This window comes from Parageobacillus sp. KH3-4, from assembly GCF_022846435.1.
Classification (GTDB): Bacteria; Bacillota; Bacilli; order Bacillales; family Anoxybacillaceae; genus Parageobacillus; species Parageobacillus thermoglucosidasius_A.
In genome coordinates this window covers 3585463-3816148 of sequence record NZ_AP025627.1, presented here as the reverse complement: position 1 = coordinate 3816148, position 230686 = coordinate 3585463, and the positions used below count along the sequence as shown (strand labels likewise).

Annotated in this window: 212 protein-coding genes and 3 pseudogenes (2 of these 215 running past the window's edge); 168 read left to right on the top strand and 47 right to left on the bottom strand. The window is 45.0% G+C overall.

Annotation, left to right across the window (positions count from 1 at the left end; genetic code table 11):
• From rnpA to MWM02_RS19250, 10 genes are all read left to right on the top strand, one after another.
• Nucleotides 1-148 carry the 3' end of a ribonuclease P protein component gene (gene rnpA / locus MWM02_RS19295; RefSeq protein WP_064552937.1) on the top strand. It extends 203 nt beyond the left edge of the window, so the window shows 148 of its 351 coding nt (coding positions 204-351); its start codon lies off the left edge, out of view; it ends in the stop codon at nt 146-148.
• A 79-nt stretch (nt 149-227) separates the two neighbouring features.
• Nucleotides 228-995 carry a YidC family membrane integrase SpoIIIJ gene (gene spoIIIJ, locus MWM02_RS19290; RefSeq protein ID WP_244402709.1) on the top strand — a complete coding sequence of 256 codons (768 nt, stop codon included), beginning with the start codon at nt 228-230 and terminating at the stop codon, nt 993-995.
• Nucleotides 992-1615 (top strand): RNA-binding cell elongation regulator Jag/EloR, encoded by a 624-nt coding sequence (gene jag / locus MWM02_RS19285; RefSeq protein ID WP_064552910.1) that lies wholly within the window; start codon nt 992-994, stop codon nt 1613-1615. The genes spoIIIJ and jag overlap by 4 nt, the downstream gene beginning before the upstream one ends.
• Nucleotides 1616-1874: 259 nt before the next feature.
• Nucleotides 1875-3260: a tRNA uridine-5-carboxymethylaminomethyl(34) synthesis GTPase MnmE gene (gene mnmE / locus MWM02_RS19280; RefSeq protein ID WP_064552909.1), complete on the top strand. Its 1386-nt coding sequence runs from the start codon at nt 1875-1877 to the stop codon at nt 3258-3260.
• Between the two features lie 17 nt (nt 3261-3277).
• Nucleotides 3278-5167 (top strand): tRNA uridine-5-carboxymethylaminomethyl(34) synthesis enzyme MnmG, encoded by a 1890-nt coding sequence (mnmG, locus tag MWM02_RS19275; protein ID WP_064552908.1) that lies wholly within the window; start codon nt 3278-3280, stop codon nt 5165-5167.
• 22 nt (nt 5168-5189) lie between these two features.
• Entirely contained in the window at nt 5190-5906 is a 717-nt protein-coding gene (rsmG, locus tag MWM02_RS19270; protein WP_064552935.1) for a 16S rRNA (guanine(527)-N(7))-methyltransferase RsmG, read from the top strand.
• Between the two features lie 45 nt (nt 5907-5951).
• Nucleotides 5952-6794: a nucleoid occlusion protein gene (gene noc / locus MWM02_RS19265; RefSeq protein ID WP_064552907.1), complete on the top strand. Its 843-nt coding sequence runs from the start codon at nt 5952-5954 to the stop codon at nt 6792-6794.
• A 266-nt stretch (nt 6795-7060) separates the two neighbouring features.
• On the top strand, nt 7061-7822 hold the full coding sequence (locus tag MWM02_RS19260; RefSeq protein ID WP_064552906.1) for a ParA family protein: 762 nt from the start codon (nt 7061-7063) through the stop codon (nt 7820-7822).
• Nucleotides 7815-8672 carry a ParB/RepB/Spo0J family partition protein gene (locus MWM02_RS19255; protein WP_064552905.1) on the top strand — a complete coding sequence of 286 codons (858 nt, stop codon included), beginning with the start codon at nt 7815-7817 and terminating at the stop codon, nt 8670-8672. Before MWM02_RS19260 ends, MWM02_RS19255 begins: the two co-directional genes overlap by 8 nt.
• Before the next feature lie 51 nt (nt 8673-8723).
• Entirely contained in the window at nt 8724-9452 is a 729-nt protein-coding gene (locus tag MWM02_RS19250; protein ID WP_064552904.1) for a DUF554 domain-containing protein, read from the top strand.
• Between the two features lie 20 nt (nt 9453-9472).
• Here the strand turns inward: MWM02_RS19250 and yyaC are convergent, their stop codons facing one another.
• On the bottom strand, nt 9473-10096 hold the full coding sequence (gene yyaC, locus MWM02_RS19245; protein ID WP_064552903.1) for a spore protease YyaC: 624 nt from the start codon (nt 10094-10096) through the stop codon (nt 9473-9475).
• 164 nt (nt 10097-10260) lie between these two features.
• Here yyaC and MWM02_RS19240 point away from each other — a divergent pair, with 164 nt between their 5' ends.
• The 20 genes from MWM02_RS19240 to rlmH all read left to right on the top strand — a co-directional run bounded on the left by MWM02_RS19240 (nt 10261) and on the right by rlmH (nt 30165).
• Nucleotides 10261-11154, top strand: a complete 894-nt coding sequence (locus tag MWM02_RS19240) for a mechanosensitive ion channel family protein (RefSeq protein ID WP_244402708.1) — start codon at nt 10261-10263, stop codon at nt 11152-11154.
• A gap of 21 nt (nt 11155-11175) precedes the next feature.
• Nucleotides 11176-11370: a DUF951 domain-containing protein gene (locus MWM02_RS19235; protein WP_013401910.1), complete on the top strand. Its 195-nt coding sequence runs from the start codon at nt 11176-11178 to the stop codon at nt 11368-11370.
• 43 nt (nt 11371-11413) lie between these two features.
• A complete protein-coding gene (locus MWM02_RS19230; protein ID WP_244402707.1) occupies nt 11414-13426 on the top strand; it encodes a molybdopterin-dependent oxidoreductase in 2013 nt (670 codons plus the stop codon).
• Nucleotides 13427-13616: 190 nt separating this feature from the next.
• Nucleotides 13617-14717: a redox-regulated ATPase YchF gene (gene ychF, locus MWM02_RS19225; protein ID WP_064552900.1), complete on the top strand. Its 1101-nt coding sequence runs from the start codon at nt 13617-13619 to the stop codon at nt 14715-14717.
• Nucleotides 14718-14823: 106 nt separating this feature from the next.
• A complete protein-coding gene (gene rpsF, locus MWM02_RS19220) occupies nt 14824-15111 on the top strand; it encodes a 30S ribosomal protein S6 (RefSeq protein WP_064552899.1) in 288 nt (95 codons plus the stop codon).
• Between the two features lie 28 nt (nt 15112-15139).
• A complete protein-coding gene (gene ssb / locus MWM02_RS19215) occupies nt 15140-15634 on the top strand; it encodes a single-stranded DNA-binding protein (protein ID WP_064552898.1) in 495 nt (164 codons plus the stop codon).
• Nucleotides 15635-15691: 57 nt separating this feature from the next.
• The gene (gene rpsR, locus MWM02_RS19210) at nt 15692-15928 is read left to right on the top strand and encodes a 30S ribosomal protein S18 (RefSeq protein ID WP_013401907.1); all 237 of its coding nucleotides are present in this window, start codon (nt 15692-15694) and stop codon (nt 15926-15928) included.
• Nucleotides 15929-16024: 96 nt separating this feature from the next.
• Complete coding sequence (locus MWM02_RS19205) at nt 16025-16951, top strand: YybS family protein (RefSeq protein ID WP_244402706.1); 927 nt, start codon at nt 16025-16027, stop codon at nt 16949-16951.
• 83 nt (nt 16952-17034) lie between these two features.
• Nucleotides 17035-19011, top strand: coding sequence for a DHH family phosphoesterase (locus MWM02_RS19200; RefSeq protein WP_244402705.1), 1977 nt, complete (start codon nt 17035-17037; stop codon nt 19009-19011).
• Nucleotides 19008-19454, top strand: a complete 447-nt coding sequence (gene rplI, locus MWM02_RS19195; protein WP_064552895.1) for a 50S ribosomal protein L9 — start codon at nt 19008-19010, stop codon at nt 19452-19454. The genes MWM02_RS19200 and rplI overlap by 4 nt, the downstream gene beginning before the upstream one ends.
• Before the next feature lie 147 nt (nt 19455-19601).
• A complete protein-coding gene (dnaB, locus tag MWM02_RS19190) occupies nt 19602-20966 on the top strand; it encodes a replicative DNA helicase (protein WP_064552894.1) in 1365 nt (454 codons plus the stop codon).
• 156 nt (nt 20967-21122) lie between these two features.
• Nucleotides 21123-22409 carry an adenylosuccinate synthase gene (locus MWM02_RS19185; RefSeq protein ID WP_064552893.1) on the top strand — a complete coding sequence of 429 codons (1287 nt, stop codon included), beginning with the start codon at nt 21123-21125 and terminating at the stop codon, nt 22407-22409.
• A 170-nt stretch (nt 22410-22579) separates the two neighbouring features.
• Complete coding sequence (gene yycF, locus MWM02_RS19180) at nt 22580-23287, top strand: response regulator YycF (protein WP_064552933.1); 708 nt, start codon at nt 22580-22582, stop codon at nt 23285-23287.
• Between the two features lie 9 nt (nt 23288-23296).
• Nucleotides 23297-25126 carry a cell wall metabolism sensor histidine kinase WalK gene (gene walK, locus MWM02_RS19175; protein WP_064552892.1) on the top strand — a complete coding sequence of 610 codons (1830 nt, stop codon included), beginning with the start codon at nt 23297-23299 and terminating at the stop codon, nt 25124-25126.
• Nucleotides 25119-26456, top strand: coding sequence for a YycH family regulatory protein (locus MWM02_RS19170; RefSeq protein ID WP_244403654.1), 1338 nt, complete (start codon nt 25119-25121; stop codon nt 26454-26456). Before walK ends, MWM02_RS19170 begins: the two co-directional genes overlap by 8 nt.
• Nucleotides 26443-27225, top strand: a complete 783-nt coding sequence (locus MWM02_RS19165; RefSeq protein WP_064552890.1) for a two-component system regulatory protein YycI — start codon at nt 26443-26445, stop codon at nt 27223-27225. The genes MWM02_RS19170 and MWM02_RS19165 overlap by 14 nt, the downstream gene beginning before the upstream one ends.
• A gap of 5 nt (nt 27226-27230) precedes the next feature.
• Complete coding sequence (locus MWM02_RS19160) at nt 27231-28025, top strand: MBL fold metallo-hydrolase (protein ID WP_064552889.1); 795 nt, start codon at nt 27231-27233, stop codon at nt 28023-28025.
• Nucleotides 28026-28172: 147 nt separating this feature from the next.
• Nucleotides 28173-29381, top strand: a complete 1209-nt coding sequence (locus MWM02_RS19155; RefSeq protein WP_244402704.1) for a S1C family serine protease — start codon at nt 28173-28175, stop codon at nt 29379-29381.
• Nucleotides 29382-29446: 65 nt separating this feature from the next.
• Nucleotides 29447-29602: a CxxH/CxxC protein gene (locus MWM02_RS19150; protein WP_064552887.1), complete on the top strand. Its 156-nt coding sequence runs from the start codon at nt 29447-29449 to the stop codon at nt 29600-29602.
• Between the two features lie 83 nt (nt 29603-29685).
• A complete protein-coding gene (gene rlmH, locus MWM02_RS19145; RefSeq protein ID WP_244402703.1) occupies nt 29686-30165 on the top strand; it encodes a 23S rRNA (pseudouridine(1915)-N(3))-methyltransferase RlmH in 480 nt (159 codons plus the stop codon).
• 365 nt (nt 30166-30530) lie between these two features.
• Here the strand turns inward: rlmH and MWM02_RS19140 are convergent, their stop codons facing one another.
• Nucleotides 30531-32024 carry a peptide MFS transporter gene (locus MWM02_RS19140; RefSeq protein WP_244402702.1) on the bottom strand — a complete coding sequence of 498 codons (1494 nt, stop codon included), beginning with the start codon at nt 32022-32024 and terminating at the stop codon, nt 30531-30533.
• A 362-nt stretch (nt 32025-32386) separates the two neighbouring features.
• On the opposite strand from MWM02_RS19140, the gene MWM02_RS19135 reads away from it, so the two are divergent.
• From MWM02_RS19135 to MWM02_RS19125, 3 genes are all read left to right on the top strand, one after another.
• Nucleotides 32387-33493, top strand: a complete 1107-nt coding sequence (locus MWM02_RS19135; RefSeq protein WP_064552884.1) for a sugar diacid recognition domain-containing protein — start codon at nt 32387-32389, stop codon at nt 33491-33493.
• Nucleotides 33494-33607: 114 nt separating this feature from the next.
• Nucleotides 33608-34870, top strand: coding sequence for a GntP family permease (locus MWM02_RS19130; protein WP_064552883.1), 1263 nt, complete (start codon nt 33608-33610; stop codon nt 34868-34870).
• Nucleotides 34871-34896: 26 nt separating this feature from the next.
• The gene (locus MWM02_RS19125) at nt 34897-36039 is read left to right on the top strand and encodes a glycerate kinase (protein WP_244402701.1); all 1143 of its coding nucleotides are present in this window, start codon (nt 34897-34899) and stop codon (nt 36037-36039) included.
• Between the two features lie 260 nt (nt 36040-36299).
• Here the strand turns inward: MWM02_RS19125 and MWM02_RS19120 are convergent, their stop codons facing one another.
• Entirely contained in the window at nt 36300-36491 is a 192-nt protein-coding gene (locus tag MWM02_RS19120; RefSeq protein WP_244402700.1) for a hypothetical protein, read from the bottom strand.
• A 289-nt stretch (nt 36492-36780) separates the two neighbouring features.
• Complete coding sequence (locus MWM02_RS19115) at nt 36781-36873, bottom strand: YjcZ family sporulation protein (RefSeq protein ID WP_081260486.1); 93 nt, start codon at nt 36871-36873, stop codon at nt 36781-36783.
• 254 nt (nt 36874-37127) lie between these two features.
• On the opposite strand from MWM02_RS19115, the pseudogene MWM02_RS19110 reads away from it, so the two are divergent.
• Nucleotides 37128-38565 (top strand): annotated as a pseudogene (locus MWM02_RS19110) (alanine/glycine:cation symporter family protein).
• 56 nt (nt 38566-38621) lie between these two features.
• On the opposite strand, the gene manA reads toward MWM02_RS19110, so the two are convergent.
• The 5 genes from manA to MWM02_RS19085 all read right to left on the bottom strand — a co-directional run bounded on the left by manA (nt 38622) and on the right by MWM02_RS19085 (nt 45244).
• Nucleotides 38622-39578 carry a mannose-6-phosphate isomerase, class I gene (gene manA, locus MWM02_RS19105; protein ID WP_064552880.1) on the bottom strand — a complete coding sequence of 319 codons (957 nt, stop codon included), beginning with the start codon at nt 39576-39578 and terminating at the stop codon, nt 38622-38624.
• 66 nt (nt 39579-39644) lie between these two features.
• Nucleotides 39645-40097, bottom strand: coding sequence for a PTS sugar transporter subunit IIA (locus tag MWM02_RS19100; protein ID WP_064552879.1), 453 nt, complete (start codon nt 40095-40097; stop codon nt 39645-39647).
• The gene (locus MWM02_RS19095; RefSeq protein ID WP_244402699.1) at nt 40060-42069 is read right to left on the bottom strand and encodes a BglG family transcription antiterminator; all 2010 of its coding nucleotides are present in this window, start codon (nt 42067-42069) and stop codon (nt 40060-40062) included. The genes MWM02_RS19100 and MWM02_RS19095 overlap by 38 nt, the downstream gene beginning before the upstream one ends.
• Before the next feature lie 104 nt (nt 42070-42173).
• Complete coding sequence (locus tag MWM02_RS19090) at nt 42174-43577, bottom strand: PTS fructose transporter subunit IIC (protein WP_064552877.1); 1404 nt, start codon at nt 43575-43577, stop codon at nt 42174-42176.
• A gap of 143 nt (nt 43578-43720) precedes the next feature.
• Nucleotides 43721-45244, bottom strand: a complete 1524-nt coding sequence (locus MWM02_RS19085; RefSeq protein WP_064552876.1) for an FAD-dependent oxidoreductase — start codon at nt 45242-45244, stop codon at nt 43721-43723.
• A 242-nt stretch (nt 45245-45486) separates the two neighbouring features.
• On the opposite strand from MWM02_RS19085, the gene MWM02_RS19080 reads away from it, so the two are divergent.
• The 8 genes from MWM02_RS19080 to adhE all read left to right on the top strand — a co-directional run bounded on the left by MWM02_RS19080 (nt 45487) and on the right by adhE (nt 54262).
• Nucleotides 45487-46065 (top strand): HD-GYP domain-containing protein, encoded by a 579-nt coding sequence (locus MWM02_RS19080; protein WP_232509635.1) that lies wholly within the window; start codon nt 45487-45489, stop codon nt 46063-46065.
• 195 nt (nt 46066-46260) lie between these two features.
• Nucleotides 46261-47643, top strand: a complete 1383-nt coding sequence (locus tag MWM02_RS19075; protein WP_064552874.1) for an ATP-binding protein — start codon at nt 46261-46263, stop codon at nt 47641-47643.
• Nucleotides 47644-47805: 162 nt separating this feature from the next.
• Nucleotides 47806-48156, top strand: a complete 351-nt coding sequence (locus tag MWM02_RS19070; RefSeq protein ID WP_244402698.1) for a lmo0954 family membrane protein — start codon at nt 47806-47808, stop codon at nt 48154-48156.
• Between the two features lie 15 nt (nt 48157-48171).
• Nucleotides 48172-48816 carry a PspA/IM30 family protein gene (locus MWM02_RS19065; protein ID WP_244402697.1) on the top strand — a complete coding sequence of 215 codons (645 nt, stop codon included), beginning with the start codon at nt 48172-48174 and terminating at the stop codon, nt 48814-48816.
• A gap of 102 nt (nt 48817-48918) precedes the next feature.
• On the top strand, nt 48919-49647 hold the full coding sequence (gene liaF, locus MWM02_RS19060; RefSeq protein WP_244402696.1) for a cell wall-active antibiotics response protein LiaF: 729 nt from the start codon (nt 48919-48921) through the stop codon (nt 49645-49647).
• Entirely contained in the window at nt 49644-50681 is a 1038-nt protein-coding gene (locus MWM02_RS19055; RefSeq protein ID WP_244402695.1) for a sensor histidine kinase, read from the top strand. The genes liaF and MWM02_RS19055 overlap by 4 nt, the downstream gene beginning before the upstream one ends.
• Nucleotides 50678-51310 carry a response regulator transcription factor gene (locus MWM02_RS19050; RefSeq protein WP_064552869.1) on the top strand — a complete coding sequence of 211 codons (633 nt, stop codon included), beginning with the start codon at nt 50678-50680 and terminating at the stop codon, nt 51308-51310. Before MWM02_RS19055 ends, MWM02_RS19050 begins: the two co-directional genes overlap by 4 nt.
• Before the next feature lie 348 nt (nt 51311-51658).
• On the top strand, nt 51659-54262 hold the full coding sequence (gene adhE / locus MWM02_RS19045; RefSeq protein ID WP_244402694.1) for a bifunctional acetaldehyde-CoA/alcohol dehydrogenase: 2604 nt from the start codon (nt 51659-51661) through the stop codon (nt 54260-54262).
• Nucleotides 54263-54375: 113 nt separating this feature from the next.
• Here adhE and pflA read toward each other — a convergent pair whose 3' ends face one another.
• The 3 genes from pflA to MWM02_RS19030 form a co-directional block, all read right to left on the bottom strand.
• Nucleotides 54376-55125, bottom strand: a complete 750-nt coding sequence (gene pflA, locus MWM02_RS19040; RefSeq protein ID WP_064552931.1) for a pyruvate formate-lyase-activating protein — start codon at nt 55123-55125, stop codon at nt 54376-54378.
• 58 nt (nt 55126-55183) lie between these two features.
• Nucleotides 55184-57433, bottom strand: a complete 2250-nt coding sequence (pflB, locus tag MWM02_RS19035) for a formate C-acetyltransferase (protein ID WP_064552867.1) — start codon at nt 57431-57433, stop codon at nt 55184-55186.
• A 233-nt stretch (nt 57434-57666) separates the two neighbouring features.
• Nucleotides 57667-59058 (bottom strand): amino acid permease, encoded by a 1392-nt coding sequence (locus MWM02_RS19030; protein ID WP_064552866.1) that lies wholly within the window; start codon nt 59056-59058, stop codon nt 57667-57669.
• Between the two features lie 197 nt (nt 59059-59255).
• On the opposite strand from MWM02_RS19030, the gene MWM02_RS19025 reads away from it, so the two are divergent.
• The 6 genes from MWM02_RS19025 to putP all read left to right on the top strand — a co-directional run bounded on the left by MWM02_RS19025 (nt 59256) and on the right by putP (nt 65863).
• Nucleotides 59256-59969, top strand: a complete 714-nt coding sequence (locus MWM02_RS19025; protein ID WP_064552865.1) for a TrmH family RNA methyltransferase — start codon at nt 59256-59258, stop codon at nt 59967-59969.
• A 226-nt stretch (nt 59970-60195) separates the two neighbouring features.
• Nucleotides 60196-61104, top strand: coding sequence for a cytochrome aa3 quinol oxidase subunit II (gene qoxA, locus MWM02_RS19020; protein ID WP_244402693.1), 909 nt, complete (start codon nt 60196-60198; stop codon nt 61102-61104).
• Nucleotides 61105-61127: 23 nt separating this feature from the next.
• Nucleotides 61128-63074: a cytochrome aa3 quinol oxidase subunit I gene (gene qoxB / locus MWM02_RS19015; protein WP_064552863.1), complete on the top strand. Its 1947-nt coding sequence runs from the start codon at nt 61128-61130 to the stop codon at nt 63072-63074.
• A gap of 3 nt (nt 63075-63077) precedes the next feature.
• Nucleotides 63078-63692, top strand: coding sequence for a cytochrome aa3 quinol oxidase subunit III (qoxC, locus tag MWM02_RS19010; RefSeq protein WP_244402692.1), 615 nt, complete (start codon nt 63078-63080; stop codon nt 63690-63692).
• Nucleotide 63693: 1 nt separating this feature from the next.
• The gene (gene qoxD, locus MWM02_RS19005; protein ID WP_244402691.1) at nt 63694-63993 is read left to right on the top strand and encodes a cytochrome aa3 quinol oxidase subunit IV; all 300 of its coding nucleotides are present in this window, start codon (nt 63694-63696) and stop codon (nt 63991-63993) included.
• Nucleotides 63994-64408: 415 nt separating this feature from the next.
• The gene (gene putP / locus MWM02_RS19000; protein ID WP_244402690.1) at nt 64409-65863 is read left to right on the top strand and encodes a sodium/proline symporter PutP; all 1455 of its coding nucleotides are present in this window, start codon (nt 64409-64411) and stop codon (nt 65861-65863) included.
• Nucleotides 65864-65920: 57 nt separating this feature from the next.
• On the opposite strand, the gene MWM02_RS18995 is transcribed toward putP, so the two are convergent.
• The 4 genes from MWM02_RS18995 to MWM02_RS18980 all read right to left on the bottom strand — a co-directional run bounded on the left by MWM02_RS18995 (nt 65921) and on the right by MWM02_RS18980 (nt 70726).
• A complete protein-coding gene (locus MWM02_RS18995) occupies nt 65921-66796 on the bottom strand; it encodes a carbon-nitrogen hydrolase family protein (RefSeq protein ID WP_244402689.1) in 876 nt (291 codons plus the stop codon).
• Nucleotides 66797-67262: 466 nt separating this feature from the next.
• A complete protein-coding gene (pdxK, locus tag MWM02_RS18990; RefSeq protein ID WP_064552857.1) occupies nt 67263-68078 on the bottom strand; it encodes a pyridoxine/pyridoxal/pyridoxamine kinase in 816 nt (271 codons plus the stop codon).
• Between the two features lie 163 nt (nt 68079-68241).
• On the bottom strand, nt 68242-69375 hold the full coding sequence (ald, locus tag MWM02_RS18985) for an alanine dehydrogenase (RefSeq protein WP_064552856.1): 1134 nt from the start codon (nt 69373-69375) through the stop codon (nt 68242-68244).
• 112 nt (nt 69376-69487) lie between these two features.
• On the bottom strand, nt 69488-70726 hold the full coding sequence (locus tag MWM02_RS18980; RefSeq protein ID WP_244402688.1) for a PucR family transcriptional regulator: 1239 nt from the start codon (nt 70724-70726) through the stop codon (nt 69488-69490).
• 241 nt (nt 70727-70967) lie between these two features.
• Between MWM02_RS18980 and MWM02_RS18975 the strand changes: the two genes are divergently transcribed.
• The 13 genes from MWM02_RS18975 to MWM02_RS18915 all read left to right on the top strand — a co-directional run bounded on the left by MWM02_RS18975 (nt 70968) and on the right by MWM02_RS18915 (nt 82406).
• Complete coding sequence (locus MWM02_RS18975) at nt 70968-72035, top strand: tartrate dehydrogenase (protein ID WP_244403653.1); 1068 nt, start codon at nt 70968-70970, stop codon at nt 72033-72035.
• Nucleotides 72036-72233: 198 nt separating this feature from the next.
• Nucleotides 72234-72737: a PTS sugar transporter subunit IIA gene (locus tag MWM02_RS18970; RefSeq protein ID WP_244402687.1), complete on the top strand. Its 504-nt coding sequence runs from the start codon at nt 72234-72236 to the stop codon at nt 72735-72737.
• 73 nt (nt 72738-72810) lie between these two features.
• Nucleotides 72811-73059 carry a hypothetical protein gene (locus tag MWM02_RS18965; RefSeq protein ID WP_244402686.1) on the top strand — a complete coding sequence of 83 codons (249 nt, stop codon included), beginning with the start codon at nt 72811-72813 and terminating at the stop codon, nt 73057-73059.
• Nucleotides 73060-73092: 33 nt separating this feature from the next.
• The gene (locus MWM02_RS18960) at nt 73093-74712 is read left to right on the top strand and encodes a M20/M25/M40 family metallo-hydrolase (RefSeq protein ID WP_244402685.1); all 1620 of its coding nucleotides are present in this window, start codon (nt 73093-73095) and stop codon (nt 74710-74712) included.
• 177 nt (nt 74713-74889) lie between these two features.
• On the top strand, nt 74890-75315 hold the full coding sequence (locus tag MWM02_RS18955) for a MarR family winged helix-turn-helix transcriptional regulator (RefSeq protein WP_064552848.1): 426 nt from the start codon (nt 74890-74892) through the stop codon (nt 75313-75315).
• The gene (locus MWM02_RS18950) at nt 75303-75638 is read left to right on the top strand and encodes a DUF3147 family protein (protein ID WP_064552847.1); all 336 of its coding nucleotides are present in this window, start codon (nt 75303-75305) and stop codon (nt 75636-75638) included. Before MWM02_RS18955 ends, MWM02_RS18950 begins: the two co-directional genes overlap by 13 nt.
• A gap of 107 nt (nt 75639-75745) precedes the next feature.
• A complete protein-coding gene (locus MWM02_RS18945; protein WP_244402684.1) occupies nt 75746-76942 on the top strand; it encodes an MFS transporter in 1197 nt (398 codons plus the stop codon).
• 79 nt (nt 76943-77021) lie between these two features.
• A complete protein-coding gene (locus MWM02_RS18940; RefSeq protein ID WP_064552845.1) occupies nt 77022-77858 on the top strand; it encodes a glycosyltransferase family 2 protein in 837 nt (278 codons plus the stop codon).
• A 305-nt stretch (nt 77859-78163) separates the two neighbouring features.
• Nucleotides 78164-79546, top strand: a complete 1383-nt coding sequence (locus tag MWM02_RS18935) for a glycine--tRNA ligase (RefSeq protein ID WP_244402683.1) — start codon at nt 78164-78166, stop codon at nt 79544-79546.
• A gap of 492 nt (nt 79547-80038) precedes the next feature.
• Nucleotides 80039-80422, top strand: a complete 384-nt coding sequence (locus tag MWM02_RS18930) for a YkvA family protein (RefSeq protein WP_064552843.1) — start codon at nt 80039-80041, stop codon at nt 80420-80422.
• A 49-nt stretch (nt 80423-80471) separates the two neighbouring features.
• Nucleotides 80472-81146: a uracil-DNA glycosylase gene (locus tag MWM02_RS18925; protein ID WP_064552842.1), complete on the top strand. Its 675-nt coding sequence runs from the start codon at nt 80472-80474 to the stop codon at nt 81144-81146.
• A gap of 155 nt (nt 81147-81301) precedes the next feature.
• Nucleotides 81302-81565 (top strand): YwdI family protein, encoded by a 264-nt coding sequence (locus tag MWM02_RS18920; protein WP_244403652.1) that lies wholly within the window; start codon nt 81302-81304, stop codon nt 81563-81565.
• Between the two features lie 469 nt (nt 81566-82034).
• Nucleotides 82035-82406, top strand: coding sequence for a DUF423 domain-containing protein (locus MWM02_RS18915; RefSeq protein WP_244402682.1), 372 nt, complete (start codon nt 82035-82037; stop codon nt 82404-82406).
• A gap of 62 nt (nt 82407-82468) precedes the next feature.
• Here the strand turns inward: MWM02_RS18915 and gerQ are convergent, their stop codons facing one another.
• From gerQ to hemQ, 3 genes are all read right to left on the bottom strand, one after another.
• Entirely contained in the window at nt 82469-82987 is a 519-nt protein-coding gene (gerQ, locus tag MWM02_RS18910) for a spore coat protein GerQ (protein ID WP_064552839.1), read from the bottom strand.
• 26 nt (nt 82988-83013) lie between these two features.
• Complete coding sequence (locus MWM02_RS18905) at nt 83014-83442, bottom strand: cell wall hydrolase (protein ID WP_064552838.1); 429 nt, start codon at nt 83440-83442, stop codon at nt 83014-83016.
• A gap of 220 nt (nt 83443-83662) precedes the next feature.
• Nucleotides 83663-84409, bottom strand: a complete 747-nt coding sequence (gene hemQ, locus MWM02_RS18900) for a hydrogen peroxide-dependent heme synthase (RefSeq protein WP_244402681.1) — start codon at nt 84407-84409, stop codon at nt 83663-83665.
• Nucleotides 84410-84613: 204 nt separating this feature from the next.
• Between hemQ and pta the strand changes: the two genes are divergently transcribed.
• Both pta and lipL read left to right on the top strand, forming a co-directional pair.
• Entirely contained in the window at nt 84614-85588 is a 975-nt protein-coding gene (pta, locus tag MWM02_RS18895) for a phosphate acetyltransferase (protein WP_064552836.1), read from the top strand.
• 82 nt (nt 85589-85670) lie between these two features.
• Entirely contained in the window at nt 85671-86507 is an 837-nt protein-coding gene (gene lipL / locus MWM02_RS18890; protein ID WP_244402680.1) for an octanoyl-[GcvH]:protein N-octanoyltransferase, read from the top strand.
• 33 nt (nt 86508-86540) lie between these two features.
• Here lipL and MWM02_RS18885 read toward each other — a convergent pair whose 3' ends face one another.
• Nucleotides 86541-87200, bottom strand: coding sequence for an RsfA family transcriptional regulator (locus MWM02_RS18885; protein ID WP_064552928.1), 660 nt, complete (start codon nt 87198-87200; stop codon nt 86541-86543).
• A 381-nt stretch (nt 87201-87581) separates the two neighbouring features.
• Here MWM02_RS18885 and MWM02_RS18880 point away from each other — a divergent pair, with 381 nt between their 5' ends.
• The 3 genes from MWM02_RS18880 to MWM02_RS18870 all read left to right on the top strand — a co-directional run bounded on the left by MWM02_RS18880 (nt 87582) and on the right by MWM02_RS18870 (nt 89796).
• Nucleotides 87582-87809: a YuzB family protein gene (locus MWM02_RS18880; protein WP_003253753.1), complete on the top strand. Its 228-nt coding sequence runs from the start codon at nt 87582-87584 to the stop codon at nt 87807-87809.
• Between the two features lie 153 nt (nt 87810-87962).
• Nucleotides 87963-89264 carry an HD domain-containing protein gene (locus tag MWM02_RS18875; RefSeq protein ID WP_064552834.1) on the top strand — a complete coding sequence of 434 codons (1302 nt, stop codon included), beginning with the start codon at nt 87963-87965 and terminating at the stop codon, nt 89262-89264.
• A 13-nt stretch (nt 89265-89277) separates the two neighbouring features.
• The gene (locus MWM02_RS18870) at nt 89278-89796 is read left to right on the top strand and encodes a YwgA family protein (protein WP_064552833.1); all 519 of its coding nucleotides are present in this window, start codon (nt 89278-89280) and stop codon (nt 89794-89796) included.
• Nucleotides 89797-89821: 25 nt separating this feature from the next.
• Here the strand turns inward: MWM02_RS18870 and MWM02_RS18865 are convergent, their stop codons facing one another.
• The gene (locus tag MWM02_RS18865; RefSeq protein WP_064552832.1) at nt 89822-91123 is read right to left on the bottom strand and encodes an NCS2 family permease; all 1302 of its coding nucleotides are present in this window, start codon (nt 91121-91123) and stop codon (nt 89822-89824) included.
• 113 nt (nt 91124-91236) lie between these two features.
• Nucleotides 91237-91422 carry a 2-hydroxymuconate tautomerase gene (locus MWM02_RS18860; RefSeq protein ID WP_064552831.1) on the bottom strand — a complete coding sequence of 62 codons (186 nt, stop codon included), beginning with the start codon at nt 91420-91422 and terminating at the stop codon, nt 91237-91239.
• Between the two features lie 132 nt (nt 91423-91554).
• Here MWM02_RS18860 and MWM02_RS18855 point away from each other — a divergent pair, with 132 nt between their 5' ends.
• Complete coding sequence (locus tag MWM02_RS18855) at nt 91555-92223, top strand: site-2 protease family protein (RefSeq protein ID WP_064552830.1); 669 nt, start codon at nt 91555-91557, stop codon at nt 92221-92223.
• A 21-nt stretch (nt 92224-92244) separates the two neighbouring features.
• Nucleotides 92245-92757, top strand: a complete 513-nt coding sequence (locus MWM02_RS18850; protein WP_244402679.1) for a YwhD family protein — start codon at nt 92245-92247, stop codon at nt 92755-92757.
• Between the two features lie 173 nt (nt 92758-92930).
• On the opposite strand, the gene MWM02_RS18845 is transcribed toward MWM02_RS18850, so the two are convergent.
• On the bottom strand, nt 92931-94982 hold the full coding sequence (locus MWM02_RS18845; RefSeq protein WP_244402678.1) for a transglycosylase domain-containing protein: 2052 nt from the start codon (nt 94980-94982) through the stop codon (nt 92931-92933).
• Between the two features lie 194 nt (nt 94983-95176).
• On the opposite strand from MWM02_RS18845, the gene speE reads away from it, so the two are divergent.
• From speE to MWM02_RS18820, 5 genes are all read left to right on the top strand, one after another.
• Nucleotides 95177-96004, top strand: a complete 828-nt coding sequence (speE, locus tag MWM02_RS18840) for a polyamine aminopropyltransferase (protein WP_064552827.1) — start codon at nt 95177-95179, stop codon at nt 96002-96004.
• 13 nt (nt 96005-96017) lie between these two features.
• Complete coding sequence (gene speB / locus MWM02_RS18835) at nt 96018-96902, top strand: agmatinase (RefSeq protein ID WP_064552826.1); 885 nt, start codon at nt 96018-96020, stop codon at nt 96900-96902.
• Nucleotides 96903-97376: 474 nt separating this feature from the next.
• Entirely contained in the window at nt 97377-97808 is a 432-nt protein-coding gene (locus MWM02_RS18830) for a YwiB family protein (RefSeq protein ID WP_064552825.1), read from the top strand.
• 3 nt (nt 97809-97811) lie between these two features.
• Nucleotides 97812-99482: an arginine--tRNA ligase gene (argS, locus tag MWM02_RS18825; protein WP_244402677.1), complete on the top strand. Its 1671-nt coding sequence runs from the start codon at nt 97812-97814 to the stop codon at nt 99480-99482.
• 214 nt (nt 99483-99696) lie between these two features.
• The gene (locus MWM02_RS18820; protein WP_035502577.1) at nt 99697-99864 is read left to right on the top strand and encodes a XapX domain-containing protein; all 168 of its coding nucleotides are present in this window, start codon (nt 99697-99699) and stop codon (nt 99862-99864) included.
• 47 nt (nt 99865-99911) lie between these two features.
• Here MWM02_RS18820 and cls read toward each other — a convergent pair whose 3' ends face one another.
• Complete coding sequence (cls, locus tag MWM02_RS18815; RefSeq protein WP_244402676.1) at nt 99912-101099, bottom strand: cardiolipin synthase; 1188 nt, start codon at nt 101097-101099, stop codon at nt 99912-99914.
• A 204-nt stretch (nt 101100-101303) separates the two neighbouring features.
• On the opposite strand from cls, the gene MWM02_RS18810 reads away from it, so the two are divergent.
• The 9 genes from MWM02_RS18810 (at nt 101304) to MWM02_RS18770 (ending at nt 114496) form a co-directional block, all read left to right on the top strand.
• Nucleotides 101304-103403: a (Fe-S)-binding protein gene (locus tag MWM02_RS18810; RefSeq protein WP_064552822.1), complete on the top strand. Its 2100-nt coding sequence runs from the start codon at nt 101304-101306 to the stop codon at nt 103401-103403.
• A gap of 164 nt (nt 103404-103567) precedes the next feature.
• Entirely contained in the window at nt 103568-104752 is a 1185-nt protein-coding gene (locus tag MWM02_RS18805) for an acetyl-CoA C-acetyltransferase (protein WP_244402675.1), read from the top strand.
• 103 nt (nt 104753-104855) lie between these two features.
• Nucleotides 104856-105707, top strand: coding sequence for a 3-hydroxybutyryl-CoA dehydrogenase (locus MWM02_RS18800; RefSeq protein ID WP_064552927.1), 852 nt, complete (start codon nt 104856-104858; stop codon nt 105705-105707).
• A gap of 20 nt (nt 105708-105727) precedes the next feature.
• Nucleotides 105728-106867 carry an acyl-CoA dehydrogenase gene (locus MWM02_RS18795; protein WP_064552820.1) on the top strand — a complete coding sequence of 380 codons (1140 nt, stop codon included), beginning with the start codon at nt 105728-105730 and terminating at the stop codon, nt 106865-106867.
• A gap of 15 nt (nt 106868-106882) precedes the next feature.
• Nucleotides 106883-108022, top strand: a complete 1140-nt coding sequence (locus MWM02_RS18790) for an acyl-CoA dehydrogenase (protein ID WP_244402674.1) — start codon at nt 106883-106885, stop codon at nt 108020-108022.
• Nucleotides 108023-108050: 28 nt separating this feature from the next.
• Nucleotides 108051-108683, top strand: a complete 633-nt coding sequence (locus tag MWM02_RS18785) for a TetR/AcrR family transcriptional regulator (protein WP_064552818.1) — start codon at nt 108051-108053, stop codon at nt 108681-108683.
• Between the two features lie 16 nt (nt 108684-108699).
• Entirely contained in the window at nt 108700-111957 is a 3258-nt protein-coding gene (gene icmF / locus MWM02_RS18780) for a fused isobutyryl-CoA mutase/GTPase IcmF (protein ID WP_244402673.1), read from the top strand.
• Between the two features lie 233 nt (nt 111958-112190).
• Nucleotides 112191-112739, top strand: a complete 549-nt coding sequence (rpoE, locus tag MWM02_RS18775; RefSeq protein ID WP_198401613.1) for a DNA-directed RNA polymerase subunit delta — start codon at nt 112191-112193, stop codon at nt 112737-112739.
• Between the two features lie 158 nt (nt 112740-112897).
• The gene (locus MWM02_RS18770; protein WP_064552816.1) at nt 112898-114496 is read left to right on the top strand and encodes a CTP synthase; all 1599 of its coding nucleotides are present in this window, start codon (nt 112898-112900) and stop codon (nt 114494-114496) included.
• Nucleotides 114497-114549: 53 nt separating this feature from the next.
• Here the strand turns inward: MWM02_RS18770 and MWM02_RS18765 are convergent, their stop codons facing one another.
• Nucleotides 114550-115080 carry a DUF2529 domain-containing protein gene (locus tag MWM02_RS18765; RefSeq protein ID WP_064552815.1) on the bottom strand — a complete coding sequence of 177 codons (531 nt, stop codon included), beginning with the start codon at nt 115078-115080 and terminating at the stop codon, nt 114550-114552.
• A gap of 148 nt (nt 115081-115228) precedes the next feature.
• Between MWM02_RS18765 and MWM02_RS18760 the strand changes: the two genes are divergently transcribed.
• The 12 genes from MWM02_RS18760 (at nt 115229) to MWM02_RS18705 (ending at nt 128853) form a co-directional block, all read left to right on the top strand.
• On the top strand, nt 115229-115591 hold the full coding sequence (locus MWM02_RS18760; protein ID WP_064552814.1) for a response regulator: 363 nt from the start codon (nt 115229-115231) through the stop codon (nt 115589-115591).
• Nucleotides 115592-115756: 165 nt separating this feature from the next.
• A complete protein-coding gene (locus MWM02_RS18755) occupies nt 115757-116620 on the top strand; it encodes a class II fructose-bisphosphate aldolase (protein ID WP_064552813.1) in 864 nt (287 codons plus the stop codon).
• A gap of 105 nt (nt 116621-116725) precedes the next feature.
• Nucleotides 116726-117367, top strand: coding sequence for a fructose-6-phosphate aldolase (fsa, locus tag MWM02_RS18750; RefSeq protein ID WP_064552812.1), 642 nt, complete (start codon nt 116726-116728; stop codon nt 117365-117367).
• Between the two features lie 42 nt (nt 117368-117409).
• Nucleotides 117410-118696, top strand: a complete 1287-nt coding sequence (locus MWM02_RS18745) for a UDP-N-acetylglucosamine 1-carboxyvinyltransferase (RefSeq protein WP_064552811.1) — start codon at nt 117410-117412, stop codon at nt 118694-118696.
• A gap of 28 nt (nt 118697-118724) precedes the next feature.
• Entirely contained in the window at nt 118725-119687 is a 963-nt protein-coding gene (glpX, locus tag MWM02_RS18740; RefSeq protein ID WP_064552810.1) for a class II fructose-bisphosphatase, read from the top strand.
• A gap of 256 nt (nt 119688-119943) precedes the next feature.
• Complete coding sequence (gene rho, locus MWM02_RS18735) at nt 119944-121218, top strand: transcription termination factor Rho (RefSeq protein ID WP_064552925.1); 1275 nt, start codon at nt 119944-119946, stop codon at nt 121216-121218.
• A gap of 194 nt (nt 121219-121412) precedes the next feature.
• On the top strand, nt 121413-121613 hold the full coding sequence (gene rpmE, locus MWM02_RS18730; protein ID WP_064552809.1) for a 50S ribosomal protein L31: 201 nt from the start codon (nt 121413-121415) through the stop codon (nt 121611-121613).
• A 221-nt stretch (nt 121614-121834) separates the two neighbouring features.
• Nucleotides 121835-122452, top strand: a complete 618-nt coding sequence (locus tag MWM02_RS18725) for a thymidine kinase (protein WP_064552808.1) — start codon at nt 121835-121837, stop codon at nt 122450-122452.
• A gap of 885 nt (nt 122453-123337) precedes the next feature.
• Entirely contained in the window at nt 123338-124390 is a 1053-nt protein-coding gene (locus tag MWM02_RS18720) for a 2,3-butanediol dehydrogenase (RefSeq protein WP_064552807.1), read from the top strand.
• 190 nt (nt 124391-124580) lie between these two features.
• Nucleotides 124581-125729 (top strand): iron-containing alcohol dehydrogenase, encoded by a 1149-nt coding sequence (locus MWM02_RS18715; RefSeq protein WP_244402672.1) that lies wholly within the window; start codon nt 124581-124583, stop codon nt 125727-125729.
• Nucleotides 125730-125731: 2 nt separating this feature from the next.
• Nucleotides 125732-127381, top strand: a complete 1650-nt coding sequence (locus MWM02_RS18710; protein WP_244402671.1) for a sensor histidine kinase — start codon at nt 125732-125734, stop codon at nt 127379-127381.
• Nucleotides 127382-127398: 17 nt separating this feature from the next.
• Nucleotides 127399-128853, top strand: coding sequence for a sigma-54-dependent transcriptional regulator (locus MWM02_RS18705; RefSeq protein WP_244402670.1), 1455 nt, complete (start codon nt 127399-127401; stop codon nt 128851-128853).
• Nucleotides 128854-128885: 32 nt separating this feature from the next.
• On the opposite strand, the gene adhP is transcribed toward MWM02_RS18705, so the two are convergent.
• Nucleotides 128886-129908, bottom strand: a complete 1023-nt coding sequence (gene adhP, locus MWM02_RS18700) for an alcohol dehydrogenase AdhP (protein ID WP_244402669.1) — start codon at nt 129906-129908, stop codon at nt 128886-128888.
• Between the two features lie 275 nt (nt 129909-130183).
• Between adhP and prfA the strand changes: the two genes are divergently transcribed.
• Both prfA and prmC read left to right on the top strand, forming a co-directional pair.
• Entirely contained in the window at nt 130184-131260 is a 1077-nt protein-coding gene (gene prfA / locus MWM02_RS18695; RefSeq protein ID WP_064552802.1) for a peptide chain release factor 1, read from the top strand.
• Nucleotides 131250-132116 (top strand): peptide chain release factor N(5)-glutamine methyltransferase, encoded by an 867-nt coding sequence (gene prmC / locus MWM02_RS18690; RefSeq protein WP_064552801.1) that lies wholly within the window; start codon nt 131250-131252, stop codon nt 132114-132116. Before prfA ends, prmC begins: the two co-directional genes overlap by 11 nt.
• Before the next feature lie 20 nt (nt 132117-132136).
• Here prmC and MWM02_RS19735 read toward each other — a convergent pair whose 3' ends face one another.
• Complete coding sequence (locus MWM02_RS19735; protein ID WP_481861781.1) at nt 132137-132184, bottom strand: KxYKxGKxW signal peptide domain-containing protein; 48 nt, start codon at nt 132182-132184, stop codon at nt 132137-132139.
• Between the two features lie 28 nt (nt 132185-132212).
• Here MWM02_RS19735 and spoIIR point away from each other — a divergent pair, with 28 nt between their 5' ends.
• From spoIIR to MWM02_RS18505, 37 genes are all read left to right on the top strand, one after another.
• Nucleotides 132213-132947, top strand: coding sequence for a stage II sporulation protein R (gene spoIIR, locus MWM02_RS18685; RefSeq protein WP_064552800.1), 735 nt, complete (start codon nt 132213-132215; stop codon nt 132945-132947).
• Nucleotides 132948-133148: 201 nt separating this feature from the next.
• Nucleotides 133149-134195 (top strand): L-threonylcarbamoyladenylate synthase, encoded by a 1047-nt coding sequence (locus MWM02_RS18680; RefSeq protein ID WP_244402668.1) that lies wholly within the window; start codon nt 133149-133151, stop codon nt 134193-134195.
• Nucleotides 134196-134259: 64 nt separating this feature from the next.
• On the top strand, nt 134260-134814 hold the full coding sequence (locus MWM02_RS18675; RefSeq protein ID WP_064552798.1) for a manganese efflux pump MntP: 555 nt from the start codon (nt 134260-134262) through the stop codon (nt 134812-134814).
• 221 nt (nt 134815-135035) lie between these two features.
• The gene (locus MWM02_RS18670; protein ID WP_064552797.1) at nt 135036-135512 is read left to right on the top strand and encodes a low molecular weight protein arginine phosphatase; all 477 of its coding nucleotides are present in this window, start codon (nt 135036-135038) and stop codon (nt 135510-135512) included.
• Nucleotides 135481-136776, top strand: coding sequence for a methyl-accepting chemotaxis protein (locus MWM02_RS18665; RefSeq protein WP_064552796.1), 1296 nt, complete (start codon nt 135481-135483; stop codon nt 136774-136776). Before MWM02_RS18670 ends, MWM02_RS18665 begins: the two co-directional genes overlap by 32 nt.
• 93 nt (nt 136777-136869) lie before the next feature.
• Nucleotides 136870-137313 carry a ribose 5-phosphate isomerase B gene (gene rpiB / locus MWM02_RS18660; protein ID WP_244402667.1) on the top strand — a complete coding sequence of 148 codons (444 nt, stop codon included), beginning with the start codon at nt 136870-136872 and terminating at the stop codon, nt 137311-137313.
• Between the two features lie 17 nt (nt 137314-137330).
• Nucleotides 137331-137909 (top strand): TIGR01440 family protein, encoded by a 579-nt coding sequence (locus tag MWM02_RS18655; protein WP_064552794.1) that lies wholly within the window; start codon nt 137331-137333, stop codon nt 137907-137909.
• Between the two features lie 92 nt (nt 137910-138001).
• Nucleotides 138002-139237, top strand: coding sequence for a serine hydroxymethyltransferase (gene glyA, locus MWM02_RS18650; protein WP_244402666.1), 1236 nt, complete (start codon nt 138002-138004; stop codon nt 139235-139237).
• Between the two features lie 122 nt (nt 139238-139359).
• Nucleotides 139360-139989, top strand: a complete 630-nt coding sequence (gene upp / locus MWM02_RS18645) for a uracil phosphoribosyltransferase (protein WP_003253670.1) — start codon at nt 139360-139362, stop codon at nt 139987-139989.
• Between the two features lie 266 nt (nt 139990-140255).
• Nucleotides 140256-140477 (top strand): AtpZ/AtpI family protein, encoded by a 222-nt coding sequence (locus tag MWM02_RS18640; RefSeq protein ID WP_064552792.1) that lies wholly within the window; start codon nt 140256-140258, stop codon nt 140475-140477.
• A 4-nt stretch (nt 140478-140481) separates the two neighbouring features.
• Complete coding sequence (locus MWM02_RS18635) at nt 140482-140865, top strand: ATP synthase subunit I (protein ID WP_244402665.1); 384 nt, start codon at nt 140482-140484, stop codon at nt 140863-140865.
• A 16-nt stretch (nt 140866-140881) separates the two neighbouring features.
• A complete protein-coding gene (gene atpB, locus MWM02_RS18630; protein ID WP_064552790.1) occupies nt 140882-141595 on the top strand; it encodes a F0F1 ATP synthase subunit A in 714 nt (237 codons plus the stop codon).
• A gap of 51 nt (nt 141596-141646) precedes the next feature.
• The gene (atpE, locus tag MWM02_RS18625; RefSeq protein WP_064552789.1) at nt 141647-141859 is read left to right on the top strand and encodes a F0F1 ATP synthase subunit C; all 213 of its coding nucleotides are present in this window, start codon (nt 141647-141649) and stop codon (nt 141857-141859) included.
• Between the two features lie 330 nt (nt 141860-142189).
• Nucleotides 142190-142723: a F0F1 ATP synthase subunit B gene (gene atpF / locus MWM02_RS18620; RefSeq protein ID WP_064552788.1), complete on the top strand. Its 534-nt coding sequence runs from the start codon at nt 142190-142192 to the stop codon at nt 142721-142723.
• The gene (locus tag MWM02_RS18615) at nt 142720-143256 is read left to right on the top strand and encodes a F0F1 ATP synthase subunit delta (RefSeq protein ID WP_064552787.1); all 537 of its coding nucleotides are present in this window, start codon (nt 142720-142722) and stop codon (nt 143254-143256) included. The genes atpF and MWM02_RS18615 overlap by 4 nt, the downstream gene beginning before the upstream one ends.
• Before the next feature lie 24 nt (nt 143257-143280).
• Nucleotides 143281-144789: a F0F1 ATP synthase subunit alpha gene (atpA, locus tag MWM02_RS18610; RefSeq protein WP_064552786.1), complete on the top strand. Its 1509-nt coding sequence runs from the start codon at nt 143281-143283 to the stop codon at nt 144787-144789.
• 79 nt (nt 144790-144868) lie between these two features.
• Nucleotides 144869-145726, top strand: a complete 858-nt coding sequence (locus MWM02_RS18605; protein ID WP_064552785.1) for a F0F1 ATP synthase subunit gamma — start codon at nt 144869-144871, stop codon at nt 145724-145726.
• Nucleotides 145727-145787: 61 nt separating this feature from the next.
• Complete coding sequence (gene atpD, locus MWM02_RS18600) at nt 145788-147209, top strand: F0F1 ATP synthase subunit beta (RefSeq protein ID WP_064552784.1); 1422 nt, start codon at nt 145788-145790, stop codon at nt 147207-147209.
• Nucleotides 147210-147234: 25 nt separating this feature from the next.
• Nucleotides 147235-147636, top strand: a complete 402-nt coding sequence (locus MWM02_RS18595) for a F0F1 ATP synthase subunit epsilon (RefSeq protein WP_064552783.1) — start codon at nt 147235-147237, stop codon at nt 147634-147636.
• Between the two features lie 186 nt (nt 147637-147822).
• Entirely contained in the window at nt 147823-148191 is a 369-nt protein-coding gene (locus MWM02_RS18590; protein WP_244402664.1) for an NADH-quinone oxidoreductase subunit A, read from the top strand.
• Complete coding sequence (locus tag MWM02_RS18585; protein WP_064552781.1) at nt 148182-148694, top strand: NuoB/complex I 20 kDa subunit family protein; 513 nt, start codon at nt 148182-148184, stop codon at nt 148692-148694. Before MWM02_RS18590 ends, MWM02_RS18585 begins: the two co-directional genes overlap by 10 nt.
• A 3-nt stretch (nt 148695-148697) precedes the next feature.
• Nucleotides 148698-149849, top strand: coding sequence for an NADH-quinone oxidoreductase subunit C (locus MWM02_RS18580; RefSeq protein ID WP_244402663.1), 1152 nt, complete (start codon nt 148698-148700; stop codon nt 149847-149849).
• A 3-nt stretch (nt 149850-149852) separates the two neighbouring features.
• Nucleotides 149853-150953: an NADH-quinone oxidoreductase subunit D gene (locus tag MWM02_RS18575; RefSeq protein ID WP_064552779.1), complete on the top strand. Its 1101-nt coding sequence runs from the start codon at nt 149853-149855 to the stop codon at nt 150951-150953.
• On the top strand, nt 150950-151951 hold the full coding sequence (nuoH, locus tag MWM02_RS18570; RefSeq protein WP_064552778.1) for an NADH-quinone oxidoreductase subunit NuoH: 1002 nt from the start codon (nt 150950-150952) through the stop codon (nt 151949-151951). The genes MWM02_RS18575 and nuoH overlap by 4 nt, the downstream gene beginning before the upstream one ends.
• A gap of 18 nt (nt 151952-151969) precedes the next feature.
• Complete coding sequence (nuoI, locus tag MWM02_RS18565; protein WP_244402662.1) at nt 151970-152389, top strand: NADH-quinone oxidoreductase subunit NuoI; 420 nt, start codon at nt 151970-151972, stop codon at nt 152387-152389.
• On the top strand, nt 152386-152907 hold the full coding sequence (locus MWM02_RS18560; protein ID WP_244402661.1) for an NADH-quinone oxidoreductase subunit J: 522 nt from the start codon (nt 152386-152388) through the stop codon (nt 152905-152907). Before nuoI ends, MWM02_RS18560 begins: the two co-directional genes overlap by 4 nt.
• Entirely contained in the window at nt 152904-153218 is a 315-nt protein-coding gene (nuoK, locus tag MWM02_RS18555; RefSeq protein WP_064552775.1) for an NADH-quinone oxidoreductase subunit NuoK, read from the top strand. Before MWM02_RS18560 ends, nuoK begins: the two co-directional genes overlap by 4 nt.
• Nucleotides 153219-153289: 71 nt before the next feature.
• Nucleotides 153290-155143 (top strand): NADH-quinone oxidoreductase subunit L, encoded by a 1854-nt coding sequence (gene nuoL, locus MWM02_RS18550; RefSeq protein WP_244402660.1) that lies wholly within the window; start codon nt 153290-153292, stop codon nt 155141-155143.
• Nucleotides 155143-156669, top strand: coding sequence for an NADH-quinone oxidoreductase subunit M (locus tag MWM02_RS18545; protein ID WP_244402659.1), 1527 nt, complete (start codon nt 155143-155145; stop codon nt 156667-156669). Before nuoL ends, MWM02_RS18545 begins: the two co-directional genes overlap by 1 nt.
• Before the next feature lie 5 nt (nt 156670-156674).
• Nucleotides 156675-158183, top strand: a complete 1509-nt coding sequence (nuoN, locus tag MWM02_RS18540; protein ID WP_244402658.1) for an NADH-quinone oxidoreductase subunit NuoN — start codon at nt 156675-156677, stop codon at nt 158181-158183.
• 91 nt (nt 158184-158274) lie between these two features.
• Nucleotides 158275-158517 carry a DUF1146 family protein gene (locus tag MWM02_RS18535; RefSeq protein ID WP_064552771.1) on the top strand — a complete coding sequence of 81 codons (243 nt, stop codon included), beginning with the start codon at nt 158275-158277 and terminating at the stop codon, nt 158515-158517.
• Between the two features lie 128 nt (nt 158518-158645).
• The gene (locus tag MWM02_RS18530; protein WP_346015924.1) at nt 158646-159401 is read left to right on the top strand and encodes a YwmB family TATA-box binding protein; all 756 of its coding nucleotides are present in this window, start codon (nt 158646-158648) and stop codon (nt 159399-159401) included.
• A 31-nt stretch (nt 159402-159432) separates the two neighbouring features.
• The gene (gene murA, locus MWM02_RS18525) at nt 159433-160740 is read left to right on the top strand and encodes a UDP-N-acetylglucosamine 1-carboxyvinyltransferase (RefSeq protein WP_064552769.1); all 1308 of its coding nucleotides are present in this window, start codon (nt 159433-159435) and stop codon (nt 160738-160740) included.
• A 442-nt stretch (nt 160741-161182) separates the two neighbouring features.
• On the top strand, nt 161183-162211 hold the full coding sequence (gene spoIID, locus MWM02_RS18520; protein ID WP_244402657.1) for a stage II sporulation protein D: 1029 nt from the start codon (nt 161183-161185) through the stop codon (nt 162209-162211).
• 123 nt (nt 162212-162334) lie between these two features.
• Entirely contained in the window at nt 162335-163243 is a 909-nt protein-coding gene (gene spoIIQ / locus MWM02_RS18515; protein WP_064552767.1) for a stage II sporulation protein SpoIIQ, read from the top strand.
• A gap of 139 nt (nt 163244-163382) precedes the next feature.
• Nucleotides 163383-164987 (top strand): gamma-glutamyltransferase family protein, encoded by a 1605-nt coding sequence (locus tag MWM02_RS18510; protein ID WP_244402656.1) that lies wholly within the window; start codon nt 163383-163385, stop codon nt 164985-164987.
• Nucleotides 164988-165103: 116 nt separating this feature from the next.
• Nucleotides 165104-165346, top strand: coding sequence for a chromate transporter (locus MWM02_RS18505; RefSeq protein ID WP_099458911.1), 243 nt, complete (start codon nt 165104-165106; stop codon nt 165344-165346).
• Between the two features lie 201 nt (nt 165347-165547).
• On the opposite strand, the gene MWM02_RS18500 is transcribed toward MWM02_RS18505, so the two are convergent.
• Nucleotides 165548-166036, bottom strand: coding sequence for a BsuPI-related putative proteinase inhibitor (locus MWM02_RS18500; protein ID WP_064552765.1), 489 nt, complete (start codon nt 166034-166036; stop codon nt 165548-165550).
• A gap of 304 nt (nt 166037-166340) precedes the next feature.
• Between MWM02_RS18500 and spoIIID the strand changes: the two genes are divergently transcribed.
• The 6 genes from spoIIID to fabZ all read left to right on the top strand — a co-directional run bounded on the left by spoIIID (nt 166341) and on the right by fabZ (nt 170259).
• Nucleotides 166341-166604 (top strand): sporulation transcriptional regulator SpoIIID, encoded by a 264-nt coding sequence (gene spoIIID, locus MWM02_RS18495; protein ID WP_064552764.1) that lies wholly within the window; start codon nt 166341-166343, stop codon nt 166602-166604.
• A 113-nt stretch (nt 166605-166717) separates the two neighbouring features.
• Entirely contained in the window at nt 166718-167719 is a 1002-nt protein-coding gene (gene mreB / locus MWM02_RS18490) for a rod shape-determining protein (RefSeq protein ID WP_064552763.1), read from the top strand.
• Between the two features lie 116 nt (nt 167720-167835).
• Nucleotides 167836-168660 (top strand): flagellar hook-basal body protein, encoded by an 825-nt coding sequence (locus MWM02_RS18485; RefSeq protein ID WP_244402655.1) that lies wholly within the window; start codon nt 167836-167838, stop codon nt 168658-168660.
• 19 nt (nt 168661-168679) lie between these two features.
• Entirely contained in the window at nt 168680-169531 is an 852-nt protein-coding gene (locus tag MWM02_RS18480) for a flagellar hook-basal body protein (protein WP_064552761.1), read from the top strand.
• A 13-nt stretch (nt 169532-169544) separates the two neighbouring features.
• Nucleotides 169545-169793, top strand: a complete 249-nt coding sequence (locus tag MWM02_RS18475) for a DNA-directed RNA polymerase subunit beta (protein WP_064552760.1) — start codon at nt 169545-169547, stop codon at nt 169791-169793.
• Nucleotides 169794-169821: 28 nt separating this feature from the next.
• Complete coding sequence (gene fabZ / locus MWM02_RS18470) at nt 169822-170259, top strand: 3-hydroxyacyl-ACP dehydratase FabZ (protein ID WP_064552759.1); 438 nt, start codon at nt 169822-169824, stop codon at nt 170257-170259.
• Nucleotides 170260-170446: 187 nt separating this feature from the next.
• Here fabZ and MWM02_RS18465 read toward each other — a convergent pair whose 3' ends face one another.
• Complete coding sequence (locus MWM02_RS18465; RefSeq protein ID WP_064552758.1) at nt 170447-170638, bottom strand: hypothetical protein; 192 nt, start codon at nt 170636-170638, stop codon at nt 170447-170449.
• An 81-nt stretch (nt 170639-170719) separates the two neighbouring features.
• On the opposite strand from MWM02_RS18465, the gene MWM02_RS18460 reads away from it, so the two are divergent.
• Nucleotides 170720-171085 carry a hypothetical protein gene (locus MWM02_RS18460; RefSeq protein WP_064552757.1) on the top strand — a complete coding sequence of 122 codons (366 nt, stop codon included), beginning with the start codon at nt 170720-170722 and terminating at the stop codon, nt 171083-171085.
• A 162-nt stretch (nt 171086-171247) separates the two neighbouring features.
• Here the strand turns inward: MWM02_RS18460 and tagU are convergent, their stop codons facing one another.
• On the bottom strand, nt 171248-172180 hold the full coding sequence (gene tagU / locus MWM02_RS18455) for a polyisoprenyl-teichoic acid--peptidoglycan teichoic acid transferase TagU (protein ID WP_064552756.1): 933 nt from the start codon (nt 172178-172180) through the stop codon (nt 171248-171250).
• Nucleotides 172181-172418: 238 nt separating this feature from the next.
• On the opposite strand from tagU, the gene MWM02_RS18450 reads away from it, so the two are divergent.
• Nucleotides 172419-173186 carry a tyrosine-protein phosphatase gene (locus MWM02_RS18450; protein ID WP_064552755.1) on the top strand — a complete coding sequence of 256 codons (768 nt, stop codon included), beginning with the start codon at nt 172419-172421 and terminating at the stop codon, nt 173184-173186.
• Between the two features lie 592 nt (nt 173187-173778).
• The gene (gene galU / locus MWM02_RS18445) at nt 173779-174666 is read left to right on the top strand and encodes a UTP--glucose-1-phosphate uridylyltransferase GalU (RefSeq protein ID WP_064552754.1); all 888 of its coding nucleotides are present in this window, start codon (nt 173779-173781) and stop codon (nt 174664-174666) included.
• A 568-nt stretch (nt 174667-175234) separates the two neighbouring features.
• Here galU and MWM02_RS18440 read toward each other — a convergent pair.
• From MWM02_RS18440 to MWM02_RS18415, 6 genes are all read right to left on the bottom strand, one after another.
• Nucleotides 175235-176704 carry an alkaline phosphatase family protein gene (locus MWM02_RS18440; RefSeq protein ID WP_064552924.1) on the bottom strand — a complete coding sequence of 490 codons (1470 nt, stop codon included), beginning with the start codon at nt 176702-176704 and terminating at the stop codon, nt 175235-175237.
• Between the two features lie 274 nt (nt 176705-176978).
• Nucleotides 176979-177143, bottom strand: coding sequence for a hypothetical protein (locus MWM02_RS18435; RefSeq protein WP_244402654.1), 165 nt, complete (start codon nt 177141-177143; stop codon nt 176979-176981).
• Nucleotides 177144-177449: 306 nt separating this feature from the next.
• Nucleotides 177450-178445 carry a 4-hydroxythreonine-4-phosphate dehydrogenase PdxA gene (gene pdxA, locus MWM02_RS18430; protein ID WP_244402653.1) on the bottom strand — a complete coding sequence of 332 codons (996 nt, stop codon included), beginning with the start codon at nt 178443-178445 and terminating at the stop codon, nt 177450-177452.
• On the bottom strand, nt 178442-179749 hold the full coding sequence (locus tag MWM02_RS18425; RefSeq protein WP_244402652.1) for a four-carbon acid sugar kinase family protein: 1308 nt from the start codon (nt 179747-179749) through the stop codon (nt 178442-178444). Before MWM02_RS18425 ends, pdxA begins: the two co-directional genes overlap by 4 nt.
• Nucleotides 179750-179767: 18 nt before the next feature.
• On the bottom strand, nt 179768-180730 hold the full coding sequence (locus MWM02_RS18420; RefSeq protein ID WP_064552750.1) for a 2-keto-3-deoxygluconate permease: 963 nt from the start codon (nt 180728-180730) through the stop codon (nt 179768-179770).
• A 162-nt stretch (nt 180731-180892) separates the two neighbouring features.
• Nucleotides 180893-182680 carry a sigma-54-dependent Fis family transcriptional regulator gene (locus tag MWM02_RS18415; RefSeq protein ID WP_244402651.1) on the bottom strand — a complete coding sequence of 596 codons (1788 nt, stop codon included), beginning with the start codon at nt 182678-182680 and terminating at the stop codon, nt 180893-180895.
• Nucleotides 182681-183219: 539 nt separating this feature from the next.
• Here MWM02_RS18415 and MWM02_RS18410 point away from each other — a divergent pair.
• The 3 genes from MWM02_RS18410 (at nt 183220) to MWM02_RS18400 (ending at nt 185401) form a co-directional block, all read left to right on the top strand.
• On the top strand, nt 183220-184551 hold the full coding sequence (locus MWM02_RS18410) for an MFS transporter (RefSeq protein WP_064552748.1): 1332 nt from the start codon (nt 183220-183222) through the stop codon (nt 184549-184551).
• Nucleotides 184552-184577: 26 nt separating this feature from the next.
• Nucleotides 184578-184766, top strand: a complete 189-nt coding sequence (locus tag MWM02_RS18405) for a hypothetical protein (RefSeq protein ID WP_064552747.1) — start codon at nt 184578-184580, stop codon at nt 184764-184766.
• Between the two features lie 137 nt (nt 184767-184903).
• Nucleotides 184904-185401, top strand: coding sequence for a macro domain-containing protein (locus tag MWM02_RS18400; protein WP_064552746.1), 498 nt, complete (start codon nt 184904-184906; stop codon nt 185399-185401).
• Between the two features lie 297 nt (nt 185402-185698).
• Here the strand turns inward: MWM02_RS18400 and MWM02_RS18395 are convergent, their stop codons facing one another.
• Complete coding sequence (locus MWM02_RS18395; protein ID WP_064552745.1) at nt 185699-186718, bottom strand: substrate-binding domain-containing protein; 1020 nt, start codon at nt 186716-186718, stop codon at nt 185699-185701.
• A 621-nt stretch (nt 186719-187339) separates the two neighbouring features.
• Between MWM02_RS18395 and MWM02_RS18390 the strand changes: the two genes are divergently transcribed.
• The 6 genes from MWM02_RS18390 to MWM02_RS18365 all read left to right on the top strand — a co-directional run bounded on the left by MWM02_RS18390 (nt 187340) and on the right by MWM02_RS18365 (nt 195718).
• The gene (locus MWM02_RS18390) at nt 187340-188410 is read left to right on the top strand and encodes a BtaManbiosPhlase (RefSeq protein ID WP_064552744.1); all 1071 of its coding nucleotides are present in this window, start codon (nt 187340-187342) and stop codon (nt 188408-188410) included.
• Between the two features lie 142 nt (nt 188411-188552).
• Complete coding sequence (locus MWM02_RS18385; RefSeq protein ID WP_244402650.1) at nt 188553-189881, top strand: extracellular solute-binding protein; 1329 nt, start codon at nt 188553-188555, stop codon at nt 189879-189881.
• Complete coding sequence (locus MWM02_RS18380; protein ID WP_042384216.1) at nt 189882-190760, top strand: carbohydrate ABC transporter permease; 879 nt, start codon at nt 189882-189884, stop codon at nt 190758-190760.
• Nucleotides 190747-191577 (top strand): carbohydrate ABC transporter permease, encoded by an 831-nt coding sequence (locus MWM02_RS18375; protein ID WP_244402649.1) that lies wholly within the window; start codon nt 190747-190749, stop codon nt 191575-191577. Before MWM02_RS18380 ends, MWM02_RS18375 begins: the two co-directional genes overlap by 14 nt.
• A gap of 113 nt (nt 191578-191690) precedes the next feature.
• On the top strand, nt 191691-194198 hold the full coding sequence (locus MWM02_RS18370; protein WP_244402648.1) for a beta-mannosidase: 2508 nt from the start codon (nt 191691-191693) through the stop codon (nt 194196-194198).
• Between the two features lie 557 nt (nt 194199-194755).
• On the top strand, nt 194756-195718 hold the full coding sequence (locus tag MWM02_RS18365) for an MTP-1 family protein (protein ID WP_064552741.1): 963 nt from the start codon (nt 194756-194758) through the stop codon (nt 195716-195718).
• A 259-nt stretch (nt 195719-195977) separates the two neighbouring features.
• Here MWM02_RS18365 and helD read toward each other — a convergent pair whose 3' ends face one another.
• On the bottom strand, nt 195978-198344 hold the full coding sequence (gene helD, locus MWM02_RS18360; protein ID WP_244402647.1) for an RNA polymerase recycling motor HelD: 2367 nt from the start codon (nt 198342-198344) through the stop codon (nt 195978-195980).
• A gap of 292 nt (nt 198345-198636) precedes the next feature.
• Nucleotides 198637-198801: pseudogene (locus tag MWM02_RS18355) on the bottom strand (IS3 family transposase); the annotation flags it as partial.
• Nucleotides 198802-199473: 672 nt separating this feature from the next.
• Between MWM02_RS18355 and MWM02_RS18350 the strand changes: the two are divergent.
• Nucleotides 199474-200913, top strand: coding sequence for an N-acetylmuramoyl-L-alanine amidase family protein (locus tag MWM02_RS18350; RefSeq protein ID WP_244402646.1), 1440 nt, complete (start codon nt 199474-199476; stop codon nt 200911-200913).
• A gap of 531 nt (nt 200914-201444) precedes the next feature.
• Entirely contained in the window at nt 201445-202755 is a 1311-nt protein-coding gene (gene brnQ / locus MWM02_RS18345) for a branched-chain amino acid transport system II carrier protein (RefSeq protein WP_064552735.1), read from the top strand.
• A gap of 337 nt (nt 202756-203092) precedes the next feature.
• Here the strand turns inward: brnQ and MWM02_RS18340 are convergent, their stop codons facing one another.
• Complete coding sequence (locus MWM02_RS18340) at nt 203093-203860, bottom strand: MurR/RpiR family transcriptional regulator (RefSeq protein ID WP_064552734.1); 768 nt, start codon at nt 203858-203860, stop codon at nt 203093-203095.
• Nucleotides 203861-204084: 224 nt separating this feature from the next.
• Here MWM02_RS18340 and MWM02_RS18335 point away from each other — a divergent pair, with 224 nt between their 5' ends.
• The 5 genes from MWM02_RS18335 to MWM02_RS18315 all read left to right on the top strand — a co-directional run bounded on the left by MWM02_RS18335 (nt 204085) and on the right by MWM02_RS18315 (nt 213958).
• Nucleotides 204085-206046, top strand: coding sequence for a fructose-specific PTS transporter subunit EIIC (locus tag MWM02_RS18335; RefSeq protein WP_244402645.1), 1962 nt, complete (start codon nt 204085-204087; stop codon nt 206044-206046).
• A 98-nt stretch (nt 206047-206144) separates the two neighbouring features.
• Entirely contained in the window at nt 206145-208817 is a 2673-nt protein-coding gene (locus MWM02_RS18330) for a glycoside hydrolase family 38 N-terminal domain-containing protein (protein WP_244402644.1), read from the top strand.
• Nucleotides 208804-210504, top strand: a complete 1701-nt coding sequence (locus MWM02_RS18325) for an alpha-amylase family glycosyl hydrolase (RefSeq protein ID WP_244402643.1) — start codon at nt 208804-208806, stop codon at nt 210502-210504. Before MWM02_RS18330 ends, MWM02_RS18325 begins: the two co-directional genes overlap by 14 nt.
• Nucleotides 210505-211206: 702 nt before the next feature.
• A complete protein-coding gene (locus MWM02_RS18320; protein WP_244402642.1) occupies nt 211207-212556 on the top strand; it encodes a UDP-glucose dehydrogenase family protein in 1350 nt (449 codons plus the stop codon).
• A 580-nt stretch (nt 212557-213136) separates the two neighbouring features.
• The gene (locus MWM02_RS18315; RefSeq protein ID WP_244403650.1) at nt 213137-213958 is read left to right on the top strand and encodes an undecaprenyl-diphosphate phosphatase; all 822 of its coding nucleotides are present in this window, start codon (nt 213137-213139) and stop codon (nt 213956-213958) included.
• Nucleotides 213959-214133: 175 nt separating this feature from the next.
• On the opposite strand, the pseudogene MWM02_RS18310 reads toward MWM02_RS18315, so the two are convergent.
• A pseudogene (locus MWM02_RS18310) lies at nt 214134-214514 on the bottom strand (response regulator transcription factor); the annotation flags it as partial.
• 16 nt (nt 214515-214530) lie between these two features.
• Between MWM02_RS18310 and MWM02_RS18305 the strand changes: the two are divergent.
• Together MWM02_RS18305 and MWM02_RS18300 are read left to right on the top strand one after the other, a co-directional pair.
• Nucleotides 214531-214866 carry an efflux RND transporter permease subunit gene (locus tag MWM02_RS18305; RefSeq protein ID WP_244402641.1) on the top strand — a complete coding sequence of 112 codons (336 nt, stop codon included), beginning with the start codon at nt 214531-214533 and terminating at the stop codon, nt 214864-214866.
• A gap of 58 nt (nt 214867-214924) precedes the next feature.
• Nucleotides 214925-215245 (top strand): hypothetical protein, encoded by a 321-nt coding sequence (locus MWM02_RS18300; protein ID WP_244402640.1) that lies wholly within the window; start codon nt 214925-214927, stop codon nt 215243-215245.
• Nucleotides 215246-215695: 450 nt separating this feature from the next.
• On the opposite strand, the gene MWM02_RS18295 is transcribed toward MWM02_RS18300, so the two are convergent.
• From MWM02_RS18295 to MWM02_RS18275, 5 genes are all read right to left on the bottom strand, one after another.
• A complete protein-coding gene (locus MWM02_RS18295; RefSeq protein ID WP_244402639.1) occupies nt 215696-216439 on the bottom strand; it encodes an ABC transporter permease in 744 nt (247 codons plus the stop codon).
• A gap of 13 nt (nt 216440-216452) precedes the next feature.
• The gene (locus tag MWM02_RS18290; protein WP_244402638.1) at nt 216453-217193 is read right to left on the bottom strand and encodes an ABC transporter permease; all 741 of its coding nucleotides are present in this window, start codon (nt 217191-217193) and stop codon (nt 216453-216455) included.
• Nucleotides 217193-218104, bottom strand: coding sequence for an ABC transporter ATP-binding protein (locus tag MWM02_RS18285; protein WP_064552717.1), 912 nt, complete (start codon nt 218102-218104; stop codon nt 217193-217195). The genes MWM02_RS18290 and MWM02_RS18285 overlap by 1 nt, the downstream gene beginning before the upstream one ends.
• Before the next feature lie 171 nt (nt 218105-218275).
• Nucleotides 218276-219676, bottom strand: coding sequence for a sensor histidine kinase (locus MWM02_RS18280; RefSeq protein WP_244402637.1), 1401 nt, complete (start codon nt 219674-219676; stop codon nt 218276-218278).
• A gap of 5 nt (nt 219677-219681) precedes the next feature.
• Nucleotides 219682-220410 (bottom strand): response regulator transcription factor, encoded by a 729-nt coding sequence (locus MWM02_RS18275; protein WP_244402636.1) that lies wholly within the window; start codon nt 220408-220410, stop codon nt 219682-219684.
• A 588-nt stretch (nt 220411-220998) separates the two neighbouring features.
• Between MWM02_RS18275 and MWM02_RS18270 the strand changes: the two genes are divergently transcribed.
• Nucleotides 220999-221982: a glycerophosphodiester phosphodiesterase family protein gene (locus MWM02_RS18270; protein ID WP_244402635.1), complete on the top strand. Its 984-nt coding sequence runs from the start codon at nt 220999-221001 to the stop codon at nt 221980-221982.
• 93 nt (nt 221983-222075) lie between these two features.
• On the opposite strand, the gene MWM02_RS18265 is transcribed toward MWM02_RS18270, so the two are convergent.
• On the bottom strand, nt 222076-223149 hold the full coding sequence (locus tag MWM02_RS18265) for an undecaprenyldiphospho-muramoylpentapeptide beta-N-acetylglucosaminyltransferase (RefSeq protein ID WP_244402634.1): 1074 nt from the start codon (nt 223147-223149) through the stop codon (nt 222076-222078).
• A 345-nt stretch (nt 223150-223494) separates the two neighbouring features.
• Between MWM02_RS18265 and MWM02_RS18260 the strand changes: the two genes are divergently transcribed.
• From MWM02_RS18260 to cshA, 7 genes are all read left to right on the top strand, one after another.
• Nucleotides 223495-224214 carry a polysaccharide deacetylase family protein gene (locus MWM02_RS18260; RefSeq protein ID WP_244402633.1) on the top strand — a complete coding sequence of 240 codons (720 nt, stop codon included), beginning with the start codon at nt 223495-223497 and terminating at the stop codon, nt 224212-224214.
• Nucleotides 224215-224228: 14 nt separating this feature from the next.
• Nucleotides 224229-224825 (top strand): DedA family protein, encoded by a 597-nt coding sequence (locus MWM02_RS18255; RefSeq protein ID WP_064552712.1) that lies wholly within the window; start codon nt 224229-224231, stop codon nt 224823-224825.
• A gap of 12 nt (nt 224826-224837) precedes the next feature.
• Nucleotides 224838-225977 (top strand): MGDG synthase family glycosyltransferase, encoded by a 1140-nt coding sequence (locus tag MWM02_RS18250; protein ID WP_064552711.1) that lies wholly within the window; start codon nt 224838-224840, stop codon nt 225975-225977.
• Between the two features lie 150 nt (nt 225978-226127).
• On the top strand, nt 226128-227222 hold the full coding sequence (locus MWM02_RS18245; protein WP_064552710.1) for a D-alanine--D-alanine ligase: 1095 nt from the start codon (nt 226128-226130) through the stop codon (nt 227220-227222).
• 18 nt (nt 227223-227240) lie between these two features.
• Nucleotides 227241-228617: a UDP-N-acetylmuramoyl-tripeptide--D-alanyl-D-alanine ligase gene (locus MWM02_RS18240; RefSeq protein ID WP_244402632.1), complete on the top strand. Its 1377-nt coding sequence runs from the start codon at nt 227241-227243 to the stop codon at nt 228615-228617.
• Between the two features lie 91 nt (nt 228618-228708).
• Nucleotides 228709-229404: an alpha/beta hydrolase gene (locus MWM02_RS18235; RefSeq protein WP_244402631.1), complete on the top strand. Its 696-nt coding sequence runs from the start codon at nt 228709-228711 to the stop codon at nt 229402-229404.
• A 90-nt stretch (nt 229405-229494) separates the two neighbouring features.
• Nucleotides 229495-230686: the 5' portion of a degradosome RNA helicase CshA gene (cshA, locus tag MWM02_RS18230; protein ID WP_064552707.1), read on the top strand. The gene runs 206 nt beyond the window's last position; the window shows 1192 of its 1398 coding nt (coding positions 1-1192); the start codon lies at nt 229495-229497; its stop codon lies off the right edge, out of view.

The window sequence follows — 230686 nt, the reverse complement described above, 5'->3', positions numbered from 1 at the left end:
TTTAGAAATGAAAGATGATATTTTGCCTGGAAAAGATTATGTCATTATTGCTAGGCTTCCAGCTGCGGACATGACATATTTTGAGGTGAAGAGTAGTTTGCTTCATGTATTGCGCAAGGTGGGCGCGCTAAAAAGAGAGGTAAAATAAAAAAGAGCGCCCATTTTGTTTACAATGATGCTAAAATACATATTTAGGATATGCGAATTTGTCGATTAGGAGGAAAAAGATGGTGAAGAGGCGAATTTGGTTAACGATTTTGTTGACGGCGCTGCTTATAGTCATATCAGGATGTACGCAAATTAACGAACCAATTACGCCGGAGAGCAAAGGTTTTTGGAATGAGTATATCGTATATCCGCTCTCTTGGTTAATTAAATATGTTGCTAAAATTTTCGGCGGAAGCTATGGATTGTCGATTATTGTCGTCACGATCTTCATTCGTTTGCTCATCTTGCCATTAATGATCCAGCAAACAAAAAACGCGAAAGCGATGCAAGCGCTACAACCGGAGATACAAAAGCTTCGAGAAAAATATAGCTCTAAAGATATGCAAACGCAACAAAAGCTCCAACAAGAAATGATGTTGTTGTTTCAAAAGCACGGCGTAAACCCAATGGCAGGATGTTTTCCTATTCTTATCCAAATGCCGATTTTAATCGGATTTTATCACGCCATTATGCGGACGAGAGAAATAGCGGAACATAACTTTTTATGGTTTGACCTCGGCGAAAAAGACCCATATTATATTTTACCGGTTGTCGCAGGGATTACGACATTCATCCAACAAAAAATCATAATGGCTGACGCAGGGCAACAAAATCCGCAAATGGCGATGATGCTCTGGATGATGCCGATCATGATCGTGATTTTCGCAATTAATTTCCCAGCTGCTTTATCGCTTTATTGGGTAGTCGGAAATATTTTTTCCATTGCACAAACGTATTTCATTAAAGGACCAACTATCGATGCCCATTCAGGAGGAACGAAAAAGTGAAAGAAGTAACCGCGACCGCCGCTACTGTTGATGAAGCTGTGCAGTTAGCGTTGCAACAGCTCGGTGTTTCGAGAGACCGCGCAGAAATTATTGTGGTAGAAAAAGGGAAAAAAGGGTTGTTTGGAATTTTTGGGAGCAAACCAGCGGTTGTAAAAGCAAAACTCATAGCAGACCCAGTTGAAGAAGCGGAGTTATTTTTAAAAAATGTTATAAAACAGATGGGAGTCACAGCGGTAAAAATTGAGAAAAAGCAAAGCGGTAACCATGTCACATTCATGATCACTGGAGAACAAGTAGGTTTGCTGATCGGAAAACACGGACAAACATTAAATTCATTGCAATTATTAACTCAACTTGTTGCAAACCGCTATGCAAAAGAATATGTTTCCATCATCGTCGACGCGGAAAACTATCGGGAAAGAAGAGAAAAAACGCTTATTCAGTTGGCGCAAAAGTTAGCGGAAAAAGCGATACAAGCTGGAAAAGAAATAAAACTGGAGCCGCTTCCAGCGCATGAACGAAAAATTATTCATACCACGTTGGCAAACCATGAAAAAGTGACTACTTATTCGGTTGGAGAAGAACCGCGCCGTTATGTGGTCATATCTCCAACCAGGTGACAAATCATGTTGATGAAAAGGGGCTATCTCTTGAACAAGCGAGGCAGCCTCTTTTTCTGCTTTTTTTTAACAATTGTACTTAACGTTCGCGTTTTTAGCTTTAAGGGAATGAGCACTTCATATTGTTATTCACATGTGGATAAGTTAAAATTGAAATGATTAACAAAAAATTGTGGATAGATCGTTATTGGCAACGGGAGTTGTCTAACATATAGATGGATCGGTTTTTTGTCTGTCAGCAAAGAGAGGTGAGAAAGCGATGGAATTCGATACAATTGCCGCAATCTCCACACCGATGGGAGAAGGAGCAATTGCGATTGTCAGACTGAGCGGCGACGAAGCGATAGACATTGCTGATCGCATTTTCAAAAGCCCAAGCGGGAAACGCCTTAAGGACGTTCCATCTCATACGATTCATTACGGTCATATTGTCGATCCAAAAAGCGGCCAGACGGTCGAAGAGGTAATGGTATCGGTGATGCGTGCGCCAAAGACGTTTACGAGGGAGGACGTTGTCGAAATTAACTGCCATGGCGGGTTGGTTTCCGTCAATCGCGTGTTGCAGCTTGTATTAACCAACGGGGCGCGGCTTGCCGAGCCCGGAGAATTTACCAAACGCGCGTTTTTAAACGGAAGAATTGACTTATCTCAAGCGGAAGCGGTCATCGATTTGATTCGGGCGAAAACGGACCGGGCGATGAACGTGGCGCTGCAACAAATGGAAGGGCGCTTATCAAAACGAATTCGCGAATTGCGGCAGACGATTTTAGAAACGCTCGCGCATGTTGAAGTGAACATTGATTATCCCGAATATGACGATGTCGAAGAAATGACGCCGCATCTGTTAATGGAAAAGGCGCAATACGTGCGCGAGCAAATTGAAAAATTGCTGCAAACCGCGCAGCAGGGCAAAATTTTGCGCGAAGGCTTGGCGACGGTCATTATCGGCAGACCGAATGTTGGAAAATCATCGCTATTAAACGCGCTTGTGCACGAAAACAAGGCAATTGTCACGGACATTCCCGGAACGACGCGCGATGTGATTGAAGAGTACGTGAATGTCCGCGGCGTTCCGCTTCGATTGATCGATACAGCGGGGATTCGTGAAACAGAAGATATCGTGGAGCGCATTGGTGTCGAACGTTCGCGGCAAATGTTGAAGGAAGCTGATTTAATTTTGCTTGTGTTAAATTATCATGAGCCGTTGACAGAAGAGGACGAAGAGCTTTTTGAGATGGTCAAAGGGATGGATTTCATCGTTATCGTGAACAAAACGGATTTGCCGCAAAATATCGATATGGATCGGGTCAAGCAATTAGCGGGCGGGCGCCCGATTATTACGACATCTCTACTGCACGAAAAAGGAATTGAAGATTTAGAAACCGCTATTTCCGACATGTTTTTCAGCGGTGCTGTCGAAGCAGGCGATCTTACGTACGTTTCGAATTCGCGTCATATCGCCTTGCTTCAGCAAGCAAAAAAGGCGATCGAAGATGCGATTTCCGGTATTGAATCGGGAATGCCCGTCGATCTTGTCCAAATTGATTTAACAAGAGCATGGGAGCTTCTTGGTGAAATTATTGGCGATACGGTGCATGAGAGCTTAATTGACCAGCTGTTTTCGCAATTTTGTTTAGGAAAATAATGAGGGAGGAAGTAGCTATGGACTATCATGGAGGTTCGTATGACGTTATCGTCGTCGGAGCCGGCCATGCTGGATGTGAAGCGGCGTTAGCGGCGGCGCGCATTGGCGCGAAAACGTTAGTGATTACATTAAACCTTGATATGATCGCGTTTATGCCATGCAACCCGTCGATCGGCGGCCCGGCGAAAGGAATCGTCGTCCGCGAAATCGACGCGTTAGGCGGGGAAATGGCGAGAAATATTGATAAAACATATATCCAAATGCGGATGCTCAACACCGGGAAAGGTCCGGCGGTGCGGGCGTTGCGCGCGCAAGCGGACAAAGTGCTATATCAACGCGAAATGAAAAAGACGCTTGAAAATCAAGAAAATCTTACATTATTGCAGGGAAAAGTGGAACGTTTGATCGTGGAGGACGGCGTGTGCAAAGGGGTAATCACCCATACAGGAGCGCATTATTATGCAAAAACGGTTGTTATTACGACAGGGACATTTTTGCGCGGAGAAATTATTATTGGAGACATTAAGTATTCAAGCGGGCCGAACAACCAACAACCGTCGATTAAATTGTCGGAGCATTTAGAAGAGCTCGGGTTTAAGCTTGTCCGCTTTAAAACAGGAACACCGCCGCGCGTCAACAGCCGCACGATTGACTACAGCAAAACGGAAATTCAGCCAGGGGACGATGTGCCGCGGGCGTTTTCCTATGAAACGACAGAATATATTACTGACCAATTGCCATGTTGGCTCACGTATACGACGCCGGAGACGCATCGTATCATTGACGAAAATTTGCATTTATCGCCAATGTATTCCGGAATGATCAAAGGGACAGGCCCGCGCTATTGTCCGTCGATTGAAGATAAAATCGTCCGTTTCCACGATAAACCGCGCCACCAAATCTTTTTAGAACCGGAAGGACGCGAAACGGAAGAAGTATACGTGCAAGGATTGTCGACGAGCTTGCCGGAACATATTCAGCGGCAGCTGTTAGCGACGATTCCTGGCCTTGAAAAGGCGCAATTAATGCGGGCGGGCTATGCGATTGAGTATGACGCAATCGTTCCAACTCAATTATGGCCAACGTTGGAAACAAAGCTGGTGAAAAATTTATACACAGCTGGGCAAATTAATGGAACGTCTGGATATGAGGAAGCGGCAGGACAAGGAATTATGGCGGGGATCAACGCGGCGCACCGGGCGCTTGGAAAAGAAGAGATTATTTTAAGCCGTTCCGATGCGTATATTGGCGTGTTGATCGACGACCTCGTCACAAAAGGAACGAACGAACCATATCGATTGCTGACGTCCCGTGCCGAATATCGTCTGTTGCTTCGCCATGACAATGCTGATTTGCGTCTCACAGAGCTTGGCTACAAAATCGGGTTAATTTCTGAGGAACGTTATCAAAAATTTTTGGCGAAAAAAGAAGCGATCGAAAGAGAGAAAAAACGGCTAAAGTCTTATATCATTAAACCGACTCCGGAAGTGCAGAAAGTCATCCGCGAAGCCGGTGGCAGCGAGCTGAAAGACGGCATTCGCGCTGCTGACTTATTGCGGCGCCCGGAGATGACATATGAACATATTAAGCAGCTTGCTCCAGCCGAAGAAGAGATTTCACCGGAAGTGGCGGAACAAGTGGAAATTCAAATTAAATACGAAGGATATATTCAAAAATCATTGCAACAAGTCGAACGCCTCAAAAAAATGGAAAATAAAAAGATCCCAGAAGACATCGATTATGACGCCATTCACGGCTTAGCAACAGAGGCGCGACAAAAACTAAAACAAGTGCGGCCATTATCGATTGCGCAAGCTTCGCGCATTTCCGGAGTAAATCCTGCCGATATTTCGATATTATTGGTGTATTTGGAACAAGGAAGAATCGCACGCGTGTCGAATGAATAAAAATGAAGGAAAGGATTGGCGTATGGATACAGCACAGTTTCAGGCTATGCTTGAGGAGAAAGGCGTTTCGCTTTCTTCTCAAGCATTGGCACGATTTGAACGGTATTATGAATTGCTCATCGAATGGAATGAAAAGATGAATTTAACTGCGATCACGGACAAGCCCAGCGTGTATTTAAAGCATTTTTTTGATTCCCTTTCCCCAGCTTTTTACTATGATTTTTCCCGGTCTTTATCGCTTTGCGATGTAGGAGCGGGAGCGGGATTTCCAAGCGTTCCGTTAAAAATTTGCTTTCCGCATTTGAAATTGTCGGTTGTCGATTCATTGCAAAAGCGCATCAACTTTCTGCAGCATTTGGCTGCTGAATTAGGATTGGCCGATGTTGCGTTTTATCACGATCGCGCCGAAACGTTTGGGAGAAACAAAGAATTCCGTGAATCATTTGATGTCGTCATCGCAAGGGCGGTGGCGCGGATGCCCGTATTAAGCGAGTTATGTCTTCCGCTCGTCAAAGTAAACGGCACTTTTATCGCCATGAAAGCCGCTTCGGCACAAGAAGAATTGGAACAAGGCAAAAAAGCGATTCACGTGCTTGGCGGGGAAGTTTCCGCCGTCGAGCGATTTACGCTGCCGATGGAGCAAAGCGAACGAACGATTATTTTCATCCAAAAAGTGCGAAGCACGCCAAACAAATATCCTCGCAAACCGGGAATGCCGAATAAGCAACCGATTGAGTGAGCTTTTTACATTTTAGGGGAGAGTTTTTAAAGGTGGTGTAGGGGAATGAAACATCCTTTCTCTCGCTTCTTTAGCTTTGGCGAAAAGGAACAGGAAGAAATGGGAAAACGAGAAAAAGAAGAAATAAAAAAAATTCCGGTTTCTAAAATTATTCCGAACCGTTTCCAACCGCGAACGATTTTTGACGAGGAAAAAATTGAGGAGCTAGCGTTAACGATCCATACGCATGGCATTATCCAGCCGATTGTTGTTCGTGAATGCGAGGATGGAAAGTTTGAAATTATTGCGGGAGAACGAAGATGGCGCGCCGTTCAAAAGCTTGGTTGGTCGGAAATTCCAGCGATTGTCAAAAATTTAAACGACAAAGAAACCGCCTCGGTAGCATTAATTGAGAATTTGCAGCGGGAAGAGCTGACGCCGATTGAGGAAGCGATGGCATACGCAAAGCTGTTGGAACTGCATAATTTGACACAAGAGGCATTGGCGCAACGGCTCGGAAAGGGGCAATCGACGATCGCAAATAAATTGCGCCTATTAAAGCTGCCGCAAGAAGTGCAGGAAGCGCTTTTGCAGCGGACCATTACGGAGCGTCATGCACGTGCATTAATTGTCTTAAAAGATAAAGAAAAACAATTAAAATTGCTGCGAGAAATTATTGAAAAGCAATTAAATGTCAAACAAACGGAAGACCGTGTATTAAAAATGCTCGAATCGATGAATCGAAAACCGAAGCCAAAACGAAAAGCGCTTAGTAAAGATATGCGTATCGCCGTCAACACGATCCGGCAGTCGCTCACGATGGTGGCGAACAGCGGCGTAGCGGTTGATTCCGAAGAAGAAGAATTTGAAGACTATTATCAAATTACGATTCGCATTCCGAAAAAGTAAATGGCTCCAAAAATGTTTTACCTCATCAAGTTGCCTTTGATGGGGTTTTTTCTTTCTATAATTTTATGCCCGTAACCAGTGTTCAAGGCCCGGTTTTTTCAATTAAGTATTAGGAATAGCAAATGCGATTTAGTTTCCCAATGATCAGATTAGATGAGGGTGGATTTTACTTGATCCTTTTTTCTTTACGTGCATCGAAAACAAGCCGTTTTATTTATTTCATGTTAAAATAAACATATGAGTACCAATTAGAGGTAGGTGGCATCGTGGGCAAAGTAATTGCGATTGCAAATCAAAAAGGCGGAGTCGGAAAGACGACCACGGCGGTTAATTTAGCCGCTTGTTTAGCGCATATCGGAAAAAAAGTATTGCTTGTTGACGTCGACCCGCAAGGAAATGCGACAAGTGGAATCGGAATTGAAAAAGGCGACGTCGATGAGTGCATTTATAACGTTCTGGTCGGAGATTTAAAAGCGAAAGATGTGATAAGACCAACCAATATTGAAAATCTACATATTATCCCGGCAACCATCCAGTTAGCGGGGGCGGAAATTGAACTCGTATCGGTTATTTCCCGCGAAATCCGCTTAAAAAATGCGCTCGATCCGCTGCGGGAAACATACGACTTTATTATTATTGATTGTCCTCCTTCTTTAGGACTATTAACGCTAAACGCGTTAACGGCAGCCAGTTCCGTCCTTATTCCCGTGCAATGCGAATATTACGCGCTCGAAGGGCTTAGTCAGCTATTAAATACGATTCGGCTTGTACAAAAACATCTAAATAACGAATTGCGGCTTGAAGGCGTTTTGCTAACAATGCTGGATGCCCGCACGAATTTAGGGATTCAAGTGATTGAAGAAGTAAAAAAATATTTCCGCGAAAAAGTATATAACACAATTATCCCGCGAAATGTCCGGTTAAGCGAAGCGCCAAGCCACGGAAAACCGATTATTTTGTACGACGTAAAATCGCGGGGCGCGGAAGTATACTTAGAATTGGCGAAGGAGGTGTTAGAGCGTGGCTAAAGGTCTTGGAAAAGGGATCGATGCGCTGTTTTCCCATTTGGCGTTAAAGGAAGAAGAGACGATAAAAGAAGTGGATATTCGCCAGCTTCATCCAAATCCTTACCAGCCGCGGAAAACGTTTCATCCGGAAGCGATTGAAGAATTGAAACAGTCGATTTTGCAGCATGGGATTTTGCAGCCGCTCATCGTGCGGAAAAGTATAAAAGGGTTTGAGATTGTCGTCGGGGAACGGCGTTATCGTGCCGCAAAAGAAGCAAATTTAGAAACCGTTCCGGTCGTCGTTCGGGAATTAACGGATCAACAGATGATGGAATTTGCTCTGTTGGAAAATTTGCAGCGTGAAGATTTAAATCCGATCGAAGAAGCAATGGCGTATAAAACGCTAATGGATCAATTGCAGCTTACGCAAGAGGAAATTGCCAGCCGCGTCGGGAAAAGTCGCCCCCATATTGCCAACCATCTTCGCTTATTATCGTTGCCAAAGGATGTACAAAAACTGATTGTAGATGGAACGATTTCGATGGGGCATGGGCGGGCGCTGTTAGGACTGAAACACAAAAATAAGATGAAACTCGTTGTTGACCGCATTATTCGTGAGCAGTTGAACGTTCGCCAGCTGGAGAAGCTCATTCAAGAAATGAACAAAAATGTTTCACGTGAAACATCGAAGCGAAAACCAGTGGAAAAAAGCGTTTTTTTGAAGGAAAGCGAATCATTGCTACGGGAAAAACTCGGAACGAACGTGACGATTAAACAAACTCGAAAAAAGGGGAAAATCGAGATTGAATTTTTCTCTCCCGAAGATTTAGAAAGAATATTAGAATTATTAAATGTGCGATTCGATGAATAAGCGAGCCATCATATTGGTGGTTTATTTTTTTGCGGCTAGGAGGAAACACTTGTGGTGCTGTTAGGGACGATTGTGAATGGGATTTGTATTGTGATCGGGTCATTGTTAGGAAAATTATTTGATGATATTCCCGAGCGGGTGAAGGAAACGGTCATGGGCGGAATCGGGCTTGCCGTAGCGCTGCTTGGGATTCAAATGGGGATGAAAAGCGAACAATTTCTCATTGTCATTTTTAGTCTTGTTCTTGGCGGGGTGTTGGGAGAAATATGGGATTGGGATCGCAAGTTAAATCAGCTGGGAGAATGGATCGAGAAAAAAATGAGAGGAAACAAGCAGGGGGATATTGCAAGAGGGTTCGTCAGCGCCACATTATTATTTGTCGTTGGCGCTATGGCGATTGTTGGCGCGCTTGATAGCGGATTGCGCGGTGACCATCGCGTTTTGTACACGAAATCGATTTTGGACGGCTTCGCGAGCATTATTTTAACGGCGACCCTAGGTATTGGCGTTATTTTTTCAGCGGCTCCCGTCATAATGTATGAAGGGGGGATCGCGCTGCTTGCCACACAAATTGAAAGATGGGTGCCAAAAGAAATTGTCGATTCGTTTATTGCCGAATCGACCGCAACGGGGGGAATTTTAATTATCGCGATTGGTTTAAACATGATTGGTGTGACGAATATACGCGTAGCAAATTTGCTGCCTAGCATGATTGTAACCGCTTTGGCGGTTTCCATTCTTTATTTTTTTGAAAACAATCGCCTTCTTTTTGTTCATTGAAACAAAAAGGGGGTTGCTAATTAGAATGGCTGATGGCGTTTTTTGATAATGGATGTATTTTCCATATATTCTTTTCGGCTTAACTGCCGATCTGCTTCAACGATGCCATTTGCGATCACTTTTGCCATGTTCATTACAAGATGGAGGCGGGTATTTTGCAAAACGAAAAATTCCATAAACCCGCTAACATTTACTACTCCGGTAATATGAAGATCGCCGACAGGAGGAAGCTGTTTATTCACTCCGGCGCCCGGCCGCACCGGCCCTTTCGCGATCGTAATAGCGCCGACGCTTTTGAGCCTTCCTAAGCAGGCATCAATGGCAATCATCAGCGTGTCATGATGAATAGTGCGAATCGCGGTGATTTTTTCTTCCAGGTTTACGGCATGGATTGGCTCTTCTAACGTTCCATATACATGAAAATGAGAAAGACGTTTTTCTTTTAACATGGTGCCGACAAGCGGTCCAAGCGAATCTCCTGTCGAACGGTCTGTTCCGATGCAAACAATGGCAGCAGGCTGCGATAAAGGGGAAGGAAGCAGCGAAACAAGCCGCAGCGCTATTAATGAAGCAGCTCCTTGTTCATCGTGGAAAATATGTTCTTTTTCATTTTTTGGCGAGAAAAAAATAGATGATATGCTCATCATACTCCACTCCTAAATTTTCGCTCCAAGTATTAACAGTATACGGAAAATGCGAAAATTATATACATTCGGGCCTTTGTTTAGTTTATTACTACAAATTGATTGGCGATCTTGCTAAAATAAAAGAGGTGAAAATGCAAAACGATGCAGAGGTGTGAACAACATTGGATACAGTTAATTTGGACCGTTTATTTGGATTCGTCACGAACGAAGAGTTTTGGGGAAGTTTAGGGGCAGGAGCACTTAAAATCACCATTATTTTATTGCTGTGTTTTATTATTTTAAAAATTTTAAAAATTGCTGTCCACAATATTTTTAAAATGCGGCAAAAGGCGCCGATCCGTATTTCCGAGCGCCGGGAAGCGACATTGGTAAGACTGCTTGATAATGTGATCACGTACGTATTATGTTTTATTGCGCTGATTATGATTTTAGATACGCTTGGCGTGGAAGTAAAAGCGATTTTGGCAGGCGCTGGAATTGTTGGGCTTGCCGTCGGTTTTGGCGCGCAAAGTTTAGTAAAAGATGTCATTACCGGGTTTTTTATTATTTTTGAAGACCAGTTCGCTGTTGGAGATTACGTGCGAATCGGCAATTTCGAAGGATATGTCGAGGCGATTGGTTTAAGGGTAACAAAAATTAAAAGCTGGACAGGGGAAGTTCATATTTTGCCAAATGGAAGCATTACGCAAGTGACGAACTATTCCTTAAATAATAGTGTTGCCGTAGTGGATGTCAGCATCGCCTATGAAGAAGACATCGAGAAGGCAGAGGAAGCGATTCGCGAACTTTTGCCGCAGCTGCCGGAAAAATATGAAGATATGGTTGCTCCACCTGAGTTGTTAGGCGTGCAAAATTTGGCTAGTTCGGAAGTAGTGATACGTATTGTTTGTGAAACAAAACCAATGCGCCATATTTCGGTTGCAAGAGCAATTCGAAAAGAAGTAAAAATGCATTTGGACAAAAAAGGAATCGAAATTCCATTTCCGCGTCTTGTTTTGTATAATCGTCAAGGTCAGGAAAACGAAGCGACTTCGCAAGCGAACGAAAACGCCTAAGCAAAAGGTGGGGGTGAGCGGATGGATAAAGAATTTGGATTGTATGATATCGTCGAGATGAAAAAGCCGCATCCGTGCGGCACGAACCGATGGAAAGTGATCCGTTTGGGTGCCGATATCCGCATTAAATGCGAAGGATGCGCCCATAGCGTGCTGCTGCCGCGAAAAGAATTTGTGAGAAAGATGAAAAAAGTGTTAGTCAAGCATGAGGAATAACAACCTCATGCTCTTTCTGTAGCAAAAAGAGGAGAGAAGAGTTATGGAAGAAATACACGTCACATCGTGCCCGTTAAATTGTTGGGATGTGTGCGGGTTAAAAGTGACCGTCCGAGACGGAAAAGTGGCAAAAGTGGACGGAGATGAAACACATCCGATTACGCAAGGGAAGATTTGCGCCCGCGGCCGCATGCTCAAGGAGCGGACAAATTCAAGCGAACGCCTTTTGTATCCGTTGAAAAAAGTTAATGGTCAGTTTGTCCGTATTTCATGGGAGCAGGCGCTCGATGAAGTGGCGGACAAACTGAAGGAAATAAAAGACCGCTATGGGACAACCGCTGTCCTACATAGCCATGATTACGCGAATAACGGACTGTTAAAAAATTTAGACAAGCGGTTTTTTAATTGTTACGGCGGCGTGACGGAGCTGACTGGCAGCTTGTGCTGGGGAGCCGGGATCGAGGCGCAAACATGGGATTTCGGCAATTCCTATAGCCATGCTCCAGAAGATATCCAAAATAGCCGCCATGTGGTCATTTGGGGGAGAAACGTAGCGCGGACGAATATGCATTTATTTCAGCATCTTCTCGCCGCAAAAAAACGGGGAACAAAAATCATCGTCATTGATCCGTTGTTCCAGCAAACGGCGCAAATCGCCGATATGTATGTATCGGTCAAGCCGGGGATGGATGCATTTTTGGCGATGGGAATAATGAAGGAAATGTTGCGCCTAGGTTTAGAGGATCGTTCGTTTATTGCGCGGCATACGGTTGGGTTTGCCGATGTCGAAGCGATGCTGGAAAACATAACAATGGAAAAAATTGAGCGGCTTACCGAAGTAGAACGCAGCGTGATAACAGAGTTAGCCATGATTTACGGAAATCGTCCGACTGCGACATATTTGGGGCTTGGCATGCAGCGATATGCCAATGGCGGCAATACAATCCGCTGGATTGACGCGCTTGTAGCGATAAGCGGCAATGTTGGCATTCCGGGAGGCGGGGCGAATTTCGGCAATCTACAAGTCGGGCAATGCTTTGATATTGCCGCGCTCGCGCTTGCAGAGCGAAAAACTGCGTCCCGCACGTTCACGATGATGAAGCAGGCGGAAGGCATTTTGCAGGCGACAAACCCGGATATTAAGATGATTATCGTGACATGCGGCAATCCACTTACACAAGTGCCGAACACGAACTTGGTGAAAAAGGCGTTCCAGTCCGTGGATACGGTCGTTGTATTCGAACAATTCATGACCGATACCGCCGCGCTTGCGGATTACGTATTGCCAGTAACAACTGTGTTTGAAGAGGAAGATGTTTATTACTCTTCCATGTATCACGCTTATGTCAATTATGGGCCAAAGCTCATTGAACCGCCGGGTGAAGCCAAATCTGATCTTTGGATTTGGACGGAGCTGGCGAAGCGGCTTGGCTTTGCCGCTGATTTTGCTTATACAAGGGAAGAATTTTTAAAAATGGGGCTAAAGCCGTTGGAACGATACGGAATTACGCTCGAGCGGCTGAAAGAAGAAAAACATCTGCTTCTCCCAGTTCAGCCCGTCCCATGGAGCGATTACCGTTTCCAAACGCCAAGCGGCAAATATGAGTTTACTTCCGCGTTGGCGCAGCAAAAGGGAATGAACGGCAAACTGCAAATCTTGTATCCGGCCGAGTCAGAAATCGCTAATCCGCTATTAGCGAAAAAATATCCGTACCGTTTGTTGACGATTCACCCGCTTCGCTCCAACCACTCGCAGCATTACCATCTCGTTGAATCGATTCAGTCGCTTAAAATTGAAGTATCGAAAGATGTTGCCGAAGAGAAAGGATTGGCGGAGGGAGATAAAGCGAGAGTGTTTAACGACCGCGGCGAATTAATTGGAACGGTAAAAATCCTTGCTAAAGCCCATCCAAAAACGATCAATATCGATGAAGGGCAATGGGCGAAATTTGGCGGGGCGGTCAATGTGTTAACATCGGACCGCGAATCGGACAACGGGCGCGGCAGCACTTTATACGACTGTTTAGTCAATATTGAAAAAGTGGAAAATGACTAGCGCACGAGGGCGCTTGTCATTTTCTTTTGTACTCACTATAATGAGGGAAGGCATGAACGGAAGCTCAATTTCCTAATTATTTGTGGTAAATTCCGCTTTCAGTCCATTACTAAAATCGCTTTTTGCCGTTTTCTTTTTTTACACGATCTCTGGGACTTAATCATGTGAACGGAAAAGAGGAGTGGAAACGATGGGATTAACAGCAGGAATCGTCGGTTTGCCAAACGTCGGAAAATCGACGCTGTTTAATGCGATTACAAAAGCGGGGGCAGAGTCCGCCAACTACCCTTTCTGTACGATCGAGCCGAATGTCGGCATTGTTGAAGTGCCGGATGAACGGCTGAAAGTGTTGACAGAAATGTTCAAGCCGAAGCGTACAGTACCGACCGTGTTCGAATTTACTGATATCGCTGGCATCGTCAAAGGGGCGAGCAAAGGCGAAGGGCTTGGCAATAAATTTTTATCGCATATTCGCCAAGTCGATGCGATTTGCCAAGTCGTCCGTTGTTTTACGGATGAAAATATAACCCATGTGGCGGGAAAAGTCGATCCGCTTGCCGACATTGAAACAATTAATTTAGAGCTTGTTTTCGCCGACTTAGAAACGGTCGATAAACGCATAGACCGCGTCGGCAAAATCGCGAAACAAAAAGATAAAGACGCTGTTTTTGAATACGATATTCTTATGCGCCTAAAAGAAACGTTTGAGGCAGGAAAACCGGCGCGCACGCTTTCCTTTACAGAAGAGGAAATGAAGGTGGTAAAGCAGCTTCATCTATTAACGATTAAACCGATGTTATATGTTGCGAACGTCGGGGAAGAAGATGTCGCCAATCCAGATGACAACCCGTTTGTCAAACAAGTCCGCGAATTCGCGCAAAGCGATAACGCCGAGGTAATCGTTGTTTGCGCCAAAATTGAAGAAGAAATCGCGCAATTGGATGATGAGGAAAAAGAGCTGTTTTTACGAGAACTTGGCATCGAACAATCGGGGCTGGACCAATTAATTCGCGCGTCATATAACTTGCTCGGATTGGCAACGTTTTTTACCGCTGGGGAACAAGAAGTGCGCGCATGGACGTTCCGGCGAGGGATGAAAGCTCCAGAGTGCGCGGGAATTATTCACTCGGATTTTGAACGGGGATTTATTCGCGCGGAAACGGTTTCTTACGAGGATTTAGTCGCGGCTGGATCGATGGCGGCGGCGCGCGAGGCAGGAAAAATCCGGTTAGAGGGGAAAGATTACGAAGTGCAGGACGGCGATATTATTTATTTCCGCTTTAATGTTTAATATTGCTTATCGTTTTTTGTCATGATATAATCAAAGAACGTGAGTAATTGTTTTACTCCTTGCCCTTAATCGAAAGGGCCGCTTAGACCAAAAGGAGGTGACGAACATGAGAAAATACGAAATCATGTACATTATCCGCCCAAATTTAGACGATGAAGCGAGACAAGCATTAGTGGATCGTTTCAATAATATTTTAAAAGAAAACGGCGCGGAAATTACAAACGTGACGGATTGGGGAAAACGCCGCTTGGCGTATGAGATTAAAAAATACCGCGATGGTTACTACATGATTATTAATGTAGTGTCTGAGCCAAAAGCGGTGCAAGAATTTGACCGTTTAGCGCGAATCAACGACGATATTATCCGTCATATTGTCGTAAGAGAAGAAGAATAATTTTTTTTGAAATTAAGAGGTGGTTCTGATGATTAATCGCGTAATTCTTGTGGGAAGGCTAACGAGAGATCCGGAATTACGCTATACTCCAAGTGGGGTGGCTGTTGCTACGTTTACGCTTGCTGTCAATCGCCCGTTTACAAACCAGCAAGGTGAACGGGAAGCAGATTTTATTAACTGCGTCGTTTGGCGACGCCAAGCGGAAAATGTCGCGAATTTCTTGAAAAAGGGAAGTTTAGCCGGAGTAGACGGTCGTTTGCAAACCCGCAGCTATGAAGGTCAAGATGGTAGACGTGTGTATGTGACGGAAGTGGTTGCTGATAGCGTCCAATTTCTTGAGCCGAAAAGCAGCACAGAACAGCGCGGCATGGCAGCAGGCGGCTATTATGGGGAGCCATTCCCATTTGGACAAAATCAGAACCATCGCAACACAAATGAAAATGATTTTAGTCGCATAGATGAAGATCCTTTTGCAAACGATGGACAACCGATCGATATTTCAGACGATGATTTGCCGTTTTAATGAAAAAGCGGAAATCCCCTTGATCGGATAGACAACGAGGAAAGGAGGATGCGTGATATGGCAGGACGTAAAGGCGGACGTGCAAAACGCCGGAAAGTATGCTATTTCACAGCGAACGGAATTACGCATATCGACTATAAAGATGTCGATTTGCTGAAAAAATTCATTTCCGAGCGCGGCAAAATTTTGCCTCGCCGTGTTACTGGCACAAGCGCGAAATACCAACGCAAATTAACGGTGGCGATTAAACGCGCTCGTCAAATGGCGCTATTGCCATACGTAGCAGACGAATAAAATAGAAAAAGCAGTAAGGGGGAATCCTTACTGCTTTTTCTATATGTGTTGCCTTTTCCTTAAGTGTGCGATCAGGTAAAGAAGGAGGCTGGTAAATTGAGAGGGGCGCGTACAATCACGGAGGCAGCGGTTCAGCTCGCGCTGTTTGCCGTTTTATTTTTAATTTCTCTGTACATACCATTATTAGGGATGATTGCTGCATTTTTTTTGTCGCTGCCGTTTATCATTTTTACGATGAGGCACGGTTACACATATGCGCTTTTTTTGCTTGTTGCCTCGCTTATTGTTTCTATGCTGATCGGTTCCATGTTTTCATTGCCTGTCGCGTTAATGTTCGGCACGGCGGGGATTACCATTGGAGCGTTGCTTAGAAAAAATAAAAGCCGTTATGTAATTTTATTAGCCGGCGCGTTCGTGTTTCTGATTAACATGATCATCGATTACGTCATTTCCATCAAATTTTTTGAAATGGACATCATTCAAGAATCATTTTCGGTGTTTCACGATTCTTTTCAAACAGCGATGCAAATCATGAAAGGAATGGGGCAAGAGACGCCGAAGCAATTGCAGGAACAACTTGAGCAAGGATTGGAACTTGTAAAGTACATAACCCCGACATTGTTTGTCCTTGCTGCTTTTTTGCTCGCATATGTAACGATGGCTGTATCTGTGCCAATTTTAAAACGATTAAAGCTGCCGATTGGCGCATGGCCGCCGTTTCGTGATTTTACGTTGCCAAAAAGCTTATTATGGTACTATTTGCTTGTGCTTGTTGTTTCATTGTTTCCGTTGGAAAAAGGAACGTTTGCCTACCTCGCCGTTTTCAACATATATTATTTATTACAGCTGCTTTTTATCGTTCAAGGATTTTCCTTTTTACATTATGTTGCCAATAAAAAAAACGTGTCGAAAGGCGTTGTGATCGGTGGCACAATACTATGCTTGTTCCTTCCTTTTCTACTTTATCTTATCGCGATATTAGGTATAATTGATTTAGGGTTTGAGTTGCGAAAACGCATATGATCATCGCAATAAGGTAGATTATTTTATTGGGTTATTTCTATTGATTATTTTATTGGATTATTTCTATGTAGGAGCTGACTTGGATGTCTTATTTTTATGAAAGGAAAGCGCACCGCTATCCCTTATACGCTTTTATTGTCTTGTCGGCTGTTTTTGCGGCATTTTTGCTTTATTTTCAATGGGTTTTAGGGATAGTTAGCTTTTTGCTCCTCGGTTTTGTGCTTTATTACGTTATAAAGTCACAGCGGTCGTTATACGCAGAACTTGAACAATACATTTCTAACTTGTCATACCGAATTAAAAAAGTCGGCGAAGAAGCATTGATGGGGATGCCCATTGGAATTATGCTCATTAACGATGAATATGAGGTGGAATGGGCGAATCAGTTTTTAGCTTCTTGCTTTGGGGAACAGACGCTCGTAGGCCGGTCGCTATACGATCTTGCCGATTCGTTAATCCCTTTAATAAAGCAGGAGCAAACAAACGAAGAAATCATCAGCATTCGCGAAAGGTATTTTAAAGTCATTGTAAGACGCGAGGAAAGGCTTCTTTACTTTTTCGATGTGACGGAGCAAGTAGAATTGCAGAAGCAATATGAGGCAGAACGGTTAGTATTGGCGGTTATTTTCCTTGATAATTATGACGAGATTACACAAGGAATGGATGACCAGGCAAAAAGCCAGATGAACAGTCATGTGACGTCCATTTTGAACCAATGGGCGCATGATTATGGAATATTTTTGAAGCGGACGTCGTCTGATCGGTTTATTGCTGTCTTAAATGAACACATTCTTAAGCAGCTGGAAAAAAGCAAATTTTCCATTTTGGACGAAGTTCGCGAACAGACGATGAAATATAATGTCCAGTTAACGTTAAGTATTGGGATCGGCGCTGGTGTGTCATCTCTTCCGGAATTGGGAACGCTGGCGCAATCTAGTTTAGATTTAGCGCTGGGCCGCGGCGGCGACCAAGTTGCCATTAAGCAAGGCAACGGAAAAGTGAAATTTTATGGTGGAAAGACGAACCCGATGGAAAAACGAACAAGGGTCCGCGCCCGCGTCATTTCTCATGCGCTCAGGGAATTGATCGCGGAAAGCGACAAAGTGCTGATTATGGGGCATAAATATCCGGATATGGACGCGCTTGGAGCGGCGATCGGAATTTTAAAAGTAGTACAATTAAATCAAAAAGAAGGGTTTATCGTCATTGATACGGAACGGACAGATTCTGGAGCACAACGTTTAATTGAGGAATTGAAAAAGCATTCGGAGCTATGGTCAAGATTTATTAAGCCGGAACAAGGGCTTGAGTTGGTTACGGATGATACGTTACTTATTATCGTTGATACGCATCGTCCTTCATTAGTGATAGAAGAAAAATTATTATACCGTACCGATCATATTGTTGTGATTGATCATCACCGTCGCGGCGAAGAGTTTGTGAAGGACCCTATTCTTGTCTATATGGAGCCATATGCTTCCTCCACTTCTGAACTTGTCACAGAGCTGTTAGAGTATCAGCCAAAACGCATGAAACTGGCCATGCTGGAAGCGACAGCGCTTCTTGCGGGCATTGTTGTTGATACAAAAAGTTTTACGTTTCGAACAGGTTCGCGGACGTTTGATGCGGCTTCTTATTTGCGCGCCCAAGGCGCTGACACCATTTTAGTGCAAAAGCTGCTCAAGGAAAGTATCGCTAATTATGTAAAGCGGGCGAAAATCATTGAAAATGCGTCCATCGACGCGAAGGGGATCGCTATTGCTAAAGGCGATCCAAACGAAACGTACGATCAAGTTTTAATTGCGCAAACGGCTGATACGCTATTGACGCTAAGCGGGGTCGTTGCTTCCTTTGTCATTTCAAAGCGTGCTGATCAAACGATAGGCATTAGCGCCCGCTCATTAGGAGATATCAATGTTCAAGTCATTATGGAAAGCTTAGGAGGAGGTGGCCACTTAACCAATGCCGCCGCACAGCTTTCCGACGTCACGATCGAAGAGGCGGAACAGCGCCTGCAAGCGGCAATTAATGATTATTTAGAAGGAGGAAAAGAATCATGAAAGTGATTTTTCTTAAAGATGTAAAAGGAAAAGGAAAAAAAGGGGAAATTAAAAACGTTGCCGACGGATATGCGAACAATTTCCTTTTTAAACAAGGGCTCGCGATTGAAGCAACGCCGGCAAACATAAAAGCATTGGAAGCGCAAAAACGGAGAGAACAGCGGCAAGCGGAAGAAGAACTTGCCAAAGCAAAAGAGTTAAAAGAAAAGCTAGAACAAATAACGGTGCAATTGACGGCGAAAGCCGGGGAAGGCGGTCGTTTATTCGGATCGATTACAAGCAAACAAATCGCGGAAGCTCTGCAAACGCAACATCAAATTAAAATCGACAAACGGAAAATCGAGCTAGAAGATGCGATTCGTTCATTAGGCTTTACGAATGTGCCTGTGAAACTTCATCCGGAAGTGACGGCAACGTTAAAAGTGCATGTGGCCGAAAAGTAAAAAATATTTGTTTCCCCATCACGATAAAGCGGTAATATCGGTAACATGAGAATAAAATGTGATTTTATGAGGGCGGGTTCCCTCATATAATCACATTTTTCTTATGACATGAAAAGAGAAGACGGGGGAAAAAGGTGGTGAAATAACATGAACGATCTATTTTCGGAACGAATTCCTCCGCAGAGCATCGAGGCGGAACAGGCTGTGCTAGGAGCTGTATTTCTTGATCCTTCCGCCTTGACGTTGGCTTCGGAAATTTTGATTCCGGAAGATTTTTATCGCGCTTCCCATCAAAAAATTTTTCACGCGATGCTTCGCGTTGCTGATAAAGGAGAGCCGGTCGATCTAGTAACAGTGACAGCGGAGCTTGCTGATACGCAGCAATTGGAGGAAGTTGGCGGTGTATCATATTTAAGCGAATTGGCCGATGCGGTGCCGACGGCGGCAAACGTCGAGTATTACGCGCGCATCGTCGAAGAAAAATCGATTTTACGCCGTTTGATTCGCACCGCAACCTCCATCGCCCAAGACGGATATACGAGGGAAGATGAAGTAGACATTTTGCTAGATGAAGCTGAAAGAAAAATTATGGAAATTTCGCAGCGGAAGCATGCCGGCACGTTTCAAAATATTAAGGATGTGCTTGTGCAGACATATGATAATATTGAAATGCTTCATAATCGAAAGGGAGAAGTGACGGGGATTCCGACGGGGTTTACCGAACTTGACCGCATGACAGCAGGGTTTCAGCGCAGCGATTTTATTATTGTCGCCGCGCGCCCTTCCGTAGGGAAAACGGCGTTTGCGTTAAACATCGCGCAAAACGTCGCAACAAAAACGAACGAAAACGTCGCGATTTTTAGTTTGGAAATGAGCGCACAGCAGCTCGTGATGCGAATGTTGTGCGCGGAAGGAAACATTAACGCGCAAAATTTGCGGACAGGGCGACTGACGCCGGAAGACTGGGGAAAGCTGACGATGGCGATGGGAAGCTTATCGAACGCCGGCATTTATATTGACGACACGCCGAGCATCCGCGTCAGCGATATTCGCGCCAAATGCCGCCGTTTAAAGCAGGAAAGAGGTCTTGGCATGATCGTCATCGACTATTTGCAGCTCATTCAAGGAAGCGGCAGAAACAGAGAAAATCGCCAACAAGAGGTTTCGGAAATTTCCCGTTCTTTAAAAGCGTTGGCCCGTGAATTAGAAGTGCCGGTGATCGCTTTATCCCAGCTTTCTCGCAGTGTCGAGCAGCGCCAAGATAAACGGCCAATGATGTCCGACATCCGCGAATCGGGAAGCATCGAGCAAGATGCCGATATTGTTGCGTTTTTATACCGTGACGACTATTACAATAAAGATTCAGAGAACAAAAATATTATTGAAATTATTATTGCAAAACAGCGGAACGGTCCGGTTGGGACAGTGCAGCTTGCGTTTATTAAAGAATATAATAAGTTTGTCAATTTGGAACGCCGCTTTGATGATGCACAAATTCCGCCGGGAGCGTAGCGAAGGACAGGTGCCGACTTTTCGAGCGGCACTTTATTTTTTAAAATACGAATAAATAAATGATTAACATATATAAATGTTCGTGTTTTATTGACTTTCCCCGGAAAAACTGTTACACTTACAATGTTTACATCGAGTAAAATGGAGGTGCTCGCCATGTCGTCAGTCGTCGTTGTCGGGACGCAATGGGGCGATGAAGGAAAAGGAAAAATTACCGACTTTCTGTCAGAAAACGCGGAAGTGATTGCGAGATATCAAGGGGGAAACAACGCGGGGCATACGATCGTTTTTAACGGGGAGAAATACAAGTTACATTTAATTCCATCGGGAATTTTTTATAAAGATAAAATTTGTGTCATCGGAAACGGAATGGTAATCGACCCAAAAGCGTTAGTGGCGGAGTTGAAACATTTGCATGACCGCGGCGTTTCAACTGATAATTTACGCATCAGCAATCGCGCGCACGTCATTTTACCTTATCATTTGAAATTGGATGAATTAGAGGAAGAACGTAAAGGGGAGAACAAAATCGGCACGACAAAAAAAGGCATTGGGCCTGCGTATATGGATAAAGCGGCGCGCGTCGGCATCCGTATTGTTGATTTGTTAGATCGCGAAGTGTTTGAAGAAAAATTGGCGCGTAATTTGCAGGAAAAAAATATCCTTTTTGAAAAAGTGTACGGTGTTGAAGGGTTGAAACTGGAAGATATTTTGGATGAATACTACGAATATGGACAGCAAATTGCCAAATATGTTTGCGATACGTCCGTTGTGTTAAATAATGCACTTGATGAAGGGCGCCGTGTTCTTTTTGAAGGCGCGCAAGGCGTTATGCTCGATATTGACCAAGGAACGTATCCGTTTGTTACTTCATCGAATCCAGTCGCCGGCGGTGTGACGATCGGTTCTGGCGTTGGGCCAACGAAAATTAAACATGTCGTCGGGGTTGCGAAAGCGTACACGACTCGCGTTGGCGACGGCCCGTTTCCAACCGAATTGCATGATGAAATCGGTGACCGCATCCGTGAAGTCGGCCGAGAATATGGAACAACGACGGGACGTCCGCGCCGCGTCGGTTGGTTCGACAGCGTCGTTGTTCGCCATGCTCGCCGGGTTAGCGGCATCACGGATTTATCGCTAAATTCAATCGATGTCCTTACCGGCATTGAAACATTAAAAATTTGCGTCGCTTATCGTTATAAAGGGAAAGTGATCGAAGAATTTCCAGCAAGTTTAAAAGTGTTGGCGGAATGTGAGCCGATTTACGAGGAGCTGCCAGGATGGTCAGAAGATATTACCGGCGTTAAAAGCTTGGATGAACTGCCGGCAAATGCCCGCCATTATGTGGAACGCATTTCGCAATTAACGGGCATTCCATTATCGATTTTCTCTGTCGGTCCAGATCGTTCGCAAACAAACGTCGTTCGCAGCGTATATGCGTAAAATATGCATGAATAGTATAATAAAAGCGTAGATGCAGCGATGTATCTATGCTTTTCTTTTTGTTTCGCCTCCAATTGGCAAACGGTAATGAGTGAATTCATTTTAATAACATGATAAATTAATAATGTACTTATTTTCGATTCCATCGCAAAGGAAGGATGTGAAGGATGATGGAAAAACGAATTCTTGTTGTTGACGACGAAAAGCCAATTGCAGATATTTTGCAATTTAATTTACAAAAAGAAGGATATGAAGTGATTTGCGCTTATGATGGGGAAGAAGCGTTGCAAAAAGTGGAGGAAGTAATGCCGGATCTTATTTTGCTTGATATTATGCTTCCGCAAAAAGATGGAATGGAAGTTTGCCGCGAAGTCCGGAAAAAATACGATATGCCGATTATTATGTTAACAGCGAAAGATTCCGAGATTGACAAAGTGCTCGGTTTAGAATTAGGAGCAGACGACTATGTCACAAAGCCGTTCAGCACAAGAGAACTGCTGGCGCGGGTGAGAGCGAATTTGCGCCGCCATTCGCAAACCGTTGCCCAAGAAGAAACGAACGATACGAATGAAATTATCATTGGTTCTCTTGTCATTCGTCCTGATGCATACATCGTTTCAAAGCGCGGAGAAACGATTGAATTGACGCATCGCGAGTTTGAATTGCTTCATTATTTGGCGAAGCATATCGGACAAGTGATGACAAGGGAGCACCTGTTGCAAACGGTATGGGGATACGATTATTATGGCGACGTTCGCACTGTGGATGTGACGGTGCGCCGGCTTCGCGAAAAAATTGAAGATAATCCATCGCATCCGTCATGGATCGTCACACGGCGGGGAGTCGGATATTATTTGCGCAACCCAGAACAGGAGTAACGAAGGCACATGAAAAAAGTAGGTCCATTTCGTTCGATTCACTTCAAATTTGTCGCTATATACGTTTTGCTTATTCTCGTGGCAATGCAAATCATCGGCGTCTATTTTGTGAGAAAGCTGGAAACAGAGTTAGTGCAAAATTTTAAAAACTCGCTGAATGAACGGGTGACGTTGTTAGCGTATAACGTGGAACAAGCGATGAATCAAGAAAGGGATTCGAAAAGTCCGACGTTGGAAGAAGATATCCGCTCCCTCCTTCATGATTTTGTTTCCCAAGACATTTCCGAAGTCCGCGTCATCGATAATAAAAGCAAAGTATTGGCTACCTCCAACCCTTACATGCAAAACATTGTCGGGAAGCGAACGACTGAAATATATGTGAAGCGGTCGCTTGTGACCGGAGAAATTGTCGATCAAATGCTCCTTGATCCGAAAACAGGGCACCGTATGTATATTTCTTCCACGCCGATTAAGTCGAGCGGGGAAATAAAGGGAGTTATTTACGTCATCGCTTCGATGGAAAACGTGTTCTCACAAATGAAACAAATTAATACGATTTTAGCGACGGGAACAGGGATTGCCCTCGTTATTACAGCGATATTAGGGATTCTTTTGTCACGTACGATTACTCGTCCGATTTCAGACATGCGAAGACAAGCATTGGCGATGACAAAAGGAGATTTTTCCCGCAAAGTAAAGATTTATGGCTATGATGAAATTGGGCAATTGGCGATGACGTTTAACAATTTAACGAAAAAGCTGCAAGAAGCCCAAGCGACGACAGAAGGGGAACGGCGTAAGCTTGAATCCGTGTTAACGCATATGACGGACGGAGTGATTGCCACGGACCGCCGCGGCAGAATCATACTGATTAACGATGCCGCCTTGAACATTTTGAATGTTTCACGTGAAACAGTGCTGTCGAGTTCGATTATCGATGTGCTTGGAATCGGTGATCAATATACATTTGAAACGTTATTGGAGGAGCGGGATTCGCTCATTTTAGATTTTAGCACGGATGAGGAGCTATATATTTTGCGTGCATCGCTTTCCGTGATTCAAAAAGAAACGGGATTTATTAACGGATTGATTGTCGTATTGCATGATATTACGGAGCAAGAAAAAATCGACCGCGAACGGAGAGAATTTGTTGCGAATGTTTCACATGAGCTTCGCACTCCGTTAACGACAATGAAAAGTTATTTGGAAGCACTCGCGGAAGGGGCTTGGCAAGATAAAGCAATCGCTCCACGATTTATCGAAGTAGTGCAAACAGAAACAGAACGAATGATTCGCTTAGTCAATGACTTATTACAGCTTTCTAAACTGGACAGTAAAGATTACAAGCTAAATAAATCATGGGTAAATTTTTCGGAGTACTTTCATAAAGTAATTGATCGTTTTGAGTTGACAAAAAGCGAAAATATTACATTTGTGCGCAAAATCCCAAAAGAAGCGATCTTTATTGAAATCGATGAAGATAAAATTACGCAAGTATTAGATAATATTATTTCCAACGCCATCAAATATTCTCCACAAGGCGGAAAAATTACGTTTCGTGTTAGGGAGCTTGCTGATGAAATTATTGTCAGCGTCAGCGATGAAGGAGTGGGGATTCCTAAGGCGGATCTCGCAAAAGTGTTTGAACGGTTTTATCGTGTTGATAAAGCAAGATCACGCAAACTCGGCGGCACAGGGCTAGGGTTGGCAATTGCGAAAGAAGTGGTGGTCGCTCATGGGGGAACGATTTGGGCGGAAAGTAAAGAGCATAAAGGAACGACGATTTTCTTTACTTTACCGTTGGAACGAGATCAAAAGGATGAATGGTACGATGTATGAAGCGGTGAAAACAGTCGTGTTGACATTGTTGGTCTTAGTGAGCATTGTTTTAACGTTTGGGTTATGGACATACCATCCAAAATACGACATTTTGCAAAATGACGAGTATATCCGGCACGTTTCCGTCAGCAACACGCAAGTAGATACGGCGATGATTGTTCAACCTTCGCAGCTGTTGTTTCATAAAAACAGTGCGCATTATGGAATTGTGGATGAGGAGGAAGTAAACCAAATTTTAAAAGAAATAAAAAAATGGAGCATTGATGATTTCGAAAATATTTCCGATACGATCCCGAGAGGAAAATTTTTATCGTTTTTGCACGAAAAAGAGAGACTAGAGCTTGTCTATCCAGACAGCATTCCAATTGACGTTTATCGTTCTATTTTTCAAATTGAAGATAAAGGGGTAAAGGATATTAGTTTTGACCGTATTATTATTCCGTTAGGGAGCAAGGACGAACTTCCCGTTTATTTTATTTTTACGGAAAAACAAAAAGTATATAAAGCGATTGCCACTGATGTATCGCTTTCCGAAATTAACAAATTGAGCAGGGAGTTGGAAAAATATCCGCGTTATTTTCCTTATGTTATTAATGAAACAAAGCAAATTTTTTTGCCGGAAAAAAGGGTTACGATGAGCCGGCTGCAATATTATACGGACGAGCTTGATCCAGATAAATTTAAAGAGGCATTGTTTAGCGATCCTAGTTTTGTGAAAAAAGATTTGATTACATTTGGCGAGGAATATACGGATGGATCGCGATTGATGGACGTCGATTTTTTACAGCGGCTATTGTTATATGTGAACCCGGCGGCGCGAACGGCGAACCGCAACGAGGATCAAGAAGACGATAATTTAATTCAAAAGAGCATCGACTTTGTCAATGAACATGGTGGCTGGACCGATATGTACCACTTTTCTAAGTGGAATGAGGAAGAGCGGAAAGTCGTGTTTCGTCTGATGGTGAACAATCACCCCGTGTTTAATGAATATGGTATGTCTGAAATAGTACAAACATGGGGAAGCAGCGATCTTGTGAAATATCAGCGCCCTTTATTTCGCTTGGAAATTGCTGACCGTGTGAATGTGCCAAGAACGTTATTGTCCGGCCATGAAGTGATTAAAAAATTGGAAAAAATGAAGGGGATGAAAAAAGAGTTAATAAAAGATATTGCGGTGGGGTATGAACTGATAAAAGATCCAGAACGGGAAAAAATGATTATTTTAGAGCCAGCATGGTTTTACTTGTATGATCAAACGTGGAAAAAGGTGCCGCTAGACAAGCAGGAGGCGGAGAAAAGAGGAGGGAACGTAAATGGATTGGAGTAAAACAAAAACGATTTTTATTATTACGTTCCTTATCCTCGACTGTTTTTTAGGATATCAGTTTATGGAAAAGCGAAATAGCAGCCAACTCGATGTTATTTTGGAAACGACGATCGAAGAACAATTAGAGGCAAACGGCATCACTTATGTAGAGCTGCCAAAAGAAATAACGAAAGCCACCTATGTCAGCGGAGAAAGCAAAAAGTTTACCGACGAAGAAATAAAAAAATTATCCGGACAAAAAGTAACGGTAAACGATAAAACCGTTTTGAAAGGAACGTTTATTCATCCGATATCGCTAAATTTTAAAGATCCGTATCGGCTTCAAGAATTTTTGCAGCGGCATATTATTGACGGAAAAAAATACACATTTTGGTCGTTCGACGAAAAGTCAAATACGGTCGTTTGCTATCAAACGTACGGCGGAAAAGTCATTTACAACAATGAAAGCAGCAAGCTGTTGATACATTTAAATGAAAAAAGTGAAGCGGTATCATACGAACAAACGATGTTAGACGATTTACAGAAATATGAAAGAAAACAAGACATCGTTCCAGCGATTAAGGCGATTGAAACATTATACAAAAAAGGGTATTTACAGCCCGGGGACAGCGTCACATCAGTGGAACTGGGATATTACGGCCTTGTTCAGTTCACCGCTTCCCAAGTATTGACGCCAACGTGGCATATCGTCATTAATGGAAAAGAAGACTATTTTGTTAATGCGTTTGAAGGGCAAGTCATTAATGATGAAGGGAAAATTTTGGAGTGAGAAAAATGGGGATGAAGTTTAGTGTTTTAGCAAGTGGTAGTACGGGAAACGCTTTTTATATAGAAACGGACCAACATCGGCTGCTTGTCGATGCGGGATTGAGCGGAAAGCAATTAGAGCAATTATTCGGGCAAATTGATCGCGATTTGCGCCAATTGACGGCCATTTTAGTAACGCATGAACATAGCGATCATATTAAAGGATTAGGGGTCATTGCCCGGAAATATCAACTGCCTATTTACGCGAATGAAAAAACATGGAAGGCGATGGAAGGGCTAATTGGCGATATTCCCACCGAACAAAAGTTTATTTTTCCGTTAGGCAAAGTGCGTTCTTTTGGCGATCTCGAGGTAGAATCGTTCGGTGTCTCACACGATGCGGCAGAGCCGATGTTTTTTGTCTTTCATCACGAAGGAAAGAAGCTCGCGCTCATTACCGATACAGGCTATGTGAGCGATCGGATGAAAGGAATTATTAAAAATGCGGATGTATTTATTTTTGAAAGCAACCATGATGTGGAAATGCTGCGGATGGGAAGGTATCCATGGAACGTCAAGCGCCGCATTTTAAGCGATGTTGGCCATGTTTCTAATGAAGAGGCGGGGCTTGCGTTAGCCGATGTGATTGGCGACCGCACGAAACGAATTTATTTGGCTCATTTAAGTCAAGACAATAATATAAAGGAACTGGCTCGAATGACTGTCGCGCAAACGTTGGCGAACAGGGGGTTGGCGGTCGGAGACCAGTTTGATTTATATGATACCGACCCGAAAATAGCAACGAAGCTTGTGTATGTATGACCTCCGTTTTGGCCAAAATAAGTAAATATGTTTGGTGCCGGCACGCTTTACTATGAATAATGGATTTTTCGGCCTTGAAAAGAGTATAATGGGGAATAGATATGCCTTCTGTTTGAACAATGATCGTTGTTGAAAGGGTTGATGCGCATGGGATATTACGATGATCACTACGGGCAATACCGTCAGGAACAAAAAGGGAACCGTCGTGGCTGGTTTTTGTCCGCGTTCGTTGGTGCCATTTTAGGAGCATTGTTAGTTTTAATTTCCATTCCGGCTCTTTCGGATATACTTCCTTATGATATTTTAAGCGAAAGCGGACGAACACAAAATGGAGAAACAGGAACGGCACCTACGATACAGCAAAATGTTTCGGTCGATGTGACGAGCCAATTGACAAAAGCGATTGATAAAGTATCCGATGCGGTTGTCGGCGTTGTAAATATCCAAGAAACGAACTTTTGGTCGCAAGGCGGTGAAGAGGGAACCGGCTCGGGCGTCATCTACAAAAAGGAAAATGGAAAGGCGTTTGTTGTGACAAACCATCATGTGGTCGAAAACGCCAGCCAATTGGAAATAAGCTTAAAAGATGGAACGAGAGTGCCAGCGAAGCTATTGGGAAGCGATGTATTAATGGATTTGGCAGTGTTGGAAATGGACGCAAAGCATGTCAAAAAAGTGGCCGAATTTGGTAATTCAGACACTGTCAAGCCGGGTGAGCCTGTCATTGCGATCGGAAATCCGCTTGGACTGCAATTCGCTGGTTCTGTTACGCAAGGAATTATATCGGGAACGAACCGAACGGTGGAAGTGGACTTAGACCAAGATGGCGCCCCGGATTGGAATGCGGAAGTATTGCAAACGGATGCTGCCATTAACCCGGGCAACAGCGGCGGAGCCCTTGTCAATATCGAAGGGCAAGTGATCGGCATTAACTCGATGAAAATCGCGCAAGAAGAAGTGGAAGGGATCGGTTTTTCGATCCCGATTAACTCAGCCATTCCGGTTATTTCGGATTTAGAAAAATATGGGCAAGTGCGCCGCCCGTATATGGGGGTAGAACTTCGTTCGTTAAGCGACATTTCCTCTTATCATTTGCAAGCGACGTTGCATTTGCCGAAAGATGTGACGGAAGGCGTAGCTGTCATTCAAGTTGTGCCGATGTCTCCGGCGGCGCGAGCGGGATTAAAGCAATTTGACGTGATTGTTGCGCTGGATGGCCAAAAGATTCGTGACGTTTTAGATTTAAGAAAATATTTATACACGAAAAAATCCATTGGCGATAAAATGAGAGTAACATTTTATCGCGATGGTGAAAAGCATACGGTTACGATGAAATTGGAGAGAGAATCGTTTTAACAAGGAGCGCCCATATTTCGCTCCTTCTTCTTTTTCCACAAGTGGATAAAGAGGGGGATGAGAGCATGTTTGTCTGTTGTGAAGAACATATCGACATAGCGATTGATATGTATGTGGATAAAATGGAACAAGCGCCAAACATTTCGCTTGTTTCTGTGGATAAGTCTGAGAAATTGTGCGATTTTTGCGCAAATAAAGCTGTATATATAGTAGGGAACTAATGTTTTTACACAATATGTGGATATATGTTGTGTATATGTGGATAAATGCTGTGGATAACATGTTTGTAAGGTGGGGATGAATTGTGCATATTCATATTATTTCTGTTGGTAAATTGAAAGAAAGATATTTGACACAAGGAATTGCCGAATATGCGAAGCGATTGTCCAGCTATGCGAAAATGGACATCACCGAAGTCCCTGATGAAAAAGCGCCGGAGCATTTAAGTGAACAGGAAGCGGAGCGGATTAAACAGAAAGAAGGGGAACGCATTTTAGCGAAAATTCCCGACGATGCGTACGTCATTGCTTTGGCGATCGAAGGAAAGATGAAATCATCCGAACAATTTGCCGAAATTTTAGATAAGCTTGCCACGTACGGAAAAAGCAAAATTGCGTTCGTTATCGGCGGCTCGCTTGGCTTAAGCAAACAAGTGATGGAGCGAGCCGATGAAGTGTTGTCGTTTTCGAGAATGACTTTTCCCCACCAGCTGATGCGCCTTATTTTGCTAGAGCAAATTTACCGCGCGTTTCGGATTAACCGGGGGGAACCGTACCATAAATAGAGGCGGAGCAAAAAATAGAAGTAACGATAATGCTTGTGCGCCTGCATACTGTTAGGGTCCACTCTAAGATGATGGCGGCATAGTTGCGCCGCAATGTCATAAATGAGATTTACATAATGATGATAGGAAACTGTAAAATGATCGTTTCAAGTTGCGAATTAACATCAAGACAAAAGAATGATGCGACCGGGATGAGTGGCGAGCTGGCGAAGGTATAACTTTTTAGTTTAGAAAAGAAACGGTGAACAAACCTCCAAAAAATCCTCCGGCATTATGTGCAAGCCGGAGGATTACTATTTTCATTCTTGACAAATTGGCGATTTTGCACTTGGCAAATTCCCAATAAGTTGCTTTTAAATAAAAGTTTACTTTACACCTTTCATATAGCCTTCAATTTTTGGCGATAGCGCGAAAAGGAGAACGCCAAAGAGGATGGCCGCTCCGCCAATGACGCCAAAGTAAATCATTTCGGTCTCAGGTGTATAGAATTTGACAATTTGCGCATTAATTGCTTGTGCGGCGGCATTGGATAAAAACCATAAGCTCATCGTTTGCGCCGAGAAGGCGGCAGGTGCTAATTTTGTAGTGGCTGATAGCCCTACAGGTGACAAGCATAATTCCCCAAATACGACAATTAAATAGCTAAGAACGAGCCATAACGGGTTCACTAACGAATCGTCGCCGCCAAAGTAAGCAGGCAAAAGAATGACAATGTATGATAAGCCTGCGAACAATAAGCCTAAAGAGAACTTTTTAGGGATCGATGGCTGACGGCTTCCGAGCTTCACCCATAACCAGGCAAACACAGGGGCGAACAGGATAATAAATAACGGGTTTAATGATTGAAACCAAGCAGGCGAAATATGGATTCCTGCAAAGTCTAATTGTGTGCGTTTATCCGCGTAATTGGCAAGGATGGTCGATCCTTGCTCTTGAATAGCCCAGAACATCACGGAAGCGATAAATAACGGAATATAAGCAATAACACGTGAACGCTCTATTGCTGTTGTTTTCGGGCTGCGGTACATAACAATGAAATAGATCGCTGGAATTACGATGCCGAGAATTCCCACAAGAGCAATAAAGGTATCAAATGTCAGCAAATCCATTGGAATTGCGACAGCGATCAAGACAGCAATAAGAGCGGCCCCGACGCCAATCAGGGTGAAGACTTTTTTCTTTTCGGCCGGTGACAGAGGATTTGCCACAAATGTACCGGCAAGGCCAAGATTTTTTTTCTTGGTGAAAATAAAGACTAACAATCCTAAAAACATGCCGACAGCGGCGATACCGAAACCTAAGTGGAAATTGTATTTCATTCCCACCGTTCCTACAATTAACGGGGCAAGGAATCCCCCAAGGTTGATTCCCATGTAGAAAATGCTGAATCCCGCATCGCGGCGATTGTCTTCTTCGCTATAAATATCCCCTACAATGCTGGAAACGTTAGGTTTCAGCAATCCTGTGCCAAGCACGATCAAGACCATGGAAATGAAGAACATCGTGATGTTTCCGGGTATCGCCAAAGCGATATGACCAAACATAATTAAGATTCCACCGTAAAACACAGCTTTAGAAGTGCCGAATATTCTGTCAGCCAGCCAGCCGCCGATAATACCGGACATATACACTAGCGATCCGTAAATCGACATAATGGCAAGAGCAGTGGTTTCATCAAGCCCCAATCCGCCTTTTGATACTTCATAATACATATAGAAAACGAGGATTGCCCTCATTCCGTAATACGAGAAACGTTCCCAAAATTCGGTGAAGAAAAGCGTGAACAACCCCTTAGGATGGCCAAAAAAGCCCTGTTGAGGAACGCTTGCAACAATTTTCTGCTTGTTTACATTTGACATATAATAACCTCCTTTATTCTGATATAATATTTTATCTTTTCTATATTGTCTAAATATTTTTAAAGAATGAGGGGAGAAATGTCTTTAATACTTAATTAATTTTAAAGTAAATAATAAGTAAAGTAAATAATAAAATTTTTTAGAATAATAAGTTAGTTATGGCAAAGTTGATATTATTTCCTTTAGGAGCTTAAAAAGACTGATGGTTCCATCTTGTTAGCGAAATGCCGGCACTGGTACGTTGTTTGACACAGCTTTTTTTTATTTTTAAAACCGTTATGATAAAGAAGACAGTTGCAGGGATGATTAGTAAAATGTAGTTGCAAGCATTTATAAAAATGGTGGAGAAGAAGGGAAAAGCATTGTATCCATTTACAAAAGAGCTAGCGCAAGAAATCGTCGAACGGACGATGAAAATTTTAGGGAGAAATATTAACGTGATGGACCGGAAAGGCGTCATTATCGGCTCTGGCGATAAAGAGAGAATCGGCGATGTTCATGAAGGAGCATTGTTAGTATTAAAGGAGAATAGGGCCGTTGAAATTGACGAACAGGCTGTACAACAGCTAAACGGAGTCAAAATGGGGATTAATTTGCCGATTCATTTTCTAGGGGAAACGGCAGGAGTAATCGGCATTACGGGGCATCCCGACGACATTCGGGAGTATGCGCAATTAGTGAAAATGGCCGCAGAACTCGTATTGCAGCAATCATTTTTTTTAGAACAAGGACAATGGAAACAGCGCCTCATCGAAGAACTCATCAACCAGCTCATTTATGATGACCATATTGAAGAGGAACATTTTCTCAAACGGGCAAAGGCGCTCGGTATCGATTTATCTCTTCCTCGATTTGTGATGGTGATCGAAGTCCCCGAACAACAAATGCGTTTTTTTCGGGAGCTTACGTATGGATTGGAGCGGGAAGATGTGGCGGCTTTCACATATGCTTCCGAAATTGTCGTGTTGAAGTGGGCGCCTCACAAGGAACAAAGCATCAGGGATGTGGTCAGTGCAGCGGAAAGGTTGGCGCGAAAGGTGCATGGTGGGAAAATCGGCATCGGTCCTTATGGTGCCGATATTCGCAAATTAAAATATTCATACACGTTGGCCAGGCAAGCGATGAAGGTGGGCCGGAAGCTCTATCCTAATGACCGCGTTTATTACTATGAAAACATTGCCTTGGAAATGGTATTGTCACATATTGGGGAGCTGCCGTTGGCAAAACAAGTTTTTTCGTTTTACGAAAAATTGCTTTTTCATGATGAAACAGGGGAACTGCAAGAAACGCTGCGCACGTATATCGAAGAAAAAGGAGAAATGAATAAGGCAGCGAACAAACTGTTCATTCACCGCAATACGCTGCGCTATCGTTTAGAAAAGATTCGCCGCATTACCGGAAAAGATCCTTATAATGCAAAAGATTTATTGCAGCTTTACGCTGCCTCGATCATCTATCGTTTATATTGATTTGTTCATTTGCACAATGGCAAGGAAGTTAGAGGTTCGAAAATTTTGAATGCGCAAACAATGAAACGGGTCCTGGCAACGCTTACAATGTATATAAAGGGGGAGGGGCTGTTTATGGATGTTCAAGTAAGCGCATTAGGAGCGATCGTAGCACTAATTATTGCCATTGTGCTAATTTTGCGGAAAGTTTCTCCTGCTTATGGAATGATCGCCGGAGCTTTCGTTGGTGGAATGGTTGGTGGAGTAGATGTGGAGGATACGGTTGCGGTTATGATGGATGGAGCGAAAGGCATGATTCCTGCCATATTGCGCATTTTGGCAGCAGGAGTGTTGGCCGGGGCTTTAATTGAATCCGGGGCAGCGGCTTCGATTGCCGAGACGATCGTTCAAAAACTTGGAGAAACGCGGGCTTTGCTCGCGCTTGCGGTGGCGACGCTGCTGCTGACCGCGGTCGGAGTATTTATTGACGTCGCGGTCATTACCGTCGCGCCAATTGCGTTGGCAATCGCAAGCCGCGCGGGCTTATCGAAAACGGCGATTTTGTTGGCGATGATCGGCGGCGGGAAGGCGGGTAACATTATGTCACCGAACCCGAATGCCATCGCCGCAGCGGACTCGTTTCATGTTCCGCTGACGTCATTAATGGCTGCCGGAATCATCCCAGCAGCGTTCGGATTGATTGTTACGTACGTTATTGCAAAAAAACTTGTGCGGAGAGGAACGCTTGTTTATGATGTGCAGAAAAGAGAAGAGAGCGGGCAGCTTCCTTCCTTTTTTGCGGCCATCGCTGGTCCGCTCGTTGCGATATTGTTGCTCGCGTTGCGGCCGTTGTTCAATATTGCGATTGACCCGATGATCGCCCTTCCAATCGGCGGCATTGTTGGCGCGATAGCGATGCAAAAAGGGAAGGAGTTGAATGGTTATGCGATATCTGGGCTGGCGAAAATGTCCGGCGTTGCGATTATGTTAGTCGGAACAGGGACATTAGCGGGCATTGTGGCCAATTCTTCTCTCAAAGACGTGATCATTGCCGGTTTGGATCATCTTGGGTTGCCGGCGTATGTGCTGGCGCCAATTTCGGGAATTTTGATGTCTGGTGCGACCGCTTCGACGACGGCGGGAACGGCTGTTGCTAGCAGTGTGTTTGGCGGGACGATGATGAGTTTAGGAATTTCCGCGTTAGCCGGGGCTGCAATGGTTCATGCCGGTGCAACCGTGCTAGATCATTTGCCGCACGGCAGCTTCTTCCATGCAACGGCGGGCAGCGTCCACATGGAGATCAAAGAACGGCTTAAACTAATTCCGTATGAGTCGCTCATTGGGTTGACGCTTGCTGTCATATCGACGCTTATTTTCGGCATGCTTCGTTTGTTTTAACGATTACAACGGGAGTGGTGAATAAAATGAAAGTCATTATTGCGCCTGACTCGTTTAAAGAAAGCTTGTCCGCGCTTGCGGTGGCGAACGCGATTGAAAAAGGGTTTCGCGATATATTTCCCGATGCGGAATATGTGAAAATTCCGATGGCGGACGGAGGGGAAGGAACCGTTCAATCATTAGTCGACGCGACAGATGGGCGAATTGTGACAACGGAAGTGACAGGACCGCTTGGGGATCGCGTCCAAGCATTTTTCGGCATGCTTGGTGACGGAAAAACAGCAGTCATTGAAATGGCGGCTGCCTCTGGATTGCACCTTGTCCCGCGAGAAAAGCGAAATCCGCTTGTGACGACGACGAGAGGGACAGGGGAATTGATTCTCGCCGCGCTGAACGAAGGCGCCGAGCATATTATTATCGGCATCGGCGGAAGCGCGACAAATGACGGCGGAGCTGGCATGATTCAGGCGCTCGGCGGCCGCCTTTTAGACCGATATGGAAAAGAGATTGGCCCCGGAGGAGGAAGTTTGTCCGAACTTGCTGATATTGACCTGTCTAGGCTCGATGCACGGCTAAACCGTGTAAAAATTGAGGTTGCGTGCGATGTCGATAATCCGTTGACCGGCGAAAGAGGCGCCTCAGCGATTTTTGGTCCGCAAAAAGGCGCGACGCCGGAAATGGTCGCGACGCTAGATCAAAATTTGCAACACTATGCGGATGTCATTGAACGAGTGTTAGGCAAGCAGGTAAAAGATATTCCAGGTGCCGGCGCGGCCGGAGGGCTCGGCGCTGGATTACTTGCCTTTCTCCATGCGGAGCTGAAACGCGGTGTCGAGATTGTGTTGGAGACGGTGAAATTTCAAGAGAGAATTCAAGGTGCGTCGCTGGTGATTACGGGAGAAGGACGCATCGATGGACAGACGGTTTTCGGGAAAACGCCGATCGGCGTAGCGAAAGTGGCAAAGCGGTACCATATTCCGGTCATTGCGCTTGCCGGCTCCGTTTCCGATGATAGCGATGTCGTGCTAAGCCACGGAATTGATGCGCTTTATAGCATCGTGCCGGGAGTGATTCCGCTAGAAAAAGCACTAGAAAACGCGGAATATTACGTTGCCCAAACGGCTCGAAACATTGCGGCAGCTTGTAAAATCGGGAGAAATATGGGTTAAAAAATGGTTTTCAAAAACGAAAACAAGCTCTCTTATCAAAGAGAGCTTTTATTTTTAGTCTATCTGTTTCTTTAACCGTTCTTCGCGAACAGCGTGGTCAGCTAGTAAAGGGGTTATTTCGATAGGACGATCTTTTGTTTGTATAAAATAAAAAAGAGCCCTTCTCATCCAAGAAAGGCCTAGCTTTTCGACAAAACAAGCTATATGCTTCTTTCATATTCAGTTTGTGAATCGAGGAAAATCGGTCCAATTTTAGTTTTTTAGAAAATGCGCCGTCTTCCGAATCTTAAAAGAAACAGAGCAGCGATTAAGAAAAACGGGATAAATCTTCTTCCAAAGCCGGTACGCAGCACCATTCCCCCTCGTACGGGATCTATTCCTTCTACTATTCCTCTATGCACTCTTCCATAACGATCCATAATCTCAATAGGCTCTCCCACTAAATTTGGCATTTTATCCCTCCTTTCTGACCGGATATGATTTGAGAATAGGAGATACATGAACTAGGCTCATCCATTTTTAGCGAATAACCTATCCTGTAGGAGCCGCAGAAGTAGTGGTTTTACATTATAAATTGGCATGTTAGGAGATATGACTTGTTTCCTGTAATTCAATGTTTGTCCAAATCGATTTTTTGAAAAGGGCAGATCATGAACGATCTGCCCCCTTCCTTTTCAAGAAAAGTGAGACTAATCATCAGTTTAAATAAGAAATTTAAAAGAGAGTCGGTTTTATGGAGAATTAATAACCGCCAGCTCCTCCTAGACCGATGCAAGAACATCCGATAATGATGAGCAAGATGAATAGGACGACAATTAAGGCAAAGCTGCTCATATATCACACCTCCTATGAGTATTGGGAGGATAGCTAATGATGCATCCCTGTTTTTAAAATATGTTCTTAAAAAAGATTAGATTGGACAAACTCATCAACTAAAAAAAAAATGGTATTTTTATCTTAAAAAGGGTTCAGGGCCGTTTTGGATCTAAAACCAGCTTGTTGGCTTTATCGGCAAGCTGAAAGGTTATTTGATTTTTTTAAAAGAAAATTCAAAATATTTTATAATAATTGCTATCATAGTGATATTTATACAAGGAGGATTAAAATGGAAGATTTTATTTTGGAGTCCAGCTTTGGTCTACCTTTGCCTGGCAACAGGTCTTTTCTATTCGCTGCTTACTCGCTTTTTGCAAGTAAGGCATCTGAAAGAAATGATTAAACAAATGTTTCAAGGCAAAAGCTCGGAAGCGGGGATTTCTTCCTTCCAAGCTTTATCCGGACGGGTTGGGACGGGTAACATCGCCGGTGTTGCAACCGCCATTGCGTATGGGGGACCTGGTGCCGTGTTTTGGATGTGGCTCATTGCTTTCGTGGGGGCGGGGTCGGCATTTGTCGAGGCGGCCCTTGCACAAGTGTACAAAACGAAACAGGATGGCCAGTTTCGCGGCGGGCCGGCCTACTACATTGAGAAAGGGTTAAAAGTGAAATGGTATGCGGTAATTGTTTGCTATTGTTACAGTGTTGGCGACCGGTTTGCTCTTGCCGGGTGTGCAGGCCAATAGCATCGCCGCAGGAATCGAAAACGCGTTTGACATTGACCCAGCTATAACGGGAATTGGGATTGTCGTTCTTTTAGGCGCTATTATTTTCGGCGGTGTAAAGCGGATTGCCCGCGTAGCCGAATTTATTGTTCCGTTTATGGCGCTTGGATTACATTTTAGTGGCTTTATTTATCGTATTTGCGAATATTAGCGAACTGCCTCATGTGCTTGGCTTGATTTTCCGGAGCGCTTTTGGCATCGACGCGGCGTTTGGGGGAATTATTGGTGTTGCGATTTCGTGGGGAGTCAAGCGGGGGATTTATTCCAACGAAGCGGGTCAAGGAACCGCTCCGCACGCAGCCGCCGCTGCGGAAGTATCGCATCCGGCGAAACAAGGGTTAGTCCAAGCGTTTTCCGTCTATATCGATACATGGTTCGTTTGTTCGGCAACCGCATTTATGATTTTAATCACCGGCATGTATAATGTAACGCCGAAAGGAAAGGAGCCGATTGTGCAAAAGCTTGGCGATGTAGAACCAAGGCCTATTTTTACGCAAAAAGCAGTCGAAACGGTATTGCCAGGATTCGGTGTCCCATTTGTTGCGATCGCTTTATTCTTTTTCGCGTTTACGACCATTATGGCGTATTATTACATGGCGGAAACAAATTTAGCGTATATTACGAGACGAATGAAATCTAAATGGCTTCCATATGCGCTAAAAATTGCGATTTTAGTGGTAGTGTTTTACGGGCGGATCTTGCTTGGATGCTCGGCGATATCGGCGTCGGGAGCATGGCGTGGCTGAATATTATCGCGATCCTTTTATTAACGAAACCAGCATTAAAAGTGCTTAAAGATTATGAGGAACAGAAAAAAGCTGGCAAAGATCCGGTGTTCGATCCAGTGAAACTGGGCATCGCCGATGCGGACTTTTGGGAGAAGGAATATCCAGCTTCCCGCGCTATAGCGGTAAATGAAGACTAATATTTTCTAAAGAGAAAAAAGAGTTGTCTCTCGGCTTGAGACAACTCTTTTTTGCGTTATGGACGCGGCCATGAGGCAATCGCTTTGAGCGTTCCTTTTATGGAAAAACGCCCGAATTGATATGGAAGAATGAAATGGTCCCCTTTCGTTAAGTCGTATGCACGCCCTTCTGATATTAGCTGCCCCTTTCCATCAAGAATGCTGACGATAAGGAAATGTTTCGTTTGGTCCAAGTTGGCGGTTCCATTAATTTCCCACTTTTGCACGCCAAAGTAATCGCATTCGATAAATGTCGTAATTATAGCGTCGCCCGCTTTAGCGACGTTTGCATGAATATCCGCGTCGCGGTGCGGGACAGTAATGACGTCGAGCGCTTTATCTAAATGGAGTTCGCGTTTCTTCCCGTTGCTGTCGACGCGGTCATAGTCGTAGACGCGGTAGGTCGTGTCCGAGCTTTGCTGCGTTTCTAAGACGAGCGTGCCTTCACAAAGGGCGTGAATCGTGCCGCTAGGGACATAGAAAAAGTCGCCGGGCTTAATCGGAATTTTACGAAGCAGCTTGTCCCATTGCCCGTTTTCCATCATTTCCTTCAGTTCTTCTTTCGTTTTTGCATGATGTCCGTAAACAAGCTGAGCGCCTTGTTTACAGTCAATAATATACCAGCATTCCGTTTTGCCGAATTCGCCATTTTCATGTTCTTGGGCGTACGCGTCATCAGGGTGCACTTGCACCGATAAATCCGCGTTGGCATCTAAAATTTTCGTCAATAACGGAAAGCGGTCCGCTGGAAAGCGGCCGAATAAGTCATGCCGCTCTTGCCACAGTTGTCCAAGCGTCATTCCTTGAAACGGTCCGTTTTTAACCACGGTTTGTCCGTTCGGATGAGCGGAAACTGCCCAGCATTCTCCCGTATGTGCCGACGGGATGGAATAGCCGAATTCATCCGCCAATTTTGTGCCGCCCCAAATGCGCTCTTGAAAAATGGGAGTGAGAAAAATTGGCTCGATTTGCATGGGAATCACCCCTTTTATAGAGTTATACATGATTGCCATAACTTCATTATACAAAAATATTTCTGTTTATACTTGTTCAAATAATTGCATGACTTCTTCTTTTGTTTTGGCTTGTAGAAGCTGTTCGCGAAATTCGTCATCCATAAGTTTTCGAGATAAGAGTTGAAGAATTTTTAAATGTTCGTTACCCGCTTGTTCTTCTGGTACAGCGATCATAAAAATGAGCCGAGCTTTTTCTCCGTCTAAACTGTCCCAATCTACACCGCTGCGTTTTACCCCGAAGGCAACACACGTTTGCTTTACCGCATTACTTTTGCCATGAGGAATCGCAATGCCAAAGCCAATGCCTGTGCTTCCTTCCATTTCTCGATGGTACAGCGATTGTTTATATGCTTCTTTGTCGTATAAGGCTCCAGAACGATCGATCATAGTAGCCATTTCTTCCATAATCTCATCTTTCGTTTCTCCTTTTAGCTGCAGCTCAATCAATTCCATCGTCAGTAATTCTGTTAATTTCATTTTCGATTTCTCCCCTTTGCTTAGATTGAAGTAATTGATAAAATTCATCTGCAGTTTTGCAGATAGATAACTGTTTTAGCATTTGTTTGTCTTCGGAAAGAAGAGCTATTTCTTGAAACAGTTTTTTTATTTGCTTGTTATCGTTAAGGCGGTGGGCAATCATCAACACAAATTTTACCTGTTCACCATCCCAATCAATTGGCGAAGATAAGCGAGCTGCGCCAATAACGGATTGATTAATCCATTGCATTTGACCATGCGGAATGGCGATTCCTCCACCGATATATGTTGAGGAAAGTGTTTCCCGCTCTTTGGCGCTTTGTCCATATAGTGGTTCTACGTATCCTCGTTTGTAAAGTTCATCTGCTATATAGTCAATGGCTTCAAAGCGATTAGCAACGGATATATCAAGAAAAATACATGAAGGGTTTGTTAGTTGCCTTAACATTTCATAACGGCTTGGCTGGGACATACGTTCTATCCATTGCTCTATCATGTCAAGCTCTTGTTTTGGCAACAGAGGGCTTACCGTGATTACAGGAATTTTTCGATGCTTTAACGGAACAGTGCTAATAATTACATCTGGCTTTGTTGTAGCAATGATTTCATTGAGTTTTGCGATCGATGTAGCAGTAGCAATCTCTAATTTTGGAAATGCAGCGGATATCTTTGCTTCGATGAGACGAGATGTTCCTGAACCAGTGGCACAAACAATAACCGCTCTTATTTTCTCATTTTTGTGCTGTATTCGTTCCAAAGCCGCTTGAATATGAAGAACAATATAGGCGACCTCATCTTCAGGAATTGGAACATTTATTTTTTTCTCCACCTCTGGAATTAGCGACAGCACAATTTCAAACGGATAGCGATACATTTGTTTGATATCTTTTAATAAGGGATTTTTTACGGCTAACCCGTTCCGCAATCGATTGAGTGTAGAATGAACATGAATCGTAAGTCCAATTAGTAATTCTTTATCTTCGCGTAAGCGTTCATCGGTATGAAAGGAAATATCATGAATAAGCTCTTTTACAATTTGCATTGCCTCGTTATCCATTTTTGTTAACAGTTGTTCAATATCTTTTTTTTCATTTGTCTGATCATATCGCAATCTTGCACCAAGCAGATGCAACGTGATATACCCAATTTCTTCATCAGGGATTTTTACAGCAACCCATTGTTCAATTTGTTTCGCTAATTGTTCAGCAAGCCGATACTCGGGTTTTGTTTGCAATTCTTGCAACTGATTTGGATTGATATTAATACGATGCCCCATTTTAATCCGTTTAATTGCGATAGCGATATGCACTGTTAAACTGATGACAGACTGATCGGTAAGAGGAAATTCAAGCCATTCATCTATTTTTCGTATTTCTTTTTCAATTAAAGCAAGTTCGTATGGTTTCAATACGTCTTCAATTAATTTTAGTTGCTTGGCATCAAATATATAGTAAGAATGGTCTACAAGAAGTTCTACCAATCGTGACAGGGCGGTGCGCCATGCCTGTTCGGTTCCTTCTACTTTTATGCCGAGGTGAGGTTTCCGGATAAGTACAAGGCCGAACGATTGCAGCCATTGTTCGATTTCTTCTAAATCATTTTGAATAGCTGATTTACTGATATAAAATCGTTCGGCGAGCTGTTGCATCGTTACCGGTTTGTCTTCTGTGAGAAGTATTTTTATGAATTGAAGTTTTCGATAATCTTGGGAAGAATTTGTTTCTTCAAACAGGGACAAATCATGAAGAAGCTTTTGTTTTTCCGCCTCCTTCCCTCTAATAATGACCCCAACACTTGGTTTTCGCTCTATAACAATGTTTGGATATTTCTCGGAAAGAAATTCATCGAGTTCTTTTAAATCGTTACGAATTGTTTTCTCTGAACAAACTAGTTGACTCGCTAACGCTGCAACCGATGTGTACGTATGGGCAGTTAATAGCTGCTTTAATAATTGTTTATGGCGGGAAAGCATCACTATTCACCTCCTTATGTTTGTATTTCAATGAGATAAAAAGTGACAGCTTGTCGACAAAGTCGACAAGCTGGGAATCTTTGCTGTAAGCAAAGATTCTGAAACTAGACTGGTTTTTTAATGGCATTAACGAGCAAGGCAGTGACAACCGTTCCGATAATGATAGATACGAAGAACATCGGTACATGTTCTACAGCTTGGAATACGGCAACAATCGGACCGCCATGTGGTACATGATCGGTAACGCCGCTTAACATGGCAATGACGGAACCCACCATTGAACCGATCATAATGCTTGGAATGACACGAAGAGGATCTCGTGCTGCGAATGGAATAGCACCTTCAGTAATACCGACGAGCCCCATAGCAAGTGCCGCTTTTCCAGCTTCCCGTTCTTCTTCCGTGAATTTGGATTTGTTAAGCAATGTTGCTAATCCTAGTCCAAGAGGCGGTATACAAATCGCTACAGCAATCGCCCCCATAATATGGGCATTTCCTTCTGCAATCATAGCAGAACCAAATAAAAAGGCAACTTTGTTGACAGGTCCTCCCATGTCAAATGCAATCATTGCTCCGAGAATCATAGCAAGAATCACTTTGCTAGCTCCTTGCATGCTGTTGAGCCAAGAAGTGAGCCATTCCATAATGCCGGCAATTGGCTGACCGAGAATGAAAATGAAAATAACTGCTACAAGGATCGAAGAAAATAAAGGAATGACCAGTATTGGCATAATCGGTTGAATAATTTTCGGTACAGGAATGCTTTTAATCCATTTTGCGATGTAGCCAGCTAAAAATCCAGCGATAATTCCTCCGATAAATCCAGCGCCTGCTTCACTGCCATAAAAACTTCCATTTGCTGCAATATAACCCCCGATCATACCAGGAGCGAGACCAGGGCGGTCAGCGATACTGATGGCGATAAAGCCAGATAAAATTGGAACCATGAAGGTAAAGCTAGCTGTTCCTACATTGAGAATATCGTTCCATATAGACTCTTTTGGAATAACAAGGCCTTTTTCTGTTGGTTCACCGCCAATAGCGAGAGAAAGAGCGATTAAAAGTCCGCCGATTACGACGAATGGAATCATATAGGAAACGCCATTCATCAAGTTACGGTAAATTGGATTTTGTTTTTGTTTTCGTTCTGTTTTCACTTCCTCAATAGTTTTGAGTGTATCGGACTGTGGCTTTCCGTATACGGGAACTTCATTGCGTTCAAATTTAGCAATGAGCTCTTCAGGTTTACGGATACCGTCTGTGACGGATACTTCAAGCACCCGTTTCCCATAAAAACGGCTTTTATCTACTTGCTTATCAGCAGCAATAATAATTCCATCTGCAGATTGAATGTCCTCTGGAGTTAGTTCATTTTCTACTCCAATGGAACCTTGTGTCTCTACTTTCATTTCATGTCCCATTTTTTCCGCCGCTTTTGCTAGTTTTTCAGCGGCCATATATGTGTGCGCAATACCATTAGGACATGATGTAACGGCAAGTAGTTTCATGTTGTTACCTCCTTTTTTGTAAACCTTTTCACAATTTAATACTAACGTAATTCGACATCGAAAATAGAATAAATAGATACCGTAAGTTCCGGTAAAAAATTGTGGAAATAGAGAAAGAGCCGTTCCATAAGACGGCTCTTTTGTTATGATGGATCGTCGCCGATTTTGTTTAAAGGCTGCTGAGCCGGCCCTTCGACGACATCGCCGTGAATGGAAAAGCGTGAGCCGTGACACGGGCAGTCCCACGTGCGGTCGCCGCTGTTCCATTCGAGTTCGCATCTCATGTGGGTGCATGTCGTATCGACGATGAACAATGTCCCGCTTTCATCTTTATACGCGCCGGCACGTTTTCCGTTCACGACGACAACGGCGCCTTCGCCGTTTGCCAAGTCTTCCGGCTTGCGGACGACCATCTCTATTTTTCCTTCGACGAGATGTTTCGCGACATCGACATTTTGCGTAAGAAAATGTTTAACGCTTGGGTCGGCATAAAACCGCGACGGAGTATATAAGTCATGGTAGCGGTTGTCGCGGCCTAGGATCAGGTCGCTGATTAATAGCCCCGCTACTGTTCCATTCGTCATGCCCCACTTGCGGTACCCTGTCGCGACATAGATGTTCGGTGCGCCCGCGGTCATGTTTCCGATGTACGGCACTTTATCGAGCGTCGTTAAATCTTGCGCCGACCAGCGGTATGGGATGTCGGTCACCGTAAATAACTCCGAGGCAAACGACTGTAACGCCTCGTAATGCCGCATTGTTGGAACGCCCTGTCCTGTCTTGTGGTTTTCCCCGCCGATTAAAATTAAGTTTTCCCCATTCATGGTGGTGTAGCGGACGGAACGCTTCGGGTTGTCCGCGCTTAAATACATGCCGCCAGGATAGGTTTCAGCGATTTTCACGCCTAATACGTAAGAGCGTTCCGCGTACATGCGCGAAAAGTAAAAACCGCCGTCATAAAACGGAAAATGGGAACAAATGACGACATGCTCGCATGCAACACGTTTTTTGTCACGGGTGACGACCGCAAGCGTCGATCCTTGCTCAATGTCAGCGGCAGGAGTGTGCTCATAAATGTGCCCGCCGGCTTGGACAATGGAATTCACTAGTTTTACCAAATATTTTAATGGATGAAATTGCGCCTGATTTTTCATCACTACAGCGGCTTTCACGGGGATCGGAAGTGGGATCGAATCGACGAACTCCCCGTCAATGCCGAGCTTTTCATACGCTTTCCATTCGTTTATCAACTTTGTCAGCGATGAGGAAGAATCGGTGTATATATACGCGTCTTGTTCCATAAAATCGCAGTCAATGGCTTCTTGTTTAACCGTGCTTCGAATAAAACGCAATGCTTCCATGCATGCTGCATAGTACAGTTTCGCTTTTTCCAGTCCAAGGTGGCTGATCAGCTCATCATAAATGATATCGTGCTGGGCGGTAATTTTTGCCGTCGTATGCCCTGTCGTTCCGTTGAGAAGACGGTCCGCTTCCAATAAAGTGACGCGCGCTCCTTTTTTGGCGAGCAAATAGGCGGTCGTGATTCCAGAAATTCCTCCGCCGATAATAGCGACATCGGTGCGGATATGTTCTGATAGTTTCGGGAACGACGGCAGCGCGACCGATGTCCGCCAATACGGTTCCAGTGATGAAGGAAGAGATGGCATCGTAACAAAAGCCTCCTTATTGCGTGTTAATATACATTAGTTTTGCTCGTTCTTAGGCAAACTATCCATCTGTGTTCTAACAATCGGTAAACAGAGGTTAAAAATGACTTAGAAAATCTGTCTATGATAAAATAAAGAAAAAACAGACATGTGGGAAACAAGCGAGAAGAGCGGCTTATGTACACAGGAGAAGGGTAGTTGATACAATGAAAATATGGCAGAATATGGAGTTATGCCTTTTGATGAGAAGACTATGGAAAAAAGACAAATTGACGTTTTTGCATTCGTATCGTGTCACAAAAATATTGATGTCATTTGTTCATTATGCTGAGCTCGAGACGGAGAAGATAAAAAATTTAGAATTAGGCTCTCTACTTCATGATATTGGAAAAATAAAGGTGAGAGCAGAGATTTTGCAGAAAAAAGGAAAGCTTCTTGAACATGAATACGAGGAAATGAAAAAGCACCCGCAATTGGGAGCAGAGATTTTGGCGAAATATGCGCTTCCAGAAATGGTGGAAAAAATGGCGCTTTCTCATCATGAACGTTGGGATGGCAATGGATATCCATATGGATTGAAAGGAAAGGAAATTCCACTAGAAGCAAGAATATTAGCGCTTGCCGATTCGCTGGAGGCGATGACGGGAATTCGCCCGTATCGTTCTTCGTTAAGCTGGGAGGAAGCGTACGAAGAAATCGTGAAAGGAAAAGGAACACAATTTGATCCCGAACTGGCGTCGATGTTTCTCCGATGGATGGAATATGAGCGGATTCCTGTCGAATACAGCTTATCGGCATTGCTAGAAAACACTATATATTAAAATAGGCAGATGTAGCGTTAGCCATCTGCTTTTTCTTTTTTGCTCTTGCATGCAATAAAAATGAAAGATGGTACAATAGAAGCGAAGACATAGCGAAGCGTTGCGTTAGCGTCTCTCTCCGATGGAGGAGCGCTTCAACTCTACATGTAAGAGTGGGAAAAAATTCGAAAAATAATAGTTAAAGGAAGATCAGAAGTGAATAAATATTCAAGTTTTTATGAAGGAAATTCATCTATTTGGCACGATAGTTCCATTTTGGAACATTACGGATTAAATGAATTGAATTTCGAGTCGATTAAAAATTACCGAGAAAAGTTTGCAGCTGTCAAGCCAAATCATCCGTGGAACGGGTTGGAGACGAAAGAATTTTTATACAAGATCGGTGCATGGGGGAAACTGCGGGATAGCAGCAAAGAAGGGGTTACGTTGGCCGGATTGTTAATGTTTAGTGAGGAACGCGTTATTACAGAAGTTTTGCCGCAATATTTTCTTGAATACCGTGAAAGTTTGGACGGTATAGTAACGAACGATTGGATAAAGCGATTCACCTCTCAAGACGGCACATGGTCCGGCAATTTGTACGATTTTTATTTTAAAGTGATGTCACAGCTGCAGAAACATAATCTGGCCCGTTCCGTGCAAACTGCGCTGCGCGAGGCGCTTGTCAATGCCATTGTTCATGCCGATTATTTAGGAGAAGGCGGCATTATTGTAGAAAAAGAAAACGGTGTGTTTCGCTTTGCCAATCCAGGATTATTTCGCATTCCGATCGATTCGGCGCTTTCTGGGCATATGAGCAATCTCCGCAATCCGAATTTGTTTAAAATGTTTATTTTGATCGGTCTTTGCAAGCGAGCTGGTTTCGGGTTAAAGCATATTGTCGCAACATGGAGCGACCCGCAATGCAAACAGCCTGAATTTATTCAACATTCGAATCCAGAACGAACTGTCGTGATATTATATCCGTTCGATTTTCCAGATGAAACAGCTGTATCATATGAAACAGATATATATCAAGATATAGAACAGCATGATAACGGCGAAATAGATCTTACGTTAACGGAAGAAGATGCAAACTCCGTAAATAAGCAGTCAATCTCCATAAATAGCGAAGATAGCTCTATAAATAGCGAAGAAAACTCCGTGAATAAACAAGCAAACTCCGTAAATAATCAACCGATCTCCATAAATAGCGGTGTTTACTCCGTAAATATCGAAGGAAACTACGTAAATAATGATTTGAACTCCGTAAATAATCACCTTAACTCCGTAAATAACGAGCCGTCTTCATCTGATCCAGACAAAGAAAAGAGTGAAATCGATGAAAAACTATGGAACATTGCGGAGTTAGCAAGAAAGAAAAAACGATTGCCTCCAAGTGTGATGGAAAATATCATTTTGCAGCTTTGTGCGCAAAGACCGCTGATGTTAAAGGAATTAGCGGCTTTATTGGAGAGAACACCGGACGGATTAAGGAACAACTATTTAGGGAAGCTAATCGAAGAAGGGAAAATCCGTCTGAAATATCCAGATCAGCCAAATCATCCGAAACAAGCGTATATGAAAGCGACGGAATAGAAGGCGCCATCAGGCAGCCTTCTTTTTTTATGTTACATAGAAGTTTGTAGTGAATGGCACAATGAGAAAATTACGCCTTAGGTCTTAGAGAAAAATAACGCCTCAGCTCATTATCGAAATAGGGAACGGTTGCTAGGATGGAGGCAGAAAGGAGGGAAAAAGGTGAAAAAAATCGGATTGTTCATCATTGGTGCGATTGCGGCGGTTACGCTTTTTGCCAACCTTGGTTCTCTCGCTGTTTTGGCAGTGAGCCTTGTCATTTTGTATTATGCTTGGAAACGATGGATGAAAGCAGACACAACAATGAAAAAACTTTTTTGGATTGCGATCGGGATCATCGCTTTCGTTGCTTCCGCTTCGAATGCGCCTGCGCTCATTGCGGTTGCCGCGGCGTATGTGTTGTATGTAGTTTATCAAAAATGGAATGAAACCAAACAGATGAAGCCGAAAGAAATCGATGACCCGTTTGCTCATTTTGAAAAGCAGTGGGCAGAGTTAGAACGAAACTTTTAAAGGAGGAAAACAGGGATGGCCGATTTATTAACGAGAATCAAAAATATCATCATGGCTGATTTGCATGAGATGATCGATCAAAAAGAAAAGAAAAATCCAATTGCTTTATTAAATGAATATTTGCGGCAATGCGAAAAGGAAGTAGAAAAGGTTCGTCATCTGCTTGAGCGGCAGCACCTATTGAAGACAGAACTCATGCGCGAATACAATCAGGCGAAAGAGCTTGCGGATAAGCGGAAGTATCAAGCGCAAATCGCTTCCCAGGCGGGGGAAAACGAATTATATGAATTTGCCGTTTTGGAACAGACAAAATATGAAGAGAGAGCAGCCCGAATACAAGAGTTGCTTCAGCAAGCAACAAACGAGTTAGAACAGTTGGAAAGAAAATATGAAGAAATGAAACATAAATTAAAAGATATGCACATTCGCCGCATGCAGCTTATGGGGCGGGAGAATGTCGCACGCGCGCATTACCGGATGGATAAAGTGCTGCAAGCAGGATGGAACGATGCCGCTTATTCCCGTTTTCACGAAATGGAACAATACTTAGAACGCTTGGAACAAAACGTCAAAGCCAATTACTATGCAAGCACGATTGACGCACGCATCGCGCAATTGGAGAAAAAGCTGGAAACAGAAAAGACAAATTCCATTTCATAACGGAACCGTGGTATTCTAAAAGGGCGTATACATATTAGCGCCCTTTTTTCGCTAGCTGTATAATGGAGATGCGGCAATCGTCATAAGGAGGGAGGAAAAAAGATGCTTCGTCAGCAAAAAACAGATCACGCCGCTTGGCTTGCCATGATCGCCATCATTCTCTTTTTGGCAGAGCTGCTATTGTTTCAACATGGGAATATTTTCTCCATGCTTTTCGCAATTGGCTGTATGTATATAGGGCGAAAGCGGATGCCGAAGCTGTCAGGTATTGTTCTGTTTTGGCTTGGACTCATTAGTTTTGTCATTTCGTTAGCTAGCATGGTGACATTTCGCATTTCATTGTTTCTTATTTTAGTGTATATCATTTGGCAGTACATGCAATCGAAAAAAGCCCCTGTGCAGATACAGCCAATCATGACCGAGCGAAAGCATGACGAGTCCTCCCTCCTTGAGCGAAAACCGCTCTGGAATAACAGCTTCTTTAGCAGCCAAAAAACACCGGAACGTGTTTATGAATGGGAAGATATTAACATTCAAGGCGGGATTTCCGATGTGGTGATTGATTTAAGTTATACGGTGCTTCCGAAAGGAGAAGCCGTCATTGTCATCCGCCATTTGATCGGAAACGTGCAAATTCTTGTGCCGTATGAAGTGGAAGTGCGCCTGCACCATTCGGCAATCTATGGCTCCGCTATTGTTTTTGAGCGAAAGGAAGCGAATTTGTGGAACGAAACCGTTTGTTTTCAAACAAAAGGATATGAGGAAGCGGAGCAAAAGGTCAAAATACTCACCTCGATGATCATCGGGACAATCGAGGTGAAGCATGTATGAATGCGGTGCAGCGCTATATTGTCGCAGGAATTGGCTTTTCATTGTTCGTTTTCATTGTTACATCAGTGCTAATATTTCTCACGTATCCGTTACCGGACTGGTCTTTATTATGGGAAAAAGAAATAATGGGTGTTCCGTTTCTGTTATTTATGACGGGGGTTAGTATAGCCGCTGGAACAGTGTTTGGCATTGTGTTCGGGTTTTTTTGGCAAAAACAGTGGCGAATGGTAATGGATTCGCTGCGCCAGCTCGAACATGGCCAGCCTGTTTCCTCTATGGAGCCTCCAAAGCTGAAAGAAGTGGCAGCGATGGTAGCGCACATTCAAAAAATTCAAAAGCAGATAACGGAACAAGTGAAATTGTCGCAGCGGCTCGCTAATGAAAGGGCGGAAGAGCAAGAAAAGCGGATTCAGGATATCATTTCCCAAGAGCGGCATCGGCTTGCGCGCGAGCTTCATGATTCGGTCAGCCAGCAGCTGTTTGCCGCCTCGATGCTTATTTCCGCCATCAATGAAACAAAAACGTTTTCCGACGAGCGCGAAGAAAAACAGTTTCGTTTAATTGAAGAAATGATTCACCAATCGCAATTGGAAATGCGGGCGTTATTGCTTCATCTTCGCCCGATCGCCCTCAAAGGCAAATCGCTCAAAGAAGGGATTCAAGAGTTATTGATGGAACTAAAGCAAAAAGTGCCGCTGCATATTGAGTGGAAAGTGGAAGACATTCCGCTTGATAAAGGGGTAGAAGACCATTTATTTCGCATCTTGCAAGAGTCGATTTCCAATACGCTTCGTCATGCAAAGGCGACAAAATTGGAAGTATTGTTAGTGAAACGAGACCAACTTGTCATTTTGCGTGTATCGGATGATGGCGTCGGCTTCCAAGTCGACCAAGTGAAAGCAGGGTCGTACGGTTTGCAAAATATGCATGAACGCGCGCTGGAGATCGGCGGGACACTGCAAATCATCAGTGTGCCAAATCAAGGAACGCGGTTAGAGGTGAAAGTGCCGATTATAGAGGGGGGAAAATCGTGATCCGTGTCTTATTGGCCGATGATCATGAAATGGTGAGAATCGGCGTTTCGGCATTTTTGGCGTCGCAGCCGGATATGGAAGTGGTGGGAGAAGCCGATAGCGGCAAGCGCGCTGTGGAGTTGGCGCTAGAGCTGCGCCCAGATATTATTTTAATGGATTTAGTGATGCCGGAAATGGACGGAATTGAAGCGACAAAGCAGATTATCGCCCAGTGGCCGGAAGCGAAAATTATCGTTGTAACGAGCTTTTTAGATGATGAGAAAGTGTATCCGGCCTTGGAAGCCGGGGCAACAAGCTATATGCTGAAGACGTCGAAAGCGAACGAAATTGCCAACGCGATCCGTGCCACGTTTTACGGCCAATCGGTGTTAGAACCGGAAGTGACGAATAAAGTAATGACAAAAATGAAACAAAAGAAAGAACCCCTCCCTCACGAAGAATTGACGAACCGGGAGATGGAAGTGCTTTTGTTAATGGCGCAAGGAAAAACGAATCAAGAAATCGCTGATGAGCTGTTTATTGCGGTGAAAACGGTGAAAGTCCACGTCAGCAACATATTAAGCAAACTAGGAGTACAAGATCGGACACAGGCGGTGATTTATGCATTTAAACATTCGTTAGTCAAATAGTTCATTGGTAAAGCGATAAACGAAAGAAAGGGAAACAACGATGATGGAGGCCATAAAAAAGTAGAAAGGCAGCATAAAGACGGCGCAGAAAAACATCCATCCCCTATGATAGATGGGGATGGATGTTCCTTTTAGCTTGCTTATTTTTCTTGCGTATGTTTTTATGCCGCTGATGCATGGCTTTCGAATATATGAACATTTTATGAACACATTGCTCAACATTTCACAAATTAGACAAACTAAAAATTCCATTGGCTATTTATAATAGGGGTGTAATAGATGGAAGTATTTCCATCTTATATTTTTAATTTTAATTGTGAAATATTTCACAAAGAAAGGAGACTATGTATGGCTGTTGAGGAAAGAGCAATCGATAAAAAAATCGAAGTGGCAAAAATGATTGATAAGCTCGTCGCTAATGCACAGAAAGCGTTAGAACAATTTCGCGCTTACGATCAAGAAACGATCGATCATATCGTGAAAGAAATGGCGTTAGCCGGGCTCGACAAGCATATGGCATTAGCCAAGCTCGCAGTAGAAGAAACAAAACGCGGTGTATATGAAGATAAAATCATAAAAAACCTTTTTGCGACAGAATATATATACCACAATATTAAGTATGATAAAACAGTCGGGATTATTCATGAAAATCCGCATGAAGAAATTATCGAAATTGCCGAACCTGTTGGCGTTATTGCTGGGATCACACCGGTAACAAACCCGACATCGACAACGATGTTTAAAGCGTTAATCTCGATAAAAACACGCAACCCGATTATTTTTGCTTTTCATCCATCGGCGCAACGATGCAGCAGCGAAGCAGCAAGAGTGCTGCGCGATGCGGCGATTCGGGCAGGAGCTCCAGAACATTGCATTCAATGGATTGAAACTCCGTCGCTTGAAGCAACGCGTCAGCTTATGCACCATCCTGGCGTTTCTCTCATTTTAGCAACTGGTGGCGCCGGTATGGTGAAAGCGGCGTACAGCTCTGGAAAACCAGCTTTAGGCGTCGGACCTGGCAATGTGCCTTGCTATATTGAAAAAACGGCAAACATTAAGCGGGCGGTAAATGATTTAATTTTATCGAAAACGTTTGATAATGGCATGATTTGCGCTTCCGAACAAGCAGTCATTGTTGATAAAGAAATTTACGAACAAGTAAAAAAAGAAATGATTGAAAACCGTTGTTATTTCTTAAATGAAGAAGAAAAGAAAAAAGTAGAAAAGCTCGTTATTAATGAAAATACATGCGCCGTCAACCCGGATATCGTCGGAAAGCCAGCTTATGAAATTGCGAAAATGGCTGGCATCGCTGTGCCGGAAGACACAAAAATTCTTGTTGCTGAGTTAAAAGGGGTTGGACCAAAATATCCGTTGTCTCGTGAAAAATTAAGCCCTGTCCTTGCTTGTTATAAAGTAAACAGCACGGAAGAAGGATTTAAGCGCTGTGAGGAAATGCTGGAATTTGGCGGCTTGGGACATTCTGCTGTCATCCATTCCGATGATCAAGAAGTGGTTACCGAATTTGGCAAACGGATGAAAGCGGGACGGATTATCGTTAATGCGCCGTCTTCGCAAGGAGCAATCGGTGATATTTACAATGCGTACATTCCGTCATTAACGCTGGGATGCGGCACGTTTGGCGGGAATTCTGTTTCGGCAAACGTCAGTGCGGTTCATCTTGTCAATATTAAAAGAATGGCGAAAAGAACGGTAAATATGCAATGGTTTAAAGTGCCGCCGAAAATTTATTTCGAAAAAAATGCCGTACAATACTTAGCGAAAATGCCGAACATTTCCAGAGCTTTTATCGTCACCGATCCGGGAATGGTCAAGCTCGGATATGTCGATAAAGTGCTGTATTACTTGCGCAGACGCCCGGATTATGTGCATAGTGAAATTTTCTCCGAAGTAGAACCAGATCCTTCTATTGAAACGGTAATGAGAGGCGTCGACATGATGAGAAACTTCGAGCCAGACGTGATTATCGCGCTCGGAGGCGGCTCGCCAATGGATGCGGCAAAAGCGATGTGGCTCTTTTACGAGCATCCGGCAGCGGATTTCAACGCATTAAAACAAAAATTTTTAGATATTCGAAAACGCGTTTATAAATATCCAAAACTAGGCCAAAAAGCGAAGTTTGTCGCCATTCCGACGACATCAGGAACAGGATCGGAAGTAACGTCTTTTGCCGTCATTACCGATAAAAAAACGAATATAAAATATCCGTTGGCAGATTATGAATTGACACCGGACGTCGCGATTGTTGATCCACAATTTGTCATGACCGTGCCAAAACATGTCACCGCCGATACGGGAATGGATGTATTGACACATGCGATCGAAGCGTATGTCTCCAATATGGCAAATGATTATACCGATGGTCTTGCCATGAAAGCAATCCAACTCGTATTTGAATATTTGCCGCGGGCATATCAAAACGGAGCGGATGAGCTTGCCCGGGAGAAAATGCATAACGCCTCTACGATTGCGGGAATGGCATTTGCCAACGCGTTTTTAGGCATTAACCATAGTTTGGCTCATAAACTTGGCGCGGAATTCCATATTCCGCATGGGCGCGCGAATACCATTTTGATGCCGCATGTCATTCGCTATAACGCAGCGAAACCGAAAAAATTTACCGCATTTCCGAAATACGAGTATTTCAAAGCGGACCAGCGCTATGCAGAAATTGCGAGAATGCTCGGCTTGCCGGCCCGCACAACGGAAGAAGGGGTCGAAAGCCTCGTTCAGGCGATCATTAAGCTGGCAAAACAGTTGGATATGCCGCTGAGCATTGAAGCATGCGGCGTCAGCAAACAAGAATTTGAAAGCAAAGTTGAAAAATTAGCCGAATTGGCTTTCGAAGACCAATGTACTACTGCTAACCCGAAACTCCCGCTTGTTAGCGATTTAGTTCATATTTATCGCCAAGCGTTTAAAGGAGTTTAAAACCCTCCCCTATAGAAAAGAGGATGGCTCATCTACCGCTCACGAGCACAGCGAGCCATCCTTTTTCCATGTGCAAAAAGCTTTCATGAGAGGAAGGAGGAGATGGTCATTGATTACGTAAGAGATACTGTACCTTCTGTTCCGTTTAGAATTCGCTGTGCCATTTGCACGCTTTTTTCCGAAGGAGGCTCGATTCCTTCCAAAGGGTATTTTAATCCAAGTGCTTTCCATTTGTATACTCCTAATTTATGGTACGGGAGAATTTCAATTTTTTCCACATTATTTAACGTACGAATAAAAGCGGCGAGACGGCGCAAGTCATTTGGGTCGTCTGTAATGGTTGGCACGAGAACATGCCGGATCCAAACGGGAACGTTTTTTTCGGATAAAAACCGAGCAAATTGTAAAATATGTTTATTGGTTTTTCCTGTCAATTTCCGATGTTTTTTCTCATCAATATGTTTTAAATCAAGCAAAATTAAATCAGTATAAGAAAGCAATTCGTTTAATTTTTGCTGGAACGGTGCTTCCGTCGTGTAGCATCCTCCCGATGAATCGACCGCGGTATGAATGCCCAGTTTTTTGCATGCTTTAAATAATTCAATTAAAAAATCGATTTGTAACAAAGGCTCTCCGCCGCTGACGGTAATTCCACCGTTGGAAGCGTTGATAAACGGCAAGTATGTTTTCACGTCATCGATAATTTCTTCGACGGTCATTTCTTTTCCTTTCCCAATTTCCCACGTATCGGCGTTATGGCAATATTGACAGCGCAATACACATCCTTGTGTAAAGATGACATAGCGAAGGCCCGGCCCATCGACGGTGCCGCACGATTCGATGGAGTGAATAAATCCTTTCATGCGCATGTTCTCCTTCCTAAGAGAAATATCCCCCTCTCAAGAAGGAGGGGGGAGATTATTACATCGTTTCGTGGAACGTGCGGTTAATGACGTCAATTTGTTGTTCGCGCGTTAGTTTAATGAAGTTGACGGCATATCCAGAAACGCGAATCGTTAATTGCGGATATTTTTCTGGATGTTCCATCGCATCTAATAACGTTTCGCGATTCAACACGTTAATGTTGAGATGATGCCCGCCTTTTTCCATGTATCCGTCTAAAATGGCGACAAGGTTGCGAACACGGTCTGGTTCCTCTTTTCCTAACGCTTTCGGCACGATCGAGAACGTATTCGAAATGCCATCTAATGCATGTTCATATGGCAATTTCGCGACAGAGCTTAACGAAGCGAGCGCTCCTTTCGTGTCACGGCCGTGCAACGGGTTTGCTCCTGGGGCAAACGGTTCGCCAGCGCGGCGGCCATCTGGTGTATTTCCGGTTTTTTTCCCGTATACGACGTTGGATGTAATCGTTAAAATCGATAGCGTATGTCTCGAATCGCGATACGTTTTATGTTTTTTCAATTTCGTCATAAAACGTTCAACTAAATCAACGGCAATTTGGTCGACGCGATCATCGTTATTTCCGTATTTCGGGAAGTCGCCTTCCATTTCAAAATCAACGGCAATGCCGTTTTCATCGCGGATCGGCTTGACTTTTGCGTATTTGATCGCACTTAACGAATCGACGACAACCGATAACCCGGCAATACCAGTGGCCATTGTGCGTAAAACGTGAGTATCGTGAAGCGCCATTTCAATGCGTTCATAACAATATTTGTCGTGCATGTAATGGATGACATTAAGTGTGTTAATATAAAGTTCGGCAAGCCATTCAAGCACTTGATCGAATTTATGCATCACTTCGTCATAATCTAAATATTCGGAGGTGATTGGCGCAAATTCAGGGCCAACTTGAATTTTTAATTTTTCATCGACGCCGCCGTTAATCGCATATAACAATGCTTTTGCGAGGTTGGCGCGCGCTCCGAAAAATTGCATTTGTTTGCCGATTCGCATCGCCGATACGCAGCAGGCAATTCCGTAGTCATCGCCAAATTCAACGCGCATTAAGTCGTCGTTTTCATATTGAATCGAACTTGTTTTTATCGACATTTTTGCACAATATTCTTTGAACGCTTCCGGCAATTGTTTCGACCAAAGTACGGTTAAGTTTGGTTCAGGCGCAGGTCCTAAGTTATCTAACGTATGAAGGAAGCGGAACGAGTTTTTCGTTACTAGCGGACGACCATCAATGGCAATGCCGCCGATCGATTCTGTCACCCATGTCGGGTCTCCGCTAAACAGTTCGTTATATTCCGGCGTTCTTGCAAATTTGACAAGGCGCAATTTCATCACAAAATGGTCGACAAGTTCTTGCGCTTCTTTTTCCGTTAATGTACCTTCTGCAAAGTCGCGTTCGATATAAATATCCAAGAAGGTGGAAACGCGCCCTAAGCTCATCGCTGCGCCGTTTTGTTCTTTAATAGCGGCAAGATAAGCGAAATAGAGCCATTGGAATGCTTCGTGTGCGTTTCGTGCCGGCTTGGAAATATCATATCCATAGCTTAACGCCATTTGTTTTAACTCATTTAACGCGCGAATTTGCTCAGAAATTTCTTCGCGAAGGCGGATAATGTCTTCCGTCATCGTTCTTGCGCCAGTGTTTTTCAAGTCTTTTTGTTTTTCTTCGATCAGACGATCGACACCGTATAACGCGACGCGACGATAGTCGCCAATAATGCGGCCGCGTCCGTACGCATCTGGAAGACCGGTGATAATTCCTGCTTTGCGCGCTAATCTCATCTCGTCGGTGTAAACGTCAAATACACCTTGGTTGTGTGTTTTTCGGTATTCCGTAAAGATTTTTTTCACTTCGTCGCTTACTTTGTAGCCGTACGCTTCGCATGATTGCTGCGCCATGCGAATGCCGCCGAACGGCATTAATGCACGCTTAAATGGCTTATCTGTTTGAAAACCTACGATTTTTTCCAAGTCTTTGTTTAAATAACCTGGTCCGTGGGAAGTGATGGTCGAAACAATTGATGTGTCCATATCGAGAACGCCGCCTTTTTCGCGCTCTTGTTTCGACAATTCCATCACTTGTTCCCATAGTTTTTTCGTTGCTTCTGTAGGTCCTTCTAGAAATGATTCATCCCCATAGTAAACGGTTACATTGTTTAAAATAAAATCACGGACGTCAATCGCTTTTTTCCATTTTGACCCTTTAAAATTCCGCCACGGGTCTAATACAGCAGTAGCTTGTTTCATAACAGATCCCCTCCCAATCGTCTGTAAATATAACAAATTGATAAAAATATATATAACAGTTTTCGTCTATACAATACTACATTTTTGGATTATTAGATCCATCTATTATTGAATAATTTGTGAAATGTTGAGCAATATGAATTGGATGATGAATAAAGCTGTAACAGATCGAGAAGAAGAATGTAAAAAATAAAAATCTCCATCCCTATAAAAGGGATGGAGCGGTTGTTTCGTTAAACTTGTTTTTTGTCAGAAGCGTGGGCATGACGGTTGTGCATGCCTTTTACATAATAGACGGCAACGAGCAAGATGAGCCAGGCTGGCCCGATGATAAGCGCGATTCGTGTATCTTTAAAGTAGCCCATTAAAACCGCCACTCCGATAAGGAAGGCAAGAGCAATGTATGAGCTGTAAGGATAAAACGGCATTTTATATTTTAATTGTTGCCGTTTTTCCGGGCTTAAGCGTTTGCGGAACCGCAATTGCGAAAGCAAAATAATCGCCCATGTCCAAATTGCGCCAAATGTGGCGACGCTCGTTACCCATTGGAAAACTTTTTCGGAAACGTAGTTTAAATACACACCGACTAGCATTGCTAACGCCGTGACGATAAGGGCGACGCCTGGAATTCCGCGATTGGTCAGTTTAGCGAAGGAAGGCGGCGCTTCCTTTTGTTCGGCCAAGTTAAAGAGCATGCGGCTTGTGCTGAAAATCCCGCTGTTGCATGAAGACAAAGCGGCCGTTAAAACAACGAAGTTGATGATTCCCGCCGCGGCGTGAATGCCGATTTTTTCAAACGTCAACACAAACGGGCTTCCTTTTTCACCGATTTCGTTCCAAGGGTAAATGGACATGATGACAAACAATGCGCCGACATAGAAAATTAAAATGCGCCAAAATACGCTATTGACCGCCTTGGTTAGCGATTTTTCCGGATTTTTCACTTCTCCAGCCGTAACGCCAAGCATTTCAATTCCTAAGTAGGCGAACATCACCATTTGCAAAGACATTAATACACCGGTAATGCCGTTCGGGAAAAAGCCGCCATGTTCCCAAAGGTTGCTGATGCCGGTGGGGATTCCGCCATTGCCGATTCCAAACAAAATCATGCCAAAGCCGACGACAATCATAAATACAATCGTAACAATTTTAATAAGGGCAAACCAAAATTCTAATTCCCCGTATGCTTTGACGGCGAGGAAATTAATCAATGTCATTAAGATTAAAGCAGCTAACGCCCACATCCATCTTGGCGTATCCGGAAACCAAAATTGCATATAAATGCCGACGGCCGTAATTTCCGCAATACAAGTAACGACCCATAAAAACCAATAGTTCCAACCGGTCAAATAACCGGCAAGCGGTCCTAAATAGTCATGTGCGTAGCGGCTGAATGAACCGGCCACCGGGTTTTCCACGGCCATTTCCCCGAGCGCGCGCATAATAAAGAACATAATCGCGCCGCTTACCGCGTATGCCAGCAAAATCGCTGGTCCCGCTAGTTTGATGGCATTGGCCGAGCCGAGAAATAAGCCGACTCCAATCGCCGCGCCAAGAGACATAAGAGAGATATGTCTTTCCTCTAATCCGCGGTGTAGTTGTTGCTGATGTTTGGGGGGTTGCATCGTCATTCCTCCTGTTGATGAAAATAATGGATGATGTATTAAAAGCGTTTACATAATTATAATAGTACATACTATATCAGAAATGAAATAATATTTAATGTTTTTACATTATTTGCTTTTGCCTGCATGGCGGAAATTTTGTACAATGAGATTCGTTCTGGCTACAGCAGGAATATAGAAAAGTGAAGGTGATAGCAATGAACGAGCGAGAAGCAAAAGCGTTCATTGAACAGCTGCAAAAAGAAGGATTGTTAACGGAAGAAATGCGTCTTATTTGGGAAATGATTTTACCGGAACGGTTAAAACGAATGTATGACATACTCCAACAGCGGACTCGCTATGTTACGGTGTTGACGGAAGCGGTCGATGACCCGCATAACCAAGCGGCCGTATTGCGCACAGCGGAAGCGTTTGGCGTACAGGATGTATATGTAGTGGCAGGGAGAGCACCGTTCCAGCCGAATCCGCTCGTGACGCGGTATGCCGATAAATGGCTGACGCTTCGGCAACAATCGAATATTGTAACAGCGATTAAAGATTTACAAGCAAAAGGCTATCGAGTTTACGCTAGCTATCTCGGCGAAGGAACGATTCGCCTTTGCGACATTGATGTGTCGCAACCGACGGCGCTTCTGTTTGGCAACGAGCATAGCGGCGTGTCGCAAGAGGCGATCCGTGTCGCCGATGCGACGTTTATGATTCCGATGTACGGGTTTGTCCAAAGTTTTAATATATCGGTAGCGGCGGCGCTGGCGCTGTATGATGTAACCGAACGGGCGCGCCGGCAGGCAGGCGAGCGCTACTATTTATCATTTCAAGAGAAAAAGGAGCTATACGAAAAATGGATGTGGCAAACGTTGAATCCGCGCACTCGCGAACGGATGAAGGCGCGGCTCGGCCGTTCTTTTTAGCCTTCCCTAGTTATGGGGAAGGCTTATTTTTCTTGAAAGAGCTGTTATTGGCTAATTTTCATTTTTTAGTCATAATCATGAATATTTATTGAAAAAATATTGAACTATTTGTGACAAATCTATTTCGAATTTATGAATTTTTGCTTTTATTAGTTTCAACTATTTTTACTTTTGATATGGTAGAAATAAATGCTTATAATGCTGTCAAAAAGGAGGAAGCGTGCTGATGAAGCATGGAAAGCAGCGGGGACGGAAATGGTTTTCGTGGCTTCCCCTGTCATTGTTGCTTCTTTTAAGCGGTTGTAGCGAAAATATAGTAGTTTTGAATCCGAAAGGACCTGTTGCGAAAGAACAGTATGATTTAATTATGTGGTCGATTGGCTTCATGTTATTCATTATTGTTGTCGTGTTTGCATTGTTTGCGGTTGTGCTCATCCGCTACCGCGAAAAACCGGAAAATGCCGATTATGTGCCACCGGATGAAGAGGGGAATACGCTGTTGGAAATCGTATGGACGGCGATTCCGATTATCATTGTCGCTGCATTGGCGATTCCAACGGTGAAGTCGACATTTGCGCTCGAAAAACCGCCCCGTCATGATGTCAAGCCATTGACGATTCATGTGACGGCGGCAAACTGGAAATGGATTTTCAGCTACCCAGAGCAAAATATTGAAACGGTGAATTATGTCAATATTCCAGAAGATGTTCCAGTAAAGTTTAAACTGACATCTGCTGGCCCGATGAACTCGTTTTGGGTGCCGGAGTTAGGCGGACAAAAATATGCGATGGACGGTATGGAAACGCAATTAATTTTGCAAGCCGACCATCCGGGTTCTTACATGGGGCGAAGCGCGAATTTCTCTGGAAAACAATTTGCCCATATGGAATTTGAAGTCGTCGCGCAAAAACAAGACGAGTTCGATAAATGGGTTAAAGAAGTGCAACAAACGGCGCCAAAGCTAAATAAAGAAAAATACGCAGAAATTTTAGAACCTGGGTTAGTCGGACGGATGACGTTTTCGAATACGCATCTGGAATGGGTAGATCATGCGAAACAAAACAGCCACCATGTAAATGATGAAAAAAATAACAATCGCCATGAGGGCATGGAAAGCGATCACCACGAACATTAATGGCGGGAAAGGAGGAACCGTATATGAAATGGAGCGAATTTTTCGTTACTGGCGAGCCGCTCATTTACGCGGCGGATGTCGCGATTGTGTTGACCATTATTGGCATTGTTTTTGTGTTGACGTATTTTAAAAAATGGAAATGGCTGTGGGACGAATGGTTAACGACGGTAGACCATAAAAAAATTGGAATCATGTACATTATTTGCGCCGTGCTCATGTTGTTCCGCGGCGGCGTGGACGCGCTGTTGATGCGGGCGCAGCTAACGGTGCCGAACATGAAATTTCTCGACGCGCAGCATTACAACGAAATTTTTACCACGCACGGTACGATTATGATTTTATTTATGGCGATGCCGTTTCTGATCGGATTAATGAACATTGTCGTACCGCTGCAAATCGGGGCGCGCGATGTCGCGTTTCCTTATTTAAATGCGCTAAGCTTCTGGCTTTTTTTCTTCGGCGCACTGCTGTTTAATATTTCGTTTGTTATCGGCGGTTCCCCGGATGCCGGCTGGACGGCGTATTTCCCGCTTGCCAGCAATGAATTTAGCCCGGGCGTCGGAAACAACTATTACGCGGTCGCCTTGCAAATTTCCGGGATTGGAACGCTGATGACCGGAATAAACTTTTTGGTGACGATTTTAAAAATGCGGGCGCCGGGCATGACGCTGATGCGCATGCCGATGTTTACATGGACGGTTTTAATTACAAGCGTGCTGATTATTTTCGCATTTCCGGTGTTTACGGTCGCGTTGGCGTTAATGACGTTTGACCGGTTGTTTGACACGCAATTTTTCTCGATGGCCAACGGCGGCATGTCCATGCTTTGGGCGAACTTGTTCTGGATTTGGGGACATCCGGAAGTGTATATCGTCATTTTGCCGTCTTTCGGGATTTTCTCCGAAATTGTCAGTACATTTGCCCGCAAACGCCTATTTGGTTATAAAGCGATGGTCGGTTCGATCGTTGGTATCGCCTTTTTAAGCTTTATCGTCTGGGTGCACCACTTCTTTACGATGGGCGCTGGCCCGGCGGTGAACTCGTTCTTCTCGATAACAACGATGGCGATTGCGATTCCGACTGGAGTTAAAGTGTTCAACTGGCTATTTACGCTTCGCAAAGGGAAAATTCGTTTTACAACGGCGATGCTTTGGTCGCTGGCGTTTATTCCGAACTTCGTCATCGGCGGGGTTACTGGCGTCATGCTCGCGATGGCAGCGGCAGATTACCAATATCATAACAGTTATTTCTTAATTGCCCATTTCCATTACGTGTTAATTGCCGGAACGGTGTTTGCTTGTTTTGCCGGGATTCATTACTGGTATCCGAAAATGTTCGGCCATCTGTTAAACGAACGTTTAGGAAAATGGGCGTTCTGGCTCTTTATGATCGGATTTAACATTTGCTTCTTCCCGATGTATTTCTTAGGGTTAATGGGAATGACGCGACGCATGTACACATACGCTGCTGGGCTTGGCTGGACGCCGCTCAATGTTGTCGCGACGGTTGGTGCGGCATTAATGGGAATCGGCTTTATCGTATTTTGCTATAACATTTATTACAGCGCGCGTTACGGAGAGCGCGACATGACCGGGGACCCGTGGGACGGCCGCACGTTAGAGTGGGCGACAGCTTCGCCGCCGGTGCATTACAATTTCCCAGTTGTGCCGGAAGTAACGGATTTGGACGCTTATTGGGCTATGAAGAAAAACGGCAATGGGTATGAGGTAAAAGAAGAACAGCTAGAACCAATTCATATGCCAAGCAACTCTGGCCGCCCGTTCTTGATTTCCATCGCGTTTTTCTTCGCGGGATTTGGTCTTGTCTTTAAATGGTTTACGCTGGCGATTATCGCTGCGATCTTCATTATTCTTGGGCTGATTCTCCGCTCGTTTGATGATGATGACGGCTATTACATTAGCGTCGACGAAATCAAGCGCACGGAACGTTTGGCACGGAAGGGGGCGTAACGGATGGCAGAAGCAGCTCACCGCTATGATGAAACGATGCCGCTCGAGTATCGGACGCAAGAAAGCCGTTTAAATATTTTAGGATTTTGGATTTTCCTTGGCGCCGAGGTCGCGTTGTTTGCGACCTTGTTCGCCACATATCTTGTATTGTTCCAACGTACGGGAAGCGGCCCGACGGCGAAAGAGCTATTTGAAGTAAAAGACGTGCTGATCGAGACGTTGCTTCTTTTGACAAGCAGCTTTACATGTGGGCTAGCCGTTTTTGAAATGCGCCGCAACCGCCTTAGCGGTTTATTGACATGGCTGTTGGTGACGCTCCTTTTAGGCGCGGGATTTATTACGTTTGAAATTCGTGAATTTATTCATTACGTGCACGAAGGCGCGACGATGCAAACGAGCGCGTTTCTATCCAGCTTTTTCGTTCTTGTCGGAACGCACGGAGCGCACGTCAGCCTTGGAATTGGCTGGATGATTTTAATTATCATTCAGCTTTTGCAGCGCGGCTTGACGCCAAGAACTGCCCGCAAAGTGTTTATTGTCGGTTTGTACTGGCATTTTCTTGACGTCGTGTGGATTTTTATCTTTACACTAGTTTATTTGACCGGGATGGTGATCTAGGATGGGTGCAAACCATCACCATGAAACATTTCCTTGGAAACATGTCGTCGGATTTATTCTTTCGCTTTTATTAACGTTCGCGGCGCTATGGGTCGCGCTATCTTCCGGATTATCGACAGCAGCGGTCATCGGCATTATCGTTATTTTGGCGGTGATTCAAGCAAGTTTGCAGCTATTTATGTTTATGCACATGACGGAAAGCGACAGCGGCAAAATTCAAACGATCAATATGGCATATAGCTTTTTTATCGCTATCGTTGTTGTTGCCGGTTCGATTTGGACGATGTCATTCGTGTTGTAATGCAGAATCGCTGGCTCCTTTCTTACGCAGGGGAGCCAGCTTTTGTTGTATGAACAGCAATATAATGCGATGACGGGATGTATTCGTCTATCCACTTGCCGCCAAGCTACATAAGTTTTTTTTAAATAATTTGACAAAACCCGTTTGTGGTAAAAACGGATGAAATCCCGGAATTTGTGTTTTGTGGTAAAAACGGATGAAATCCCGGAATTTGTGTAAAGAAAATGGCAAAAAGCCTGTTTAGGCTTGTTTAGTGACCTAAGCCCATTGGACGAGAGAAATTAATTAATAAATGTCGATATATGAAATATTTTGTTAGAATAATTAGAAAAGAAAAAATTGTTATTGTTATAATAATAATTTTTCGTTATGATGGAATGGAAAGCAAGATAGCAAGGAAAGGAGAGAAAATGTTTTGGTATTTGTTTCTGTCGCGGTGTATATGATTGGCATGCTTTTAATAGGGTATTGGGCTTATAAGCGGACGTCGAACCTTTCCGAATATATGCTTGGGGGAAGGACGCTGGGGCCTGCCGTTACGGCGCTCAGCGCGGGAGCTTCCGATATGAGCGGATGGCTGTTGATGGGGCTTCCGGGAGCGATGTATGCGCAAGGGTTGAGCGCATCATGGATCGTTATTGGGCTTACGCTCGGAGCGTATGCGAACTGGCTATATGTTGCGCCTCGTTTGCGCGTGTATACGGAAGTGGCAAACGATTCCATAACGATTCCAGAATTTTTAGAAAATAGATTTGGCGATACGTCGAAGCTGCTTCGGTTGATTTCTGGTTTCGTTATTATGATTTTCTTTACATTTTACGTATCTTCCGGTCTTGTATCCGGAGCCGTGCTGTTTCAAAACTCGTTTGGCACAAGTTATCATACCGGATTATGGATTGTCGCCGGTGTTGTTGTTGCGTATACATTGTTTGGGGGATTTTTGGCCGTTAGTTGGACCGATTTTGTGCAAGGAACGATCATGTTTCTCGCTTTGCTTCTTGTTCCGGCCGTAACGCTTTTCCATACGGGCGGGGTAGGAGACACGGTGGCAACAATTCGGAGCATTGATCCGAATTTATTGGATTTATGGAAAGGAACGAGTTTTCTTGGCATTATTTCTTTATTCGCGTGGGGACTCGGTTATTTCGGGCAGCCGCATATTATCGTCCGCTTTATGGCGATTTCTTCTGTCAAGGAGATGAAAAGCGCCCGCCGCATTGGAATGGGTTGGATGGTTTTTTCGGTGGTTGGCGCCATGTTAACAGGACTGTTTGGGATCGCTTACTTTTCACAGCGCGGCGCTAAGCTGGATGACCCGGAAACGGTATTTATTCAACTTGGGGAAATTTTATTTCATCCGCTCATTACCGGCTTTTTGCTTTCGGCGATTTTAGCAGCGATTATGAGCACGATTTCTTCACAGCTTCTTGTGACGTCCAGTTCCTTGACGGAAGATTTATATAAAGTATTATTTCGACGTTCAGCTTCCGATAAAGAGCTGGTTTTTGTCGGCCGCCTTGCCGTGTTCATCGTGGCGTTAGTGGCGTCTGCACTGGCATATACGAAAAATGATACGATTTTAAATTTAGTCGGTTATGCATGGGCGGGATTCGGTGCCTCGTTCGGTCCAGTCATTTTGTTAAGTTTGTTCTGGCGGCGCATGACGAAGTGGGGAGCGTTTGCCGGCATGGTTGCGGGAGCGACGACCGTGATTCTTTGGACGCAATCGGAATATTTGAAAAACTTGCTGTATGAGATGATTCCGGGCTTTGCCGCAAGCTTGCTCGCAATTGTTGTTGTTAGCTTGTTGACAAAAGCGCCGGAAGAAAAAACCGTTAGACAGTTTGATCAATTTAAAGCATCGCTATGAAGAAAAAACCCGAGCAAGCAAAATGATGCTCGAGTTTTATATTGATTTTGGATTTGCTTATTTCCAGTCCGGATACAAGTCGGTGCGGCGGTCGCGCCATGTTGTCACAGCACCTTTTTCGCGCACTTTATACAACAGCGACAAGTCAAGGTCAGCGGTGACAACCATGTCGTCGTTGATTTCCCCTTCGACTAAAATGCCGCGCGGCGGGAACGGAATGTCGTTTGGTGTAATGACCGCTGCTTGGCCGAAGTTAGCGCGCATGAAGTCGACGGTCGGCAGCGAACCGACTGTGCCTGTCGTGACGACATACACTTGGTTTTCGACGGCGCGCGCGTGGCAGCAATAACGAACGCGGTGGAATCCGTGGCGGTCATCGGTGCATGACGGGCAAAAGATGACGTCTGCCCCTTTGGCGCGCACGATGCGGACGATTTCCGGAAACTCAATGTCATAGCACGTCAACAGCGCGACCGTTCCTTTTTCCGTTTCGAACACATCGACGCTTTCCCCTGGAGCAATGCCCCATTCTTTTACTTCCGTCGGGGTGATATGCAGCTTTGCTTGTTGGTGGATTTGTCCGTCTGGTGTAAATAAATGAGCGGCATTATATAATTTTCCGTTTTTGCGAATGACATGGGTGCCGCCGATTAAGTACATGCCCGTTTGCTTCGCTAATGAAGTGAATAGCTCGCAATACGGTTCTGTATAATTTGGCAAGTCATTGATGGTTGCGGCTTTCCCCGAATCGGTTGGAATCGATAACAGCTGGGTTGTCATAAATTCGGGAAATAGGACGAATTCTGCTTCAAACTCTTGCGCGGTTTTGACGTAATGGGTTACTTGGTCGGCAAACTGCTGGAACGAATCAATGGTATGAAGATGATATTGAACGGCAGATACTCTCAATCGCTTCACACATCCTTCTTTCATAGTCGTTTTGCCTTTTAGGTTATGAATAATGCTTAAAGTCAAAAAATATCCATCTTTTATTAAATATGATTCTTCGTTAAGCGATATTCCGTTTAACAGGGTGTAACCCCACTCCCTTGATTCCATTCGCAAAGGCGTTTTGGAGATACTTTCTTAACTTGTGGTGCTAGATAAAGATCAATGGATATAAAAATAAGCCCTTGCATGGAAAATTCCCTATAAAATGAAAGTGCCACTTAACATGGAAAGGAGAAGTTCCTTGCAAGAGCATTTTTCATTTTACAACAGATAAAGCCAAAATTCAAAGACAATACGCCGTCATTTCATCCATTGTAACCCTATATCGAAATACTGTTGAAATGCCGCATCAGCGCTTATTGAAGCGAACGGATAAGGTCATCATTGCCATCCATATTATCATGTTAATGATGCGATGCAAAAAAATAGGCAGGAGGTGCCTCCTGCCTTATTGTTGTTTGGCCAGGCGGTACGCGGCATGGTTTGTCGGTCCGACGTATTCGTTAAGCGGGAAGGAATGGCGGATGGCTTCTGTAATGAACGCTTTCGCCGTTGCGATCGCTTCTTTTACCGGTTTTCCTTTTGCAAGTTCCGCGGTGATCGCAGCCGAGAACGTGCAGCCTGCGCCATGTGTATATGTTGTCTCAATGCGGTCGGATTCCAACAGTTCGAACGTTTTTCCGTCGTATAGGACGTCAACCGCTTTTTCATGCGGAATTTTGCGTCCGCCTTTTACAATCACATATTTTGCGCCAAGCTCATGGATTCTTCCCGCCGCTTCCTTCATGTCTTCTACCGTTTGGATCCGGTTCAGTCCGCTTAATTGCGCCGCTTCGAATAAGTTTGGTGTCACCACTGTCGCTTTCGGCACGAGCACTTCGCGATAGCATACGGTATTTTCTGGATGAAGCGGTTCGTCGGCCCCTTTGCATACCATCACTGGGTCGATGACGACGTTGGTTAATTGATGTTTTTCAATCGTTTTTGCGGCAAGTTCGATGATATCTGTCGTCGGAAGCATGCCTGTTTTCATGGCATGCACCCCGACGCCGACGATAATCGTTTCGAGCTGCGCTTCGATTGTGGAGAGATCGACCGGAAATACTTGATGGAACCAGTTGTTATGCGGATCCATCGCCACGATGGTGGTAATGGCTGTCATTCCATATACGCCAAGTTCTTGGAACGTTTTTAAGTCTGCTTGGAGGCCGGCGCCGCCGCTGCTGTCGGAACCGGCGATCGTTAATGCTTTATAAATCGTCATAAACAATTCCCCCTTAAAATAACTAAAATATGTATGTATTATTTCATCATAGCACAAATAAATTGGATAAGGTAGCAATAAATTTTGCTAATGTTGATCATGGATGTGATACGCAAAAACGCAAATACCGGTACTGCGTATGATGCGCAGCACCGGTATTTGCTCAGTTCGATGTCAATTGTTTTCCTAACGCTTCTTCAACCGGGACATAGTTGTATCCAAGGTCGCGCGCGACTGCTTCATAAGTGATTTCGCCGTTTGCGACATTGACGCCGAGCTTTAGCGCTGGGTTGTCCAAAATTGCTTGCTGAACGCCTTTGTTGGCGATTTGCAAGGCGTATGGAATCGTTACGTTCGTTAACGCGAGCGTCGACGTTCTTGGCACCGCCCCAGGCATGTTGGCGACTGCGTAGTGAACGACACCGTGTTTGACATATGTCGGGTTATCGTGTGTCGTGACGTGGTCGCTTGTCTCGACGATGCCGCCTTGGTCAATCGCGACATCGACAATGACAGAACCTGGTTTCATCGCTTTGACCATTTCTTCTGTCACGAGTTTAGGCGCTTTAGCGCCAGGAATTAAAACGGCACCGATCACAAGATCCGACTCTGCGACCGCTTGAGCGATGTTCATTGGATTTGACATTAATGTCGTAATTTGATGGCCGAAAATGTCGTCTAGCTCGCGCAGACGGTCTGCGTTTAAATCGATGATCGTTACATCTGCACCTAATCCGACTGCGACTTTTGCCGCGTTCGTTCCGACGGTGCCGCCGCCGATGATCGTCACTTTGCCGCGGCTCACTCCTGGAACGCCGCCGAGAAGAATTCCTTTTCCGCCTTTCGGCTTTTCTAAAAATTGCGCGCCGATTTGCGCTGCCATGCGTCCTGCTACTTCGCTCATCGGTGTAAGAAGCGGAAGCGTGCGGCCGACTTGCACGGTTTCATATGCGATCGCGGTCACGCCTTTTTCTTTAAGCGCGCGCGTCAATTCCGGTTCCGCGGCAAGGTGCAAGTAGGTGAATAAAATGAGCCCGGGCCGGAAATAGCCGTATTCGCTTGGCAACGGCTCTTTTACTTTCATGATCATATCTGCTTTTTCCCATATGTCTTGTGCTTGCTCAATGATTTGCGCGCCAGCGCTTGCGTAATCTTCGTTTGTGAAACCGCTTCCAATGCCTGCATCCTTTTCCACTAATACCGTATGCCCTGATTGAACGAACGACATCACGCCCGCCGGAGTGATGGCGACGCGGTTTTCGTTATTTTTTGTTTCTTTTGGTATACCAATAATCATCAATGAAATCCTCCCTTAATTGTAGCCTTAATTATAGTATAAACAGTTGCAATGTTTTTTTCTTTGTTAAGAAAAAAAAAATAAACGCTATCATTTTGTGGATTTCCACAAATTAATGTAGTGCTTCGTATTTGGCAAGTTTAATATCGATATATAGTTTTACCTTTTGATTGATATCATGCAAGTCAATTTCGCCAATTTCGGCAATGCGTTTCAGCCGATAAGCGAGCGTGTTTGGATGAATGTTTAACGCTTTCGCCGTTTCATTGACATTGCAGTCGCAGTCGAAAAAAATTTCAAACGTTTCGACTAAATCGGTATGGTGTTTTTCGTCATATGATTGCAGTTTACGCAAAGCCGAGTTAACAAACTCCCCTTGTTGTTTTTTCTGCAACAATAGGTCAAAAAATTGGTAAATGCCTAATTGTTCATATCCATGAACACGGTTGAGTTGCGCTGGAAATTTTTCTTTCATTTTCAGCACCGTTAAAGCTTGTTTGTAGCTTTTTTCGATGCATGTATACGTTTCGTATATGCCGCCGAAGCCGCTTTGAATGCTGTTAATGTGGAATCGCTCTTTCATTTTCGTCGCGAATGATTCGATGAAGGAGTTAAACTCTTGCAACGGCTGATTCGTCGTTTTCGGCGCCGCCAATAAAATGACGTCGCTCTGGTCTGTCGTATACAGAAGCAGTTGAATTTGCTGAGTTGTTTGCAGCAAATAAGAAATTTGTTTTTCAATTTCTCTTGTAATTTTGGTGGCGAAACGAAAAACGATGACGGAAAATAACGGAGAGGATGGAATTTGCATCACTTTGAAGCTTTCTTTAATTTCTTCCTCCGTCGTCATGTGCCCTGTCAGCAGCTTCCAAAAAAATTCTTGTACTCGTTCTTCTTTTTTATTTTTTCGCATATGCAGCTGTAATACTTTATTTTTCGCCGCTTTCGCCGCTTTTTTCAGCAACTCCATATCCTCTTTCGATAGCGCTCGGCCCGTTTCTAGCGCCCAAATGAATCCGATCACTTCGTCGTTTTTCCAAATCGAGACCGCGACGCGGCTGCCGAGGCCGACTTCGGAAATGGACGCGACGCGGACAGGGTCGCGGCTGCTTAATAGAGCGGGGATCGCCCCCTGTTTCCATAAGCTGTTAATCACTTTTTCCGGTACGCGACGGCTGATAATCGTCGCGGTCCGCGCCGGGTCGGTATAGTCGTCGTGGGCGCTATAGGCGATGAGACGATGATTAGCGTCTTCAATCGTAATCGGGCATTGCAAAAGGTCACTGATGCGGTCGGCGAATTCTTCAAGGCTGTCGAAATTGCCACGGAAAGGGTCATCGTAATGTGTCATGTTTGTCCCTCGTTTCGTCACATGAAATGGATGGGAAAGCGTAAGCAGTCGTTTGTTTTTATTGTAGCGGTTAACGAAAAATTTGTGAATGAAACGGTTTTTGGTGGAGGTGGCCGGCACAGGGCAGGAATTTTAGCAAAATTTATCGAATTACATGTGCGGACTAGTCGCCAAGGCGGCGCGAACGTTCGGTTCCAATTGCTCTAAAGCTTTTTTGGGAGATCCGGAAATAGGGGGAGAAATCGATATGAAACAATTGGAAATAGCTGTTATTCCCGGGGATGGAATCGGCAAAGAAGTCGTGCCGGCCGCTTTAGACGTGCTGCGCACAATCGCCGAGGTGCACGGCGGTCTGCAATTTACGTTCGTCGAATTTCCTTGGAGCTGCGATTACTATATTGAACATGGAAAAATGATGCCAGATGACGGTTTGCAAATTTTGCAAGGATTTGCTGCGATTTTTTTAGGGGCTGTCGGGAACCCGAAATTAGTGCCGGACCATATTTCGCTTTGGGGATTGCTATTAAAAATTCGCCGCGAGTTTGAGCAGGTGATTAACATCCGCCCAGCGAAATTTTTCCGCGGGCTGCAATCGCCATTGGCGAATCCGAACGATTTTGACTTCATTGTCGTCCGCGAAAACAGCGAAGGGGAATATAGCGAAATCGGCGGGCGGATTCATCGGGGCGACGACGAAATTGCCATCCAAAACGCGGTGTTTACCCGCAAAGGAATGGAGCGGGCGATGCGCTATGCGTTCGAATTGGCGAAAAAACGGAAAGGGCATGTGACGAGTGCTACGAAATCAAACGGCATTTTCCATACGATGCCGTTTTGGGATGAGGTGTTCGCGCAAGTAAAGCAAGATTATCCAGAAGTTCAAACCGACTCGTACCACATCGATGCGCTCGCTGCGTTTTTTGTAACGAAACCGCATTTATTTGATGTTGTCGTCGCTAGCAATTTATTCGGCGACATTCTTACCGACTTGGGCGGAGCCATCATGGGTAGCATCGGTATTGCCCCGGCGGCGAACATCAATTTGAACGGAAAGTATCCGTCGATGTTTGAGCCTGTCCATGGTTCCGCTCCGGATATTTACGGGAAAGGAATCGCCAACCCGATCGGTCAAATTTGGACGGCGAAACTGATGCTTGATCATTTTGGCGAAGACGAATTAGGCAGCGTGTTATTAAAAACGATCGAAGATGTGACGGCAGACGGCATAAAAACTCCTGACATCGGTGGAAAAGCGACTACTCGTGAAGTGACGGACGAGATTTGCCGCCGCTTAAGACAATTGGCATAGACGAACATGTGAGATCATGGACTTGATTATCGTTATTCTTTGACAAATCCCTCAATTCCATTTACCCTAAATATGAAAAAGCGATAATGCGGGATTGTGACTGCGGATGCAGGCAAGGCCTAAGACGAGTCGATCGTGGCGTTTTAGGTCTTTTTTTTCGGTAGATTAAGTTGAAACAAAGAAGAAAGGATGAGCAACATGTTTTTTAAAAAATGGTTTGGCAAAAAAGAAAAAACGACTCATGAAGATGTCGTCGCGCCGTTAACGGGGATTGTGAAGCCGCTCGAGGAAGTTCCGGATCCTGTTTTTTCCGAAAAAATGATGGGAGACGGCATCGCGATTGAACCGGCAGACGGGGAAGTCGTCTCGCCTGTCAACGGAGAAGTCGTGCAAGTATTCCCGACAAAACACGCGGTCGGATTGCGTTCGGAAGCAGGGGTGGAACTGCTCATTCACGTTGGCTTAGAAACGGTTTCGATGAATGGCGAAGGATTTACGGCGCATGTAGCGGCCGGAGACCGCGTCAAAGTCGGCCAGCGTTTATTAACGGTTGATTTGGATCTTGTCAAGCAAAAAGCAAAAAGCACGATCACGCCGATTATCGTGACAAACGGAGATGTTGTGGCAAGCTTGCAAAAAACGTCAGAAACGAAAGCGACAAAAGGAGAAACGGCCATTTTCCGCATTGACATCAACGCGTAATGGTGATGAAGTCACAAAAATTGCCTAATGAATGAAAGTGTTTTATCAAATTGGATGATGGGCGAAACAATGGATGAAAGAGCGGCTCGGCATCGAAATTTTTGGTGATGGAGTGGCGCTTGCCTGGTTTGCCGCGATAGAGGTGAGTAAAAATGAAACCGGAAAAAGAACAAAAGCATATGCCGAGATAGAAAAATATCGAGACACGGCAGAAACAACTATTATCGTCTTCATATCACTTGATGAAATTGGACATTGGAACATGGAGTTTGTAACGCCGCGCACGCCATCGGTTGCGGCGTTATTTTTTTTGCTAAAATAAGGGAAAATGAAATTAAAAAAATGGGGGATCGAAATGAAATGGCAGACGCCGCAACAATTGAAACAATTGCTTTGTCGTTTAGTTGAATATCCAAGCATCAGCGGGACGGAAGCGGAAATATCGCTTGCGAAATTTATCGCAGAACAGCTGCGCGCCATTGATTATTTCCGGGAAAATAACGAGTTTGTGCAATTGCATCCGACAGGAGACGGGCGTTATTTTGTTACCGCGCTTGTGAAAAAAGCGGAACAAGTGCGCGATACGGTCATTCTCATCAGCCATTTTGATGTGGTCGATGTGCAAGATTACGGAGTGTGGAAGGACATTGCATTTTCGCCAGAGGAGCTGACGAGACGGTTTTACGAGCAAAAACAGCAGCTGCCCTCTGACGTGCGAGCCGATCTCGAAAGTGGAGAATGGCTGTTTGGCCGCGGCGTGATGGATATGAAATGCGGGCTTGCTCTCCATATGTCGCTAATTGAGCAAGCGTGCCACGGAACGTTTGCCGGGAATTTACTGCTTCTTACCGTTCCGGATGAGGAAGCAAATTCAGTCGGGATGCGCGCTGCTGCGCCAGCGCTCGCAGAAATGGCAGAGAAATATAAGTTAACCTATCGGCTTGTCATCAATTCTGAACCGATGTTTGCGCGCTACCCAGGGGATAAAACGAATTACATTTACACCGGCTCGATCGGGAAAGCGCTGCCGGGCTTTTATTGTTACGGAAAAGAAACGCACGTCGGCGAGCCGTTCGCGGGGTTAAATGCTAATTTTATGGTGGCGCAAATTGCAAGGGAACTAGAGCTAAACACCGATTTTTGCGAAGAGTTTGCCGGGGAAGTCAGCCCACCGCCGACAAATTTATTGCAGACGGATTTAAAAGAAGAATATTCTGTGCAAATACCGCATCGCGCTGTGGCGCTATTTAATTTATTTTTACAACAAAAACCGCTCGATGACGTGACAAACTCGTTAATCGCGGTTGCAAAACGGGTGGCGAAGCGCATTGAGGAGCATTATGACAGTGAGGCGTCCCGTTTTGCGAAACTCGAAAAATCGGTGCCGAAACCGCTGTCGATAAACGTATTTACTTTTGCGGAATTAAGAAAGAAAGCGGTGGACATGTTTGGATCCAAAAAAGTCGAACAAATTGAAGCAAGCGTTTTATCGATGGAAGCGGCGAAGGACGACCGGGAGAAAACGATCGCGCTAGTCGACCGGCTTGCTATGCTTTGTAAAGATTTCGCACCGATGATTGTTCTGTTTTATGCGCCTCCGTATTACCCGGCTGTCAGCGCCGACAGCGATCCGCTTGTTCAGCGACTTGTTGCGAAGCTGCAAAAATACGCGCAAGAAAAACATGGCATTTCTCTTGTGCGGCAACATTATTTCCCTGGAATTTCTGATTTAAGCTACGTCGGCTTGCAGCAATCTTCCGCTTCTCTACAAACGTTTACCGAAAATATGCCGATATGGGATTGCGGCTATCGGTTGCCGCTTGATGCGCTGACAAAATTGAATGTGCCGATGCTCAATGTCGGTCCGATCGGACGCGACGCCCACCAATGGACGGAACGCCTTAACGTTCGATTTGCGTTTAAGGAGCTAAAAGAGTGGCTGGAATATACAATCAACGAAGTATTTACAGAGTAAGGAAAGAGCATAGTGGCGAGAGGATAGGCAGGTAAATATGCCTATCTTTTTTTACGGATAAAGATAGATAAATGAAAAAGAAATAGTTCATTTATCATCAATAACGGAGAGGTTTTTATATCTTTACATAAGATTATATCTTATATTAAGATATATTATTAGATAGGAGGGGAACGGATGCAGATCGATGACATTATCGAAATGATTAATGAGCAATGGACTGATATTTATTACTTATTACATTATGTTCATGAAGATAATATTACACACCAGGCGATCCGTTTGTTACAGTACATTGAAAAAAACAAGGAAGCAACGATTGGAGATTTAGCAAAACATTTGGCTGTCTCTCATAATACTGCTTCAGAACATATAAAAAGACTAATGAAAAAAGGGTTGGTTACGAAAAGAAGAAGCAGTGTAGATGAGAGAAGAGTGTTAGTTGTATTAACCGAGGAAGGGAGACGAGTATTATATCGGCATACCCGATTAGACAAAGACAAACTAAAAGAAATTTTTAAACAAATGGATCAATCTGATATAGAACTTATACAAAAGGCATTTACCATTCTTAGTGAAGGAGCGAGAAAATGTTTGCGCTAGTTAAAGTCGTTGTTTCCGCTATTGTGATTGGTGGCGTAACAGAAGTGGCTCGGAGATACCCGGCCTTTGGAGGCATCATCGCGGCATTGCCGTTAGTCAGTTTGTTGAGTTTATTCTGGTTATATTTTCAGGGAGAAGAGATGCAAATGTTGAGTAAATTTATTGACGGAGTGTTATGGGGATTCCCGGCGACCGCCTTTTTATTGCTGGTTATCGGCTTATGTTTAAAAGCTTCTTTTCCATTCATTTTATCCATCGCGCTAGGGATAGGCGGTTGGGGAATATTTATTATGATGCAAAACATTCTATTCAAAAATATGTAAATGTAAAATTCATGTGGCAATACACCATCTTCTATTGAATCATTGAGCCAAACCTCCTATAATGATGGAAGAAGGTGTCTTTACACTTGTAAAATAGGAGGATTGACATGAGTCAACAAATGGTTTCGCAACGGAAGCTGTTGGGGGTCGCCGGGCTTGGCTGGATGTTTGACGCGATGGATGTTGGCATGCTGTCGTTTATTATCGCGGCATTGCAAAAAGATTGGGGTTTAAGCACCGAGCAGATGGGATGGATCGGCAGCGTCAATTCGATCGGCATGGCAGCAGGCACGCTGTTATTCGGGTTGTTAGCTGACCGCATCGGCAGAAAAAACGTGTTTATTATCACACTATTATTATTCTCGGTGGGAAGCGGCCTGTCTGCCTTAACAACGACATTGGCGGCGTTTTTGGTTTTGCGCTTTCTCATAGGAATGGGTTTAGGCGGCGAACTGCCGGTCGCTTCGACGCTTGTGTCAGAAAGCGTGCCGGCGCAAGAACGCGGGAAAATCGTGGTGCTGCTCGAAAGTTTTTGGGCTTTCGGATGGTTGTTATCCGCCTTCATCTCGTATTTCATTATTCCGACATATGGCTGGCAAACAGCGCTATGGCTCGCGACGATTCCGGCGTTATACGCCCTGTATTTGCGATGGGGGCTGCCTGATTCGCCAAGGTTTACAAGCGCGCATAAAGAAAAAACGGTGTGGGACAACATCGTCAAAGTTTGGTCATCTTCTTACCGGAAAGAAACGTTCATGCTTTGGGTGCTTTGGTTTTGCGTCGTATTTTCCTACTACGGCATGTTTTTGTGGCTGCCAAGCGTGATGGTCATGAAAGGATTTAGCTTGATTAAAAGTTTTGAATATGTCCTTATGATGACGCTGGCGCAGCTGCCCGGCTATTTTAGCGCTGCGTGGCTCATTGAACGGGTGGGGCGAAAATTTGTGCTCATCACCTATCTAATCGGTACGGCTGCGAGCGCTTATTTCTTTGGCAATGCCGATTCGCTTGCGCTGTTGATGGCTTCTGGAATTTTGCTGTCGTTTTTTAACCTTGGCGCATGGGGAGCGTTATATGCCTATACGCCGGAGCTTTACCCAACTTCGATTCGCGGCACGGGGGCCGGGATGGCGGCGGCGTTTGGGCGCATCGGCGGCGTTTTGGGCCCGCTTTTCGTCGGCTATTCTGTCGGCAATGGCCTCACCGTTACAACAATTTTTGCCATTTTTTGCGTTTCTATTTTCGTCGGTGTTCTCGCGGTATGGACACTAGGAAAAGAGACGAAACGGCGGGAATTGGCATAAATATTTGACAAAAACGAGAAGGAGCTATACCTTTAGGATAATTGCTCCTTCTTTTTTATGTATGCAAGAGAGGCGGTGAGTGAATCACTTGAATAATTCTTTTGTATCTGTTGTCATTCCGACATACAATCGCCCGTACCCGCTCGCGGAATTATTGGAATCGCTGAACAGGCAGACATACCGCCATTTTGAAGTGGTCGTTGTCAATGATGGAGGCGAGCGCGTTGACGACGTTGTCGCGTTATATCCGGAGCTCGATGTTCATCTTATTCACTGCCGCGACAATGTCGGACATGTCGAGGCGAGAAATATCGGCGTCAAAGCGGCAAAAGGGGAACTTATTATGCTTTGCGACGATGACGATTTGTTGCTTCCTTGCCATATGGAGCAAATGGTTGCGGAAATTAGCGATGCCGATTTCGTTTATTCGGACGTAGAAATTTTTCATTATCGGACTGAAAACGGGCAGCGTATCCCGACAGCCCGCTTTTTATTCGCTTATGAATATGACCGGGAAGCGATGCGGAAATTTTCTACATATGTTCCGTCTGGAAGTTTATATCGCAAATCGATTCACGATCATCTCGGCTATTTTGATCCAGATGTTCACCATTATTGGGATTGGGACTTTTTTTTGCGCGTGTCCGGGTCGTTTCGCGTCAAGCGCGTCGCGACAGCGAGCGTGTTATACGCTTTTTCCGACGACGGGGACAACTTGTCGCGGCAGATGGACGGCAAGCGGCGAATGTATTTAAACAGGTTAAGTGAAAAGCACGGGCTTGGAGATTTGCCGATGAAAAACTTCTGGCTATTGCTTGATGAACCGGAAGTGAAAAAGCGAAGAGCAAAAAGCAAGATTGTTTGGGATGGGGCGCCGATGATATCGAGACTGTGGCGTTTGAAGCACCATCTGTAAAAAATGTTTTCAAGCATTGACGAGCGTTTTTCAATTTTGCTATTATAGTTAGCAAAATAGAATATGGCGTAACGATGATGGATCGATAGTAGTTAACCCTCTCTTCCGTAGCGAGCCGGGGACGGTGGAAGCCCGGTGAAGATGGTTAATGAAACGGCAGTCCGGAGTTGCTTTTCCAAAAAGAGGATGTGCTAGTCGCATCAACTAGGGTGGAACCGCGGGAGCCACGCTCTCGTCCCTAGGCGTAAGGCCTAGTGGCGAGAGCGTTTTTATCTGTCATGAAAACGGTAAAGGAGGAAGCAGTCATGTCAGTGACAATGGAGCAAATCGTTGCCCACGCCAAACATCGCGGCTTTGTGTTTCCAGGCTCAGAAATTTACGGCGGCTTGGCAAACACATGGGATTACGGCCCGCTGGGAACGGAATTAAAAAACAACATTAAGCGGGCATGGTGGAAAAAGTTCGTTCAAGAATCGCCTTATAACGTCGGCTTGGACGCGGCGATTTTAATGAATCCAAAAACGTGGGAAGCGTCTGGCCATTTAGGCAATTTCAATGATCCAATGATTGACTGTAAGCAATGTAAAGCACGCCATCGCGCGGACAAGCTGATCGAAAGCGCGCTAGAAGAAAAGGGAATCGAAATGGTCGTCGATGGTCTTCCGTTTGAAAAAATGGAAGAACTTATTAAAGAGCATAACATCGCTTGCCCGGAATGCGGAAGCCATGATTTTACGAATGTTCGGCAATTTAACTTAATGTTTAAAACGTATCAAGGGGTAACGGAATCAAGCGCGAACGAAATTTATCTCCGTCCGGAAACGGCGCAAGGCATTTTCGTGAATTTTAAAAACGTTCAGCGTACGATGCGGAAAAAGCTGCCGTTTGGCATCGCGCAGATCGGAAAAAGCTTCCGCAACGAAATTACGCCGGGAAACTTTACGTTCCGCACCCGCGAATTCGAACAAATGGAGCTGGAGTTTTTCTGCAAGCCCGGCGAGGAATTGAAATGGTTTGATTACTGGAAGCAGTTTTGCAAGCAGTGGCTGTTGTCATTGGGCATGAAGGAGGAAAACATCCGCCTCCGCGACCATACGAAAGAAGAATTGTCGCACTACAGCAACGCCACAACCGATATCGAATACAAATTCCCGTTCGGCTGGGGCGAGCTATGGGGCATTGCCTCACGTACAGATTACGATTTAAAACAACATATGGAATATTCTGGCGAAGATTTCCGATATATCGATCAAGAAACAAACGAACGTTACATCCCTTATTGCATTGAGCCATCCCTTGGCGCAGACCGCGTGACGCTTGCGTTCATGATTGACGCCTACGACGAAGAAGAGCTGGAAGATGGCACGACGCGGACGGTGATGCGCCTGCATCCGGCGCTTGCTCCTTATAAAGCCGCCGTATTTCCGTTATCGAAAAAATTGGCGGAAAAAGCGCGCAGCATTTTTGAGGATTTGTCGAAACATTTTATGGTCGATTACGATGAGTCCGGTTCGATCGGCAAACGTTATCGCCGCCAAGATGAAATCGGCACGCCGTTCTGTATTACGTACGATTTTGATTCTGAACAAGACGGCATGGTGACGGTGCGCGACCGCGACACAATGGAACAAGTACGAATTCCGATTTCTCAGTTAAAAAGCTTTTTAGAGGAAAAAGTTCAATTTTAGCCGGTGGAAAGAAGAGCGCCTTTCATTAGATAAGGCGCTCTTTAAATTTTGTGGTATGAAAAACCGGAAAACGCCGATAATGTCAATGGAGCAACATATCTTGATAAGAAAGGGCACATGCGGATCTTCTCTCGTTTTAACAATGCAAGGAAAAGACTGATTCCCTTGTTGCTGACGTACGTAAAAATTTTTTCGATTGCCGATGGTTGTTTTCGCGATCAAGTCTTGATTATTGTGTAAAATTTCGCTCCCGGTCCGGCGAATTGAGATTTTAGAAAAATTAAACTAATTTTGCTGTTTCTTTTTACACAAAATTCCCGGACTTCACCGTTTTCTCTTTGTTCCCGATATGTTGTGCTTTTTTGCGATTTTCCGTAATAATAGAAATAGGTTGTGAAGTTTATCGTTTCCATCGGGAAAAGTACTTTAAAGCAAAATTTACAAATGACATACCTGTGTCTTACAATATTGAAACGAAAAAGGAGAAGCGAGATGCGGACATGGAAACGGCGAGCGAAGGAGCTAAAACGAGAATTATTTGTTTTGTATTTGGCGTATAAAGACCCTCGGGTTTCTCGGTTGTTGCGGTTGTTTACGCTATGTGTTGTCGCTTATGCCTTCAGTCCGATTGATCTTATTCCCGACTTTATCCCGGTTTTAGGGTATCTCGATGATTTGGTTCTTGTTCCTCTCGGCATTTATCTCGCTTTGAGATGGATGCCGAATGAGGTCATCGATGAGTATCGCGCCCAAGCGGCGGACTTGGCGAAGAAAGAAAAGCCAAAAAATTGGCTTGTGGGCGGGTTGATCATTTTTTTGTATCTAGCGCTGTTCGTTTGGCTGCTTCAATTTTTCGTTGAACGGTTTATATATTGAAATTGGTTGTGATACATTAATGGTGAATAAACGAAAGGGAGTTTTGGCTATGGCGATTTTAAAAAACGACTGGGCTCCACTGCTCGAAGAAGAGTTTCGCAAGCCGTATTACATAAAACTGCGTGAATTTTTGAAAGAAGAATATCGCACGAGAACGATTTACCCGGATATGTATGATATTTTTAATGCGCTTCATTATACGCCGTATGCGCAAGTGAAAGTCGTTATTTTAGGGCAAGATCCGTATCACGGGCCGGGACAGGCCCACGGATTGAGCTTTTCCGTCAAACCGGGTGTTCCGTTGCCGCCGTCACTAGTCAATATTTTTAAAGAGCTTCATGACGATCTAGGCTGCTACATTCCGAACAACGGCTATTTAGTAAAGTGGGCAAAGCAAGGAGTGTTATTGTTAAACACGGTATTAACCGTACGGCGCGGGCAAGCGAATTCACATAAAGGAAAAGGATGGGAATTTTTCACTAACCGCGTGATTGAGCTTGTGAATGAAAAACAAGATCCTGTTGTTTTTCTGTTATGGGGGCGGCACGCGCAAGCAAAAAAAGAGTTAATTACCAATCCGCATCATTACATTATCGAAGCGCCGCATCCAAGCCCGTTTTCCGCTGCGCGCGGCTTTTTTGGCCATCGCCCTTTTTCGCGAACAAATGCCTTTTTGCAAAAAGTGGGGCGCGAGCCGATCGATTGGCAGATTGAAAATATTTAATGAGGAGGCTTCTTTGTCAGAGCCAGAAAACGCTGCGCGAGGTAGCCCCATTTTGTTTTCCGCCCTCTTTTTTAAAGCTATGAAATGAGGGAAGCGAGCGGGAAAAATGATGGCGCCAAAAGTTCAGGGAAATTTTTATGCAGATAGGAGTGAAGGTGTTGAATATACCGATTGTTGCCATTTTAACGAAAATGGAAGAACAGCTGCGGCAAGCAAAAACCGCTGCCAGCCAGCAACGTTTGCGCGAGCACGTCGCTGCCGTCCGGGCTTTGTGTGATTTAGTGCTGGAAAAAGAGGAAGAAAAGGAAACGACGGTCGCTTCTTCCGTTGTTGTGGCGCCGCTTTCCATCCCACAAGGGAAAAGCGAGCGAATCGACATTGGAGATGATGCGAACGGACCATCATTGTTCGATTTTTAAGTGCGATTTTTTCATAAATGGTCAATACACAAAGGTGACCGTAGATCGTTTTGTTTTTCCCTTTGTCAATAACCGATGCAGATGAAGTGAAATTTGCTCATCATCGTTACAAAGTGTAGGTAAACAGCGATTTTGCCGGGGATAAGGCATTGTTTTGCCCAAAAAAAGAAATGGTGGATATGGAAAGTTTTTTCATAATCAAGAATGTGGCGGCAAAAGCGGATAGCGAATGCTATGACCGATCGCGACGCGGCGAGAAAAGTAAAACTAGTGTTAAAGATGATTTGCAACGACGATGCTGTTCCCTTTCTTGATGAAGCCAAAGAATTGTGTAAAAAGACACGGCACAAAGCGGTTATAAATTCACTGGACTGATAGTCTCCCCCCTTTTGAAGCAGAGGGGTTTTTCATTTATTCGGAAATACGTTATCATAGTGATGGAAAATTGTTCATGAGGGGACGGAGGTAAATGAAAACGTTTGTGCTTCTTGGAGCGATTAATGCATTTTTATCTGTGGCGCTCGGGGCATTCGGAGCGCATGGGTTAGAAGGAAAAATTCCAGGCCATTACTTGGAAATATGGAAAACGGGCGTGCAATATCAAATGTTTCACGCGCTCGGCTTGTTGGTCGTTGGGCTATTGCTCGGTAAGTTTCCAAATGCTGGACTATTGACAACGGCTGGGTGGATTATGTTTATTGGCATTGTGCTGTTTTCCGGAAGCTTGTATGTATTAAGCGTGACGCAGATCAAGCCGCTCGGGATGATCACGCCGTTTGGCGGAGTTGCGTTTTTAGTTGCGTGGACGCTAATCGGATACGCGGCGGTGAAAGCATTGTAATGGGGCAGGCAAACGTCTGCCCCGTGCAACTTTGTTTGCGCGCAACGGTTTTTCCGGAAGCTTTATCGTGGAGAATAGGTGCTTAATCCCGCAGTCGCGCCGGCAAACGGATATTCGTAGGCAATTTCCCCTTCAAACACGATGTAATCAAGGTAAATCATCGGCAATAAGTAGCGCATTCCCGTTTGCGGGTCGCTTAAAATCAAATGGTCACGACCGGCCGCTTCGATGACGCCGCGGAATATTTTCGCATTCCATTCCCGGTTGTTTTCGAACGTCATATATACGGTAACCCTTTTTCCTTTGTTAAGGCGCAAAATGTTTTCAATGTATGATTGTTCAATCGGAAGCATGCCGGGGATAGACGGCTGGCTTGCCGTTGTCGGTGTTTGCGCCGCGGAAGAAGGCGCTTGTGTGCCAAATGCAGGAACTGGCGCCATCATTGGTTGCTGGTAATATGGATAAGCGGTCGGATAGTATGCTTGCGGGTACATGTATCCATATAGATACGGATAATAAGGTTGTTGTTGACGTTCATCCTCCAAGGGGTTAAACGTATTTTCGTATGAATTAGCGGACATAAGGGAGAAACCTCCTTCATGAAAATTTAATATACTCTTGGGCAATCACTCCGTGTCGGTGCATAAAAACAGTGCGATTTATAACGGCCGGCGTTCCATTGATTGAACCATTGCGGTGGGCAATCCGCTTCCCCTGGAGGTTTAAAAAACCAGAGCGCGTAGGTGGCCGGATGGTATCGCCAGCCGCGAATCACTTGGCGGGCTAACTGAATGTCGGTGTCTCTTGCTCTTTGGTAGAAATAGCCCTTTTGTACCGCCTCGAATCCACCCGGGCTTTGAAACACCATTTGGCGGATCGTGCGCAAGCCCCGAAAGTCAAGGCAATTGGCGATGACGCGGTTTACGCCAACGTTTCCGACCATTAACATGCCAAGTCTTCCGTCGCCCTCTGCTTCTGCCCGCATCAGCCTCGCCAACAATTTCACGTCTTCATCTGTGCATGCCACAACAGCCATATTGTCACCTCAACTATCTTTTTCTCAACAATATTAGGCTATTGATACAAGCGAAAAATGGTGACAATTGGACAATAAATTCTTGAAAGCGAATTTCTGATTTTATATTTATGGGAGAAAAAAGCGGGATATGACAGAAAAACGAGGATTGTCCGAAAAAAAGGGCAAAGAAAAAAATTCCCGCTCCTTTTGAAAAGAAAGCGGGAGAATAGAGAATAGGCTAAACGTGGAAAAATAACGGCACTTTTTCCACTGTTAAACGATTTCCGACAAAGAATGATCCAAATTCCCCATAGCGGGCGCTCACTTCGTCAAAACGCATTTCGTAAACGAGCTTTTTAAATTGCAATGCATCGTCGGAGAACAATGTAACGCCCCATTCAAAATCATCCAAGCCGATGGAACCAGTGATAATTTGCGTCACTTTGCCGGCATATTTCCGTCCTGTCATGCCGTGGGCGCGCATTAAATTGCGGCGTTCTTCTATCGAAAGCATGTACCAGTTGTCATTGCCTTGCCGGCGCTTGTCCATCGGATAGAAGCAAACATGTTTCGCTTTTGGCAAAATTGGGTAGAGACGTCGGCGCACTTCCGGAATTTGATAAGGGTCTTCATTTCCGGAGGCTAAGTAGTTGCTTAGCTCAACGACGGAAACATAAGAATAAGCCGGTACTAAACATTCGGCCAGCTTTGTCTTGTTTAGTGCCGTTTCGATTTCGTTCAATTCTTCGATCGTCGGCCGCAAAATCATAAACATAATGTCGGCTTTTTGCCCGACGATCGTATAAATCGCGTGGCTACCTTCCTGTTTGTCTTCCGTTTCCTGCCATTTTTCGATTAATGATAAAAACTCACGAATGGCTGCTTCACGCTCATCGCTCGTTAGCGTTTTCCAAGCGCTCCAATCGACCGAGCGGAAATCGTGAAGGCAATACCAGCCATCGAGTGTTTGTGCAGCTTCGCTCATCTTCCTCACTCCTTATATGTAATGTACAATTTTACTATACCATAGTTTAACCATGAAACGCTCGAATGTCGCATGTGAAAGGCAATAAACTGAATTGTTTTAATAAATCGATTTTTTATTGTAAGTGCTTAACTTGGTTGCGTTTCTACATAATAAGAGTATCCTAGTATATAGGGTATTTCATACATTGGGGAGGATTAGTTCGTGAGTAGCGATTTATTTTCTGCCTTAAAAGAAAAAATAGCAGGAAAACAACGGAAAATCGTGTTTCCGGAAGGGCTTGATGAGCGTATTTTAACAGCGGTAAGCCGTCTGGCGAACGAGCAAATTGTCGCGCCGATTGTCATCGGCAACGAAGAAGCGGTAAAGCAAAAAGCAAGTGAGCTTGGGCTGACGCTTCCGAATGTCGAAATCATTGATCCGCATCGGTACGGGGAAATGGACGAGCTTGTTGCCGCATTTGTCGAACGCCGCAAAGGAAAGGTGACGGAAGAAGCGGCGCGGAAGCTGCTTCTTGACGAAAATTACTTTGGCACCATGCTTGTGTACATGGATAAGGCACATGGGCTTGTAAGCGGCGCGGCGCATTCGACGGCCGATACGGTGAGACCTGCGTTGCAAATTATTAAGACGAAACAAGGCGTCCGCAAAACGTCAGGAGTGTTCATTATGGTGCGCGGTGATGAGAAGTACGTGTTTGCCGATTGCGCAATCAACATTGCTCCGGACAGCCAAGATTTGGCGGAAATCGCTGTCGAAAGCGCCAACACGGCAAAAATGTTCGACATCGAACCGCGAGTGGCGATGCTGAGCTTTTCGACAAAAGGATCGGCGCAATCGCCGGAAACGGAAAAAGTCGTCGAAGCGGTGCGTCTTGCGAAAGAAATGGCGCCGGACTTAGTGTTGGACGGCGAATTTCAGTTTGACGCGGCATTCGTTCCGTCCGTTGCGAAAAAGAAAGCGCCAGATTCCGTCATTCAAGGAGACGCGAACGTATTTATTTTCCCAAGCCTGGAAGCGGGAAATATTGGCTATAAAATCGCCCAGCGTCTCGGCAATTTTGAAGCGGTTGGTCCGATTTTACAAGGGCTCAATAAGCCTGTGAACGACCTGTCGCGCGGCTGCAATGCGGAAGATGTGTACAAGCTGACGCTTATTACCGCGGCGCAATCGCTATAATTCGGAAAAGGGTGACGAAGAGTCACCTTTTTTATGTTTATGGTATAATTTTTTCAAATGATTTCGTTTAAGGAGAAAAGCCATGGTTCATGAATTGTTGCAACAGGCGAAATGGCGCATTATTGACCAGTCGCATTTCGGTCCGATGTTTGACGCAAAGCAGTCGTTTGCGATCGATGACACACTTTGTACATCGGTAGGAAAAGGGTTGTCCGATCCGGTCGTTCGCACATGGGTTCATTACAATACCGTCGTGTTGGGGATTCAAGACACGAAGCTTCCCCATTTGCGCGACGCCGTGTCATTTTTAAAAACGCAAAAATACAACGTCATTGTCCGTAATTCAGGGGGGCTTGCCGTCGTGCTGGACGATGGGGTGCTTAATCTATCGCTAATTTTTCCAGAAACGACGAAAGCGATTGATATTAACCAAGGATATGAAGCGATGTGGCAGCTTATACAGGCGATGTTTTCGGATTACAGTAAGGCGATTGAAGCAAGAGAAATCGCTGGCTCCTACTGTCCGGGGAGCTACGATTTAAGCATCGCCGGGAAAAAATTCGCTGGCATTTCGCAGCGGCGCGTGCGCGGTGGCGTCGCGGTGCAAATTTATTTATGTATAAACGGCAGCGGCTCGGTGCGCGCGGAGTTGCTCCGGCGATTTTACGAACTTGGGTTAAAAGGGGAGGAGACGAAGTTTGCATACCCGGCGATTGTTCCGAGCACGATGGCGTCGCTTTCCGAATTGCTAAATGAAGAGTTGACGATATCGTCAACCTTACTGTTATTGTTTCGCGCGCTGCAATCGTTTGGCGGCGAGATTTATTCGTCCGCTTTAAACGGGGAGGAGCTATCGTTATACGAATATTATTGGGAGCGGATCGTCCACCGGAATGAGAAGTCGTTGATAACGCAATAAACGGCTGCCCGTTTTCAACGAGGCAGCCGTTAGTTATTCTGCGATTTTTTCCAAATTTCCGTTTTGGTCCATTCGGAATTTGAGCGCTTGCCGCTCTTCTTCCTCTTGCAAGACAAGCTTGCGGGCTCTATTGATAATTTTTACTAATGTTTCATAATCTTCCTGAATCGTCGAAGAGTTTTCTTCCAATTTGGCAATTTTCTTTTCCAATTCTTCATTTTTTGTGCGCATTTCTTCATTTTCTTTTCGTAAACGCTCGTTTTCTTTTACTAATGATTCGTGATCGCGGTGAACGGTTTTGAATGTCTGTAAAAAAGCGATCACGTGATCGAGCGTCATCGGCGATGTTTCATTGGAAGGAGGTACGACCGCTGGCAATTGGATGATTTCTCCTATGTCTTCCAAAGAAGGAACAGGTGGATTGTACAATCGCTTTTTGCGAGCTGCTTGTTGTTTTCCAAGCAGCCGCTGCCGTTCTTTCCGCTGCCGCTTTGCTAATTGCAGCGCTTGTTCATACCGTCGGCGGACGACTGCATTCCAGCGGAATCCGCAGGCGGCGGATGTTCGGTTTAATTTATCACCGACTTCTTCAAACGCGTTAAGCTGTGTACTTCCTTCCCGCACATGCCGCAGCACCGTTTCTGCTAATAGTAAATCATCTTCTTCTGTCCATGCATCTTGACGTTGTTTCATCATTCTCAACTCCCTTTTTCTTATTTGCTAGTAGAAGCATGGACAAAAATAGGAAGTTTTATACTATTTTTTAGTTTCCATGAATAAAAAGTTGCAAGAGTTACTGATTCAGTCTGAAAACAAATGGCAAAAATCAGTTTGATTTTCCCAAGACCTAGATTCGCTGGATCGAGAGCGCAAATTTTACCACAATAATCAGGGCTTGACTAGAGTTGCTGTCTATGCGAAGGAAAACTTGCCAAAATTTCCTGTGTGAACATAGATGAGGGGAACTAGATGGAATGAAACCCTTGAGTAAACAAACTTGCATTGCCAGAAAAGAAGCGTTAGAATACACGTTAGTGCATAAACCTGCCGAGCGAAGAGAAGGGGTGACGAGAAATGGCGAATGAATTTCGCGTCTGCGCCGATTGCAAAGCACCGAATTTAAAAACGTTGATTCCGCGTTTAAAAAAGCTTGACCCAAACGCGACGATTAAAATCGGTTGCCAGTCGTACTGCGGTCCCGGCCGCAAAAAAACATTTGCGTTCGTCAATAACCGTCCAGTTTCCGCGCTGACGGAAGATGAGCTTATCGAAAAAATTGCCGAAAAATTGAAGAAAAGCTAAAAAATCGCCTTCGTATTTTGTAGGAAGAAGGTGATTTTTTGTTTCTATGTTTTAGGAAATACTGATGATAGGCAAATGAGGAAAAATCGAGTATTTTTTTATCGCCTCAAACGGCTTATAATAGATTCAGTCAGAAATGGAAGAGGGGATAACATGGCATATCCCGGCGGGCAGCTTAGCGAGGAAAAAGTGTTTAAAGATCCCGTTCATCGATATATACATGTTCGCGACAAAGTCATTTGGGATTTAATCGGAACAAAAGAGTTTCAGCGATTGCGCCGCATTAAGCAGCTTGGCACGACATATTTGACATTCCACGGAGCCGAGCATAGCCGCTTTAACCATTCCCTTGGCGTCTATGAAATTATCCGCCGCATTATTGACGATGTGTTTGTCGGCCGCGAACATTGGGACCATAGCGAACGGCTTCTTTGTTTATGCGCGGCGTTGCTGCACGATTTAGGACACGGGCCGTTTTCTCATTCATTTGAAAAAGTGTTTCGGCTTGATCATGAAGATTTCACCCAGGCGATTATTTTAGGGGATACGGAAGTCAACGACGTGCTTCGCCGCGTGAGCGACGATTTTCCGAAAAAAGTGGCGGAAGTTATTGCGAAGACATATCCGAATAAACTTGTTGTCAGTTTAATTTCGAGCCAAATTGACGCTGATCGGATGGACTATTTGTTAAGGGATGCGTATTATACCGGCGTCAGTTACGGCAATTTTGACATGGAGCGGATTTTGCGCGTCATGCGCCCGCGTGAAGACCAAGTCGTCATCAAGCGGAGCGGCATGCATGCGGTGGAAGACTATATTATGAGCCGCTATCAAATGTATTGGCAAGTTTATTTCCATCCAGTGACGCGCAGCGCTGAAGTTATTTTAACGAAAATTTTGCACCGCGCGAAAAAGCTGTATGAAGAAGGATACAACTTTCAAACAAAGCCGGCCCACTTTTATTCGCTCTTTGCCGGAAATGTTGATTTGCAAGATTATTTAAGGCTTGATGAAGCGGTCATATTGTTTTATTTCCAGCAGTGGCAAGACGAGCGCGATGAGATTTTAAGCGATCTGTGCCGCCGTTTTGTAAATCGCCATTTATTCAAATATGTCGAATTTAATCCAACCAATGAACAGATGACAAAGCTGATCGAGCTGACAAACTTGTTTAAAAAAGCGGGCATTGATCCGGAATATTATTTAGTTGTCGATTCTTCGTCCGATTTGCCGTACGATTTTTACCGTCCGGGCGAAGAAGGGGAGCGGCTGCCGATTTATTTGCTAATGCCGAACGGAGAGCTTCGCGAGCTGTCGCGGGAATCGGTGCTTGTCGATGCGATTTCCGGAAAGCGGAGAACCGATCATAAACTATATTTTCCAGCTGATTTTATTTATGATTTTTCAACGAAGCGAACAATAAAGAAAAAAATTATCGAAATTTTAGAGGGTTAGGAGATGACGGGGAGTGTTCACTGAACATGCAAAGGTGATGAAGGCGTTGGCGGCAGCTGGAGAAATCGTCGGCCGCAAAAAGCTGCAAAAAATGATTTACATCGCAAAAAAATTGCAATTTCCGTTTTACGAGAAGTTTGACTTTCATTTCTATGGACCGTACTCCGAAGAATTAACATGCCGCGTTGAGGAACTTTGCGATTTAGGATTTTTGCATGAAGTAAAAGAGAAAAAAGGCGGATATTTTCAATATCGCTATACGCTGACGGAAGCGGGAGAGCAGTTTTTAAACCATTACGATATCAAGATGCCCCATTTACAAGAGTGCATGCAAGATATGAACGAGCAAAATTCGCGGTTTTTAGAGCTCGTATCGACAGTGCTTTATTTTGAGCATTTGACGAAAGAAGAAGTGAAAGAAAAAGTATTTTTATTAAAAAGCAAGCAACGGTATACGGAAGAAGAAATTGAGCAGGCGTATGCGTACATAGAGAAGTTGCGCGCCAAAGTAAAAAACGAAGTCCGCGCATGACGGGACTTCGTTTTTTATATGCCGGTTAATGTGGCAAAAAGGCAAGCTGATAGAAGAAAAGGATGGCGAAAATGTAAACGAGCGGATGCACTTCGCGCCATTTGCCGCGCGTGATTTTTAGCAGCGGGTAAGAAATGAAGCCGAGCGCGATTCCTGTTGCAATGCTTGAAGTGAGCGGCATGCTTAAAATAATCAGGAACGCCGGGAACGCTTCATCTAATCGATCCCATTGAATGTGGGCAATGCTGCCCATCATTAAGCTGCCGACGATAATAAGCGCTGGTGCGGTAATCGCTGCAATGCCGGAGACGGCGCCGACAAGCGGCCCGAAAAAGGCGGATAAGGCAAATAATATCGCGACCGTCAGCGCTGTAATTCCGGTGCGCCCTCCGGCGGCGACGCCCGAAGAAGATTCAATGTAAGCGGATGTTGGGCTAGTGCCGAACATCGCGCCGATCGTCGTCGCGACAGAATCGGCAAGCAATGCTTCGCGGGCGCGCGGCATCGTTTTTCCTTTCATCAGTCCGGCTTGTTGGGCGACGCCGATCATCGTTCCCGTTGTGTCGAAAATCGTCACAAGCAAAAAGGAGAACACGACGGCATACAATCCGTAATGGATGACATCACCGATGGCGGTAAGCGGATTAGCGACAACAAGACCTTCCGGAAGTGATGGCATGGAAACGAAGCCTTTATCAAATTTCAATTGGCCGGTGAAATAAGCAATCACGCCGGTGATGACCATCCCGAAAAAAAGCGCGCCATTGACGCCAAGCGACATAAGCACGAGCGTAACCGCCAAACCGATGAGCGTCAACACCGCCGATGGCGAGTGTAAATCGCCTAACGCGACTAAGTTTTGTGGATGCGCTTGAATAATCTTGGTTAAACGAAGGCCAATAAAAGCGATAAACAAGCCGATTCCCGCGGTAATGCCATGCTTTAAATTTTCCGGAATCGCTTCGATCAGCTTGCTGCGAAACGGCGTCAGCGACAAAATGACAAAAAGGATTCCGGCAACGAACACGGCCGAGAATGCGACTTCATAGGAAATATTGCCGTGCGACCCGACAACGGAGTAGGCAAAATACGCGTTTAATCCCATCCCCGGCGCGATCGCGATCGGATAGTTCGCAAATAACGCCATCCATAGCGTCCCGATGATCGTAGCGATAATCGTTGCGGTGAACACTTGAGAAAATGGAACACCGGCATCCGACAATACGACAGGATTTACGACAATGATGTATACCATCGTTAAAAACGTCGTACATCCGGCGATGATTTCTGTTTTTAAATTTGTGTTATGTTTCGCCAAATCAAACATCGTTTACCTCCAAAATACGAACATTTTTAATCACATATATAATAATATTCGTTTTTTCGGGATTTTGCAATGAAAAAAGCAAGGAACAGAAACGTTCCTTGCTTGTGCGCTTATTACTCGTCGCTTAAACGTTTTCCGGCGATCGCGTAATGGTTTTTCGACATTTCTTCAATAAACACGACAATTTTGTCTTTCGAGGCGCCTGTTGTTTCGGCGACCGCTTCTGTCACTTTTTCGACAAGCGCCTTTTTCTGCTCGTCCGTGCGTCCCTCGAGCATTTTGATCGTAACGTAAGGCATGGGTCGTCCTCCTTTTTCTGCTCGTTCGTCGTGTTTATTATATCATGAAAAAGGGAACTTCCGTCCACTTTTTCCGTATAATCATGTATACTAGTTAATAAACGATCAAATGGAAAAAAGGAGATAAAAAGAGTGGAACATTTATTGCCTTATTCGCTTCAGCAAATCCCATATGTGTTCATGGCGCTCGCGATTGCTTTTTCGGTTCATGAATTTGCCCATGCGTACGTCGCTTATAAGTTCGGCGACCCGACGGCAAAAAACGAGGGAAGGCTGACGTTAGCCCCGCTTGCCCATCTCGATTTGCTTGGCACATTGCTTATTTTTCTTGCCGGATTCGGCTGGGCGAAACCTGTGCCGGTGAATCGGCTTAACTTTGCAAATCCGCGCCTTGCCGGGATTCTTGTGTCGGCCGCAGGTCCTTTCAGCAATCTTCTTCTTGCCGCGTTCGGGTTTTTGGTGTGGTATAGCATGATTCGTTTTGGCGTGATGGCGGCGATTCCAGATTGGTTTGCCGCCGGGTTTGACACGTTTTTTCAGATTTTTATTAGTTTAAATGCGGTGTTGTTTATTTTTAACTTGCTTCCGTTTCCTCCGCTTGACGGTTATCGGATTATCGAGGATTTGGCGCCACAAGGCGTTCGCGTAAAGCTGACGCAGTGGGAAAGTTACGGGGCGCTGCTTTTTCTGATTCTTGTGTTGACGCCACTCGACCGTTATACGATACAGCCGCTTTTCAATGTAGCGATTCCGTTTGTATTGGAAAGCTTGCAATCCTTTTTTTCCGCGGTATTCTTTTAAGTCATAAAGGAGGGCGTTTGGATGGAGAAGAAAAAGAAAAATATCGGATTTAATATCATTAAAGATGATCCAACGGACGGCCACGGCGGATTTGGCGCGGGGGTGTTAAGCTTGGAAAATGTTTCCCCGGTCATTATCGACGTCGAAGCGGGGGAAGCGTTCGTGGATATGGGAGCGATGCATGCCCGGAGCGTAGTGGAGCGGGGAATTAAATTTTCGCCAAATCGCGATGAAGTGCCGAACGGGAAGCCGTATTGGATCGTATGGGTGACGATCGAACGAAAAGAAGAAGGGCCGTATTATGCCGGAGTGACAGCATGCGAAATGACGGTCGATCGCGAGGCGCGCCGCGGCTATAAGCTGCTTCCAGAGCATGTGAATCGTTTAGATAAGTCACTAAAGCGCCGTATCATCGTCGATCATATGGACGAAAAATCAAAACGGGTACTGGCGGAATTTTTAAAACAACATGATATCGAAATGTGGAATCGTTCGAGCGAGGAATTGAGAAAGGGATTGGAAGGCGGGGAATAAAAAGGAGGGAAAACTATTTCTTTCATGAATTTCCATATATGTGACGTTTTTGTGAACGTCACATGGCGGGTACTTGTCGTCTTGTAGGAAACAGGGTAAACTAAAGCTGCATGTATAACACAATAAAACTAGGACAAGGAACCCCCCAAGCGAAACCGCTTGGGGGGTTCCTTTTAGAACCAAGGAAACCATTTTTCAAACCATTTTTTCTTTTCTTCCGTGTCCTTTGATTTTTTGCGATGCAAATGGTCGGTGCAGTAATCGGTCGGTTCTGTGCCAGCGATATAATAAGTGAGGCGTTTTACCGGACACGATTTCGTCGCGAGCTTGCCATTGTCCGGGTCGACATAGACGCCAACGACTCCTTTCGTTGGTTTAAATTTTTTCTTTGGTTTTCCTCGTAAGCTCTCTTCCATAAATTGCACCCAAATTTGTTTTGCATATTGTTTCTCCGCGATTTTATCCATCGTTTCCCCGCGGTCATAACCGGTCCATACCCCTGCAACTAGTTGTGGGGCAAACCCGATCATCCAGCTGTCCGTTTTGGTCGTTCCTGATTTTCCTGCGTACGGGCGCGTAATCTGTTTGCGAATCGATTGCCCGGTGACAGTGGTGTAGTCGTTTAATTTCGGGTCAAACATGCCCGTCATCAGCTGGGCCGTTACATATGCGGCGTCCGGATCGAGCGCCTGCTTGCCTGATGGTTTATATTCGTAAATCGTTTCGCCTTGATGATTGACGACTTTTTTAATAAAAATTGGCTCGACTTTTTTACCGTTATTGGCAAACGCGCTGTAGGCTTTCACCATGTCGATCACTTTCACCGGCGATGTTCCGAGCGCAAGGGAAGGAACCGCTTTTAATTTGCTTGTAATGCCAAGTTTTTTCGCCGTTTCGACAAGTTTGTCTTCGCCGATAAATAAATGCGTTTTTACGGCGAATACGTTATCCGACAAGGCAATCGCCTGAGCGAGCGTAATTTCGTCATTCGCATAATAGTTATTGTAGTTGCGCGGTGTATAAGTCGCTTTTCCATCGTCAAAGGTAAAGGTGGTCAACTCGCTTCTCATTTGCGTCGATGGCGTGAATCCTTGCTGAATGGCCGCGTAATATAGAAACGGTTTAAACGTTGAACCCGGCTGCCGCTCCGCTTGCACTGCGCGGTTGAAAGGGCTTTTATCGTAATTTCTGCCGCCGACAAGGGCTTTTACTTCTCCCGAGCGCGGATCCATCGCGACAAGCGCAACTTGAATGTTCGAATGAGGGTCAATGATGTCATGAATTTTTCGTTCTGCAATTTCTTGCATTTTTGGATCAAGCGACGTATACACGCGCAATCCGCCCGTTTCAATCGTGCGTTCATCCAACCCTAATTGATTGCGCAGCGCATATTTCACCACATCTTGAAAATAAGGGGCAATTTTTTTCTTTTTCGCTTCGTGATGGCGGGAATAAACAAGCGGAGTTTGATACGCTTGTTCCGCTTCTTTTCCGCTGATGTATCCGGCTTTGGCCATCGACGAAAGCACCGTTTTTTGCCGCGCTTTCGCCCGCTTTTCGTCAATGAACGGCGAATAGTAATACGGGCCTTTTGGGATTCCGGCTAGCATCGCGGCTTCGCTTAATGTAAGCTTTTTTGCCGGTTTTCCGAAATAATAATGGGAGGCCGCTTCGATTCCGTAAGCGCCATGGCCGTAGTAAATGGTGTTTAAGTATCCTTCTAAAATTTGCTTTTTGCTGTAATTCGCTTCAAGACGGATTGTATATAACGCTTCTTGCAATTTTCGCGTCCATGTTTTATCGTGGTTTAAAAATAAATTGCGCGCGTATTGCTGGGTAATGGTGCTTGCTCCTTGCACTTTCGCCATCGCCTTTATATTCGCGACAACGGCGCCGGCAATCCGCTTTATATCAAAGCCGTGATGTTCATAAAATTTCCGGTCTTCTACAGCGATCGTTGCCTGTACAATATAGGGGGATATATCTTCAATGTTCACCCAGTAACGAGTTTGCCCGTTATCGCTTTCGCCGATTTTCGAGCCGTCATCCGCGTAAAAAATCGTCGTTTGCGGCACGGCTAGAGGTGGGGCCCCTTTTAATTTGGCGAACGCGATCAAACCGGCAAGCGCAACGGCGAAGAAGATTGCTAGGATCAAACTGATGAAGACGAACGCCCGAATGTATTTCCACGTTCCGCGAAACCGGCTGCTTGGAATGATTTCCAACGTCCATCACCTCATGACTGTATTTGTATTAGTATGAAAAAATTTTTTCTATTTTAAACATTTTTCTATCAAGTTTCACTTGCATTTTTGCTAGATTGCTCTATACTTTTTCATGTTTGGTTTTTTCTTCGCTAGGAAAAGATGAAAGTAGCGTTTTGTATATAGCTGAAACGTATAAAGAAAGGGTGTTGAACATGGAATTATGGTTTACGGAAAAGCAAACAGAGCACTTTGGCATTACAGCGAGAATTAAACGCACTTTACATACAGAGCAAACCCCGTTTCAAAAGCTGGACATGGTCGAGACAGTGGAATTCGGCAATATGCTTATTTTAGACGGAATGGTCATGACAACGCAAAAAGATGAGTTTGTGTACCACGAAATGGTTGCGCATGTTCCGCTTTTCACCCATCCGAATCCGGAAAACGTGCTTGTCGTTGGCGGCGGTGACGGCGGCGTTATTCGCGAAGTGCTGAAGCACCCGAGCGTAAAAAAAGCGACATTAGTAGAAATTGACGGAAAAGTTATTGAATGTTCGAAAAAATATCTTCCGGAAATCGCCGGTAAGTTAGATGACCCGCGTGTAGAAGTAAAAGTCGACGACGGCTTTATGCACATCGCGAAAAGTGAAAACGAATATGACGTCATTATGGTCGATTCGACGGAACCGGTCGGCCCGGCCGTCAACTTATTTACGAAAGGCTTTTATGCCGGCATCGCAAAGGCGCTGAAAGAAGATGGCATTTTCGTCGCGCAAACGGACAACCCTTGGTTTAAAGCGGATTTAATCCGCAACGTCTACCGTGACGTGCGCGAAATTTTCCCGATTGCGCGCTTATATACGGCAAACATCCCGACATATCCAAGCGGGTTGTGGACGTTTACGATCGGGTCGAAAAAATACGATCCGCTTGAAGTGAGCGACGAACGTTTCCATGACATCGATACGAAATATTACACGAAAGAGCTCCATAAAGCTTGTTTCGTTTTGCCGAAATTTGTCGCTGATTTATTGAAATAGGGGAGGCGCGAAAATGCGATTTGATGAGGCGTATTCGGGCAATGTCTTTATTAAAAGCCATCCGGATTTTGCAGAAAGCGAAGCGGTCATTTACGGAATGCCGATGGACTGGACGGTAAGCTACCGGCCTGGTTCCCGCTTCGGCCCGACGCGCATTCGCGAAGTGTCGATCGGATTAGAAGAATATAGCCCATATTTAGATCGCGAACTTGGGGAAGTAAAATATTTTGATGCGGGCGATATTCCGCTTCCGTTCGGGAACGCGCAGCGCAGCTTGGATATGATCGAAGATTTCGTGGATCAAATTTTAGCGGCCGATAAATTCCCGCTCGGCATCGGCGGCGAGCATCTCGTCTCGTGGCCGGTCATTAAAGCGGTGTATAAAAAATATCCTGATTTAGCGGTCATCCATATGGACGCCCATGCAGATTTGCGCGAACAATATGAGGGGGAGCCGCTTTCCCATGCGACGCCGATCCGCAAAGTCGCGGAACTTGTGGGTCCAACAAACGTATTTTCGTTCGGCATTCGTTCGGGCACGAAAGAAGAGTTTCAATGGGCGAAAGATAATGGAATGTACATCGCCAAGTTTGAAGTGCTCGAGCCGCTAAAAGAAGTGCTTCCGAAGCTTGCCGGCCGCCCTGTCTATGTCACGATTGACATCGATGTTCTTGATCCTGCTTGCGCGCCGGGAACAGGCACGGTTGACGCTGGCGGCATTACGTCGAAAGAACTGTTGGCGGCGATTCATGAAATCGCCAAATCGAATGTCCGCGTCGTCGGAGCCGATTTGGTGGAAGTAGCTCCTATCTACGACCATTCGGAACAAACCGCCAATACAGCAAGCAAACTCATTCGCGAAATGATTCTCGGCTGGGTGCAAAAACGCAATGCGTAAACGGGGGAGTTTCCCGTTTGCTAGAGTAATCGTTTTTCTGGCGCGGGGAAAACGCCTCGCTATCGCTGGCAAATGTTTGCGGTGGAAATCCTGCCTTTGATCGAAAAAGGCGGGATTTTTTGTATTTTTGGAGTGTAGGCGGATGCGGGATAATTTTGGTTCATCACGATGGTGTCCAATCCAACGGTTCATTTCAGAAAATGTGTTGAAGATAAGATGGCGGCTTAAAGCATAAGTACATGCATCATTTATTTATGATCCGATGGAATCCCGGAAGCTGTGTAAAAAGAAAAACCACAAAAAACGATTTTGTCTTCCGGTGATCCGAATTATTGGACGGAGAGGGATTTTTGACACAATAATTAACATGTGATCGATGATCCAAGCCTCTCATCCTCTTGAACATTAGGAAACGATTCCATTATACTTAATAAAGTTATTACTCTTGTTTTTGATCGTAAGGGTGTGTCCTTGATGGAAAAGCAAAACGGAATCCCTATTCGTCTGAAGCAAGTTACCGATATTCGTGACGGGTTTCGCAAAGAGACGGTCGCTTTGGAAACGGAAGGATTTTGCTACATAAAAGAAAATGCCGTCTATTTGCAATTTGCCGAACAGCAAGAGCTAGGCAAAATAAACACAGTTGTGAAAATAACGGATCGCGAAGTGGTTGTGATGCGGTCCGGAGCGGTTCGAATGCGCCATGTCTTTCGCAAAACAGAAGAAACAACTGGGCAATATTATACTCCGTTCGGACAGTGGACGATGAAAACAAAAACGGACAATATCGAATTTCGCTATAATGAAAAAGGAAAACAAGGGCACCTGTTTTTATCGTATCAATTGGAAATGCAAAACGAACAGGCGGGGCGTCATGCGATGACGATTATGTTTAAGGAGGCATAGATCATGAATATTGTCGAACAAATGAAGGAACGCATGAAAGAGGAAATTAAACGCGCTGTCGTAAGCGCGGGGCTTGCCAAGGAGGAAGAAGTGCCGGATGTCATTTTAGAAGTACCGAGAGAAAAAGCGCATGGAGATTATTCGACAAATATGGCGATGCAGCTGGCACGCATTGCCAAAAAACCTCCGCGCTCGATTGCCGAAGAAATCGTCAAGCATTTCGATCAAACAAAAGTGTCGGTGAAAAAAATTGACATTGCCGGTCCAGGCTTTATTAATTTTTACATGGATAACCGTTATCTTGCGGAACTCATTCCAATGATTATTCAAGCGGGCGCATCTTATGGTGAAACAAATGTCGGAAAAGGGCAAAAAGTCCAAGTGGAGTTTGTTTCCGCAAATCCAACCGGGGACTTGCATTTAGGGCATGCGCGCGGCGCGGCGGTCGGCGATTCTTTATGCAACATTTTAGAAAAAGCGGGGTTTGATGTAACGCGCGAATATTATATTAACGATGCGGGAAACCAAATTTACAATTTGGCAAAATCGGTGGAAGCCCGCTATTTCCAAGCGCTTGGGATCGATAAAGAAATGCCGGAAGACGGCTATTACGGCGACGATATTATCGAAATCGGGAAAAAGCTCGCCGAGGAGTATGGCGACAAATACGTTCATATGGATGAACAAGAGCGTCTTGCCTTTTTCCGCGAGTATGGGCTCCGTTACGAATTAGAAAAAATCAAAAAAGATTTAGCAGATTTCCGCGTGACGTTTGATGTTTGGTATTCGGAGACATCTTTATACAAGAGCGGGAAAATTGATGAAGCGCTCGCCATATTGCGCGAACGCGGGCATATTTACGAAAAGGACGGTGCGACGTGGTTTCGTTCGACAACGTTTGGCGACGACAAAGACCGCGTCTTAATTAAGCAAGACGGCACGTATACGTATTTATTGCCGGATATTGCTTACCATCAAGACAAGCTGCGCCGCGGTTTTACAAAAATCATTAACATTTGGGGCGCAGACCACCATGGTTATATTCCGCGCATGAAGGCGGCAATTGCGGCGCTTGGCTACGATCCTGACGTGCTCGAAGTCGAAATCATTCAGTTAGTCAATTTGTATCAAAACGGCGAAAGAGTAAAAATGAGCAAACGGACCGGAAAAGCGGTGACGATGCGCGAATTGATGGAAGAAGTTGGTCTTGACGCGACGCGTTACTTCTTTGCGATGCGATCCAGCGACACTCATTTAGACTTTGATATGGATCTTGCTGTGTCGCAGTCGAATGAAAACCCGGTGTACTATGTGCAGTACGCCCACGCGCGCGTCTGCAGCATCCTTCGCCAAGGGGAAGAACTCCAGTTATCGTACGAAGGCGATTTGCAGCTTGATTATATCCAAACGGAGAAAGAGATTGAGCTATTAAAAAAACTAGGGGAATTTCCAAGTGCTGTTTCGGAGGCGGCGCTCAAGCGGATGCCGCATCGCATCACCGGTTATGTTTTTGAGTTAGCGTCAGCGCTGCACAGCTTTTACAATGCCGAAAAAGTATTAGATCCGGAAAACGTTGAAAAAAGCCGGGCGCGGTTAGCGTTGATGAAGGCCGTCCAAATCACGCTGCAAAACGCTTTAGCGCTCATTGGGGTATCAGCTCCGGAAAAAATGTAGAAAACGAAAGAACAGTTTCGCGGACGCGATCGTGGTGAAGCGTCGCGAGCCGCTGGCTTGGAGCCAAAAAAAGTACCCGTTTCACCTGTGTGGAAAACGGGAGACGTTTTTGGACAACAATGATACAATAGATGCGGGTAGAGGGGGATTTTTTCGAGTGCCCCCTCTTTCTTATGAGCATAATGACAATAAAACAAACACGGAGGAAAACGAAATGAAAGAAGTGATTTTATCATTAGTGACAGGCGTCGTAGTCGGCTTTTTATTTACGCTGTTTCGTTTGCCGATTCCCGCTCCTCCGGCTTTAGCGGGCATCGCCGGCATCGTTGGGGTGTACTTAGGAATGAAAGTGTTTGAATGGGTGAGTTATTTTTGGAAATAAAACATGTTGGGGGCACTGCCCTCAACATGTGTTTTTGGAATCAAACGCTACAGCCATGCGGAAAGGATGGACGATAACGATTCTTTGCCGCGCTGCCATAGTGTCCGCTTTTGCCAAAAATCAAGCGTCAGCCGTTCCGAGCGGGCCAGATCATGCTGAATTGCTTCTTTTACTCGTTGAACGAAGGCGCGATCATAAATATAACAATTAATTTCGCTATTTAAAAACATGCTTCGTTTATCGAAGTTTGCTGTACCGATATCACAACATTTTTCGTCAATCACCATCGTTTTGGCGTGATAAAACCCTTGATAAAACCGATAAATGTGTGCTCCGGACTTTAAAAGATGGTAAAAATATGGATATGCGGCTTCTTTAACGAACGGGTGGTCGGCCTTTAGCGGCACGAGGATCGTTACTTTTACTCCGCGGGAGAGCGCTTCAAGCAGCGCGTTCATCACAGCGCGGCCAGGGATAAAATACGGGCTGCCGATGATGATTTCTTTATTTGCTTGGCGAATGAAATGGATGAATTGTTGTTCTACTGAATGGCCGTTCATGGCAACAAGTTGGTGAGAAACCGTTCCTTTTTGGAGAGGCGGGAAATATTGGCCTTCTGCAATCGACATTTTCGTCGCTTCTTCCCAATCGCGGCAAAACTGCATTTGTAAGTCGTAAACCCCTTCTCCTGCTATTTTTAAATGGTAATCACGCCATTCGCCGAAATTTGGATCTTGCCCGACATATTCTTTACCGATATTAAAGCCGCCGATATATCCAATTTTTCCATCAATGACGGTAATTTTCCGGTGATTACGCCGATTCAGCCGGTAAAAGAAAAACGGAAAATGCGGTTTATGTGCATACGCGAATTCCACCCCGCTTTCTTTTAAGGAGCGAATCAGCTTTTTTGGCAGCCCGAAGCTGCCGACCCAATCAACGAGAAGACGAACGCGGACGCCTTCCTCTGCTTTTTGTTTTAACAATTGGAAAAATTGCTGGCTAATTTCATCTGTCTTGACGATATAAAACAAAATATGGATATGATGTGTTGCTTTGCGGATTTCGGTAAAGTAATCGGTGAATAGTTGCGTTCCGTTGATGAAAAAAGAAAGATTGCTTCGGCGTTCTTGATATACGATTTTTGCTTTTTTCTTTTTGTAAAAGTGTCCCCCGAGCTTGTCATCGAAATAAATGAACGCTAATATAATAGCAATAACGAAAAATATCGTCATTTCGTCCCCTCCTGATCACATCGTTATTTATTAATGTTGCCCGTTGTTATAAAAAATAGCAGAATAACTTGCAAAAAACGTTATTGACTGAATGTTCATTCATTATGTAAAATAAACGCAAGGTTATAATTCTGAAAATTTATTTTGTTATTAATATTTTGGGCGGCATCTCATCGATTCGAAGGGGGAAGGGGAGAGAGCGATATGAATCTGCTGCTAGTTATTAATTTTCTTGCGTTTTTGTCTGTAACCGCTTACGCCGTTTACCTTTTTGCCTACTTAGTCAAGACGCGCGCTGCTTACATCAAGCTCGGCAAAAAAGTGGAGTTTGATGGAAAAGTAAAAGAGCGCCTGCAAAACATTTGGATGAACGTATTTGGTCAGAAAAAGTTGTTAAAGGATAAAAAAAGTGGGATCATCCATGTTGTGTTTTTCTATGGGTTTATCCTCGTTCAGTTCGGGGCGATCGACTTTATTATTAAAGGCCTTGTTCCGGGAGCCCATCTCCCGTTAGGCCCGCTTTATCCGGGTTTTACGTTTTTCCAGGAGATCGTTACTTTGCTTATCTTGATGGCTGTTTTCGCTGCGTTTTATCGCCGTTATATTGAAAAACTCGTCCGTTTAAAGCGGGATTTTAAAGCAGGACTCGTGTTGATTTTTATCGGCGGATTAATGATTTCCGTCTTGTTCGGAAACGGAATGAGCATGATTTGGCACGGTGAGGAAGCGACATGGAGCGAGCCAATCGCGTCATTCATCGCTGGCGCGTTCCGCTGGACCGGCGAAACGGGCGCTGCGGTATTGTTCTTTATCGCATGGTGGGTACACTTATTGATTTTGTTGACATTTTTAGTATATGTGCCGCAATCGAAGCACGCGCATTTAATTGCTGCGCCGATTAATGTCTTTTTCAGCCGCCTGTCCCGCCCGAAGCTGTCGAAAATCGATTTTGAAGATGAGACGCAAGAATCGTTTGGCGTCGGCAAAATTGAAGATTTTTCGCAAAAACAGCTCATCGATTTATACGCCTGTGTCGAATGCGGACGATGCACAAGTATGTGTCCGGCGACGGGAACCGGGAAAATGTTGTCGCCGATGGATTTAATTTTAAAATTGCGCGACCATCTTACAGAAAAAGGCGCCGCGATCACTTCCCGCGCTCCTTGGGTGCCGACGTTCGCTTTCAAACATACAAGAGGCAACCAATTGGCGCTTGCCGGCCAAGGCGTGCAAGAGCAAGCAGCGGCGGTGGAAATGCCAAACTTAATCGGCGACGTGATCACGGAAGAAGAAATTTGGGCGTGCACGACATGCCGTAACTGCGAAGACCAATGTCCGGTGATGAACGAACATGTTGACAAAATTATCGACCTTCGCCGCTACCTTGTCCTTACCGAAGGAAGAATGAATCCAGATGCGCAGCGGGCGATGACAAACATCGAACGCCAAGGAAATCCGTGGGGGCTGAACCGGAAAGAAAAAGAAAATTGGCGCGAGCTTCGCGATGATGTGCGTATTCCGACCGTCAAAGAACTGAAAAAATCCGGCGAGGAATTCGAATATTTATTTTGGGTTGGCTCGATGGGCTCATTTGACAGCCGTAGCCAAAAAATTGCGTTGACGTTTGCGAAATTATTGAACGAGGCGGGAGTGAAATTCGCGATTTTAGGAAATAAAGAGAAAAATTCCGGCGATACGCCGCGCCGTTTAGGAAACGAGTTTTTATTCCAAGAATTAGCCGCCAACAATATTGCAGAATTTGAAAAAGCGGGTGTGAAAAAGATTGTCACGATCGATCCGCACGCGTATAACACATTTAAAAACGAATACCCTGATTTTGGCTTTAAAGCGGAAGTATACCATCATACGGAATTGCTTGCGAAACTGATTGAGGAAGGCAGCTTAGTGCCGAAATGCGAAGTCAAAGAAAGAGTGACGTTCCATGATTCCTGTTATTTAGGCCGCTACAACGATGTGTATGACGCGCCGCGCAAAATTTTGCAGGCGATTCCGGGCGTCGAGCTCGTCGAAATGGAACGCAACCGCGAACGAGGTATGTGCTGCGGCGCGGGCGGCGGTTTAATGTGGATGGAAGAGACGGCTGGAAACCGCATCAACGTGGCCCGCACCGAGCAGGCGCTTGCCGTCAACCCAACGGTCATCAGCTCCGGCTGTCCGTACTGCTTGACGATGCTCACAGACGGCACAAAAGCAAAAGAGGTGGAAGATCGCGTCTCTGCTTACGACGTTGCGGAATTACTTGCCAAATCCGTATTTGGTGAGAAAAAAGAAACCGCTTCATAAAAAATAATATACAATTCTAATTTTTTGAAATATTATTATAATAGATAGAGGAGGTGTGCTTTTATTTGTGCACCTTCCTTTCACCATCGCATTGAGCGAGCGTTCAGTCTTCGTTTTGTAATCGCTTTCTTTTGCAAATAGGGTAAAACAAAGGGGAGAGGTTTATGGGAAAAACGGTTATTTTAAGCGGGGTTCGCACGCCGTTTGGAAAATTCGGCGGTGCATTAAAGCAGCTTACGGCGGCACAGCTCGGCGGCATCGCTGTGAAAGAAGCGCTTCATCGCGCCGGAGTTAGCGGCGAACAGGTCGATCAAGTCATTTTAGGAACGGTGTTGCAAGGAGGGCAAGGCCAGCTTCCATCCCGCCAAGCGATGCGCTATGCTGGCATTCCGTGGGAAGTGCGGACAGAAACAATTAATAAAGTGTGCGCTTCGGGAATGCGGAGCGTCACCCTTGGCGATCAAATGATCCGCCTAGGAGATGCCGAAGTCATCGTTGCGGGCGGAATGGAATCGATGAGCAATGCGCCATATATTTTGCCAAATGCACGTTGGGGATTGCGAATGGGCGATTCTGCCGTAAAAGATTTAATGGTATATGATGGTTTAACATGCAGTTTTACCGGAGTTCATATGGGGGTGTACGGCGGCGAAACGGCGAAAGAATTAGGGATTTCTCGCGAAGAGCAAGATGAGTGGGCGTACCGCAGCCATCAGCGGGCGATTGCCGCGATGGAAGCTGGATTATTGGCGGAGGAAATCGTACCGGTGGAGGTTCCGCAGCACAAGGGGGCGCCGCTGTTGGTCGAGCATGACGAAGCGCCGAGGAAAGATACGTCTCTCGAAAAGCTGGCAAAGCTTCCTCCAGTATTTGACCCAGAAGGGACGATAACAGCGGGAAACGCGCCAGGGGTCAATGATGGCGCCGCCGCGCTTGTGTTGATGAGCGAAGAAAGAGCGGCGCACGAAGGAAGAAAACCGCTCGCGACGATTTTAGCCCATACATCGATTGCTGTTGCAGCAAAAGACTTTCCAAAAACGCCGGGGTTTGTGATCAACGAGCTGCTTCGCAAAACGGGGAAAACAGCTGATGACATTGATTTATTTGAAATTAACGAAGCGTTTGCTGCCGTCGCGCTCGCCAGCATTAAAATCGCCGGCATCGATCCAGAAAAAGTGAACGTCAATGGCGGCGCAGTCGCGCTAGGTCATCCGATCGGCGCGAGCGGCGCACGTATTATCATTACGTTAATTCACGAATTAAAGCGCCGCGGCGGCGGCATCGGGATTGCGGCGATCTGCAGCGGCGGCGGCCAAGGTGATGCCGTTATGGTGCAGGTAGATTCATAATTTTGTTTTGACTTATGCAAACATAAGCAGTCGTTTGCTTTTCTTCACGTTATGATTTAGTGGCAAAACTTCATAAGGAATCAAAGATAGGGGATGTGGAATGATGGACGTTAGGACAATCATGGTCGTCGGTGCTGGACAGATGGGGTCCGGCATCGCCCAAGTATGCGCGATGGCGGGATATGACGTTTTCCTGCATGATATCAGCCAAGCGCAAATCGATAAAGGGCTTGCTAATATCGAAAGATTATTATCCCGTCAAGTAGAAAAAGGAAAAATGACCGATGCGGAAAAGGCGGCAGCGTTGTCGCGCCTCATTCCTTCGACCAATTTGCGAAACGCTGCGAAAGCCGATTTAGTGATTGAAGCGGTTGTCGAAAACATGGATGTGAAAGCAAAATTGTTTGCTGAACTCGATCAAATCGCTCCGCCGCACACGATTTTGGCGACGAACACGTCTTCGCTGCCAATTACGGAAATCGCAGCGGCGACGAAACGGCCGGAAAAAGTGATCGGGATGCACTTTATGAATCCGGTTCCGGTCATGAAGCTCATTGAAATTATCCGCGGGCTGGCGACCGCCGACGAAGTATATGAAACGGTTGAAGCCATCGCTCGCAAGTTAAACAAAGTTCCTGTTGAAGTCAATGACTTTCCAGGCTTTATCTCCAACCGCGTCTTGATGCCGATGATCAACGAAGCGATTTACGCGTTGTATGAAGGGGTGGCGACGAAAGAAGCGATCGACGAAGTAATGAAGCTCGGCATGAACCATCCGATGGGGCCGCTGACTTTAGCTGACTTTATCGGATTGGATACGTGCCTGTACATTATGGAAACGCTCCATGAAGGATTTGGCGACGATAAATACCGCCCATGCCCATTGTTGCGGAAATATGTGAAAGCGGGATGGCTCGGCCGCAAAACAGGAAGAGGTTTTTACACGTACGAGTAAGCGCAAAGAAGGTGGCATGCATGAATTTACACTTTACTGAAGAGCAAGAAATGATGCGGGACATGGTGCGCGAGTTTGCGCGAACAGAAATCGCCCCGTTTGTCGAACGCATGGAACGAGGTGAATTTCCCCGTTCGATTTTAAGAAAAATGGCCGAGCTCGGGCTGATGGGCATAACCGTTCCGGAGGAGTACGGCGGTGCGGGAATGGACTTTATCTCCTACATTATCGCCATCCATGAAATTTCGAAAGTGAGCGCGACGGTCGGCGTTATTTTATCGGTGCATACGTCGGTTGGTACGAACCCAATTTTGTACTTTGGCACGGAAGAACAAAAGAAAAAATACGTCCCGAAATTAGCCAGCGGCGAGTATTTGGGGGCATTTTGCCTTACCGAACCGGGCGCTGGGTCGGATGCGAAAAGTTTAAAAACGAAGGCGGTCCGCCAAGGCGATTGCTACATTTTAAACGGTTCGAAAATATTTATCACCAACGGCGGCGAGGCGGATACGTACATCGTCTTTGCCCGCACCGACCCAAATGAAAAAGGCAGCCGCGGCATTTCCGCGTTTATCGTCGAAAAAGGCACACCGGGGTTGATCATCGGCAAAGATGAGAAAAAAATGGGGCTGCACGGGTCGCGGACCGTGCAAATCATGTTCGAAGACGCGAAAGTGCCGGCGGAAAACTTGCTTGGCGAAGAAGGGAAAGGGTTTAAAATCGCGATGGCCAACCTCGATAGCGGACGCATCGGCATCGCCGCGCAATCGTTAGGTATTGCTGAAGCGGCGTTGGAACATGCGACCGCTTACGCGAAAGAACGCATCCAGTTCGGCAAGCCGATCGCCGAACAGCAAGGAGTCGCCTTTAAGCTTGCCGATATGGCGACAGCGGTCGAAGCGGCGAAACTGCTTGTCTATCGCGCGGCGTTTTTGCAGGCGCAAGGCCTGCCATGCGGAAAAGAAGCGTCGATGGCGAAGTTGTTCGCTTCGAGAACGGCGATGGAAAATGCGATTGAAGCGGTGCAAATTTTCGGCGGCAACGGCTATACGAAGGACTATCCGGTAGAGCGGTTGTTCCGCGATGCGAAAGTGTGTGAAATTTACGAGGGAACAAGCGAAATTCAACGCCTAGTCATTAGCAAATATTTATATCAATAAATGGGGGATAGGGACATGAACTTTCAATTAAGCGAAGAACACGAAATGATACGAAAAATGGTGCGCGAGTTTGCCGAAAACGAAGTGGCGCCGACTGCAGCCGAACGGGATGAAGAAGAAAGGTTCGACCGCGAAATTTTTAATAAAATGGCTGAGCTGGGTCTTACTGGAATTCCGTGGCCGGAAGAGTACGGCGGCATCGGCAGCGATTATTTGGCGTATGTCATCGCCGTAGAGGAGCTATCGAAAGTATGCGCATCTACCGGGGTGACGCTTTCCGCGCACATTTCGCTTGCAAGCTGGCCGATCTACAAATTTGGCACGGAAGAACAAAAGCAAAAATATTTGCGCGCTCTTGCGACGGGAGAAAAACTTGGCGCGTATGGTCTTTCCGAGCCCGGCGCCGGTTCGGACGTCGCCTCGATGAAAACGAGGGCGGTGCGCGACGGGGACTACTATGTGCTAAACGGTTCGAAGGTATGGATTACCAACGGTGGCGAAGCGGAAATTTATGTTGTCTTTGCCGTAACTGATCCAGAAAAGCGTCATAAAGGCATCAGCGCGTTTATCGTCGAAAAAGGCACGCCGGGATTTTCGATCGGAAAGAAAGAGAAAAAACTCGGCATTCGTTCCTCGCCGACAACAGAATTAATTTTTGAAGATTGCCGCATTCCGAAAGAAAACTTGCTAGGGCAAGAAGGGGAAGGATTTAAAATCGCGATGATGACGCTCGACGGCGGTCGAAACGGAATTGCGGCGCAAGCGGTCGGCATCGCGCAAGGAGCGCTGGACGCAGCGATTGAATATGCGAAACAGCGGGTGCAATTCGGCAAGCCGATCGCCGAACAGCAAGGCGTGGCCTTTAAATTGGCTGACATGGCGACGGCGATTGAAGCAGCGCGCCTGCTGACGTATCAGGCGGCATGGCTCGAAACGAACGGCCTGCCGTACGGCAAAGCGTCGGCAATGGCAAAGCTGTTTGCTGGCGATACGGCGATGAAAGTAACGGTCGATGCCGTGCAAATTTTTGGTGGCAACGGCTATACAAAAGATTATCCGGTCGAACGGTTTATGCGCGACGCGAAAATTACGCAAATTTACGAAGGGACGCAAGAAATTCAGCGGCTTGTTATTTCGCGGATGCTTACAAAATAGGCATTCCAGGACATTGCAGGTGATTCATGTGAAAAAACGGGAAGTGATTGCATCCGTCAAAGACGAAAAGCTTGTCAAAAAACGACGCAACCAAATGATTAAAGGAGCGATTTCCCTTTTCAAACAAAAAGGATTCCACCAGACGACGACAAGGGAAATCGCGAAAGCTTCCGGATTCAGCATCGGGACGCTGTATGAATACATCCGCAAAAAAGAAGACATTCTCTATCTCGTTTGCGACCGCATTTATGATGAAGTGCGCGAACGGATGGAAAAAGATATCGGCACCCACCACGGCACGATCGAAAGCTTTAAGTTAGCGATCGCCCGCTATTTTAAAGTCATCGACGATTTGCAAGATGAAGTGCTCGTCATGTACCAAGAAGTGAAATCGCTCAGCAAAGAATCGCTGCCATACGTGCTCAACAAGGAAATCCAAATGGTTGGCATGTTTGAAAACATTTTGCAGACATGTGTCAATAACGGCGTATTTCAGCTGACGGAAGAAGAAATCAAGCTGTTTGCCCATGACATTTTCGTGCTGGGACAAATGTGGGCGTTCCGCCGCTGGGCGCTGAAAAAACTATATACGCTTGATGAATATATTGAATTGCAGACGGAATTGTTGCTAAAGGGGATCATGAAGAAACAATCATCATGACAAAGGGGGAGAAAAAATGGCGCACATTTACCGTCCGAAACATCACGTGCGGTTTGTGACAGCGTCAAGCTTGTTTGACGGCCATGACGCGTCGATCAACATCATGCGCCGCATTTTGCAGGCAAGCGGCGCAGAAGTGATTCATCTAGGGCACAACCGTTCTGTCGATGAAATTGTCAATGCCGCCATTCAAGAAGATGTGCAGGGCATTGCTGTATCTTCCTATCAAGGCGGGCATATGGAATTTTTTAAATATATGTACGATCTGCTTCAAGAGCGCGGCGCCTCCCATATCCGCATTTACGGCGGCGGAGGCGGCGTCATTATTCCGAGAGAAATAAAAGAGCTGCACGAATACGGCATCGCCCGCATCTTTTCGCCGGAAGACGGCCGCAAGCTCGGCCTGCAAGGCATGATTAACGTCATGCTCGAACAGTGCGACTTTCCGACCGTAACGGAAATTACCGATGAATTGGAGCGGCTGCCAAAAGGGGATGTTCAGGCGATCGCCCGCTTGATCACGCTATGCGAAAACCGCGTCGATATCTCTCATGAAGCGGCTGCGGCGATGGAGGAAGTGCTTGAAAAAGTAAAAGCGCTGACAAAACCGACGCCGGTTGTCGGAATTACCGGCACGGGCGGGGCCGGAAAAAGCTCGCTGACTGATGAGTTAGTGCGCCGTTTCTTAAACGAAATTCCAGATATTAAGATCGCGATTTTATCGGTGGACCCGACGAAACAAAAAACAGGCGGCGCGCTTTTAGGAGACCGCATTCGCATGAACGCGATCAACACGCCGCGCGTCTATATGCGCAGCTTGGCGACGCGAAATTCCCGTTCCGAATTGTCGCTTGCGATTAAAGATGCGATTTCGGTCGTCAAAGCGGCGGGCTTTGATTTAATTATCGTCGAAACAAGCGGGATCGGCCAAGGCGATGCGGCGATTGCCGAAATATGCGATATTTCAATGTATGTGATGACAAGTGAATTCGGGGCGCCGACGCAGCTTGAGAAAATCGATATGATTGATTATGCAGATTTGGTCGTCATCAACAAATTTGAACGAAGCGGTTCTGAGGACGCGAAACGCCAAGTGCAAAAACAATATCAGCGCAGCCATCAATTGTTTGATAAAGACCTTTCGGAAATGCCGGTATATGGCACGATTGCAAGCCAATTTAACGATCCGGGGACAAATACGCTATTCGTCGCGTTGGTAGATCTTATCAACAAAAAAGCAGGAACCAATTGGAAAACGAGCTTAAAAACGGTCTCGCATGTCGAAAAACATAATGTCATTATCCCGAACGGACGCCGCCACTATTTGCGCGAAATCGCCAAAACGGTCCGCAGCTATCATAAACGTGCCGAGCGGCAATCAGAGATTGCGCGCCGTTTGTTCCAAATGGAAGGAGCGATCGAAGCGGCAAAAGAGAGCGGCGAAAGCGAAAAAGTGATTGCGGCGCTCGAGGCGCTCAAGCAACATTACGAAAATGAATTAACGCCGGAATCAAAACGAATTCTTGATTCATGGGAAGATTTGAAGGCAAAATATGCGGCAAAACAATTCGTCACCAAAATTCGCGATAAAGAAATCGTAACGGACTTAACGACAAAAAGTTTAGCAGGATTGGACATTCCGAAAGTGGCGCTGCCAAAATTCAAAGACTACGGCGAAATTTTGCGCTGGGTGTATAAAGAAAATGTTCCAGGTTCATTCCCATATACAGCAGGTGTGTTCCCGTTTAAACGGCAAGGAGAAGATCCAAAACGGCAATTTGCCGGGGAAGGAACGCCAGAACGGACGAACCGTCGCTTCCATTATTTGTGTAAAGAAGATAAAGCAAAGCGTCTAAGCACCGCGTTTGACTCGGTAACACTTTACGGTGAAGACCCAGATTACCGTCCAGACATTTTCGGCAAAATTGGTGAAAGCGGCGTCAGCGTCTGTACGCTCGATGATATGAAAAAGCTGTATAAAGGTTTTGATTTGTGTGACCCACTGACATCGGTATCGATGACGATTAACGGTCCAGCGCCGATTATTTTAGCCATGTTTATGAACACGGCGATCGACCAGCAAGTCGAGAAGCGGGAAAAAGAACTGGGGCGTCCGCTGACGAAAGAAGAATACGAAGAAGTGAAAGCGTATACGTTGCAGACGGTGCGCGGCACAGTCCAGGCCGATATTTTAAAAGAAGACCAAGGGCAAAACACGTGCATCTTCTCCACGGAATTTGCATTAAAAATGATGGGTGACATTCAAGAATACTTTATTAAGCATAAAGTGCGCAACTATTATTCCGTATCGATTTCGGGCTACCATATCGCCGAAGCGGGAGCCAATCCGATTACCCAATTGGCGTTTACGCTCGCCAACGGCTTTACGTACGTCGAATATTATTTAAGCCGCGGCATGAAAATTGATGATTTTGCACCGAACCTTTCGTTCTTTTTCAGCAACGGCTTGGATCCGGAGTATTCGGTCATCGGCCGCGTGGCGCGGCGCATTTGGGCGGTCGTCATGCGCGAAAAATACGGAGCAAGCGAGCGAAGCCAGAAATTAAAGTATCACATTCAAACATCAGGCCGTTCGTTGCACGCTCAAGAAATTGATTTTAACGATATCCGCACGACGCTGCAGGCGCTAATGGCGATTTATGATAACTGCAACTCGCTGCACACGAACGCCTATGATGAAGCGATCACTACACCGACCGAAGAGTCGGTCCGTCGCGCGATGGCGATTCAATTGATCATTACGAAAGAATTCGGTTTGGCGAAAAACGAAAATCCGCTTCAAGGTTCTTTCATTATTGAAGAGCTGACCGATTTAGTGGAAGAAGCAGTATTGCAGGAATTTGAGCGTCTCAACGACCGCGGCGGCGTGCTCGGCGCGATGGAAATGCAATATCAGCGCGGGAAAATTCAAGACGAATCGCTGTATTATGAAACGAAAAAACATAGCGGCGAACTTCCGATCATCGGCGTCAATACGTTTCTCAATCCGAATCCGCCGTCCGAAGAAGAACTGAACAATATGCAGCTGGCGCGCGCGACATATGAAGAAAAAGAATGGCAAATCCAAAACTTGCGCGAATTCCAAGAGAGAAACAAAGATAAAGCGGGCAAAGCGCTAGAGCGCCTTAAGCAAGTGGCGATTAGCGGCGGCAATATTTTCGAAGAGTTAATGGAAACCGTAAAAGTCGCCAGCCTCGGACAAATTACGCGCGCCCTCTATGAAGTTGGCGGCCAATATCGCCGCAATATGTAGAGTGGAAAAGGAAATCGCTTGCCGATTTCCTTTTTTCATGGCATATAAAGATTATGTTATGATATGTATTGCCTTTGTTAAATATGTTTGTTTGTTGGTGAAACATTTTATACGGAAATCCGCATTTTTTTCCGTAAAGATCTAGCATAAACAGTAAGAATTTGTTTATAATGAATGGTATGTATTCATCGCATTCATTTGTCAGTTTATTACATAGAAGGGGAGTGCCGAATTTGAGTTTGCAGCAATACTCTCAAGAGGAATTGCGAGAAATGTCGTTTGTCGAACTCGCTAGTCTCGTTTTATCTGAGAAAAAGGAAGCGTTATCGTTTCAACAACTTGTTAACGAAGTTGCTGCGCTGATCGGTTTGTCTGAGCAAGAGATCAAAAAACGTCTTGCTCAATATTATACAGATTTAAATATTGACGGCCGTTTTATTTGTGTCGGTGAAAATGTTTGGGGCTTGCGCGTTTGGTATCCGTTTGATCAAACAGAAGATGAAACGGTAACGATCACCAAGCCGAAGAAGAAGAAAAAAGCGATTGATGATTACGATGACTACGATGAAATCATGGATGATGAAGATATCGATTATGATGATCTTGATGAATTCGACGAAGACGTGCTGGATCCAGATGAAGACGAACTTCTTGAAGATGACGAATTTGGCCTCGGCGATGAAGCGTTTGATGAAGACCTTCTTGGTGACGATGAATTTGACTTAGGGGATGACGAACTGGATGAAGATTTAGATATCGATGATCCGGAAGAAGAGGAATAATATTCTCTTGACTTTATTAATAGAACTATGTAAAATCTTATCTGGGCTCTTGAAAACAGACCGATGTAAATATATCGCTCCCTTACATATGCGTAAGTGGAGCGTTTTTTATTTTTGTATTTGGCAAACACTTAAATTGTCAGGGGGGAAAACGCAAGATGACAAAATATATTTTTGTTACTGGCGGTGTTGTATCATCGTTAGGAAAAGGAATTACGGCGGCGTCGCTGGGGCGGCTATTAAAAAACCGCGGCTTAAACGTGACGATTCAAAAGTTTGATCCGTATATTAATGTCGACCCGGGAACGATGAGCCCTTATCAGCACGGAGAGGTGTTCGTTACCGACGATGGCGCGGAAACGGATCTTGATTTAGGGCACTATGAGCGCTTTATTGATATTAACTTAAACAAATACAGCAACGTTACGACGGGAAAAATTTATTCTGCCGTTTTGAAAAAAGAGCGCCGCGGCGACTATTTAGGAGGCACGGTGCAAGTTATTCCGCACATCACGAACGAAATTAAAGAACGAGTATTTCGGGCCGGCCGGGAAACGAACGCGGATGTCGTCATTACGGAAATTGGCGGGACGGTCGGCGACATTGAGTCGCTGCCATTTTTAGAAGCGATTCGCCAAATAAAAAGCGATGTTGGCCGCGACAACGTCATGTACATTCATTGCACGCTCGTTCCATATATTAAAGCGGCTGGCGAAATGAAAACAAAACCAACCCAACATAGCGTAAAAGAACTGAGAAGCCTCGGTATTCAGCCAAACGTCATCGTTGTTCGCACCGAGATGCCGATATCCCAAGATATGAAAGAAAAAATCGCGCTATTTTGCGACATTGATCCGAAAGCGGTCATTGAAGCGCGCGATGCCGATACGTTATATGCCGTTCCGCTTATGCTGCAAGAGCAAAAATTAGACCAAATCGTTTGCGAACATTTAAAGCTGGATTGTAAAGAAGCGGACATGACGGAATGGAAAGCGCTTGTCGAAAAAGTGCGCAATTTGTCGAGGACAACAAAAATTGCGCTGGTCGGAAAATATGTCGAACTGCAAGATGCGTACATTTCTGTAGTAGAAGCACTGCGTCATGCCGGATATGTGTTCGACACCGACATTGACATAAAGTGGGTTAATTCCGAGCACGTCAATAAGGGGAACGTCGCCGATCTATTAAGCGACGTGGACGGTATCCTTGTGCCGGGCGGATTTGGCGACCGCGGCATCGAAGGGAAAATTGAAGCGATTCGTTACGCGCGCGAGCAGAAAGTTCCGTTCCTCGGAATTTGTCTCGGAATGCAGCTTGCTTCAATAGAGTTTGCCCGCAATGTCGTCGGATTAAAAGAAGCCCATTCCGCTGAATTTGACCCGAATACGCCGCATCCGATCATCGATTTGCTTCCAGAACAAAAGGATATCGAAGATTTAGGCGGCACGCTGCGTCTCGGTCTATATCCTTGCAAGATTCAAGAAGGAACGCTTGCCTATGAAGCATATCAAGATGAAGTGATTTATGAACGCCATCGCCACCGTTACGAGTTTAACAATCATTATCGTCAAATCATGGAACAGCATGGGTTCATCTTTTCCGGTACAAGCCCGGACGGCCGCCTTGTCGAAATTATTGAATTAAAAGACCACCCATGGTTCGTCGCCGCCCAATTTCATCCGGAATTTACATCGCGGCCGACAAGACCGCAGCCGTTGTTCCGTGAATTTATTAAAGCGTCATTGAAACAATCTTAGCATTTACACGAGAAAAGGACTATCTTCCGCATCGGTTGATAGTCCTTTTTTTATTACTCGTATTCTTCCAGAATATCATAAATGGTAAGCAAAAGACCATAATAGGCAAACGAGGCAGTAATCACCGTCGGCATGCCGATGCGGCTGCCGTCATCTTTTGGAATGATCGGTTTTAGCAATTTGCTGTCGATATGGACATCGACAATATCAACGAGCGATGGCTGCTCGTCTTTGACGACAGCGGAAATGGCGGCGATTTCCAGACCTCGTTCTTTTAATTGTTCGGCAAGGCGGATGGCGTCGTTGTCATGTGAAAACCGCGCAACCAATAAAACGCGGTCTGTTTCATCAATGTCGCTGCGCAGGCGGCCGTTTTCCATTAAACGGGTTGCCCGTGGCAGCGGATCCGGCCCGTAAAGCGCTTCGATGACGACCGCTTCCATTTCGTGAAAGCCGTGAAGCAGAACGCGGCCGTCCCCGACAATCGCCTGCGCAAGCAGACGCGCTCCGTCCTCGAATGCCATTTCTTCTTCTTCTGATATTTTTTTTAAATAGCCGATCATTTGCGTCGCAAAAATTTTCACTGTTCCTCCTCCTTCCGTTGCTTATTATAATAAACTGGTTTACCAATTGGAATTTATCCAAGTGCAAAAAAGCGGCAGGAAAATAACCGAACGATGCGAAACTAATAACATGGAACAAAAACAAAACAAAGAATTGGGGTGTCTATAGATGGGCAACAAAATTTTAATTGTCGATGATCAATACGGCATTCGCATTTTGTTAAACGAAGTGTTTCAAAAAGAAGGATATACGACATATCAAGCCGCTAACGGCATGCAAGCGCTAGAAATCGTCCAAAAACACCGCCCTGATTTAGTGTTGTTAGACATGAAAATTCCTGGAATGGATGGGATCGAAATATTAAAACGATTAAAAGAAATCGACCGAGATATTAAAGTCATTATTATGACTGCTTACGGGGAGCTTGACATGATTCAAGAAACAAAAGAATTAGGCGCGATGATGCATTTTGCGAAGCCGTTTGATATCGATGATTTGCGCGCGGCAGTGAAAAGGCTTTTATTTTCGTAGGAAAGTTGTCACGTTTTCCTTGAGTTACAATGTTGCTGTTTTGTTTGTAAGTTGGTATGCTTATAACGTAAGACTATTTACGCCTTTCATACATATATCCTGCCGGAATGACGCATAGCTATTTTAAGAAAGGCGATGACGTTGAAGCATAAGGAGGATTTTACTATGCCTTTAGTATCCATGACAGAAATGCTTAACAAGGCGTTGCGGGAAAAATACGCTGTCGGTCAATTTAACATTAACAACTTAGAATGGACACAGGCGATTTTAGCGGCGGCGGAAGAAGAAAAATCACCGGTCATTCTCGGAGTATCCGAAGGTGCGGCGCGTTATATGAGCGGCTTTAAAACAGTGGTCAACATGGTCAAAGGATTAATGGAAGATATGAATATTACCGTTCCGGTAGCGATCCATCTTGATCATGGCTCCAGCTTTGAAAAATGTAAAGAAGCGATCGATGCTGGATTTACTTCTGTCATGATTGACGCTTCCCATCATCCGTTTGAGGAAAACGTTAAAATCACTTCTCAAGTGGTGGAGTATGCTCATGCGCGCGGCGTATCGGTAGAAGCGGAATTAGGCACGGTTGGTGGCCAAGAAGACGATGTTATTGGTAAAGGCATTATTTATGCGGATCCGAAGGAATGTGAAGAATTAGTCAAACGGACAGGGATTGACTGTTTAGCGCCTGCTTTAGGTTCTGTACACGGTCCGTACAAAGGGGAACCAAAACTGGGATTTGCGGAGATGGAGCAAATTCGTGACCTGACAGGTGTTCCGCTCGTGCTTCACGGCGGTACAGGCATCCCGACAGAACAAATTCAGCGCGCCATTTCCCTCGGCACTTCAAAAATTAACGTCAATACTGAAAACCAAATGGCATTTACAAAAGTTGTCCGCGAATTGTTGGCGAAAGATGAAAAAGTATACGATCCTCGCAAAATTATCGGTCCTGGTCGCGACGCGATTAAAGCGACAGTAATTGGAAAAATGCGCGAGTTTGGTTCTTCCGGAAAAGCAGTCCAATAACATTTCGATCATTGGGAAAGGGAAACGCTTGACGAAACGACGCACGTTGTGATGTTATCGCGGGTTCCCTTTCCCACTTTATCAACGCTAAGGGGGGGTATTGCTATGAAATTTTTCATTGATACGGCCAATTTGGAGGAAATTAAAAAAGCGAACGAGCTTGGCATCTTAGCCGGCGTGACGACAAACCCGAGCCTTGTTGCGAAAGAAAACGTCCCGTTCCATGATCGTCTCCGCGAAATTACATCGATTGTTTCCGGATCGGTTAGCGCTGAAGTCATTTCCACCGATGCAGAAGGAATGATTGAAGAAGGAGAAGAGCTGGCAAAAATCGCCCCGAACATTACGATTAAAGTGCCGATGACGCCAGAAGGGCTTAAAGCGGTGAAAGTATTTACCGAAAAAGGAATTAAGACGAACGTTACATTAGTGTTTACGGCCAACCAAGCGTTATTAGCGGCACGCGCTGGAGCGACGTACGTATCTCCATTTCTTGGCCGCCTAGACGATATCGGACATAACGGCTTTGAACTCATTTCTACGATCGCCAATATTTTTAATATTCACGGAATTGATACGGAAATTATCGCCGCTTCGATCCGTCATCCGCTTCATGTGACGGAAGCCGCGCTAAGAGGGGCGCATATCGCTACTGTTCCGTACAAAGTATTAATGCAGTTGTTTAACCATCCATTGACGGATCAGGGAATTGAAAAGTTTTTGGCAGACTGGAATCGGCAAAAATAACAGAAAAATAACAGTCAACTTCGTTAAAGAAGGGAGACTATAATGGAAAAAATCAAAATTATCGGCGGCGATCCGTTGCAGGGAACGATAAAGGTAAGCGGCGCAAAAAACAGCGCCGTTGCCCTTATTCCCGCGACCATTCTTGCTGATTCACCAGTTACGATTGAAGGATTGCCGGATATTTCTGACGTGCGGATTTTAGGAGACTTAATTGAGGAGATTGGCGGAACGTTCCATTTCGATGGCAAAAAAGCGGTCATCGATCCGACAAATATGGTACCAATGCCGCTGCCGAATGGAAAAGTAAAAAAATTACGCGCTTCGTATTATTTAATGGGAGCGATGCTTGGCCGGTTTAAAAAAGCGGTTGTAGGGCTGCCGGGAGGATGCCACTTGGGCCCGCGCCCGATTGACCAGCATATTAAAGGCTTTGAGGCGCTGGGAGCGAAAGTAACGAACGAGCAAGGCGCAATTTATTTGCGCGCAGAAGAATTGCGGGGTGCCCGTATTTTTTTGGATGTGGTAAGCGTGGGAGCGACGATTAACATCATGTTGGCAGCGGTGCGCGCCAAAGGTCGGACGATTATTGAAAACGCTGCAAAAGAGCCGGAAATTATTGACGTGGCGACACTGCTTTCCAATATGGGGGCAAACATTAAGGGCGCCGGAACTGACGTCATTCGCATCGATGGCGTCGAGAAATTATCGGGATGCCGCCATTCGATTATCCCGGACCGCATTGAAGCTGGTACATATATGATTGCTGCAGCAGCGATGGGAAAAGAAGTAGTCATCGATAACGTTATTCCTCAGCACGTCGAATCATTGACCGCGAAATTGCGCGAAATGGGCGTTCATGTGGAAACGAGCGACGATCAAATCCTTGTTTCCAGTATTCCGGATTTAAAAGCAGTGGATGTGAAAACGCTTGTTTATCCTGGATTTCCAACTGATTTACAGCAGCCGTTTACTTCTCTTTTAACAAAAGCGCACGGAACAAGCGTCGTTACCGATACGATTTATAGCGCCCGTTTTAAGCATATCGACGAGCTTCGCAGGATGAACGCGAACATAAAGGTGGAAGGCTGTTCCGCCATTGTCACTGGCCCGATTCAACTGCAGGGCGCAAAAGTAAAAGCGAGCGATTTGCGCGCAGGCGCAGCGCTTGTTATTGCCGGTTTAATGGCAGAAGGGCTTACCGAAATTGCAGGAGTGGAGCACATTGACCGCGGATACAGCAATCTTGTCGAAAAGTTAGCAGGAATAGGCGCGACGATTTGGCGAGAAAAAATGACAGACGAAGAAATTGAGCAAGTCAAAAATGCGTAGTCAACGAAGGGGAGGGGGAGAAGTCCCAATGGAAAGAAGTTTATCAATGGAGCTAGTTCGCGTCACGGAAGCGGCCGCTCTTGCCGCCGCCAGATGGATGGGGCGGGGCAAAAAGAATGAAGCGGACGAAGCGGCAACGTCAGCAATGCGCAACGTATTTGATACGATTCCGATGAAAGGAACAGTCGTCATCGGCGAAGGAGAAATGGACGAAGCGCCGATGTTATATATTGGAGAAAAGCTCGGCAACGGTTATGGACCTCGCGTGGATGTTGCGGTAGACCCGCTGGAAGGCACGAATATCGTCGCTTCTGGCGGCTGGAACGCATTGGCGGTCGTCGCTGTGGCTGATCACGGCAATTTGCTTCACGCTCCTGACATGTATATGAACAAAATCGCCGTCGGTCCTGAAGCGGTCGGAATGATTGATATTGAAGCGCCGGTGATCGATAATTTGAAAGCTGTCGCCAAAGCGAAAAACAAAGATATTGAAGATGTCGTTGCCGTCGTATTAAACAGACCGCGCCATGAACGGCTCATCGCTGAACTGAGAGAAGCGGGAGCGCGCATCAAGCTGATCAATGACGGCGATGTCGCCGCTGCGATTAATACCGCATTCGACCATACGGGTGTCGATATTTTGTTCGGTTCCGGTGGGGCGCCGGAAGGAGTGTTGGCCGCGGTGGCGCTCAAATGTTTAGGCGGGGAAATTCAAGGAAAATTGCTGCCGCAAAATGATGAAGAATTAGAACGATGCAAAAAAATGGGCATTGACGTCAACAAAGTGTTGCGCATGGAAGACTTGGTCAAAGGGGACGATGCGATTTTCGCCGCTACCGGTGTCACGGACGGAGAACTGCTGCGCGGCGTGCAATTTAAAGGGACATACGGTCTCACCTATTCTGTTGTCATGCGGGCCAAATCGGGGACGGTTCGCTTTATTGAAGGCCGCCACAGTTTAAAGAAAAAGCCGAATTTAGTCATTAAATAAAAACGGGACTAGCGGGGCGCGAAAGGTAAAACCTGTCGCCCTCGTTTATTTTTATCAGTGAAATGAAAAAACTATTGATTAAAAAACGGCAAAAAGGGTAAAATAGTCATGCTGCATGTGCATAAAATAAGCTCTGCCATTCTACTTCTTATTTTCAGCCTTCATCGCCTTCTTTTCATCCCGTCCGTTTCAATTTCATTAAATGTTCAAAGGCAATATGGGAGAAAATGAAAAATTGCAAAAGTGTGGTGTCGAAATGGAGTTAACACTGTCTACGTTAGAAAATATGAAACTAAAAGAGCTATATGAGCTCGCTCGCCAATATAAAATTTCCTATTACAGTAAACTCACGAAAAAAGAGCTTATTTTTGCCATCTTGAAAGCGCGTGCGGAGCAAGACGGATTGCTTTTTATGGAGGGCGTGCTCGAAATCATTCAATCAGAAGGATTCGGTTTTTTACGCCCGATCAACTACTCTCCGAGTTCAGAAGATATTTATATTTCCGCGTCGCAAATTCGCCGCTTCGATTTGCGAAACGGGGATAAAGTGTCCGGGAAAGTGCGCCCTCCAAAAGAAAACGAACGCTATTTCGGATTGCTTCATGTCGAGGCAGTCAATGGCGAAGATCCGGAAGTCGCGAAGGAACGGGTGCACTTTCCAGCGTTAACACCGTTATACCCAAATCGACAAATGAAATTGGAAACAACTCCGGACAAGCTGTCAACGAGAATTATTGACTTGATTGCCCCGGTCGGGTTCGGGCAGCGCGGCCTGATTGTAGCTCCTCCAAAAGCTGGGAAAACGATGTTATTAAAAGAAATCGCCAACAGCATCACGACAAACCATCCAGAAGTGGAACTCATTGTTCTCCTTATTGACGAACGACCAGAAGAAGTAACCGACATCGAGCGATCGGTGAATGGGGATGTCGTCAGTTCGACATTTGACGAAGTGCCGGAAAATCATATTAAAGTTGCGGAACTAGTGCTAGAAAGAGCGATGCGTCTTGTTGAACATAAACGAGATGTCGTCATTCTGATGGACAGCATCACTCGTTTAGCTCGCGCTTATAACTTAGTCATCCCGCCGAGCGGCCGCACGCTTTCGGGGGGGATTGATCCGGCTGCGTTCCACCGTCCGAAACGGTTTTTCGGAGCGGCGCGCAATATTGAAGAAGGCGGCAGCCTTACGATTTTGGCTACTGCCCTTGTCGATACCGGTTCGCGTATGGATGACGTGATATACGAGGAATTTAAAGGAACCGGAAACATGGAGCTTCACCTTGACCGGTCGCTGGCGGAGCGGCGCATTTTCCCGGCGATCGATATCCGCCGTTCAGGCACGCGCAAGGAAGAGCTGCTCATCCCAAAAGAGCATCTTGAAAAGTTATGGGCGATTCGAAAAACGATGTCTGATTCCCCTGATTTTATTGAACGATTTTTAAGCAAGCTTCGTCAAACAAAATCAAACGAAGAATTTTTCGCCATGTTGGATGAAGAATGGAAAAATAACGGAATTGTGCGGATTTGACAGGAGATTCGCAAGCAATTCGTATAGGAGCTAGGACGATGGAGGAACAAATCGGCAAAAATCACCGGTTGCAAAAGGAAAACAAAGTTGTTATAATTTTAACATGTGTGTTTTGGTAAACGCCAATATATGATGCAAATAACGATATATAAACTCTGTTTCGAAATGATACAGGGCGGAAGGAGATGAAAACAATGAAACCAGGAATTCATCCAGAGTACAAAAAAGTCATCGTGCGTTGCGCGTGCGGAAACGAATTCGAAAGCGGTTCTGTGAAAGATGAATTGCGTGTGGAAATCTGCTCCGAATGCCATCCATTCTATACAGGACGTCAAAAATTTGTTTCTGCTACAGGACGTGTCGATAAATTCAACAAAAAATACGGCTTAAAATAAGAAAAGCGGAAGGAGCCATTGTTTCGCCTAAAGGCAGCCCGCGTCCTGTGGGCAACGGCGAAATGTTGCCTTCATGGCTCCACAACAGGCGCCAATCACGTCCTAGCGTGCCAAATGGAAAAACAGGCAAGCGGCTGATTACTTGCCTGTTTTTTTATGGGCAAACAAGGCACAATAATTATACATAAGCCGGCAGACGAGAACGAAGGGAGAGGCGTTTCATGTACATTATGAAGCAGTCCGGCTGGCTCGAAGTCATTTGCGGAAGCATGTTTTCCGGAAAGTCAGAAGAATTGATCCGCCGCGTTCGTCGCGCGACGTTTGCGAAGCAAGAAGTGAAAGTATTCAAACCGACTATTGATAACCGCTATAGCGAAGAAGCGGTCGTTTCTCACAACGGAAATTCGGTGATTGCTATTCCCGTTTCTTCGCCGCAAGAAATTTTTGAACATATTTCTAAAAAAACGGATGTCATTGCCATTGATGAAGTGCAATTTTTTTCCGACGACATTATCGAAGTTGTTCAAACGTTGGCAGACCGCGGTTATCGAGTGATCGTTGCAGGATTGGATCAAGATTTTCGCGGCGAACCGTTTGGACCTGTGCCGACATTAATGGCGATTGCCGAATCGGTGACAAAACTGCAAGCGGTTTGCACGGTATGCGGTTCTCCGGCAAGCCGAACGCAGCGTCTTATTGACGGCGTTCCGGCATCTTATTACGACCCGGTTATTTTAGTGGGAGCGAGCGAATCGTACGAGCCGCGCTGCCGCCACCACCACGAAGTTCCCGATAAGCCAGCGAAAAATGGCCAAACCAACGATCATCTCGCCCGCTGACTGGCAGTTTCCGCCGTTTGTTTTTAGGAATTCAGGAAACGCCTAGCGGCAGGGAAGCGGCAAACGGGAAAATTATTACCACCGTTAGGCTGGTGCGGTTGCTCTTTTGTTTGTTCGATAAATCCAAGCTGTTCTTTTTACTATCCACAAAGTGCAAATCGGACTGGGACTCGACTGTTTTTGAGGCCAGTCCTTTTATTATCTTTGCAAGCCTCTATTTGCCTTCTTCATATGTCTATCCCTATACAACTGCATGCCTTTCATTCTCAAAGAAAAGTAAAATCGCATTGGTTTACATTTTTTGTTTCAATTTTTTCATAAGGAAAGATACAAATAAAAATAGCTTGCAAGGATCAATCCAATCCTGCAAGCTTGTTCGATTCCTTACTAGGTAAGTAATGCAAACAGCAAACAAGCCGATATGATTTTCACCGATCCACCGGCTTCCATCCGTTTCAATTCCTTATAGGTAGGATAAAAACTGACCGAACGATTGGGAGTTTTGTGGCTACGGATGCGTTTCAATTCCTCATAGGTAAGATAAAAACGAAGAAAAGGAGCTACAACAAGCTGAAAAAGATTTGTTTCAATTCCTCATAGGTAAGATAAAAACCCCAGAAAATGTTGATAAATCAATATTTTTTAAAACCACTCAAGTTCAGTATAAGCAATTTTGAAAATTTGGTCAATAGAGTGGATCGATGATGGCTGTAAGGAAGAGGCAAAAGCAACACTGTCGTCGATCCCCCGGGCTTTTTGCACGACCGGAGATCGACGACAAAAACGATTGGTATAATAAAGCGCTTTCTATTTATTATAGAAAAGAACTAAGTTTAAATGATACAATAATAATAAATATAAAAAAATTTTTGGGAGGGGAAACTAATGAAAGCAGCGCGATGGTATAATGCTAGAGACATTCGAGTAGAAGAAGTGGAAGAACCGAAAGCAGGAAAAGGAAAAGTAAAAATTAAAGTCGAATGGGCGGGAATTTGCGGGAGCGATTTACACGAATATGCGGCAGGTCCAATTTTTATTCCTGTCCAAAATCCTCATCCCGTTAGTAAAGATGTCGCTCCTATTATCATGGGTCACGAATTTTCGGGACGAGTAGTGGAAGTTGGGGAAGGAGTTACTAAAGTCAAAGTTGGGGATCCTGTCGTTGTTGAACCTATTCTTCGCTGTGGAGAATGCCCAGCTTGCAAAAAGGGGAAATACAATCTTTGCGATCATTTAGGATTTCATGGTCTATCCGGAGGAGGCGGTGGATTCTCAGAATATACCGTCGTTGATGAACATATGGTGCACAAAATGCCTGAAGGTCTTTCTTTTGAACAAGGAGCGCTGGTGGAACCGGCGGCCGTAGCTTTACATGCTGTTAGATTAAGCAAAATTAAACCTGGTGATAAAGCTGCTGTCTTTGGAACGGGTCCTATAGGTCTTCTCGTTATTGAAGCATTGAAAGCAGCTGGCGCCTCAGAAATTTATGCAGTAGAAGTTTCCAAAGAACGTTTGCAAAAAGCGAAAGAGCTCGGCGCCACATCTGTCATCAATCCGAAAGAGGAAGATCCGGTTCAAAAGCTTGTCGAATTGACTGATGGCGGCGTCGACGTTGCATTTGAAGTAACAGGAGTGCCGGCCGTTTTACAACAAGCCGTTGATAGTACTACATTCGAAGGAGAAACGATTATCGTTAGTATATGGGAAAAAGAAGCGAACATTCGGCCAAATAATATCGTATTAAAAGAAAGAAACGTAAAAGGAATTATTGCGTACCGCGATATTTTCCCTGCGGTAATGGAGCTAATGAAACGAGGCTACTTCCAAGCGGAAAAGCTCGTTACGAAACGAATTAAGCTAGATGATATTGTTGCAGAAGGATTTGAAACGCTTATGAAAGAAAAAGACCAAGTGAAAATTTTGGTCAAACCAGAATAAAGACAGCAAAAAAATCGTTCCAAGGATTAATCCATGATGGATTAATGATTCAGCTTGTCGACTTTGTCGACAAGCTGAGTCGTCTTTCGAGAGAAGATCCGTATGATTATTAAAAGGTTTTGCTAGTTTCGGCAGAAGAGAGACTTTCAATTCGTAACATGTTGAAAACATATCTAGTTGGGTGGGGAATATGAATATTCACAAATTTGTGATGCCAGAGGTCATTTTTGGGAATGGCGCTATTGAACATGCGGGGGAAAGCTGTTTGCGGCTTGGGGCAACGAACGTTTTCATTGTCAGCGACCCGGGAGTGATCGAAGCCGGATGGTTAGATGCTGTCATCAAAAGCTGCAAACAGGCGAATTTGCGATATACGGTATTTAGCGATGTAACGATTAACCCAAAAGATGTCGAAGTAGAAAAAGGATGCAAAGCTTACATAGAAAATGAATGTGATGCGATCATCGGAATAGGGGGAGGAAGCCCGTTAGATGTGGCGAAGGCCGTTGCCATTCTGGTCACCAACGGAGGAAAGATTCACGATTATGAAGGTGTCGACAAAATCAAAAACCCGCTGCCTCCGCAAGTGATGATTCCCACTACGGCTGGATCAGGTTCTGAAGTGTCGCAATTTTCAGTAATTGTTGATACGTTGGGGCAAAAAAAGATGACGATTATTTCAAAATCTCTTATTCCAGATATTGCGATTGTTGATCCGGAGACATTATCGACAAAAAGCGCCCATTTAACCGCTTCTACCGGTTTGGATGTTTTAACACATGGCATTGAAGCATATGTAAGTTTGGCTGCAACCCCGTTAACAGATGTCCAAGCGAAAAACGCTATTTCTTTAGTATCAGAGTATTTGCGCCCATCTGTTGCTTCAAAAATAAACCAAGAAGCGAAAGCAAATATGGCAATGGCTAGTTTGCAGGCTGGTCTTGCGTTTTCTAACGCCATTTTAGGCGCGGTGCATGCTATGTCGCATGCCGTTGGCGGAAAGTATCCAGTTCTTCATGGCGATATCAATTCTATTTTGCTTCCGCATGTGATGGAATATAATTTGTTGGCCAACCCGAAAAAATTTGCGGATATCGCGGCGTTTCTTGGCGTTGACATTCGCGGATTGTCGCACATGGAAGCGGGAAGAAAAGCAATTGAGTATATAAAACAATTAACGATGGAGATTGACGCTCCGCAGCGGTTATCCGATATAGGGTTGGAAAAAGATGAAATACCGCATATGAGTTTAATCGCCCTTGATGATGCTTGCATGATCACAAATCCCCGAGATGTTACCGTAGAGGATATTGAAGAAATATTTAGAAGGGCATGGTAGAGATGAAAGCAAGAGATCGACAACAAATGATTAACTTATTGACTGGCGTGCAGTCTTCGAAAAAAAGCTACTATAACGAATTAAAGAAAACGGTGATTGAGCTCAAAAAGAAAAATATGCAGCTGGAAATTATTAATGATGTAACCAAAAGCTTTAATATCGATATGTCCATCGATGAAATGCTGAAAAACGTTTTTGATAAGCTACAAACGATTTTGCCAATCGAAAGAATCAGCTTGTCTATGTGCGAAAACGAAAAATTGCTTTTAACGAATGTGTATCCTCCCCATTCATTGTATTTTCCGATTGGATTTGACTTTTCCAAAAAGCGCTCCCTTTATTGGAAAGTAGTTGAATCGCTTGAAAAAGTTTTTTATCAAGTAGATTTCGATAAAGAAAGCTATATAGAAGATGAAGTGTACGAGTCTTTAGGAATTCGCAGCGTCTTGTTAGTTCCGCTTGTTCGCAAAGGCAAAGTAATCGGCGTGCTCAGCATAGGAAGTAAACAAATCATGGAATATGACGAAGATGATTTGACCTTCTTTCAACAGTTTTGCGACCAGTTAGCCGTGTGCATTGAAAACGCTCGTCTTTACAACGAGGTTCTCACTAGTAAAAAGGAATGGGAGGAAACATTTCGCGCAGTTTCAGAGATGATTTTCGTTGTTGATTTAGAAGGAAATATTTTGAAATATAACGATGCGGCGAAAGAATTTTTCCAACTTCATCAACGTGAGAAGCAAGACTTTCATCAACTTTTGTCAATGGACATCCATCACAGCCCTGTTTTGCAAATTGTGCAAACAAAAAAGCCTGTGTATCAGGAGATTCATTTTCAAAAACGAATATGCGAATTGCGTGGTTATCCAGTATTAAATGAAAAAGAGCATATATATGCCATTATCGTTTATATTAATGACATTACGGAGAAACGCCGGATTGAAGCGCAGCTAGTGCAATCGGGAAAGTTAGCGGCAATCGGAGAGATGGCGGCGGGGATCGCCCATGAATTAAATAATCCATTGACGGCTATTTTAGGCAATGCCCAATTGCTGTTGCGAACGGCAGCAAAAGGCGATCGTTCCTACAAATTGCTTTCCGATATTTATTCGTGCGGAAGGAGATGCAAAACGATTATCCAAAACCTATTGACTTTTTCCCGCCAGGATGAATATATGTTTGAAGATTGCTCTGTCAATGAGGCGGTGGAACAAGTGCTAGGGTTAATAGGGGACCAAATTAGGAAGCAAAATATCATCATTCAGAAAAAATTGGATCGTTCGCTGGAATTGGTGGAAGGAAACATTCAGCAAATCGGGCAAATTGTTTTAAATCTTTTAATTAACGCCAAAGACGCATTGGAAGAAATGGATATTCCGGAAAAAGTAATTTCTATTGAAACAAAGTCGATGGCGGAAGATGAAAAGAAATGGGTTCTTTTAATGGTTCAAGATAACGGCAAAGGAATCGAAAAACAATATTTACAAGAAATTTTCAATCCGTTTTTTACGACGAAAAGGCCAGGAAAAGGAACGGGACTTGGATTATCCGTCAGCTTGGGAATCGCGCAGGCCCACGGCGGGACGATCGAAGTGACAAGCCAGCCTGGAAAAGGAAGTACATTTATGTTAAAGCTGCCGGCAAAGCAATAAACGTGGGAGTGGATAGCATGCCCAACGTGTTAATCGTTGACGATGAACGAGAAGTATGCACGTTTTTTCTTCATTTGTTAGAAGGCAAAGGATATCGTGTCAAGTTAGGGTCGAATGGAAAAGACTTTTTAACATTCATACAACAATATTCATTTGATCTTGCCTTGATCGATGTAAAATTGCCAGATACAAATGGGTTGGAACTGTTAAAACAGTTAAAAGCTGTTCAACCATCGTGCAAGGCGATTATTATGACAGGATATAGCACCGTGAAGACCGCGGTGGAAGCAATTAAGTATGGCGCAAGTGATTATATTGAGAAGCCGTTCGACGATATTGATGAGTTGGAAAAAACGATTGAAGAATTGCTCGATAATAACGTCCATGCGTCGCAACATGATATGTATAAGCTGGCGGAAGCGCTCGGTTTTATTGTTGGAACGAATAAAGAAATGAACGATTTAATCAAGCTGGCGTATAAAGTCGCGAAAAAAAACGTAAACGTGTTAATTGAAGGAGAAACGGGAACGGGAAAAGAAGTGCTGGCGCGTTTTATTCATCAAGCAAGCATGCGCCACGATCAGCCTTTTATTGGAATTAACTGCGGGGCGCTGTCTGAAACACTGTTGGAGAGCGAATTGTTTGGCCATGAAAAAGGGGCGTTTACTGGTGCGTTGAAAGAAAAGAAAGGAATTTTCGAAATAGCGAACAGAGGAACATTATTTTTGGATGAAATAGGCGAGGCGTCCTTGGTGACGCAAGTAAAATTATTACGTGTGTTGGAAACGGGAGAGTATCTTCGTGTCGGTGGTGAAACCGTCCGTAAAACAAACGCTAGAATTATCGCTGCTTCTCATGTCAATCTCAGCCAAGCGGTGAAGGAGAAAACGTTTCGCGAAGACTTGTTGTACCGGCTGGACGTGGTAAAATTAACGATCCCTCCTTTACGAAAACGAATAGAGGATCTGCCTGTTTTGATAGAGCATTTTTTAAAAAAATTGAATTGCGCTCTTACTTTTTCCGACGATGCCATTTTGCAAATGAAACAATATCCATGGCCGGGAAATGTCAGAGAGCTTTTTAACGTAGTAAAAAGAGCAGTGGCGTTGGCCGAAGGAGAAACGACGGTCATCACTCCCGATTATCTTCCAGAAAAAATAAAAACGGAAACGAGCATAATTTCTGTTCCATCAGATGAAACGAAAGATAAAAAAGAGATGGATTTACCATCTTACTTAACAAACTGGACGAACTATATTTTATCATTATGGGAGGAAAGCGAGCGGCGCCTTGACCTTCAACGTGTTTTGGATGCCGTAAAAGATTTGGAAACGGAGATCGGGCGCTTTTTCGTCCGGAAAACGCTAAAGGAAACGTTAGGAGATAAAAAAGAAGCGGCAGAGCGGTTAAACATTACGGTGCGCCAGCTTCGCTATTTATTGAAAGAAAAAGGGACTGCTGCAAAAGAATAAAGCGGAAAAGCAGTCCCTTTTAATTTATTCCATTAGCGGTTGACACCAATGGTTAAAACGACTCGGCCGTTAATTTTTCCTTTTTCCATTCTCTCAAATACTTCATTGATTTTTTCCAATGGAGCGGTTTCGACGATCGGGCGCACTTTTCCTTTCGCGGCGAAGTCCAACGCTTCTTGCATATCTTTTCTCGTGCCGACGATCGATCCTTTCACCGTGATTCCGTTTAATACCGTATTGAAAATAGGAATCGGCAAGTCTTCATTAGGCAGTCCGACAACAACAAGGCATCCGCCGCGTCTTACGGATTGATAGGCTTGTTCGAACGCTTTTTTCGTTACGGCAACGCTAATGGCGGCATGTACTCCGCCCACGTTTTGATGAATGGCTTCCACTGGATCCTCTTTTTGTCCGTTGATGGCAATATCAGCGCCTAACTGTTTGGCGAGATCTATCTTTTCGTCGCTAATATCGACCGCGACGACGTTTAATCCCATTGCTTTCGCGTATTGAAGGGCGATATGCCCTAACCCTCCGATTCCGTAGATGGCTACCCATTCTCCCGGTTTGGCGTTAGATACCTTTAGCGCTTTATATGTCGTTACACCCGCGCAGAGAATTGGCGCGACTTCCACCGGATCCAAGTGTTCCGGAATTTTTGCAACATAATTGGCAGGCGCTTTGCAGTATTCCGCATATCCCCCATCGGCGGAATATCCACCGTTTAATTGATGCGGACAGAGCGTTTCTTGCCCGCTTAGGCAATATTCACATTCTCCGCAAGCGGAGTATAGCCATGGAATGCCGACACGGTCGCCGACTTTAACCGATTTTACCCCTTCTGCCACCTCGACGACAATGCCTACCCCTTCGTGTCCGGGAATCAAAGGCAGTTTTGGCTTGACTGGCCAGTCTCCGTGCGCCGCATGCAAATCGGTGTGGCAAACGCCGCAAGCCTCAATTTTGACAAGCACTTCTCCGTAGTTTAGCTTTGGTTTTTCCACCTCTTTAATTTCTAATTTTTGTTTAAAATCGTTGACAACTGCCGCTTTCATTCTCCCTACCCCTTTCTAAATTTCCAAATAGAGTTTCGCCAATTTATAACGCAAAAAGCGTGCCAACAGAAAAAACCGGTTTTTCTATGGCAAATGCCTGGTTTTTGCCGAGTTTTTGTTAAAGTTGAACGAAATTTTGGGGATTTTTTACCAATTCTCGTAATACAGACGTTTTCTCGTTTGCTAAACTCTTTCGCGATATGCACTTTTCTGTTTCATATATTTGCGATATAATAATAAATTAGACTGTGCATCGAAAAACAGAGGTGAAAAGCGTGTTTGAACGTCTGGAAGCGGTAGAAGAACGTTATGAAAAATTAAATCAGCTGCTCATGGATCCGGAAGTGATCAATGATCCAAAAAAGCTGCGCGACTATTCGAAAGAACAGTCGGATTTGGAAGAAACGGTGCAGACGTATCGCGAATACAAATCCGTCTGCAAGCAGCTTGACGATGCAAAAGCGATGTTGGAAGAAAAGCTTGATCCGGAAATGCGGGAAATGGTAAAAGAAGAAATTGACGAATTAGAACAACGTCAGGAAGAGCTTATCAATAAATTAAAAATTCTTCTTTTGCCGAAAGATCCGAACGATGAGAAAAACGTCATTATGGAAATCCGCGCGGCGGCGGGAGGAGAGGAAGCGGCGCTGTTTGCCGGCGACTTGTACCGGATGTATACGCGCTATGCAGAATCGCAAGGATGGAAGACGGAAGTAATCGAAGCGAACCCGACTGGATTGGGCGGATATAAGGAAATTATTTTTACGATCATCGGAAAAGGCGCATATTCCAAGCTGAAATACGAAAACGGCGCACATCGCGTGCAGCGCGTCCCGGAAACGGAATCGGGCGGACGCATTCACACGTCGACGGCAACGGTTGCTTGCTTGCCGGAAATGGAAGAAATCGAAGTCGAAATCAACGAAAAAGATATTCGCGTCGATACGTTCGCTTCAAGCGGTCCGGGCGGACAAAGCGTGAACACCACGATGTCGGCGGTGCGCCTGACGCATATTCCAACGGGAATCGTCGTGACGTGCCAAGACGAAAAATCGCAAATTAAAAACAAAGAAAAAGCGATGAAAGTGTTGCGTGCCCGCATTTATGACAAATACCAGCAGGAAGCGCGGGCGGAGTACGATCAGACGCGTAAACAAGCGGTCGGAACAGGGGATCGCTCCGAGCGAATCCGCACATATAACTTCCCGCAAAACCGCGTGACTGACCACCGCATCGGGCTGACGATTCAAAAGCTTGACCAAGTGTTGGACGGCAGTCTCGATGAGATTATTGAAGCGCTGATCTTAGACGATCAAGCGAAAAAATTGGAGCAGGCGAACAATGAATCATAAAATTTATGAAGTCCTTGCATGGGCTTCTTCTTTTTTAAAACAGTATGGAAAAGAAGAACGCGTCGCGGAGCTGTTGCTCTGCCACCACTTGCGAATCACGAGAGCCCAGCTGTTGGCGCGGCTGCGCGATCCGATCGATGAAAACGCGCACCAATCGTTTGAAGAGGATGTTCGCAAGCATGCGTATGAACACGTTCCGGTGCAGCATCTGATCGGATTTGAGCAATTTTACGGCCGGCCGTTTCTCGTCAACCGCGATGTGCTTATTCCCCGCCCGGAAACAGAGGAATTGGTGGAAGGCGTGTTAACGAGAATCACACAGCTATTTCCGAGAAATACAACGATCGATGTGGTCGATGTTGGAACGGGAAGCGGGGCGATCGCGATTACATTGGCGCTAGAAAATCCAGCACTTTCCGTCGCCGCTATTGATATTTCCCCTGAAGCGCTGCAAGTGGCGAAACAGAACGCCCAGCGCCTCGGAGCGGACGTCACGTTTATTTGCGGCGACTTATTGCGGCCGCTTATCGAGGCAAATCGCAAAGTCGATGTTGTCGTGTCCAATCCGCCGTATATTCCAGAAGACGAAATTGCTTCGCTTTCCCCTGTCGTCAAAAATCACGAGCCGCTGCGGGCGCTTGCCGGCGGCAAAGACGGCCTTGATTTTTACCGGAGCTTTGCCCGCGAGCTGCCGTTCGTGTTGCGCGAACGCGCGCTTGTTGCGCTCGAAGTGGGAGCTGGTCAGGGAGAGACGGTCGCGGCAATGTTGCGGAAGACGTTTCCACATGCAACAGTGGAAGTGGTTTTCGACATAAACGGAAAAGATAGAATGGTATATGTTACATTAGGAAAATAACTTCCAGCATCAGCTGGAAGTTATTTTTTAGATTTATAGAGTTTAAAATTTGTCTGCGCTGTCCACAATGGTTAGTGGGAAGGACGGTGTAGGCAAATGAATAAAAACAATATCGCCATTATTTTATATATGTTGCTATTTATGGTCGGCGTGCTTGTCAATGTATATGGGCATCAAACGAAAGCGGGGGCGAACGCGGCGGTCGCCGTTCCGGACGAAGCGATCCGTCTAAGGATTTTGGCCAATAGCGATTCCGCAGAAGATCAAGCGCTGAAACGAAAAGTGCGTGATGCGGTCAACGCGCAAATGAATGGATGGGTAGCTGATTTAACCTCTTTTCAAGAGGCGAAGCGTGTGATTCGCTCCCATCTCCCCGAAATTGAACAAACCGTAGCCGATGTATTGCGGAAAGAACGTAGCGATCAATCGTATAAAGTACAGTTTGGAAAAGTCGATTTTCCAACAAAAATTTACGGCGATTACGTTTATCCAGCCGGGCGATATGATGCAGTTTTAATTACGCTTGGTAATGGAAAAGGGGCAAATTGGTGGTGCGTTTTATTTCCGCCGCTCTGTTTCCTTGACTTTGGAAATAGTGATGCAGTGCAGATGAGCGGACAATCATACGTTGCGAATAACGGAATGAGTCAAGTGAATGCGCAAGGGCGTGAGGCAAATGACGGTACAGCAAAGATAGGCAGTCAGCAAGAACGCGATAGCGCGACGAAGGAATCGAAAATGAAGCAGGATCCTCTGTTTGTCGAAGAAAACGAGCAGCCTGTGGAGGTGAAATTTTTTGTGAAAGAACTTATTGACAAGTTGATTCCATAATCGCTTTTGTGGATAAATGTGCAAAACTAACGCACATATCCACAAACTTATCCACTTAAATAACATATTTATCCACATTTTGTGGATAAAATGTATGGAACATTTTTCTTTTTTTGCTTTTTGCGATATAATTCTCAAGGAAACTATTAGTCTTGCGAAGCCATTTCCTAATAAGGAACAACGGTATTTGAGGTGAATAAAGTGAACACGAAAGTTTGGGTTGTGGATAATATTGTTGATAAACGGCTTATTTATTCACAGATTAAAGAGGCCGCGCAATGGCTGAAAGACGGCGAAGTGGTGGCATTCCCGACGGAAACGGTGTACGGATTGGGAGCAAACGCAAAAGACACGAAGGCGGTGGAAAAAATTTTTGCGGCAAAAGGCCGGCCGAGCGACAACCCGCTTATTGTCCACATCGCTCATTTGCAACAGCTGGACGAGATTGTTTCCGACGTTCCTTGCCTCGCGAGAACGTTAATCGAACATTTTTGGCCGGGACCGCTTACGCTCATTTTGCCAAAAAAAGAAGGAGTCATTTCCGACAAAGTGACAGCAGGATTATCGACCGTAGCGGTGCGCATGCCAGCTCATCCTGTTGCCCTTGCGCTAATCGAAGAAAGCGGATTGCCGTTAGCCGCGCCGAGCGCTAATATATCAGGGCGTCCGAGCCCGACGACAGCGGCGCATGTGTTCGCCGATTTAAACGGACAGATTGCCGGCATTGTCGATGGAGGAGAAACAGGTATTGGCGTCGAATCGACCGTGCTTGACTGCACCTCCGATGTGCCGACGATTTTGCGCCCCGGCGGTGTGACAAAAGAAGCGCTTGAACAAGTAATCGGAAACGTCGCCGCCGACAGCGCGCTGACGGACGAACGGCAAACGCCGAAATCGCCTGGGATGAAATATACACATTACGCCCCAAAATCGCCGATGGCGATCGTCCAAGGATCCCCTTCTTTTTTGCAAACGCTTGTGAATCAGCAACGGGCGCTTGGAAAAAAAGTCGGGGTAATGACAACGGAAGAAAACCGCTCGTTTTATGATGCCGACGTGGTGTTGACGTGCGGGTCGCGCCATGATTTGCGCACCGTAGCGAGCCGTTTATATGATACGCTTCGCAAATTTGACGAAACGAACGTTGACTTCATTTATAGCGAATCGTTTCCAACGGAGGGGATCGGCGCCGCGATTATGAACCGGCTCAGAAAAGCGGCGGGCCATCAAGTGATTGCGGAAAAATAAACCTTCTAAATATTCCCGGACACGCATATGCTGACAGTAAGGCAAGTCCGGGGAGGGAAATAAGATGGGTGTGTTCATCGGTGAGCTTGTGGCGCTATCGATGATGGCGTTCGCGTTAGGAATGGACGCGTTTTCCGTCGCGTTAGGCATGGGGTTGTTTCGCTTGCGATTCAAACAAATTTTTTATATAGGCGTAACGATTGGCGTTTTTCATATTATTATGCCGCTTCTAGGAATTTTCGCCGGCCGCTTTTTATCGCAGCAGTTTGGCGGCATCGCTTCCTATATCGGCGGAGTGTTGCTGCTATTGTTAGGAATGCAAATGATCGCTACATCCTTTAAAAAGGAAGACGATTCATTTGCTTCGCCGATGGGAATAGGACTTATTTTTTTTGCTTTTAGCGTGAGTCTTGACAGTTTTTCCGTTGGGCTTAGTCTCGGCATTTACGGAGCGCGAACGTTGCTGACGATTTTATTGTTCGGTTTTTTCAGCATGATATTGACATGGATAGGATTAATGCTGGGCCGCCATTTTCAACAATGGCTTGGCGCTTACAGCGAAGCGCTTGGCGGCAGCATTTTATTTGTGTTTGGACTGAAGCTATTATTTTCGTTTTAAGCGTGAGATTCCTGCTACCAGTTTGCAATGTGAAAATCGGTGGTCAAAAAGGAAGAAAGACGAAGTGTCAAGTTTGCCCGCTCGGAAACAGCGACAAATATACAATTATAAACTTTTTGCGGTAGGTTTTTTAATGCTATATTTGCTAGTAATTTTTATTATAATTATAATTAATTTATAATTTATACTGGTCAAGTGATGAACGAAGTAGAGGTGTTGGTATGTCGCATCGTATCTTATTTGTTTGTACGGGGAACACTTGTCGCAGCCCGATGGCGGCAGCGCTGCTTAACAGCAAGCAGCTGCCGGATGTGGAGGTGAAATCAGCGGGAGTGTTTGCCGTGGAGGGCAGCGATGCTTCGCTTCATGCGAAAGCGGTTTTAAAAGAAAAAGGGATTGAGGCGGAACATCGTTCGTCGCTGTTAAAAAAGGAAGATGTCGATTGGGCGACGCATATTTTCGCGATGACGGCTAGGCATAAGCAACTAATCATTGAAAGATTTCCAGACGCGAAAGAGAAAACGTTCACGCTCAAAGAATTTGTTCTCGGAAAACGAGGAGACGTATCCGATCCGTTTGGAGGCTCTATTGAAACGTATCGTCAGACGAGAGATGAGCTAGAAAAACTAATTGATCATCTTGCACGTAAGCTTGGGGGAGAAGAGAATGGAAAGGACAAAACGGAAATATCGCTTTAGTATACGCCTGAAGCTTGTTGTGTTTACAACAGTATTAGCCATCATTACGTATTCTACAAGCGCATTTTTTATTTATGTTTTGTATGATTTATTCTTCACTTCGATGAACAAAAGCGTGTTTACCATTATTACACTATTGCTCGGCATCATCTGGTCAGGCATACTTGCGTACATAGCATCAGGAGTTATCACGAAGCCGTTACACCGGCTGGAACAGGCGGCGATTAAAGCGGCGAGCGGACAAATTAACGAAGATGTTCCGTTATCTAAATCAGATGACGAAATTCGGTCATTAGGGCTTGCCTTCAATGAAATGTTGCGAAGTTTGCGAACAATCGTGCAAAACATTGAAGATAACTTTTCCCGTACGAATGAGAAAGTCGTCGAAATTACGAACGCCTCTCTCGTTGCGTCAGAGCGTTCGAAAGATATTGCTCACACGATTGAAGAAATTTCTAAAGGAGCAAATGACTCTGCTGTATCGATGCAAACGGCTGCCGAATCGGTGGACGATGTGCTGCGCATCGCCGATCAAGTGCAGCAAAAGGCAAACCAGTCGGAACAATTAGCAAAAGAGATGGTGACAACGCTGCATAAAAGCCGCGAAGTTATCGGCTCGCTTGTTAGTGGCATCGAACAGTTGGCGCGCGATAACCAAACGTCTTTAGTTGCTGTCCAGCGGCTAGAACAGCATGCAAAAGAAGTAGAAAACATCATTTCTCTTGTTGGCGATATTGCCGGGCAAACGAATTTGCTTGCTTTAAACGCCTCCATCGAAGCGGCGCGCGCTGGGGAGCATGGCAAAGGTTTCGCCGTTGTCGCGGAGGAAGTCCGCAAGCTTGCCGATGAAAGCGCGAAAGCGGTGCAAGGAATTTCCGAACTGATTCAAAACATTCAAAAAGAAGTTGCGCATGTCGTCGCGCAAATTCATGAGCAAGTAAAGGCTGCGAATGAGGAAGCAGCAAAAGGCGCTGATACGAACGACGCGATTGCGGAAATGACCCAATCGATTCACGAAGTCGTCCGTTCTGTCCAAGAAATCGCTGAATTAGTGAAAGAACAAATGACCCATATCGAAAAAGCAGCGATTCAGTCGCAGGAAGTGGCGGCGATCGCCGAAGAAACGTCGGCCGGAGCAACGGAGGTAACGGCGGCGACGCAAGAGCAAACTTCCGTTATTCAGCATGTAAACGAACTGGCGGGAGAATTGGCGGAACAAGCGAAAAAATTAAAAGAAACAATTGACCAATTTGGCACAAGATAAAATTTAGAAAGGTCGCCTTCTATATCGGAAACATGTAAAATGAATAGAAAGGCGATCTTTTTTCTATATGACCAAACTGAGGAGGAAACCAACATGAAAGTTGCAATTGCGTCTGATCACGCAGGAATTCGTATTCGTGAAGAAATTAAAAAATTAATGGACGAATTGGGGATCGAATATATCGATTTAGGATGTGACTGTGAAACATCAGTCGATTATCCCGATTACGCGATTCCAGTCGCGGAAAAAGTGGCAAACGGAGAAGTCGATCGCGGCATTTTAATTTGCGGCACGGGAATTGGCATGACGATCGCGGCAAATAAAGTAAAAGGCGTTCGTTGCGCGCTTTGCCATGACGTATATAGCGCCAAAGTGACGCGCCAGCATAACGACAGCAACGTGCTGGCGATGGGAGAGCGCGTCATCGGGCCGGGGCTGGCGCGCGAAATTGCGGAAGTGTGGCTGACGACGAAATTTGAAGGCGGACGCCACGCCAGACGCGTGGAAAAAATTACGCAATACGAAACCGAGCATTAATGGGAGGAATAGCGGAAATGCTTTCTCCACTGTCGCAATGGAAGCAGCAATGGCAGACGATTATTCGCGAATTTCGCCGGCAAGTTCCGCTTTCATCTGAGCATATTCTTGTCGTCGGCTGCAGCACGAGCGAAGTGATCGGCGAGAAAATCGGAACGGCCGGATCCATGGAAGTCGCCGAAATGCTGTTTGACGAATTGAAAAAATGGCATGATGAAACAGGGGTGCAGCTGGCCTTTCAATGCTGCGAACATTTAAACCGCGCGCTTGTCGTAGAAAGAAAGACCGCTGTATCCCGCCAGCTTGAAATCGTCTCGGTCGTTCCTGTCCGATCCGCCGGCGGAGCTATGGCTGCATACGCTTATCGCCATATGGCCGATCCCGTTGTTGTCGAATTTATCCAAGCCGACGCCGGCATCGATATCGGCGACACGTTGATCGGCATGCATTTAAAGCATGTCGCCGTTCCCGTTCGCGTGTCGTTAAAACAGGTCGGCCATGCCCACGTGACATTGGCGAAAACGAGACCAAAACTGATCGGCGGCGCCCGCGCGGTCTATTCTTTAGAAAATCCGAATACTTCTTGTACTTCCTGATGATTTTGTTCATTTTTTCTTTGAATCTACCGGCGAAAAGCTGGTAAAATAAAAAAGAATATTCTTAATTTCGAAACGAGGGGGAGCTAATGATGAACCACTTGCCACAACAAGATCCGCAAGTGTTCGAAGCGATTCAAAGCGAACTGAAACGTCAGCAATCGAAAATTGAATTAATCGCATCGGAAAACTTTGTAAGCCGTGCCGTCATGGAAGCGCAAGGATCGGTATTAACGAATAAATACGCTGAAGGATATCCAGGTCGCCGCTATTACGGCGGCTGCGAATATGTCGATGTTGTCGAAGATTTGGCGCGCGAACGGGCAAAAGAATTGTTTGGCGCGGAGCACGCGAACGTACAGCCGCATTCTGGCGCGCAGGCGAACATGGCGGTATATTTTACCGTGTTGAAGCACGGCGATACAGTGCTTGGGATGAATTTGTCGCACGGCGGCCATTTAACGCACGGAAGCCCAGTCAACTTTAGCGGCGTTCAATATAACTTCGTCGAATATGGCGTCGATCCGGAAACGCATACGATTGATTATGATGAAGTGCTCGAAAAAGCGCGCGTACATAAGCCAAGACTGATTGTAGCTGGGGCAAGCGCTTATCCGCGCATCATCGATTTCCAACGTTTCCGCGAAATCGCTGATGAGGTAGGAGCGTATTTGATGGTAGACATGGCGCATATTGCAGGTCTTGTTGCGGCAGGTCTTCATCCGAACCCAGTGCCGTACGCGCACTTTGTCACTACCACGACGCACAAAACGCTCCGCGGACCGCGCGGCGGGATGATCCTTTGCAAAGAAGAATTTGCGAAGCAAATCGACAAAGCGATCTTCCCGGGTATCCAAGGTGGACCGCTTATGCACGTCATCGCGGCGAAAGCGGTCGCGCTCGGTGAAGCGTTGCAGGACAGCTTTAAAACGTACGCGCAAAACATCGTTAACAACGCAAAACGGCTCGCGGAAGCGCTCAAAAAAGAAGGCTTTACGCTCGTTTCCGGCGGAACGGACAACCACTTGTTGCTCATTGACTTGCGCCCGCAAGGATTGACCGGGAAAGTGGCGGAAAAAGTGTTGGATGAAATCGGCATTACCGTGAATAAAAACACCATTCCGTACGATCCGGAAAGCCCGTTTGTGACAAGCGGCATCCGCATCGGCACCGCCGCGGTGACGACGCGCGGATTCGGCTTGGAAGAAATGGACGAAATTGCGAGCATTATTAGCCTTGCGTTAAAAAACCACGAAGACGAAGCAAAATTAGAAGAAGCGCGGAAACGCGTGGCGGCGTTGACGGAAAAATTTCCGCTATATCGTTAACGAACATGCGCCTCTAAGGATGGATATCTTTAGAGGCGCGTGTTTTGTTTACGGTTGAATATGCATGTATTTTTCGGTAGAATGTATGGAAGTGTAATCCGTAACAAAGAGGAGAGTGCAAAATGGGGAAAGTATATGTATTCGATCATCCACTCATCCAACATAAGCTGACATATATCCGCGACAAAAACACCGGCACGAAAGAGTTCCGTGAACTCGTCGAAGAAGTGGCAACGTTGATGGCGTTTGAAATTACGCGCGACCTTCCGCTTGAAGAAGTGGAAATTGAAACGCCGGTCAGCAAAGCAAAATCGAAAGTGATCGCCGGCAAAAAACTTGGGGTCATTCCGATTTTGCGCGCGGGAATGGGCATGGTCGACGGCATTTTAAAATTGATTCCGGCCGCGAAAGTTGGCCATATCGGTTTATACCGCGACCCGGAAACGTTAAAGCCGGTCGAATATTATGTGAAGCTGCCAACCGATGTCGAAGAGCGCGATTTTATCGTCGTTGACCCGATGCTTGCGACGGGAGGCTCAGCGGTCGAGGCGATTAACGCCTTGAAAAAGCGCGGTGCAAAAAGCATTAAATTTATGTGTTTGATCGCTGCTCCGGAAGGCGTTGAAGCGGTGAAAAAAGCGCATCCGGACGTCGATATTTATATCGCTGCGCTCGATGAAAAACTAAATGATCATGGTTATATCGTCCCGGGACTCGGGGACGCCGGCGACCGCCTGTTCGGTACAAAATAGGACGGCATTCAAGGACGGATCATTTCGTGGAAATGATTCCGTCTTTTTTTATCAAAAACAAAATTGTGTCTAAAATAGTAAATATATCATTATACACTAGTTTAGTGAAAAGAAAATTAATAAATGTCACAAATTATTAATATTTTTCTTGTTATAATATAGTTTTCCCATGAAACACATTGACATTGACCATATCGTATTGTATGCTTGACAGGGGATATGTGATAAGGTTTTCATTTGATAAAAAATGATAAGGATGTATGTGTATGCGTCCGAAACAACGCCACCCGTTTCAAGCAATGGCGCTTATGTCCGCCATCGTGTCCCAACTAGTTGGTTCAATTTTAGTAGGTGTATTTGGCGGAAAATGGATTGATGGGAAATTCCATACAGAACCGATTTTCCTCATTGTCGGTCTGTTCATTGGGCTGGCAGCTGGGGTATATGCGATGTTGCGTTTAATCCGTCAATATTTCCCAGAGGAGTAGCAGCATGGACAAATTCCGGCAAATGTTTTTGCGGCAGCTCAAATACATATTGTATTTGCTTTCGCTTTATACGTTAGGGTGGGGTTTTACTGAATATAAGAAGTTTTTTTTAAGCTTGATTCTTGGAACAGTCATTAGCGCGTTTATGCTGTGGAGTTTAACGCGTAAAATCGAAAAAGTGGGACGAGCGGTTTCAGAACGCAAAAAAGTGCGCACGATCGGGACGCTTTCTCGCTTGGCGCTGGCGGCGCTGGCAGCGGCGATCGCCCTCGAATATCCGCAATATTTCGCCATCGTGCCTGTAGTGCTGGGATTAATGACATCCTATATTGTCATTATAATAGATTTCCTTCTGCAGAAATTTCGAAATAATGGACAATATATATGAAAGTGAGGTGAGATGGTTGCAACACGAAGCGCCTATTCGGGAGTTTTTAGGGCTGACATTCAACTTATCTAACGTTTTAATGATAACGATCACAAGCTTGATCGTATTTATCATTGCCATCGTGGCAACGCGGTCTTTACAATTGCGTCCGACAGGAATGCAAAACTTCATTGAATGGGTGTTTGATTTCGTTAAAGGAATCATCAACAGCACCATGGATTGGCAAACGGGCGGTCGTTTTTTAACGTTGGGTGTTACGCTCATCATGTACATCTTCGTTGCAAACATGCTCGGCTTGCCGTTTTCCGTTCGCGTAGGCGATGTGCTGTGGTGGAAGTCGCCGACGGCAGATGCCACGATTACGCTTACGCTCGCCGTCATGATTGTGGGGCTCACCCATTACTACGGCGTGAAAATGAAGGGCGTATCCGAGTATATGCGTGATTATACGCGACCAATGCTTTTCTTGTTCCCATTGAAAATCGTTGAGGAGTTTGCCAATACTTTAACGTTGGGGCTCCGTCTTTACGGAAACATTTTCGCTGGCGAAATTTTGCTAGGATTGCTAGCAGGGCTTGGGACAAACCATGGAGTGCTTGGCGCCATCGGTGCGGCAATTCCGATGATGGCGTGGCAGGCATTTAGTATTTTCGTCGGATGTATCCAAGCGTTCATTTTCACAATGTTAACAATGGTTTATATGGCCCATAAAGTCAGCCAAGACCATTAATTGGATAAATTTACTATACAAAACGAATAAAGACAAAGGAGGATATTTGCGATGAATTTGATTGCAGCTGCGATTGCAGTAGGTTTAGCGGCGCTTGGTGCCGGTATCGGTAACGGTTTAATCGTAGGTCGTACAGTGGAAGGGATTGCACGTCAGCCAGAATTGCGTTCTGTTTTGCAAACGACAATGTTTATCGGGGTTGCGTTAGTTGAGGCGCTACCGATCATTGGTGTCGTTATTTCCTTCATCGTCATGAACAGATAACGAAATACTTTTTTGATGATGGCGAAGTTCGTGTCGACGATCACCTTCGCCATTCCTTTATGTGTGTGTTTTCAAAATGGAAACGTTTGTCTCACTACCAAAGTAGCATATAGCTAAACCCATGATTTAAGTCATTGGGATGAATCGGGCGGGCCGGCAGGGTGCTTGCACCAGTGAGGCGTTGACCCATGAAAGTTTGGCGAAACAAGAGTGGGGTGCCTGCGTGCAGTGCAGGGAAAACTCTTTAGTGCGTCAGCACGTCGCCCACCGGCTTTTAGTCGCGCGGAGATTCAGGTAGTTGCGCATAGCTATCGAAAGGAGTGAAACGCGGTGTTATTTAATATAAAGCTATTGGCGCTGGGCGAAGCCGCGCATCATACAGGCATCAACAGCGGCGACATTATTTATCAGCTGTTAATATTTATTATCTTGTTGGCCTTATTGCGCAAGTTCGCTTGGCAGCCGTTAATGAATATTATGAAACAGCGCGAAGAGCACATTGCCAATGAAATTGACCAAGCGGAAAAACATCGCCAAGAAGCGGAAAAGCTATTGGCAGAACAGCGCGAACTGATGAAACAATCCCGCCAAGAAGCACAGCAGCTCATTGAAAACGCGCGCAAGCTTGCTGAGGAACAAAAAGAGCAAATTATTGCGTCTGCCCGTGCGGAAGCGGAGCGTTTAAAAGAAACAGCGAAAAAAGAAATCGAACGCGAAAAAGAACAAGCGATGGCCGCGCTGCGTGAGCAAGTCGCTTCACTGTCCGTATTGATTGCTTCGAAAGTGATTGAAAAAGAGTTGACTGAACAAGATCAAGCGAAGCTGATTAACGAGTACATTCAAGAGGTAGGAGAAGGTAGATGAATAAAGAAACTATAGCAAAGCGGTACGCGTTGGCTCTTTTTCAAATCGCCGTGGAAAAGCAGCTTCTTGAGCGGTTAGAGGAAGAAATTCGTGCCGTTTGGCAAGCGCTTGCTGAAAATGATGAGTTTTTATCGCTATTGACATATCCGAAGCTATCACTGGAAAAGAAAAAAGCGTTAATCAAAGAAACGTTCGCGGCGGTATCAGCGCCATTGCGAAATACATTGTTGCTTTTGCTGGAACGCCATCGCATTGACATCGTTCCAGAGCTGGCGCAGCAGTTTATCGATTTGGTGAACGAAGCGCGCGGCGTCGCTGAGGCGACCGCATATTCAGCTCGTCCGTTAACGGAGGAAGAAAAACGCGCACTTTCGGATGTGTTTGCGAAAAAAATGGGCAAAGCGACGCTTCGCATTGAGAATATCGTCGACCCAAGCTTAATCGGAGGCGTGAAGTTGCGCATCGGCAACCGCATTTATGACGGTAGCATCAGCGGAAAATTGGAACGAATTCAACGACAGCTTATCGGCTAAGATTTAAAGATAGGGGTGAAGTGAATGAGCATCAGAGCGGAAGAAATAAGCGCGCTCATTAAGCAGCAAATTGAAAATTACGAGTCGGAAATTCAAGTAAGCGATGTCGGCACGGTAATTCAAATTGGTGACGGTATCGCGCGCGCCCACGGTTTGGATAACGTCATGGCAGGGGAGCTTGTCGAGTTTTCCAATGGCGTCATGGGAATGGCGTTAAACTTGGAAGAAAACAACGTCGGTATTGTTATTTTAGGTCCATATACAGGAATTAAAGAAGGCGACGAAGTGCGCCGTACAGGCCGGATTATGGAAGTGCCTGTCGGAGAAGCGTTAATTGGCCGCGTCGTCAATCCTTTAGGGCAACCGGTCGACGGTTTAGGACCAATCGAAACGACAGAAACCCGTCCGATCGAAAGCCCAGCTCCAGGCGTTATGGATCGGAAATCTGTTCATGAACCGCTGCAAACGGGAATTAAAGCGATTGACTCGTTAGTGCCGATCGGCCGCGGTCAGCGTGAGCTCATCATCGGAGACCGCCAAACAGGGAAAACATCGATCGCGATTGACACGATCATCAACCAAAAAGATCAAAATATGATTTGTATTTACGTTGCAATCGGACAAAAAGAATCAACGGTTCGTACGGTTGTCGAAACATTGCGGAAACACGGTGCGCTAGATTATACCATCGTTGTGACGGCATCCGCATCGCAACCAGCGCCATTGTTGTTCCTTGCGCCGTATGCGGGCGTGGCGATGGGTGAATATTTCATGTATAAAGGCCAGCACGTACTTGTTGTTTACGACGATTTATCGAAACAAGCAGCGGCTTACCGCGAATTGTCGCTCTTGCTTCGCCGTCCACCAGGCCGTGAAGCGTATCCTGGGGATATCTTCTACTTGCACTCTCGCCTTTTAGAGCGCGCGGCAAAATTAAGCGATGCCAAAGGCGGCGGTTCGCTAACGGCGCTTCCGTTCGTGGAAACGCAGGCTGGCGACATTTCCGCTTACATTCCGACGAACGTCATCTCCATTACAGACGGACAAATTTTCTTGCAATCCGACTTATTCTTCTCCGGCGTCCGTCCAGCGATCAACGCTGGTCTTTCCGTATCTCGCGTCGGTGGCGCGGCACAAATTAAAGCGATGAAGAAAGTATCGGGTACGCTTCGTTTGGACTTAGCGGCGTACCGTGAACTTGAAGCGTTCGCACAGTTCGGTTCAGATCTTGATAAAGCGACGCAGGCGAAGCTCGCTCGTGGTGCCCGCACGGTGGAAGTGCTAAAACAAGATTTACATGCGCCGATCCCAGTCGAAAAACAAGTGGCGATCATTTATGCGCTTACCCGCGGTTTCTTAGACGACATTCCAGTTGAGGATATTCGCCGCTTTGAAAAAGAGTTCTTCATATGGCTCGATCAAAACGGCCAGCACTTGCTTGAACATATTCGCACAACAAAAGATCTTCCAAACGAAGAAGATTTCAACAAAGCGATCGAAGCGTTCAAGAAAACGTTTGTCGTTTCCCAATAAAGGAGGGTGGAACAGAAGGATGACAGCTTCTGTTCCCCTCTATTCTTAGATTTTGTGCAGAAAAAAGGTGGTGAAACCTTTGGCGTCATTACGCGACATTAAGAAGCGCATCAATGCGACGAAGAAAACGAGCCAAATTACAAAGGCGATGGAGATGGTTTCTGTTGCGAAATTGAACCAAGCGGAAATTAACGCGAAATCGTTTGTTCCGTACATGGAAAAAATGCAAGAAGTTGTTGCAAACATCGCCCTTGGCGCCGGTAATGCGACACATCCAATGCTGGTGACGCGCCCTGTCAAAAAGACGGGCTATTTAGTGATCACCTCTGACCGCGGCTTGGCAGGAGCGTATAACAGTAACGTTCTTCGCACCGTGTACCAAACGATTCAAAGACGCCATCAATCGCCGGATGAATATGCGATTATTGCTATTGGACGTATCGGTTTAAGCTTTTTCAAGAAAAGAAATTTCCCGGTCGTTTTAAATATTGCTGGGCTGCCGGACCAACCGTCTTTTGCCGATATTAAAGAAATTGCGAACAAGACGGTCGGCTTGTTTACTGATGGAACGTTTGACGAGTTGTATATGTACTACAATCATTACATCAATACGATCCAACAAGAAGTGACGGAAAGAAAGCTGTTGCCGCTAACGGATTTAGTCGATAACAAACAACGGACAACATATGAATTTGAGCCTTCCCAAGAAGAAATTTTAGATGTGCTTTTGCCGCAATATGCCGAAAGCCTCATTTACGGTGCGCTGTTAGATGCGAAAGCGAGCGAGCACGCGGCGCGGATGACAGCGATGAAGAACGCGACGGACAACGCGCATGAACTTATTCGTACGCTTACCCTTTCCTACAACCGCGCTCGCCAAGCGGCGATTACCCAAGAAATCACGGAAATCGTGGCGGGAGCAAACGCGTTGCAATAGCGGTAGAGCGGAAATGGCAATGAAGTACTGATGTTCAACTAGCAAGTTAGGAGGGAAAACGATGACAAAAGGACGCGTTATTCAAGTTATGGGTCCGGTTGTAGACGTAAAGTTTGAGAACGGGCATCTTCCTGCGATCTACAACGCTTTAAAAATTCAACATAAAGCGCGCAACGAGAACGAAGTCGACATTGACTTAACATTAGAAGTGGCGCTTCACCTTGGCGACGATACGGTCCGTACAATTGCGATGGCATCGACAGACGGGCTTATTCGCGGAATGGAAGTCATTGACACAGGTGCACCAATTTCTGTTCCGGTCGGAGAGATCACCCTTGGTCGCGTATTCAACGTATTAGGGGAACCGATCGACATGCAAGGGGAGATCCCGGCTGACGCGCGTCGCGACCCAATCCATCGTCCAGCGCCAAAATTTGAAGAGCTTGCAACAGAAGTGGAAATTTTGGAAACAGGAATTAAAGTCGTTGACTTGCTCGCTCCATACATTAAAGGTGGAAAAATCGGTCTGTTCGGCGGTGCTGGTGTAGGAAAAACCGTTTTAATCCAAGAGCTTATTCATAATATCGCGCAAGAACACGGCGGTATTTCCGTATTCGCTGGAGTTGGGGAACGCACTCGTGAAGGAAACGACCTTTACCATGAAATGAAAGATTCTGGCGTTATCAGCAAGACGGCGATGGTATTCGGGCAAATGAACGAGCCGCCTGGCGCACGGATGCGCGTAGCGTTGACAGGATTAACGATGGCGGAATATTTCCGCGACGAGCAAGGGCAAGACGTGTTGCTCTTTATCGACAACATTTTCCGTTTCACGCAAGCTGGTTCGGAGGTTTCGGCGCTGTTAGGCCGCATGCCTTCTGCCGTAGGTTATCAGCCGACGCTTGCGACAGAAATGGGGCAATTACAAGAACGGATTACTTCTACATCCACTGGTTCCATCACATCGATTCAAGCGATTTACGTGCCGGCAGACGACTACACAGACCCAGCGCCAGCAACAACGTTCTCTCACTTGGACGCAACGACGAACTTGGAACGGAAACTTGCGGAAATGGGTATTTATCCGGCGGTGGACCCGCTCGCGTCCACATCTCGCGCGCTTGCGCCTGAAATCGTCGGCGAAGAGCATTACCAAGTAGCGCGCAAAGTGCAACAAACGTTGCAACGCTATAGAGAATTGCAAGATATTATCGCGATTCTCGGTATGGATGAGCTATCCGATGAAGATAAGCTTGTCGTGCATCGCGCTCGTCGCATTCAATTCTTCTTATCGCAAAACTTCCACGTTGCCGAACAATTCACAGGTCAGCCTGGTTCATACGTGCCGATTAAAGAAACAGTTCGCGGCTTCAAAGAAATTTTGGAAGGGAAATACGACCATATTCCAGAAGATGCTTTCCGCTTAGTAGGGCGCATTGAAGAAGTCGTTGAAAGAGCGAAGCAAATGGGCGTAGAAGTTTAATGGAGGGACATAGGAGGATTTTATGATGAAAACAATCAAAGTCAGTGTCGTTACTCCTGATGGCCCGGTATATGAAGCGGACGTAGAGATGGTAAGCGCGAAAGCAAAAAGCGGAGAGCTTGGAATTTTGCCAGGACATATTCCGCTTGTCGCACCGCTGGAGATCAGTGCCGTTCGCCTGAAAAAAGAAGGGAAAACGGAATATATTGCGGTCAGCGGCGGATTTCTGGAAGTCCGCCCTGACAAGGTAACGATTTTGGCACAAGCGGCGGAAAGAGCGGAAGATATTGATATCGATCGCGCGAAAGCAGCGAAAGAACGTGCAGAGCGACGTCTTCAAAGCAAAGAGGATGATATCGACTTTAAGCGCGCGGAATTGGCTTTGAAACGAGCGATCAACCGCTTAAACGTGGCGAACATGAAATAAAAAAGACGGGAGAATCCATTTTTCTCCCGTCTTTTTTATTGGTTGCCACTATCGTTATAAGTAAAATTTGAGGTTCGGTCGACATTTCTGGATATAAATGTTATAATGATACCGAATATAATTCGGAATTATAAAATATTTCAAAAAAATTACAGGCAAGATGCAACAAAGGGGGCGAATGTCGCGTTGCTGAATGTGTACGTCAATAACTATGTGATCGTTTTTGTGTTTCTATGCATCGGTGTTTTACTTCCTGTTGGCGCATTAATGATGGGACGATTTTTACGGCCGCACATTTCGGATGAGGCAAAGCAAATGACTTATGAAAGCGGTAACAATCCGTTCCATGACTCGCGCGTTCCTTTTCAGGTCCATTATTACATGTTCGCGCTGTTATTTGTCATTTTTGATGTCGAAACGGTGTTTTTGTATCCTTGGGCGGTCTCTTATGACAAGTTGGGATGGTTTGCTTTAATAGAGATGCTTATTTTCGTGTTGATGCTCGTTCTTGGACTTGTCTATGCTTGGAAGAAGAAGGTGTTACGATGGATGTAAAATGGCTAGATGTCCCTGAAGGGGAGATGGAAGAGATAAAGCGCAATGTGTTTTTGACGACGCTTGAGCAATTAAAGGCGTGGGCCCGTAGCAACTCCCTTTGGCCGTTAACGTTCGGTCTTGCTTGTTGCGCTATCGAAATGATGGGAGTCGGCGGATCTCATTACGATTTGGACCGATTCGGCTCGTTTTTCCGCGCCTCGCCGCGCCAGTCTGATGTCATGATCGTCTCTGGCACGGTAACGAAAAAGATGGCGCCGCTTCTCCGCCGCTTATATGACCAAATGCCGGAACCGAAATGGGTGATTGCCATGGGGTCATGTGCAACAGCAGGCGGACCGTATGTGAAATCGTACAGCGTTGTCAAAGGGGTGGACCAAATCGTGCCGGTTGATGTCTATATTCCTGGCTGCCCGCCGAATCCAGCCGCGTTAATTTACGGAATTAATAAATTAAAAGAAAAAATCCGCTATGAAGCAAAGACGGGGAAGAAGGTGCCATAATCGATGAGCGAAGAAAAAGATGTACAGCAGCGGAAAAAAGAAGCGGCAGAGCAGGCGAAACAGCTGGCGAGAGAACAATTAGCGGCGAAGCGGGCCGCCGAACAAACTGAACAGCCGCTCGAAGAAATGAAAGCGCAAACCGAAGACGACTTAGCGCTTGCAAAGAAAAAGGCAGCGGAAGCAGCAAAGGCAAAAGCGGCAGAATTGCGGAAACAAAAAGCAGAAACAGTTAGCGATAAAGGTGCGGAGGCTGAAGGAGACTTAGCGATGGCGAAGCAAAAAGCGCAAGAAGCACAGGAGGTAGAAGGCGAAAAACAAGAAACTTCAGAAGAGGATATAGCGCTCGCAAAGAAAAAAGCGGCAGCGGCGGCAAAGGCAAGGGCGGCGGCTTTGGCGAAGCAAAAAGCAAAAGAAACAGCGAGTGGCAGAGCGGAAGATGACCTTGCCAAACAAAAAGCAATCGCGGCAGCGAAGGCAAAGGCGGCAGCTGCCGCAAAAGCGAAAGCGGCGGCGCTGGCCAAACAACAAGCAAGCGGCACTGCTGGCGAAAGTGAAGACGATCTTGCGAAGGAGAAAGCAAAGGCGGTCGCGGCGGCAAAAGCGAAAGCAGCAGCGATGGCGAAAGCGAAAGCTGTGGGAGGTTCGCGGGAAACGGTGGAAAAAGAAGACACTCCGTCGCCAAATCAGCCGTTTCTTGATAAATACGTCAAAGTGATTCGTGAACATCTCGGCGAAGATGTGCTGGAAGATGCTTATATTAACCGCCTTGCTAAAGACGTCCCAACATTGGTTGTGAAGAAGGATGCATATTATAAAGTTGCCGAGTTTCTGAAATATAACGAGCAGCTTCATTTTGATTATTTGTCGGAGCTGCACGGGACCGATTTTCAAACACATATGGAAGTATATGTGCACTTGTATTCTTATCAAAACCGCCAATCGGTCGCATTAAAGGCGAAAATCGACCGCGACAAGCCGGAGATTGCTTCGCTCGTTCCGCTTTGGCAAGGGGCAAATTGGCCGGAATGTGAAGCGTACGATCTGCTGGGCATCCGTTTTCAAGGGCATCCGAATTTAATCCGCATCTTTTTAGGAGAAAATTGGGTCGGACATCCGCTTCGCAAAGATTACGAACCATACGACGTGGAGGTATAGCAAATGCTTCGAACAGAGGAAATGATTTTAAACGTGGGTCCGCAGCATCCGAGCACACACGGGGTGTTTCGCCTTATTTTAAAGATAGATGGGGAAAGAATTCAAGAAGCGACGCCGGTTATCGGCTACCTCCACCGCGGAACGGAAAAATTGGCGGAAAGCTTGCAATATACGCAAATCATCCCGTATACAGACCGGATGGATTATTTATCGGCAATGACAAACAACTATGTCATTTGTCATGCGGTGGAAACAATGATGGGCATCGAAGTTCCGGAACGAGCGGAGTACTTGCGTGTTTTAGCGATGGAACTTGGCAGGATTGCCAGCCATCTCGTCTGGTGGGGGACGTATTTGCTTGACCTTGGCGCGACAAGCCCGTTTCTTTACGCGTTCCGCGAGCGGGAAATGATTATTAATCTATTAAATGAACTATCAGGAGCGCGTCTGACGTTCAACTACATGCGCATCGGCGGCGTGAAATGGGACGCCCCGGACGGATGGGTGGAAAAAGTGAAACGGTTTGTCCCGTATATGCGGGAAAAACTTGCCGGTTATCATGACCTTGTCACAGGCAATGAAATTTTCCGCCGCCGCGTCATCGGCGTTGGCAAATATACAAAAGAAGAAGCGATCAACTATTCGTTAAGCGGGGTGAACCTTCGCTGCACCGGCGTAAAATCGGATTTACGGAAAGATGAGCCGTATTCGATTTATGACCGCTTTGATTTCGACGTTCCGGTGCGTGAAGAAGGAGATTGCTTCGCCCGCTATGAATGCCGTTTGGCAGAAATCGAAGAATCATTGAAAATCATTGAACAGGCGTGTGAACAATTTCCAAAAGGCGGGGAAATTATGGGAAAAGTGCCACGCATCATTAAAGCGCCGCCGGGGGAAACGTTCGTCCGCATTGAATCACCGCGCGGCGAAATCGGCTGCTATATCGCCAGCGATGGAAAGAAAGAGCCGTACCGCCTCAAATTCCGCCGGCCTTCGTTTTACAATTTGCAAATACTCCCGAAGCTGCTGAAAGGGGAAAACATTGCGAACGTGATTGCGATTCTTGGCTCGATTGATATTGTGCTCGGGGAGGTCGACGGATGATGGAACGGCTGTTGAATTCTGATCCAAGCTGGACGAATCTCGCCGCCTTCTTCGGGCTTGGTGCCGCCTTGTTACTTGTCGTTCTTGCCTTTGTGACATACGGCATTTTGGCGGAACGGAAAGTGATGGGATTTATGCAAGGCCGTTACGGCCCGAACCAAGTCGGGGGACGCTGGGGGCTGTTGCAAACGGTCGCCGACGTGTTGAAGCTGCTTTTAAAAGAAGATACGATTCCGAAAGCCGCTGACCGGCCGCTGTTCATTTTAGCACCGATTCTCGCATTTGCGCCAGCGTTTATGGTATTGGCAACGTTGCCGTTTACCGCTGCTTTTCAATTTGCCGATATTGGAGTCGGTTTGTTATATTACATCGCCGTGTCAGGGCTAACGACGATCGGCATCGTTACCGGCGGATGGGCATCGAACAATAAATACGCGCTCATCGGCGGGATGCGCGCGGCGGCGCAAATGATCTCATACGAAATTCCGCTTGTCATGTCCGTGCTCGGCGTCGTGTTGCTGACGGGCAGCTTAAACTTAAACGATATTGTCGAAGCGCAAAAAAACGTATGGTATATTTTTATACAGCCAATCGCGTTTATCGTGTTTTTCATTGCCGCCGTTGCTGAGTTAAACCGCACTCCGTTCGATTTGCCGGAAGCGGAATCGGAGCTTGTCGCCGGCTTTCATGTCGAATATTCCGGTTTCCGCTGGGCGTTCTTTATGCTTGCAGAATACGTGTATCTTTTTGCTATAGCAGCGCTTACAACGATATTATTTTTAGGTGGATGGCATCCGGTGATGTTTTTCGATTTCATTCCGGGGGCGGTTTGGTTTGCTCTGAAATTTAGCGCCGTTGTTTTTGTGCTGATCTGGTTTCGTGTCACGTTTCCGCGCCTGCGGGCCGATCAGCTTATGGAATTGGGATGGAAAGTATTGCTTCCCGTGGCGTTGGCGAACGTTTTTATTACCGCGTTGGTCAAAGAACTGTTTTTTTAATGAAATGGGGTGGCGTGCATGATCGGTTTAGCCAAAGGATTGGCATATACCTTGAAAAATTTGACCCGGGAAAAAGTAACGTACGACTATCCGGGCGAACCGCTTCCGCTTCCGGACCGGTTTCGCGGCATTCAAAAATTTTACCCGGAAAAGTGCATCGTTTGCAACCAATGCGCCAACATTTGTCCGACTGACTGTATTCAATTGACGGGAAAAAAGCATCCCGATCCGGCGAAAAAAGGAAAGATCATAGATACGTACAGCATTAACTTTGAAATTTGTATTTTATGTGATCTGTGTACCGAGGTATGTCCGACGGAAGCGATCGTCATGACGAGCAATTTTGAGCTGGCGGAATATAGCCGCGATGATCTTTATAAAGATTTAGCGTGGCTCGATGAAAACGACACAAACATCCGAAAGGAGAATAAGCCGTGAGCGGAGAGTATCTCGCCTTTTTAGCGCTCGCTCTTGTCGCGATCATCGGCGGCGTGCTGATGCTGAATTTGTCGAAAGTCATTCATATGGTGATCGCGCTTGTGTTTACGTTCATTAGCATCGCGGGGCTTTACGTGCTGTTATCGGCGGAATTTGTCGCCGCCGTGCAAGTGCTTATTTACTCTGGCGCCATTACGATTATCATGCTATTTGGCATTATGTTGACACGCCATCGCGAGGAAGACAAAGAAAAAACGACAACGGGGGGATTTTGGCGAAAAACGCTGACCGCCATCGCCGTCTTTGCCTTTGGCGCCGCCGTTTATCTCGGCGTTTACCAGCTTGATTTTGGCGAGAAAGCCGCGCGCCTCCATGAAAAAAACGCGGAACAAATCGGAATTGCATTATATTCTCATTATATCATTCCGTTTGAAATTGCATCGGTTATTTTGCTTGTTGCGCTTGTCGGCTCGATTATATTAGCGAAAAAAGACGATGAGGAGGCGCAGAAAAAATGAGCTCTGTTCCGTTATCCGCGTATCTCGTGTTAGCGCTCATCCTGTTTTGCATCGGACTGTACGGTGCGTTGACAAAACGAAACATCGTCGTTGTGCTCATTTGCATTGAATTAATGCTGAATGCCGTTAATATTAATTTAGTCGCTTTTGCGAAATACGGGGCTCATCCCGGCATTACCGGACAAATTTTCGCACTGTTTATCATCGCGGTCGCAGCTGCCGAAGCGGCGGTCGGGCTCGCAGTTTTAATGGCGCTTTATCGCAACCGCAAAACTGTTCATATCGATGAGATCGATTCGATGAAACATTAAATTTAGGATGGAAAAATGAAAAGAGCTTTTACAGGAAAAAAAGCTCTTCATAAAAAGGGGATTGTGATACGATGATGGAAATGGCTTGGATCGTGCCGCTTTTTCCACTGCTTTCCTTTTTCCTGTTGCTGCTCGTAGGGAAAAAAATGAAAGAAGCGAGCGCTTATGTCGGCATGCTGGCGACGTTCGTTTCTTTCCTTGTCGCCGGCGCTGTGCTGGTCGACCGCATTGGCGGGTCGACTTACAAAGCCGAACAAGTATGGCTCGCGGTCGGCCGCGCGAAATTGACTGTTGGTGTTGAAGTGACGGCGCTAAATGCGTGGATGCTTGTCGTTGTGTCTCTCGTCAGCTTTCTAGTACATATGTATGCAAAAGGGTATATGCGCGGTGACGAGCGATTTTCCGTTTTTTACGCGTATTTGGGGCTGTTCACTTTCGCGATGCTCGGCCTTGTCATTTCGCCGAACTTACTGCAGACATACATGTTTTGGGAACTCGTCGGTCTCGGTTCGTTTCTCTTAATCGGATTTTATTTCTATAAAGAAGAAGCGAAAGCGGCCGCGAAAAAAGCGTTTATTATGACGCGCGTCGGCGATGTCGGTTTTTTTATCGGCATGATTCTATTATTCTCGCAAGTCGGCAGTTTCGAATATAATGATATTTTCAAAGCCGTGCAAAACGGAACGCTTTCGCAGACGATGGCGACGTTAACAGCGATTCTCATTTTCGTGGGAGCGGTCGGAAAATCCGGCCAGTTTCCGCTCCATACGTGGCTCCCAGATGCGATGGAAGGCCCTACGCCGGTTTCGGCGCTTATCCATGCTGCGACGATGGTAGCTGCGGGGGTTTATTTAGTAGCCGCGTTGTTTCCGCTGTATGAAGCAAGCGAAACGGCGCTGCTGACGGTCGCGGTTGTCGGAGGATTCACGGCGATTTTCGCCGCGTCCCTCGCTCTTGTGCAAACAGATATAAAACGCGTGCTTGCCTATTCGACGGTGAGCCAGCTCGGCTACATGATGCTTGCTCTCGGTTCGGGCAGCGATGTAGCGGCGATATTTCATTTAACGACGCACGCGTTTTTTAAAGCGCTGTTGTTTTTAGCGGCGGGGAGCGTCATCCATGCCGTCGGTACGCAGGACATTGAAAAGATGGGCGGGCTTTGGCGGAAAATGCCGCTTACCGCAGCGCTGTTTTTGGTTGGAACGCTGGCGATCAGCGGGGTTCCGCTCTTATCGGGATTTTTTAGCAAAGACGAAATTCTTGCTGCCGCTTGGACGCACGGGCATGGCGTTTTATTCTGGATCGCGGTTGCCGCTTCATTTTTCACCGCGTTTTACATGTTCCGCCTCTTTTTCCTCGTCTTTGGCGGCGAGGAGCGGCATAGTGCAAAAGATGTCCATGAATCGCCGGCGGTCATGACGCTGCCGATGCTCGTTTTGGCCGTGCTTTCCGTTGCCGCCGGGTACATTCATACCCCTTGGTTTGGGACGTTTCTTGGCGATTGGCTGACAGACGGCGGTTACGCCCATGAAAAAACGCCAAGCTGGATAATGATTGTCGCTGCAATTGTTTCTTTGCTTGGCATTTTCCTTGCTTGGCTTATGTACGGAAAACGTTCGCTCACGCGGGATTGGCTCAGTTCGCGCGCCCCGCTTACGTACAACGTGTTATTGAACAAATATTACATCGATGAGTTTTATGCGTGGACGGTTGGCTACGCGGCGAATGCCATCAGCCGATTATTCTATTATATCGATCGGTTTGCCATCGAAGGGATCGCAAGTTTGATCGTGGCGGTAGTAAACGCGGCCGCGTCGCTTGGGTCGCGCATACAAAACGGGCAAGTGCAGACGTACGGAGCGGTGACGTTTATCGGCCTTGTGCTTCTCGTCGCCATTCTCGCATTCACAGGGGGGTACTTATAATGAATGGACCGTATTTTCTCTCGCTTCTCGTTTTCTCCCCGTTGCTCGGCATTCTTTTGCTTGCGTTTGCGCCAAAGACGCAAGAGCGGACGATTAAATGGCTTGGCTTTTTATCGACACTGCCATCGCTGATTTTATCGCTATTTGCTTTTTTTCAATATTTGCAAGGCTATCGCCTCGAGCATTTGGCAGAAAAACGCGACTGGGTTCGCTTCGCCGATTTTCCGTTTTTAACGGAGTCGACGTTTGTTGTTCGCTACGAGTTGAATATCGACGGCCTTTCGCTTGTCATGATCGTGCTTGCATCGCTGTTGGCGGCACTCGCCGCGATCGCTTCCATTCACATAAAAAAAGAGTGGAAAGGTTATTTTATGCTGTTTCTCCTGCTAGAAATCGGCATGCTTGGCGTATTTGCGGCGGGAAATATGGTGTTGTTCTTTATCTTTTTGGAAATTACGCTTGTTGCGATGTTCTTTTTAATTGGAAAATGGGGCGGTTTTGCACGGGAGCGCGCCGCATACAGCTACTTGCTTTACAATGGGGTCGGGTCGGCGATTTTGCTTATTGTCATTGCCGTTTTATTCGCCCGCGCCGGAACGTCGAATATGGAGCTGTTGAAAGAAATGCTTCATAATCCAGCGGCCAGAGCACAGCTCATCGCGCCGATCTCGGACGGTTTGCGCTTATCGTTATTTATCGCCTTATTGATCGCGTTTGGGATTAAGCTGCCAATCGTTCCGTTTCATCGCTGGATTTTGCGCGTGCACGTACAAGCGCCGCCAGCGATTGTCATGCTGCACGCCGGCGTGTTATTGAAAATCGGGGCGTATGGTTTGATTCGATTCGGCATCGGCCTATTCCCTGACCAATTCCGTGATTTCTCGCTCTTGATCGCGATTTTAGGGGTTGTCAACTTATTGTACGGGGCGTTTTTAGCGTTCCTCCAAGACGACTTTAAAATGGTGCTTGCATACTCGAGCGTTTCCCATATGGGAATTGTGCTGATTGGATTGGGGGCGCTTAATGAAGCGGGAATGCAAGGTGCGATTTTCCAAGCTGTCTCCCACGGGTTTATTTCAGCGCTGCTGTTCCTGCTCGTCGGCATTTTGTATGAACGAACCAACACGACGGAGCTCAGCCGTTTGGGAGGGATGGCGAAGGTAATGCCGCTAACGGCGGGGAGCTTATTGGCGGGGGCGATGGCTTCGCTCGGATTGCCGGGAATGTCGGGGTTTGTGAGCGAATTTACTGCATTTTTAGGGCTGTTCCAAACCACGCCGATCGTCGCGGCGGTTGGCACGCTCGGCATTATTATGACCGCTGTTTACTTGCTGCGCGCCGTATTGAACATGACTTTTGGCGCCTCCAAGCGCGGCGACGCGCAAGCGCTCGATATGAGCGTGACGGAAGCCGTTCCAGTGTTTGTGCTGCTCGCGTTGATTATCATGGTCGGGGTATATCCGCGTATTTTGGCGGAGCCATTGCAAGCGGCGATTGAAATGATAATGAATGGGTTAGGAGCGTGAGAGACATGAGCATGCATACGTTAATGCAGTACGAATGGAGCGTGATGACGCCGGAGTTGATCATTGTTGGAACGGCGCTCATTCTCTCGCTTGTCGACTTGTTGATGCCAGATGACAAAGACCGCCGTCCGCTTGCATGGATCGCCTTTATCGGAGTTGTCATTGCTTTGATCGCGACAATCGGGCTCATTCCGGCGAAAACGGCGTCGATTTTGTACGATACGTTTCGCTTGGACGCGTTCGGCAAAGCTTTTAAGCTGCTTTTATTAGCGGGAGGAGCGCTTTCGCTGTTGCTTGCGTTTGATTATCGTCCCAAAGAAGGATTAAAACACCGCGGCGAATTTTCCTATTTAATGCTCTGCGCGTTGCTCGGGGCGATGATCGTGACATCCAGCGGCGACTTGATCGCTTTATTTGTCGGGCTGGAGTTATTGTCAATTTCCTCGTACATCTTGGTAGGATTGCGGAAAACGTCGGCGCAGGCGAATGAAGCGGCGCTGAAATATGTCATTAACGGCGGTATTTCGACGGCGATGGCGCTGTTTGGGATGAGCTATATTTTTGGATTAACAGGCACGACGAATATAAAAGAAATCGCTGTGGAAGCACAGAAGTTAACCGATGGCGGATACCAGTATATTTTGGCGCTTGCGTTCTTGCTGCTTTTGGTCAGTTTAGCGTTTAAAATTTCGACTGTGCCGTTCCATATGTGGACACCGGACGTCTATCAAGGAGCACCGACCCCAGTTACCGCGTTTTTAAGCGTCGTTTCCAAAACGGCGGGCTTTGCCATCGTCTTGCGGCTGTTTATCACGATTTTTGCCACGGCGCCGGCGCGAGGAAAAGATCCGTCATCGATGTTATTGTCGATGCAAGATTATATTGCCTTTTTAGCCGGCGTGACGATGATCGTGGGGAATACCGTTGCCTTAAAGCAGCGGAGCGTGAAGCGGCTGTTGGCATATTCGAGCATTGCCCACGCCGGGAACGTTCTTGTCGGGTTCGCCGCGATGTCATGGGTGATGATCGATTCGATTTGGTTTTATTTGCTGGCGTATTTGCTGATGAATCTTGGCGCGTTTGCGATATTACAGCGAATGTCTGATGAAACTGATTCTGACGATATCAGCCGCTTCGCCGGCCTTTATCAGCGAAACCCGCTTCTTGCTGTTGCGATGGGAGTTTTCTTGCTGTCGCTTGCCGGCATTCCCGGTACGGCCGGCTTCATTGCAAAATGGAACATTTTCCTCGGGGCGCTCATGACTGAGCCGGGCCACTATGTGCTTGCGGCGGTGATGATCGCCACAACCGTTATATCGTATGTATACTATTTCGGTATTTTTGCGCAAATCTTTTTCCGTCCCGCCGCTGAAACGTCATCGTTGAGACTGCCGATTGGGCTGGCGCTCGTTGTCGCCGTTTGCGCGCTTGGAACGTTGCTGTTCGGCATCGTTCCGGGGCTGGCTTATCATTTTCTCGGACAATTCGAGCATTTTGGCGATTTTCTTCAATAACGTTACAATAAAGAAGGGGGATTTCCCCCTTCTTCTATTTGTGAGTAGATCGCAACATATCGCTGCGAATCAAAAGAAAGGAGCGAAAACGATGATGCCCATGCTCGGTCAACAAGCGTTAGTCAGCATCATTGTCCATCTCGTGTTTATCGCGATTACATGGTGGACGCTGCAAGGAGTACGCCTTGAAGCGATATTAAGGCCAAATCGCGTATTTCAAGGACGACTGCTTTACATTTTATTAACGATCATGATCGGTTCAACGGTCGCCAACTTTTTTCTCGACTATCTATCATGGTCAAAACAGCTTCCGTTTTTGTTTGGCGGCGAGTAATGCCATATTACTCGCTTTTTCCACGTTTTATAGAAAGCGTTTTCATTTTTGTTTTTGTCGATTTTTTTTATGTATGTTCACTTCCGATCTGGCAACAATAACAGTTAAGGAGAGGAAGTGAAACGGATATGAAAAAACAAGCGCATCCCTTCATTTTTTTATTGGTGTTGTTATTTATTATGGTCGTTGGAACGTGCCGATATTCATCCGGAGAAGCGGCGGGGAACGAATCCCTTCAGACATTGCGAACGATCGCGCGTGTTTTTCACAACAATGGAATCGAGCCGAAACAATGGACCGTTTACACAAGAGAGTATTCCCGGCAAATTCAAAATGATGCGGCCTTTTTTCAAAAGCTAGATGAACTAAAGAGGGAGAACCACGCTTTTCGCTGGTCTTTCGAGGTAGCCCGCCATATGAAAAAAGCAACGGGCATATATAAACGCCCCTTTTTTCAAGAAAAAATTCAACTCATCATGACCGCCACAAAAGACAAGCCCCAAACGTATATTCTCTATGAAGTCAAAGGACTACATTGGAGCGAAAAGATAGGGGAAGAAGCGACTAAAGCGATAGAGAAAAAATCGAATCAATTATTTGTGAAGCAGCCTACATTTTTCACTTGTATGAATGGGGAATTCAGTGGTAATATGAAAGGTGGTTTGTTCCATAATGCTTTACATCTTTTACGTGAATTTCAAGCAACGCCAGTCGAGTCATTACAGGAAGAGTCACTCGTTTCCTTGTCTGCATATACTGAGCAGTGGGAAAGCGTTCTTCTAACTAATGATCATCCAATGAACATTCAACTTGCATTGCGAGAAAGATTGGGCGGGAAGACCTCTATCGTCGTAGGAACCCCAATCATTACGATTGAATATTAATATAGAGAAATTGGACGCGGAGGGGAATACCTTGGAAAAGATCATCGTCCGTGGCGGAAAACGGTTGAGCGGCACCGTGAAAGTGGAAGGAGCGAAAAATGCCGTTTTGCCTGTAATCGCCGCAACGCTATTAGCCAGTAAAGGAAAAAGTATTATTCATGATGTGCCTGCTCTTTCCGATGTATATACAATCAGCGAAGTGTTGCGCTATTTAGGCGCAGATGTAAAGATAGTAGGAAACACAATTACTGTCGACGCGTCACAAGATTTAAAATTGGAAGCGCCGTTTGAATATGTGCGAAAAATGCGGGCTTCCGTTCTTGTGATGGGGTCGTTGCTCGCCAGAAACGGTCGGGCCCGCGTCGCGCTACCTGGAGGCTGTGCGATCGGTTCGCGCCCAATTGACCAACATTTAAAAGGATTTGAAGCGATGGGGGCTTCCGTGAAAGTCGGCAACGGATTTATTGATGCTGAAGTAAAAGGAAAATTGCGAGGCGCGAAAATTTATTTAGATTTTCCAAGCGTTGGGGCAACAGAAAATATTATGATGGCGGCGGTTTTAGCGGAAGGCACCACCGTCATTGAAAACTGCGCGAAAGAACCGGAAATCGTCGACTTAGCCAACTTTTTAAACGCGATGGGAGCGAAAGTGCGCGGGGCTGGGACCGGCACGATTCGCATCGAAGGAGTAGACGAGTTGACTGGGACCTCTCATACAGTCATTCCTGATCGCATTGAAGCAGGCACGTTTATGGTTGCGGCGGCAATTACAGGAGGAAACGTCTTAATACAAGGTGCTGTTCCGGAACATTTAAGTTCCTTAATTGCCAAAATGGAAGAAATGGGTGTCACCATTATCGAAGAAAAAAATGGATTGCGGGTAATCGGTCCAGAAAAATTAAAAGCGGTGGATATTAAAACGATGCCGTATCCAGGATTTCCAACCGACATGCAATCGCAAATGATGGCGCTGTTGCTAAAGGCAGAAGGAACGAGCATGGTGACAGAAACGGTGTTTGAAAACCGCTTTATGCATGTCGAAGAATTTCGTCGCATGAACGCGGATATTAAAATCGAAGGCCGTTCTGTCATTATTAACGGTCCTTGTAATTTGCAAGGCGCGGAAGTGGCTGCGACGGATTTGCGGGCCGCGGCGGCGTTGATTTTAGCCGGCTTGGCGGCGGAAGGCTACACGCGCGTGACCGAACTCCGACATCTCGACCGCGGATATGTTCGCTTTCATGAGAAATTGGCGGCGCTCGGTGCCGACATCGTGCGCGTCAATGATGAAAGCGAAGCGGCGGTGGAGAGCGTAAAAGTGAAGGATCTCAACGCATAAGAATAAAAACGACCGTCAACTACATACGTAGTGAATGGTCGTTTTTATTTTTTAACATTTGCAAAAGAAATGTGTTGTTGCCGCATTATCTGGGCGCTTTCTGTTTTGCAAGTGCAAAAAAGGCGGAAAACGCATGAATCGTTTACGTTTTTTTATTGGGTAAAATTTCGCTCCTAGTTCGGTGCACTTAAGTTTCTGGAAAATAAAACCGCTTTTTGCCGTTTCTTTTTACACAAATCCCCGCACCTCAATCTATCATCGTTCTCCCATGCTTGCGCGCGGCGGAAGAATGCTTGATGCAAAAAGAAGTTGTCATATATACTTGTCCGAGCCCATAACTATATAACGAAGCAACGCAGCGCCTCCTAAGGCGCAAGCGTACGCGAATAGGGAACTGGTTGAAGCTTGTGCACGAAAAATTCATATTGGAGGCTCGGGCTATATGAAACGGATAAAACCACTTATCGTGCTTCTTTCCTTTTTATTTGTCGTCGTATTGCTCATTCCAACGGTATTAGTTGTTCCATTCAACGACCGCGAAATGGGGAATTTGGCTGAAGAGCTTCGCGAGCGAGGGGCAGCGCAAAGCGCAAAAGCGAAGGAAAACGGACCGGATGTGGAAGTGGCAGTATACCGCAGTAAAGAAAGGCGGATCGAGCGGATTCCACTCGAACAATATGTCGTCGGCGTCGTCGCGGCGGAAATGCCGGCCGAATTTGAACTAGAAGCATTGAAGGCACAAGCGCTTACCGCCAGAACGTACATTGTCAAGCAATTATTAAACGATCAGCCAATCAGCCTCCCAAAAGGGGCGAATGTAACCGATACCGTCATGCATCAAGTGTATTATAGCGATGATGAATTGAAACGTCTATGGGGCAGCGATTATGAATGGAAAATAAAGAAGATTACGGAAGCGGTGCAGGCGACGCGCGGGCAAATTTTAACATACGGCAATCGGCCGATTGAAGCGTCGTTTTTTTCGACAAGCAACGGTTTTACCGAAAATTCCGAAGCGTATTGGGAAAACGAATTCCCGTATTTGAAAAGCGTCGCTAGCCCGTGGGATGAACAATCGCCGAAATTTTACCACCGAAAAGTAATGTCGGTCGCCGAATTTGAACGAAAGCTAGGAGTCAATCTTCCGAAAGACGGTTCTGTCGGTATCGTTCTATCACGCACGCCGGGAAAGCGCGTCGATGTTGTGGAGATTAACGGAAAAAAAATAAAAGGAAGGGAAGTACGGGAAAAATTAGGTTTAACATCGACCGATTTCACGTGGGTGAGAAAAGGCGATGAGATCGTCATTACGACAAAAGGATACGGGCATGGCGTCGGCATGAGCCAATACGGCGCCAATTTCATGGCGAAACAAGGGAAGACGTACGACCAAATCGTCAAATATTATTACCGGGGTGTCGACATTTCCTCCGCGACCGCTTTTTTAAATCAGCTGACCGTGAAAAAATAGAGGCAGGCGCCTCTGTTTTTTTGTATAAAATGGTTCGTTTTTTCAAAAAATAAACGAAAAAAATTATTTTTGCGCGTATATATTTTCCTCTTTCTGTTCAAAATGGTTGCTGAGGTGATGAACATGAAAGAGGAAGAAAAGAAACAAATTTCTCCAAAAAAACTAAGTTTGCATCGTTTGTTCAGAAAGCGTTGGGTATTTCCGGCGATTTATTTAACATGTGCCGCTCTCGTTTTGGCAGGAGCGTTTTGGTTCCAAAACAAGCAAGATGAAAAACCTAGAAAAGACGAGTACAGATACGGCCAAACGGGCATGTCGCGGCAAAACGAGCCGGCCGTTCCAGTGAACGAAGCGGTGGAAAACTTTGCGATGCCGGTTCTTGATCCAAATTCCGTGGAAATCAAAACACCGTTCTACGATTACAACGCGTCCGAAGAAGAACAGGAAGCAGCTCTCGTCTTTTATGATCATACGTATCATCCAAACCGCGGAATCGATATCGTGCGGAAAGACGGCAAAACGTTTGATGTCACCGCTTCATTAAGCGGCACGGTAACAAAAGCGGAAAAAGACCCGATTTTAGGTCATGTCGTCGAAATCGACCATGGAAACGGCGTTGTCACCGTTTACCAATCACTTGCTGACGCGAAAGTGAAAGCCGGCGATGAGGTAAAACAAGGGGAAGTGATCGGAAAAGCGGGACAAAGCCAATTTAACCAAGAAGCAGGTATTCATGCGCACTTTGAAATCCGCAAAGACGATAAGCCGGTCAACCCGATTGATTACATTGACAAACCGCTCACTGCCCTAACGAAGCAAAAAACCGGAAATGAAACCGAGCCTGAACAAAACGATGCAGCGTCCACCGATGAACAAACGAAAGAAAACGAACCATCTTCATCTGATGAACAAAGCCAGTTGAATGAAGAAGCGCCATCAGTGGAGCAGCCAACCGATGAAGACGCAACGACGCCAAGCGATGAACAATCTTACAAAACGCCGGATGCCTCGATTGGCATGGCAAGAGCGTGATGAACGATCGCCTGTTTTCTTCCTTAATCGAGAAGGAGGGAAGCGGGCGATTTTTTTACGAAAAACGGAAAAGGAAAAAATGTTTCGGAAAGCGAATAAATATAGCGATATATGAACTAGCGCAAGGGAGGGGAATGCGATGGACTACTTGCATTATCCATATCCGTCGCGGCGGATGACGACGTTCGCGGCGAACGGAATGGTGGCGGCGTCACAGCCGCTGGCGGCGCAGGCTGGTTTGGAGATGCTAAAAAAAGGCGGAAATGCTATTGACGCGGCGATTGCGACCGCCGCCTGCCTGACGGTGGTAGAGCCAACCTCGAACGGCATCGGCGGCGACGCGTTCGCGATTGTCTGGACAAATGGCAAGCTGTATGGATTAAATGCCAGCGGCTATTCGCCAAAGTCGATTTCGATCGAAGCGGTAAGAGAGCGGGGATATACCGAAATTCCAAAACACGGCTGGATTCCGGTTACCGTTCCCGGCGCGCCGGCGGCTTGGGCGGCGCTGTCGAAGCGATTCGGGAAGCTGCCGCTGATCGAAGTGCTAAAGCCGGCGATAGAATACGCGGAAAACGGCTATCCGGTGTCACCAACGTTAGGGAAGTACTGGCAGGCCGCATTTCAAACGTATCAAAAAGTGTTAAAAGGCCTGGAGTTTTCCAGTTGGTTTGCGACGTTCGCGCCAAACGGGCGCGCGCCGAAAATCGGGGAAATATGGGCGTCCAAAGCGCACGCGGAAACGCTTCGCTTAATCGCGGAAACGAATGCGGAAAGTTTTTATCGTGGGGAATTGGCGGAAAAAATTGCGGCGTACTCTAAAAAATACAACGGCTTTTTGGATATCGACGATTTAGCGGAATACGAAGTAGAATGGGTCGAACCGATTTCCGTTCATTATCGCGGTTATGATGTATGGGAAATTCCGCCGAACGGCCAAGGGCTTGTCGCGTTAATGGCATTGAACATCATGAAAGGGTTTGCCGTTCCGGAAGCGCCGACGACCGAGACATACCACCGGCAAATCGAGGCGATGAAACTGGCGTTTGCTGACGGACAGGCGTATATTACGGACCGCAAGCATATGGAGCATCGTGTCGAGGAATTGCTGTCCGAGCCGTTTGCTGAAATGAGGCGGTCGCTGATTGGCAAAGAAGCATTGCTTCCAAAGCCGGGAACGCCGCCAAAAGGCGGCACGGTTTATTTGGCGGCAGCGGACGGCGACGGCAATATGGTGTCTTTCATTCAAAGCAACTACATGGGGTTTGGCTCGGGATTAGTTGTGCCGGACACCGGCATCGCCCTGCAAAACCGCGGGCATAATTTCTCCTTTGATGAAAATCATGTCAACAGGTTGGCGCCGCGGAAAAAACCATACCATACGATCATTCCGGGGTTTTTAACAAAAGGAAACGAGCCGGTTGGGCCGTTCGGCGTCATGGGCGGGTTCATGCAGCCGCAAGGGCATTTGCAAGTCGTGATGAACACGATCGACTTCCATCTCAATCCGCAAGCGGCGCTCGATGCGCCAAGATGGCAATGGGTGGAAGGCAAAAAAGTGCTCGTCGAACATCATTTTCCTCATCATATCGCCCAAGCGCTGGCACGAAAAGGGCACGAGATCCATGTTTCCCTTGATGCGGGAACATTCGGGCGCGGTCAAATTATTTGGCGCGATCCGAACACCGGAGTGCTCATCGGCGGAACGGAACCGCGCACCGATGGAACGATCGCAGCATGGTAAGGGGATGAAACACATGAACCAACTTCAATTATTTCTCGCTTTTTTTGGATACATACGGGGGAGGTCCGTCGGCGCTTCCCCTTGTTCATCAAGAAGTCGCCAAACGGTATAAATGAATGAGCGATTATGAGTTCGCGGACATATTAGCGCTGGCGAACGCCCTTCCCGGACCGAGCGCGACAAAACTTGCTGGCTATATCAGCTACCAGCAAGGAGGGACCGGAATGTTTGCTTCTGTCGCCCCTTCGCTTGCGGCCATGATTGCTTTGCTGCAACTTGTATATAAATTTAAAGATTCTCCAAAAGTAAAGCAGATGACGAACTACATACGCCCGGCTGTCGCGTGTTGCCCGCGATGATGATGATCGACTTTTCATGGCTTCCTACTGTAGCGCGGAAATATTGCCTACGCTATTTCTGCTTGTCGCGAATTTTCAGTTATGGAAAAATGGAAAATACACCTTAGCTTACGCTATTACATTATGGTTAGTAATGGAGCGTTTTTTATCCTAAAATAAAAACGAAACCTGCCTTGTTGGAAAAGGCAGGTTTGTTCACGTTTAATCCACTGTAAACGTAATCACCGCTTTGGCGTTTGGCCAGTTTTTATCCGCAAGCCACCACTCGAGCTTGTATTTTCCTTTTGGTAGATTAGAAAATGTTTCCTGAAAAACGAGCGATTCCCCTTGTTTTAACAGGCGCTCCTCGTAAATTTGCGTAAACAGTTTTCCTTCGCTGAACTGCTTCACTTTTTTCCCGTCGCGGTACAAAATGTAGTCATATTTTTTTCCGCTCGTAAACGTCACCGTTTGCACGCGTTCAGTTTGGTTTTTTACTGTGAACGTGACTACGTAGTTTCTGCCTTTTTTCTCATATGTTAATGACGGCTCAAGTGTCCCGGCGATAATTCCACGCTCTGCTTGCGGTTTTGTTTGCGAAGCATCGTCTTTTGCCTTTGGTTGCTCTCCGCTGTTCGAGGTAAAAAGCATGCTAACGGCTGCCGCTCCCGCGATCATGCTCACAAGCCCGATCGTCCGCCCTTTTCCCATCATCGTTTCCCCCCTTTCATCTATGTTTATTATAGCCGTTCCCCTTTTTCATCTTGTTACAAGAAACGAAAAAATGATGAAAAATCCTTGTCCTCCTTGATATTTCTGGTATATATGCCCGATTTGTCTAATAAAATGTTACAAATTGAACAACAACGAGAGTGTTTGAGGTGGGGATCGTTCATAACGGCACGGACGCAAGTTCTAGATGCTTCCAAAATGCACAAGCAGAAGAAATTTTTATCATACGCGAGGCGAGTCTCATTTCACACTCCTCACATCCAACTTAGGGAGGGCGAGTGGTGTGCACGATTACATCAAAGAGCGTACGATCAAGATTGGGAAGTACATCGTGGAGACGAGGAAAACCGTTCGCGTGATCGCGAAAGAATTTGGCGTTTCCAAAAGTACGGTTCATAAAGATTTGACAGAGCGGCTTCCAGAGATCAATCCGGAGCTGGCGCAAGAAGTCAAACAAATTCTCGATTATCATAAATCGATTCGCCATTTGCGCGGCGGGGAAGCGACGAAGAAAAAATATAAAAAACAAACCATCAAAAATAACTAAGTTTTCTTCCTTGCGTCATCCTTTCGTCGCAAAAATAGTATCATTCTCTTAATGCGATATGGTAAAATAATCAAATAGGAATGATTCGAGGGCAGAGGCAAGGAGGATTATATATGTTTTCGAGGGATATTGGAATTGATTTGGGAACGGCGAACGTACTCATTTTCGTCAAGGGAAAAGGGATCGTGTTAAATGAACCGTCTGTCGTCGCCATTGATAAAAACACGAACAAAGTGCTGGCTGTCGGCGAAGAAGCGAGGCGAATGGTAGGGCGTACTCCTGGGAATATCGTTGCCATTCGGCCGCTCAAAGACGGGGTAATCGCCGATTTCGACGTTACAGAAGCCATGTTGAAACATTTTTTAAGCAAGCTTGATGTCAAAGGTTTTTTCGCCAAACCGCGCATTTTAATTTGCTGCCCGACGAATACGACCTCCGTTGAACGGAAAGCGATTAAAGAGGCGGCGGAAAAAAGCGGCGGCAAAAAAGTATATTTGGAAGAAGAGCCGAAAGTAGCGGCCATTGGCGCCGGAATGGACATTTTCCAGCCGTGCGGGAACATGGTGGTCGATATTGGCGGTGGCACGACTGATGTCGCTGTCCTCTCGATGGGGGACATTGTCACCGCCTCCTCCATTAAAATGGCTGGGGACAAGTTTGATATGGAAATTTTGAATTACATTAAGCGGGAATATAAGCTTTTAATCGGAGAACGAACCGCGGAAGAGATCAAAATTAAAGTTGCAACTGTATTCCCAGGCGCACGCGATGAGGAAATTGATATTCGGGGCCGCGATCTTGTCACGGGCTTGCCGCGCACGATCACGGTCCGTTCCGCGGAAATTGAAAAGGCGCTGCGCGAATCGGTTGCGATGATTGTACAAGCCGCCAAAAGTGTATTAGAGCGCACTCCGCCGGAATTGTCGGCGGATATTATCGACCGCGGCGTCATTTTAACCGGCGGCGGCGCGCTGTTGCACGGCATTGACCAATTGCTTGCCGAAGAACTGAAAGTGCCGGTGTTGGTCGCGGAAAACCCGATGGACTGCGTTGCGCTCGGAACGGGAATGATGCTGGAAAACATTGATCGCGCACCAAAGCAAAATTCGGTGTAGCTTTTTCAATGAACAAAGCGGATGGATGACGGGAAAGCGCCTATTCCTTTTCGCCCCAATGCCTTATAATGAAAATAAAATGATAGCAATGCGTGACCATAAGTGAGGTGACTGCCTTGTTGCGAGGATTTTATACGGCGGCCAGCGGCATGATGGCCCAGCAGCGCCGCGTCGAGATGCTGACAAACAATATCGCCAACGCCAATACGCCTGGATATAAAGCCGACCAAGCGGCGTTGCGTGCATTTCCGGAATTGCTTCTTTCTCGTTTGGACGAAACGACTGTACCGACGAAAGAAGCGCCGCGTTCATTTCCGTTCAGCGCCGCGGTTGGCTCGATCAATACCGGCGTTTATACGCAAGAACTCATCCCGAACTTTCGCCAAGGGGACATCAAAGAAACGGGGCGGCCGACCGACATCGCCCTTATTAACGGGACGCTCCCGGATGCTACGGGAACGCTGTTTTTCGTTGTGCAAAACGAAAACGGTGATATTCGCTATACGAGAAACGGCAATTTTACTATGAATCCGCAAGGCTTTTTAACGACCAGCGACGGATGGTATGTGCTGGATGAAAATGGGCGGCGCATCGAGCTGCCAAGCGAGGATTTCACCGTGAACGCTGACGGAACGATCATCGCGAACAATAACCGCATCGCCAGAATCAACATCGCTTTTGCGGCGAATCCGAACATGCTTGTCAAAGAAGGCAACGGCTTATTCCGCAGCAATACCGGCGTCTTGCCGAGCGCACTGAACAACCTGAACATTACGTACACGCTCAAACAGGGATTTGTGGAGCGATCCAACGTCGACCTCAACCGCGCGATGACGGAAATGCTCTCTGCCTACCGCGCTTTTGAAGCGAACCAAAAAATTGTACAAGCGTATGATAAAAGCATGGATAAGGCCGTGAACGAAGTCGGCCGGCTCAAATAACGAGTAGGGGGATATGCACGTGTTACGTTCAATGATTACCGCCGCCAATACGATGGCGCAGCTTCAACAACAGCTCGACGTCATTAGCAACAACATCGCCAACAGCAACACGACCGGATTTAAACGGCGCGAAACGAACTTCAGCGAACTGCTTGCCCAACAGTTTGCGGATTTGCCGCGTGACGAGGCGCCACGCCTTACCCCAAACGGCTTGCGGTACGGCGTCGGGGCGCGCCTTGCCGAAACAAACATCGTACTCAAGCAAGGGGCGATCATGAAAACAGACCGTCCTTTAGATGTCGCGCTGACGAAAGAAGGACAGTTTTTCCGCGTGCTTATCCAAGGAGAAAACGGCACGCAAGAAATTGGCTACACAAGAGCTGGCGAGTTTCATTTGACCCCGTCTGCCGGAAATCCAAACATGCTCATGCTTGTCACAAGCGATGGCAATCCAGTGCTTGACGAAAACAACGCGCCGATTTGGATCCCTAATGGCTATAAGGACATCGCGATTTCCAATAACGGCACGATTGCCGTTACCGCTCCCGACGGCCGAATCATGAGAAGAGTAAACATCGGCGTGACGACGATATTGCGTCCGCAGTTGCTGCGGTCGGTCGGCGATAATATATTGGCACTTCCGAATTTAAACGCGCTGAACGTCAATGCGGCCGATGTGGCGGTAAACATGATTGGCAATTTGCGCGCACAAATCGGTATGACGCAAGGTGCGCTTGAGCAGTCGAACGTCGATCTTGGAACGGAGTTGACCGACATGATGATCACCGAGCGTTCGTACCAACTAAACGCCCGCTCGATCTCGATTTCCGACCAAATGCTCGGTTTAATTAACGGAATCCGTTCATCGTAAGGGGACGCTCATAATGGATGAACAGCACCTAGAGGAAAAAGAGCATAACAAAGAAAAAGCAAGCACAGCGCGCCGCCGCAGATTTCAGCGCACCCGCCTCATTCCGATTTGGCTCCGCCTTCTTATTGTTCTCGCGTTAATGGCCGCCAGCCTTGCCGCTGGCTTGACGATCGGCTATGGCGTGATCGGCGACGGAAAGCCGCTCGATGTTTTTAAACGATCAACATGGCAGCACATCATTGACTTTGTCGAGAAAAAATAACACGGCAAACACGGAAAGGAGACGATTTATGCTCGATAGCCAACAAATTCAGGCGATCATTCCGCATCGCTATCCGTTTTTATTAGTCGACCGCATCCTCGAAATCGAAGACGGAAAGCGCGCCGTCGGCATTAAAAACGTGAGCGTCAACGAACCGTTTTTCATCGGGCATTTTCCTGAGTACCCTGTCATGCCTGGTGTCTTAATCGTCGAGGCATTGGCGCAAGTCGGCGCCGTCGCGATGCTGAAAAAGGAAGAAAACCGCGGCCGCCTCGCTTTCTTCGCTGGCATCGACAACTGCCGCTTTAAAAAGCAAGTGAAGCCGGGTGACCAGCTCCGACTCGAAGTCGAGATCATCCGCGCAAAAGGCTCTGTCGGCAAAGGAAAAGGCGTCGCTACCGTTGCCGGCGAACTTGTCTGCGAAGCGGAAATCATGTTCGCGCTTGGCGACAAAAAAGAGGAGTGATCCCCTTTCGTTTGGAAAGGGGGTTACTAAAGATAAGGTGACTAAGGGAAGGAGGAAAAACAGTAGAGCGGGTGCTGGAACAAATTCTTCGTGAATGAAAAAATGCGGTTGGATCAAACAAGGACAACGGCAATTTGGAATCCGATGCTCGCCAGCGTACTGTTTCAGAACTTCGGAAAGATCAAAATTAGGTTGGACAAACTGTCGGCAAGCTTTCGAATGCCTCATCGATCAGCTCCTTATTTTGAATAAAATTCCCCGGCATATCGATGAACGATATGGGAATAACAGTGCTGCGAACGGATGATAGAAGCCCTCTCGTATCGTTCCCTCGCGCAAGAAATGCAAACCATGACACAGCAATCGTAAAATCATGCATGAAATTCTCCTTTCTGGGAAATATAAGCAAGGACCGGTCTTTACATAAGGCCACCAATATTCACGGAAAGGAGAAAAAACGATGACGAAGAAAAAATTGCTTTTGCTTAAGCTGTTCGGCGCTTTTGTCGCGATTGTCGTTGCGACAGGCTGCAACGCTAATAACGACGACGACAACCAAAATCCGCCGCCGCCAAACAACAACGTTGATCAAAACGACATCAACGATCAAGATATGAATCCGGCGGATGACATTAACCAAAACGATGACGCCGACAACGATATGAATAATAACGGCGACCTCAATGACAATAAAGACAATCGGCTAGCGCCGGGAAACGACACTAACAACGGGCCTGGCGACGATGAAAACGACGCCGTTCCTGATCGTGAAGATCCGATCGAAGACCCGCAAGACGCAAACGACAGAGATAACAAAGACGAATAAACGCAACAAGGCTGCCTCGCAACAGCGCAGGCAGCCTTGTTATATTGGCAAAGACAGATCAGGAATTATTCTGAATCAGAAATCTGAATGAGATGATTGTAGTAAATTGGTAAATTACTTGCTGAACAATAGCACTTCATTTTTCCAATAAGATGTGTTTTGTTACGATGTTGTTGTCAATTCCAAATGCTCTTTTAATTTGTTCGAAACGGCGAGTCTTTCTGCTTCCGGGACAAGCAAGTAATAAGTCCCGCCAATCATCTTCCCTTTTCCAGTAATATAAAGCTGCTCGATGTGGTGGCGCGCTTCTTTATAGTTGGCTTGAATCTCTTTCATTTCGTCAAACGTTAAATTCGTTTTCATATTTTTCCCGATCGCCGTCAACACATCACCGTAATTGGCAAGCGAAGAAAAGCTTGCCCCTTTTTCGATGATCGCTTGAATAATTTGTTTCTGGCGATCCTGTCGGCCAAAATCACCGCGCGGATCATCGTAGCGCATGCGTGAATATTTCAGCGCTTTTTCCCCGTCCAGCGTGATTTTTCCTTTTGGAAAATGCGTTCCTTCATACGTGAACGCGAACGGGTTGTCCACCGTCACGCCGCCGACGGCATCGACGATATCGCGGAAGCTTTCCATGTTGACTTTAATATAATAGTCAATTGGAATGTCCAAAAAATGTTCGACGGTCGCCATCGTCATTTCCACGCCACCAAACGCGTACGAATGGTTAATTTTATCCTTTGTCCCTCTTCCGACGATTTCCGTGCGTGTATCGCGCGGAACGCTGACCATTTCCACTGACTTTTTCTTCGGATTGACCGTCATGACGATTAGTGAGTCGGCGCGGCCGCGGTCTCCTTTCCGCTCATCGACGCCGATTAACAAAATCGAAATCGGCGTTTTCTCTTTGACCGATACTTCCTCGTCCCGCTTTTCCGACTTCCAGTGGACATTTTCATACATTTGTTTCGCCGTTTGTTTCACGTTGTGGTAAATGGAATAGGTGAATATCCCGGCGCCGACGAGAAGAGCGGCGGCGATCCCACCAATCCAGCGGAGCCATCTTTTCTTTTTTCGACGTTTCGCTCTCATGTACAACCTTCCTTTGGTTATAATTTCGACGGACTATTAAGATTATAGAGCGTTTTTCCATGTAGTACAACAGAAAGAAAAAGGAAGCTAAGAATTTTCGCCAAACGGCGCCGTAAACTGGTGAGAAAAAGATTTTTCGGCAAAATTCAACAAAAAATGTCGATTGCTAGAACCATTGACCTATGTTAACATAATAGATGTTTAGAATTTTGAAATAGAGCATAAGGAAGGGTTGGCGATGATCGATATACATAGCCATATTTTGCCGGGTGTCGATGACGGCGCGCAAACGGTTGCTGACGCCATCGAGATGGCGCGTGAAGCGGTAAAGGAAGGGATTGCGACGATCATCGCGACTCCTCATTATAAAAACGGAAAATACGACAATGCGAAGCAGTCGATTATGGCGGCCGTAACGCGATTCAACGAAGCGATCAAACGGCACGGAATCCCGCTCACCATATTGCCGGGTCAGGAAGTCCGCATTCATGGCGATTTGTTGGAAAGTTTTGAAAAAAAGGAATTATTACCAATAGCAGGAGACAGCCAGTATTTGTTAATCGAATTTCCGTTCGACCATGTGCCGCGCTACGCCGATCGACTGTTAGTTGATTTGCAATTGAAAGGTCTTATTCCAGTTATCGCTCATCCAGAACGCAATGCAGAAATTATCGAAAATCCCGATCGGCTTTATGAGCTTGTCAAAAAAGGCGTATTGACGCAATTGACGGCTGCAAGCGTATCAGGGCATTTCGGAAAAAACATCAAAAAATTTTCCTTGCAGCTGATCGAAGCCAATTTGGCGCATTTCATTGCTTCCGATGCGCACAACACGACAAGCCGCCCGTTCCGCTTGCAGGAAGCGTATGATGTCATTGACCACGAATTCGGCATCAATGCCGTCTACTTCTTTCAAGAAAACGCTGAACTTCTTCTCAGCGGGCAGGCAGTTTACCGAGAAGAGCCGGAACGGATAAAAAGGAAAAAATTTTTAGGTTTATTCTAATATGTTTTATGATAATATGGTCGTCATAAAACATATTTTTCATTTTCTCTAAAATTTTATCGAATGACTGCTAATTTTCACAAACGGCGGCGGAAAATGAGGAGAAGAAAGGTCATGCGGTGGTGGCGTGTGTAAACGGATGAAATAAACCGGCCTCGTTTACATCCTATTTCCGGTGATGTCTCCTTACCGTTATCAATGGAGGCACTCGGCCATGCCGTGGGTGGGGACGATGACGGTCCTATCACCTTAGACGCCAGTCGTCGAGGGTGTGGTATGAGGGCGGGTTAGATGCTCGATTTTCACCGATTTTGAAAAAATATTTCACGGAAAGATTGATTTACAGCGGTATTGTTGTAAGGGAAAATCAGGGGGCAATCTCTAGCATCTTCGCATGAAACTTTTTCTAAAAAACAGAAGAAGCGAATTAGCTGGTTTATTATTCCAATGAAGCCGTTGTTTTTGTGGTTAAACCAAGCTAGGTCCCAACAAGGGGCTATTTTTATTATGATGTGCATCGACGTATGTTCTATTCATCAATAGCTCATACGTCGGCGCGTATCGCAAAATCTAGAAGAAAAGAGGGGTTTCGTTGAAAAAAGTACGCAAAGCGATCATCCCGGCCGCGGGGCTCGGAACAAGATTTTTACCAGCGACGAAAGCGATGCCGAAAGAAATGCTCCCGATCGTCGATAAGCCAACGATCCAATACATCGTCGAAGAAGCGATTGCCTCTGGCATCGAAGATATTATCATCGTCACAGGGAAAGGAAAACGTGCGATCGAGGACCATTTCGACAACGCCTATGAACTGGAACAAATACTAATGAAACAAGGAAAACTGGATCTGCTCGAAAAAGTGAAAGAGCCATCGAAAGTCGATATTCACTACATCCGCCAAAAAGAACCGAAAGGGCTTGGTCACGCTGTCTGGTGTGCGCGCAACTTCATCGGAGACGAGCCGTTTGCCGTCCTTTTGGGAGATGACATCGTACAGGCGGAAACGCCGTGCTTAAAACAGCTCATCGAACAATACGAGCAAACATTCAGCTCGGTCATTGGCGTCAAACGGGTTCCCGATGAGGAAACGCACCGCTATGGCATTATCGATCCGCTTGAACAGCACGGACGCCGCTACCAAGTCCGCCAATTCGTTGAAAAGCCAGCGCCAGGCACCGCGCCGTCCAACTTGGCGATTATGGGGCGATACGTACTCACCCCAGAAATCTTCTTATTCCTTGAAAAACAAGAAGCCGGCGCCGGCGGCGAAATTCAGCTTACCGATGCAATTCAAAAACTAAATGAAATCCAACGAGTTTTCGCCTACGAATTCGAAGGAGAGCGCTACGACGTCGGCGAAAAGCTCGGATTTATCAAAACGACAATTGAGTTTGCGTTGCAGAATAAGGAATTAAGAGACGATTTGATTCAATTTATGGAACAAACACTTAAAAGAGAAACAGGCTTTGAAGAAGTTTAAGGGACTCCTATAATAAATAGATTAGAAGAAGAGACGGAAAGTGGGGGTAACCCCAGCGAGCGGATGATTTTTTAAGGAATATGCAATACGGTATACAATAAGAAATCAAAACCATAAAATATTATCCGTATTATGATATGCTGTTGTCACTGTTAGCATTACCAATTGCTAATTTTTGCTGTTATTCTGGAAACACCCGGTCCTGAGTCTGTTCTGCAAGAACGGATGGGCTTATATGGAAATTATTTCAAGTGATCGAATTACATTCCACGGAAGTTAATGAGGAAAAGAATGGAGCGCAATAGGCGGTAAAAAGCAGCATAAGAAGGAAAAAGCTTAGCATAAGAAGGAAAAAGCTTTTTTAACCCGAAAAAATCCCTACAAAATCTTGACTCAGTCGACGCCCCGGCACGCCTTATCACCTTCTTGAAGCAGACGGATAAGGGAGCTGGGGCTGGGAAGCGGAATATTCACTTGAAGATATGAGGCATCGTGGAAATGTGAAGGAAATACAGAGCCTCCTGCCAAAGGAGTATTGCCAGCGGGAGGCTGGAATGGCCCATCTGCATCAATCAATCAGGGTTAAAATCCAATCTTTTAAATCAATAATGCGTAAATGTTTTGGGGACGAATCCGTGCCAGTCACAATCATCGGCACTAGCGAATCTTGTTTATGAAGTCCCCCATGGCTTGCCCCTCCAACATGAGTGGGAGAGCCTTCACCGATAAATTCAAATCCTGGTCTAGCACTTGCAACAAGATAATTTCCTCCATGAGAAGTGAGCGAGCTGTGCAATCGGGACAGCGCATCCGGATATTCATCATACAAAATCTGATTGTTCTTTACCGTCAGATCCAAAACGCCTGCATCTCCTGCTATATCCCACGATTGTTCATACTCGTCCACCAATGGTCCATTTGGTTGAAAAATCAGTTTTCCCTGTCGAACTCCAGATATGACGTGAACAGATTCTTTTTCCATCCAAGCAATGACATCCACTCTGTCGTCCTTTTGCAACGTTTTCGCGATATCCGGAAGTGGCGCACGTTCAGGGTTTAATGTATAAATAAAGGCCATTCGTTCATTCACCCCAAGCGCAACCTCATCGCTATCTTTTATCCCATCTTTTAATGCCATGATTTGATAAGAACGAAGGGATTTTCTTAAATCAATTAAGGCTTTGTTCCGATCGGAGTCAATCGGAGCCTGGCCGTTGTCTCCCATGATAATCCAATAATTGCCCTTTAAAGCTTCCTCCCAAGAATCATAGCAGCTCAATATGTTTTGCAGCTGTTTGTCTACTTTGCAGATTCCCTTTATATCCATCGGGCCATGTTTATGGACGATTTTGTCCATATCAGGAAAATAAACAATGGTAAAAGAAGGAAGGGAATCTGTTTCAATCAGATATTTTAATTCTTGGACGGAAAATCGATCATTAAACCCAAATTTTTGCCAGAAATATCCGTTTCGTTTTAAAGGACTGATTTTTGAAAAGGACCCATATGTAAATAGTCGGCTTCCTTTTGTTTTCGCCTCTTTATTCCAAGAAGTGAAAAACGTCAGCAGTCTTGGCAATTTTAGATCATGCTCTGTATTTCCGCGATAAATAAGAGCATTAATGGAAGCGGTTGCTTTTCCTTTCATAGACATTTCTTCATGAATCGTTTTAATTTCTTTGCTTAAATGATGATTGTTCATATGGTATATAATGTCCTTGAGCGAGCGAATGAGTCCAAGCTTGACCAGTTCTCTGATGTGGCTTCCGTAATTGATCAGCCGCTTTTCTTCATCATGAAACCATACTAACCCAGGGATTTTATGAATATTCGCATACACACCTGTTAGCAGCGAACTGTCTACCGTTACAGACATCGTTGGGAAAGGGCTCACGATGTTTGGAAAAACCTTTCCATTTTCCATGAAAAATTGGAATGCAGGAGCGCTTCCTTCTTTTACTGCCTTTTCCAAGGGCGGATACATTAAAGAATCAATAAGAAGCATGATAACACGTTTCTTGTTCGCATATGTCGACATGATTTGATCCATCCTTTTCCTTCTTATCGTGAAACATTTTCATCATTATATATTAACCAATATTTAGGTAAAAGAAACAAGCAATATGGTGATCCAACGATAAATACGTCATGATAATGTGGATACCGGCCGCCTCTACAGAAACTCCAGCCAAATTCGCTGCCGCATCCCGCCATTCTGCTGTTTTTTCCGGGGCGGACCACGAGACCGATAGCCATCCAGGTGCACTAAAATCGCCGTATAAGACATTCACGTATTTCCAGAAAAAGAAATGCTACAGTTTATCGATTCCCATTAAGCCGATGAAAATGAACGGTAACACCATTCCCGCTTTTTTTCCGTATAAGCAGCTGCGTGCTTGTCGCCAACTGGAATTAGGCGATTCCGTTAAAGAAAGGATGGAAACAGGTGAAAAGGCAACCGGTCGCAAAGCAGTCATTGAACATACTGGCTGCTTCCGGGTATCTCGATGTAGTTTGTCGCCCCATCGAAAAAAATTGATGAAGAATATCCGGATGGAAAACAGAATATTCATGAAACCAATCATCAAAGCGCGTGGATGGCAGCGGAAGGGTTAAGAAAAACCAGCCGCCCTGCAACAAGGGCGGCTGGTTTGTGAATATTAATGACTGAATATTCCGTGTATAATTGATTACGACAGCGTCGGATTTGGTCGTTGTTCGGTTTGGAAAATAGTAAGCAATAGGTTTTGATGAATGATGCTAGATGATGCTAAGGTTGGCGTTCAAACTTTCGGAGCAAGTTCAACAGCCACGCGAATGGCTTCGATCATGCTTCGTTCGTCCGCTAGATTTTTTCCTGCGATATCAAAGGCTGTTCCATGATCGACAGATGTGCGGATGATGCCGCCTTTGAGGCCGACGGTGATGTTTACTCCGGCTTCTAGCCCTAACACTTTAATAGGGGCGTGTCCTTGGTCATGGTAGCAAGCTACCACAATATCAAAATCTCCGCGTACTGCACGGTAAAATAATGTATCTGCCGGGTACGGTCCAGTTACATTAATTCCTTCCGATTGAGCTTGGCGGATGGCGGGGATGAGTTTTTCCTCTTCCTCTCCATTGCCGAACAGTCCATTTTCCCCAGCATGAGGATTAATGCCGCACACAGCGATGCTTGGATTTTCTTTTCCTGCTCTTGCTAACGTTTCATGGGCTAGCTTAATGACTTTGTAGGTGCGATCCGGATTGATCATTTCAATGGCTTTGATTAGCCCGACATGGGTAGTAATATGGATGACCTTCAGTTTCGGAGAAGACAGCATCATCGCGTAATCTTGAGTGCCTGTTAAATCGGCCAAAATTTCTGTGTGTCCTGGATATAGATGGCCTCCTTTGTGCAGTGCTTCTTTATTTAAAGGAGCCGTACAAATTGCCTGAATATCCCCGTTTTTCGCTAATTCGATTGCGCGTTTTAAGAATTGGAATGCGGCATCTCCTGCAGCAGCTGATACTTGGCCAAAAGGCAAATCAGCGGGAAGCAAATTTAAATCGATGCAATCGATCGTGCCGTATTGGTAAGTTGCTTCCTTTACGTTTGAAATAGAGTTAATGGTCAATCTAGAATTCGTAATTCGAGTTGCCCTTTCTAGTATTTTTGCATCTCCTATCACTAAAGGGTTGCATTGTTCATAGATGGAGGTGTTTTGGAGAGCTTTTACGATAATCTCTGGTCCTATGCCGGCAGCGTCTCCCATCGTTATTCCGATAACAGGTTTCATTTGACATCTACTCCTTGTAATTGATGGATGGCTTGAATAAATGTATTTTCCGAACCAAAGGCTCCCGCCTTTGTCACTGTATACATCTTTGATTCATGAATTAGTTTCGCTATCGGCACTCCTGGCTCGACTTCATCTAACAATTCAAACCCTGTCGCCCCAATGTTATTGCATACATATTTCGCCGTATCGCCACCCGTTAATATCATTGCTCCAAAATACCCTTTATTAATTAATGTAGCGGAGATCTCTCCTAGGTTTTGGGCGATGAAATTGCTTATTTCTATAGTGCTCCATCCGTTGGCTTCACCTATGGCCTGTACTTGTTTTATTTCATTGGGTGAAGCAGAGGAATAGAGGGCAATATGGTATCCTTGTTTTGCCCAGTTTTCTGCCTGGTGAAAGGCCTTTTCCATTTCCTCATAACGGGACTGGTTATCGCTTACGAGTTTTACGGAATCCACCTGTATTCCTTTCACGTTTTTTAAAGAAAGGGCACGATCGAGCTGTCTGCGGGATACTTGGCTCACACTTCCTACGACTAGCAGGATGGGCCGTTCGTTTGGCTCAATCATGGCCGCTTTTTTTGATTTTTGCAGGCGATATGCTTCTGCTTCGGGAAGATAATTGGCAAGGCCTGCCGAACCGACCCATACGACTTTTTCGTTGATGCGGCACACGTATCGGACAATGCGCTGTAAATCTTCCTCGCTCAAGGAGTCAAAAATAATGTAAGGAATGCCGTTTGCCCGATAGCGATCGAGCTGTTCTTTGACTTTGTCAAATCCGAGACGAAGTGTTTGATAGTCAATCAACCCTATAGGGCGATCTGTCTGCTTGGCAATTAACCTGGGAACATAAGATTCTTTTATCGGGCATTTCGGATCTCGTGATAATTCTGTTTCATGTAGCAATGTATCGTGTAAAAAATGATACCCTTTATAAATGGTTCTCCCGTTTTTAGGATAACCTGGTGCGATAATCATAAATGTCGGTTTGATTGCATCATAAATGGCATCGATTTCCGCTCCTATATTTCCTCTAAGGGTGGAATCGATTTTTTTGTATAGTTGGTTAAATCCCATCTCTTGTAATGTTTTCGCTGCATCCTGTACCTTTTGGTATGCATCAAGCGCGGGAAGCGCTCGGCTATCGGTGTCGACCACAATTACCTCTACTTCCCGCTCGCCAGACAGTCCGGTCAGATCAAACAAGACCTGCGTGACAAGCCCCTTTCTGGCGAATTGTACCCCGGAATCGGAAGCGCCGGTCAAGTCATCGGCAATAATTGCTAGTTTGTTCATCCAGTCTCCCTCCGTATATCAAACGTTTGCCTGGTCGCCTGCCCCGACCCGCTTTGCCCACCAAGCAGTGACGATTGGCACCAAGATGGCGGTGACGATGACACAGGAAGCGACCAATGCAGTGGCTGCGGGAGCTACCGGAGCGTACGCAGAGTTGGCTGCTGCAACTGCCGCAGGGACACCCGCTGCATTGCCGGCTGTCGAAGCGGCCGCCAGTCCGGCTACTCCATTGCCGCCTGTCAACCGGTCAACTACCCAAAGCACCGTACCCGTTACGAGCACGACCGCGATTCCTAGCAAAATTCCTGCGAGTCCAGCTTTCCACACGTTCTGCAAGTTTAGCCCAGCCCCTAGTGCGAACGCAAAAAATGGAACTAACACTGGAACTGCGCGGCCGAGAAATTCGCGTAACTCCCGATCCAAATTGCCAAGAATCATCCCGATTACCAACGGCAAAATCGCTCCTACCAAAGTTTGCCAAGGAAATGCGGAAAGTCCTGCTATCCCAAGTGTTACCATCGTCAAGAACGGCCCCGATTCCAAACTCATGATCGAATAAGCCGCGACGTCCTCTTTTCTGCCAAACTGTCCCATCAACGCCATGTACAACCCGCCGTTTGTGTCGTTCATGGCTGCTACGATCGCCAACACTGACAAACCTGCAAATACCCCTCCGCTGATCATCCCTTCCCCGAGGAATTGGGCGGCAATGATCCCGACCACTGCTGCGATGCCTACTTTGCTGAGGAGTAACGCGCCTCCTTTTTTAAGGATATACGGAGTGGCTTTAAAATCAATCGTTGCCCCCATGCACACATAGAATACAGCAAGGATTGGCAACGCTCCTGTCAGCAGTGCACCTGTGAATGAACCGAATGTCTTCGATGCGGTCGGAAACAATGTGTTGATGATTGCCCCTAAGATTAGCGGAACGATCATCATTCCGCCTGGGATACGATCCAACATTGCCTTGATTTTCATTTCTCCTTCTCCCCCTTACACTCATGTTTAAAAATGAAACAATTTTATAAAATCTGAATATAGAAATCGTTTACATTTTCATTTTATTTAATTTTGTTTTATTTATCAACAATATTTTTGGTTTGTAAATAAAAAACTGAAATAATGTTGCATTATGCAACATTATTTCAGTTTTCTCCATAATGTACTTCTGTTGATTCCTAATCTTTTTGCTGCTTTTGTCTGATTCATTTCCTCTTCTTGAAGTACTTTCCAAATAATATCCTTTTCGATCTCGGCCAACGGTTTATTTAAATCAATGAATGAATAACCCGGTTGGTGGTAGTCATCTATATTTTTAAAAATATTGTTTAAATCTTCTTTACTGATATATTCGTGATTGGCAACCTGAATGGCTTGTTCGATCACATGGCTTAGTTCTTGTAAGTTGTCTTTCCAATTGCGGCTATACAGCCACCTTAGCGCCTCTTCGTGTACACCTACGATTTGTTTTCCATATTTCACGTTATATTGGGCAATAAACTTTCGAACATATTCATCTAAATCTTCCATATATTCTTTTAAGGATGGTAACCGAATTTGGTTTTGTTTAAATTGTTTAAAAATGTGAGTGGATAATTTTTTTTGTCGTAATAAATTAATTGGGCTGTCCTCAAATAAAAAAATAGTACGCGTTTTTGCCTCATGAATCAGTTGTGCTACATCATCTTGATGTTCTAATCGCAGATGTTCGACCCCTTGTAAGACACATGTCCCTTTTTCTGAATGAGCTAAAATGGATTTGAGATGGTCGATAATCTCACGATAATCTGCGAGGATGCGGACGAGCAATAAAAATTCGTCTTTTTGCTTGCTCTCACAATGAATGATCCCAGCTAGCGTCTTTTTTCCAGTGCCTTTTTCTCCGTATAACGCTACTGGTTCATCATGCATCGCAGCTTTTTTTCCTTGATGAATAACCGTCTGGATGGGGTGGCTGTTTCCAACAATTTGCGAAAATGATGTCATAATGGGCTGTATGGCGGTAACCGATAGGCTGTATTCCTCTTGATTATCGTCTTTTTCGGAAAAACGCAAATAATATTGGTTTTCATTTTGATCGGTTTTCAGATATCCTTGCCGCAATTGCACCCATTCATCATTGATTGCGTAAGCATACTGTATTTCAACAGGTTCTATTTCTTGGCATAATTGTTTGTACGCATTGTCGAGAAACGGAAAATACGCATAAATTGACGATTCATCTGAATCGTTTTTCGTAAATGCCAATATTTTTTGAAAGGATGAGCTGGCAAACTGGATGGTGCCATTTTCGTTATAAATGGCTATAGGGATTTTTGTTTTCTGCAGTAATTGTTTATATAACTTTACCTGTTTCGCCGCGTTTTTCATGGCTTGATACGTTTGTTTTGCTTGTTCAAATGCCTCAATGACGGATTCTTTGCCTGAGGTGATTAATATACTCTGAAGTCCGTTTGCTTCGGCTGTCTTGCAGGTGATTGTATCCCCGATAATGGTTTGGGCGCCTTCGGCTTTCGCTTGCCGAACGGCCTCAGCTACCTCTTTCTGATCATGGATAATGGTATAGGGAATATGAACACCTAAAAGATTGGACACAGAAACAAATCCCTGGCATATGTTAGTAAACCCGATAATCCGAAGGTTTGTGTGATAGTCTTTGACTAATGTTAGTATACGTAATATGTCGTAGCCCGATACTTTTATTTCAATGACTGGCAGCGATGTATGCTGGCGCAGTAACTGCGCAGTGCCGCCGCGGCTGATAATGATATCGTAATCTTCTTTTTCGTATTGCTTCGCAATAGGAATAGCCTCTTGCAAATCTCCTTGTACAACTGTAATGTCCAATGATTGTTGCTCTTTGGCAAGAGTTAAGGCTAATTCTTTTAAGCCAGGGTAGGGAGCGATAAATAACGTTTTTATTTTCATGTTTATCAATCACCCATCTTGTTTTGTATTTTGCTACCATTCATTATAGCTCACTTTTGGTTTTGGTGTCTGTGCATTGGAAGTGAATAAACGTACGCGTCACCTTAGTGACTGGAGAAGAACAGACGATTGACTTGCCATGCTCGAATGTCCTGAAATACTATTTTGCCGACGGTGCGTGGTCTTGATCATGTCCGTCAGTCATTAGGCTCGGTGCCTGTCATCATTTAAAGTTCAAAACCAAGATCAAGTATTTCGTAGTGTTTTGTTTGATAACTTTATATCATTGTGATTACAGTAATGTTCTTCCTTCATTCATTGCCGGAAAACAATGATAATACACAAATGCATAAAAATTTGTTAAAATTTTATGTATATTCTAACAAAAATCCAAAGCATCATTTTTCGGAAGCCAGAGAGGCATTCTTTCGTAAAAATTTACATAAACGAAACAAAATCGCCAAATATGTAAAGTAATCTATATATTGAATAAGCGGGTTTGCCGGCCGTTCCATAATCGAAAGAATGGGGGAAAGGCAGTGGAAAGGATAGAAGATGCCTTGTCTTTTGAAACAAAGAGGCAGCCGGGATGGAAACTGTATGTTTCTTTGCCGGTTTTATCGTGGGCGTTGTATGATTTTGCGAATACGATTTTTTCCTCAAATGTGAATACGATTTTTTTTCCGCTTTATGTTTCGGAAACGGTGGGGAAAAGCGAGAGCTTGAACCAGGTCGCCAGTACGTTTATTTCATATGCGAATGCGTTAGCCTCTTTCTTTTTAGTTGTATTTTCTCCTTTATACGGCACATGGATTGACCGGACTGGGCAAAGAAAGAAATGGCTTGGGGTATTTACGGCTCTTTCGGTTGCGGCGACTTTGCTCATGGGCGTTGCCGGATATTCGAATCATGCGAATTTCATTTTTGGGTTGCCGGCGTCTTTTGTAATAATAGTGCTTTTATTTGTCGCAGCAAAGTTTTTTTACCATTCGAGCCTTGTTTTTTACGATTCCATGATCTCTAGTTTAGGGAATAAACAGGAAATTCCGCTTATCTCCGGTTTTGGCGTTGCCGTCGGATATGTCGGAACGCTTGTCGGGCTTGCCGTGTATCCGTTTGTTGGCGAAAAGGATTACTACCGGGCTTTTATTCCAAGCGCCCTTTTGTTTCTCTTCTTTTCTTTACCGCTTTTTTGCTTTGTCAAAGAAGAAGCCGCTGCGCTAAAGCGGAAGACTGGATTTTTTGCGGGTTATCGGGATATTTATGCGACGTTGAAAGAAATGAAAAAGTACCAACACATTTTTACTTTTATGATTGCTTATTTCTTTTTAAATGATGCTGTAGCGACGACGATCGCCATCATGTCCGTTTATGCCAAGGTCATTGCCGGGTTTACGGCGGGGGAATTTATCCTTTTGTATTTAGTTTCCACGGTTTCTAGCATTATAGGTTCCTTTCTTTTTGGCTATATTACGAGAAGCAAAGGGGCGAAAAAAGCGGTTTTATATGTCGGCATCTTGATGTGCATTGCACTGGCGATAGGGGTGTTTGCTTTTTCCAAGCTTTCTTTTTGGCTTGCTGGAAGTTTGTTCGGCGTCAGTTTAGGAGCGATGTGGGTCACTTCGAGAACATATATTGTCGAACTTTCTCCGAAAGACAAGCAAGGGCAGTTTTTCGGACTGTTCGCTTTTTCCGGAAAAGTGTCGGCCATCATCGGTCCGGCGATTTATGGAAGCATTACCCTCCTTCTCCATTCATACGGAAACATTGCCAATCGGTTGGCGATGGGATCGTTGCTGTTGATGGTGCTCCTTGGCATTTTCTTTTTGCGAAAGGTAAAGCCACAGGCGCCTGCCGAGCCGGAAAGCTGACGGGAGATTTTATGGGTGCTTGTCACATGGTCAAAGGCTATTTTGTTAAAGAAGTGATGGAAACATGTAAAAAACAACTGGCCGCAAAACCGTCATGGAATACATCGACCACCGCCCAAGCGCTCAGCGCCCCTTATCGCCTCATCGCAAAAAAATTCACGAAGAACTTGGCTGGAGAATATTCGTTGGAACCAATCATCGAAGCGCGTGGATAGTATCATCGGAAGAAGGGAAGATGGCAGGCTACTCTTGTTGTCAGGGTAGCTTGTTTGTTTATTATTTTTTTGTTTAGATAATAGCTTGCATGTTACAATTGTAATAGCAACTGACGATATACGAGGGGGGGATAGCCGTGATCAAAGCAGTGCATGGGGACATTACCAAGCTTGAAGATGTTTCATATATTTGCAACGCGGCAAACGGAATCGGCCCGATGGGGGGAGGAGTGGCGGCCGCGATTCGCAAAGCCGGCGGCCGCGAGATTGAAGAAGAAGCGATCAACGTTTGCAAGGAACAAAATCCGCAGCCCGGCGATCTTTATGTCACCCGTGCGGGAACCCTTCCGTTTCAGCGCGTTATTCATCTAGTAACGATGAAAGAGCCAACAGGGGCAACTTCTTATGACATTGTCAAAACGTGCTTACACAATTTAGTCGATTATTGCCAAAAACATGGAATTGACAAAGTGGCCCTTCCCGCTTTGGGAACAGGGGTAGGAAATTTGGACAAAACAAAAGTCGCCGCCATTTTCAAAGAAGTGCTGGAGCCGGTGAAAGACATTGAATTCATCGTTGTTGATATTGACGAAGCGTTTATCGCGTTATTCGCTGAAAAAGGCAACCTTTCCTAAAAGGAGCAGAGCGTTTTCCTCTTTTGCGTTCTGCTCCTTTGGTGTGTTTGTATCGGCTTTTTTTCCAGCTGAATAAGAATGCCCGCTGGCTATTTCCGCCGACAAGCGTGCCTGCTAGGCTTTAGTATGCGCAAAGATGTGTACAAGGAAGGGCGATGGATGATACAAAACAAGTAAGATGGGAATGAAGTAAGGGGACAAAACGAAGATCAAAACATGTAGAAAAAAAGCCTCCTGCTAAAGGATAAGAGGCTTTTAGTGCTAGCATAAGCGCCTGGCGCTGTGTTTTTGCCCATTTCATAGTTGTTTTGGCGCTAATGCAGTGGACTCCCTTTTAATCAGTTTGGATGAGAGCAGAATTTCTTGGAACGGTTCATTTTTATTCTCCATTCTCCAGAACAGTAGTTCTACTGCTCTTTTTCCATACAGTTCCAAATCAATGTCGACAGTTGTTGTTTTTGGTTTCGCTATTTTGGACAGCTGTCCGTTATCATAGCTACACACGGATGCTTGGTCTGGAACTTGAATGCCGTGCTGTTGCAGGCATGAATTAACGAGAAATCCTAATCCGTCATTGGCGCAAAACCACGCGGTTGGCTGTTTTTTTAATTGTTGAATATATTGGAGCACGACTTCTTCTTTTTCTTCTGCGTTTGTGAAAATAAAATCTTCATTTGGTTTAATTCCATGTTCTTTCAAGGCAAGTAAATACCCTTCATATCGTTCTTCATAACTCGGCGAATAATCGATATTGCCGATAAAAGCGATGTCGCGGTGATTGAGCTCGATTAAATGCTGAACGGCAAGGTAGGCGCCAAAGCGGTTATTTGTTAATACGGCATCTGCCTGAATATTGGGATGGTGGTGATCAACAAGTATCGTCGGAATACCGGTTGAAATCACTTTATTAACGTATTCTGTGCTGATGTGCGAAAGAATCAAGATGCCGTCTACCATTTTGTTTTCGATAAATGAAGGCAAAATAAGCCGTTCTTTCTGTTCTTGGTTGACCGATTGAATGTGCAAGTTCATGCCTCGCTTTATTACTTCTTTTTCAATGCTCAAATAAATTTCTCCAAAAAAATTTTTAAAGGAAAATGTCAAATCCGAAGCGATTAACCCGATGTTCCCCGTTTTTCCTTGTTTCTTTTTCTTTCGTTCTCCTGGATATTGGTATCCCATTTCTTCGGCAACGCGTTTGACCAGTTTCCGCGTTTCTTCGCTGACTCCTTGTTTTCCCCTTAATGCTTGTGATACGGAATTTTTCGATATATTTAATCGATCTGCAATATCTTGCATCGTTACTTTCTTTTTCATTTTCCACACCCGCTGTTCTCGCAACATCATATACAAGGTTATAAAAAATATTTGCATGAACCAACCAAAGACAGAGGATAACATACTGCACTTGAGCGGTATCATAGAGGGAACGATGCCTGTTTAGAGCAAGTATCCCATTTAACTATATTGTAATAAGAATAAACGAAATTGGAAAGAAAAGAAACGATTATGGAATCAATAATGAGAAAGTGGTTCTGTTTCGGCATTTCTAGATGATTCCCAGTCAATGAAAATCAATGTAAGTAATGTAACTTACAAATATACATGATTACATTACATTTGTAATATACATATCTTTTTTTGTTCATGCAAGTTTTTTATTTTTCACAGAAGTTTAACAGCATTTAATATTTTGTAATGTAATTCGCGAAAAAGGTATTGACTATCATATTGAAAGATGAAATAATTATTTTGGAATTACAAGTAGAAAATGTAACGTTACAGATTTGAATCCATTCGTAGTATCGTACAGCCTCTTTTTTATGCGACAATTTTAAAGCGTTTTCAAAAAAGGAGTGCGCGTCAACATCGCTTTTAACGTTTTAGAAAGTTTTTGACTACTGCAATGTTGGTGAATGAAAAGGTTGGAGGAGATTTATGGTGAGAGTCAACCGTTTTCTGGAAAACCCGCTAATTACTCCGAACGATGTGAAACCATTTCATCGCGACCATGAAGTGATAGGGGTTTTTAACGCTGGGGTCGCCCAGTACAATGGCGAAGTGCTGTTATTGCTTCGCGTCGCTGAACGCCCAATTAGTAAAGATCCGAAGATTGTCAAAGCTCCTGTTGTTGATTTTTCGAGCGGAGAAGGAAAACTAAAAGTTGTCGAGCTGCATAAAGATGACGCGAGGTTTGATTTTTCCGATCCACGAGTTGTCCTTTACAACGATTCGGATCGCAGAGTCGCTTATTTGACGTCTTTGTCGTATATTCGTATTGCCCGTAGTAAGGATGGCCGCCGCTTTACCATTGATGAAACCCCTTTCATCTATCCGGGAACGGAACGGGAAGCATGGGGAGTTGAAGATCCGCGCGTGACCCAGATTGATGATACTTATTATATCCAATATAGTGCGGTGTCGGCTGAAGGGATTGGTGTAGGTCTTGCATCGACAAAAGATTTTGTCACTTACGAACGTCTCGGATTAATTTTTCATCCTGAAAATAAAGATGTCGCTATTTTTCCTGAAAAAATTAATGGAAAATACTATGCATTACATCGCCCGGTGCCAAAAGGAATTGGCCGGCCTGAAATTTGGATTGCAGAATCCGATAATCTTCTTTATTGGGGAAATCATCAATACTTGCTGGGCCTCAGTGAAGAAGGATGGGATAGCGGCCGCATTGGTGGAGGCGCAGTCCCGTTTAAAACAGAGAAAGGCTGGTTAGCGATTTATCATGGCGCTGATAAAAATCATCGCTATTGTTTAGGAGCAGTGCTGCTGGATCTTCATGATCCGACCAAAATTCTCGCCAAAACAGAAGAACCTATTTTAGAACCGGAAGAAGATTATGAAAAAAATGGATTCTTTGAGAATGTAGTGTTTACTTGCGGTGTAGTTGTAGAGGAAGACACCGTTAGAATCTACTATGGCGCGGCTGATGAATCCATTGCCGGCGCAGAACTCAGTCTGCAGGAAATAATGGCGAAATTAATTTATCGATAAACAACTAATGAAGCATGGCCAAATGTTTCATCAAAGCAGTGGGTTTGGCCTGTGTGGTTATCTGAAAAGTGCGCAGAACCATGCCAATTTTCAAATTAAAGGCATGTTAGTTTAAATGTGCATAAAAAGGGGGAGGAAAAACATGAAAAAGAAAGGGTTTACGAAACTCATTGCCGCGTTGCTTGCCGTGGCTCTCATTGGTACGGGGTGCCAAGGGCAAAATGAAGGGAAAAATGCAAAAGGGGATGGAGCTAACAACGTTGTTGAAATTGATTTCTGGGCCGCGCCTAACCCGACACAGCAATCGTTTTGGAAAAAGATGGCCGATGGTTATATGAAAGAACATAAAAATGTGAAAATCAAGGTTTCACCAATGCCGGAAAGCCCTTCTTCTGAAGCGGGAATCCAATCCGCCATTGCGTCGGGACATGCCCCGGTGATCTCCGAAAATATTTCTCGAGGTTTTGCTGCCCAATTAGCTGCGAGCCATGCGATTGTACCGTTAGACGAATTTAAAGGTTTTGCTGAATTAATTAGCAAGCGACAAATGAAGGAAACGATTTCAGGATGGAAGTTTGCCGATAACCATCAATACGTCTTGCCGATTTACTCGAATGCGATGTTGTTTGCTTGGAGAATGGATGTTCTAAAAGAGCTTGGGTATGATGCGCCGCCAAAAACATACAGCGAGGTTATTGAACTTGGCAAAAAATTAAAGAAAAAATATCCTGACAAATTTCTGTGGGCGCGGGCTGATTTAGTAAAACCAACATGGTGGGCAAGATGGTTTGATTTCTTTATGTTATATAATGCAGCTTCGAATGGAAACAACTTTATAAAAGGAAATAGATTTGTCGCGGATGACGAAGCGGGTGTAAAAACCCTTCAATTCTTTAGCGATTTAAGTAAAAACGATTTGTTATTGACGAGAGAAGCAACCGACCCGTTTGAAAATGCGACAGCCATTATGGTCGATTTGGGGCCATGGACATTCCCGTATTGGGCGGAAAAATTCCCGGAAATGAAGTTTAAGCAAAATTATGTTTTATCTTTGCCGCCTGTGCCAGATGATGTAGATCCAAACAACGTCAAAACGTTTGCGGACACAAAAGGCCTTGTCATTTATGCTTCTGCTACGAAAGAGCAACAACAAGCTGCGTTCGACTTTATTAAATGGGTATATTCTGATGCAAATAACGATTTAGCTTGGTTCAAACAAACGAATTTGCCACCTGCGCGTGATGATTTATCAACAAATGAAGCGTTTGCCTCTTATCTTGCGGAAAATCCTCAATTAAAACAATATGCGGAAAATATTCCAAACGCGATTCCGCCTATGGATAATGAAAAAACAGTAGAAATTCAAGAATTAATCGGCAAAGAAGCGTTAAATCCGGTTGTGAAAGGGCAAAAAACGGCTGATAAAGCTTGGGGAGATATGAAGAAAGCCATTAACGGGGTGTTAAAGTAAATGAATAAAAGAACGACAAGGTTGGGGTGGCTTTTGGCCAGCCCATACCTTATCTATTCCATCATATTTTTTCTGTTTCCGCTTTGTTGGGCCATTTATTTAGCGTTTACAAACTGGAATTTAATTGCTCCTGATTACGAAATGGTCGGACTGCAAAATTTTATCGAAGCGTTTTTTAGTAAGAGCGTACGGGCTGCGTTTTGGGTCACTTATAAATTTATGTTGATGTTTGTTCCTATCGTTATTGCGGGATCACTCTGTTTAGCTTTGATTATCCATTCTTTGCCTAAGCTGAAAGGTTTGTTTTCGGTAGGATATTTCTTGCCTTATTTGGCATCGGGAGTGGCTTCTGCCATTGTCGTCAATGGGGTATTATCTTATAACAGTCCACTAAACACGTTCTTTCGGCATTATTTCGGTTTGGACATTGATTGGTTAGGTTCCCCGATTTTAGCGCCGTTGATCATCGCTCTTATGATGGCGTGGAAATTCATGGGATACTATGCGTTGTTGTTTTTATCTGGTTTAGAAAGCATACCGAAAGAAATCTATGAAGCAGCTGAAATAGATGGCGCCGTCGGATGGAAAAGGTTTTGGCACGTAACCGTTCCCATGCTGTATCCGTCGTTTTATACCGTCACCATTTTAGCAGTAGGTTTAATGTTTGGAATCTTTACGGAACCATACGTATTAACGGGCGGAGGACCAGATTATTCAACACATACATGGCAGCTGGAAATTTATAATCAGGCATTCGAAAAATTAAATGCCGGATATGGGACAGCAATAGCGATCATCAATTCTGTTGTAACGTTCGCGTCGATTCTCGTGTTTAGAAAGGTTTTAGAAAAGTGGGGTGCAAGACATGGCTGGGAGTAAGAAATTAAAGACCGCGTTGTTATACGTATTGGCTTTTGTTGTTCTGATCATCATGGTGTTTCCTTATTTATATATGATTTTAAGCTCCTTAGCCCCATGGGAACAAGTTGATCGTAAAATTATTCCGACGAAGTTGACCCTGCGATCATATGAATGGTTATTTACTGGCGGGGATGGCGTTGTTCCGAGACCATGGCTTCGCGCCTTCTTTAACAGCATATTTGTCACCTTGTCTTCTACTGTGCTCATGCTAGTGACGGCGATTCTAGTAGGATATTCTTTAGCTAAATTAAAGTTTAAAGGCAGCCGTTTTCTCAACAATGTCATTTTGTTTCAAATGTTTTATCCGGCGGTTATCCTGTTGATTCCACTCTTTTTGATTGTTCGTTATTCTGGAATGTACGACACGTATTGGGCGATGATCCTGCCGAAAGCCGTGAGTTTGTGGGCGATATTTATGTATACGAACTTTTTCCGCAGCGTACCCGATGAGTTAATTGAAGCGGCGAAAATGGATGGCGCAGGGCAATTAACCATTATTGCGCGAATTGTCTTGCCAATGTCTAAGTCCATCACAACGATTATATTCCTATTCCTCTTTATGGAAAGATGGGTAGAACTTTTATGGGATATGCTGGTAGTTAACAATGAAAAAATGCTGACGCTGAACGTACTGCTCGCACAAATGTTTGGCCCATATGGAGCGTATCCGGGACCAATGTACGCGGCTTCTGTATTATTGACATTTCCAATTCTGATCCTGTTCATTATCTTTAGCAAAAACTTCAAAGAGGGAATGCAGTTTGTATTGAAGTAATGGTTGTCCAAGGAGGTTTGCTGCGAGAAACATTTTTTATAAAATGAGAGACCGCCTACGAACTATAAATAAGGTTCGGTCTCTTTTTCTTTGCAATGAGGGGGGAGTAAATCTTGTTAATCAATAAAAATTGGAAAATACAGTATTTCGATGTCGGGCAGGTAAGAGATTTGACGATTGCCGATCCAAACTATATTGATCACTTTTGGATGTCCGCAAAGGTGCCAGGAGATGTCCATTCGATTTTGCGAGAAAAAAATTTGCTTGATGATCCCTTTTTTGGCCATAATGATTTGAAAGCAAAATGGGTCGAAGAAAAAGTTTGGTGGTATCGTACCGAATTTACATTTGAAAAAGATGGCTTAGATCCAGATGAACGGCTGGAGTTGATTTTTGAAGGTTTAGATACTTTTGCGACGGTTTATTTGAACGGAGTGGAATTAGGGTCTACGGAAAATATGTTTATTTCTCATACTTTTGATGTTACTAGGGAAATCGTGAATGGAAAAAATGTTTTAGCTGTCAAATTTAATCCTGTTTCCTATCAATTAAAGGATAAGGAGAAGAATTATTGGGCTGGATTTGACAAAGACCGCATATGGGCGCGCAAGGCTCAATATCATTTTGGCTGGGACTGGGGACCGCGAATTTTAACGGTAGGAATTTGGAAAGATGTGCGCTTAGAAAAAAGAAAAATTGCCAAAATCGAAAGTGTTTATGCAAGAACGCTGGACATCCAAGATTCCCGGGCGCTTGTGCAAATTGATATTTGCACCAAAAACTTTGTCAGGGGAAAACAGTTACGTGCAGAAATTATGTTAAAAGATCAAGAACAACAGTTTTTCCGAGCTGTAAATATGGACAAAGATCGGGCGACGCTTACGTTGAATATCGACCATCCGAAACTTTGGTGGACGCATGATTTAGGAGAACCACATCTTTATCAATTGGCGGTCGTTTTAAAATGGGAAGATGAAGTTCTCGATACATACGAAACAGAAATAGGGATTCGCACGATTGAAGTCATGCAAAGAGATCGCGAAGGAAATCGGCGGTTTACCTTTGTGTTAAATGGAGTAGAGATTTTTGCCAAAGGGGCGAACTGGATTCCTGTTGACAGCTTTTTAGGATCTGCGCCGGAATCGCGCTACCGTCATCTTATTCAACTAGCAAAAGAAGCGAATATGAATATGCTGCGCGTATGGGGCGGAGGGATTTATGAAAAAGACGTTTTTTATCAAGAATGCAACCGCCAAGGAATTTTAGTTTGGCAAGACTTTATGTTTGCCTGCGCGCTATACCCGGATTACAACCGCGATTATATGGAAAACGTCCGCAAAGAAGTGATTTCGGTTGTTAAGCGGCTGCGGAATCATCCTTCGATCGCTTTATGGTGTGGAAATAACGAAAATGATTGGCTATATGAAGTGGAGCGTGCTGCTGGCAACATTCATACACCTTTTTACGGGGAAAAAATCTATCATGAGTTAATTCCTGAACTATTGGAAGAGCTAGATCCTTCTCGATTATACTGGCCAAGCTCGCCATATGGCGGAAATGATCACAATTCGGAAGAGGAAGGGGACCGTCATAATTGGCAAGTTTGGCATGGGAATATAGAACCTCGCAGATTCGGACAAAATTTAGGGCAAAACATCAGCGTGGAGGGGGTTTCGTTTCGAAATTATAAAAAGGATCACGCACGGTTTTGCAGCGAGTTTGGCATGCATGCTTCTGCGAATCGCTATACGCTGGAAAAAAATATGCCTGAGGGCACTTTTTATTGGGGCAGCGATGAATTGGCGTATCGGAATAAAGATTACCATCATATAAAAGGGATTTTGTTAATGGAAGGGTATACCGGCATTCCAAAAAATATAGAGGAATACATGAATTATTCGATGCTCACACAGGCCGAAGGCTTAAAGTACGGAATGGAACATTACCGCCGCAATAAACCGCAAACAAGCGGTGCTTTAATCTGGCAATTGAATGACTGCTGGCCTGGCACGAGCTGGTCTATGATCGATTATTACCTGTTGCCGAAAGCTTCATATTACTATAGCAAAAAATTTAATGCCCCGCTTGTATATACGCTTGAACATGACCCTGGCGATGATTTGCATTTATGGGTTGTGAATGACCAATTGGAAGATGTAAGAGATACGCTGGTGCTCGAAGTATTTCGATTTAATGGCGAGCTAGTGTATTCCAAAGAATTTTTTATCCATGTGAAGGGAAATGTTTCGCTTCGTATTGCTTCCTTGACCGAAGCGGAGGTGTTGCAAGGAGAGCCCGCTGAACAAGTGGTTGTCCGTTTAAAATCGTTGAATAAAAAAGCAGAAGAAAATTATTATTACTTGCGAAATCATAAGGACCTCCAGCTCCCGAAAGCGAAGCTGCAAGTAAAAGTGATCCCGGAAAAACAAGAAGTAGCAATTCGTACGGATTGTTTTGCCCGTTTTGTCAAACTGGAACTTCCGGGAGAGAAAATTGTTTTTTCGGATAATTTCTTTGACTTGCTTCCTTTGGAGCGAAAGATCATCAAGATTAGACATTTAGATGGCCAAGCCGTTTCTTTAGAAGGCTTAAGCGTATCCGCCATCAACGGCAGTGCTTGACCGGATGTTTTCACCGAAATTGAGCAACAGGCGCTTCCGTTTGTATTATTGGGCAATTATGCTTCGGCACGCCAACATTATGAATAAGGGGGATCGGCCTTATCTATTTTTTAAGAATGCTAGATATTTTGTAACGTTACATTCATTTATGTAATGTTAATAATAATGGATCGTAATTTGAGAAATAAGAGGTGTTTATCTTTCAATTAAGTCCGGAACTTTGTGTAAAAAAGAAGCGATACAAAGTGGTTTTATTTGCCGGCGCTCTAAGTCCGCTGGGCTGGGAAAAGAGGCTTGACACAAATAATTAGGACTTGGCGAATCATTAAACTTGAAAAAGCAAAATTAATAAAAAATGATTGACTAAATGTATTTGTAATGTAAAATTTAGTGTTGTAATCTTTAGAGGTTGTTTATAGATGAACTCGCTCTGCAGAATAATACTTTAAATCAGGGACTGTATTATTTGAATACTTGACTGTTAAGAAAGCGCGAATGTTAAATATGAATTACTATTATGAAACATTGATTGCAAAAAATTTTTGGGGGGAGCTTTTGTGAAGTTGAGGAAGACGCATGCCAAGACATGCGCCGTATTATTGAAAGAGCTTGAAAATGCTCCGCAACCTTTCAATCCAGAAAAATTGATTTTCAAAGGTGTAGGAGATCGAGATGTTTATAATATTTCAGCGCCGTTTGAAGATAAAGGAGAACTTGTGATTGCCGGTCGGGTAGAACCTCGGGATAGCGAGCACTCAGAAGTATACTTCTTTGTGAATCGTAACGGGGAATGGATACCGAGGGAAGGAGCGCCGGTATTTCCATTGCAAGACCCTTTTTTCACCAAAATTGGGAATGAATTAATCTTTGGTGGAGTACAAACCTTTCATCATCCAACAATCGAAGGTTCGCTTGGGTGGAGAACCGTTTTTTATAGAGGAACGAGTATTGCCGATTTAAAAGAGTTTGCTACAGGTCCGGATGGTATGAAAGATGTAAGGCTTATCGGGCTCAAAGACGGATCGATTGGCGTGCTGACACGGCCACAAGGGGAAAAAGGTGGGCGCGGCAAAATTGGATTTATCCGAATTCCGTCGCTGGATCATTTTACTCGTGAGGTAATTGACGAAGCCCCGTTGTTAGAAGGCCAGTTTATTGACGAAGAGTGGGGCGGGGCAAACGAACTGCACTTACTTTCTAACGGCCTCATTGGTGTGCTTGGCCATATCGCTTGTTTTGACGAAAAGGGAAATCGCCATTATTATCCGATGGTGTTTGTGTTGAATCCTGATACAATGGAGTTTTCCGATATCGAGCTGATCGCAACAAGATCTCATTTTTTAGAAGGTGCTTCTAAGCGTCCTGATCTTGTTGATGTCGTTTTTAGCGGCGGCTTGGTCCGCAAAGGGGACGGAACGGCTGATTTATATGCAGGTATTAGCGACGCAGAGGCACAAAAAATTACGATTGTCGATCCATTTATCAAATACGAAAGGGAAGAGTGTGTTTATACGAAGTGAAGCGACTTATAATTTCTCATTCCGAAAGTATACGTTTTGAGGCTGTCCCAAAAGGCCGGTAAAACGGCCTTTTGAGGACAGCCTCCTGCTTTTTATCTCACTTCATTCAGCGTCAAATAAAGGTTTCGATTCCCATATCGGCACATGCCTTCTGTGGCAGCTGGCGTTTTTGTGTCATTTGTCATTAGTCATATGAGTAGCGGAAAAAGTATCCGTATTGTCGTTGCCACACCTCTAATTCTAAATTAAAGTGGCACATTTAAGACTCCCGACTAGTCCCTTGTGAACTCGGGATCAGAAGTAAACTCCCCGGCGCAACGTTGCGCAAAAAGGGGCTCGGTTCGCCTACACTGTAAAGCTGCAAGTGATGCATAGCCCGGGTGCAGGCGGTGTAGAACAATCTGCGCAGGCTCTCATTGCCGTATACTTGCGCCGATGCGTTATAAATGATGACGGCGTCGAATTCAATGCCTTTGGCCAAATACGCCGGTATGACGACAATGCCTTGTTCATATTCCAGCGAGTCGCTCGTCACAAGCTTAATTTCTTCAACGTTGCTCAGTGCATCGTATGCGGTGGTGCTTTCCGCAGCGGATTTGCATATAATCGCGATCGTATTATACCCCTGATTCCGCAATTCTGAGACTTTGGAAGCAATGCAGCGGTGCAGTTCGGCCTGATCGGACACTCTCGTCAGCACAGGCTTATCGCCGTCGCGTTCAAAAGCAGTAATCCGTTCACCATCGGGCACAAGCCCGCGCGTAAATTCGACGATCTGTCTTGTGGATCTGTAGCTGCGTGTCAAGGTGATCACATCCGTTTCATCCGGTCCGTATAAGCTGGTAAGTGTGTGAAAATCGGTCGTTTCGCTGGCATGAGCGAAGATCGCCTGGTTAAAGTCGCCGAGCACGGTCATCCTTGCCGAGGGAAACAAACATTTCAAATACTCGAATTGAAACGGAGAATAATCTTGCGCTTCGTCTACAAGCACGTGTTTGATCGAGACGTTCGTCTGAAAGCCTTGAATCAGATCTTTCAGAAATAAAAACGGCGTTGCATCTTCGTAAAACAGTTTGCCTTCGTCTAGCATTTTCACAGTCAATCGGCAAATATTCTCCCACTCCTTGGGCGTTTCTCCCTCCATCCACAGTTTGATACGCGTTGGATCGGCGAAAAGCTGTTTGTATATTCCTTTAAAGTCAATGAAACGGAGTGTCCGGATTCGTTTGCGCAACGGTTTTAGCTTTTGGCGGACGATCAATTGGCCTAGCGCTTCAATCTCGTTCTCATAATTGTTTAACGATTCTCCTTTGAAGCGGCGTTTTTTCCGTAAATGGGTATGAGCCTTATGGTAATCTTCGTTGCTAAGCAGCTCGATTTCTTCCTGCACCCATGGCTTGGTCCGTTCAAGTTTCTCAGCTTTATCGATTTGCTTGTTTAGCCAATCCGTCAACTTTTCAAGTCTGTTATGAAAGCGGAGCGAGGTGTCGCTGCTATAAAACCTTTCCGCGATTTGTTGGGCGGTGACGATCGGTTTTCCTCTAAATAGAATATCTTTGAATAGCATGCCGGAGTATTCCAGCGACTTCCAATATGTTTTGATCGCCTCGAAAAAACGGGTCGATGCCTTGAATCGAATGCTCGCAATCCTAGTCCGGTATGAAGGGTCATCCGCTTCAGTCAGCACATATTCCAATTGTTCGTATGGACCCTCGACTTGAAATTCTTTGCTCAGCCGATGCTCCAAGTATTCCTGGAATGTGACCTGCTGCATATTCTCTTCGCCAAGTTCAGGCAACACATTGGATACGTAGCTATTAAACATCGAATTAGGTGAAAATAGAATGATTTGATCGGATTTCAGCCTGTCCCGATACTTGTAGAGCAAGTAAGCGATCCGCTGCAGGGCGGCAGACGTCTTGCCGCTGCCAGCGGGGCCTTGCACAATGAGCATCCGCCCGCGATCATGCCGGATGATCCGGTTTTGTTCCCGTTGAATGGTGGCCACGATGTTGTGCATATGTTTGTCTGTGACTCTGCCAAGCACCTGCTTTAAAATCTCGTCTCCAATGGTGAGACTGGTATCGAACATCGATTTGATAACACCGCCGCGGATGATATATTGCCATTTTTTCTCCAGCATGCCACGGATTACACCTCCGGGTGTAGCATATTCGGCCGGACCGGGAGGGTAATCGTAGTAGATACTCGAGATCGGCGCCCGCCAGTCGTAGATAAGGATGTTCTCTCCGCTTGTATCCGTGAGCGTGGAGATGCCGATATAGATTCGTTCAGCAGCGGAAGTTCCTTCTTCAGTGAAATCGATTCGGCCAAAATAAGGCACCTCCTGCATACGGCGCAGCGTAGACAACCTCTTGAAGGCGTGTCTGTGGGTGCTTTGGCTTACGGACAGGAGCTGAGCCTGTTGTCTCAAGCCGATGATCGTCTCCAGAAAATCGTCGAAAGTATCTATATTAACCTTGACGTCATCCCAAAAGTGTTTGCGGATATCAATCACTTCTTTCCGGCGCCGGAAAGTTTCATCTTCCAGCATGCGGATTTGCTCTGTAATTATCTTCATTATGCTGTCCAATCGTTCTTGCTCCTGCTGAAGTTCTTTATTCATATCAATCACTCCTTTAAAAATGAAAAATGGGGATTGACTGAAGGGAGGTTATGATGTATAATTAAAATGGGATATTTTTTATAATTTGTGGAACAAAATGTGTTTCTATACTAATTTATCATAGTTCCTCCATTTTATCAATGTATTTAACACTGTAGATGGTGTTGCAAAACTAGAGTAAAAACTCAAAATTATGCATAGGGTTGCAGTATAACACATGCAGCAAATATCGATGCAATCCATACCATCGCTGCACATCACCATGTCAAGTAGGTATTGAAAAAAGAGTATATTAAACTGCGGTCTTTTCTCGGTATTCAACCGGGAAAAGGCCGTTTAGTTTTTCTTGGAAACGACTGTGATTGTTAAAATGAATATACTCTTCTATCGTCTGGTGTGCTTGTTCAATGGTTTTTAGGCACACTAAATACAGCTTCTCTGTCTTTAAATGGGAGAAAGCTCCTGATTCCAAAATGTTCGCGGAGTTGCCGATAAGACCAGCTCTCCTCCCACTTCAAACGAACGGTTTCCCGTTTCTCGTATGATCCCCTTATAGTAGACTGAAAAAGAAGGAATGCACTGTTTACTATGAAGGGGATATTTTTATGGGCAAGATCAGGAAAACTTACAGTAAAGAATATATAAATTAGATGTGGTGAAGAAATATTGGGATGAGGGATGGACGAAGCGTAAAATCATCGATCAATTCCCCATTTCTTCTTCCCTGTACTCACTATAAAAATGAACGGACACAAAGGAGACGGCTGTATTTCTAGAGAATATCTGGCTGCGGCTGTTTAATAAGGTTTTTTATTTATTGGCTACTTGACAGGGACAAGTTTAAAAAAGATGTGTAGCACCATATCACTACGTTCGCGAAATCATGATCATCATTTAACTTCCTTAAAATGTGCTAAAGTCTATTTCTTGTCGTTTTTTGGCAATAACTGCGGGCCGCCACTTAAGCGGAGCGAAACAGCTTTGGCGGTGCGGGGGAGGAGAGGGTGTTTCTTTCGTGCAAGAGGGAGCGCTATTTCTGTCGATAGGTTTTTCGGACATATAGATAGGAAAACAGTGTATCCCCCTCGAACTATATAGTAGAAATATAGACGAGCTGGAGGGATCGCTGTTGTGTTTGCGGTGGATGAGACTGCTATTATTTTTGTTTTGCCTCTCCATGGTTGTGGGGATGGTGCTGCCGGTGCTTGCGGCAAAAAACGAGAGGCAGACGGTAGTCGTTACAGCAAAGGAAGTGAACGTTCGCCAAGGGCCGGGAATGTCGTACCGTTTGTTGGCAAAAGTCCACCAAGGGGAAACGTATCAGCTGATCGAGGAACGGGCCGGTTGGGTCAAAGTGCAAATGAAACGAAATCAAACGGGGTGGGTGGCGAAAACGTATACTAAGCTTGTTCTTGAGCAGGCGGTCTCTCAGGAAGATCGGTTGCGGGTGCGCCTCTCGCCTAGCCGTGATGGGCGTATCGTCGGACATTTGTCCAAGGGAGAAGTCGTCTCCGTGTTAGAAACGAACGGGGACTGGAGGAAGGTCGTCACCTCTTCGCTTATTGGCTGGGTTTCCTCTTCTTATCTCTCCTCGTATCATCGCAAGGAAGCGACGGCGAAAACTGGATGGGTAACGGCAGATTCGCTCAATGTGCGGGCGCGGCCGTCACTGACGGCGGAACGGGTTGGAAAAGTAACCTATGGGGAGCAGGTAACCATTACGGACAAGCAAGAAAATTGGTATCAAATCTTGATGAATAACGGCAAAGTAGGCTGGGTGTCCAGTGAATATATTTCTACTGCTTCGAAGACAGCGTCTTCTTTTGTGACCGTATTGTATCCTAATGTAAATATCCGTGCGCTTCCGTCCCTTGGAAGCCCTATCCAGGCGATGGCGCAATACGGTGAGCGTTACCGCGTGCTTGGGAAAATCGGCAATTGGTATGAAATTGAAATTCCAAAGCAGGGAATTGGTTATATTGCCGGCTGGCTTGTTTCCGTTGGCGTCGATGGCCAATCAGAGGCTAGCACATTAAAAGGAAAAACGGTCGTGATCGATGCCGGGCACGGCGGCAAAGACAGCGGCACCATTAGCAATACAGGGATCATGGAAAAAACGCTGACATTGCGGACGGCGCGGCTTCTAAAAGAAAAGCTGCAAACGCAAGGGGCAAACGTCGTTCTGACGCGCTCGAGCGATCGTTACGTTTCATTGTCTGAACGCGTACAAACGGCGTATCACTACCGCGCTGATGCGTTTATTAGTATTCATTATGATAGCGCGAAGGATCAACATGCCAAAGGAGCGACTGTATATTACTATGATATGTTTTCCGATTATTTGCTTGCGTTGTCGCTTGAACGTCCGTTTTCCCGCATGATGACGATTCCGTTCCGCGGGGTGAGCTTTGGAAATTATTACGTTCTCCGCGAAAACGAACTTCCGTCTGTATTAGTGGAACTAGGATATTTAAGCAATCCGGCAGAAGCGAGTATCGTGGCTGCAGAGCATTACCAGCAGGAAGCGGCAAACGCGATTGTCAATGGCCTTCGCAATTATTTTGAATGACGGATGAATGAAACTCACGAAGTGAATGTATTAAAGTAAAACTTTACAAAAGAAATGTGCCGTTTATATTCAAAATTAAGGAGAAACTAATGCGAATAGTTAGGATGAAGTCCTAGAATTGCGTAAAAAGAAAATGGCAAAAAGCGGTTTTATTTTTTCTCCAAGTTCAACAGCTGGGAGCGGAATTTTACACAATAACTAGGAATTGATTCAGCAAGGAAAGGCAGACGGCGGGCCGTTTTTCACGGGCTTTCATAGAGAGGTTGCCCGTTTTTTTATTTTTTCGAAATATTAAGATATATGAATAGGAAGGTTTATCACTATGTTTTACTTTTATTTACTCACATAGCATTCTTTTTCTTATGAATGCGATAATACAAGCATTTTTCTATATATTTTCATTGACGTAATTGCGAAAAAAATATAATATTAAAAAAGTCATAATTATATAAAAATAGAAAACCGGATAAAAAAACGGAGTTGGATAATTTTATTTTCAAAATATTTAAAATATACATGGAGGCATCTTAGATGAAGCGAAAAGATATTTTCTTTACGGGATTAATGCTTTTTGCCTTATTTTTCGGGGCAGGGAACTTAATTTTTCCGCCGTATCTTGGCATGGAAGCGGGGAAGGCGGTTTGGCCGGCGATTTTTGGGTTTGTCGTCACAGGGGTGAGCTTGCCCATTTTGTCTGTTGCCGCTATTGCGCTCACCAAAGGTGGAGTTCAATCGATTGGCAATTATGTTCATCCTCTCTTTAGTTTATGCTTTTCCATTACGGTCTATTTGGCGATTGGCCCGTTTTTCGGCATTCCGCGAGGGGCGAGCGTCACTTATGAAATGGGAATCAAGCCGTTTTTCAACGGGAATGGCAGCGCGCTTTCGCTGTTGCTATTTACTGTTATCTTTTTCGCAATGGTTTATTGGCTAAGCTTAAATCCGTCGAAGCTGGTCGACCGCATCGGGGAAATATTGACGCCGATTTTGCTTCTTTCCATTGCCGTTCTTTGCGTCACAGGAATCATCCAGTTGCAAAATCCGCTGCAAGCACCGACGGAAAAGTATGCTTCCGCTCCGTTTTTTAAAGGATTTATGGAAGGATATTTAACGATGGATACGATCGCGGCGCTCGCGTTTGGGATTGTCGTTGTGAACGCCCTGAAAGATAGAGGCGTGCATCAGCAATCGGCAATGGTAAAAGCGACTATTCAAGCGGGGTTAATCGCCGGAACGGGTTTGGCGTTAGTTTATATCGCGACGGCGTTACTTGGGGCGAGAATGTCTTTAAACGGCCCATTTGCCAACGGCGGGGATTTATTATCGAACGCGGCTGCGCTTTTATTTGGCAGCGGCGGGAAGCTATTGCTTGGCATCATTGTCGCTTTAGCGTGTTTAACAACCTGCATCGGGTTAACTGCGGCGTGCGCGCAATATTTTCATGAAATTACTCCAAACATATCATACAAAGCATATGTGACGATTATTACAATTTTTAGCTTGGTCGTTTCTAATTTAGGATTGAATCAGCTGATTTCGCTGTCCGTCCCAGTGTTAACGATGATTTATCCATTAGCGATTGTGCTTGTCGTTATGTCGTTTTTCCATCGCTTTTATAAAGGTTCGGCGAAAACGTATGGGATGGCCTTGCTGTTTACCGCCGTGTTCAGCGTATATGATGGTTTGAACGCGTTTGGCGTGGGGACCGAGTGGCTCGAGCCGTTGTTATCCTGGGTGCCGTTTTTCTCGGTTGGATTGGGCTGGGTAGTCCCTGCCATCATCGGGGCCATCATCGGTTTTGTGTTGGACAATATCGCCTTGAAGCAGCATAAGACGGCGTAAAAGACAGCAAGGGGGACAGACACGCCCGCCCCGACCGTTTTTCCTGCCATGAAGAGGGAAGGAGAGCCAGTCACAACAAGAAGTGAACGGCTCTTCTTTTTGTTTGTTAAAATCGAAAGCTGCCATTGCAGTAACAACCATAATTACATAAGTTGAACCTGCGCATTCTACTTCTTTGTGGGCCGTTTTTTCAACTACTGCTTATGCGTGCGAAGGCAAGTCACCGACTTGCCTCTGACAGTCGACATTTTTTGAAAAAAAGTGAAAAGAATGAAATATCGAGTTGCATTGATAATACATAGCTCCCCCGTTAGAAGAGAGATAGCAGGTTTCCCGCTTATTTTTTATTTTTCCCTTCTATTTTTACATATTTTTTTATAAAAAACTCAAATAAAATATCGATCAGAACGACGAGCGAGGAGCGGGCGGATACGTCATAGCCAGCGAATTGGGCGTGTTGTATATGAGCGCTCATGCTTTGGCGCGCCAGTCTGGTGAGCGTACTGTCAGCGTTATTCGTGATGGCGAGTGTTTCTACGTTTTTAAAGCGGATTTTTTCTGCAGCTTGTATGATCGTTTTTGTCTCTCCACTTGAGGAGATAAAGACGATGAAGTCTTTTGGCTGAATCATGTTCGGCAATAAGTCGATGATGTGGGATTCATACACATACGTGCTCGGTTTGTTCACTTGCATGAGAAGTTTGCTGAAATATTCTCCGATCATTTTCGACAAGCCGACGGCGACGATTAATACGCGGTTGGCTTGTAACAGCTTTTCACTAATTTCTTCTAAGTTTTTTCGTTCTAAGGAACGGAGTGTTTCGTTCAAATCCGCTTTGTACCGCGCAATTGTATCTTCTTCGCGGGGAATGAGCTGGCTGTCGATCGTTTTTAATATATATTTCAGCTCGGAAAATCCTTCAAGTCCGAGCTTATGGCACATTCGGACGATCGTTGCTGTGCTGACGTTGTTTTTCTCTGCCATTGTGGTGAGCGATTGCTGCTTCGCTTCTTCTAGATGCTCTTCAATGTAATATAAAACATGTTTTTCTGCGTACGTTAAATTTCCAATATATTTAGAAAATCGATCGATGATTTTCCCCATATATGGACCCCTTCGTTTCTGTGATGTTGCATTTATTATAGCACAACGTCCATGAATAGACCTGCCTTGTTTTCAATCAATATAGAGAACGGAAATCCCCCTCATGACAAAAAAGTATAAATGTTCGCGACATGTACAACTGCGATAGCCTATTCTATGTTACAACTAAAGTGAAACCGCTTTATCAGAGCGGTTCATCTCAACATATTGAGGGGGATATTACCGTGGAACTAAAAACGATGACAAAAGAGGAATTGATTCTTTTTGATATCGATCTCTCGCGTAAAGAAGAAGTGATACGTACCTTGGTTGACGCTCTTTTTGAAAGCGGTATCTTATCATCAAAAGAGGCATTTTTTCAAGCGGTGATGAAGAGAGAAAATGTTTCTCCGACAGGTTTAGAACGGGGATTGGCGATCCCGCACGGAAAATCGAGCGCGGTCAAGAAAGCGGCGTTTGCCGTTGCGCGTTTAGCCAAACCAGTAGAAGATTGGGAAAGTATTGATCCGAACAATAAAGTAAGGCTTGTCTTTTTACTCGCCATTCCAGAAACGGAAGCGGGAACGACACATTTAAATGTGTTGTCCGAATTAAGCTTGCGCCTTATGGATGCGAATTATTTAGATCGATTGATGAAGGCGAAAACCGCGAAAGAATTTATGGAAGCGTTAGATCAAGCGAAACAGCCTTCCGCGCGTGACGATGCGGCCTATGAAAAAACGGTGTTGGCCGTAACGGCTTGTGCGACAGGTATCGCCCATACGTACATGGCCGCGGAAGCATTGGAAAAGGCGGGGCGTGAGCTAGGAATTCGCGTATTAACGGAAAAGCAAGGGGCCAACGGAATTCAAGACGAGTTTACAGCAGACATCATCGAAAAAGCCGACGGGGTTATTTTCGCAACCGATGTCGCGCCGAAAAAGGTCGGGCGTTTTGCGGGAAAACCGTACGTACAGACGAGGGTAGCAGATCCGTTAAAAAACGCCAAAGGGTTAATTGAAAAAGTTCTTCACCAGCCGGATGGGGTGGTAGAAGCGCAGAGCGATGAAGTGATGCAAACAGGTGGCGACAAAAAAGGCGGAATTTGGCCAGAGATGGCTCAAGCTGTTCTTACGGGAATTTCCTACATGATTCCTGTCATCGTCGCTGCCGGGCTGATGATGGGGAGTGCGAAGCTTGGGGCTATGCCGTTCGGTTTAGTGAACGAAATTGGCGATGTCAAATACGCTACACATTCGAACGAGTTGCTTGTCATTCTCCACCATTTAGATCAGTTCGGTGGCATGATTTTTAAATTTATGTATCCTGTGTTTGCCGCTTTTGTTGCGTATGCGATCGCTGACCGTGTTGGTCTTGTTTCAGGATTTATCGGCGGTGCGTTCGCCGCTGGGCTGCATTATACGTTTTGGGGCATTGAAAACGGGGTGCCTTCCGGGTTTTTCGGTGCGTTAATTCTTGGGCTAGTTGCTGGTTATATTTCGAGATTTTTAAATGAACACATTAAGTTAAGCAAAAACTTCCAGGCAATGAAACCGATGCTCATTATTCCGGCGATCAGCGTGTTAGCTATCTTTTTCTTAAACTTTTACGTTGTTGATCCTGTTTTCGGCGGTTTGAATGAATTGCTTCGCAACTTAATTGAATCGGCACAAGATTCGGGTGAGCTCATTCTTTCAGCGATCATAGCGGCGGCAACCGCTTTTGATTTGGGCGGACCGATCAACAAAGCAGCAGGGGCGATTGCGATTGGATTGGCGGCCGATCACATTTTCCCGCTAACACCGCGCGTTTTGGCGATCGTCATTCCGCCAATCGGTTTAGGGTTGGCGACGATTCTTGATAAATATGTTGTTGGAAGACGGGTGTTTGATGAAAACTTACGCATTGCGGGGAACACGTCCTTGCTTCTAGGCTTTATCGCCATTAGTGAAGGCGCGATCCCATTTATGCTGCGCAACCCACTTATTACGATTCCGATTAATATAATCGGTGCGATTTTAGGGGCATGTACAGCGGTATATTTGGGCGCGGTTCAATGGCTTCCGCTTCCTGCGTTTTGGGGATGGCCGCTCGTCGACAACTTATGGGCATATTTAGTCGGTTTGGCCGTCGGCACGTTGTTTATCGCGTTTGCGAACATTTTCATCCGCTTCGCTTTACTGAAAAAAAGCGAACAATCGCAATAATGTAGACAAAAAAATATGGTTATGGGTCCATGTGCCCGTAACCATATTTTCTTCCTGCTTTTTTGTTTATTTCATTACATCAAGGAGGTACTTAACTCGTGAAGAAAAAACGCGTCTATGTCGTGCCCCATTCTCATTGGGATCGGGAATGGTACTTTTCTATTGAAGATTCGAACATTCTTCTTTCGGAAAATCTTGATCATCTTTTAAACGTTTTGGAACGGGATGAATCGTATACGGCGTATGTATTTGACGGTCAATCATCCATCGTCGAAGAATATATAAAAGTTCGTCCGGAAAATAAAGAGCGGCTCCAAAAGCTTATTCAAGCGAAGCGTCTCTTTGTCGGCCCTTGGTATACGCAAACCGATTCGCTTCTTGTACACAAAGAGTCGGTCATCCGCAATTTGCTTTATGGAACGAAGATTGCGAAAGAAATGGGCCATAGCATGGAAATTGGATATTTGCCGGATATTTTCGGGCAAAACGCATATTTGCCGTCCATTTTCCGCGGCTTTGGCATACAGTTTAGCATTTTGCAGCGGGGGATTTATACGGACCAGTTGCACGGAGATGTGAATTTTATTTGGAAGTCTCCTGACGGTCAATCGGTGAAGGCGAACCATATTTATCTTGGGTACGGACCTGGCAAGTTTTTGTCTTCTGACCGTGAATATGTGCAAAAGCAATTATTGCCGATGATTGAAAAATTAGAGGAAATGAATAAGCATTGTGATCATCTTCTATTGCCGGCAGGCGGTGACCAAGTGCTTGTCCGTGAACATTTCCCGAAGATGGTGGCGGAACTGAATGGCATCGATCCAGACCGGGAGTATGTTTTGTCCGATTATGAAACGTTTATGAGAGAAACATGGGCAGATGAATCGTTTCATAACGTTATTGAAGGAGAATTGCTTGCCACGGAGCAATCGCGTATTCATCATACGATTCGTTCGCAAAGATATGATATAAAGCAGATGAACGCCATCGTCGAGCATAAACTGTTGCATGTGCTCGAGCCGCTTGCGGTCATCGGTCAAACGTTAGGGTTAAACTATCCGAAAGCTTGGCTCGATCAAATGTGGAAACAATTGTTTGATGTGCACGCCCATGACAGTATCGGGGGATGCAACTCGGATGAGACGAATGAGGCGATTCTTTTCCGTTTGAAAAAAATTAATCGCATGGCAGATAGCTTAATGAATGTCGTGAAAAAACAAATTGCGCGCGCTATTAGCAACAAGCTTGGAAAAGAGAACATATACGTTTTCTTCCATACACAGCCGCGGACATTTTCAGGAGTAGTGAAAGGAGTTGTTTTTACCAAAAATCCGCACTTCCAAATCATGACGACAGACGGAAAACCAGTTCAAGCGGAAATGATCGCGCAGCGGCATTTGTCGGGAGGAAAAAAGATTGTCGTTACGGCTGAAGGAGAAAAAGAAGTAGCGCTTCCTGGATATTACCGGACGGAAATCCAGCTTCATGTGAAAAACGTCCCGCCACTTGGATATTGTACGTATGAAATTATCGAAGGACAGACCGATTTAGAAAAACGGGTACGCGTGGAAGAGAAATGGATTGAAAATGACTATTTTGCCGTGTCGTATGAACAAGGGACGTTGATGTTAACCGATAAACGGTCTGGCGAAACGATTCGGCACTTTTTCCGATTGGAAAATACGGGCGATGCGGGCGATTCGTACGATTACTCACCGTTGGAAGGGGACGAGCCGATTTATCTGGAGAAGGCCAAGCTCCTTTCGGTGGAAAAAGGCTGTTTGACGGAGACAATGGTCGTCCAACATACCGCTAAAACTCCTGCGAATCTTACAGAACGAAAAGCAAACGTGAAATCAAGTGAACTAACGGTGGTGACTACGTTCGAGCTGCGCAAAGGGGAAGCGTTTGTGCGAGTCCGCCATGAGGTGGAAAACAAGATGGAAGACCATCGTCTGCGCGTGCTGTTAAAAACACCAGTGGCTAATCCGAAAACATCGTTTGCTGACCAAGGATTCAGCTTAGTCGAGCGTTCGGTCGACAATCCGTATTTGGCGAATTGGAGAGAACGAAACTTCGCTGAAGCGCCAGTACCGATTTATCCGTTGGAGAACGTGGCGGGAGTGCATGATGATCGTTTCGTATTTGCCGTGATCACAAAAGGGATAAAGGAGTATGAAGTGTTAAGCGAAACGGAAGAATTTGCCTTAACGCTATTTCGCAGCGTCGGATTGTTAGGAAGAGATGATTTGTTATGGCGGCCAGGTCGGGCTTCGGGAATTAATAACCAAGTCGTTTATACGCCAGATGCGCAGTTGAAAAAGAAGCTTGACTTTGAATATGCGATTTACGCGGCGAAGGAAAAACGAGACCCGAAACGAATTTTTGCGCTTATCGACGCTTACCGCGGTCATTTTGCGTCCTATCAATTGCAAACGTTGAACACATTGGAAGAGCGGCTTGACCGCTTTGAAATTCCGTATCCGATCGAGCGGGTGCCAGAACAATTTTCATTGTTGGAAATTGATAACGATGCTATCTTTATGAGCGTTTGTAAACAGGCGTATGATGATTCAGCGATTATTGTGCGTCTCTTTAATCCAACATCGGAGCCGCAAACATTTACGGTAAAAAGCCCGTATGTACTATCCATTGTCGAGACAAATTTAGCGGAAGAAGAGATATGCGAAGTGACTGAAAGCTGCCGCATAGACGCGAAAGGATATATTACATTGAAGTTAAAGGTGATGAGAGACAATGAAAAAATGTGATGTAATGACACAAGTAGAACAAAAGTTGAAAGAAATATATGGGCAGGAATACAAAGAGGAATATGCAACGGCATTCCGCTCTTTCATCGAGCGTTGGGAAGCAAAGCAATGGAGAAAAAACGAGTCGCTGTCGGAGAAGAATGTTTATTTAATCACGTATGGTGACAGCATTTTTGAAAAAGGGAAACCGACGTTAGATACACTACATCGATTTTTGAAAGAGCAAGTAGGCGATATCATTACGGACGTCCACTTGCTTCCGATGTTTCCGTATACGTCCGATGACGGTTTTGCAGTGACGGATTATCGGAAAATTCATCCGAAGCTTGGCGATTGGGAACAAATTGAAGCGATGGCGGCGGATTATCGTCTCATGTTTGACTTTGTCGCCAATCATATTTCGAAATCGAGCGAATGGTTTCAGCGGTATTTAGCGGACGATCCGAAATATGAGCATTATTTTATCCCGAAAGATCCGTCTTTTGATACAAGCAACGTCATTCGTCCGCGCACGACACCGTTGTTTCATGAGTATCAAGGGATTCATCGGGTGAAGACGGCTTGGACGACATTTAGCGAAGACCAAGTAGATTTGAATTTCCGCCATTTTCCTGTTTTGTTAGAAATGACTGACATTTTGCTTGAGTATGCACATAAACACGGCGCGAGCATCCGGTTAGACGCAATCGGATTCATTTGGAAAGAGTCTGGTACAAGCTGCATGCACTTGCCGCAAACGCATGCAATTATTCAGTTATGGCGTCTTCTTCTCGACTATTTTCAGCCGAACACGAATATCATTACGGAAACGAACGTGCCGCACGATGAAAATATTCGTTATTTTGGTAATGGGACGAACGAGGCTCATATGGTTTACCAATTTTCTTTGCCGCCACTCGTGTTATATACGTTTACAGTCCATCATTCTCGCAAGTTGACAGAGTGGGCGAAAACGATTGATAAAGTTTCCGACAGCGCTACGTATTTTAACTTTTTAGCGAGCCACGACGGAATCGGCATGCGTCCGACAGAGGGGATTTTGACGGAAGAAGAGAAACAGCTGCTTGTGGACAAAGTATTACAAAACGGCGGGAAAGTGTCGTATAAAACGGACACGGATGGCAGCCAATCTGTATATGAGCTGAATATTAATTATTTTGACGCACTTATCAACAAAGGTGTCGATGTGACCGAGCAGCAGCAAGTTCAAAAAATGCTTGCGGCCCATGCGATTTTGTTATCGGTCATCGGTGTTCCGGCGATTTATTACCACTCTTTGCTCGGCTCGCGCAATGATTATAAAGGGCTGGAACAATCGGGAATCCCGCGCCGAATTAATCGCGAAAAATTGGAGTACAACCAAATTGTTCGTGAACTACAAACGAATTCTCGGCGCCGCGCGATTTTCCATGGGTTGAAACGGATGATCGCCATCCGCCGCACACAATCGGCATTTTCTCCGTACGCCCCGCAGCAAGTGATCGAATTAGGCGATCACGTATTTGCTGTAAAAAGAACGAACGAACAGACAGGCGACTCGATATATTTTGTCGTCAACGTAACACCAACCGAAGTTGCTGTCGATTTAGGAGCAAGCGGGGAAGATTTATGGACGGGAGAAAAAATAAACAAGTTGCTCCGCTTGCTTCCGTATCAGTTTGTGTGGGTGAAGGAGAAATTGTCTTAAAGGCAGACAAGTATAAAAAGAAGTCAAGCAAGGGAGCCAGGGTCTAAATGGCCCTGGTTCCTTTTCTTTTAGGAATGGTGGTGATCGTTTGTGGATACTATTTCGAGTGGCTTCAAGACGATGGCGTAATGGAGGAGAAACGGAAAGACTCGCACGGAAAGGGCTTTTCGCATGTTTTTGTGGGGAGATAAACATTCGAACTCTTTAAGCGGCTAAATGAGAAAGCTCTTACACAAGTAGAACCTTAAGATAAAAAGCAAATTTCGAAAAGTTATATATTTTGTATAATATGGCTGGAGACTGTTTCATCTCATTGATATGTTTTACAAACAAAAGAGAGAGCACCATTGCTCTCCCTTACATAATAAGAGCGTTCCGACGAGGCGGTGAGCTTTTTGGCTTTTGTCAGAGCTTACTACGTCTAGGGATGAACAGCTCTTTTTTTGTTTGTTAGAATCGAAAGCTGCTATTGCAGTATCGTAATAACGGAACATCATCCGTTTCCAATACATGCGTAATCGTTGTAAATGAAAGAAGGGGCCATTATAGTTTATAATAACATCATGCATATGCAAGAAATAGCATAAATGAATCCAATTGTTTAGCTAGGAATGTTGTTATTGGCTTGGCTATATACTAGATTTCCCCTGACATCACTCGTGTTTGCGGAGCGGAGTAAACGATTAAAAGGTGTGATGAAGTATGGATATTGCCGTAGCTGGTGCGGGATATGTAGGGCTGGTCACAGCGGCGTGCCTGGCGGAGAAAGGGCATAAAGTTGCGTGCGTGGATGTAGATGCTGGAAAAGTGGCACCTCTTCAAAACGGAAAATCGCCGATCTATGAGCCTGGCTTGGAGGAATTGCTAAAGAAAAACCGCGAGCGGTTGTTGTTTACGACCGATTGCGTGGCGGCGTACCGACGGGCGGACGTTATTATCATCGCTGTCGGCACTCCGGAGGAGCCGGATGGATCTGTGAATTTGCGGTATGTGTGGGAAGCGGCAAAGCAGATCGCAGAGACGGCGGAAAAAGACTGCGTGGTGGCGGTGAAATCGACCGTTCCTGTTGGCACGGGCGATCAAGTGGAACGTTGGATAGAGGAGAATCGAAAAAATCCTGTTCACATTGAAGTTGTCGCGAATCCCGAGTTTTTGTCACAAGGGACGGCGGTCAAAGATACGCTGCACGCGTCGAGAATTGTATTAGGCGTGGAATCTCTATGGGCGGAGAAGGTCATGAAAGAGGTATATGATCCGTTTGCCCTTCCTTATGTCGTGACAGACCGGAAAAGCGCGGAAATGGTGAAATACGCATCCAACGTTTTTCTCGCCTTAAAAATATCCTATATTAATGAAATCGCGAATTTATGCGAAATGGTTGGCGCCAATATCGAAGACGTCGCGAAAGGAATGGGAATGGATCCGCGGATCGGGGGCCGCTTTTTGCGCGCTGGCATTGGTTATGGCGGGTCGTGTTTCCCGAAAGATACGAAAGCGTTGCGCTGGCTTGCGGCCGGTTGCGATTATGAATTGAAAACGGTGCAAGCGGCGATGGAAGTAAATGAAAGGCAAAAAATCAAATTGATTGAAAAGGCAAGAACGTACGTGGACCATTTTCGCGGATTGGAAGTGGCGGTGCTAGGTCTTACGTTTAAGCCGGGAACGGATGATATAAGGGAGGCACCTTCCCTCGCCAATATCGCGGTGCTGCTTGAAGAAGGCGCGAATGTTCGAGTGTGGGATCCTGTCGGGATGGGAAACGCAAGGCGCGTGTTCCAAACGGAAGTTGCGTATTGTTCGACGATCGCAGAGGCGATTACAAACGCGGATATTTGTTTTATTTTCACGGAATGGCAAGAAATCCGGCAATTTGACATCCGGCAATATGCTGATTTAATGAAAACGCCGCTTGTATTGGATGGGCGGAATTGTTACAGTCTGGACAGCGCGCGCGAGGCGGGAATCATTTATGAGTCGATCGGCCGCGAGCCGGTGTGCCCGGCGGAGGTTCGCCGCCGGCTGCGGGAAAACGCGGATGTGCGGAATTGCTAGCGAACGAGGAGCAACGCCCGCCCTTTCCTGGCGGCAGCAAATGCAATCACAATAACGCTGACGAAGCGGAAACGAAGTCGAACAATTTGTATATATCGGAAAACTAACCCGCATATATTTTTTATGATAGGCAAAAAGTTGATTAGCTGGGGTTAATCAATAGAAATTCAATATAAAATATTTTGAGATTCATAAAATAGTCAATAAAGCCGCCAGCGAACAAAATCGGACAACCAACCTGGATTGAAAACCTCACGAAAATGATCGGCGCAAGCTTTAAATTTTAAAAAAGGTCAAGTTCTCTTTATTGGATGAATTTGTGAACTCGGCTGCCGGAAAACGAAATCGCTTTTTGCACTTACGCGAAGGGACTGATGGAGAAATTAGCGTGCAAATTTGGCATTTTTAGCTTTTCATTCGCCATGATCTCGACTTGTCGCCAAAAGAACGCAATACGCTATTTCTGAAATTTAATCTTGAAAATGGGGTCGACTATAAAAAGGATTTCTCGTATTCTTATAAAGGTGACATAGATTGTTGTCATGTGAAACGATACTTTGAAGGGAAAGGAATGCTCGCAATGGATATTATCACGATTATAAAAGCGATCATTTTAGGAATGGTCGAAGGATTAACGGAATTTGCCCCTGTTTCCTCAACGGGCCATATGATTATTGTCGATGATATGTGGCTGAAATCGCAGGAATTTTTAGGAAAATATGCAGCAAACACGTTTAAAGTCGTCATCCAGCTCGGCTCGATTTTGGCGGTCGTTGTCGTGTTTAAAGAACGCTTTATCGACTTGCTTGGGCTGCGTGGCCGCCATCGCGATGGACAGCCGCGCCTGAAGCTGATGCAAGTGATTGTCGGACTCGTTCCGGCAGGAGTATTAGGGGTGTTGTTTGAGGATTATATTGACGAGCACTTATTTTCAACTGCAACCGTGCTGATTGGATTAGTGCTTGGAGCGCTATTGATGATTGCTGCTGATGTATTTGCCAAAAAGGCGCCGAAAGCGCAAACGGTCGACCAAATTACATATAAGCAGGCGCTTATCGTTGGGCTCATTCAATGTTTGTCGTTATGGCCAGGATTCTCTCGTTCCGGTTCGACGATTTCCGGCGGGGTGCTGGCGGGAATGAGCCACCGCGCCGCGTCCGATTTTACGTTCATCATGGCTGTACCGATTATGGCCGGGGCGAGCGGACTGTCTTTACTGAAAAACTGGCAGTATTTTACGATCGACGCTCTGCCATTTTTCATCGGTGGCTTTATTAGCGCGTTTGTGTTCGCGCTCGTTTCGATTCGCTTTTTCTTAAAGCTTATTAACCAAATCCGCCTCGTGCCGTTTGCCGTTTACCGTATCGTCTTGGCGCTTGTTATTTACATCGTGTATTTCTAAGATGATTTCGTAGACGAACTGTTTGCCCGATGGACGCATTCCATCGGGTTTTTTATGATCAAGTACTAATGTTTGTGTAAAATCCAACTCCTAGTTTAGTGAACTTATGTCTCCAGAAAATAGAACCGCCTTGTGTCCGTTTCTTTTTACACAAATTCCTGGATTTCATCTGTTTTTATTCCAACAGCCCAAGCTTCATCGCTTTGACAACCGCTCCGACCCGTGAGTCGACATCCAGTTTTCGCAGAATGGAAGATACGTGATGTTCGACCGTTCTTTTACTGATGTTTAACAGCTCGCTAATTTCTGCATTTGTCCTATCCTCGGAAATGAATTGGAGAATTTTCAATTCTATTTTTGTGAGAGGGGGATGATAATTGGATAATCGGTCAATCGGAAAAGATTTGATTCCTACATGGCTTTGCCTAATGGCATTGGCCAATTCAAAGACGGAATTTTCTTTTGTCACAAACGCATAAGCTCCAGCTTCATAAGCGGCGTGAATGTATTCGTCATAGTCATATCCTGATAAAATAACGACTTTGCATGTTGGATATGTTTCAGCTTTTGAAATGGATAAGCAGGAAGATCCTGAGTTTTTGGTGAATGGTGTAGCCATTCTGACTACTTATCCCGGAGCGGGAAGCGAAAAGGTAGAGCAATTGGTTACAAATGTGCTGGAGAAGAAAATAAAAACGGTTTCTGAAGTACAAAACATGGAGTCTTTTTCGCTTCCGAATGTATCCACCTTGTTTGTGACCTTTAAAGAAGGAAATAATCTGGAAAAAGCGCAACAAAAAGTGAAGGAACAGGTGGACCAGGCGAAAAGGTTTTTACCTGAAGATGCAATGGAACCTCGATTTCCTTATTCAAGGAGAACGAAAAGAGGGAAAACGCTGGACTTTTGAACTTTTCCTCCCTCCTCCTTGTCCGATCTGCCCGGCTTGTTTCGGACGGACAATCAAAATGTCATCGAAACGAAAACAATGGATTCATGGCTATACGAATAACATCGGTCTATTTTGGGTTAAGCTTTTCATAGAAAGACGACGCTGCCAAGCTTGTTCTCTGACGTTCACTGTTTTTTATCCGAGGCTTCCGTCTCACAGTATCGCGACGGAATCTTTTCAATATTGGGTCGCCCAGTTATGCATTGGGAAAACGATTCAAGAAGTCGTTCGCTTGTTACAACTAACCTATACAACGGTAGAATGCTGGTTTTATCAACATGCCACGGCTCTTTTACCAACATCGAATCCTACAGTAGTATGTGTGGATGAATTATAAGCCTTCATTTCACAACACTAATCATGTATAATATATACAGAAGCTTCGTATAAATAAAATAAGACCAAGGGTGCTGCAACACCCTCGGTCCTGCAATGGAGCGGTTCCCTACAAGGGGGATCGGCAGCAGAGCGGAAATAATCCACCCGTAGCTCCGGCAACTCAAGGGTGAATGTAAGACAGTATGGAAACGATAAAACTTGCGAAAGTTATCGCAAATATTAACGCTTCAAACACTGTCACGGCGTCATCCCCTTTCTGCATATAAAGGGGTACAATGCCGCCCACCCTTGAGTTCTCCCGCACTATTTTCTTTCTATTCATATATTAACAACTGTTGAAGACGGAAGATAATTAAGGTTTATCTTCTGTTTTTTTGTCGGAAAGTAGATGCCTTGTAGGGCATCTTTTTTATTGTGTATGGATGTTTAATCAATATGATGCTATTGGCTATACATCCCTTTTCTCCATTCGCCAAATCCCAATAAAAGAGAAGATACATATGTAAAAAGTGGAGGCCAAGTAAAATAAGACTAAATGAAAACGGTTATCCAAACCTTTTAGATGGATGGGATCCATTGCTATTGCCGGATAAGAAAGCGGCCATATATAACCGATTTTTAATAAATACAATAATATTCCTAAAAATGTAAATCCAACACCTATTCCTACCGGTACAGAGAAGCTTTTCATGGACGTAGACAATAAAAGTTGAAGGGGTGCAATTGCGATGGTGCCAATCCATCCGTGAAAAATCCATTTGATAATAGTGAACGGTATAAAGCCCGGGAGTCCCATTAATTTGCCTATGAGTGCATAGGCTGCTAATAAAAAGATTTGCGTTATGAACGAAAGGAAAGCAATCATCATAAGCTTTGATATATAAATGTCTTTTATCGATATAGGCATTGAAAGAAGTTTATTCCAATTGTTCCCTGTAAATTCGCATCTACAGATTAATGAGCTGTAGATGCCAATGAGAATAGGGAGCAGAAACATGCTGTAAAGCATGCCGACTTGCGTCCAAGCTTTTATCCATTCATTTTCTCCATGGTGTACAAGTACTTCTTTATTTGCTTGAAAGTTCAACAGTCCTAACACGGCACAAATGAGCGGTACACATATCATGATAAGCCAAACCTTTGATCTCTTTAATTTGAGCAATTCAGAAGCAAGAACGAATCGGATAGGCATCAATCAAATCCCCCTAGTTAATATCTTTTCTTATAAAATGATTTAAGCTGAGTAGAATCAAAAATATTCCGATGATTAAACTTAAATACAGATTAGAGAGGAAAGAAGGATTGTATTGGTAATTCATATGGCCATCTATCATTTTAAAAGTAATTGGGTTGGAAATAGCGGGATATGTCCAGATCAATAAACGGCTCACCGGGAACATTTGGCCAAAATAGCCGAGAAATGATCCGATCATTCCCGATGCTAATGCAAAGGCTTGATTTTTAATGATCAAGGATATCCATAGTTGAAGAGCCACAATACATATACTTGATGCCATCGATGCAAATACAAACTTTATCGTTAAGATAAAAGGGAACGAGCCAGGGAAATCTAAGATCTTTCCAATGATTATAGTGCTAAGAAAGGAAATGCAGGCAGGTATTAGCAATAACACAAAACTTACAATTAGTTTACTGAAATACACAGAAATTTTGTTGATCGGAGTGGCCAACAGCAATCTCCATGTATTTTCCTTATGTTCTAAATCGATCAACCGTGATACAATAACCGCTATGATCATAGGAAAAAACAGGCCGTTAAGAACGCCAAAATTTAGTATTAAATTTTCCCAAGTAAGAAACTCTTGTTTCGCTTTTGCGGTTAAAGTGAACACCCAAGCGATTTCTAATAAGTGCATCAAACTAATAACAAGCACAAACTGTTTTCTTTTTAACTTAAGAAATTCACTTTTTAATACCGATAACATCACAGGCTTCCTCCCTTGCCTGTAAGCTCAAGGAAAATATCTTCCAATGTGCGCCGTTCTTCCTCGATTCGATAAACCGATATATTGTTTGTTACGATGAGCTGATTCGCTTGGGCAATCTTTTCATCATCGCAGTCATGGAATACTAAGCATCCATTTTTTATCGTGGAAATAATATGATTATTCCGCAAAATCCGATAGCTTTCGGCGAGATGGCTTACTCTCATCTTTACTGTTGATTGGCTTTTTCGCAATTTCTCTATTTTATCTTGAAAAATAAGGGTTCCTTTTTGAATAATACCGACTTGGGTAGCAATCTGGTCAATTTCACTAAGTAAATGGCTGGAAATAATCACAGTCATGCCATATTTAGAAGGTAATTGCTTAATGAGCTCGCGTATTTCTTGTATTCCGGCCGGATCTAATCCATTTGTAGGTTCATCAAGAATTAAAAGTTTTGGGTAAGCTAAGAGAGCAGCAGCGATGCCCAGCCGTTGTTTCATGCCTAACGAATAGGTTTTGACAAGCTTGTCCTTTTGCCTAGTTAGCCGCACAATCTCCAATACTTCATCAATATTTCGCTTTGGGACGTTCATAAGGCGGCGAAGCACTTCTAAATTTTCATAGCCGGTTAAATGCCCGTAGCAAGATGGCGATTCCACTAAAGATCCAATTTGTTTCAGGATGCTTGTTCTATGGATGTTTATATCTTTGTTGAAAATGTTGATTTTTCCCTCGGTCGGTTTTACTAGACCTAAAAGCATTTTTAGTGTGGTTGTTTTTCCTGCGCCATTTGGCCCTAGGAAGCCGTAAATTTCGCCTTCTTTTACTTTTAAATTTAATTGTTTCACGCTAAAATGGTCTCCGTATTTTTTGGTAAGGTTTTGCGTTTCTACAACATACTGAGGCATATGGCTGTTTTCCTCCTTTAGGTGTGGTGCAATGTCAACTATACATAATCTTGTTTAACTTTCTTTTCACATTACCTTAAGATTTGCTTAATAAAAAAAGAGGCTGATTCAAAAGGTCGCTGAATCGACCGTTTTGAAATCAGCCTCTCCTTTTGTATTATTGGATATTTGTCAAGAAAATTTTTTTAAAATGATTGTTGTTGTTGTCCCTTTTCCCCATTTGCTTTGCACATGAATTTCGCCGCCGTGAGCATGAATAATTTGTTTCGCAATCGCTAATCCTAGGCCTGATCCTTCGGTATTTTTCGTATTACTGCCTCTAAAGTAGCGATCAAATAAATGCTCTAATTCTTCTTCCGGAATGCCTCGGCCATTATCTTCGACAAAAATATATACTGCATGTTTATCATCTTTCACACCGATTTTTATATGCGTGCCACTTGAGTTATGAACAATCGCATTAACAATGATGTTATTTAAGGCTCTCTGGATTAGCTTTTCATCTATTTTTAATATTAAAGAAGCGCTGTTTGCAAGGAATTCTATATTTTTATCTTGGTACGCGGGATTATTTACGTATGAAATGATTAATTCCCTTAATATCTTTATTATATCTGTATCTTTTTTGTTTAACGGGAGTATATCGTTTTTCAGCTGATATGTCAGCTTTAGATCGTCTATCAGTTTTTCTATATAAAGAGATTTTGACTCAATAATTTTGGCGTATTTCGTTCGTTCTTCTGCGGTAAAGTGATAATTTTTGTCTGCCAATAATTCACTGTAGCCCTTAATGGAAGATAAAGGAGTTTTTAAATCATGGGTGAGATTGGTAATCCATTCCTCTCTCATTTTGTCCAGTTGTTTTCTCTTTTTATCTAATTCTTGCAAATTAGTAGATAGCTGTTTTAACCCTACAAAAACGTCTTTATATATACCTTTGTTTATACTTTTCTGTTCATATACTCCTTTAGACAAATTTGTGATATTATCCATCATCATCCATACGGGTTTGGCCATATACTTAGCTACTCCATAAGCAAAAAATAAAACACATAGGATGGCAGCGCTAATGAGCATGAGAACCCCGTAAGGATAGAAACTAAACAAATGGTTAAAATTTAAGTAAATGAAAAAGCGTGAAACTCTTTCATAAGGAAACGCAACAATATAGCTCCATTTTTCGTTATTTTTTTCGAGTTCGCTCACGAAAATGGTATATCCATTTACCGAATATTTGTATAAAAAGACAATGTCTTTGGCTGTGTAGTGCTGCTTTGCCTTCTTTGGCGTATGAGCGTTATAAACGACGTTTCCATTCTTGTCTACAATTTGCATCCAAGCTTTATTTTGCGTGAGTATGCGCTCTCCTTCTTTAGTGAGATAAAAATTGCCGTTCATCCACTGGATCTGTTTTTTAAAGTTTAACGTAATCTCTTCAGGGGAAGATTCCTGATGGTTCCATTTATTATTGTAAAAGACGAAATAAGTAACGATAGCTACTTGCACGATGAATACTGTCAACAGCAGTCCAATAATAGAAGCGATATATAAAAGCGTGATTTTCCATTTCATACCCACTATTCCTTTGTCTTTAATTTATAACCTAGTCCTCTAACAGTGATTAAATATTTTGGATTAGAAGGATCATCTTCGATTTTTTCTCTTAAATGTCTTATATGCACCATAACCACATTGTCGCTTCCATAGTATGCTTCGTTCCAGACCGCTTCATATAAAGAGGATTTACTGAATACTTGATTTGGATGTTTTGCTAAAAATAATAGAAGCTGATATTCCGTTGCAGTCAAAGAGAGGGGATTATCGTTTTTTAATACTTCTCCGCTTTTTTCATTAATGGTGATGTCACCAAAGCGATATAATTTTGAACGACTAGATTGCAGCTCTCCTCTTAGATATTGATCACGCCTAAAAAATGCCTTCATGCGGTAAGCAACTTCTTTCGGACTGAACGGTTTTGTAATATAATCATCCGCTCCAATGCTTAAGCCAACAATGCGATCGACATCTTCTTCCCGAGCTGACAGAAAAAAGATAGGCACCATGGTAAAGGATCTAATTTCTTGACAGACACGAAACCCATCTATATCCGGAAGCATAATGTCGAGAACAATTAAATCTGGCTGAATACTCTTGCACATCTCGATTCCTTTATATCCAAGAGAGGCTTTGTATATGTAGCGGAATCCTTCTTTTCTTAGCACAATTTCCAGCAAGTCTAAAATTTCTTCTTCGTCATCGATGATTAGTATTTTTTTTGATTCTATGTATTTAGCATCAACAAGCAATATGTTCGCCTCCCTACGATTTAGGCGTGATGTTTTATTGCCAAGGCGCGACAAACCCTTTGTAGTAAATTTTACATTATATTATAGTTATTTTCATTATCTTCCAAAAAATAAAAGGGGATTAAAAACATATTTGTAGAAAATAATAATGTACGCCAAAATGCTGTTATTGATTGTGGATCTTACACATCCATATTTTCCGAAAGCAAATTTGCGGAAAATACGATGTTTTTTTCTTAATTTATTTGATACAGTGAAGGTGAAGCCGACCAGCTTGATAAAAGAATAATTAGAAAGAAAAGGATTGGTTCATTAACAACCTTTGGATATATTTCTTCATAACAGCCGCAAAACTTGACAAGAAAAACGCTCTCCTCTATCGAAAGGCGAGCGTTTAACCGTACCACTCTACTTGTTTACATGGAAACCAGCTCTTATGGATAACGGGGAATATCCCCGGCAACGCCCTATTAACCGAAAATGTTTGTTATGCAACTATCATGTTGTTATTATGAAAGAACGCAGACATTTTTATAATATCGGAATGAATTCTCATACAACATCAAAATCAAACGATGGAGGGGAAGAATGTTAAAGAAGTTCATGAAGCGCAAAGTTATGTACGTTTTTCTGTTTCTGTTTATTTTTGTTTATATCAATAACAGCAATTTTTTTGTTGAAAAACGAACCGGAAAACCTCTCCTTCTTGCACATCGTGGGCTTGCTCAGACATTTAGTATGGAAGGGATCACAGGTGAAACATGTACAGCCAAGCGAATATACCCACCGGAACATCCTTACTTAGAAAATACCATTCCTTCTATGGAAGCTGCCTTCGCTGCAGGGGCTGATATCGTTGAATTTGATGTACAACCAACGAAGGATGACCAATTCGCGGTGTTCCATGATTGGACTCTTGAATGCCGTACAAACGGTAAAGGAGTTACAAGGGAACATACCATGGCAGAATTAAAGTCATTGGATATCGGTTATGGATATACAGCCGACAACGGAAAAACGTTTCCGTTTCGTGGAAAAGGAATAGGGCTCATGCCATCGCTTGATGAAGTTCTTGCTCATTTTCCGAATCGTTCGTTTTTGATTCACGTCAAAAGTAATGACCCACAAGAAGGTGTACAACTTGCGCAATTTCTGTCGAAACTTCCTAAAAAGCAGCGCTCTCAATTGACGGTATATGGCGGGGATAAACCGATTGCTATGTTAAAAAAACATCTCCCAAACCTTCGAGTTATGTCAATGGCTACGATGAAGAGTTGCATGCTTCCTTATATAGCTGTAGGTTGGACAGGATATGTACCATCTGCATGTGAGAATACACAATTGCATATTCCAGAGAAAATAGCTCCTTGGTTGTGGGGATGGACGGATAAGTTTTTAAATCGAATGGAGAATGTGGGTACTCGTGTTATTGTTGTAGCAGGTGATGGGCAATGGTCAGAAGGTTTTGATACAGTTGAGGATATTAAACGACTACCTTCTAACTATACAGGTGGTATATGGACTAATCGGATTGATCGAATAGCTCCTTTACTTCAGAAACAAAAAGAATAGCAGGAGCTGTATTTGAAAAGCAAAAAAACTGTTTCAAATATTTAAAGAAGCATAATGGCATCCGCGTTTTTACGGATGCCATGTCTTTTTTACTTAATTTTTCATTGTTTCCTCAATCAGCGTCAACAACTTTTGCAGCGCGTCTCCCGCGTCGGACCGCTCCATGTTTTGCCGGTAGCGGTCTTTGTTTTGGTAAAGATGATAAATGGCGTTGCGCAGCGATTCGCTCGTTAAGTCTTCTTCCATCAGCACCTCGGCGTAGCCTGATTTTTTGAAAGAGCGGGCGTTTAAAATTTGGTCGCCGCGGCTTGCTTCTTTGGAAAGGGGAATAAGCAGCATCGGCTTGCGCAAGGCGAGAAATTCGAAAATCGAGTTTGCGCCGGCGCGCGATAAGATGATATCGGCCATCGCCATCAGATGCGGGAGCTCTTCATCCACGTATTCAAACTGCTTGTATCCTTTTACGTTCGCCAGTTTGGCATCGATATTTCCTTTCCCGCAAATGTGGATGATTTGAAAATCGGCAAGCAGCGTTTGCAAATTGGCGCGCAGCGTATCGTTAATCCGTTTCGAGCCTAAGCTTCCGCCCATAGCGAGAAGAACGGGTTTCCCTTTTTCAAATCGGCAAAGTGCCCGCCCTTTATCGGCGTTTCCTTGTTTTAATTGTTCGCGTACAACTGCGCCGATGTACATCCCTTTTTCTTCTTTGACATGGCGGAGTGTTTCCGGGAACGTAACGCAAATTTTTGTCGCAAACGGCATCGCGATTTTATTCGCAAGTCCCGGAGTAATATCAGATTCATGGATGATGGCTGGAACGCCATTTAGCCACGCGCCGATAATGACAGGAACGGAAACGAATCCGCCTTTCGAAAATATGAGGCTCGGTTTTTCTTTTTTGATAATCCAGTATGCTTGCAGCGTGCCTTTGAGGACTTTAAATGGATCTTTAAAGTTATTCCAGTCAAAGTAGCGGCGCAGTTTTCCTGTCGAAATCGGGAAATAAGGCACGCCTTCCACTTTGGAAATAAGTTCGCGCTCAATGCCTTGATGGGAACCGATATACGCGATGTCCCAGCCTCGTTCTTTTAGCTTTGGAATGAGCGCCAAATTGACCATCACGTGCCCCGCTGTTCCGCCGCCGGTAAGAATAATTTTTTTATTCAACGTCATCACCTGTCTTTTTTGGGCATCATGCCATTTTACATTTTTTTAGAAACCATTATTGGTGAATTTCGTATTGTATTATAGCAAATACTTGACGCTTCGGGTGCGGAAACATGAAAACTTCACACAGATGAAGCGCCATCAAGGCAATATTACGTTTCATTTCGCTTTTTTATAGCAATTTTTTATCATTTTCTTTATTTATTTTTATAAAAGTGCGATATGATATTATGATCTTTGTTGAGAAATATAAAATGGAAATTTCTTATATAAAACGAATAGATTGCAATTTTCTGTTTTCAAAAAAAGAGAGTACTGGTAAAGTACAAATAAGAGGTGAAAACGATGCTATGGATCGTTTTGGTTGTTGGAGCAATGATATTGTACGGCATCGTTCCAACTGTGCTGATTCGACAAGCGAATTTCCGCGTTTATCGCAAAGGAGCGCCATCGGGAATGATTGCGTTAACGTTCGATGACGGCCCCGACCCATATTACACACCGAGATTGCTAGATTTATTAAAAAAATATCAAGTGAAGGCAACCTTTTTTGTTGTCGGAAGAAAGGCGAAGCAATACCCTTATATTGTGAAGAGAATGCATGATGAAGGCCATGAAATCGGGATGCATAACTATCGCCATATTAGCAATTGGTTCATTTTTCCGCCGTTTTTAGGAAAAGGTTTGCGAAAATCAGCAAATATTATCGAACAAATTACGGGAACGCGGCCGATCTATTACCGTCCGCCTTGGGGGCATTTTAATTTGTTTACCCCGTTTTTGCAAAAGAAATATCCAACGGTGATGTGGACTTCTATTCTTGGTGACTGGAATGTAAAGGTTGGCGCGTTGGAATTGTTTAAGCGCCTGAAAAACAGCGTGGAAGATGGAGCGATTATCGTTCTCCATGATAGCGGAACAACGTTTGGCGCTGACGAACTGGCGCCGGAACAAATGTTGGCGGCGTTGGAATTGTTATTGAAAGAAGAAAAAGCAAAAAATATGCGCTGGGTGACGATTACAGATTTGCTGAATGCGCAAACTAATAAACGGATTTCATTATAATAATGGGGGATGGAATGGATACAGAGATTCTTTTTTCATATGTGCAATCATATGGATATGTGATTATTTTTCTATTTCTGTTTTTTGGCGTTGTCGGCATTCCCGCTCCAGAAGAGAGCTTGCTCTTTTTTCTCGGGATTTTCATTGCCAAGCAGCAATTGTTATGGGAATATTGTTTTATTGCAAGCTGGGGCGGTGTGGTGGCGGGGATGGTCATCGCCTACGGCATCGGCCGCTTTTTAGGGGCGCCATTTATTAAAAGGTATGGAAAGTATATCGGAATCAAAGAGGAAAAATGGGAGCGAACAAGAAAGTTGTTCCATCGACAAGGAAAGTGGGTCATTTTGTTCGGCTATTACGTTCCCGGCGTTCGGCAAATTTCCCCGTATATGGCTGGCGTGATCCGCTTTCCTTTCCGTTCGTTTTTATTGCTTGCCTCCGTTGGCGCGGCGATATGGACGATCCCTATTATCGTTGCTGGGATGTTGCTTGGCCGGCATGTGCAAATTCCGCTCATTTATTTTCCAATGTTCGGGATTGCCGCATTTTTGCTGTTTTTGCTTGGGATGTGGGTCGCGCAACGATTTCGCAAAAAATCTTTGGAAAATTAAAGGGAGCCAACGATGATGAAGATTCTTGTATTACCGTTGTTCCAAATGAGTACGGGGCATCACAAAGTCGCGGATACGTTGATCGATTTCCTGCAAAGGCAGTTTCAAGATATATGCTGCAAAAAAATAGACTTTTTAAGCTATTGCAATGAATTTATGGAAAAAATTGTTTCAGAAATGTATTTACGGTGGATTCGCTCTCATCCAGCTTCCTATCATCGCGTTTATAAGACGTTTATGTACCCTGATTTTCATTGGCTGGAATTCGTTTCGCTTGAACCGTGGCTGCCTTATTTTGAGAATAAAATGAAAAAATTGTTGGAGAAAGAAAAGCCAACGCTCATTATTTGCACTCATTCGTTCCCATCGCGCATTTTGCAACGGCTAAAGCGGAAAAAGGCGACTCAAACGCCGGTAATCAACGTATATACGGACTTTTTTATCAATAGCGTGTGGGGAAAACGGGACATCGACTACCATTTTGTGCCGCATGCGGACGCAAAACGGGAGCTAATGGCGAAATATCGTATTGATGAAAAGCGGATTATTGTGACAGGCATTCCTGTTCATGAAGCGTTTATGGCTAAGCATTCCGAGGCGAAAGGAAAAAGGCGTCCGTTTCATTTGTTGCTAGCGGGAGGAAACCAAGGGCTAGGCAATATTATTGATTTTTTTAAGAAAATGGAATACTCCCGCTTGTTCCGTTATTCGGTATTATGTGGAACAAATAAAAAGTTATATGATGAAATTGCGAGCTGGAAGCATCCACATATTCGCCCTTTTTCATACATATCTAGCCCGCAAGAGATGAACCGCTTGTATAACGAAGTGGATGCGGTAATTACAAAGCCGGGCGGCGTTACGGTCAGTGAAGTGCTGCATAAACAATTGCCCCTTTTTACCGTTGGTTATTTGCCTGGCCAAGAACAAATTAATTTGCAATATCTTGAAAAACATGGATTAATTTATAATTTGACAGGGCATTGCTATTACGAGCGAAAAATCGCGCATGTATTAACGGATGAAATCGAAAAAAACCGCTTTTATCGCCGGGTGAATGAATATTTTTCCCAGATTGAAAAAACGGCACAAGACGCGTTAAAAGAGATTGTTGCGATGCACCAGAGACAATACCACGCTTTATGGAAATAGCGGTTTCACCATCTAACGGACTGGTTAGATGGTGTTTTTGCTGTTTTCCAAGTGGCAAAACAGCCTGTATTGCTCATATAAAATTACCATACGATTGTACTTGAAACGTGTTAAAATAAAAACTATGGTAAACAAAGAGGAGGAGCTTTAATGAAAACGAGAGTTGGGATTTTATATGGCGGAAAATCGCCTGAACATAACGTATCTTTATCAACGGCGATGGCGGTGATGAATGCCATCGATAAAAACAAATTTGATGTCATTCCGATTTATATTACGACAGAAGGACAGTGGATCAAAGGAGAGCGGTTGACCGGGCAAGTAACCGAAATAAAACAATTGCAGTTTCAGTCCGAGGCAAGAGCCATTATACCGGTGGCGTTGAATCAAACGCCGGCAGCTGTGAACGGGAAAAAGCAGGAGGAAGCGGCGGTCGATGTCATTTTTCCGTTATTGCACGGGCCGAACGGGGAAGATGGCACAGTGCAAGGACTGCTTGAACTGCTTAATATTCCTTACGTTGGAAACGGAGTGCTTGCTTCCGCTGTTGGCATGGATAAAGTGGTGATGAAAAACTTATTCGCGCACGCGGGATTACGCCAAGCGAAATACGTGTGGTTTACGAAACGGGAATGGAGTAAAAATGAAGAAGCGGCGTATGATAAGGTGGAACAAGCGCTGGGGTATCCTTGTTTCGTCAAACCGGCGAATGCGGGATCAAGCGTCGGAATTACAAAGTGCAAACGGCGTGATGATTTGAAAGCGGCTTTTGTTGAGGCATTTAAGTACGATCGCAAAATTATTGTGGAGGAAGCGGTTGTGGGCCGCGAAATCGAAATTGGCGTCATTGGTAACGATGATCCGATTTGTTCCGTTGTCGGAGAAATTGTCCCGAAAAAAGAATTTTACGATTATCAAGCGAAGTATGAAGACGATGATACGGAATTGATTATTCCGGCGGACGTTACAAGCGAGCAGTATGAAACGATAAAACAAATGGCGGTTACCGCGTTTAAGGCACTTGATCTTTCGGGGCTTGTGCGGGCTGACTTTTTCTTAACGGAAGATGGAGAAGTGTATATTAATGAAATTAATACGATGCCTGGGTTTACACCGTATAGTATGTTTCCTTTGTTATGGAAACATAGCGGCATCTCCTATCCGGAACTGATTGAACGCCTCGTACAGCTGGCGATCGAACGACATGAAGAAAAGCAAACGATCACGTACACGTTTGAGAAATAAAAATGAAGGTGAAAAAAGATGATCACTCGTACATTGCGCGAGATACAGTCGATGGCAGATGGCCGCGGGCTGGCGAATGAGTTTTTGGACATCACGGTTCATGGAGTTTCGACGGATACGCGAACAATTCAACAAGGAAATTTATACGTTCCGTTGAAAGGAGCCAAATTTAATGGGCACGCGTTTGTCCAAGACGCGCTGGATAAAGGTGCGAGCGCTGTGCTTTGGTCGGAAACGGAAGGAAATCCGCCGAGAGGAGTGCCGGCGATTATCGTGGATGACACGTTGCGCGCGCTCCAGCGTCTTGCCCATCGGTACCGCAAGCAGCTTTCAGCAAAAGTCATCGCCATTACCGGAAGCAACGGCAAAACAACGACGAAGGATATGGTTGCGGCATTATTGGCAACCACCTATAAAGTGCAAAAAACAGAAGGAAATTTAAACAACCATATTGGCGTGCCGTTGACGCTCCTTCGTTTGGAAGAAGACGTAGAAATGGCCGTCGTCGAAATGGGAATGAGCAATTTTGGCGAAATCGAATTATTGTCCAACATCGCCGAGCCAGATGCGGCGATTATTACAAATATTGGCGAGTCCCATTTGCAGGAATTAGGTTCGCGCGAAGGGATCGCGCAAGCAAAATTAGAAATTTTGTCCGGCTTAAAGAAGAACGGCCTTTTCGTTTATTACGGAGACGAGCCATTGCTGGCAAGCCGGGTTTCCAGCTTGCCGCTGCCTGAGCATGTTTTGACGTTTGGGCAAGGAAATGAAAACGATTATTATCCGGAGTCGGTACATTTGCAGGCGAATGGCATGGTGTTTACCATCCGGCAGGCGACCAATCGATCTTTTTTTCTGCCGATTTTAGGAAAGCATCATGTATATAACGCATTGGCTGCGATCGCTGTAGCCCGCTTTTTTGACGTAAGCTGGGAGAACGTGCAAGAAGCGCTTTCGCAATTGCAAGTAACGCGCATGCGCATGGAAGTCATCGAAACGAAGAAGGGCTGGACGATTATTAACGACGCGTACAACGCCAGCCCAACATCGATGAAAGCAGCTTTGCAATTACTTCAAGAATTGATGGGATATAAGAAAAAAATTGCCGTGTTGGGAGACATGCTGGAGCTTGGCGATCGGGAAGTGGAGTTTCATCAGAAAATTGGCGCGATGCTGCGTCCGGAAATAGTCGATTATGTATTTACGTATGGGACGTTGGCGCGCCATATTGCGCTTGCAGCGCGGCCGTTCTTTCCAGACGGGCGCGTGAACGCTTATGAAGATAAGCGGGCATTGGCGAATGATTTGCTCGCGGTTGTTTCCCCCGGAGATGTGATTTTGCTGAAGGCGTCGCGCGGCATGAAGCTGGAAGAACTGCTTCCTGATTTGCAATAACGATATCGTTGTGTAAAATGAAAACAACAGTAAAAAATAAAAGCGGCGTGTTTGATCGCCGCTTTTCAATTTTCCTGCAATGGTGATGACGATGATCGGCTGTCTATGTATACATGGATTTACGGGAAGCCCTAATGAAGTTGCACCGCTGGCGGAATATTTGCACAAACGGACGGACTGGATGATTAAAGCCCCGACACTTCCCGGACATGGCCAGCGCCTTCAGCTAAAAGGGATTACTTACGATCAGTGGTTTCAATCGGCGGAAGAAGAATTGCAAGCGTTGATGGAAAAATGCGAAACGGTTTATGTAGTCGGTTTTTCGATGGGCGGAGTTATCGCGGTGTATTTGGCGGAAAAGTATAAGATTGACAAGCTCGTGCTCTTAAGCGCCGCGTTTTACTATGTCAATCCGCGCCAACTAATAAAAGACATCCGTGAAATCGTTCGCGACGGGTGGCGGAGTTTTCGTGAAAATCCGCTTTTTATCCGCTATAAAAATAAAATTTTTGCGACGCCGCTTACGGCGATATTAGAGTTCCGGAAATTAGTGAACGAAGTCCGGCCGCTTTTGCCTCATGTTCACGTTCCGGTATTGATCGTGCAGGGAGAAAAAGATGGGATCGTTCCGCCCAAAAGCGCCCGTTATTTATACGAGAGGATTGGTTCGTCGAAAAAGAAGCTGTTGTTTTTGCCCGCTTCTTATCATCACGTCTGCCATGGTCCAGACCGGCACGTATTATTTACCGAGGTAGAAAAATTTTTGTTAGAAAATGGTAATTATTGAAAATGGCAGATGAAAATGGTATGATAACTGTCAAATATTTTTATTCGATTCATTTTGGATCGTAAGGAATTTAAAGGAGTTTGAATAACATTGACGACATTTTACGAATTAGGATTAAGCAACGAATTGATGAAGGCGATTCGCCGGATGGGGTTTGAGGAAACGACCCCGATTCAAGCGGAAACGATTCCGTTGAGCCTGCAAAATAAAGATGTCATTGGACAGGCGCAGACCGGCACCGGAAAAACTGCCGCTTTTGGCATTCCGCTCGTCGAAAAAATCGATGTAACAAACGAGGCGATTCAAGGCCTTGTTGTGGCGCCGACACGAGAGCTGGCAATTCAAGTATCGGAAGAACTTTATAAAATTGGCGCAGTCAAGCGCGTTCGCGTGTTGCCGATCTACGGCGGGCAGGATATTGGACGGCAAATTCGCGCGTTGAAAAAACGCCCGCATATCATTGTCGGAACTCCTGGGCGAATTATTGATCATATCAACCGTAAGACGCTTCGCTTAGAAAACGTGCACACCGTTGTGCTCGATGAAGCGGATGAAATGCTTAATATGGGGTTTATCGACGATATTGAGGCGATTTTAAGCAATGTCCCTGAAAAGCGGCAGACATTATTATTTTCCGCAACGATGCCGGAGCCAATCCGCCGCATCGCCGAGCGGTTTATGAATGAGCCGCAAATTGTGAAAGTCCAAGCGAAGGAAATGACAGTTCCCAACATTCAACAATATTATTTGGAAGTGCAAGAAAAGAAGAAGTTTGATATTTTAACGCGCTTATTAGACATTCAAGCGCCGGAATTGGCTATTGTTTTCGGACGTACAAAACGGCGCGTCGATGAATTGGCGGAGGCGCTCAATTTACGCGGATACGCTGCTGAAGGAATTCATGGAGATTTGAGCCAAGCGAAACGGCTATCCGTTCTTCGCAAATTTAAGGAAGGCTCGATCGAGATTTTAGTCGCTACCGATGTAGCAGCGCGCGGATTGGATATTTCCGGTGTGACGCACGTCTATAATTTTGATATTCCGCAAGACCCGGAAAGCTACGTTCATCGTATCGGCCGCACTGGCCGTGCTGGAAAAACAGGCGTAGCAATGACGTTCGTTACGCCACGGGAAATTGGGCAGCTTCATAATATTGAGCGCACGACGAAACGGAAGATGGAGCGGATGAAACCGCCGACGCTGGATGAAGCGCTTGAAGGACAGCAGCGTATCGCGGTGGAAAAGCTAGTGGCGACGGTCGAAACCGAAAATCTTTCCTTTT

Excerpts from the sequence above, each read along its gene's own strand:
- spoIIIJ (WP_244402709.1), top strand. The coding sequence starts at position 228 with ATGGTGAAGAGGCGAATTTGGTTAACGATTTTGTTGACGGCGCTGCTT.
- mnmE (WP_064552909.1), top strand. The coding sequence starts at position 1,875 with ATGGAATTCGATACAATTGCCGCAATCTCCACACCGATGGGAGAAGGA.
- mnmG (WP_064552908.1), top strand. The coding sequence starts at position 3,278 with ATGGACTATCATGGAGGTTCGTATGACGTTATCGTCGTCGGAGCCGGC.
- rsmG (WP_064552935.1), top strand. The coding sequence starts at position 5,190 with ATGGATACAGCACAGTTTCAGGCTATGCTTGAGGAGAAAGGCGTTTCG.
- noc (WP_064552907.1), top strand. The coding sequence starts at position 5,952 with ATGAAACATCCTTTCTCTCGCTTCTTTAGCTTTGGCGAAAAGGAACAG.
- yyaC (WP_064552903.1), bottom strand. The coding sequence starts at position 10,096 with ATGAGCATATCATCTATTTTTTTCTCGCCAAAAAATGAAAAAGAACAT.
- MWM02_RS19235 (WP_013401910.1), top strand. The coding sequence starts at position 11,176 with ATGGATAAAGAATTTGGATTGTATGATATCGTCGAGATGAAAAAGCCG.
- MWM02_RS19230 (WP_244402707.1), top strand. The coding sequence starts at position 11,414 with ATGGAAGAAATACACGTCACATCGTGCCCGTTAAATTGTTGGGATGTG.
- ychF (WP_064552900.1), top strand. The coding sequence starts at position 13,617 with ATGGGATTAACAGCAGGAATCGTCGGTTTGCCAAACGTCGGAAAATCG.
- rpsF (WP_064552899.1), top strand. The coding sequence starts at position 14,824 with ATGAGAAAATACGAAATCATGTACATTATCCGCCCAAATTTAGACGAT.
- ssb (WP_064552898.1), top strand. The coding sequence starts at position 15,140 with ATGATTAATCGCGTAATTCTTGTGGGAAGGCTAACGAGAGATCCGGAA.
- rpsR (WP_013401907.1), top strand. The coding sequence starts at position 15,692 with ATGGCAGGACGTAAAGGCGGACGTGCAAAACGCCGGAAAGTATGCTAT.
- MWM02_RS19200 (WP_244402705.1), top strand. The coding sequence starts at position 17,035 with ATGTCTTATTTTTATGAAAGGAAAGCGCACCGCTATCCCTTATACGCT.
- rplI (WP_064552895.1), top strand. The coding sequence starts at position 19,008 with ATGAAAGTGATTTTTCTTAAAGATGTAAAAGGAAAAGGAAAAAAAGGG.
- dnaB (WP_064552894.1), top strand. The coding sequence starts at position 19,602 with ATGAACGATCTATTTTCGGAACGAATTCCTCCGCAGAGCATCGAGGCG.
- MWM02_RS19185 (WP_064552893.1), top strand. The coding sequence starts at position 21,123 with ATGTCGTCAGTCGTCGTTGTCGGGACGCAATGGGGCGATGAAGGAAAA.
- yycF (WP_064552933.1), top strand. The coding sequence starts at position 22,580 with ATGGAAAAACGAATTCTTGTTGTTGACGACGAAAAGCCAATTGCAGAT.
- walK (WP_064552892.1), top strand. The coding sequence starts at position 23,297 with ATGAAAAAAGTAGGTCCATTTCGTTCGATTCACTTCAAATTTGTCGCT.
- MWM02_RS19170 (WP_244403654.1), top strand. The coding sequence starts at position 25,119 with ATGTATGAAGCGGTGAAAACAGTCGTGTTGACATTGTTGGTCTTAGTG.
- MWM02_RS19165 (WP_064552890.1), top strand. The coding sequence starts at position 26,443 with ATGGATTGGAGTAAAACAAAAACGATTTTTATTATTACGTTCCTTATC.
- MWM02_RS19160 (WP_064552889.1), top strand. The coding sequence starts at position 27,231 with ATGGGGATGAAGTTTAGTGTTTTAGCAAGTGGTAGTACGGGAAACGCT.
- MWM02_RS19155 (WP_244402704.1), top strand. The coding sequence starts at position 28,173 with ATGGGATATTACGATGATCACTACGGGCAATACCGTCAGGAACAAAAA.
- MWM02_RS19150 (WP_064552887.1), top strand. The coding sequence starts at position 29,447 with ATGTTTGTCTGTTGTGAAGAACATATCGACATAGCGATTGATATGTAT.
- MWM02_RS19140 (WP_244402702.1), bottom strand. The coding sequence starts at position 32,024 with ATGTCAAATGTAAACAAGCAGAAAATTGTTGCAAGCGTTCCTCAACAG.
- MWM02_RS19130 (WP_064552883.1), top strand. The coding sequence starts at position 33,608 with ATGGATGTTCAAGTAAGCGCATTAGGAGCGATCGTAGCACTAATTATT.
- MWM02_RS19125 (WP_244402701.1), top strand. The coding sequence starts at position 34,897 with ATGAAAGTCATTATTGCGCCTGACTCGTTTAAAGAAAGCTTGTCCGCG.
- MWM02_RS19120 (WP_244402700.1), bottom strand. The coding sequence starts at position 36,491 with ATGCCAAATTTAGTGGGAGAGCCTATTGAGATTATGGATCGTTATGGA.
- MWM02_RS19115 (WP_081260486.1), bottom strand. The coding sequence starts at position 36,873 with ATGAGCAGCTTTGCCTTAATTGTCGTCCTATTCATCTTGCTCATCATT.
- manA (WP_064552880.1), bottom strand. The coding sequence starts at position 39,578 with ATGCAAATCGAGCCAATTTTTCTCACTCCCATTTTTCAAGAGCGCATT.
- MWM02_RS19100 (WP_064552879.1), bottom strand. The coding sequence starts at position 40,097 with ATGAAATTAACAGAATTACTGACGATGGAATTGATTGAGCTGCAGCTA.
- MWM02_RS19095 (WP_244402699.1), bottom strand. The coding sequence starts at position 42,069 with ATGCTTTCCCGCCATAAACAATTATTAAAGCAGCTATTAACTGCCCAT.
- MWM02_RS19090 (WP_064552877.1), bottom strand. The coding sequence starts at position 43,577 with ATGAAACTACTTGCCGTTACATCATGTCCTAATGGTATTGCGCACACA.
- MWM02_RS19085 (WP_064552876.1), bottom strand. The coding sequence starts at position 45,244 with ATGCCATCTCTTCCTTCATCACTGGAACCGTATTGGCGGACATCGGTC.
- MWM02_RS19080 (WP_232509635.1), top strand. The coding sequence starts at position 45,487 with ATGAGAAGACTATGGAAAAAAGACAAATTGACGTTTTTGCATTCGTAT.
- MWM02_RS19065 (WP_244402697.1), top strand. The coding sequence starts at position 48,172 with ATGGCCGATTTATTAACGAGAATCAAAAATATCATCATGGCTGATTTG.
- liaF (WP_244402696.1), top strand. The coding sequence starts at position 48,919 with ATGCTTCGTCAGCAAAAAACAGATCACGCCGCTTGGCTTGCCATGATC.
- MWM02_RS19055 (WP_244402695.1), top strand. The coding sequence starts at position 49,644 with ATGAATGCGGTGCAGCGCTATATTGTCGCAGGAATTGGCTTTTCATTG.
- adhE (WP_244402694.1), top strand. The coding sequence starts at position 51,659 with ATGGCTGTTGAGGAAAGAGCAATCGATAAAAAAATCGAAGTGGCAAAA.
- pflA (WP_064552931.1), bottom strand. The coding sequence starts at position 55,125 with ATGAAAGGATTTATTCACTCCATCGAATCGTGCGGCACCGTCGATGGG.
- pflB (WP_064552867.1), bottom strand. The coding sequence starts at position 57,433 with ATGAAACAAGCTACTGCTGTATTAGACCCGTGGCGGAATTTTAAAGGG.
- MWM02_RS19030 (WP_064552866.1), bottom strand. The coding sequence starts at position 59,058 with ATGCAACCCCCCAAACATCAGCAACAACTACACCGCGGATTAGAGGAA.
- MWM02_RS19025 (WP_064552865.1), top strand. The coding sequence starts at position 59,256 with ATGAACGAGCGAGAAGCAAAAGCGTTCATTGAACAGCTGCAAAAAGAA.
- qoxA (WP_244402693.1), top strand. The coding sequence starts at position 60,196 with ATGAAGCATGGAAAGCAGCGGGGACGGAAATGGTTTTCGTGGCTTCCC.
- qoxB (WP_064552863.1), top strand. The coding sequence starts at position 61,128 with ATGAAATGGAGCGAATTTTTCGTTACTGGCGAGCCGCTCATTTACGCG.
- qoxC (WP_244402692.1), top strand. The coding sequence starts at position 63,078 with ATGGCAGAAGCAGCTCACCGCTATGATGAAACGATGCCGCTCGAGTAT.
- qoxD (WP_244402691.1), top strand. The coding sequence starts at position 63,694 with ATGGGTGCAAACCATCACCATGAAACATTTCCTTGGAAACATGTCGTC.
- MWM02_RS18995 (WP_244402689.1), bottom strand. The coding sequence starts at position 66,796 with ATGAAAGAAGGATGTGTGAAGCGATTGAGAGTATCTGCCGTTCAATAT.
- pdxK (WP_064552857.1), bottom strand. The coding sequence starts at position 68,078 with ATGACGATTTATAAAGCATTAACGATCGCCGGTTCCGACAGCAGCGGC.
- ald (WP_064552856.1), bottom strand. The coding sequence starts at position 69,375 with ATGATTATTGGTATACCAAAAGAAACAAAAAATAACGAAAACCGCGTC.
- MWM02_RS18980 (WP_244402688.1), bottom strand. The coding sequence starts at position 70,726 with ATGACACATTACGATGACCCTTTCCGTGGCAATTTCGACAGCCTTGAA.
- MWM02_RS18970 (WP_244402687.1), top strand. The coding sequence starts at position 72,234 with ATGTTTTTTAAAAAATGGTTTGGCAAAAAAGAAAAAACGACTCATGAA.
- MWM02_RS18965 (WP_244402686.1), top strand. The coding sequence starts at position 72,811 with ATGAAAGAGCGGCTCGGCATCGAAATTTTTGGTGATGGAGTGGCGCTT.
- MWM02_RS18960 (WP_244402685.1), top strand. The coding sequence starts at position 73,093 with ATGAAATGGCAGACGCCGCAACAATTGAAACAATTGCTTTGTCGTTTA.
- MWM02_RS18955 (WP_064552848.1), top strand. The coding sequence starts at position 74,890 with ATGCAGATCGATGACATTATCGAAATGATTAATGAGCAATGGACTGAT.
- MWM02_RS18950 (WP_064552847.1), top strand. The coding sequence starts at position 75,303 with ATGTTTGCGCTAGTTAAAGTCGTTGTTTCCGCTATTGTGATTGGTGGC.
- MWM02_RS18945 (WP_244402684.1), top strand. The coding sequence starts at position 75,746 with ATGAGTCAACAAATGGTTTCGCAACGGAAGCTGTTGGGGGTCGCCGGG.
- MWM02_RS18935 (WP_244402683.1), top strand. The coding sequence starts at position 78,164 with ATGTCAGTGACAATGGAGCAAATCGTTGCCCACGCCAAACATCGCGGC.
- MWM02_RS18930 (WP_064552843.1), top strand. The coding sequence starts at position 80,039 with ATGCGGACATGGAAACGGCGAGCGAAGGAGCTAAAACGAGAATTATTT.
- MWM02_RS18925 (WP_064552842.1), top strand. The coding sequence starts at position 80,472 with ATGGCGATTTTAAAAAACGACTGGGCTCCACTGCTCGAAGAAGAGTTT.
- MWM02_RS18915 (WP_244402682.1), top strand. The coding sequence starts at position 82,035 with ATGAAAACGTTTGTGCTTCTTGGAGCGATTAATGCATTTTTATCTGTG.
- gerQ (WP_064552839.1), bottom strand. The coding sequence starts at position 82,987 with ATGTCCGCTAATTCATACGAAAATACGTTTAACCCCTTGGAGGATGAA.
- MWM02_RS18905 (WP_064552838.1), bottom strand. The coding sequence starts at position 83,442 with ATGGCTGTTGTGGCATGCACAGATGAAGACGTGAAATTGTTGGCGAGG.
- hemQ (WP_244402681.1), bottom strand. The coding sequence starts at position 84,409 with ATGAGCGAAGCTGCACAAACACTCGATGGCTGGTATTGCCTTCACGAT.
- lipL (WP_244402680.1), top strand. The coding sequence starts at position 85,671 with ATGGTTCATGAATTGTTGCAACAGGCGAAATGGCGCATTATTGACCAG.
- MWM02_RS18885 (WP_064552928.1), bottom strand. The coding sequence starts at position 87,200 with ATGAAACAACGTCAAGATGCATGGACAGAAGAAGATGATTTACTATTA.
- MWM02_RS18880 (WP_003253753.1), top strand. The coding sequence starts at position 87,582 with ATGGCGAATGAATTTCGCGTCTGCGCCGATTGCAAAGCACCGAATTTA.
- MWM02_RS18875 (WP_064552834.1), top strand. The coding sequence starts at position 87,963 with ATGGCATATCCCGGCGGGCAGCTTAGCGAGGAAAAAGTGTTTAAAGAT.
- MWM02_RS18865 (WP_064552832.1), bottom strand. The coding sequence starts at position 91,123 with ATGTTTGATTTGGCGAAACATAACACAAATTTAAAAACAGAAATCATC.
- MWM02_RS18860 (WP_064552831.1), bottom strand. The coding sequence starts at position 91,422 with ATGCCTTACGTTACGATCAAAATGCTCGAGGGACGCACGGACGAGCAG.
- MWM02_RS18850 (WP_244402679.1), top strand. The coding sequence starts at position 92,245 with ATGGAGAAGAAAAAGAAAAATATCGGATTTAATATCATTAAAGATGAT.
- speE (WP_064552827.1), top strand. The coding sequence starts at position 95,177 with ATGGAATTATGGTTTACGGAAAAGCAAACAGAGCACTTTGGCATTACA.
- speB (WP_064552826.1), top strand. The coding sequence starts at position 96,018 with ATGCGATTTGATGAGGCGTATTCGGGCAATGTCTTTATTAAAAGCCAT.
- MWM02_RS18830 (WP_064552825.1), top strand. The coding sequence starts at position 97,377 with ATGGAAAAGCAAAACGGAATCCCTATTCGTCTGAAGCAAGTTACCGAT.
- argS (WP_244402677.1), top strand. The coding sequence starts at position 97,812 with ATGAATATTGTCGAACAAATGAAGGAACGCATGAAAGAGGAAATTAAA.
- MWM02_RS18820 (WP_035502577.1), top strand. The coding sequence starts at position 99,697 with ATGAAAGAAGTGATTTTATCATTAGTGACAGGCGTCGTAGTCGGCTTT.
- cls (WP_244402676.1), bottom strand. The coding sequence starts at position 101,099 with ATGACGATATTTTTCGTTATTGCTATTATATTAGCGTTCATTTATTTC.
- MWM02_RS18810 (WP_064552822.1), top strand. The coding sequence starts at position 101,304 with ATGAATCTGCTGCTAGTTATTAATTTTCTTGCGTTTTTGTCTGTAACC.
- MWM02_RS18805 (WP_244402675.1), top strand. The coding sequence starts at position 103,568 with ATGGGAAAAACGGTTATTTTAAGCGGGGTTCGCACGCCGTTTGGAAAA.
- MWM02_RS18800 (WP_064552927.1), top strand. The coding sequence starts at position 104,856 with ATGGACGTTAGGACAATCATGGTCGTCGGTGCTGGACAGATGGGGTCC.
- MWM02_RS18795 (WP_064552820.1), top strand. The coding sequence starts at position 105,728 with ATGAATTTACACTTTACTGAAGAGCAAGAAATGATGCGGGACATGGTG.
- MWM02_RS18790 (WP_244402674.1), top strand. The coding sequence starts at position 106,883 with ATGAACTTTCAATTAAGCGAAGAACACGAAATGATACGAAAAATGGTG.
- icmF (WP_244402673.1), top strand. The coding sequence starts at position 108,700 with ATGGCGCACATTTACCGTCCGAAACATCACGTGCGGTTTGTGACAGCG.
- MWM02_RS18770 (WP_064552816.1), top strand. The coding sequence starts at position 112,898 with ATGACAAAATATATTTTTGTTACTGGCGGTGTTGTATCATCGTTAGGA.
- MWM02_RS18760 (WP_064552814.1), top strand. The coding sequence starts at position 115,229 with ATGGGCAACAAAATTTTAATTGTCGATGATCAATACGGCATTCGCATT.
- MWM02_RS18755 (WP_064552813.1), top strand. The coding sequence starts at position 115,757 with ATGCCTTTAGTATCCATGACAGAAATGCTTAACAAGGCGTTGCGGGAA.
- fsa (WP_064552812.1), top strand. The coding sequence starts at position 116,726 with ATGAAATTTTTCATTGATACGGCCAATTTGGAGGAAATTAAAAAAGCG.
- MWM02_RS18745 (WP_064552811.1), top strand. The coding sequence starts at position 117,410 with ATGGAAAAAATCAAAATTATCGGCGGCGATCCGTTGCAGGGAACGATA.
- glpX (WP_064552810.1), top strand. The coding sequence starts at position 118,725 with ATGGAAAGAAGTTTATCAATGGAGCTAGTTCGCGTCACGGAAGCGGCC.
- rho (WP_064552925.1), top strand. The coding sequence starts at position 119,944 with ATGGAGTTAACACTGTCTACGTTAGAAAATATGAAACTAAAAGAGCTA.
- rpmE (WP_064552809.1), top strand. The coding sequence starts at position 121,413 with ATGAAACCAGGAATTCATCCAGAGTACAAAAAAGTCATCGTGCGTTGC.
- MWM02_RS18725 (WP_064552808.1), top strand. The coding sequence starts at position 121,835 with ATGTACATTATGAAGCAGTCCGGCTGGCTCGAAGTCATTTGCGGAAGC.
- MWM02_RS18720 (WP_064552807.1), top strand. The coding sequence starts at position 123,338 with ATGAAAGCAGCGCGATGGTATAATGCTAGAGACATTCGAGTAGAAGAA.
- MWM02_RS18715 (WP_244402672.1), top strand. The coding sequence starts at position 124,581 with ATGAATATTCACAAATTTGTGATGCCAGAGGTCATTTTTGGGAATGGC.
- MWM02_RS18710 (WP_244402671.1), top strand. The coding sequence starts at position 125,732 with ATGAAAGCAAGAGATCGACAACAAATGATTAACTTATTGACTGGCGTG.
- MWM02_RS18705 (WP_244402670.1), top strand. The coding sequence starts at position 127,399 with ATGCCCAACGTGTTAATCGTTGACGATGAACGAGAAGTATGCACGTTT.
- adhP (WP_244402669.1), bottom strand. The coding sequence starts at position 129,908 with ATGAAAGCGGCAGTTGTCAACGATTTTAAACAAAAATTAGAAATTAAA.
- prmC (WP_064552801.1), top strand. The coding sequence starts at position 131,250 with ATGAATCATAAAATTTATGAAGTCCTTGCATGGGCTTCTTCTTTTTTA.
- spoIIR (WP_064552800.1), top strand. The coding sequence starts at position 132,213 with ATGAATAAAAACAATATCGCCATTATTTTATATATGTTGCTATTTATG.
- MWM02_RS18675 (WP_064552798.1), top strand. The coding sequence starts at position 134,260 with ATGGGTGTGTTCATCGGTGAGCTTGTGGCGCTATCGATGATGGCGTTC.
- MWM02_RS18670 (WP_064552797.1), top strand. The coding sequence starts at position 135,036 with ATGTCGCATCGTATCTTATTTGTTTGTACGGGGAACACTTGTCGCAGC.
- MWM02_RS18665 (WP_064552796.1), top strand. The coding sequence starts at position 135,481 with ATGGAAAGGACAAAACGGAAATATCGCTTTAGTATACGCCTGAAGCTT.
- rpiB (WP_244402667.1), top strand. The coding sequence starts at position 136,870 with ATGAAAGTTGCAATTGCGTCTGATCACGCAGGAATTCGTATTCGTGAA.
- MWM02_RS18655 (WP_064552794.1), top strand. The coding sequence starts at position 137,331 with ATGCTTTCTCCACTGTCGCAATGGAAGCAGCAATGGCAGACGATTATT.
- glyA (WP_244402666.1), top strand. The coding sequence starts at position 138,002 with ATGAACCACTTGCCACAACAAGATCCGCAAGTGTTCGAAGCGATTCAA.
- upp (WP_003253670.1), top strand. The coding sequence starts at position 139,360 with ATGGGGAAAGTATATGTATTCGATCATCCACTCATCCAACATAAGCTG.
- MWM02_RS18640 (WP_064552792.1), top strand. The coding sequence starts at position 140,256 with ATGCGTCCGAAACAACGCCACCCGTTTCAAGCAATGGCGCTTATGTCC.
- MWM02_RS18635 (WP_244402665.1), top strand. The coding sequence starts at position 140,482 with ATGGACAAATTCCGGCAAATGTTTTTGCGGCAGCTCAAATACATATTG.
- atpE (WP_064552789.1), top strand. The coding sequence starts at position 141,647 with ATGAATTTGATTGCAGCTGCGATTGCAGTAGGTTTAGCGGCGCTTGGT.
- MWM02_RS18615 (WP_064552787.1), top strand. The coding sequence starts at position 142,720 with ATGAATAAAGAAACTATAGCAAAGCGGTACGCGTTGGCTCTTTTTCAA.
- atpA (WP_064552786.1), top strand. The coding sequence starts at position 143,281 with ATGAGCATCAGAGCGGAAGAAATAAGCGCGCTCATTAAGCAGCAAATT.
- atpD (WP_064552784.1), top strand. The coding sequence starts at position 145,788 with ATGACAAAAGGACGCGTTATTCAAGTTATGGGTCCGGTTGTAGACGTA.
- MWM02_RS18595 (WP_064552783.1), top strand. The coding sequence starts at position 147,235 with ATGAAAACAATCAAAGTCAGTGTCGTTACTCCTGATGGCCCGGTATAT.
- MWM02_RS18585 (WP_064552781.1), top strand. The coding sequence starts at position 148,182 with ATGGATGTAAAATGGCTAGATGTCCCTGAAGGGGAGATGGAAGAGATA.
- MWM02_RS18580 (WP_244402663.1), top strand. The coding sequence starts at position 148,698 with ATGAGCGAAGAAAAAGATGTACAGCAGCGGAAAAAAGAAGCGGCAGAG.
- MWM02_RS18575 (WP_064552779.1), top strand. The coding sequence starts at position 149,853 with ATGCTTCGAACAGAGGAAATGATTTTAAACGTGGGTCCGCAGCATCCG.
- nuoH (WP_064552778.1), top strand. The coding sequence starts at position 150,950 with ATGATGGAACGGCTGTTGAATTCTGATCCAAGCTGGACGAATCTCGCC.
- nuoI (WP_244402662.1), top strand. The coding sequence starts at position 151,970 with ATGATCGGTTTAGCCAAAGGATTGGCATATACCTTGAAAAATTTGACC.
- nuoK (WP_064552775.1), top strand. The coding sequence starts at position 152,904 with ATGAGCTCTGTTCCGTTATCCGCGTATCTCGTGTTAGCGCTCATCCTG.
- nuoL (WP_244402660.1), top strand. The coding sequence starts at position 153,290 with ATGATGGAAATGGCTTGGATCGTGCCGCTTTTTCCACTGCTTTCCTTT.
- MWM02_RS18545 (WP_244402659.1), top strand. The coding sequence starts at position 155,143 with ATGAATGGACCGTATTTTCTCTCGCTTCTCGTTTTCTCCCCGTTGCTC.
- nuoN (WP_244402658.1), top strand. The coding sequence starts at position 156,675 with ATGAGCATGCATACGTTAATGCAGTACGAATGGAGCGTGATGACGCCG.
- MWM02_RS18535 (WP_064552771.1), top strand. The coding sequence starts at position 158,275 with ATGATGCCCATGCTCGGTCAACAAGCGTTAGTCAGCATCATTGTCCAT.
- MWM02_RS18530 (WP_346015924.1), top strand. The coding sequence starts at position 158,646 with ATGAAAAAACAAGCGCATCCCTTCATTTTTTTATTGGTGTTGTTATTT.
- spoIID (WP_244402657.1), top strand. The coding sequence starts at position 161,183 with ATGAAACGGATAAAACCACTTATCGTGCTTCTTTCCTTTTTATTTGTC.
- spoIIQ (WP_064552767.1), top strand. The coding sequence starts at position 162,335 with ATGAAAGAGGAAGAAAAGAAACAAATTTCTCCAAAAAAACTAAGTTTG.
- MWM02_RS18510 (WP_244402656.1), top strand. The coding sequence starts at position 163,383 with ATGGACTACTTGCATTATCCATATCCGTCGCGGCGGATGACGACGTTC.
- MWM02_RS18505 (WP_099458911.1), top strand. The coding sequence starts at position 165,104 with ATGAGCGATTATGAGTTCGCGGACATATTAGCGCTGGCGAACGCCCTT.
- MWM02_RS18500 (WP_064552765.1), bottom strand. The coding sequence starts at position 166,036 with ATGGGAAAAGGGCGGACGATCGGGCTTGTGAGCATGATCGCGGGAGCG.
- mreB (WP_064552763.1), top strand. The coding sequence starts at position 166,718 with ATGTTTTCGAGGGATATTGGAATTGATTTGGGAACGGCGAACGTACTC.
- MWM02_RS18475 (WP_064552760.1), top strand. The coding sequence starts at position 169,545 with ATGGATGAACAGCACCTAGAGGAAAAAGAGCATAACAAAGAAAAAGCA.
- fabZ (WP_064552759.1), top strand. The coding sequence starts at position 169,822 with ATGCTCGATAGCCAACAAATTCAGGCGATCATTCCGCATCGCTATCCG.
- MWM02_RS18465 (WP_064552758.1), bottom strand. The coding sequence starts at position 170,638 with ATGCATGATTTTACGATTGCTGTGTCATGGTTTGCATTTCTTGCGCGA.
- MWM02_RS18460 (WP_064552757.1), top strand. The coding sequence starts at position 170,720 with ATGACGAAGAAAAAATTGCTTTTGCTTAAGCTGTTCGGCGCTTTTGTC.
- tagU (WP_064552756.1), bottom strand. The coding sequence starts at position 172,180 with ATGAGAGCGAAACGTCGAAAAAAGAAAAGATGGCTCCGCTGGATTGGT.
- MWM02_RS18450 (WP_064552755.1), top strand. The coding sequence starts at position 172,419 with ATGATCGATATACATAGCCATATTTTGCCGGGTGTCGATGACGGCGCG.
- MWM02_RS18440 (WP_064552924.1), bottom strand. The coding sequence starts at position 176,704 with ATGTCGACATATGCGAACAAGAAACGTGTTATCATGCTTCTTATTGAT.
- MWM02_RS18435 (WP_244402654.1), bottom strand. The coding sequence starts at position 177,143 with ATGACTGCTTTGCGACCGGTTGCCTTTTCACCTGTTTCCATCCTTTCT.
- pdxA (WP_244402653.1), bottom strand. The coding sequence starts at position 178,445 with ATGAAACCTGTTATCGGAATAACGATGGGAGACGCTGCCGGCATAGGA.
- MWM02_RS18425 (WP_244402652.1), bottom strand. The coding sequence starts at position 179,749 with ATGAACAAACTAGCAATTATTGCCGATGACTTGACCGGCGCTTCCGAT.
- MWM02_RS18420 (WP_064552750.1), bottom strand. The coding sequence starts at position 180,730 with ATGAAAATCAAGGCAATGTTGGATCGTATCCCAGGCGGAATGATGATC.
- MWM02_RS18415 (WP_244402651.1), bottom strand. The coding sequence starts at position 182,680 with ATGAAAATAAAAACGTTATTTATCGCTCCCTACCCTGGCTTAAAAGAA.
- MWM02_RS18405 (WP_064552747.1), top strand. The coding sequence starts at position 184,578 with ATGGTCAAAGGCTATTTTGTTAAAGAAGTGATGGAAACATGTAAAAAA.
- MWM02_RS18395 (WP_064552745.1), bottom strand. The coding sequence starts at position 186,718 with ATGAAAAAGAAAGTAACGATGCAAGATATTGCAGATCGATTAAATATA.
- MWM02_RS18390 (WP_064552744.1), top strand. The coding sequence starts at position 187,340 with ATGGTGAGAGTCAACCGTTTTCTGGAAAACCCGCTAATTACTCCGAAC.
- MWM02_RS18385 (WP_244402650.1), top strand. The coding sequence starts at position 188,553 with ATGAAAAAGAAAGGGTTTACGAAACTCATTGCCGCGTTGCTTGCCGTG.
- MWM02_RS18380 (WP_042384216.1), top strand. The coding sequence starts at position 189,882 with ATGAATAAAAGAACGACAAGGTTGGGGTGGCTTTTGGCCAGCCCATAC.
- MWM02_RS18375 (WP_244402649.1), top strand. The coding sequence starts at position 190,747 with ATGGCTGGGAGTAAGAAATTAAAGACCGCGTTGTTATACGTATTGGCT.
- helD (WP_244402647.1), bottom strand. The coding sequence starts at position 198,344 with ATGAATAAAGAACTTCAGCAGGAGCAAGAACGATTGGACAGCATAATG.
- brnQ (WP_064552735.1), top strand. The coding sequence starts at position 201,445 with ATGAAGCGAAAAGATATTTTCTTTACGGGATTAATGCTTTTTGCCTTA.
- MWM02_RS18340 (WP_064552734.1), bottom strand. The coding sequence starts at position 203,860 with ATGGGGAAAATCATCGATCGATTTTCTAAATATATTGGAAATTTAACG.
- MWM02_RS18325 (WP_244402643.1), top strand. The coding sequence starts at position 208,804 with ATGAAAAAATGTGATGTAATGACACAAGTAGAACAAAAGTTGAAAGAA.
- MWM02_RS18320 (WP_244402642.1), top strand. The coding sequence starts at position 211,207 with ATGGATATTGCCGTAGCTGGTGCGGGATATGTAGGGCTGGTCACAGCG.
- MWM02_RS18315 (WP_244403650.1), top strand. The coding sequence starts at position 213,137 with ATGGATATTATCACGATTATAAAAGCGATCATTTTAGGAATGGTCGAA.
- MWM02_RS18305 (WP_244402641.1), top strand. The coding sequence starts at position 214,531 with ATGGATAAGCAGGAAGATCCTGAGTTTTTGGTGAATGGTGTAGCCATT.
- MWM02_RS18300 (WP_244402640.1), top strand. The coding sequence starts at position 214,925 with ATGTCATCGAAACGAAAACAATGGATTCATGGCTATACGAATAACATC.
- MWM02_RS18295 (WP_244402639.1), bottom strand. The coding sequence starts at position 216,439 with ATGCCTATCCGATTCGTTCTTGCTTCTGAATTGCTCAAATTAAAGAGA.
- MWM02_RS18290 (WP_244402638.1), bottom strand. The coding sequence starts at position 217,193 with ATGTTATCGGTATTAAAAAGTGAATTTCTTAAGTTAAAAAGAAAACAG.
- MWM02_RS18285 (WP_064552717.1), bottom strand. The coding sequence starts at position 218,104 with ATGCCTCAGTATGTTGTAGAAACGCAAAACCTTACCAAAAAATACGGA.
- MWM02_RS18280 (WP_244402637.1), bottom strand. The coding sequence starts at position 219,676 with ATGAAATGGAAAATCACGCTTTTATATATCGCTTCTATTATTGGACTG.
- MWM02_RS18270 (WP_244402635.1), top strand. The coding sequence starts at position 220,999 with ATGTTAAAGAAGTTCATGAAGCGCAAAGTTATGTACGTTTTTCTGTTT.
- MWM02_RS18260 (WP_244402633.1), top strand. The coding sequence starts at position 223,495 with ATGCTATGGATCGTTTTGGTTGTTGGAGCAATGATATTGTACGGCATC.
- MWM02_RS18255 (WP_064552712.1), top strand. The coding sequence starts at position 224,229 with ATGGATACAGAGATTCTTTTTTCATATGTGCAATCATATGGATATGTG.
- MWM02_RS18250 (WP_064552711.1), top strand. The coding sequence starts at position 224,838 with ATGATGAAGATTCTTGTATTACCGTTGTTCCAAATGAGTACGGGGCAT.
- MWM02_RS18245 (WP_064552710.1), top strand. The coding sequence starts at position 226,128 with ATGAAAACGAGAGTTGGGATTTTATATGGCGGAAAATCGCCTGAACAT.
- MWM02_RS18240 (WP_244402632.1), top strand. The coding sequence starts at position 227,241 with ATGATCACTCGTACATTGCGCGAGATACAGTCGATGGCAGATGGCCGC.
- MWM02_RS18235 (WP_244402631.1), top strand. The coding sequence starts at position 228,709 with ATGATCGGCTGTCTATGTATACATGGATTTACGGGAAGCCCTAATGAA.